The sequence below is a fragment of the Ornithinimicrobium sp. F0845 genome (genome assembly GCF_023015765.1).
In the GTDB taxonomy this organism is placed as follows: domain Bacteria; phylum Actinomycetota; class Actinomycetes; order Actinomycetales; family Dermatophilaceae; genus Ornithinicoccus.
Map to the genome: position 1 here is coordinate 54412 of NZ_JALKAL010000006.1, position 177305 is coordinate 231716.

The following is a 177305-nucleotide window of genomic DNA, read 5'->3' on the forward strand; positions in this document are numbered from 1 at the left end:
GTCCAGGAGCTCGTGCCGGAGAGGCTGCGGGTGCAGGCGTGGGACGGGCGCACCTGGGTGGGTGTCATCCCGTTCGCGATGAGCGACGTGCGCGCGCCGGGACTGCCGCCGCCCCCGGGCTGGGGCTACTTCCCGGAGCTGAACGTGCGCGCCTACGTCCGCTCCGCCGACGGTCGTGAGGGCATCTGGTTCCTCACGATGCTGGTGCCCCGGGTCACCTTCCAGGCGGCGCTGAGCACCATCGGACTGCCCTATCACCGGTCCGACTGCACGATCCGCGTCATGGGGGACCGGTGGACGCGTGACCGGATCCTGGGGGACCCTGCTGCGAGCGACCGCGTCACGTGCGCCCGGTGGGACTACCGCTTCGGCGAGCCCGCCCTGACCCGGCCGCCGGCCGACGACTGGTTCCGCGCCCGGGTGGACGTCGGACCGCCGTTGGCCGAGGCCGACCGCACCCCGCTGGTCGACAGTCTCACCGCTCGGTGGTGGGCCTTCCACCGCCGAGGGATCCTGTGGCACGCACCGGCCAACCACCCGCCGGGGCCACTGCACGAGGCCTCCGTGACGGGACGGCTCACCGCACCGCTGCGGCACGCCGGGCTCCCGGAGCCGCTGGGCCCCCCGATGATCCATGCCTCACCCGGTGTGCGCACGAAACTGGGCTCGCTGCGTCCTGCCTAGCGGCTGCTTATCCTCGGGCGGCTCCTCCTACGGCGTAGCGGCTACTCCTCCTCGGGCGACCCGTCCGAGGTGGGCGGCCACGAGGCAGCGCCCCCGTCAGTCCACCAGCGCGAGCAGTGTGACGTTGAGCAGCGCGATGCCGATCGCAGCCAGGAACGGTGCGCGTCCGCCAGCGGTCGAGGCGGGCACGGTGAGCACGACCGCGGCGCCGACCGCCACCCAGGCCCAGGCGGGCGTGGGACCTGCCGGCTCGACGGCGAGCAGGACGGTGCCTGCCAGGAGCAGCAGCGGGGCCAGCACCCGAGACCAGCGGCCGCCGAGCCGGTGCGGCAGACCTCGTATGCCGTGGCGCAGGTCCTCCTCCAGGTCCGGCAGGACGTTGAGCAGGTGGGCGCCGACCCCGAGGAGGGCGCCGACCGCGACCACCCACCACGGTGCGGCGCCCCGGCCGACCGAGAGCCAGACGAAAGCAGGCAGGGTGCCGAACGCCACGGCATACGGCAGCCAGGACCAGACCGTGGCCTTCAACCCGGCGTTGTAGGCGAGGCCCGACCCGACGACCGGCCCCACGTGGAGCACGAGGCCGGCCCAGCCACCGGCCACGAGTGACAGCACCACGGTGAGGGTCAGGGCGGTGAGCACGGCCGCCCGGACGGTCCGCGGCGAGACCGCACCGAGGGCCAGGGGCTTGTCGCTCCGGCCGGCGGCGCGATCCCGAGCGGCATCGACCAGGTCGTTGTGCCACCCGATGACCAGCTGGCCGCACAGGACCGCGGCGACCACGACCGTCACCTCCCGTGCCGTGCCCGAGCCGATGGCCAGCAGCAGGCTGAGGACCGTGACCGCCACCGTGGGCAGCGGGTGGCAGGCCAAGGCCAGGCCGCGGGCCGTGCCGGGGGTGCTCACGCCCCGAGCGTATGACCCCGGGGACATGGGGAAGCGGGTGACGTGGGCAGTCCGTACGCTCGGAGGATGTCCGTGATCGCGGCCGTGCGCGGCGTCCTCCCCGAGCACCGCTATGCCCAGGAGGAGCTCACCGCCGGCCTGGCCGCCCTCGTGGGGCTGGGGCCCGAGCACCTGGCGGTCCTGGAGCAGGTGCACCGCAACGCGGGGGTCGACCAGCGGCACCTGGCGCTGCCGCTGGAGGCTTATGAGGAGGTCACGGCAGACTTCGGCCGCTCCAACGACGCCTTCATCGAGGCAGCCACCGACCTCGCGACCCGTGCCGTCCAGGACGCGCTCGACGCCGCAGGCCTTCGTGCCGAGGACGTCGACCTGCTCGTGTCCACCACGATCACCGGCCTGGCCGTGCCCTCGCTCGACGCGCGGCTCATGGCCCGGCTGCCGCTGCGCGAGGACCTGCGCCGCATCCCGATCGTGGGACTGGGCTGCGTCGGCGGCGCCGCCGGTGTGGGCCGGGTGCACGAGTGGCTGGCCGGCCACCCGGACGGCGTCGCGGTGCTGCTGGCGGTGGAGGTGTGCAGCCTGACGCTGCAGCGGGACGACACCTCGACGGCCAACCTCGTGGCGAGCGGCCTGTTCGGTGACGGCGCAGCGGCCGTGGTGATGTTGGGGGACCGGGCCGCGGATCGGCTGGCTCCCGACGGGATCCGGGTGCGCGGCAGCCGCAGCCGCCTCTATCCCGGCACCGAGCGGGCGATGGGCTGGGACGTCGGGTCCACCGGCCTGCGCATCGTGCTCGGCGCGGAGGTGCCCGACCTGGTCCGCGCCCAGGTGAGGGGGGACGTGGACCGGTTCCTCACGGCATACTCGATGGGCCGTCCGGATGTCGGATGGTGGGTCGCGCACCCGGGTGGACCCAAGGTCCTGGACGCGCTGGCCGAGGCGCTGGAGGTGCCGCCCGAGGCGCTCGGCGTCACCTGGCGGTCGCTGGCCCGGATCGGCAACCTGTCCTCCGCATCCGTTCTGCACGTGCTCGCCGACACCCTCCGGGAGGCCCCGCCGGAGCCCGGCAGCGCCGGGGTGCTGCTGGCGATGGGTCCCGGCTTCTGCCTGGAGACCGTGCTGCTGAGCGCGCCGGGAGAGGCCGGATGACCTCGCTGACCTGGTATGCCGTGCTGCTGGGTCTCGTGGTCCTGGAACGCCTCGCGGAGCTGGTCCTGTCGAAGCGGCACGCCGCGTGGGCGCTGGCCAGGGGTGGGGTGGAGACGGGTCGTGGGCACTATCCGCCGATGGTCCTGCTGCACTCGCTGCTGCTGCTCGGCTGCTTGGCGGAGGCGTGGTTGTTCGACCGGGAGTTCCTGCCGTGGCTGGGGCTGCCGATGCTGGTCGTGGTCCTGCTCGCCCAGGGCCTGCGCTGGTGGTGCATCGCGACCCTGGGCCGGCAGTGGAACACCCGGGTCATCGTCGTGCCGGGCCTGCCGCTGGTCCGGCGCGGTCCGTATCGGTGGCTGCGGCACCCCAACTACGTCGCGGTGGTGGGCGAGGGCGTGGCACTGCCGCTCGTGCACACCTCGTGGGTGACCGCCATCGTGTTCACGGCGCTGAACGCCTGGCTGCTCACGGTGCGGATCCGGACCGAGGACACCGCGCTGGCGAGCGTGTCCTGACATGGGTCCGGTGGCGGACGCCGATGTGGTGGTCATCGGCGGGGGACCGGTGGGCCTGGCCACGGCGTTGTATGCCGTGCGTGCGGGCCTCGTGCCCGTGTTGCTCGAGCCGCGCGCGGCGCCCATCGACAAGGCGTGCGGCGAGGGGCTGATGCCGGGTGCCGTCGCCGCACTGGGGCGGTTGGGTGCGCCAGTGACCGGACGTCCCTTCCTCGGCATCCGGTATGTCGACGGCGCTCGGTCCGTCGAGGCGAGGTTCCGCGGCGGACCGGGGCTGGGCGTGCGCCGGACGGAGCTGCACGCCGCCCTGGCCGCCGCGGCGGAGCGGGCCGGTGTCGAGGTGGTGCCCCGGGCGATGTCGGCGCTGACGCAGGACCCCACGGGGGTGCGGGTGGACCTGGACGGTGCGGGCCCGTCATCCGGTGTGCGGTCCGGTCCGTCGGCGTCGGTCCGCGGCCGCTTCGTGGTCGCCGCGGACGGGCTGCACTCGCCGACCCGCCGGTTGCTCGGGCTGGACGTGCCGCCCCGCGGGGTCCGGCGCTTCGGGTTGCGCCGCCACTTCCGCGTCGGCCCGTGGACCGACCTGGTGGAGGTGCACTGGTCACCTGCGGGGGAGGCCTATGTCACGCCCGTCGCCGACGACGAGGTGGGCGTCGCGCTCCTGGGCTCCGGACGTGGCTCCTGGCAGGACCGGCTCCAGGACTTCCCGGCGCTGCGCGAGCGGTTGGCGGGGGCCGAGCCCACCTCGACGGTCCTGGGTGCGGGGCCGCTGCGCCAGCGATCCCGGTCGCGCCGTGCGGGACGGGTCGTCCTCGTCGGTGACGCCGGTGGCTATGTCGACGCGCTCACGGGGGAGGGTCTGGCGGTCGGACTGGCCCAGGCGAGGGCGGCCGCCACCGCTCTCGCGGCGGGCCGTCCGCAGCTCTACCCGCGAGCCGCCGCCCGGGTGAGCCTGCCCAGTGCGGCGCTGACCTCAGGGCTCCTGGCGTCCACCCGCACGGCACCCGGCCGTCGGGCGGTGCTCACAGCGGCCCACCGGGCGCCCTGGCTGTTCGACCAGGCCGTCAACGCCCTGGCGCACGACTGAGGTCTCCCGGTCGGTCCTGTGGTGCCTGGTCGTGATCCGCGGCGAACACCTCCCACCTGCCCGGCACCCCGGACAGGACGTGCGTGCCGTGCGGGCGCAGCTCCCTGCCCGAGCCGAGGACCAGGTCGCGCACCGTGCCGGTGACCAGCACGTCGCCGGCACCGCCCAGGGCGGCCACCCGCGCAGCCACGTGCACGGCCACGCCCCGGACCTCCCCACCGGAACGGATCACCTCGCCGCTGTGCAGCCCCGCACGGATGTCGGTCCCGTGGCGGTGCAGGTGCTCGCTGATGGCGATCGCGCAGGTGATCGCACGACTCGGGAGGTCGAAGAGCGCGAGGAACCCGTCCCCGGCCGTGTCGATCTCCGTGCCACCGTGGCGGGCCAGCAGCGCCCGGACCTCCTGGTGGTGCCAGTCCAGCAGCTCGCGCCACCGCCGGTCCCCCAGGGCGGCGGCGCGGGCCGTCGACCCCACGACGTCGGTCATCAGCAGGGTGGCGACCATGCGGTCACCGTCGGCGCCGGTGCGGGTGCCGGCGACGAACTCCTCGACCTCGTCCATCAGGGTGTCGGTGTCACCGAAGAATGCAGCCAGCTCGTCGCCGGGGACCTCCACGTAGCGTGCGTCGGGCAGGTGCTCGGCGAGCCACCGCACCGCTGCGGCCGGGACGAAGTCGTTCCCCCTCCGGTGCAGGACCAGCACGGGCACGCGGACCCGGTCGAGCAGCTCACGCACGTCGACCTCGAGCAGCAGGCGCAACAGTGCTGCGGCAGCGTTCGGGGTGGCCGACATCCGCTCCCAGCGGCGCCACCAGGCCGCGACGCGCGGCTCCTGGCTCGCCCCCGGCGCGATCCACGGCAGGAGGTGGCCCGAGCCCCACTCGCCCTGCTCGACCGCCGCCGCGAGCCGCTCCACCGCAGCCGGCTCAAGCCCTGCCGGGTGTCCCGGACGCGGACGGGTGGAGGCCATCGCCTCTCCCAGGACGAGTGCCTCGACCCGCTCGGGGTGACGAGCCGCGAGGGCGAGTGCGACGGCGGCCTTGTCGAGCCACCCCACGACGATCGCCCTCTCGCTGCCCGCGGCGTCCAGGACCGCGACCAGGTCTGGGACGAGGTCGTCGACCGATGGCGCGTCGGTGGGCCGGTCGGACAGACCCGTGCCACGGGCGTCGTACACGATGAGTCGACCCAGGCCGGCGAGGCGCTCGAGGAAGTGGACCGTCTCGGGCAGCTCCCAGAGCAGCTCCAGGTGGGAGACCCACCCGATCCCGACGACCACGTCACGGGGGCCGCTGCCCGCAGTCTGGTAGGCGATATCGACCGCGCCGGACCGGGCGTACCGGACGTCACCCGGCGTCAGCACGGCATACTGCCTGGGCCGTTGCGGTCTTCATCGCCCCAGCGTGCCAGAACGGGCGGGCGTGCTCCTGCGGGCGGGCGGGGCCGCTGTGGGTGTGACTCGCCGCACAGTAGCCCCGGACCGGGAAGATTGTTGAAGCATCATCTTTTGAAGATGGCATGACTTCTCACAAGATCGGCATCATCGTCAGCTCCTCACGACCCACCCGCATCGGCCCCAAGGTGGCCCGGTGGGTGTCCGAGCTGGCTCCCTACGGCAGCGAGGTCGACCTGATCGACCTGGCCGAGGTGGACCTGCCCTTCCTGGCCGAGCCGGAGCAGCCGGCCACCGGCAACTACACCCTGCCCAGCACCGTCGCCTGGTCCGAGCAGATCCGTGGCTACGACGCCCTTATCATCGCCGTCCCGGAGTACAACGCGGGCTACCCGGCCGTCCTCAAGAACGCGATCGACAGCCTGCACGCCGAGTGGGCCGAGGTGCCCATCGGCATCGTCGGCTACGGCTGGGGCGCCGCCGCGGGTGCGGCCCGCCAGCTGGGCGAGGTGCTCGACCGGGTCAAGGCCGTGCGCCTGGACGGCCCCGGCCTGAGCTTCGGCCAGGACCTGACCATCGAGGGCGAGATCCTCGACGCCGCGCCGGTCGACGGTGTGCGTGGTCTCTACGACCAGCTCGTCGCTGCGGTGCGCGAGAAGCAGGCCGCTGCCTGACGGGTCCCCCGACTGATTCATCCCCACCTGTGAGGCGGTGGCGCCGAGTGCGCCGCCGCCTCACGGCTGTCCGGGAGTATGCCGTGGCTCAGGTAAGCTGCGACGTTGGCCAGCCTGCCCCACGGCATACTCTCGTCCCGTGACCGACTCCGCTGACCAGACCCCGCTCGTCCTGCTCCACGGGCTCGGCCAGGCGCCGATGGCCTGGGAGGACGTGGTCGTGCCGCTGTACCCGACCCGCCGCCTGCTCACGCCGTGGGTGCCCGGGCTGAAGCCGACGGAGAAGAAGCCGGTCCCGGTCGCCGACGCTGCCGCGAAGCTCGACACCGACCTGATGCTCGAGGGTCTGGAGCAGGTCGACCTGTGCGGCGTGTCCTACGGCGCGGTGGTGGCCACCCGGCTCGCCGCGGACTTTCCGGGACGGGTGCGCCGGCTGGTGCTGATCGGGGGACAGGTCAAGCCGCCGCGGGGCCTGATGACGCTCCAGGCCGGGATGCTCAAGCTGATGCCCGCCTCCCGCCTGGCCGACTCCAGCGTCTCCAAGGAACGGCTGATGCAGACCCTCGAGGTGGTGCGGCAGATCGACCTGACCGACGCCCTGCCGAGGATCACCGCTCCGACGCTGGTGCTGGTGGGAGCCAAGGACCGGCCGAACCAGCCGGCGGCCCGGGCGCTTGCGGCGGGCATTGCCGGTGCCGAGCTCCGTGAGGTGCCCGGGGCGGGGCACCAGGTCAACGTCGAGCAGCCGAAGGAGCTGGTGGAGATCCTGCGCGAGTTCCTGGACGACGCGGGGGAGTAGGCGGGCGAGTTAAGTCCGGGTCCGTGCGTCCGTCGGCCGCGGGGTCAGGAGACGTAGTTGTTCTGTCGTGCCCATGACGATCGCTCACCGGGCTCAACACCCCGTCCTCCATCACCGTGCCAGGACCACCACGCCGTCCTCGTCGCTCACCACGGTCGCGCCCGGCGTGAAGACCGCGCCGCCGAACCCGACCGGGATCCCCGTCTCGCCGGTGCCGCCCTTGCGGGACTTGCGCGGGTTGGTGCCCAGGGCCTTGATGCCGATGTCGATCGAGGCCAGGGCCACGGCATCCCGGACGACGCCGTTGATGATGGCGCCCTCCCAGCCGTTCTCGGCGGCAAGGGCCGCCATCTGGTCACCCATCATCGCGCAGTGCAGGGATCCGCTGGCGTCGACCACGACCACCTTGCCGTGGCCGGGCTGGGAGATGACCTCCCGCAGGACCGAGTTGTCCTCGTGCGCACGCACCGTGACCACCTCGCCCTGGAACCGCGCGCGACCCCCGAAACTGCGCAGCTGCAGGTCGCAGGAGGCGAGCGCCTTACCGTGGGTGTCACAGAGGTCTGCGGTGGGGGTGAACTCGCTCATGGTCGGGGCCTTTCGTCCGCGGTTCCTGCAGTATGCCGTGCGCCGGCTCGGGCGCTCAGACGGTGGTGAAGGGGAACGCCTCGAACAGCCTCGGGAGTGCAGCCTCGGCACGCTTGGGCAGGCCGTCGAAGGGCTCCAGCTCCAGCGCGCGCCTGCCCGGCCGGCCGCCACGCTTCCACAGGGCACGGACCTGCCCGTCGACGACGACGCTGCGGCGGAACATGCCGTTCTTGCCGGGCGACAGCAGGAGGACCTCCGCCTCGGACATCGCGAAGGAGCGGTCCTGGTAGCCCAGGATGAACTCGTCGAATCCGGGCAGCAACCAGGGCTTCCGCAGGTCCTTCGCGTGCTCGGTGACCTCGTCGATCAGACCGGGGCGCCAGTATGCCGGCTCGTCGGCGTCGTCCTGATCGAGGTCGCGGGCGGCGTCGGGCAGGGCCGCGCGGATCTCCTTCAGCGGCAGCTTGGTCCACCAGGCGAAGTCCCGGATGGTCGCGGGTCCGTGACTGGTCAGGTAGCGGCGCAGGAGCTCGGTCACCGCCGCGATCCGGTCCCCGTTGAACCGGCCCTCGAGCCCGGAGCCGGGAGGCACCCAGTCCCGGGCCAGCACGATGTTCTGGTCGGTGCCGTTCCACGGTCCGTAGAACGCGAGCGTCTCCGAGACGAACTGGGCCAGCAGGTGATAGCCGCGCCCTCCTGAGGTGGGCTGTCCGATCGAGTCCCAGAGCTCCATGACCTGGCCGCGAGACAGACCCGTCGGGTGGTCCTCGAGCGCGGTGACCAGGGCGTCGCGTGCCCGGGCGATGTGGGGGCTGGTGAGTCCCAGGTCCGACTGCCGTCGCTCGGCGCCACGCAGCGCGGGACCGGCGCACAGCTGACCCATCCACGTCGCGTCCGCGGCCGCGAGGAGGAAGACGGTGCCGCGCATCGGGTAGCCCCGCACGATGCGGCCCGCATCGAGATCCTCGACGACGTCCGCGACCGTCCCCTCCCGCGTGCGAAGTGCCGCCGAGGCGATGACCCCGGGCAGGTCCTGTCCCTGCATCGCCCCCAGGGCCGCGACCGCGTCGGCCGGTCGCGCGAACGGTCGGGTGACGACACCCTGCGCCACAAGCCTGCGTCGACCCAGCTCCCTGTCCGGCATGGCGCCCAGCCTCACACGTCCACGACGGAAGTGACCACCGGATACCGGCTCGTCGTGCACGTGGTGCCGCCTCGGCCGACGCCGGGCCCTACGTGCCGCCGACCTGTTCCCCGGCGCGCAGGCAGTATGCCGTGTGGTCCGGTCCGAGGTCGTGTCCGGGCGGGAGGTCCTCGGCGCACTCGGGAATCACCAGCGGGCGGCGGGTCCGGAAGACGCAGCCCGAGGGCGGGTCGATCGGGGAGGGGATGTCGCCCTCGAGGATGATCCGGCGCCGTTGCCGCTCGGCGACCGGGTCCTCGAGCGGGATCGCCGAGATCAGCGCCTGGGTGTAGGGGTGGCCGGGCGAGCGGTACAGGTCCTCGCGCGGCGACCGCTCCATGATCCGCCCGAGATAGAGGACCAGCACCCGGTCGCTCATGTGCTCGACCGAGGCCAGGTCGTGGCTGATGAACAGGTAGGACAGCCCCATCTCCTGCTGCAACTGCCGGAGCAGGTTGAGGATCTGGGATTGGACCGAGACGTCCAGCGAGGCGGTCGCCTCGTCCAGGATCAGCAGCTCCGGCTCGGCCGCCAGCGCCCGGGCGATGCACACACGCTGCCGCTGTCCGCCCGACAGCTCGTGCGGGTAGCGGTCCAGGAACCGGGAGGGCAGTCCCGCCAGGTCCATCAACTCGGCCACCCGCGCGCGCCGACCGCCCGACGGCCTCAGCCTGTGGATCTGCAGCGGCTCGGCCACCGACTCGGCGACGGTGCACCGCGGATCGAGCGCGGCCAGCGGGTCCTGGAAGACCATCGCCATGCGCCGCCGCACATCGGTGATCTCGCGGCCGCGGGCGGCGAGCACGTCGGTGTCGCCGAGCCGGACAGTCCCGGCGTGCACCGGCACCAGCCGCAGCAGGGCGTTGCCGATCGTGGACTTGCCGGACCCCGACTCGCCGACCAGGCCGACCGTCTCCCCCCGGCCGATGGTGAAGGAGACGTCCTGCACGGCATACAGCCACTGGCGGCGCCCGGCCCCGCGCACCGGGAAGCGGACGTGCAGCCCGTCGACCCGCAGCAGCGGGTCGCCGGCCACGGCCTCGGCGGACGACTGGGACTCGGTCGCTGTGCTCACCGCTCTCCCTCCTGGTCGCGGGTCGCGGGCTCGGCCGAGGGCGGCCGGGCGTCGGGCAGGTAGAACGAGCGCACCCAGTGACCGTCGCCCAGGTCGACCAGCTCGGGGTGCTGGGTCCGGCACCGGTCGTCGCCGCGCACGGAGCACCGGTCCCAGAAGACGCAGCCCGGCGGGATGGCCCGTGGGTCCGGCGGCGACCCCGGGATGCTCAGCAGCTGGTCGCTGCGCTGCCCCAGGTGCGGGCGCGAGGCGAACAGACCGCGGGTGTAGGGGTGCACGGTGTCCTGGAAGAGGCGGACGGTCTCGGCGCGCTCGAGGACCTCGCCGCCGTACATCACGACGACCTCGTCGGCGATCCCGCCGACCACGGCCAGGTCGTGGCTGATCCAGACGGTGGCGGTGCCGAGGCGCTCCTGCAGCTCGCGGATGGCATCGATGATCTGGGCCTGGATCGTCACGTCGAGGGCAGTCGTCGCCTCGTCGGCGATGATCACCTCGGGCTCGCAGGCCAGGGCGACGGCGATCATCACGCGCTGCCGCATACCGCCGCTCAGCTCGTGGGGGTAGGCCTTGAGCCGCCGGGCCGGGTCGGGGATGCCGACGAGCTCGAGCAGCTCGGCTGCCCGTGCCCGGGCCTCCCTCGGCTTCAGGCCCAGGTGCACCTCGGGGCCCTCAGTGAGCTGCCGCTCGACGGTGAGCATCGGGTTGAGCGAGGTCGCGGGGTCCTGGAAGACGAAGCCGATGCGCCGTCCGCGGATCCGCCGCAGGGCGTTGCCGCGCAGGCCGAGCAGGTCGTGCTCGGTGCCGTCGGAGGTGGTGAGCCGGACGTCGCCGGTGACCCGGGCGTTGCCCGGTCCCAGGCCGACCGCCGACAGCACCGACATCGACTTGCCCGACCCGGACTCCCCGACGATGCCGAGGGTCTGTCCCGGGGAGACCGACCAGCTCACGTCGCGCACGATCCGCGCCGTGCCGATCGAGACCGACAGGGACCGCACCTCCAGGGCGGTGGCCGAAACGGGGACGGCCGACGGGCTCGGGGGACCGGGCAGGGCGCTCATCGGGTGCCTCCTCGGGCGGTGGCCGAGGACCGGACGTCGAGGACGTCGCGCAGGATGTCGCCCAGCAGGTTGCAGGCCAGCACGGTGACGAAGACCGCCAGGCCGGGGAAGACGCTCATCCACCAGGCCTCCTGGAAGAAGGCGCGGGAGTCGAAGAGCATGCGGCCCCAGGACGGCTCCGGCGGTTGCACGCCGAGCCCCAGGAAGGACAGGCTCGCCTCCGACAGGATCGCGAAGGCCAGCGACAGCGAGGTCTGCACGATGATCGGCGCCGAGATGTTGGGCAGCACGTGCCGCACCATCTGCCGGCCCGGCCCGGCGCCCAGGGACTTGGCGGCGCGCACGTAGGTCTCGGTGCGCACCGACAGGGTGCTGGCCCGGGTGACCCGCGCGAAGACCGGGATGTAGACGACGCCGATCGCGATCGTTGCCGTCGTCACGCCCGGTCCGAGGATCGCCACGATGGCCATCGCCAGCAGGATCTCGGGGAAGGCGAAGAGCACGTCCTGGGAGCGCATGATGACGGTGTCCAGCCAGCCCCCGAAGAAGCCGGCGAGCAGCCCGAGCCCGACGCCCGCGACCAGGGCGATCGAGACCGCGATCACCGAGACCCGCACCGACACCGCTGCCGAGGCGATGACGCGGGAGAGGATGTCTCGGCCCAGCTCGTCGGTGCCGAACCAGAACTCGGCCGACGGCGGCTGCAGCCTGGCGTCGAGGTTCACCTCGTTGATCCCGTAGGGCGCCAGCCAGTCGCCGAACAGCGCCAGTACGACGACTCCCAGCAGGACGAGCAGCGAGACCACGCCCACCGGCCGCCGGAGCAGGGCCAGCACCGTGCGCCGCCACCCGCGCGGCCCCTCGCGGGGGACCGGCACTGCAGGGTCGTATGCCGTGGGGCCCGGCGGTGTGCCCGGGTCCGGTTGGGTGGGGGCCGGGGTGCTCACGGGTCACCTCCCAGCTGGATCCGCGGGTCCACCTTGGCGTAGAGCAGGTCGACGATCAGGTTGACGACCAGGAAGATCACCGCGATCAACAGCACCGCCCCCTGAAGGAGCGGGTAGTCGCGGGCCCGCACCGCGTCATACACCAGCAGTCCCAGACCCGGCCAGGCGAAGACGACCTCCACGACGATCACCCCGCCCAGGATCGCGGCGATCTGGGTGCCGGTGACCGTGATGACGGGGACGAGGGCGTTGCGGACGACGTGCCGCGAGAGCACCAGGCGGCGGGGCAGACCCTTGGAGTCGGCGGTCCGCACGTGGTCCATCGAGAGGGTCTCCAGCACCGAGGAACGGACGTAGCGGGTGAGGATCGAGCCGGCGACCACGCCCACGGTGATGCCCGGCATGATCACCCGCTTGGCCCATTCGACCGGGTCCTCGGTGATCGGGGTGTAGCCCGACGGCGGCAGCCACCCCAGGGTCGAGGAGAAGAGCAGGATGAGGAGCATCCCGAGCCAGAAGTTCGGCAGCGAGACGCCGAGCTGGCTGACCGCCCGGACGATGGAGTCGACCGCGCTGCCGTTGCGCACCGCCGAGATGATGCCCAGCGGGAAGGAGACCAGCAGCGCGATGAGGATCCCGACGACCGCCAGCGAGACGGTCGCCGGCAGCCGCGCCACCAGGAGGTGCGTCACCGGCTGGCCGGACCGGAAGCTCACCCCGAGGTCGCCGGAGACCGCCTTGCTGACGTAGCTGACGTACTGCTCCAGAGGTGGCCGGTCCAGCCCCGAGGCGCGCCGCAGCGCCTCGTAGATCTCCGGGTCGAAGCGGGTGCCCATCCCGATCCGGATCGGGTCGCCGGGGACCAGGTGGACGATGAGGAAGACGACGACGGTGACGCCGAAGAGGACCACGACCGACTGGGCCAGGCGGTGCAGCACGTACCTCATGGGGGCCTCCGGGGGTGGCAGGAGGTGGGCGGTGGGGTGCCGCGCCCGGTGGTCGTAGCCCGGGCCGGGCGCGGCACACAGTCAGCCGAGCGTCACGTCGCGGAACCACCGAGTCGGTGCACGTGCTCGCCGGCCAGCTGGTCGTCGTCATCGGCGAGGAGCGCCACGAGCTGCAGGCCGGCGACACGATCACCTACGACTGCACCCTCGGCCACTGGTGGGAGAACACCTCCGCCGAGCCCGCCGAGCTCATCGGCCTGACGGTCCCGCTCGGCCTCTGACCAGCACAATGAACCCTCCACGCGACATCGTCGCCGTCTCCTCCGCGCGGGTGCCGGACTCGGGACACGGCGAAAAACGGGGTCGCGCTCCTCACCGGCAGCGCACAGACTGGGGCGCATGATCTGGATCTGTGAGACCTGTGCCGTGGAAACTGCTGACGTGGAGTCGCCGCCGGAACTGTGCGCCATCTGCGACGACGAGCGGCAGTGGGTGCCCGAGGGGGGCTCGCGCTGGACGACCCTGGAGAAGCTGAGGGCAAACGGCACCCGCATCGTCATCACCGAGGTCGAGCCCGACCTGTGGGGCCTGCGCGCGGATCCGGGCGTCGGCATCGCGCAGCAGACGATGGTCGTGCGCACCCCGGAGGGGACCCTGCTCTTCGACGCCGTGGGATATATCGACGACGAGGCCGTGGAGTTCGTCCGCGGGCTCGGCCCGACGCTCGCCGTGGCAGCCAGCCACCCGCACATGTACGGCGTGCAGACCGAGTGGGCCGCCGCTCTCGACGCACCGGTGCAGCTCGCCGACCGCGACCAGGAGTGGGTGCGACGCAGCGATCGCGTCGAGTTCTTCGACGAGCGGCACGAGGTCGCGCCGGGCCTGACGCTGCACCGGGTCGGGGGTCACTTCCGCGGCCAGACCGTCGTCGAGTGGGCCACCGGCAACGACGGCAAGGGCGTGCTCCTGGCCGGTGATGCGATCTTCACCAATCCCGACCGCAGGACCGTCAGCTTCATGCGCAGCTATCCCAACCGCCTACCGCTGTCCGGCAACGTGGTCCAGCGCCTGGCCGGCCAGGTCGAGGGGCTGCACTTCGACCGGCTCTACAACAACTTCGGTGCGGTCGTGCCCCAGGATGCCAAGACGATCATCCGCTACTCAGCCGATCGGCATACTGCCTGGGTGCGGGGCGACTTCGACCACCTGACCTGACCGGTGCCAGCGTGAGCGACGTGACCGGCGACGCGCACATGATCCCGATGTTGCCGTGCGCAGACATCGATGAGATCGGGCAGTTCTGGACGGCGCTCGGCCTGCGCGTGACCTACCGGCAGCTGCGGCCCAACCCGTATGTCGTGCTGGGGCTGGGCGGGATCGACCTGCACTACTACGGCATGCCGGGCCACGACCCGGAGCAGAGCCACTCCACGTGCGGGATCGTGGTGTCCGACACCGAGCCGTTGCACGCGCTGTTCGCCAAGGGGTTCCGGGAGAGCTATGGCACGGTCCCGCAGAGCGGTGCACCGCGGATGACCAGGCCGCGCCGGCGCGCGAACAACGCGGGGCTCAGCGGCTTCTCGGTGATCGACCCGGCCGGCAACTGGGTCCGGGTCTCGCGCCGTCCCGCGTCCGAGGAGGAGAAGGCGCGGGCGGTCGACGACCGGCTCGAGTGGGCGAGCTCCGGGGGAGGGCCGCTGGCCCGGGCCCTGGAGAACGCGGTCGTCCAGGGGGACTCCCACGGCGACCCGGAGCAGGCACACCGGATCCTCGCCGGGGCGCTCGCGCGGCATCCGGACGCCACGGTCGCTGACCGGGCTGCGGCCTGGGCGTATGCCGCCGAGCTGCGGCTGCGGTTGGACGACCCGGCCGGCGCGCGTGAGGCCGCCGGCGAGGTGGAGGCGCTCGACGACCCCGGCCTGACGGGCGAGGACCGGGCGGCGGTCGACCGGGCCCGCCGCGAATTGGCCGAGCTGCCCGAGCTGGACGCCTGAGCGTGGAACTGCTGGCCCGGGGCCGGGATGCTCGGATCTGTGCCGACGAGCCGTGGTGAGCCGGGCGGTCCGGGCGCCGACCTACGATCGAGCGGTGGACAGCGCCCTCACCGAGTCGGCCGTGGAGACGGCGCGGCGCGGCACAGTAGCCCTGGCCCGCCTCTGTGAACGCCTCGCCCTGCCACCTGAGAAGCCGGACGTGCTGTCCAACCGCGGGTCCCTGATGCTGCGGCTGCCGGGGGCCGGCCTCGTCGCCCGCGTCTCGACCCACACGGGCGCCCAGCGGCGGGACCCGGGGTGGTGGCTGGGCACCGAGGTCGCGGCCGGCCGGATCGCCCACGCCGCCGGGGTCGCGGTCGTCCCGCCGGCCCACGACGTGGACCCGGGCCCGCACGAGGTCGACGGGCAGTGGATCTCGTTGTGGGAGGACCTCGGCCCCCAGGAGGCGAGGGCGACCCCGCAGGAGTCGGGCGCCGCGCTCGCGGCGTGGCACGCCGCGCTGGCGGACGCGGGCCCGGAGCTGCCCCGCATGACCGTCGCCCACCAGGTGATCACCGAGCCGCTGGAGTATGCCGTGCGCCACGGCTTCATCACCCGCGCCGAGCACGCGGCGCTCACCCGGGAGCACGAGGACGCGCTGGCCGGGACCGCCGGGCTGGGCACCGAGGAGGTGCTGCTGCACGGCGACGCCCACCGCGGCAACCTGCTGCGCGACCGCTCGGGCCGCTGGTGCTGGAGCGACCTGGAGGAGGCCTGCCGCGGACCGGTCGAGTGGGACCTCGCCGTGCTGGGCAGCACGCCCACGGACGAGATCGGGCGGACCGCGCTCACGGCATACTGCGAGATCACCGGCCGCCCGTTGCCGACGCGCGAGGACCTGGCCCCGTGGCTGCGGCTGCGCTCACTGGAGGGCAACGCGTGGGCGATCGGGTGCGCGGTGACCTTCCCCGAGCGCTATGCCGAGCCGGCCCGGGAGTACGTCGAGCGGATCGTGGGCTGAGGCTGGAGCCGCACGTCAGGCGAGAGCAACGCCCGCCCGTGCCATGGATGCGTCCAGGATGATCCCGGTCACCGACGCCCCTCGTCGGTGGCCTCGCGGAGGGGTCTGCCGAGGGTCAGGCCCGCCCGAGCCTCGGCGAAGCGGGCGACGGGGTCGGGGTCGGGGTCCGATGCGGCGGCACCGCGGATGCCGACCAGTCTGGCCACGGGACGGCCGTGTTTGGTGATGGTGACGGATCCGCCCGCCTAGACCTCGTCCAGGAGGCGCGGGAGATGCGTCCTGGCCTCGTAGGCGCCCACAGTGCGCATCATCTGAGACTAGTCGACGACCAGGCTGAATCACGTGAGTGTGGCCGAGTGGAGAGAATGGGGCCATGCGCATCGCGATGCTCGCGGCGGGGAGCCGCGGCGACTACCAGCCAGTGCTTGCCGTCGCGCGGGGGTTGCGGGACCGCGGCCACGAGGTCGGGGTGACCGCCACCAGCGACTACGTCGACCTGGTCGAGGGCGCCGGGGTGGCCGTCGAGGAGGTGCCCGTCGACGTGATGGGCTACTACCGCAACGACCTGCTGCAGCACGGGATGCCGGTCGGTCTCAACGACCAGCTCGAGTTCCTGGGGCAGGTGGCCCGGGCCATGGCGCCGGCCGTCCGGGAGACGCTGACCGGGATGTGGTCGCGCTACGACGCCGTGGTGACCACGGCGATGAGCGCGGCCTGGCCGGCGATGATCGACCGGGCCCGCAAGCCGCAGGTGCTGATGATGTTCCTGCCGGCCATCCCGTCCCTGTGGGGCGACGCCAGCCTGTACTCCGTCCGCGAGGGCCGCTCGCTGACGAACCTGCGCGCCGGGGTGCGGGCCATGCGGGCCTCCACCAACCTGGTCACCGACGTCCCCGGGGTCACCGCCGCGCAGCGCCGCCGGGCGATGCTCCAGCTCGCGACGGTGCCGGCCTTCGTCGCCAACTCGGCGCAGATCGTGACCCCGCGCCGCGTCGGCGGCCGGCGGATCCGCTGCACCGGCTATCCCTTCCTCGACGTCCCCGCGGGCACCAAGCTGCCGGCCGAGGTGGCGGACTTCCTCGACGGCGGCCCGGAGGCGGTCTACGCCGGCCTCGGGTCACACACGGTGCCCGCCGTGCGGGACGCCCTGCGACACACGGTCGACGCCGCACTGGCCCTGGGTCACCGCGCGATCGTCCAGGAGGGATCGGGGCTGGAGGAGCAGGGGGAGTATGACGAGCGCGTCCTGTTCGTCGGCGACGTCCCCCACGAGCTGCTCTTCCCCCGCGTGGCCGCGGTCGTGCACCACGGCGGCGCCGGCACCACCGCACAGGCGCTTCGCGTCGGCCGTCCCCAGGTGGTGCTGCCGTTCACCATGGACCAGCCCTTCTTCGGCCGGCGGGTGCAGGAGATCGGTGTCGGCTCGGCACCGGTGCCCACGCCCGAGGCGAGCCCGGAGCGGCTCCGGACCGCACTGCATACTGCCCTCGAGGCAGGAGTCGTCGACCGGGCGCGTGTGGTGGGCCGGCTGGTGCGCGGCGAGGACGGTGTCGGGGGAGCGGTGGCGGTGATCGAGGAGGAGCTGCGGACGGGCGGTAACGAGCCGACTTCCAGCTAGCCCACGTCGAGGGCGAGCAGATCCTCGACGGTCTCGCGTCGCACGATGACCCGCGCGTGACCGTCCCGCACGGCGACCACCGGCGGCCGCGGCGTGTGGTTGTACTGGCTGGACAGGCTGCGGCAGTAGGCGCCCGTCGCGGCGACCGCGAGCAGGTCGCCGGCGCGCAGGTCCGCGGGGAGCTCGGTGTCCCGCACCAGGATGTCGCCGCTCTCGCAGTGCCGCCCCACCACCCTGGCGCGCATCGGCCCGGCCCCGGACGCGCGGTTCGCCAGCACGCAGGTGTAGTCGGCGCCGTAGAGCGCGGGCCGGACGTTGTCGCTCATGCCACCGTCGACCGAGACGTAGGTGCGGGTGCTCCCGTCCTCGAGCCTGACCTCCTTGACCGTGCCCACCTCGTAGAGGGTGAACGTGCTGGGGCCGGCGATGGCCCGGCCGGGCTCGACCGAGATCCGGGGCCGGGGCACCTCGCCCAGCGCCGCGAGCTCGCGGTCCACCACGGTCGCCAGCCTCTCGGCGAGCTCCGCGGGGGAGAGGGGGTCGTCCGCGGGGGTGTAGGCGATGCCGAAGCCGCCGCCCAGGTCGAGCTCGGGCAGGAGTATGCCGTGGTGCCGGCTGACCTCGGCATGGAGCCCGATCAGTCGGCCGGCAGCGACCTCGAACCCGGCGGTGTCCATGATCTGGGACCCGATGTGGCTGTGCAGGCCCAGCAGCTCAAGGTGCTCGCGGTGGTGCAGGACCCGCTCGACGGCCTCCTGCGCGGCGCCGCCGGCCAGGCTGAAGCCGAACTTCTGGTCCTCGTGCGCCGTCGCGATGAACTCGTGGGTGTGGGCCTCGACGCCGACCGTGACCCGCACCAGCACCCGGGCGCGCACCCCGAGCTCGGTGGCGGCCTGAGCCAGCCGGTCGATCTCGGTGAGGGAGTCCACCACGACCCGGCCCACGTCATACTGCAGGGCCTGGCGCAGCTCGGCGACCGACTTGTTGTTGCCGTGCAGGGCGAGGCGCGCGCCCGGGAATCCGGCCCGCTGGGCGACCGCGAGCTCGCCGCCGGAGCAGACGTCGAGACCGAGTCCCTCCTGCTGCACCCAGCGCGCGACCGCGGAGCAGAGGAACGCCTTGCCCGCGTAGTAGACGTCGGCGCCGCCGCTGACCTGCGCGAACGCGGTGGCGAAGGCCTCGCGGAAGGCCCCGGCCCGGTGGCGGAAGTCCTGCTCGTCGACGACATACGCCGGGGTGCCGAACTCCTCTGCCAGGGAGACCACGTCGAGACCGCCGACGGCGATCCGGCCGTGCGCGTCGCGGTGCACGGTCTCCGCCCAGAGGCGCGGGTGCAGGTCGGGGGAGTGGGTGGCGCTCACGCAGGGAGTCTAGGAGCCAGCGCCGTCAACCGGACCGGTCGCTGTCAGGGCGTGGGCAGGTCCCGGATGATGTCCATCAGGGTGTCGTCCAGCACCGCGGTGCCGCCGATGAGTCTGACCGACTGAGGGTCCAGCGCCACGATCGCCTCGCGGGACGCGCTGGGGAGGCGACTCTGGTTGGCCAGCAGGACCGGGGCCCCCTCGGAGGCCGCGAGGGCCGACACGGACAGTGCGTCGGCGAACCACTCCCCGGACGCGAGGTAGGCGCGCGGGGCACCGGTCGGGTAGGACTCGAAGAGCGCGGCGGCCGTCTCGAAGCGGGTGCTCCCGCTGATCCGCGTGACCGGCGCGATCTGACTCAGCTCGTACTCCACCGAGGCGGTGACCGTCCCGTGGCCTCCGACGATCGTGATGCTCGGCGGGTTGAGGGCCTCCAGGGTCTGGCGGGTCACGGGGGGAAGGTCGAAGGTCTTGGTCAGCATCACCGGTGCTCCCTCGGCCCCGGCGCGTGCCGACGCGGCGAGGGCGTCGGGCATCATCGGGACGAACGGCGGTTTGGGGACCAGGGGTGTCCCGGAGGCGATGTAGACCGTGACGTAGCCCGGCTCGAAGGTGGCCGCGAGGAGTGCTGCCGTGCCGTAGCGGTCCGTCCCGGAGATGCGGATCGGCTCGATCCCCGCGGCCAGCAGCTCCTGCTCCACCGCAGGCTGGATGACGGAGGTGCCGCCCAGGACGATGGCGTGGGCGGTCGACCGCCACCATCACCTCCTCGTCGGCGCCCGGCGGTGCCGCCGCGGCGGGGGCGGCGATCAGTGCGATCAGGGACAGGGCGGCAAGGGCACAGCGGCTTCGGGTGCGCAACGGGGTCGTCCTCTCGTGCGGGGCGAACGGCTCTCGGTGCTGGTCCCGATCTGGTGCGGACCACCCCCTGGCCGGCGATGTGGGCCACGGTAGCCGGGGTGTCACAGGCGGCGCGCTGGATCGATGCCCTCTTCGGCAGGGCCTCTTGACAAAGTTAGTTAATGAGACATACTAACTCTCATGACACAGGTCACCGGTCGACCGCGCGGCGGGCGACGCCCCGTCGGCAAGGTGCTGCCGGGTGACGCGAGACGTCATCACCGGGCCCTGGTCCTGCAGCAGCTCTTCGACGACGGCCCGCGCAGTCGCGCCGACCTCTCCCGGGAGACGGGGCTGACCCGGGTGACCGTCTCCGACCTGGTCGCCGAGCTGCTCGACACCGGCATGCTGGTCGAGCTGGGCCACCGCCCCGGCGTGCGCCAGGGGAAGCCCGCCACCCTCGTCGGGCTCGCCGACACCGCCCCCGTGGTGGTCGCGCTGGACCTGTCCGGCGACCGGATCCTGCGCTCTGCCGTGGTGGACCTGCACGGTGGCATCCTCACGGCAGAGTCCGTCGAGCTGTCCGAGGGTGAGGCGGCCGTGGCCGAGGTGCTCGCCCTCGTCGCCCGGCTGCGCGAGCAGCTGACCCGGCCCGTGCTCGGGGTCGGCATCGGCGCGCCCGGCATCATCGACCACGCGGGGACCGTGCTGCACGCACCCAACCTGGGCTGGTCCGACCTGGCCCTCGCCGAGCGGGTGCACCGGGAGACCGGCCTGCCGGCATACGTGGCCAATGACGCCAACATGGCGACCGCCGCCGAGACCAGCTTCGGCGCCGGTGACGACGCGGGGCTGCTCCTGGTGACCATCGGTCACGGTGTCGGGGGAGGGGTCCTGGTCGACGGCCGGGTGCTGGCGGGCCCGCTGCTGTCCTCGGGGGAGATCGGGCACGTGGTCGTCGACCCGGACGGTCCGACCTGTGCCTGCGGCAACCGCGGGTGCCTGGAGACGATCCTGGCGGTGCCCACCCTGCGCCGGGCGCAGACCGAGGCCGAGCTTGTCGCGGCGGGGCAGCGGCTGGGCTCGGTGCTCAGCCCGGTCGTGACCACGCTCGGCATCGCCGACGTCGTGCTCTACGGCCCGGCCGAGCTGCTCGACGGCCACCTGCTGCGGGCGACGCAGGACGCGCTCGCCCACCAGACCCTTCCCTTCGTTGCCCGGCAGGTCCACGTGCGCGTGGTCCCGCTGGCGGACGAGCTCGTTCTGAAGGGAGCGGCAGCGCTCGTGCGCTACCGCGAGATAGGCGTGGTGTGACCCCTGGGTTCACTACCGACCACCACCACCGAGAGAGGTTCAACGATGAAGCTCAGCACCATGACCCGGGCCGCGGTAGTGACGACTGTCGCCGCGACCCTGCTGGCCGGCTGCGGCCAAGGGAGCACGACGGACGACCCGACCGACGACGCCACGGACGACGCCGCGGCCGACGAGGGCGAGGCTGACGACGGCGAGGCGACCGACGGGGCCGAGGAGACCGACGCCCCGGCCGAGACCGGCGGCGAGGAGGCCTCCGGCGAGACGATCACCCTGTGGCTGGCCGGTGAGACCGACACCCCGGTCGAGCTCGAGGAGTGGCTGGTCACCGCCTTCAACGAGGAGACCGGTGCCACGCTCGAGGTGCAGCGGATCCCCTGGGGAGAGCTGCTGGAGCGCGCCAACCAGGCCCTCCCCGACCCCGACAACACGCCTGACGTGATCGAGATGGGCAACACCCAGGTTCCGACATACACCAGTGTCGGTGCGTTCGAGGACCTGTCCGGCCTGCTCGGCGAGCTGGGCGACATCGGCCCCGAGGGCTTCATCGAGGCCGGCACCTATGAGGACACCGTCTACGCGGTGCCCTACTACTGGGGCTCGCGCTACATCTTCTTCGACAAGGCCGCCTTCAGCGACGCGGGCCTGGAGGTGCCCACCACGCTCGAGGAGTTCTCCACCGCGGCGATCGCGCTGCGCGAGGCCGGCGGCGACGGCTTCTCCGGGCTCTGGCTGCCCGGGCAGGACTGGCGCAACGGCATCAGCTGGATCTTCGCGCACGGCGGCGACATCGCCGTCAAGGAGGGTGACCAGTGGGTCGGCGCGCTGTCCTCGCCCGAGAGCGTGGCCGGCCTGACCCAGTGGCAGGAGCTGTACGCCGGCGCCTCCACCGCCCCGCAGGACGGCAAGGACGCCGAGGCCTGGGTGCCGTTCAACAACGGCGAGGCCGCGATGTTCATGGCGCCGAGCTGGGCGCGCTGGAGCGTGGAGGAGACCAGGGCCGAGGACCTCGGCGCGTTCGCCCTCCCCGGTGTGGACGGCGGCGTCGCCCCCGTGTTCGCCGGCGGGTCCAACATCGCCATCTCGGCCCAGTCGCAGCACAAGGAGCTGGCCGCCGACCTGATGCGGCTGATCTTCAGCGACGAGTACCAGACGATGCTCGCCGAGAACGGCCTCGGCCCGGCCAACCCCGAGTTCACCGCGCTGATGGGTGACGACGAGTTCGCGCAGGCCGCGATCTCCGCCGCCGAGAACGCCAAGCTGACCCCGGCCTCCTCGGAGTGGGCCGCGGTCGAGACCGCCTCGGTCATGGAGGAGTTCTTCGGCCGCATCGCCGGCGGCGAGGACGTCGCCACGGTCGCCGCGGAGGTCGACACCCAGCTGGCGGACATGCTCAACGGCTGAGCAGGCCCAGGCAGTATGACGTGAGGGGCCGGTGCCGGGCGCCGGCACCGGCCCCCTCGCTGCCCGCAGGGTCTACAAAACCTCCCCAAGAATGCGGGTGGGGTCTACAAAACCTCCCCAAGAATGCGTGGGAGGCGTACAGAACCTCCCTCAAAATGGGTTGACGAGAAGGGTGCAGGATGACGGACCAGGAGACGGCGCGGGTGCCCCTGACGCCGACGCCGGTGACCGCGCCCGACCGGCGTCGCCGGCGCCGGCGCGGCGGGCTCGGTGGCTACTGGCTGCTGCTACCGGCGATCGCGGTGCTGCTGATCGGCGAGGGCTATCCGCTGGTGCGGCAGGTCATCATGTCCTTCCAGGAGTTCGGCCGTGCCCAGCAGTTCGGGGCGCCGCCGGAGTGGATTGGCCTGGACAACTACCGCGCGCTGTTCACGGACTCGCAGATGTGGGGCGTGGTCGTGCGCTCCCTGGTGTTCTGCGCGGTCAACGTCGCCCTGACCATGGTCATCGGCACGACCTTCGCGCTGATCATGCTCCGGGCACCGCGCGTCCCGCGGGTTGTGCTGCAGGTGAGCATGCTGCTCTGCTGGGCGATGCCGGTGATCGCGGCGATGACCGCCTGGCAGTGGTTGTTCGACAGCCGCTACGGCCTGATCAACTGGACGCTGACCAACCTGGGCCTGGGTGACTTCACCCGGCACAACTGGCTGATCGAGCCGCTGTCCTTCTACCTCGTCGCCACCGTGATCGTGGTCTGGATGAGCGTGCCGTTCGTGGCGTTCACCGCCTACGCCGCGCTCACCCAGGTGCCCGAGGACGCACTGGAGGCCGGGCAGATCGACGGCGCCAACGCCTGGCAGCGCTGGCGCTTCATCATCTACCCCTCGATCCGCCCGGCCCTGACCATCGTGCTGATGCTGCAGATCGTGTGGGACCTGCGGGTCTTCGCCCAGATCCACTACCTGCAGGGGGTGGGCGGGGTCCCCAGCGAGACCCACCTGCTCGGCACCTACATCTACACCCTCGGCGTCGGACAGAGCGAGTACGGCATGGCCTCGGCCTTCGCCCTCTTCGTGCTCGTGCTCACGCTGGTCCTCACCGCGCGCTACGTGCACGCCCTCCTGAAGGCGGAGACGGTATGAGACGCATCGGACGCACCACCCGCGGACGCCTGTGGGGCGCGGTGGCCGTCGCCCTCGCCCTGGTCTGGGCCTTCCCGGCCTACTGGATCCTCAACGGCGCGCTCCAGCCGATCGAGGCCCTGCGCGCACCGACCCCCTCGTTCGTGCCCACCGACCTCACCCTCGACGCCTTCGGCCGGGTCCTGGACGGCGAGTTCTTCGCCTCGCTACGGCTCAGCCTGTCGGTGACGCTGATCTGCGTGGCGCTCGCCGTGGTCTGCGCGTTCGTCGCCGCCGTCGCGATCTCCCGCTTCCGGTTCCGCGGGCGGGTCTCCTTCATCATCGTGGTGCTGACCATCCAGATGATCCCGCCGGAGGCGCTGTTCATCAGCCAGTACCGGATGCTCAACGACTGGAACCTCTACAACACGATCGCCGGTCTGTCGCTGCTCTACGTCGCGGCCGTCCTGCCGTTCACGGTGTGGCTGCTGCGCGGCTTCGTGGACGGCGTCCCGGTCGAGCTCGAGGAGGCGGCGATGGTCGACGGCTGCAGCCGGTTCCGCGCGTTCTTCACCATTACCTTCCCGCTGCTCGCGCCCGGACTGATCGCCAGCGGCGTCTTCGCCTTCCTCCAGGCGTGGAACGAGTACACCCTGGCCGTGGTCGTCATGGAGCCCGACAACCGGACGCTCCCGCTGTGGCTGCGGGGCATGACCACGGTGTCCAACCAGGCGATCGACTGGCCGGCCGTCATGGCGGGCTCGGTGCTCGTGGCCGTCCCGGTGATCGTCTTCTTCATGATCGTGCAGACCAAGATGACCCAGGGTCTGGTCTCGGGGGCGGTGAAGGGATGACCGAGCTGCAGTATGCCGCCAGGAGCGTCCTGCTCGCCGGTTTCGCCGGGCCGGTGGTCCCGTCCTGGCTGCCCCGGGAGGTGGGGCTGGGCCTGGGTGGCGTCTGTCTCTACGGCAACAACGTCGCACCGGGTCACGACCTCGCCGCCCTGGCCCGGTCCCTGCGCGAGCTCGCCCCGACGGCCGTGTTGGCGATCGACGAGGAGGGCGGCGACGTCACCCGGCTGCACACCACCACGGGCAGCCCGTATGCCGGGGCCGCCGTCCTCGGCCGCCTCGATGACTTAGAGGTGACCCGGCAGGTGGCCGCCGGGATCGGCGCCGAGCTGGCCGCGGCCGGCATCTGGCTCGACCTGGCGCCCTGTGCCGACGTGAACTCCGACCCGCTCAACCCGGTCATCGGCACCCGCAGCTTCGGCGCCGACCCGGCGCTGGTGGCCCGGCACACCGAGGCATTCGTCAGGGGCCTGGCGTCCGCGGGTGTGGCGGCGAGCGTGAAGCACTTCCCGGGGCACGGCGACACCCGCACCGACTCGCACCACGGGCTGCCGACCGTGCGGGCTGCCGAGGACGTCGTGCGGCAGCGCGAGCTCGTGCCCTTCGCCGCAGCGGTCGCCGCCGGGACGCCGACCGTGATGACCTCCCACGTCGTGATCGAGGCGATCGACCCGCTGCGCCCGGCGACGTTCAGCCCGGTGGTGCTGGGCGACCTGCTGCGGGACGAGCTCGGCTTCGACGGTGTGATCGTCACCGACGCCCTCGACATGGCGGGCGCGCAGGGCACCGGTCCCGACGCGATCGGCATCCCCGGCGCAGCGGTCCGGTCACTGGCGGCCGGTGCCGACCTGCTCTGCCTCGGCCCGGAGACCACGACGGACGGGGCAGTCGTCATCGAGCAGGTCGTGGAGGCCATCCTCGCGGCGGTCGACGACGGCACGCTCCCCGCGGCCCGGCTGCTCGACGCCGCCGAGCGGGTCGCCCGGCTGCGGGAGGAGTGGGCCGTCACCCCGGCAGCCGTCGCCGCAGACGGGGCCACCGGTCTCGCGGACCCGGCCGACCCGCACTCGGTCACCCGGGTCGCCCGCGCGGCCTCGCTCCGTGCCGCGACCGCGGCCCTCTCCAACGTGCCCGTCCTGCCGGGACCGGCCGTCGTGCACGTCGACACCGCCAGCAACCCCGCCGTGGGTGAGACGGCCTGGGGGCTGCCGTGCGGGTCCCTGCCCGGCCTCCGCTCCAGCGTCCGGTTGGTGCCGAAGGACCTGGCGAGGACCAGCCCACCGACTGGCCCGAGCCTGATCGTGGTGCGCGGTGCCACCCGCGACGAGCGGGTCTGGGAGTGGATCTGCGGGGCCGTGCGCGGCAACAACCAGACCTGGTTGGTCGAGCTGGGCTGGCCCGACCCCTGGCTCAGCGCGCTGGACCGGGTGGTCTGCACCTACGGCGCGTCGGCAGCGAGCACCGAGGCGCTGGCGAAGGCACTGACCCATGCGTCGGGGATGCCGTCGGGGAGCCTGCCGAGGAGGGGCTCATGAGCGTGCGGATCGGCATCGACATCGGCGGCACCAGGATCGACGCCGCGGCCGTCGAGGAAGGCAGCGACGGCGCCTACCGGGTCCTCACACAGCACGCGGTGCCGACCGTCCGCGGACCGGAGGGGATCACGGCCGGCCTGCGCACGGCATACTGCCGACTCCTGGACCAGCTCGGTCCGGCCACCTCGGTGACCGGCCTGGGCATCGGGGTGCCGGGCATCGTCCGCGGCGGCACGGTCGCGCACGCCGTCAACCTCGGGCTCGACGGACGCCCGCTCGACCTGGCGGGGCAGGCCGCGACGCTGACGGCGGTGCCGGTGCGGGTGGAGAACGACGTGAAGGCGGCGGCCTGGGGTGCGGCGCAGTGGCTGCGGGCGACCGACGGCGCGGGCCCGGACGTGGACCTGGCGCTGCTCAACGTCGGCACCGGGCTGGCCGCCGGGCTGGTCCTGGACGGCTCGCTGCGGCGGGGGACGCGGGGCCTTGCCGGGGAGATCGGCCACCTGGTCACCGACCGGTCGGGGCCGGTGTGCCCGTGCGGGAAGCGGGGGTGCCTGGAGCTCTACGCCTCCGGTGGTGGCCTGGCGCGGCGCTGGGCGGGGTCGGCGGCGCAGCTCATGACGGCTGCGGCGGCGGGTGATACCAACGCGCAGACGGTTCGCGACGACCTGGTGGCGGGGCTGGCGCAGGCGGTGCGGATCCTCGTCCAGGCGACCGACGTCGCGCAGGTCGTCCTGGCCGGCGGAGTGGTCACCTCGACACCCGCGCTGCAGGGTGCGCTGCTGGCCGAGCTGCGTAGCCACGGCACCGACTCCGGCTTCGAGCAGCACCTGGCGGTGCACGAGCGGGTGCGGTGGCTGCCCGAGGACTACCCGGCCGGGTCGGTCGGCGCCGCCCTGCTGCCTGCGGGGGAGTAGGCCGTGGAGGTCGTCATCACCGCGACACCGCGCGAGGCGGGGCTTCTCGTGGCGGACATCCTGGAGCGCACCGTCCGGGCGGGAGCAACGCTGGGGTTGGCGACCGGTTCCTCGCCGGAGCCGGCCTACGAGGAGCTGGTGCGGCGCCACCGCGAGGAGGGGCTGGACTTCGGGGGGTGCCGGGCGTTCCTGCTGGATGAGTATGTCGGGATCCCCGCCGACCACCCCCAGTCCTACCACCGGACGATCCGGCGGATGCTGACCGACCGGGTGGGGCTGACCAGCGTGGACGGCCCGGACGGGACCGCCGCGGACCTGCCCGCCGAGGCTGCGTCATACGAGGAGAGAATCCGGCGGGCCGGGGGCATCGACGTGCAGCTGCTGGGGCTGGGCACCGACGGGCACCTCGGGTTCAACGAGCCCGGGTCCTCGCTGGCCTCGCGCACCCGGGTGAAGACGCTGACCGAGCAGACGCTCTCGGACAACAGCCGCTTCTTCGCGGGCGAGGTCGTGCCGCACCACGTGCTGACCCAGGGGCTGGGCACCATCTCCCAGGCGCGACACCTGGTGCTCGTGGCGACCGGCGCGGGCAAGTCCGGGGCGCTGGCGGCGGCGGTGGAGGGGCCGGTCAGCGCGTCCTGCCCCGCGTCGGTGCTGCAGCTGCACCCGCACGTGACGGTGGTGGTCGACGAGGCCGCGGCTGCGCGGCTCGAGCACGCCGACTACTACCGGTTCGCACACGAGCACAAGCCCGACTGGCAGGGCTACTGAGCCCGCCGACCCCCTGCCTGACGGTCGCTCCCCGCCGATGCCGGGGCGGGCACAATGGGAAGATGGAGCAGAGCATCACGGTCGACATCACCGCCCCGCCCGAGCGGGTGTGGGCGGTCCTGTGCGACGTGGAGAGCTGGCCGGAGTGGACGCCGACGGTGACCTCGGTGCGCCGGCTCGACGAGGGCCTGCTCCGCGTGGGAAGCCGTGCGGTAGTCAATCAGCCGCGCCTCCCCGAGACCGAGTATGTCGTCACTGAGCTCGAGCCCGATCGCTCGTTCACCTGGGTGGCCAGCGCGCCGGGGGTGCGCACGACGGCCCGACATCTCGTCGATCCGCTTCCCGAGGGTGGTGCCCGGGTGAGGCTGTCGGTGGCGCAGGCCGGGTTGTTGGGGGTGGTGATGGGCCGCTTCCTCCGGGGACTCACGGACCGCTACCTCGCCAACGAGGCCAACGGACTCCGGGCGCGGGCCGAGCAGGACGGGTCCGAGCAGGAGGTTTGACCACCGCCCCGGAACCCTGCGCGTGCCGGCCCTGAATCGGTGGGCTCTGACTCGGTGGGCTCTGGTAGGCATAGGGCACCCGACGAAGGAGTCGCTGTGCCAGCGCGTTGCATCCCGCCAGATCCCGCCTTCACCACCCAGTCTGAGCGGGAGGTGTGGGAGGCCCTGCGCCAGCAGCTGGGCGACGACGCCGTCCTGATGGCCAACCTGCGGCTGCTCGACGACGAGGGTGACCACGAGATCGACCTGGTCGCGATGATCCCCGGCGCGGGCATCGTTGTCATCGAGGTCAAGGGCGCGACGGTCTCCCAGGACCCCCAGGGTCAGTGGCAGCTACGCAGCAGGGAGGGCACCCGCCGCATCGACCCGGCCGGGCAGCTGACCCGCAGCAAGTACGCACTGGTCCACTACATCGAGAACGACCCGCACTGGTCCCGCACCCGGGTGCGGTGGGGGCACGCCCTCGTCACGCCATACACCCACATCGACGAGGGCTTCTCGAGTCCGGACCTGCCTCGTTTCGCGATCCACGGGAGGGACGACCTGCCGCACCTGGCGGAGCGGCTGGCGACGGCGCTGCAACGGCAGGAGACCGGGCACCGCGTGCCGAGCGACGAGGACGTCGAGGCGGTCCTGACCATCTGGCGGGGTCGTCACCGGATCGGGTCCTCGGTCGTCGCCGAGGCCGACGAGCGCGAGGCGACGGTCGACCGGTTGACCCAGGAGCAGGCGATGCTGCTGCGGGTCACCCGGCTGCTCAGACGGGTCGACATCCGTGGGGGAGCCGGCAGCGGCAAGACGGTGCTCGCGCTGAGCCAGGCCAAGGAGCTGACCCGGGGGAGCGGCACCGAGGGGCGTCCGGCCCAGCGGGCGGCGCTCCTGTGCTACTCCATCGGGCTGGCGACCTACCTGCAGCGGGAGATCGCTGCGGCACCCCGCAAGCACCGGCCGGCCTACGTCGGCACCTTCCACGGGCTCGGCATGACCTGGGGTGCGCCGGACGGTGATCGCACGGACAGCCCGTTCTGGGAGGACGAGCTGCCGGCGATCATGCTCGAGCTCGCGCAGCAGCTGCCCGAGAAGGAGAAGTTCGACTCGATCGTCGTCGATGAGGCCCAGGACTTCGCGGAGTCGTGGTGGGCGCCGCTGCTGGCGGCCCTGCGGGATCCCGACGAGGGCGGGCTCTACATCTACTCCGACGAGAACCAGCGGCTGTTCCCGCGCTTCGGCCGGCCGCCGATCGAGCTCGTGCCGCTGGTCCTGGACCACAACCTGCGCAACACCCGGCCGATCGCCGAGTCGTTCGAGTCGCTCGCGCCCTCGCGGATGCGGTCGCTGGGCGGTGACGGGCCCGACGTCACCTTCGTCCCGGCGTCGGCCGAGGACGCGCTCGACCTGGCCGACGACCAGGTGGACCGGCTGCTCGACGAGGGTTGGGAGCCGCGTCACGTCGCGCTCATCACCACGAAGTCGCGGCACCCGGTCCAGCTGGACCTGCAGGAGTCACGCGGTGACGAGGGCTACTGGGAGAGCTTCTGGGACGAGGACGAGGTCTTCTACGGGACGGTTCTCGGGTGCAAGGGCATGGAGCGCCGCGGGGTGGTGCTCTGCATCAACTCCGCCGACACCGAACGCGCGCGTGAGCGGCTGTATGTCGGGATGTCCCGGGCCACGGACCGGCTCATCGTCGTGGGCGACCCGGACTGGATCCGTGAGGTGGGCGGCGAGCGGGTCGCCCGGCGCCTGGGTGTCACGCCCTGACGGCCGGCCGCCGACGGACACGTCGCCCGGGTCGTGGAGGCCAGGATCCGTCGAGCGCGGCGGCCGAGGTCGCTGAGGTCCACTCGTCCGGCATCGGCTGCGGCAGCCAGCCGCTCAGCAAGGTCCAGCGCCTCGTCGAGCTCCGGCCCGACGATCGCGGAGTCCTGTCCCATGTCGCGCAGGATCGTCGTCTCGGTCCGTGAGGCGATCAACGGGTCGGCGACCCCCTCGATCCAGACCCTGGTGCGGTGGCCGTCCCCACGTTCCTCGCCGGTGATCCGCTCGAGCGCGTAGATGCGGTCCGCGCGGGCGAACTTGCCGAAGCCCAGCGCGATCATCCGCGTGTCGGAGGTCATGACCCATCTTGGCACTCACTGCTGGTGCAGCGCACTCACTGCTGGTGCACCGCAGCGCGGCAGGACATGATGTGTCCGACCACTGGACGCGGGACGGCGGCGGCACGATGACGGTGACAGGCAGCGGGCGCGGGGATGGTTGACGCGCTGCTGGAGACTAAGCTGCTCCGCCCCCGACCACGTCGTGGCACGGTGCCACGGAGGCGCCTGGCGAGCCTGCTCGCGCGCGCGGACGAGGCGCCCGTCACCCTTGTCTCGGCTCCGGCCGGGTTCGGCAAGACCACCCTGGTCGAGTCGTGGCTGCGCCCGGGAGACAGGCCGGTCGCATGGGTCTCCCTCGATGAGGGTGACCGCCGGCTGACGTCCTTCATGTCCTACGTCCTCACCGCACTCGACCGGACGGTGCCGGGGTCGGCCGGCGCGGCCCTCACCCTGTGGAGGTCCGGCCAGGCGCCGGCCGAGACCATGCTCGCCGGGGTCCTCAACGAGCTGAGCGTGCATGACGGGGACCTCACCCTGGTCCTGGACGACTACCACCTCGCGGACGGCCCGGAGGTCGCGGAGGTGCTCGCCTTTGTCGTCGATCACCTGCCACCGCAGCTGCACCTCGTCCTGAGCACGAGGTCCGATCCCGCGCTTCCTCTGCCTCGCCTGCGCGCCCGCGGCGAGCTCGTCGAGATCCGTGCGGCCGACCTACGCTTCGATGGCGACGAGGTCGCGGCCTATCTCAACGACCTCCACGACCTCGATCTGCCCGCCGCGGCGGTCGCGGCGCTCGAGACCCGCACCGAGGGCTGGGTGACCGCCCTCCAGCTCGCCGTGCTCTCGCTGCGCGACCGGGCGGACCCCCAGCGGTTCATCGACCGTTTCACCGGGGATGCGCGCTTCGTCGTCGACTACCTCGTCGAGGAGGTCTTGCACCGACAGCCCGACGACGTGCGCCGCTTTCTGCTCGACACCTCCGTCCTCGAGCGGCTCACGGCCTCGTTGTGCGACGCGTTGTCCGACCAACCGGGGCGTGGGCTCTCGATGCTCGAACAGCTGGAGCGCGACAACCTGTTCGTGGTCCCGCTGGACGAGCACAGATCCTGGTTCCGCTATCACCACCTGTTCGCCGACGTCCTCCGTGCCCATCTGCGTCGGGAACGGCCCGGGGACATCCCCGAGCTGCACCGCCGTGCCAGCCGGTGGTTCGCCCAGGAAGGTGCTGTCGAGGCCGCGGTGCGGCACGCCCTCGCCGCGGGCGACGACGCCACGGCCGCGGAGCTGGCGGAGGAGGCGATCCCGGACCTGCGGCGCAGAAGGAGAGAGGACGTCATACTGCGCTGGGTCGACGACCTGCCCGCAGGGGTGGTGCGTGACCGTCCGGTTCTCGCGATCGGGTTGGTGGGTGGCCTGATGGCCAGCAACGACTTCGCGGGCGTCGAGGCACGGTTGACCGACGTCGAGGCCATGCTGGCCAGGCCGGCGTCGGAGCTGGTCGTCGTGGATCCGGGGGAGCTCGCGTCAGTGCCCGCCCGCGTCGAGATGTACCGGGCCGCCCTGGCACTGGTGTCAGGAGACCCCGCAGCGACGATCAGCCACGCGCACCGGGCCATCGCGGCGGCACCCGCAGGCGACCACCTGTCCCTGGCGGCAGCCTCCGGGCTCGCGGGCCTGGCCTCCTGGGCGACCGGCGACATCGTCACGGCGCACGAGTCGTATGTCGTGTGCGCGGCCGGACTCGAACGTGCCGACCACATCGCCGACGTGCTGGGCTGCTCGCTCACCATCGCCGACCTGGAGCTCGCGCTGGGGCGCCTGGGCGACGCCGACCGCACCCTGCGTCGAGCCCTGGATCTTGCGCGACGTCGTGGCAGTGACGGAGAGGTCCTGCGGGGCACGGCGGACATGCTGGTCGCGTTGAGCCGGGTCGCCTGGCACCGCGACGACCTGCCCGCCGCCGCCGAGCTCCTGCGCCGGGCGGACGCACTCGGTGAGTCCGCTGGCCTGCCGCAGAACCCGTACCGCTGGCGCGTGGCGATGGCACGACTGCGCGCCGCCGAGCGTGACTGGCCTGCGGCGCTGGAGTTGATCAACGACGCGGAACGGGTCTACGTCGGGGACTTCTCCCCGCCGGTGCACCCCGTCCACGCCACCCGCGCCCGGATGCTCGCCGCCTCCGGTGACCTCGCGCTGGCCCGCAGCTGGGTCAGGGAGCACGGCGTGGCGGCCGGTGACGACCTGAGCTACCTGCGGGAGTACGAGCACGTCACGCTGGCCCGCATCCTGCTCGCCGGGCAACGGGCGACCGGCGAGACAGGAAGTCTCCACGAGGCCATCGTGCTGCTGGACCGGTTGCTCGACGGGGCTGAGGCTGGCGGTCGCGGAGGTACGGTCATCGAGATCGAGGTCCTGCGCGCGCTCGCGCACCACTCGGCGGGCGCGGACCAGCCGGCACTGGCGGCGCTCGAGCGTGCCGTTGACCTGGCCGAGCCTGACGGCTGGCTCCGGTTCTTCCTCGAGCCCGGCCCCGGGATGGGCGAGCTGCTGGGTGACCTGGCCCGCCGCCGACCCGACTCGGAGCTCGTGGTGCGGCTCCTTGAGCGGCGAGCTGACGGCATACTGCCCCGCGAGGTGACCCGGGAGGCTCGCGGGACACTGCCGGACCCGCTGAGCGAGCGCGAGCTCGACGTGCTGCGCCTCCTCGGCTCCGACCTCGGCGGGCCCGCGATCGCGCGCGAGCTGTTCGTCTCGCTCAACACCGTGCGGACGCACACCCGGCACATCTACACCAAGCTCGGGGTCAACAACCGCCGGGCGGCCATCAGCAGGGCGCACCAGCTCGGGCTGCTGACCCGGACCGCACGCTGAGCCCGGACAGCATCACCACCCGGATCACCAGATGAGGTGACGACGGCTCACCAGCTCCGCTCCTAACGTCCCGGGCATGAGCACCGCACACGAGCCGGATCGGGTCGAGATCCGGCTCCGGGGACACCTCGACGAACGGTGGTCCTCCTGGTTTGACGGTCTGACCGTCGAGCTCGAGGCCGACGGCGTCACGCTCCTGCGCGGTCGTGTGGCCGACCAGTCAGCCCTGCACGGGCTCCTGGCCAGGCTCCGGGACCTCGGCATCCCGCTCATCTCGGTCGCCGTGGTCCCCGTCCCGTCCCAGCAGTCCCGCACGAGAGGCACCCAACCATGATCACCACCACCCCACCCACGACAGCTCGGGCGGCGGCGCCGTCCGACCGAATGAGGAAGGCCGCACTCTGGGCCGGCGTCATGTACCTCCTCACCTTCGTGTCGATCCCGACCCTCGCGCTCTACGGGCCGGTGAAGGAGGCCGGCTTCGTGACTGGCCTCGGATCCGACAGCGGAGTGCTCCTCGGAGGAGCCCTGGAACTGGTCGTCGGGCTCACCTGCATCGGCACGGCCGTGGCGCTCTACCCGGTCGTGCGGAGGCAGAACGAAGCCCTGGCCATGGGTTTCGTCGGAGCGCGCATCCTGGAGGGGACGCTCATCTTCGTGGGCGTCGCCAGCCTCTGGACGCTGATGGCCCTGCGGCAGGGCGGCGCCGGAGCAGAGGCAGCGCTGATGGGGGAGATCCTGGTGGCGTTCTACGACAAGGTATTCCTGGTCAGCCAGGGTCTCATCCCGACCTTCAACGCGCTGCTGCTCGGCACCCTGCTCTATCGCTCGCAGCTGGTCCCGCGGGTGCTGCCCGTCCTCGGCTTCATCGGCGCCGGCACCCTGCTGACCTACAACACCGCCGCCCTGCTCGGGTTCTCCGGCGAGCTGGCGGAGGTCCTCGCGCTGGTGATGGTGCTCCCGATCGCGACCTGGGAGTTCTCGCTCGGTGTCTACCTGGTCGTCAAGGGCTTCCGGCCCGCGGCCGTGGCCCGGCTCGACACGGTGCCGGCGACACCCGGCAGCCCGTGGCCCGGCCTGCACGCTCCGCCGCACGGGCTGGTGCGCTGACGCAGCTGAGGTGACCCACTCCGCGTCTTCGAGCGCCTCCCGTATCTTCGGGCCGGACTGCAACCGGCTCGAGGAACGACGGGGCGCTCGAAGACGCGGTGTGGCGCTCGACGACGCGGTGTGGCGCGTGCCCAGGCCCGGTTGAACACCGCGTAGGTGAGCGTGGACCTACTCCTGGTTGAAGGCCGAGTCGAACGAGGCCGTGGCGGGGGAGTAGTCGAACTTCTTGAGGAACTCCAGCGCCTCGGGCGCCCCCTCGAGCCGGTCCATGCCGGCGTCCTCCCACTCCACGGAGATGGGGCCGTCATAGCCGGCAGCGGCCAGCGCGCGGAAGCAGTCCTCCCACGGCACGTCGCCGCGCCCGGTCGAGACGAAGTCCCAGCCGCGACGCGGGTCGCCCCACGGCAGGTGCGAGCCGAGCCGTCCGTTGCGGCCGTTGCCGATCCGCATCCGGGTGTCCTTGCAGTCCACGTGATAGATCCGATCGGCGAAGTCGGTGATGAAGCCGACCACGTCGATGTCCTGCCACATCATGTGGCTCGGGTCCCAGTTGAGGCCGAACGCCTCCCGGTGCCCGATCGCCTCGAGCGTCCTCACCGTCGACCAGTAGTCGTAGGCGATCTCGCTGGGGTGCACCTCGTGGGCAAACCGGACACCGCACTCGTCGAAGACGTCCAGGATCGGGTTCCACCGGTCGGCGAAGTCCTGGTAGCCGGCCTCGATCCGCTCGGCGGGCACGGGTGGGAACATCGCGACGTACTGCCAGATCGAGGAGCCGGTGAACCCGACGACGGTGTCCACGCCCATCCGCTGCGCGAGTCTGGCGGTGAGTTTCAGCTCCTCGGCCGCACGCTGCCGCACGCCCTCGGGGTCGCCGTCGCCCCACACCCTCGACCCGACGATCGAGCGGTGCCGCTCGTCGATCGGGTCGTCGCAGACCGCCTGCCCCTTGAGGTGGTTGGAGATCGCCCAGCACCCCAGGTTGTGGCGACGCAGGATCTCCAGCCGCCCCTCGACGTACTCCTCGTCGTCCCAGCGCCAGGCGTCCAGGTGCTCGCCGGAGACCGCGATCTCCAGCCCGTCATAGCCCCACCTCGCGGCGAGCTCGGCGACCTCCTCGAGCGTCAGGTCGGCCCACTGGCCGGTGAAGAGGGTGAATCGGCGTGCCATGGTCTCTCCTTGCCTCGTCAGTATGTCGTGCGGCTGGGTCAGCGTGTCAGTTGCCGGTGTCGGTGAAGGTGCCGCCGCGCCCGTGGCTGGTCTCGATCGCCTCGAGCACGCGCTGCACCGCCAGGCCGTCCTCGAAGCTGGCGTGCACCGGCTCGCCGCTCGCGATCGCGCGCAGGAAGTCGGCCGCCTGCGAGGTGAAGGTGTGGTCCCAGCCGAGCACGTGCCCGGCTGGCCACCAGGCGTCGACGTAGGGGTGCTCCGGCTCGGTCACCAGGATCGTGCTGGCCCCGTCGGTCCGCGCGTCGCCGGTCTGGGTGAGGACCAGCTCGTTGAGCGACTCCAGGTCGAAGCGCAACGAGCCCGTGGTGCCGTAGAGCTCGATGGCCAGGGCGTTCTTGCGCCCGGTCGCCACCCGGCTCACCTCGAGGCTGGCCACCACCCCCGAGGCAGTATGCAGCGTGGCCCAGGCCGCGTCGTCGACCGTGACCGCTTCGGTCCCGTCGGGTCCGGGTCGCTCCGCGACGAAGGTCTTCAGTGCGCCGCTCACCTCGGTGACGTGCTCGTCGAGCAGGAAGTGGAGCTGGTCGACGGCGTGCGAGCCGAGGTCACCGAGCACGCCGGAGCCGGCGGTCTCCTTGCGCAGGCGCCAGGTCATCGGTGCCTGGGGGTCGCTGAGCCAGTCCTGCAGATAGCTGAGGCGGACCTGCTGCACCCGGCCGATCCGGCCCTCGCGGACCAGGTCGCGGGCCAGCGCCAGCGCCGGGACGCGGCGGTAATTGAAGCCCAGCAAGGCGCGCCCGGGGGAGTCCGCGGCGGCGGCCACGAGGGCTTCGCACTCGGCGACGCTGTTGGCCAGCGGCTTCTCCACGAGGACGTGCTTGCCGGCCGCCAGGGCGGCGAGGGCGACCTCGGCGTGCAGGTGCCCGGGCGTGCAGACGTCGACGATGTCGATGTCCTCGCGGGTGACGACCTCGCGCCAGTCGGTGGCGGCCTCGGCCCAGCCCAGCACGTCGGCCGCCTCGCGGACCCTGGCGCCGTCGCGGCCGACGAGGGTCTGCAGGCGCACCGGCGGGACGTCGGGATAGAAGGCGCCGACGTTGCGCCAGGCGTTGGAGTGGGCCCGGCCCATGAAGGAGTAGCCGATCACGGCGACCCCGAGCGCTCCGGTCGGGTCAGTCATGGAGGTCCCCCTCGGTCAGCGACCGCAGGAAGGCCAGTCCGGTGGTGGCCAGGTCGTCCTGGGTCGGGGCCAGTGGCCGCCAGATCGAGGCGGCGGTGGCGATGGAGGCGTTCTCGGCGGTGAAGCTCTCGATGGTGAGCGGGCCGGTGTAGCCGACCTCGTCCAGCGTGCCCAGCAGGGCGGGCCAGTCGGTCTGGTCGCCGCCGGGTGCACCACGGTCGCTGCCGCAGACCTGGACGTGCACCAGGTGCCGCCCCGCCCGGCGCACCGCGTCGGCGGAGGAGCGCTCCTCGATGTTCAGGTGATAGGTGTCCAGCGCCAGACCGACGCCGTGGCCCAGCAGGTCGCCGAGCCCGGTGAGGGCCTGGTCGACGGTGTTGACCAGGGAGGTCTCATAGCGGTTGAGAGGCTCGATGCCCAGCGTGAGCCCGAGGCCGGTGGCGTGCTCGGCCACCGGTGCCAGGTTGTCCCGCCACTGCTCGTAGGCCGCGGCACGCTCGGCGGCGGTCATCCGCCAGACGCGCCCGGTCGCGGCGTAGAACGGGCCGCAGACCGACCTCGCGCCGATGCCCGCCGCGAGGTCGAGGCACGCGCGCAGATAGTCCTGGGTGGCCCGGACCTGGGCGTCGTCGGCGGCGACCAGGTCGCGGCCGGGGGCCATCGCGCCGACCACGCTGGGGCTCAGCCCGGTCTCGGCCAGGGCTGCGGCGACGGCCGGGACGGTGAGGTCGCCGGGGTTCTCCAGCGGCAGCTCGACCGCGTCGAAGCCCATCCCCGCGATCCGCTCCAGGAGCGCGGGCAGCTCGCGGTCGGTCAGGGGCGAGGTCCAGACCCAGGTGTTGACGCCGATGGCTCGCAAGGAGAACTCCTGTCACGCGGTGGGCGGTGTCGTGTCGGTGGGTGTCGTGTTGGTGGGGAAGGGGCAGGGGAAAGGGGCAGGTCAGGGTGGGGTGCCGGGGGACGTGACACTGGTGCAGGTGGTGCACCAGTGTCACGTCCGCGACTGGTCTGTCGTGATCAGCGACCGGCTCACCGATCGTCACGGGATGACGCGGTCCTGCCACACCTGCGGGTAGCCGGGCAGGTCCTCGCCGCCGAACTTGGCGTAGTGGCCGTCGGGCATGCCCTCGTTGGCCGCCAGGAAGTCGGCGCGCTCGGCCTCGGTGATCGGGGTCTGCGGGAGCACCCACTCGGTCGGGACCTCCTCGCCGGCGAAGATCATCTCCAGGGCCAGCAGCGGGGTGCGCCACTGGAAGTTGGAGTAGACCGGGGCCAGGCCGGTCAGGCCCGTGTCCTCCCACTTGCGCAGGAAGCTCATCTCGTCCTCACCGGTCATCACCGGGTAGTCCACGCCGGCGTCCTCGAAGGCCTCGATGGCGGCGACGGCACCGTCACCGGCATCCATCCAGACACCCTGCACGTCGCCGGTCGCGAGCTCGTCGCTGATGATCTTCTTGATCTCCGTCGGGTCGGCGCCGGTGAAGTAGTCGACCGCCTCGATGCCGTTCTCGGAGAAGATCTTCTCGGCCGCGGCCCAGCGGTGCTCCAGCACGTCCACGCCGGGCAGGATGCGCAGCGCCACGACCTTGTCGCCCTCCTCCAGGTTGTCCACCAGGAACTCGGCGGTGTCGATGCCCCACGCGTAGCCACCGATCGGGTGGATGAAGGTGGTGGCGCAGTCGGTCTCGACACCACGGTCGAAGACGACGACCGGCAGGCCGGTGTCGCAGGCCCGCTCGACGGCCGGGGTCAGCGCCGCCGTGGAGCTCGGGCTGATGACGAACGCGTCGCAGTTGCCCTCGTTAATGAAGTAGTCGATGTCGGCGATCTGGGTGTTGTCGTCGTCCTGTGCGTCCCGGGTCTCCATCTCGGAGATGACGCCGGACTCCTGCAGCACCTTGAGCTGCTCGTTCATCGTGATCCAGCCGGTCTGTCGCCACGGGTTGCTGATCGAGGCGTTGGAGAAGCAGACCTTGTGCGGGCCCTCAGCGGCGAACTCGGAGGTGTCGGTCATCGGGCCGTCGATGTACTGCAGGTGCGGGGCGTTGGGGTCGCCCTCGAACGTGGCCGAGCGCTGGTCGTACTGGGTGTCGAAGACAGCCTGGTCGAACCAGTCGTCTGACGAGCCCTCCTCGGCCTCCTCGCCCTCACCCTCGGCGGGCTCCTCGGCGGCCGGGTCCTCGGCGGACTCGGTGGTGGCCGGGTCGTCGAGGGCGGGGTCGGTGGAACACGCGGCCAGCATGGCGAGCGCCGCCACGGCCGCAAGTGGTGCGGTCAGCATCTTTCTGCGCATCAGTTCTCTCCTGTGGTGGTGCCCGGGACGGGCGGGGTGGGACCGGTGTCCCCGGCGGTGGTGCCGGGAGTATGAGGGGTGGTGTCCCCGGCGGTGGTGCCGGGAGTCTGCGGGGTGGTTGCCGGATCTCGACGGCGTGGGCGGAGCCCGGCGCGCCAGGCCTTTCCTGCGGCGGCCACGGCGAGGATGATGATCACGCCCTGGACCGTGTCGCGCCAGGTGGAGGCGACACCGAGGAAGTTCAGCAGGGTGAAGAGCAGCTCCAGGGCGAAGGCGCCCGCGGCCGCCGACAGCACCCAGCCGCGCCCACCGCCGAGCACCACACCGCCGAGGACGACGGCGGTGATCGCGGTGAACTCGTAGCCGCGGCCGACCGAGGGGTGCACGCCGGCGTAGCCGACCAGGATGATCCCGGCGACGGTCGCGGCGAGCGAGGACAGGATGAAGGCGCGGGTCTTGACCCACCACACCGGCGCACCGGCGAGGTGGGTGGCGTCCGGGTTGTCGCCGGCGGCGATGAGGGTGCGGCCATAGGGTCGGCGCATCAGCAGCACCGCGCCCACGGCGAGCACGACCAGGATGATCGCGGGGTAGGGGATGATGTCGACGACCGGCACGTCGCGGATCCCGCCGCGGCCGATCTGGCGGAAGCTGTCGACGGGGTTGCCGGTCGCGGCGCCACCGGTCAGGTAGAGGACGAGCCCGGACAGCGCGAGCATCGTGCCCAGCGTGACGATGAAGCTCGGCACCCGCAGGAGCGTGGTGGCCAGCCCGTTGACCAGGCCGACCAGCGTGCCCAGGACGAGCATCAGCAGCATCACCGGCAGGATCCTGGACTCGTCCTGGCCGATGAGGTTGCCCGAGATCACCACCTGCATGGTGACGACCGAGCCCATGGACAGGTCGAACTCGCCGGCGACGATCACGAAGTACTGGCCCATCGCGGCGATCGTGATCGGGGCGGTGCGGCCGATGAAGCGGATCAGCGAGCCCGGCTCGCCGAAGTTGGGGTTGGCGGCGACGACGGCGGCCAGCAGCACCCCGCACAGGATGAAGACCGCGCCACCAGGCGTGCCCAGCGTGCGGGCCAGGCGCTGCATCCGGCTGCCCTGCCGCTCGGCCAGCAGCCCCGGAGCCTGGTCGTAGGTCGTGGTGCCGGTGCTCATGATGCTTCCTGCAGGGCCCTGTCACCCAGGGGCTGCTTGCCGAACCTGGGTGGCCGTGCCGACGTGCGACGGGCATAGACCGCGACGGCGGCGATGATGACCACGCCCCGCACGACGTCCTTGAGGAAGGGGTTGACCTCCATGACGCCCATGACGTTGTCCATGACGGCGAAGATCGCGACACCGCCGAGGGTGCCCAGGATGTTGCCCTTGCCGCCGGCCAGGACGGTGCCGCCCAGGACCACGGCGGCGATCGACATCAGGTCGTAGCCACCCTGGGCGCCGATGGTGGGGCTGCCCACGCTGAGCCGGGCCAGCAGGAGGAGACCGGCCATCCCCGCGAGCACCGAGCAGAGCACGTGGGCCAGCACCACCGGTGTCGTGGTGTGCAGTCCGGACATCCGGGCGACCTCGCGGTTGCCGCCGACGGCATACAGGTGGTGGCCCACCCGGGTGCGCCGCAGCAGGAGGATGACCAGCAAGGCGCAGCCGAGCATGATGAGGGTGGAGACGGGCACGGGCCCGATGTTGGTGGCACCGATCAGCCGGAAGTCCCGCGGGGCGGACCCGGCCGACCCCTTGTAGTTGGTGGCCAGGTAGCCGGCCAGGATCAACCCCATCCCGAGCGTGGCGATGAAGCCGTGGACGTCCAGCAGCGTCACCACCAGACCGTTGACCAGACCGATCAGGGCCGAGACGCCCAGGGCGACGACGACACCGAGCACGATGTTGCTCGTCTGCCCGGCCATGATCACCCCCGCGACCAGACTGGTCAGGCTGGTGACGTAGGGGACGGACAGGTCAAGGCTGCCGGCCAGGATCACCAGCGTCTGCCCGATGGCGATGAAGCCCAGGATGCTCGTGCCGGTGAGGATCGCCGAGATGTTGCCCGGGCTGAAGAAGTTGCGGCCGGACATCGCCGTCAGGACCGCTCCCGCGACGATCGTCAGGGCCAGGACGACGAAGACGATGCCGGTCGAGGTGATCGGTGCGCGGCGTCGGGTCGACGTCGTCGTCGTGGTGGTGGAGGTGCTCATGCTGCGTCACCGCCCGGGGTGGTGCCGGTGGCGTCCGCGCGGGTGGCCAGGGCCAGCACCTGCTCCTCGGAGGAGCCCGCGGGCAGCTCGCCGGCGAGCCGGCCCTCGTGCATCACCAGGATCCGGTCGGACATGCCGATCACCTCGGGGAGCTCGCTGGAGACCATGAGGATCGCGACTCCCTCGGCGGCCAGCTGGCGCATCAGCTCGTAGATCGAGTGCTTGGCGCCCACGTCGATGCCACGGGTCGGCTCGTCCATCAGCATCACCCGGGGGTTGGTGCTCAGCCAGCGGGCGAGCACCACCTTCTGCTGGTTGCCACCGGAGAGGAACTGCACCTCCTGGTCCATCCCGCGGGCGGCGACGGCCATGGATGACAGGACCCCCGGCATACTGCCTCGGGCGGTGCGCGTCCGGCCGGGGAACACGGCACGGACCACGCCCAGCGCGTTGTCCAGGATCGACTGGTTGAGCGCGAGGCCCTTGGCCTTGCGGTCCTCGGTGACCAGGGCGAGCCCGCGCCGGATCGCCTGGCGGGGGGAGCCGATCTGAACCGGCTTGCCCTGCAGCTCGAGGCGACCGCGGGTGAACGGCTGCGCCCCGAAGATGCCCTCGACCAGTTCCGTGCGGCCCGAGCCCTGGAGTCCGGCGAGACCGACGATCTCACCGGCGCGCAGGCGCAGGTCGATGCCGTCGACGTAGCCGTTGCCGGCCCCTGACAGGGTGAGCACCTCGGCGCCGGGCTCCGTCCCGGGGACCGGGTCGGGGAAGAACGCCGACATCGGGCGACCCACCATCATCCGGACCAGCGCGGCCTCGTCCAGCTCCCTCGTGGGCCGGGTCGCGACGTGGCGGCCGTCCTTGAGGACCGTGATGGTCTCGCACAGCTCGAACAGCTCGGGCAGGCGGTGGGAGACGTAGAGGACGGCGACGCCGCGCTCCTGCAGGCGGCGGACCATGCTGTAGAGCAGGGCGACCTCGTGATCGGCCAGGGCGGCGGTGGGCTCGTCCATCTGGATGATGCGGGCGTCGTAGCTGACGGCCTTGGCGATTTCGACGATCTGCTGCTCGGCGACGGACAGGCTGCGGACGACGGTCTGCGGAGAGAGGCCGACGACGCCGAGACCCTCGAGCAGCTCCGCGGTGTCCCGCTGCATCGCTCCGGTGTCGACCAGCGCCCCGCGACGGGGCTCGCGGCCGAGGTAGATGTTCTCGGCGACGCTGCGGTCCGGCAGCAGGTTGAACTCCTGGAAGACCGTGGCAAGGCCGGCCTGCTGCGCCTGCACCGGGTGTCCGAAGGCGCGGCGCTCGCCGGCGATCTCGATCGTGCCGCCGTCGGGCTGGTAGACCCCGGCCAGGATCTTCATGAGCGTCGACTTGCCCGCGCCGTTCTCACCCACGAGGCCGTGGACGGCGCCCGCGCGCAGCTCGAGGTCCACGTCCTCCAGCACGGCGTTGCCGAAGAAGCGCTTGGTCAGTCCGGTCGCGCGCAGCAGCGGCGCGGAGGTGTTGCTTGCGGTCCCGTCGTGGGGAGGCCCGCCGTGGGGTGGCCCGGGCTGGGCGACGTCGGTGTCGTACGGCACGGCTCGACTATGACACGGTTCACACACTTTTGTCGAGTCCCTGACGAAAGTTGCGTGTTGAGGGTTTCTAAGTGCCGTGGTTCACTTCGGTGGTGCGCACCAGCGATATCTTCGACCTGCTCCGGGACGGCCGGCCCCGCACCCGTGCCCAGCTGGCGGAGTCCACCGGCCTGGCCCGGTCGACCGTCGCCGCACGGGTCGAGGTGCTGATGAAGCTCGGGCTGGTCGCTCCCTACGGTGACGCGCGCTCCACCGGTGGGCGCCCGCCGTCGCTGTTCGCGCTCAACCCGGCCGTGCGGGTGGTGGCCGCGGTCGACGTGGGCGCGACGCACGCGGTCGCGGTGCTCTGCGACCTGTCCGGTGCCGTGCTCGCCGAGACCCGCGCCGCGCTCGACATCGCCAGCGGCCCGCACGAGGTGCTCGGGTGGGTGACCGCGACCGTCGCCACGCTGCTGACACAGGCGAAGCGACCGGAGTCCGACCTGGCCGCGATCGGCATCGGGCTGCCGGGGCCGGTCGAGCACTCGACCGGCCGCCCGATCAACCCGCCGATCATGCCGGGCTGGGACCGCTACGACGTGCCGGGGCACGTGCAGCGCACCTACCCCGTGCCGGTGCTCATCGACAACGACGTCAACATCATGGCGCTGGGCGAGCAGCAGACCCACCTGCGTGATGTCGACGACCTCGTCTTCATCAAGGTGGCGACCGGCATCGGTGCCGGCATCATCAGCGGTGGAGCGCTCCAGCGCGGTGCCCAGGGGACCGCGGGGGACCTGGGCCACGTGCGGGTGCTGCGGGGCGAGGGTGTGATCTGCCGGTGCGGCAACGAGGGCTGTCTGGAGGCGATCGCAGCCGGACCGGCACTGGCCGCGCGGCTGCGGGAGGCCGGCCACCAGGCCACGTCGACGCAGGACGTCGTCGACCTGGTGCGCAGCGGCGACGTCAGCGCCATCCAGGAGATCCGGCAGGCTGGGCGGGACCTCGGCGAGGTCGTCGCCACGATGGTCAACCTGATCAACCCCTCGGTCGTGGTCATCGGCGGGCGGCTCGCCGACTCGGGCGAGCACCTGCTGGCCGGCATCCGCGAGGTGGTCTACCGCCGGTCGCTGCCGCTTGCGACGGAGTCATTGCGGGTGGTCGCCTCCCGCGCCGGACCCGAGGCCGGCGTGCTCGGCGCGGCGTCCATGGCCATCACGCACGTACTCTCGCCCGAGGCCATCGAGGCCGCCAGCGCCGCAGTCGGCTGACCCGTCAGGGGACCAGCGTGTGGAGCTGGTTCTGGACGCCGATGGAGACCGCCCCGGTGCCGCCGAGGACCACGACCGTGGCAGGGTTCAACCGGTCCAGCTCGGCCCAGGTCACCGCGGGGATCGCGCCGTGCTGCACGAGCAGCACCGGGTTGTGCGCCGCTCCCGCGACGGCGGCCCCGGCCAAGGCGTCCGGCCAGTTCTGACCGGTCGCGAGGTAGACGTTGGTCGGGGGTGAGTAGTCGTCGCTGACCTCCACGGCCGTCGCGTAGCGGTCCGATCCGAAGATCCGGGTGACCGGGCCATAGGCCGCCAGCTGGGTGGCCACGGACGCCGAGACCGCACCGGTGCCGCCCAGCACCCGGATGCTGTTCGGGCTCAGTCGCTCGAGCTGTTCGATCGTGGCGGCCGGGAGGTTGCCCTGTTGGGTGAGCAGCACAGGGCCGTCCAGCGCACCCGCGCGGGCGGCGCCGGCGAGGGCGTCGGGGAAGTTCTGGCCGGTGGCGACATACACCACGTCGGCCACGTCGAACTCCTCGGCGATCACGCCGGCGGTGCCGTAACGGTCGGGGCCGGCCAACCGGGTGACGGTGGCACCGGTGAGCGTGCCGACCTGCGTGCGCACGGTCTCCGAGATCGCCCCCACACCACCGAAGAGGTACACCTGCGAGGGTGCGAGCCGGGTCAGCTCCGCCTGGGTCGAGACCGGGAGGGTGCCCTGTTGGGTGAGCAGCACCGGCGCTCCCTGGCTGCCGGCCAGCGCCGCGCCGACCAGTGCGTCGGGGTAGTCGTGCCCGGTGGCGAGGTAGACGGTGTCCGCGCCGGCCGGGTACGCGGACTCGGATACGGCCGCAGCGGTCGCGTAGCGGTCAGCACCGGACAGGCGGACCACGTCCGGGCCGGTCTCGATCAGCGCCAGCGCGTCGAGCCGGCCCTCGCCGAAGGCGTTGTTGTTGGCCGCGGTGCCACCACACACGATGTTCGAGGTGTCGATGGCGGTGCCGTCCAGCAGCGCGCGGGTGGTCGTCACGTCGCCGACCATGGTCGGGCGGGCCGACCACAGCAGGGCCACCGCGCCCGCCACGTGCGGTGAGGCCATGGACGTGCCGGTGCCGGTGGCATAGCCGTTGCCGGGATAGGCCGACCGGACGCTCGTGCCGGGCGCCGAGATGTCGGGCTTGATCGTCCCGCCCTGGCCCTCACCGCGACTGGAGGAGGGAGCGATGCCATGGCTGATGGTGTAGTTGCCGACCGAGTAGTTGATGATCCGGCTGCCGGGGGAGGACGAGGTGTCACACCCCGGTCCCAGGTTGCCGTTGGCGAAGACCGCGAACTGCCCGGAGGCCGCCCAGGCCGCCGAGATGTCCTCCATGAAGGGAGCGTTGGAGGCGAGCTCGCTGCCCCAGGAGTTGTTGATGACGTGTGGCCGCAGGTCCGGCCTCGGGTTGCCGCCGGACAGGTCGGTCGGGGCCAGGGTCCACTCGCCCGAGGCCACGAGCGCGGCGTCCGTGGGGCAGCACCCGTTGGCGGCGATCCACCGGGCACCGGGTGCGACGCCGATCTGGTTGGACCCGCCGTCGGTGCCGACCATCGTGCCGGTCACGTGCGTGCCGTGACCGTTCGGGTCGTCCGGCGCGGTCGGACTGCCGTGCCCCGCGTTGAACCAGCTGTAGTTGTGGTCCACCGACCCGCCGCCGCTGCTCCCGCGGTACTGGTTGATGAGGGCAGGATGGTCCCACTGGACGCCGGTGTCGATGCTGGCCACCACGATGCCCTCGCCGGTGGTGCCCGTGGCCCACACGTCGTCGGCGTTGATGTCGGCGATGCCCCACTCGACGGCCTGCGGCACCATGGCCGGGCTCGTCCCGAGCTCGTCGTCCGGCGGGGACACCTCGACCGTCCCGTAGATGCGGGCCACCTCCGGGTCGGCGGCCAGCGACGACACCAGACCGGCGCGCCCGTCGGTCACCCGGATCGCGTTGGTGATGCTGAACGCCTGGTAGTCGACGCCGGCGGCGTCCAGATCGGCACGGACCTGCGCCTGGCTCGCCTCCGCGGTGGCGACCAGCGCGTCATACACCGCCTGACCGCGGGCGTCCCAGTCCTCGATCGAGGAGGCGGCCGAGAGGTCAGCCCGGTCGGCGAAGTAGATCCAGAAGTCTGCCGCCCCGTCGGTCTGCAGCTCGGCGAGGACGGATGAGTCGACCCGGTCGCCGCCCGACGGGTCTGCGGCAGGAGCCGGTGCTGTGCCGCTGCCGTGTGCGACGAGACCGCCGCCGAGGACGAGTGAAGCGCCTGCGAGGCTCGCGAGCAGTCGCCGGGCAAGGGGTGGGTTCGGCATGAGGTCCTCCTAAGACCAGGACTGCGAGGCGGATTCACGACTCCGCCGAGCACGGTGCGAAGGAAGCACCGGCTGCTTCAGTCAGACTAGGACCTGCGCGGTGTCGGCAACAGCCTCTGCAGATGTATTTTCCGAGGTTCTCGGTCGTCACCCGGCGCGCCCGGTCGGGGAGGCAGGCTAGTCGCGGACCGCGGTCTCCACGTCCCAGTCGGGCCGCAGCGGGATGCCGCTCCGCCCCTCCGGCGAGGTCCGCACGCCGAGCACCTGGTGCAGCTGGATGTTGTTGCGCTCGAAGTTCACCCGCGACCCGGCCAGGTAGACGCCCCACACCCGCGCCGTCCCCAGCCCCGCCTCGGCCACACACTCGTCCCAGTGCTCGGACAGGTTCTGCCCCCAGGCGCCGGTCGTGCGGGCGTAGTGCTCGCGCAGGTTCTCCTCGTGCCGAACCTCGAACCCGTTGTCCTCCATCACCGAGACGATGTGCCCGACGCCGGACAGCTCCCCGTCCGGGAAGGTGTAGCGGTTGGTGAACGGATCCCTCAGCAGGCCGTTGTGCCGGTTGTGGGGGTGGGTGATGCAGTGGTTGAGCAACCGCCCCTCGTCCCGCAGCCGCTCCCTCAGGAAGGTGAAGTATGCCGGGTAGTTGCGCACCCCGATGTGCTCGGTGAGCCCGATGCTCGAGACCGCGTCGAAGCCCCGCTCGGTCACGTCGCGGTAGTCGCCGTGCCGGATCTCCGCGGAGCCGGTCAGCCCCTCGCGCTCCAGCATCTCCTGCCCCCACGACGCCTGGTTGCGCGACAGGGTCACGCCGAGCGCGGTCACGCCGTAGTGCTTCACGGCGTGCCGGACCATGCCACCCCACCCGCACCCGACGTCCAGCAGCCGCATCCCCGGGGTCAGGCCCAACTTCTGGCAGATCAGGTCGAACTTGTAGGACTGGGCCTCCTCGAGCGAGGCCTCCGCGTCGGGAAAGACCGCGCAGGTGTAGGCCATCGACGGCCCGAGCACCAGCTCGTAGAACCGGTTGGACACGTCGTAGTGGTGCGAGATCGCCTCGGCGTCGCGCGCCCGTCCGTGCCGCAGACCGTGCGCCAGACGCCGCCACGGGGCCGGGGCCTCCTGCGGCGGGAGCTCCGGCACGTGCAGCCCGGTCTCCCGGACGAACCGGGCCAGGTCGGGCAGCTCGCGCAGCGTCGGGCGGCGCGCCTGCAACCGGGTCAGGAAGTTCACCATCACCGGGTACGGGTTGCCCTCGTCCATCCCCTCGATGACCAGCTCGTCGGCCAGGTAGGCCCGCATCAGACCGATCGACCGGTGCGCGGTGAGCAGGTAGTTCAGCGCCTCCGGGCTGCGCAACCGCACCACCTGGCCGTCGGGATCGCCGCCGGTGGACCCGTCATACGCCTCCACCCGCAACCCGCTCCCCGGGCCGAAATACCGGTCGAAGGCCTCACCGACCGTCATGCTCCCGCCGTTCCGGGTCATCGTGCGCGCACCGCCTTGTCATAGAGGGTGGGGAAGCGGCCCTGGGGGTCGTACCGCTCCTTGATCTGGTCATAGGTCTGCCCGCCGTAGAGCGCGGCGAAGGTCGCCTCGTCGTAGAACGCCTCCGAGTAGAGGCCCTTGTGCCCGCCGAGCTCGGTGACCTTCGCCTCGATCGCCCGGTTGGTGTCGCCGTGCACGTGCCCCTCGGTGATCGGCACCGCCGACCAGAAGCCCACGTTGACATAGGGCACGCCGGGCCGCATCGGATAGAGCGGCCACGGGGTCCCCCCAATTCTTGGGGAGGTTTTGTCCGCCCCCCGCGCATTTTTGGGGAGGTTTTGTCCGCCCTCCCGCAGCTGGACCGGGCACAGCCACACCGGCTCGATCGGCACGTGCTCCAGGAACCAGTCCAGGAACTCGGCCGTCCGGTCCAACGGGATCTCGACGTCCTGGATGACCCGCTCCTGCGCAGGCCTGCCACGCAGCCGGTCGATCCCCGCGACGATCCCGCGGCGCGCCTCCAGGTCCTGGATCCGCCAGTAGAAGTCGCTGCGCAGCCACTGCTTCGGCCACACCCGCCGCAGCGCGGGGTGCTGGGCGCCGAAGGCCCGCGAGCACCAGAACCAGTCGGTGTCCCAGCGCCACAGGTAGTCCCGGACGGTCAGCACGTCCCGCCGCCGGTGCTGGATGGAGCGGTAGTACATCTGCTGGCCGGTGTAGTCGCTGGGCCGGTCCTGCCCCCCCACCTCGTCCGACCAGCGCCCGAGCGTCAGATAGGACTCGGTCGCGCCGAACACCACGCCGTCCAGGAAGTCGACCTCCTCACCGTCCCAGTCATGGGTGGCCATGATCAGCCCGACGGCGTCGAGCAGGTCGGGGAGGCGACCGAAGCGCACGTGCCGCAGCACGACATACGGCCGGGTGGGGGCGGTCTCGATGGTGAGTGTCAGCGCGTAGCCGAGCGAGCCGTAGCTGTTGGGGAAGGCCCGGAACAGCTCGGCGTGCTCGTTGTCCGGTGTCGCCGTGACCGCCTCACCGGTGCCGGTGAGGACCCGCAGCGCGGTGACCGACTCGTGCGGCAGCCCCTCGCGGAAGCTGGTCGACTCGATGCCCAGACCCGTGACGGCCCCGCCGAGCGTGATGGTCTTGAGCTGGGGCACGACCAGCGGCATCTGTCCGTGCGGCAGCAGCTCGTCCACCAGCTGTTCGTATGTCGTGAGGCCGCCGACCGTGGCCGTCGCCGGCTGGTCGTGGGTCGCCTCGGTCCGGGAGATCACCCCGGTGAACGCGGACAGGTCCAGTCCGGTGGACGCCTCGGACGCGCGGGGGCGGAAGAGGTTGGAGGTCTGCTTCGCCAGTCGCACCCGATCGCTGGCCCGGACCGTGGCCTCCGCCCGCGCGACGGCATCCTCGAGGTCCGTCTGCACTGCGGTCATGAGCCCATCCTGCCGCAGCTGATCGGACTGCGCAGCACTACGATTCCGCCATGACACCAGGGGAGGCGCCCGCGGCGGGGGCTGAGCAACCCGCTGTGGGGGAGGGGCAGCCCGCCGCAGCGGCTCCCTTGGCAGCCGACCCCGGCGGCGACGGCTCCGCGACGCGCCGCCCGCCGCGTGTCGCGGGAGAGGCGACCAGCCGGGCGCGCACCTGGGTGACGGCCACGCCATACCGTCTGCCGTTGGCCGTGGCCATGGTCGGGCTCGTGCTGAGCGCTCCCTTCGGTGGCTGGCGCCCGGCCGAGTCCGGGGCGGTGCCGGTCACCGCGGCGGACGAGGTCGTCGAGGCCGCGCCGTTCGAGATCACCCTGGAGCGCGCCTACTTCTCCCCGCGGCCCAGCGAGTCGTTCCCCGCGCTCGACCCCGGTCAGCAGTACGTCGTGGTGCTGGGCACCCTGACCTCGCGCCACGACGCGACGGTCGATGCCACCTACCTCACCCGGGCGGTGGCCATCGAGGACCTGCCCGAGCCGATCGACCTGCTCGGCAACCCGGTTGAGGTGGCGGATGCGCGGCCTGAGCTCTACTCCGCCCAGGACAGCACGTCCGTGCTCCGGGTCGGTCCGGACCTGACCTACGACATCGGCCTCGTCTACCGCACCGCCGCCGACGAGCTGCCCGAGGAGCTGACGTTGGCGCTGTCCGGCTACACCTGGCGGCCCGACGCGTTCACCGGTGAGCACGACTGGCGTGACCCCGCCGTCGTGTCCGAGGTCGTGGTGCCGCTGGCCCGGCAGGAGCAACCGTGAACCGGAGGTGGGGCCGCCTGGCCAGGGCGGGGTTCGTCGTCCTGGCGCTCGTCGCGGGCAAGGAGCTGGCCACCGCGCTGCCCGACCAGGACGTCTCGCTGCGCCCGTTCGAGGTCGCCGGCGAGCTGGGGACCCCGGTCGAGCTGCGCACCGGCACCGTGGAGGTGCGCGAGGTGCAGCTGAACCAGACCGTCATCACGCCGACCGCCGGCTACCGGACGCCGGGGCTGTGGGTGGCGGTCAGCACCAGGCTCACCCCGGCGCAGGAGAAGGAGACGTTCGCGTATGCCGCGGTGCGCTCTGAGGACGGGCGCCGGGTCTGGGAGGGGCGCACCAGGAGCAGTCTGAGCTGTCCGACGCCACCGCCGGGCGTGCCGGTCACGTGCGACCTGCTCTTCGAGGTCCCGCCCGAGGCGTTGGTCGGTGCCGACCTGCTGGTGTCCACCGAGGCCGACCAGCGGCACGACTCGTTGGCCGTCATCGACCTGGCCATCACCGCCGAGCAGGTCGAGCGGGCGCAGGCGCAGGACGAGCCGGTCGAGACCCGGGAGGCCCTCGTGGGCGGTGGCGATGACTGAGGGCGGCGCGACCGCGGTGCACGCACCGGTGCACCGGGGCTGGTGGCGCCGCAACCGGTGGGCGCTGCTGGCGCTGCCCGTGGTGCTGGTGGTCGTGGCGCTCAGCGGGGCGGGCCGGATCGCGACGTTCTGGTGGCCGCTGGAGATGACCGACGGCATCGAGACCCAGGTCGGTGAGATGACCCGCTTCACCGACGACTACGTCGACGCGGGAGGCGAGCACGAGCGGACCCTCCGGATCGCCGTGCGCGACGTGGTGCCCGATGCCGATCCGGTCACCTCCCGCGGTGAGCCCGTCCTGGGGGAGGGCCTGCTGCCCGAGGGCACCCGGTTGTGGCAGCTGCAGATCGACGTGGAGGCCGACCCCGAGACGGTGCTCAGCGGGTGCCGCATCGCGCTGGTCGACGCCGACGGACGGCTGGCCGAGCGCGACACCACCCTCCTGGTGTGGGACGCCGGCTGGGACGCGTGCCAGCCCGTCGACACCGCCAACCCGAGCGCCCAGCTGTTCGTCGACGAGGGTGAGCACGAGCGCTCGACCCGCCCCCCGGCATACTCCCGGACGGTGCAGCTGCTCGCGGCGGGTGACTTCGAGCCGATCGCGGTCAGGGTGTGGTGGGAGCCGCCGACGTACCTGACGGCTCGGCTGCCAGACGCCGGGCGGTGACCAGCAGCCGGTCGACGGCGGCGGCGACCAGGGTGACCTGCAGGAGCAACGAGACCGAGGTGCTGGCGATCCGGACGTAGGCGTCGAAGGAGACCATGTCGTCGGCGGCCTGGGGCCCGAGCGCCCAGCGGATGATCTCTGCGGTGGCCGCCTCGGCGTAGCGCGAGACCAGGAACGCCAGGCAGAACAGCACCATCGGCACCACTCCGCCCACCGCGAGCGTTCGCAGCCCGCCCATCAGGGTGGTGAACCGGCCGAACATGGCCCTGCTCACCGACGTCAGCCAGCCCTGCAGCGGCTGCGGCAGCAACGCCACCCGCTCCTGGACCCGGGTCAGCTGCTGCGCGGACCAGGTCAGGCGCGGGCTCATCGCAGTGACGCCCAGGGACCGGCTGGTCAGGGTGCCGCCGTAGACCACGGCGCCGGTGGTCAACCAGGCCAGCGGCAGGACGACCAGGGCGTTCAGGTCAGTCAGCAGCCCGCCGACCCACCCGGCGACCGTGGACACCGGTCCGGCCAGCGGGCCGATCAGATCGAGGAACCAGGCCCAGCCGTCCAGCACCCAGTCGACGAAGACGCGCTGCTCGATCCAGTCCTGGATCCCGTTGATCTCGGCGAGCAGCATCGAGGCCAGCCAGGTCAGCCAGGCGACCTCGAGCCAGGCCGCGAACAGCCGGGCCGGGACGTTGCTGCGGGTCACCCCGGTCCAGTCCAGGACCCGGCGCAGCAGCAGCACCGCGAGGATGACCACGATCATCGTCGTCGTGTCGACATCGGCGATCGTGCGGCCCTGGATGGTGGTGGCGTCGAAGATGTAGGAGTCGTTGCGGTACTCATCGGCCATCGCCTCGTTGAGGAACCGGTTGCGGTCGGCCCGCAGGTAGCCCTGGGCCGAGTAGACCGCCAGGAACGGGACCAGCGCGCCGGCCAGGAGGGTCAGCTTGTCCTGCCGGACGGGTCCGTGCCAGAGGGAGGGACCGACCGCGTCTAGCATGAGCAGGACCGCGACCATCAGCGACAGCGGGGCGAAGGGCAGCAGCGCCGCGCCCAGCCACACGTCGACCCCGCTGCCCTGAACGGCGAGGTAGATCGCGATCTCGCGCCCCGCCATACCCAGCAGGTAGAGCACGAGCAGCACCGGCCAGTGCCGCCAGAGCAGCCGCGCGGCGTCCCGGAGCACGACCAGCTCGTCGCGCAGCTGCAGACCCAGGCCGTTCACGGGCGCAGTCTAAGGTCAGTGCGGCGAGCACCACCCGATGCGCTCAGTCGGGCACCACGGCCGGGGTGCGCGGCGACAGGATCACGAGGCTCGTCGGTGTGGAGCGCCGTGAGGCGTGGGCGTCCAGGCTCTGCTCGACCTCCCGCCACCGGTCCCACAGCCTGCTGTGCTCCGCGCCGGAGACTTCCCGGGCCGTCACCGCGCGCACACCGTCGCGCGTCTCGACTAGCACCTGCGGGTGCGCCTGCAGGTTCAGCCACCAGGCGGGGTCCCCCTCACCCCAGCCGTTCATGGCCAGGGTGACGAGATCGCTGCCGTCCTCGATGTAGGCCAGGATGACGCTGCGGTCGTGACCGGTCCGGCGCCCGATGGTGGTCAGGCGCATCGTGCCCCAGCTGCGCGACCTGGGCCGCCACAGGCCGAGGTGGCCGCCGGTCAGCCGGTGGATGTTGCGGTGCACGGCCCACGCGCGGGTGACGAACCACCGTGGCGGCACACGGACCGTCCGGCCGTCGGCACGCGCTGCGTGCGCCACTGGCTTCGGATCCGACATCGTTCTCCCTCTGTGCCGTCCAATCCCTTGCACGCTAGCGGAGTTCGGGCGGGCAGGACAGTGCTCGTCGGCTGGGTGCGCCACGCGGATGCGGGTGAGGAGGCCCGGACGTAGCGTGGAAAGCGTCGCCGGCGTGGCGACGGACCCCTAGGAGGAGCCATGAGCGAGAACTCGATCAAGGACCCGGAGATGTATGAGTCGCTGCGCGACGAGGGGAACTCCAAGGAGAAGGCCGCCCGCATCAGCAATGCTGCGGCAGACGAGGGCCGGTCCGAGGTGGGCAGCCGGGGCGGCGAGGCCGAGGACTACGAGGACCGCACCGTCGAGGAGCTGCAGGACCGCGCCAAGGAGCTCGGTCTCGAGGGATACAGCGACCTCACCAAGGACGAACTGATCGACAAGCTGAGGTCGCATTGACCGACCCGCCGGAGGACGGCGAGCCGGAACGACACACCTCACGCAGCCAGACTCGGGACGGACCTCGCCCTGAGCAGTCACGCCCCGACGAGTCACGCCCCGAGGAGTCACCAGAGGACCCGCACGAAGGCGGACCGGGTCGGCACGAGACCGAGCAGGAGCGCTACGACCGCAACTGGGTCGAGCTGCTGCAGGAGATCAGGGTGACCCAGATGGGCACCCAGATCATGACCGGCTTCCTGCTGGCCGCCGCGTTCCAGGACCGGATGGCGGACCTGACGACCTTCCAGCGGACCGTCTACCTGGTCCTGGTGGTCCTCGGGGTGACCACCACGGCTCTCGGTCTGGCCCCGGTGAGCCTGCACCGCACGCTGTTCCGGCGGCGGATGAAGAAGGAGATCGTGCAGCTCGGCCACGCCTTCCTCCGCGTGGTTCTGGCCGGTGTTGTGCTCATGCTGGCCGGCACCGCCACGCTGATCTTTGACATGGTCCTCGGGACCGTGCCCGCCGTCGTGGTGGGCTCCCTGGTCCTGCTCGGCTCGGCCATCTTCTCCATCACGATGCACCGGCTGGCCGCTCGGCACGACTGACTGACGGACCGCGCGCCGGGTGAAGATCACAAGTCACCCAAGGGCGTCCAAAGGTTTCGTCAACTCCCTAGGAGTCGCGCCCGGTCGGGGCTACCTTCCGAGGCGTCCCCTAGGCAGCGTCGGCCGGGCGCGTGCCTGTCTCGTCACTGGAGCTGTCATGCCGTTGCGTGAAACCTGGTCCCGTCTGCTTGCCCTCACCCTCGGGTGGGCGCTCGTCCTGAGTCTGCTCGGGGTCGCCCCGTCGTCAGCCGTCGGCACCCCACCGCCGACGGCCGCGGCCGATCTCGCGCAGGCCGACGTGACGCAGGCCGACCTCGCGCAGGCCGACGTGACGCAACACGACCTTGCGCACGACGAGCTGGCCGACGACGTGACGCTGGCGGGGGAGTCCACGTCACTGCTGGACGATCTCGACGTCAGTGTCGCGGACATCGACCCGGACCAGGCCACCACGACCGGCCCGAACGCCGCGGGCGACGCGAACGCCGCCGGCGACGCGACAGCCGCCGGCGACGAGACGCCCGACGCCGAGGACGGGTCCGCACCGGAGGTCGAGGAGGACCCGGCCGTCACCGACCTGGCCGCTGCCCTGCTGCGGCACCCCTCCGCCGACGACGGACCGAAGATCGACCCGGCCGTCACCGCCGCGCTGGCCGAGGACGACCAGGTCACGGTGATTATCGAGCTGACCGGCTCGGCCGACCTCGAGGCACTGGCCGGGAAGGCCCACACCGCCGGGCTCGAGGCCGCCCGCGAGGTGCGTTCGTCGGCCCGCGCCTACGGCGAGGACACCGCGGCGGAGGCGGGGGCCGCCGCCGATGCGGCCCGTGGCCAGGTGGTCGTCGAGACCCTGCGCGAGACCGGTGCGCAGCAGCGTGCCGACCTGATCGCCGATCTCGGCGGGTCCGGCCTGGCGGCCAGCTCGGAGGAGCCCGCCGGCGGTCCCGGCAACCCGGTCGACCTGTGGGTCGTCAACAGCGTCGGCGCCACCATCGACGCCGCCACCCTGGCCGAGCTCGAGGCACGCGACGACGTCGCGCACGTCCGTCTCGAGCAGGAGATCCAGGTGGACCCCGAGGCCACCAGCGAGCCGGCCCTGCCGACCTGGAGCCTGGAGAAGGTCAACGCCCCGCAGACCTGGGGGGAGTACGGCCACCGCGGCGAGGGCGTCACGGTCGCCGTGCTGGACACCGGTGTCGACGGCGGCCACCCCGCGCTCGCCGGGCAGTACCGCGGCAGCGACGGCGACCACTCCGACTCGTGGTTCGTCACCACGGGTGAGAACTACCCGACGCCGGGCGACGGCAACGGTCACGGCACGCACGTCACCGGCTCGATCGCCGGGGGACCTCCCGGTGAGGTCATCGGTGTGGCACCGGACGCCGAGTGGATCGGCGTCAAGATCCTCAACGACGGCGGCCGCGGAGGCGAGGTCGGCATCCTGTCCGGCATGCAGTGGGTCCTCGCGCCCGGCGGTGACCCGGCCCAGGCTCCAGACATCGCCAGCAACTCCTGGGGCAGCGGTCCCGGCAGCAGCCGCGTCTTCTGGGACGCGGTCGCCGCGTGGCGCGCGGCGGGCATCGTGCCGATGTTCGCCAACGGCAACGACGGGCCGGCCGGCGGCACGGTCGGCCTGCCGGGTGGTTACCCGCACTCCATCGGGGTCGGCGCCACCGACATCAACGACACGATCGCCTCCTTCTCCAGCCGCGGCCCGATCAACTGGGACGGCGTGGAGTACGTCAAGCCACAGGTCAGCGCGCCCGGCGCCGCGATCTACTCCGCCTGGCCGCAGGACTCCGGGCAGGACTACCACACGATCTCGGGCACCTCGATGGCCACGCCGCACGTCAGCGGTGTCGCCGCGCTGGTCCTCTCGGCCAACCCCGCGCTGGGCGTGGACGAGCTCCAGGAGATCCTCGAGGAGACCGCCCGCACCGCGCCGTTCATGGGCCAGATCCCGAACAACGCCTACGGCTACGGCATCGTCGACTCCTACGCCGCGACCACCCGCGCCGCGCACTCCGGCCTGGTTGCCGGTCAGGTCACCGGGCCCGACGGCCCGGTCGCCGCGACGGTGAGCATCGCCGACGGACCGTCCACGACCGCGGACCCCGCCACCGGCGACTACGAGCTCTACGCGCCGCCCGGCACCCAGACCCTCCAGGTCAGCGCCTACGGCTACCAGTCCCAGGAGCACACCGTCGAGGTGACGCAGGGCGGCTTCGTCGAGCTCGACATCACCCTGACGTCGCAGGACACGGCCGCGCTCACCGGCACGGTGACCGCCGCGGGCACCCCGGTGACCGGCGCGGCGGTCTCGGTGGTCGGCCAGCCCGGCACCACGACATACTCCGACGAGGCCGGCGCCTATGCGCTGACCCTGCCGCACGGCACCCACGAGCTGCGCGTGCAGGCCACCGGCTACCGCCCCTGGACCGGTGAGATCACCATCGACGGCGCGGCCGTCCGCGACGTCGAGCTGGAGCCGCTGGCGCTGCCGGGCACGGAGGCCTGGCCGCAGCTGAAGGGCAACGCGGCAGGCCACGGACTGGCTGCCACGGGTCTGGACGCCGCGAGCCTGGAGCAGCAGTGGACGACCAAGGTGAGCAGCGTGATGTTCGGCTCGCCCGCCTCGGACGGGGAGAGCGTCTACCAGCTCTCGGTCAACGGGACCCTCACGGCGCTCGACCTGGCGACCGGCCAGACCCGCTGGTCGATCCCGACCGGCACCGACCAGCGGGGCACGCCGGCCGTCTCCGCCGACGGCGGCACCGTCTACGTCACCACCGGCAACAACGGCACCATGCTCGCGCTCAACGCGGCCGACGGCTCGGTCCGGTGGACCTACGACTTCGAGGGGGACACCCCCACCTACGGCTCGCCGAACGTCGCCGACGGCACCGTCTACGTGGCCGTCGGGTCCGGGGAGACCGGCTCGATGCACGCCGTCGACGGGGAGACCGGCGAGCGGGTGTGGCGCACCGCGATCGGCGGTGGCGTCTTCTTCGGCCCGACGGTCGCGGGCGGGGTGGCCGTGACCTCCAGCGTCGGGGACGGCACGGTCGTCGCGCTCGACGCCGCGACCGGCGCCCCCCTGTGGGAGCGGAGCGACACCATCGCGATCACCATGCCGGCGGTCGACGCGGGCAAGGTCTATCTCGGCACCACCAACGAGGACTTCACCAGCGGCTCGCTGCTCGCGCTCGATCTCGCGACCGGCGCGACGCTGTGGGAGACCGGTGGCCACGGCGACACCCAGGGCAGCAGCCCGGTGCTCTACGACGACCTGGTGATCCTCGGCTCGCACACCGCCGGCTCGGTGGCGGCCTACGACGCCACGACCGGCGAGCGGCAGTGGACCCACTTCGTCGGCAGCGCCGTGACCTCCTCGGTCGCCGTCACCACCAGCGGCGTGGTGCTCGGCGGCGCGCAGAGCTGGGACGTCTTCGCCCTCGACGCGGGCACCGGTGAGCCGCTCTGGGAGGAGCAGATGCCGGCCCCGATCCTCTCCTCGACGGCCGTCGCGGACGACGCGGCGCTGTTCGTCTCGCGCGACGGCACGGTGGCGTCCTACATGTCGACCGGGGTGGTCACCGGCGTCGTGACCGGGCCGGAGGGGCCCCTCGCGGCCACCGTCGAGCTGGTCGGGACCGACCACGAGACCACGGCGGACCCGGCCACCGGCGCCTACGAGCTGCGTGCTCCCGCCGGTGACTACACGTTGCGGATCAGCAGCTACGGGCTGTCCACCCACACGCAGGAGATCACCCTGCGGCCCACCGAGGACCTGACCGTCGACGCGACCCTGACCGCGGTCGGGGCCGGCGCGGTCACCGGCACCGTCTCCGACGAGGACGGACAGCCCCTCGAGGGCGCCACGGTCACGCTGACCGGCGTCCCGCTGGACCCGGCGACGACCGGCCCGGACGGCAGCTTCACCTTCGGTGACGTCGCCGAGGGGGAGTGGGAGCTGGTCGCCGAGCTGCCCGGCTACGCCACCGTGACCCAGACCGTCACGGTCTCCGCGGGCGAGACGACCACCGTGGACCTCGTCCTCGGCGGCTTCGACCTGGCGGTCGTGGCCGACTACAACAGCCGGCTGTCGACCATCCTGCGCAACCAGGGCTGGTCGGTCGACGAGCTGAGCTTCGCCGAGGCGGCCCTGGCTCCCGAGCGCTACGACGCGATCGTCCTCAACGGCCGCTCCGGCGACTACGCCCGGGACAACGTGGACGCGATCGAGGCCACCCTCACCGGCGCGGACGCGGCCGGCACCAGCATCATCGCGCTCGACAGCTGGGGAGCGGTCGGCGGCAGCGTCGACGAGGTGCTGGAGCTGCGCGGCAGCGAGGGGCACCTAGAGTCCGTCTACGGCCGCAACGGGCCGGTCTGGCTGACCGACCCCGTCGACCACCCGATCACCGCGCCGATCGACCAGACCCGCTACCAGATCCTCAGCGACGACTCGCACGCCTGGCTCGTCGGCTACGAGGGCGGCAACCTGGCGACCCTGGGCGACGACACCTCGGGTGAGCTGGGCTCGGGCATCGGCTACGAGCGGACCTCCACCGACTCCGTGCAGGTGCTGCTGCCCAGCCACGGCTCCAGCGTGCTCGTCGGGCCCGAGGAGAACTGGACGGCCGGTGCCGAGGCGATCTTCGTCGCCGCCGTGGAGCACGCGGTCGCCGCCGAGTTCGGCACCGTCGCGCTCACCGTGACCGGCCCCGACGGCGCGCCGCTGGACGCCGAGGTCTCCGTGACCGGCTCCTTCGAGCGCGAGGACCTGACCGGCGGGACCGGGGAGCTGCTGCTGCCCGAGGGCACCCACACGCTGCTCGTCTCCGCGCCCGGTATGACGGACAGCGAGCACGAGGTGACCGTCACCGTCGGCGGGACCACGCCGCTGGCGGTGGGCCTGGTGGCCTCGGACGCCGGCTCGATCGGTGGCACCGTCAGCGACGCCACCGGCGCCCCGATCGCGGGGGCGCAGGTCAGCGTCGAGGGTGGCGAGCCGGTCACCAGCGACACCGACGGCAGCTACCTGATCGCCGACCTGGAGATCGGCACCTACACGGTGACGGCCTCGGCCGACGGCTTCATCGCCGGCACGGTCGCGGACGTGGCGGTGACCGCGGGCACGGTCACCGACGTGGACTTCTCCCTGGTCAGCGCGCCGAACGTCGCCGTCGTCGGCGACTACTCCAACCGGCTGACCGACTTCCTCACCGCAGCCCAGATCCCGGCCACCTCGCTCGGCTGGGAGGTGATGGACGACCTGGGCTCCTACGACGCGGTCATCCTCAACGACCCGCCGTCGATCGCGGACCAGCAGTGGCTGGACAACCTCGCGGCCTTCGACGAGGCGGGCGTCAGCGTGATCTTCCCGGTCGCCAACAGCGCCACCTCCACCTCGGCGGTCTACGAGCTGTCCGACCTCACCGGCAACCCCGCGGACATCGAGCGGCACGGCGGCTTCAACAGCGCCCCCAAGGAGCTGACCGGGGTGATGGACCACCCGATCACCGCCGGCCTGGGCGAGGAGCCGGTGATCTACCTCAACGCCGACAGCGACGCGCCCTACCTCGTCGACTACCAGGGCATCACGCTGGCCACGGTCGGCATGGAGGGCACCGCCGCCGGGCCCGGCATCGCGTATGACGTGCGCACGCCGGACAGCGTGCACGTCCTGCTCAGCGGGCTGTTCGTCAGCGCCGGCACCGAGACCGACGTGGAGTGGGCGCCGGAGGGGCAGCAGCTCTTCCTCAACGCGGTCCGCTACGCCGGATCACCCGGGCTCGCGCAGGTCAGCGGGTCGGTCACCGACCCCGACGGCGTGCCGGTCCCCGGGGCCGACATCGCGGTCGTGGGACAGACGTGGACGGCGACCACTGGTGACGACGGCCAGTTCCTGCTGGGCCTGCCGGACGGGACCTACACCATCGAGGTGAGCCGCCACGGCTACCTCACCCAGACCCAGGAGGTCACCGTCGACGGCGGCCCGCAGGACCTCACCTTCGTGCTCGAGGTCGCCGACGTCGGGACGCTGAGCGGCACCGTCACCGGCACCACGCTGCCCGGCACCGGGCTCGGCGTGGAGCCGAGCGCCGACGGCGTGCCCCTGGACGGGGCCGTGGTGCGGGTCGTGGGCACCCCGATCGAGACCGTCACCGACGCCGACGGCAGCTTCACGCTGCCGCGCATCGAGGCGGGTGAGCAGGAGCTGGAGATCGAGGCCGACGGCTACATCCGCACCCTGCACGCCTTCACCATGCCGTCCGGCGACCACACCGAGCCCGTCGAGGTCCTGGAGTCGGCGACGGTCGGCGTCGTCGCCGACTCGACCTCCGGCGTGCACGAGGGCCGGCTCAAGGCCTTCCTGACCGACTGGGGCTACGACCCGGTCGACGTCGACTGGACCGACGGCGCGGCGCTGGCCGAGGTGGACATGGTCCTGGTCAACGACCCGAGCTCGGCCCAGGACGGCCTGCCGACCTTCCTCGACCACGCCAACCGCAACGACCTGCCGGTCGTGTGGACGGGCAACTACAACCGCGGCGTGATCGAGGACATGGTCGAGCTCTACGGCGACCCGCAGAGCTGGGAGGACGGCACCCTGGACGGCACAGTGACCACCACGGTCACCGCCGACCACCCGCTGACCCAGGGGCTGCCGGACACCTTCGCCACGACCGACCACAACCGGATGTACGGCGCCTTCACCGGCTACTCCGGCACCACGGTCGCCACGGTCGCCAGCGAGGCGGGACCCGCCGGCGACGCGATCGCCTACGACGGCCGGACGGTCGGGTCGGTCGACGTGCTGCTCGCGACCAACGGGGCCTCCTCCTACGGCGCGGTCGGGACCCGGGACCTGCCCGAGTTCTACTTCTCCCCGCAGACCTCCCGCTCGCTGACCAACGCCCTGCAGTGGTCGCTGACCGCCGACGGCCTCGGCTCGGACACCCGGGGCACGGTGGTCACCGCGGCCGGCGAGCCCGTCGAGGCCACGGTGACCGTCGAGGAGACGGGTCGCACCTACCCGGCGCGCGAGGGAGACGGGAGCTACGTCATACCCCTCGAGCCGGGCACCTGGACGCTCACCGCGTCCACCTTCGGCTACGACGACGCCAGCACCACGGTGACCGTCGCGGAGGGCGAGTCGGTCACCTCCCAGATCACCCTCCCGCAGTCCGCGGGGGCCGCGATCAGCGGCACCGTGCTCTCTCCCGAGGGCGCGCCCGTGGCCGGTGCGAGCGTGGTCGTGGAGGGCACGGAGTATGCCGTCACGACCGGTGCCGACGGGACGTTCACCTTCGCGCACCTCCCCTCCGGCGACTGGGTCGTCGTGGCCAGCGCCGAGGGCCTGGTGACCGACTTCGTGGACGTCACGGTGGCCGACGGCGCCCCGGCGACGGCCGACGCCCGGCTGGGCGCGGCCGCGCACGTGGCCCTGGTCGGCGACATCTCCAACGGGTCGATGGGTGAGTTCCTGGAGGCCAACGGCTACACCATCGAGCGGTTCTCCTACCGGGACCTGTCGCTGGTGGACGTCACCACGGGGACCTACGACCTGGTCTTCCTCAACGGCTCGAGCATCGAGCCGACCGAGGAGGAGTTCGAGGGCTTCCTGGCCCAGGCGGCGGCGCACGACGTGCCGGTGGTGCTGCCCTCGCAGTACGGCTCGGGCTCGATCCGCACCCTCTCGGACTACACCGGCGACCCGGTCTCGGTCGACAACGACTTCGAGCCCGACTCGACGGGTCTGCTGGTCAACGTCGACCACCCGGTCTTCGACGGCTACGACGTCGGCGAGACGGTGACGATCCTCAGCGACCCCGGGACCAACCAGCAGTTCCAGTCCTTCGCGGGCTACACCGGGACGATCCTGGCCGACACGGTGCACCCGGGCACGGGCACACTGTTCGACCAGGGCGTGGGCTACCGGTTCGCCTCACCCGGCTCGGTCCACCTGCTGCTGGGCAGCCTCGGCGCCAGCTCCTACGCCTCGCCGGTCAACGCCTGGACCTTCGACGCCGAGCGGGTCACCCTCAACGGTGTCGCCTGGGCGCTGGTGGCCCGGCAGAGCGACGTGCACGGCACGGTCACCGGCAACGGTGCGCCGGTCGAGGGCGCCGAGGTCACCGTGGCCGGCACCGCCACCCGCGACGTCACAGGCGCGGACGGCGCCTACGAGGTCGGCGTCGCCTCCGGCGAGGTCACCCTGGAGGTCTCCGCCGCCGGCTTCGAGCCCTACAGCGGGACGGTGACCGTCGCGCCGGAGGAGAGCCTGCTGCACGACATCGAGCTGACGCCGCTGGCCGAGTCGAGCCTGACCGTCACGGTCGTCGACGACGTCACCCGTCAGCCGGTCGCCGGCGCACAGGTGCACGTGGACGGCCCGACCGACGGCTCCGCCGAGACCGGCGGCGACGGCGTGACCGTGGTCGAGCCGGTGCTGGTCGGTGACTACACGGTCACCGTCGAGGGGCCCAACCACGTCGTCGCGACCGCCGAGATCACCGTGGGCGAGGAGCCGGCGGCGATCACCGTGGAGGTCTCGCCGATCCGGGTCGGGGTTCTCGGCGACGTCGACGGTGACCTCACCGAGTTCCTCGTGACCGAGGGCGTGGCCTCCGAGGAGACCGCGTGGTCCGAGGTCGCCGGGTCGATCGACGACTACGACGCGGTCGTGGTCAACGGCGGGCAGCCGACGGGGTCCGAGTTCGACGCCCTCGTGCAGGCGGCCGACGGCGCGCAGGTGGACCTGGTGTTCACCGGCACCTACGGCGTCACCGAGGGCGGCATCCGGCTGCTCGAGGAGCACGGCGACGGGGTGACCGTCGGTGGCCAGGGTTATGGTGACGGCGCGGTCGGCCTGACCGACGTCGCGGACCACCCGATCTTCGCCGACGTCGCGGACCCGAGCCAGATCCTGGCGGACGACAGCTACTACAGCTGGCTGTCGGCATACTCCGGAGACGCCCTGGCGACCCTCACGGTCGGTGGCGCGTCCACTGGCACCGCCGTGGCGTTCGAGCAGCGCACCGACCTCAGCGGTCACCTGCTGCTGAGCTTCGCGGCGGTCTCGGACTACATGGGGCCGGACCGCGGCTGGACCGAGGGCACCGAGCAGGTCGTGCTCGGCTCGCTGGAGTGGCTGCTGCTCGCGCCGCCGCCGGTGCCGACGCTGACCACCGACGAGACGCTGGTGGGCGCGAGCCCGGTCGAGGTCTCCGGCGTGGCGTGGGACGCCGACGAGGTGCAGGTGCTGCGCGGCGAGGAGGTGCTGGCCACGGTCGTCCCGGCGCAGGACGGCAGCTACACCGCCAGCGTCGACCTGGCCGAGGGCGAGAACACGCTCGTCGCCTCGGCCGGCAACGAGACCGGCACGAGTGTGAGCGAGCCGCTGACCATCGTGCTCGACTCGACCGCACCGGTCCTGGAGTGGACGCCGGAGGACGGCGCCGTGGTGACCGAGCCGGAGGTCACGGTGAGTGGCACCGTCAGCGACGAGTATGCCGAGCCCGTCACCCTGACCGTGCAGGGCGAGCAGGTCGCGGTCGGTGGTGATGGCACCTTCGAGGTCGTCGTGCCGCTTGCCGAGGGCTCGCAGAGCGTGACCGTCGTGGCGACCGACGCCCTGGGCAACCAGGTCTCCGAGTCACGGCAGGTCGTCCACCACGACGTCCGCGCCGCCTGGAACGTCCTCGGTCTGGGCCCGGTGACGATCGTGCACGTGCAGCTGACCGACTCCGAGGGTCGACCGGTCGTGGCCGACGACGTCGACCTGCAGCTGCTGCAGGACGGCGAGGCGATCAGGACCGTCGGCACCCTGCCGGCCGGTCGCGGGCACTACGTCGGGTTGCTGTTCGGGGTCCGGCGCGGCACCTACGACCTGCGCGCCGTGGTCGACCTGGACGGTGACGAAGTGCTTCTGGACGGGCCGGCGGTGCGCATCCGCTAGCCGACCGGGCGCAGGGTGTTGCTGTCTCAGGGTCGACCGAGCGCCCCCGCGCGGAGATTTCGGCGACTGAGCGCTCAGCCTGCCGATTGCCCCACGCCGATGTGTGGACTTTGTTCCCGCGTGTGGCTTTTGGTCCCCCAGCGGGATCAAAAGCCACACACGGGAACTTTCTCCACACACCACGCCTCCGGAACCCCCCGCCAAGCGGCGGGGCGCCTCCGGAACCCGCCATGCGGCGGGAGGACGGACGCCCCCATGCCGATCGGTCGCCCCTGGGAGCGCGACCAGGTGCGCTCGGTCGGGTGGTGGGGTGTCTGGCGAAGTAGCGCAACCCCTTACGCGCGGGGCGCCGAGCCGCTAGCGTGGGGCCCCCGGTCAAGTCCGGGGCGGAGTTCGCCTCGGGCGCGACCTGGGCCAGGACACAGGGGACCCCGGCGGATCCGTCGGTGCAGATGGGAGCGACATGACGATCATCAGGGCAGCAATCACCCAGACGACGTGGACCGGCGACAAGGACTCGATGCTGGACAAGCACGAGCAGTTCGCCCGGGACGCGGCGGCGCAGGGAGCGCAGGTGATCTGCTTCCAGGAGCTGTTCTACGGTCCCTACTTCGGGATCACCCAGGACAAGAAGTACTACGGCTTCGCCGAGCCGGCGGACGGGCCGATCGTGCAGCGGTTCGCCGACCTGGCCAAGGAGCTCGGGCTGGTCTCCATCCTGCCGATCTACGAGGAGGAGCAGACCGGCGTCTACTACAACACCGCCGTGGTGGTGGACGCCGACGGCACGGTGCTCGGCAAGTACCGCAAGCACCACCTCCCGCACCTGGACAAGTTCTGGGAGAAGTTCTACTTCCGCCCCGGCAACCTCGGCTACCCCGTCTTTGAGACCGCCGTCGGCAAGGTCGGGACCTACATCTGCTACGACCGGCACTTCCCGGAGGGCTGGCGCGAGCTGGGCCTGAACGGCGCGCACCTGGTGTTCAACCCCAACGCGACCAAGCCGGGGCTGAGCAACCGGCTGTGGGAGGTCGAGGGACCCTGCGCGGCGGTAGCCAACGGCTACTTCGTGCTGCAGCCCAACCGCGTCGGACTGGAGGACAACGAGTATGGCGAGGAGGCGGTCAACTTCTACGGCACCAGCCAGGTCATCGACCCGCGCGGCAACTTCGTCGGGGAGCGGGGCTCGGCCGAGTCCGAGGAGGTGCTGATCCGCGACCTGGACCTGGACATGGTCCAGCAGATGCGTGACGACTGGCAGTTCTACCGGGACCGCCGCCCGGACTCCTACACCCGCATCGCGCAACCGTGACACACCGACCACAGAGGAGCTGAGCATGAGCACCACCCTCATCACCGGCGGCACCGTCGTCTCGTCCACCGGTCGCACCGAGGCCGACGTCCTGATCGACGGCGAGAAGGTCGTGGCCGTGCTGGCACCGGGGTCAACCCTGCTCGGTCACGACCTGGCCAGCAGCGCAGGTGCGGTGATCGACGCCACCGGCAAGTACGTCATACCGGGTGGGATCGACGCACACACCCACATGCAGATGCCGTTCGGCGGCACCGAGGCCTCCGACACCTTCGAGACCGGCACCCGGGCCGCAGCGTGGGGCGGGACGACGACGATCATCGACTTCGCGATCCAGCGCTACGGCGAGCGGGTCGAGGACGGCCTCGCCGCCTGGCACGACAAGGCCGGCGGCAACTGCGCCATCGACTACGGCTTCCACCAGATCATCGGCGGCGTCGACGAGTTCTCCCTCAAGGCGATGGAGACCCTGCTCGACGAGGGGATCAGCAGCTACAAGCTGTTCATGGCCTACCCCGGCGTGTTCTACAGCGACGACGCCCAGGTGCTCAAGGCGATGCAGAAGGCCGCCGACCTGGGGTTGCTGACGATGATGCACGCCGAGAACGGCCCGGCCATCGACGTGCTCGCCGAGCAGCTCTACAACCAGGGCAAGACCGACCCCTACTTCCATGGGGTCGCGCGCGCCTGGCAGATGGAGGCGGAGGCCACGCACCGCGCGATCATGCTCGCCGACGTCACCAACGCACCGCTGTATGTCGTGCACGTGAGCGCCAAGCAGGCGGTCGCCCAGCTCGCTGCCGCTCGCGACCGGGGGCGCAACGTCTTCGGTGAGACCTGCCCGCAGTACCTCTACCTCTCCCTGGAGGAGCAGCTCGGCGCGCCCGGCTTCGAGGGTGCCAAGTGGGTCTGCTCGACGCCGCTGCGCTCGCGGGAGGAGCGGCACCAGGACGCCATGTGGCAGGGGCTGCGCACCAACGACCTGCAGATGGTGTCCACCGACCACTGCCCGTTCTGCATGAAGGACCAGAAGGAGTTGGGCAAGGGCGACTTCCGGGCCATCCCCAACGGCATCGGCTCGGTCGAGCACCGGCTGGACCTGATGTACCAGGGCGTGGTCACCGGCGAGATCACCCTGGAGCGCTGGGTCGAGCTGACCTCCACCACGCCGGCCCGGATGTTCGGCCTCTACGGCACCAAGGGGGTCATCGCCCCCGGCGCGGACGCCGACATCGTGGTCTACGACCCGCAGGGGCACACCTCGATCGGGCTGGGCAAGACTCACCACATGAACATGGACTACTCGGCCTGGGAGGGCTTCGAGATCGACGGCCACGTCGACACGGTGCTCTCCCGCGGTCGCGTGCTCGTGGACCGGGGCGAGTTCCACGGGTCGACCGGGCACGGGCGCTACCTCAAGCGCGGACTCAGCCAGTACCTGGTCTGAGGAGGGGAGCCCATGGACTTCGGAGCCGTCTTCCAGACCAACCCGCCCTCCAGCCGGGTGGTGCAGCTCGCGCAGCTGGCCGAGCACCACGGGTTCAGCCACGTCTGGACCTTCGACAGCCACCTGCTGTGGCAGGAGCCCTACGTCATCCAGTCCGCGATCCTGGCGGCCACCCGCAAGGTGGTCGTCGGTCCGTTCGTCACCAACCCCTCCACCCGGGACTGGACCGTCACCGCGAGCGTGTTCGCCACGCTCAACGAGATGTATGGCAACCGCACCGTCTGCGGGATCGGCCGCGGCGACTCGGCGGTGCGGGTGACCAACGGGGCGCCGGCGACGCTGAGGACGCTGCGGGAGAGCGTGGAGGTGATCCGGGAGCTGGCCAACTCCCGGCCGGTGGAGTATCAGGGCGCGACCCTGCAGTTCCCATGGTCCACCGGGTCCGCCCTGGAGGTGTGGGTCGCGGCCTACGGCCCCAAGGCGCTGGAGCTGACCGGGCAGGTCGCCGACGGCTACATCCTCCAGCTGGCCGACGTCGACATCGCCCGGTGGATGATCCAGGCGGTGCGGGACGCGGCGGACAACGCCGGCCGTGACCCGATGTCGGTGAAGATCTGCGTCTCCGCGCCGGCCTATGTCGGCGAGGACGTGGCGCACCAGCGGGAGCAGAGCCGGTGGTTCGGCGGCATGGTCGGCAACCACATCGCCGACATCGTGGACCGCTACGGCACCTCGGGGGCGGTCCCGCCGAGCCTCACGGACTACATCGCCGGGCGCACCGCCTACGACTACAACACCCACGGCCGGACGGACAACGACCACGTCGACTTCGTGCCGGACGAGATCGTCGACCGGTTCTGCGTGCTGGGCACGGCGCAGGACCACATCGACAAGCTCACCGCGCTGAAGGACCTGGGGGTCGACCAGTTCGCGGCCTACGTGATGCACGACCTCAAGGAGGAGACGCTGCGGCAGTATGGCGAGGTAGTCATCCCCGCGCTCCGCGAGCACGTCGTGGCGAAGTCCTGAGGGCCGGGCCGACGCGTCGATGACCGAGCCGTCCGCCGACGACGGGGTGCCCCTGCGGCGCAACCGGGCGGCCTGGGTGACCCGCCTGCTGCTGCTGGGCGTCGCCGTCGCGGTCGTCGTGGCCCTCGTCCGGGCCTACCGCAGGGTCGACCTGGACGAGGTGTGGGAGGCCATGGGGCACCTCGAGTGGTGGCACGTCCCCGTCCTCGTCGGCGTGCTCCTCCTCCGGCAGGTGCTCAACGCGGCCCCGCTGGCGATCTACATCCCCGGGGCCGGCTTCTACCGGGCGACGATCAACGACCTGTCGGCGGCCACGGCGTCCTCGTTCGCCCCACCGCCCAGCGACATGGTGCTGCGCGTGACGATGTTCCGGTCGTGGGGGTTCGACGTCTCCCGGGCGCTGGCCGCCACGACGATGAACGCGCTGACGATGTTCATCATGCGCTTCGGCGCGCCGCTGGTCGGATTCCTCCTGCTGCCCTTCCTCGGGGTGCCGCTGGGGTTGCGTGCCCTCGACATCGTGAGCCTGCTCGTCGCAGCTGGCATCCTCGGCGGCGTGCTCCTGGTGGTCCGCGGGGAGACACAGGCGGCGCAGTTGGGACACCGGGTCGCGGGAGTGGTGCGGAGGCTGCGCAAGGACACCGACCCCGAGGCCTGGGCAACGACCTTCGCCACCTTCCAGCAGAACATCGCCGACGGCTTCCCCCGACGGTTCCCCCGGGCGCTGCTGGCCACCCTGGCGATGATGACCGCCGACCTGCTGCTGCTCACCCTGGCCCTGCGGTTCGTGGGGGTCGGTGCCGCGGAGGCGTCGCTGCTGGTCATCGCGGCCGCCTTCTTCTTCGCCTACCCGCTGACCCTGTTTCCGATGCAGGGGATCGGGCTGCTGGACGCGGCGATCGTCGCGGCGCTGGTCGAGTCGGCCGGCGCCGCGGTCACCGAGCCGGCCATCGCGGGTCTGATCATCTGGCGGGTCTTCACGATCGCCGGACCTCTCGCACTGGGGGCCGGCGCGATCGTGGTCTGGCGCGGCTCGACCCGGGACGCCCGCCCTCGCAGCACGCCCGCGCACTGACATCCCGCCCCCGCAGCACGCCCGCTGACGCCCTCCGGTGGGGAACGAGCCGCCCGTCACGGGGCCAGACCCCCGTGCCACGATGACTGTCATGAGAGCAGTGGTCTGGAACGGTCCCGGCACACCGATGACGGTGGAGGAGGTGCCCGTTCCCCGCCCGCTCGCCGGTGAGGCGCTGGTGCGGGTCGCCGCGACCGGTGTCTGCCACACCGACCTGCACGTGATCAAGGGCGAGGTCGCCTTCCCCGCTCCGGGCGTGCTCGGGCACGAGATCTCCGGTCACGTCGAGACGCTCGGGGACGGGGTGACGGGCCTCGCGGTGGGGGACCGGGTCGTCGGCGCGTTCATAATGCCGTGCGGCACCTGCCGCCAGTGTGCGGCCGGACGGGACGACATGTGCGAGCCGTTCTTCGAGCAGAACCGCCTGCGCGGCAACCTGTTCGACGGCACCTCCCGGCTGGCCCGGGCGGACGGGTCCCGGCTGTCGATGTACTCCATGGGAGGGTTCGCGGAGTATGCCGTGGTGCCGGTCACCGGTCTCACCCGCCTGCCCGAGGGGTTGCCGCTGGAGGAGTCGGCGGTGCTCGGCTGCGCCGCGTTCACCGCCTACGGTGCGGTGTCCCGGGCGGGGGCCGACCTGTCGGGCCGGTCTGTCGCGGTGGTGGCCGTGGGCGGGGTGGGGTCAAGCGTCCTGCAGTTCGCCAGGCACCTGGGCGCCGACCCGCTGATCGCCGTCGACGTCGACGACGCCAAGCTCGAGGCCGCGCGGGCGCTCGGTGCCACCGTCACCGTCAACTCGCGCTCCACCGACGCGAGGGAGGCGGTGCTGGAGGCCACCGGCGGGGCGGGCGTGGAGGTCGCGCTCGAGGTGCTCGGACGCCCCGAGACCGTGGAGCTCGGCCTCTCGCTGCTCCGGGAGGGCGGACAGCTCGTCCTGGTCGGCATCGCCGCCGGGGCCGCGACCGCCGACCTGCCCATCACCCAGGTCGTGCGCCGCGGCCTGACCGTCACCGGGTCCTACGGCGCGCGCACCCGCCAGGACCTGCCCGAGGTGGTCCGGCTCGCCGCCGAAGGGGCCTTCGACGTGCGCCGCGCGGTGACCCGGCGGTTTCCGCTGGAGGAGGCTCCCGCGGCATACGACCTGCTCGACGCGGGAGCGATCCAGGGCCGCTCGATCGTCACCATGGGCTAGCGCTGGTCCCGGGGCCGCATCCCCGCCAGGAGGGCCGCGAGCACCCGGTCGGCGTGCTCGTGGGTGACCGGCTCCTGCGTGACCAGGAACCGGTAGTAGAGGGGCCCGGACCACATGTCCATGGCCAGACTCAGGTCGTAGTCCTCGGCGATCTGCCCCTGGTCGCGGGCAGCCTCGAGGCGGGCGATGGTCCGCTGCGTCTGGGGACCGATGAAGCGCTCGTTGACCGCCGCCGCGATGTCGGGGTCATGCTGCGCCTCGCCCAGCAGAGCCCGATACAGCGGCCCGAAGGGCGGCTTACCCACGAGGTCGATCGCCGCGTGCACCTGGGTGCGCAGGTCGGCCTCGATGTCACCGGTGTCGGGATACTCGAGCGCTGGGGGATTCGCCGAGAGCACCGCATCCATGAACAGCGCACCCTTGGATGGCCATCTGCGATAGATCGTGTGCTTCCCGACTCCGGCGCGGGCGGCCACTGCCTCGATGCTCAGGCGGTTGAAGCCGACCTCGAGCGCCAGGTCCAGGGTCGCCGCTCTGATGACCCCGGTGCGGTCGGGCGGAGTGGGTGAGCGATCGGTCATGCCCACGGACTATATCGGCACGGCACGTGCCGTTGCATTTGCGGGGCATCCGGGCTTACCGTGGATGGAACGGCACGTGCCGTGCCGCTGACGCAGCGTCTCGTCCGAGACTCGAGACGCCTGATCGAGAGGATTTCCACGATGAGCACCACCGCAACCGTCGTTGTGATCATCGCCGCGGCCTGGGTCGGTTTCTCGGCCTTCAGCCTGTTCACCCACAAGGCCTACGTGGTCGACAACCTCAGGGACTACGGGGTCCCGGAGAGCTGGTGGCCCTGGCTGGGGACCGCCAAGGCGCTCGGCGCCGCCGGACTCCTCGTGGGCCTGGCCGTCCCGGCGGTCGGTGTCGCCGCAGCCGCAGGCCTGGTGGTCTACTTCGCCGGTGCCGTCATCACGATCGTGCGCGCCGGCACCTACAGCCACATCCCCTTCCCGCTCCTCTACCTCGCACCGGCACTGGCGGCCGGGGTGCTGGTCGGCACCGGGTGACGGCGGCCGCTTCCCGAGAGCTCCTACAACACCTACGTCCACCCCGGTCGGGCGTGCCCCGCGCGGTCATGTCACCGCCGGATGTCATGGTGAGGACATGCACCTGATCGACGGCACGCCGCGGCTCAGCGCCACGGACCTCACGACGCACCTGGCGTGCGCCCATGCCACGACGCTGGATCTCGAGGCGGCCCGGGGACGGCGCGAGCGGCCGGAGGCCGGCTTCGATGAGCAGGTGCAGCTCGTCTTCGACAAGGGGCTGGCGCACGAGCGGTCCTACCTGGCCGCGCTGCAGGAGCAGGGGAGGCAGGTCGTGCACGTCCCGGGCCGCGGGTCCGTCGCCGAGCGCGAGGCGGCCACGGTCGAGGCGATGTATGCCGGGGCGCAGGTGATCTACCAGGCCGCCTTCGCGGACGAGAAGTGGGTGGGCTACGCCGACTTCCTGCTGAGGGTGGAGCGACCGAGCCGGCTGGGGAGCTGGTCCTACGACGTGGCCGACACCAAGCTGGCCCGCCACCTGCAGACCGCGGCCCTGCTGCAGATGGCCTCCTACGCGCAGCACCTCGAGCGGATCCAGGGCGTGGCACCGCAGCAGCTGGTGGTCGTCACCGGTGACGGCGCCGAGCACCCCTGGCGGCTCGTGGACGTCGAGTCCTACGCGCGCCGGACCCGGGAGCGGCTCGAGGACTTCGTCGCGGCGGGCACCCCGACCCGTTCGGCGAAGGTGTCGCACTGCGCCCGCTGCCGCTGGCTGTCGGTCTGTGAGCAGGAGTGGGTCGAGCGCGACGACCTGGTGCAGGTCGCCGGGCTGCGCAGCGACCAGCGCGAGCAGCTCGAGGCGGCCGGGATCACGACGGTGGCGCAACTGGCCTCGGCGACCGACGCCGACCTGGCCGGCGCGCTGACCAGCCGGACCCGCGACCGCGCCCGGAGCCAGGCCCGGCTCCAGGTGAGCGAGCGGGAGACCGGCGTTGCGTCATACGAGCTGCTGCCGGCACGCCCGGGTGAGGGGCTGGAGCTGCTGCCCGCGCCGGACCCGGGCGATGTCTACCTCGACTTCGAGGGGGACCCGTTCGCCGAGGACGGGGCCGGGCGGGAGTATCTCGCGGGCATCTGGACCCGCGACGAGGAGTTCCTGACCTGGTGGGCGCACGACCGCGCCGAGGAGAAGCAGCTGACGCGCGACCTGCTGACCTGGCTCGACGAGCGCTGGCAGCAGTTCCCGGGGATGCACATCTACCACTACGCGGCCTACGAGCAGACGGCGCTGAAGCGGATGGCCCAGCAGCACGCCACCGCCGAGACCGAGCTGGACATGCTGCTGCGCGGCGAGCGGTTCGTCGACCTGTATGCCGTGGTGCGGCAGAGCCTGCAGATCAGCAAGCCGAGCTACTCCATCAAGAAGCTCGAGGCCTTCTACTGGGAGCACGCCCGGACCGGGGAGGGCGATGAGGTCGCCGACGCGCTGACCTCGGTGATCGAGTATGAACGGTGGCTGGCTCAGGGCCGCGACGACCAGTCGATCCTGGACCGGCTGGCGGCCTACAACCGTGAGGACGTGCGCTCAACCCACGCGTTGCACGAGTGGCTGGAGGCGCGGCGCGCCGAGGCGGAGCACGTGCTCGGGCGCACGCTCGGCCGCCCGGGGGAGGGTGCGCGGGAGGAGGCCACCGACTCCGAGGCGATGCAGGTCGAGACGGCCCTGGCCGAGCGGCTGGTCGACGCCGGGCAGGAGCTGCTGGCCGGCTGCATCGGCTTCCACCGGCGCGAGCAGAAGCAGGTGTGGTGGGACTACTACCGCACGGCGGAGATGAGCGGCGAGGACCTCGCCGAGGACCGCGGAGCGACGCTGGGCGGACTCGGTGATCCCGTCGAGGTCGGCAGCATCGCGAAGTCCCTGCTGTGGCGCTACGAGTTCCCGCCCCAGGAGACGTCCCTGAGCCTCGCGAACACGGTGGACGATGCCCGCGAGCACACCCGGGTGGGCACCATCACTGAGCTGGACGCCGAGGCCGGCTACGTGGTCATCAAGCGGGTCAAGAGCTCCGGCTCGGTCACACCCACCGGGCTGGTCGGCAGGGACGTCATGCCTATCGCCGTGCTGCAGGAGTCGCTGCAGCGGCTGGCGGACGACACCCTCGCCGGGCGGGACACCATGGGGCTGGCGCTGCTCGAGGGGCGGGTGCCCTCCGGCATGGAGCCGCGCGCCGGGGAGAGCCCGGGCGAGGTCGTCCGGCGGGTCGGTGCCGGCCTGGACAGGCAGGTGCTCGCGGTGCAGGGGCCGCCCGGGTCGGGCAAGAGCTACTCCGGCACCCAGCTCATCCGGGACCTGCTCGACGCGGGTCTGCGGGTGGGGATCACCGCCAACAGCCATTCGGTCCTCACCCAGCTGGTCGAGGGTGTCGGACGCCCCGCGGTCCGCAAGGGCGTCGCGCGAGCTGACCAGAGCGGCCCGGTCCGGGTCCTGGCCGACAACGAGGGGATCGAGCGGGCCGTCGCGGAGGGGGCCACCCTGGTAGCCGGCACCGCCTGGCTGTGGGCCCGTGCCGGCATGGCCGACGCGGTGGACGTGCTGGTCGTTGACGAGGCGGGCCAGTTCGCGCTGGCCAACGCGCTGGCCGTGGCCCAGGCCGCCACTCGGGGCATCGTCCTGCTCGGCGACCCCCAGCAGCTGCCCCAGGTGGTGCAGGGCAGCCATCCCTACGGCGCCGAGCGGTCCGTCCTGGAGCACCTCATCAACGGTGCCGAGACCATCGCGGCCGACCGTGGGGTGTTCCTCGATCTCACCTACCGGATGCACCCGGCGATCACCCGCTTCGTCTCAGACCTGTCCTACGCCTCCCGGCTGGAGTCCGCGCCCGGGCGGGAGCGGCAGGAGGTGGCGGCGCCCGGCGAGCTGACCGGGTCGGGGCTGAGGTGGGTGCCGGTAGAGCACGAGGGCAACGTCTCGGAGTCCATGGAAGAGGCCGAGGCGGTCGTCGGGCTGGTCGCAGACCTGCTGCGGGGGACCTGGACCGACGACAAGGGCACCACCGCGTCGATCGGGTTGGCCGACATCCTCGTGGTCTCGCCCTACAACGCGCAGGTCAGGCTGCTGCAGGAGCATCTCCCGGAGGGCCTCCAGGTCGGCACGGTCGACAAGTTCCAGGGGCGCCAGGCGCCCGTCGTGATCTTCTCGATGGCTAGTTCGAGTGGGCAGGACGCCCCGCGCGGGGTGGGGTTCCTGCTCGACAGCCACCGGGTCAACGTGGCCGTCTCCCGCGCCAAGGCGCTCGCCGTCGTGGTCGGCAGCCCGGCCCTGCTGGAGTCACCAGTCAGCACCCCCGAACAGCTGCGGCTCGTCAACGCGCTGTGCCGGTTCGTGGATCTCGCTGAGGCTGCTGCTGAGGGCGACCCGAGCGCGGATGACGACGCCGACCGGGGTGTGGCCTGACCCCCGCCACGGGGTGACCGACTCCCGCTGCGTCGTGTCCGTCCGCACCTCGCGCGGACGGTGGGCGTGCACCTGCCGCCGCTGGCGGTGCCGGGGGTCGGGCCCCCGCAGATCGGCCGTGTGCATGACGGTCTCCATGTCAGCCCAACCTCACGCCGCGATCGCCCAGGCGACCGGGCGCCTGCAGCTTGGCCGTGTCCGACCGGGCCATCTTCGCGCCCTCCACCGGCGCGCTCACGCTCAGCGCATACCACTGGTCGCCGAAGTGCAGGCTGACACCGTCCGGGCCGAACGACATACGGTCGGACAGACCCGGGCCACCGCCGGGCAGGGGCACCGCCACGTCGACCGCGCGGATCTCGCCGGCCGCCAGGTGCAGGCCGAGCGGGTGCTCAAACCTGGAGGAGAAGCGGCGCCCGTCCGGCCGGTGCGGCTCGTCCCTGTCGCGCATCCCCGGCATCCCCTCGTTGTCACCCACGTCCTTGAGCGTGAAGGACAACTGCTGGACCGTGCGCGCCTCGGACTCGTGACCGGTCAGGGTGACCCGGACCGGGATGGTCGGGTCGTTCCAGTCGAAGTGTTTCGGCGCCTCCAGGTCCACCTTGATGCCGCCGGTGTCGAAGACCTTCTTGATCCTGTCGAAAAAACCCATGCGTCTCCCTCGCGTGTGTCACGAGACCTGGGGCGACGTCGTCGGTGCGCGCCGGTGAGCCTCCTGACGCCAGCGAGCCTACGGCGGGGGCCGGTCGGTCCGAATCCGTCGGGAGGATGACATCCGGTGGCCCTGAGGAGGTGCGACGTACCCTGATCCCCGACACTGGGCGGGGCGTGCGCCCCGCTGCGGAAGGACGCTGATGACTACTGCGACCCCGACGGTCGGTGCCGGACCGCGGATGCCGAACCTGAGCGAGGGCGACCTTGCGCGCCGGGCCAACCTGCGCCGCATGCGGTGGTTGGCCACCGGCCTGCTGGTGCTGGCGGCCATCGTCTTCGTCCTGACCCACGGCCACGGGGGCTTCTGGGGCTACGTCAACGCCGCGTCCGAGGCCGCGATGGTCGGTGCCGTCGCAGACTGGTTCGCCGTGACCGCACTGTTCCGCCACCCGCTCGGCCTGCCGGTCCCACACACGGCGATCATCCCGCGACGCAAGGACATGTTGGCCCGCAGCCTGGAGGAGTTCGTCGCTGGCAACTTCCTGACGGAGCAGACCATCCGGGAGCGCTATCTGGACGCGCAGGTGACCCGCCGGCTGGGGGAGTGGCTGAGTGATCCGGTGAACGCGGAGCGGGTGATCCAGGAGGCCTCGCCCCTGGCCGCACAGGCCCTGGAGCGCGTCGGCGGCCCGGACCTGCAGGAGTTCATCGAGCAGACCCTGCTGCCGCGGGTGCGCAAGGAGCCGCTGAGCCCGCTGGCGGGCCACCTGCTCGAGCAGGTCGTGCAGGACAAGGCGCACCACGGGTTGATGGACATCGCCTTCCGCGAGCTGCACACCTGGCTGGCGGTGCATCCCGAGGACGTCCGTCGCATCATCGCCGCCCGGGCCCCGTCGTGGTCGCCGACCTGGCTCGACGACGTGGTGGTCGGCCGGATCTACACCGAGCTCGTCGCCTGGGCCCGCGAGGTGGACCGGGACAAGGAGCACCGGGTGCGGCTGGCGCTCGACTCCTACCTGGCGGACCTGTCCCGCGACATGCAGCACGACCCCGACACGATCGCCACCACCGAGCAGCTCAAGGAGCGACTGCTGGACCACCCGCAGGTCGCCCCGAGCCTGCTCGCGGTCTGGGACGCGGTGAAGGTCGTGCTGCTCGAACAGCTCGGCGACCCGCAGGGGGTGCTGCGCACCCGGCTCGCGCAGGAACTGCAGGACCTCGGGCACCGGATGGTGAGTGACGACATACTGCGTCCTCGCCTGGATGCGTGGGGAGCCGACGCCGCAGCGGTCCTGGTCTCCCGCTACGGCTCCGAGCTGACCACGGTCATCAGCCACACCATCGAGCGGTGGGACGGCCGGGACGCCGCGGACCGCATCGAGCTGCACGTCGGGCGCGACCTGCAGTTCATCCGGATCAACGGCACCGTCGTCGGCGGCCTCGTCGGCCTGCTGATCCACACCGTCTCGCAGCTGCTCTGAGCCGCACACCCGGCCGGGGCGTCGTGAGCGCCGTGAGCGTTCCCTCTCGCGCGTTCCCTAGGAGGCGGCGGGGCCGGAGAGGCGATACACGTCGTGACCGTCCCCCTCGGTTGAGCGCAGCCGTCCCCGCGCCACGAGCAGCAGCAGGTGTGCGCGGGTCTCCATCGTGGCCAGGGCCGAGTTGAACAGGTCAAGTGTCTCGAACGCCCGCTCGTGACGGGTCCACGGCAGGGTCTTCGCGACGTCGTGCGCCGTCAGCCCGCGGTCACCGCTGAAGGCCGCCAGGCACTGCTCGAGCCGGTGCTCGTGGTGGCCGAGCAGCTGGTCGACCCGCTCGTGGGAGGACATCCCCACCGGCCCGTGCGCGGGCAGCACGCGCAGGTCGGGCAGGCCGCGCACCTTGGTCAGCGAGGCCATGAAGTCACCGAGCGGCTGCACCGGGTTGGCGCCCTCGAAGCCGATGGACGGGGTGATGGTCGGCAGCACGTGGTCACCGGCGAACAGCAGGCCCGCCGACTGGTCGGCGAAGACGTAGTGGCCCTGGGTGTGTCCCGGGGTCGAGACCGCGTCGAGGGCACGCTGCCCCACGGCGATCTGGTGGTCGCCCTCCAGCCAGGCGTCCGGGTAGCCCCACAGGGACGGGTCGATCCGCTCGTCACGGTGCTCCGCGGCCCACCGCTCGGCGATGTCCCTCGCACCGGAGCGCACCAGCACCGGGGTGTGGTGACTCTCCCCGGGCACCGCCTGCTGCAACCGGTCCAGGGACGGCTTCTCGGCCAGGCCCAGACTGACGTGGGAGCCGACCTCCCGACCCAGGACGACCGCCTGGGTGTAGTGGTCCCGGTGCACGTGCGTCACGAGGAACGACCGGATGTCGTGCACGGTGCGACTGATGGTGGCCAGGGAGCGGTCGAGCACGGTGCGCGAGGCCTCGATCGCCCAGCCCCCGTCGATCAGGGTCAGACCGGACTCGGTCTCGATCGCGTAGACGTTGACCGCCCGCAGCCCGTCCATCGGCAGCGGCAGCGGGATCCGGTAGATCCCCGGTGCGACCTGCCAGGCACCCTCCTCGGTCCAGTGCGTGCCGGAGTCGGGGGACACGGCGCGCGCCGTCGGCGTGCTCTCCTGGGAGGTGGTCATCTCTCGATCATGTCAGGTGACTGATCTGCTGGACCCGGCACCTCGGCATACTGCCGCTCCTGCTCCGGCTCCATCGTGAAGCGCTGCACGAGGCGGTCCACCAGAGCGCCCAGGACGATGCCGAGCCCGATCGCCAGGACCACGCCCAGCAGCGGATGGTCGTGCATCCAGGTGCCGCCGAGCCACCCGACCCCGACCCCGAAGCAGGCCCAGACCGTGCCCGCGGTGAGGCAGAGCGGGAGGTAGCGGCGCAGCGACATCCCCACCGCACCCGCGGTCAGGTTGACCACGACCCGCACCACGGGCACGAACCGGCCGGTGATGATGAACAGGGCGCTGCGGCGGCGCAACGTCCGGCCGGTGCGGTCGATGACCGCGGCCATCCGCGGGGTGCGCATCCAGGCGAACCTCCGCAGACCCACGCGGCGACCCAGGGAGTATGCCGTGAGGTCACCCAGGACCGCGCCCGCCGCTCCGGCGAGGAGCACCAACCCGACGTTCGGCTGCCCGGTCGCGGCCGCGACCGCGGCCAGGCCGATCACCAGCGACTCGCTGGGCAACGGCGGGAAGAAGCCGTCCACGGCGCAGAACAGCAGGAGCGCGAGGGGCACCCACGGCTCGGTGGCGGCGTCAAGCAGGACGGTGTTGAGGGTGTCGATCAGGTCCAGCACGGGCGGGCTCCAGCCGTCGGGTTTGGCATCCGGTCAGGACGCTCGTTCCACGGTGTCTGGTCACCGCCCGCTGCGGTATCGGGGGTGACCCTGGGCGGACCCCCAGTCGCCCCTGAGTCGCCGGTGCCTAGACTCAAGCCGAGTGGGGACAGGTGTCCCGCGCTTGTCTTCGATCACGGTCCGCGCCGTCCTTGTTGACGCCCGAGACCTGGACGCTGCGGAGGAGCAGTACCTGGCGCACAGTCGGCTCACGTACACCTCGGTGGAGGACGTGTCGCCGACCCTGCTCCCGGACGGTCCGGTCCTGCTGCACGTCGATGTCGATGTCATTGACGCACAGGAGATTCCCGGACTGCGCTTCCCGGCAGCCAACGGGTCCGACACGCTCGCGGGTCGTTGCAGCCGTCCAACGACTCATAAGCAGCGGTCGCATAGTGGCTCTCGACGTGGCGTGTCCGTGGCTCGAGCCAACCGGCGACGACGACATTGCACGGCGAGCAGAGGTAGTCGCATCCTTGCTGCTGGTCGACCTCCCGTAGGAGCTACCAAGCACGCTCATCGGCACGAGCGACCTACGGCGGATGAGTGCGTCCAGCCTCGTGGTCAGGAGCGTCTCGACGTGTAGCATCAACCATTGCTCAGCGCCTGCGTCCACTCGGTTTCGGTCGGCACCAAGAGCCCTGGGAAGTGACCGTCCTCCTCATGGTCGAACCCCACCATGGTGCTGAGGGGCTCGTCCTCCAGGCCGATGAACTGCACTATGCAGTGGTTGACACCCGGGCCATAGAACTCCCGGATGACTCCAGGGTGGTGGTGTTTGAGAACACGCCCGGCCCGAACGAGGTCGGGATCCAAGACTCCGATGCGTCGTCGTCCCCTGAGTACAGGACACTGACGCCGACCCTCGCCTCGTCGGCTCGCAGGAAGCGCATGAGGTGAGTGTTCCATGAGCTCCAGGCAGCATGTCCGGTGATCCGCATCAGCCCCAACGATGGTGGCACGTGTCCGGGAACTACTCACTCCCTGCCGCTCGACGGGGTAGTTCTCGGGCACGTGCCCGCCTGGCTGTGACGCGAGTGGCGGGTGTGGCTGGCCTCCTGACCTCGCGCACATCGGCACGAGAGTGAGGTGCCCCGGACGTTAAGGGACAGGACGTCCCAGTCGGCGGACAGTAGATCTCCGTGGTGGCGGATGGCTCGACCGCTTGCCCGCCCCGGGCGGTGAATCTGCAGGTCAGCGCGTCCCTGTGGACAAGATCTGCGCGCCGACGGGGCATGTCGACACCATCAGCCCCATGACCGACGACAACATCTTCAATCTGGACGCACGACCGGCGATGCCCTCGCTCTGGGATCCCGAGGTCGCCAATGCGGCGCTCGACGCGTTCGTGGACGAGGACGACCGGATGACCGGTGGGCTCGCGTTCCTGTTCTGCGACGAGGAGGGCAAGCTGCTGCAACCGGTCCTGGTCGCCGACCTGCCCACACCGCTCCGCGCAGCCGACCGTTGGACGGCACTGCGCTGGGCCACCGGGCTCTGCGAGATGGTCGGGGACGACCACGCCGGTCCGCTGGGTCTGATCCTCGCGGTCGTCCGGGAGGAGGGCCCGGTCTGCGACGAGGACCGGGAGTGGCACCAGGTGGCGCTCGACGCGTGCGCCGAGGTCGGCGCGCCGATGCTCGGGATGCACCTGGTGACGATGGACGGGGTGGTCGCCCTGCCCGCGGCCCTCCGCGCGGCGTAGTGCTCTGCTGCGCCGACCTGGGGTGCTCCGGCCGACGGTGGCGTTACGCTGACGCGTATGGCCGACCGGCACCGTCGCGGGGAGGCGGTGGCTGTGCTTGCGGCCGCCGCGCTGGCGCTGGCTGCCTGTGGCACCCAGACCGAGGAGGACCCGAGCCTGAGCATCGGCCCGACCGGTCCCACGGACGGGGAGGACCGCACCGACCCCGACGCGACCGGCGAGCCTGCCGCCACCACGGCACCCTCACCGACCACGTCGGGGCCGACCACCGATCCGGCGGCGACTGCCGGCCCGTCGACCTCTGGCACCTCGACCTCTGGCACCTCCACCGGCACGGGCGATGCCACGGTGACTGACGTCCCTGACCCGAGCGAGGTCCCGACCACCACCACGGAGGAGCCCGCCGGGGAGGCAGGGGCCGAGGGCGACCCGGGGCCGCTGCCCGGTTTCGCCGAGGAGACCGTGCAGCAGGACCCGACCGGCCAGGCGCAGCTCATCATCGACGGCATCCGGCTCGGGCTCCAGGACGGCTTCGACCGGGTCGTGCTGGACCTGTCAGGCACCGGCGAGGTCGGCTGGCGGGTGGAGTACGTCGATGCGCCCGCTCTCGACGGCAGCGGCATCCCGGTCGACCTGGCCGGCGACCACGTCCTGGTGGTCAGCGCCCTCGGGATGGCCTACCCCGAACCCGGCGACACGACATACGACGAGCTGCTGCTGGTGGACGGTGGCGACCTGACGACGGTGAGCGAGGTCCTGCGGGCGGTGCCCTTCGAGGGCCAGGTCCAGGTGTATGTCGCGACGCGGGACCGCGTGCCGTTCCGGGTGTTCCGGTTGGGCGACCCCGAGCGGCTCGTCGTTGACGTGCAACACCCCTAGGCCACGAATCTTCGGCCGCCCGCCTGTCTGAGTTGACATTGCCGAAGATCCTGTGATTGGGTGACGCCACCCATCCAGAGCGGCCGAGAGACCTGGCTCGTCGACGCCGCAGCAACCATCCCGTGGGGGACAGGTGCTCACGCCAGGACCGATGGAGGCATCGTGCACGACAGCACCACGCACATCCCGCACCTGCGACGCCATGTCGACCTGATGCGCCGGGCGGTCAGCGCCTGTCGTCCCTGACGCGCTGCCCGCCGCTCTCCCCGCCTGAACCCTCGCCACACCGGCGATCCCCGCGCGCCCGAGCGCGCTCCCGGTCCCTGCCTCGCAGGGCCGCCACCCCTGCCGCGCAGGGGTCCTTCACCACGCGGTCCGCCCCGACGGACCCGGCCATGTCAGGAGATCCACATGTCCGCCCAACCGCTCACCCGTCCCACCATCCCTCCCGAGAGCCAACCCGTGGACCTGCGCCACGCCTTCGGCCGCGCCGCCTCCAGCACCTGGGTCGTCACCGGCTCGGGGGAGCGGGGGCCTGTCGGGTTCACCGCGATCTCGATCGTGTCGGTGTCCGTGTCGCCGCCGCTCGTCTCGTTCAACATCGCCAAGACGTCCTCGTCGCTGGTGACCATCGCCCAGTCCGGCCGGGCGGCGCTGCACCTGCTCGCCGAGGACCAGGAGCCGCTGGCCCAGCGGTTCGCCCGGGACCGCACCCGGCGGTTCGTCGACGACGGCGCGTGGGCCTATGACGACCACGGGCTGCCCACGATCCACGGTGCAGCCTCCCGGCTGGTGACCCGGATCCACGACCTGGTCGACGCCGGCGACAGCTTCCTGGCGGTCGCGCGCGTCGAGCACGCGGTCACCTCCGGCCGGCGCCCGCTGCTGCACCACGCCGGGGCCTACACGCCACTCGGCGAGCCCGCCCTCCACAGCCTCACCCACCCCACCACCCCAGGAGCCTGACCCATGACACACGCCATCTCGACCGAGGACCTGTCCTTCGCCTACTGGGTGCCCAACGTCTCCGGCGGCCTGGTCGTCTCCACCATCGACCAGCGCACGGACCACACGCCGGCTTACAACCGCGAGGTGGCGCGCACCGCCGAGCGGGTCGGCTTCGACTACGCCCTGACGCAGGTGCGCTACCTGGCCTCCTACGGCGCCGACGCCCAGCACGAGTCGGTCTCCTTCTCCCTCGGGCTGCTGGCCGCGACCGAGCGGCTCAAGGTCATCGCGGCCGTCCACCCGGGCCAGTGGCCGCCGACCATCCTGGCCAAGCTCGCGGCGACCGCTCAGGAGCTCTACGACAACCGCTTCGCGCTCAACGTCGTCTCCGGCTGGTTCAAGCGGGAGTACACCGACCTGGGGCTCGCGTGGCTCGACCACGAGGAGCGCTACCGCCGGGCCGAGGAGTTCATCGAGGTGCTTCGCGGGCTCTGGACCGAGGACGACTTCACCTATCGCGGCGACTTCTACCGCACCCGCGACGTCACCTTCCGGCCCCAGCCCCGCCTCCAGCCGGAGGTCTTCCAGGGAGGCAACTCGACCTCCGCCCGCGCCATGGCCGGACGGCTCTCCGACTGGTACTTCATGAACGGCAACTCCCTCGAGGGCGCCGCCGAGCAGATCCAGGACGTCGGAGCCCAGGCCGCCGCTCACGGCCGCCGGGTCCGGTTCGGGCTCAACGGCTTCGCCGTGGTCCGCGACACCGAGGCGGAGGCCCGCGAGGTGGTCGAGGAGATCATCGCCAAGGCCGACGTCGACAAGGTCAACGACTTCGGCACCGCGGTCAAGCAGGCCGGTGCCGCGACCGCCGACAAGAAGGGGATGTGGGCCGACAGCGAGTTCAAGGACCTCGTGCAGTACAACGACGGCTTCCGCACCGGTCTGATCGGCACCCCCGAGCAGGTCGCCCGCCGTATCGTGGACTACAAGAAGGTCGGCGTCGACCTGCTCCTGCTCGGCTTCCTGCACGTGCACGAGGACGTCGAGCGGTTCGGCACCGAGGTCATCCCCCTCGTCCGCGAGCTGGAGCGCGAGGCGGGTCTGGAGCCGACGCAGTATGCCGGGGCTCGCCACAGCGAGTCCGTCACGGATGAGGAGGCGGTGGCCTGATGACAGAGGTCGTGACCGCGGTCGGAGCCGACTCGACCGAGGGCGGAGCCGACGCGCCGGCCGCGGCGGCGGCCGCGCTGCGCGCGCGGCAGAAACCGGTGAAGACGCGCTACCGCGAGGACCCCGACTCCGCGCTGACCCCCAGCACGGCAACCGCCCGGGTGGACCAGGCCGGGCTGACGGCGACGGTCGGGACGTGGGCCGGCGACGTCGTCGCGGGCCTGCACCCCGCCGCCGGTGGCGACGGCACGCAGGCCTGCTCCGGCGACATACTGCTGCAGGCCCTGGTCGCGTGTGCCGGGGTGACCCTGTCCTCGGTCGCGACGGCGCTGGGTGTCGAGCTGCGCTCGGCGACGGTGACGGCCAACGGCACCTGGGACGCGCGCGGCACGCTCGGCGTCGACCGGGAGGCCCCGGTCGGGCTGACCGGCATCGAGCTGCTCTTCGCCCTGGACACCGACGCCGATGAGGACAAGGTGACCCGGCTCCTGGAGCTGACCGAGCGCTACTGCGTCGTGGCCCAGACCCTGCACGACCCGCCCGAACTCAGCATCCGTAGGGCCGTAGTCCACCGAGCGCACGGAGTGGCGGTCAGCGACCTACGAAATTCGGTCGCGACCACACTCCGGCGGGATTAACGTCAGAAGACTTCCGCCATCCGACACTGGAGTCCTGATGACCGCCTCACCGCTGCGCCTCGCCCTCGCCGGCACCGCCGCCGTCGCCCTCACGCTGACCCCCGCCCTGGCCGGGGCGGCCCCCGGCAGACCGGGTGAGCCGCGCTTCCAGGAGGGCGCGGACGGGGCGGGTGATCCGTACTTCCCGCTGGCGGGGAACGGCGGCATCGACGTGCTGCACTACGACCTCGACCTGACCTACCAGCTGCCCGACCCCGCGCCGGCACCGTTGGAGGGACAGCTCGACGGGGTGGCCACGATCGAGCTGCGGGCGACGCAGGACCTGCACCGGTTCAACCTCGACCTGCGGGGGCTGACCGCGAGCGAGGTGGTCGTAGACGGCAAGTCGATGCGCTTCGACCAGGTCGAGAACGAGCTGCGGGTCAGTCCGCGGCCCAAGCTCAAGACCGGCGACGAGGTCACCGTGGAGATCACCTACGGCGGCACCACCACCCGGCCGACCGACATCGAGGGGGCCCTCTACGGCTGGGTGACCACCCGCGACGGCGCCATGGTCGTCAGCGAGCCCGACGGCTCGGCCACCTGGTTCCCGGTGAGCGACCACCCGACCGACAAGGCGACCTACGCCTACGAGATCACCGTCCCGGAAGGGTCGGTCGCCGTCGCCAACGGGCTGCTGGAGGGGTCGGAGACCAACGACGGGTGGACGACCTGGACCTGGGACGCACCGGACCCGATGGCCGCCTACCTGGCCACCGCCACGGTCGGCGACTTCGAGCTGGACTCCTACGTCGCGGCGAACGGCACGCAGATCATTGACGCGGTTGATCCTGGTCTGCCGGCGTCGGCCTCGGCCAGCCTGGCGCTGACCAGCGACATGCTGGTGTTCTTCGAGGACGCCTTCGGGCCGTACCCGTTCAACTCCTACGGCGCGATCGTGGACGACGACTCGGTCGGTTACGCCCTGGAGACCCAGACCCGCTCGTTCTTCAGCCGCCGCGCGGCAGAGGGCACGGTCGCCCATGAGCTGGCGCACCAGTGGATGGGCAACCACGTCAGCCCGGGGCGCTGGGCCGACATCTGGCTCAACGAGGGCTGGGCGTCCTACTCCTCCTGGATGTGGAGCGAGGAGCAGGGCCGAACCACCGCCCAGGAGAACTTCGAGGACGTGATGAGCACGCCGGCCGACGACGGCTTCTGGGACGTGGTCGTCGCCGAACCCGGACCGTTGTGCCTGTTCTGCGGCGCGATCTATGACCGTGGCGCAGCGACCCTGCACGCGCTGCGGGTCGAGATCGGCGACGGCGCCTTCTTCGAGCTGGCCAAGACCTGGGTCGCCGAGTTCGGCGGCGGCACGGCGACCACCGCCGACTTCACTGCGCTCGCCGAGGGTGTCTCCGGCCAGGACCTCGAGGGCTTCTTCGACGTGTGGCTCTACACCCCGGAGAAGCCGACAACCTGGTGACCCACCCCCGACCGAGCGCGCGGGACGTCCTCCCCGGAGGCCACCCGTGCGCCCGGTGGGGGGGTCAGGGGGGTCACGGGCGGGCCTCGATGACCATGTTGAAGTCGTTCTCGGCGGCTCGGCGGACCGACCCGAAGCCGGCCTCGGCCAGCACCTCCCGCAGGCGCGACTCGCCGGCCAGGGCACCGAGGGCGAGACCCACCGGCTGCGACAGCGAGTTCGGCGTGCACAGGAAGGTGGAGGCCGCGAACCCGAGGGCGGCCATCGGGATCGTCCCCAGCGTCGTCGCCAGGTCGTCGGCGGCGCGTGGCTCGATCAGCACGAGCGTGCCGTCGGCGGCCAGTGACTGCCGGGCGTGGGCGGCGGCACCGACCGGGTCGCCGAGGTCGTGGAAGGCGTCGAAGAAGGTGACCAGGTCGACGTCCTTGTCCGGGTAGGCCTGGCTGTCGCTCACCCCGAACCGCACCCGGTCCGACAGCCCGGCGTCCGCGGCCCGGCGGGTAGCCGTCTCGATCGAGGCGGCGTGCACGTCGTAGCCGACGAACTGCGAGGCGGGGTAGGCCTGCGCCATCAGGAGCACCGGGGCGCCGTGCCCGCAGCCGACGTCGATCACCCGGGCGCCGGCCCGCAGCTTCTCGTGCACGCCGGCGAGCGCCGGGATCCACTCGCTGACCAGGCTGTTGCGGTAGCCGACCGAGAAGAACCGCTCGGTCGACTCGAAGACCGTCGGGTCCTGGTCGGCCCAGGGGATGCCGGCCCCGCTGCGGAACGCCTCGACCAGCTCGTCGGTCCGGCGGTGCATCCCGCTGATCAGCGGGGCCGCCCCGGCCATCGCCGCGGGGGAGTCGTCCGCGGCCAGCACCGCCGCGTGCTCCGGCGGCAGGGTGAAGGTCCCGTCCTCGGGGTCGTGCTGGACGATGCCGACGGCAGCCTGCTGCGCCAGCCACTCGCGGACGTACCGCTCGGCGGTGCCGGTGTCCGCGGCGAGCTGCGCGGGGGTGAGGGGACCGCCCGCTGCCATGGCGGCATACAAGCCGGTCCGGTCGCCGACCACCATCATGGCGGTGGTGGCACCCCCGGCCAGCAGGCCGCCGATGTGCTGGGCGAAGGCTCCGACCTTCTCGAGGTCCAGTGTTGCGGTTGTCATGATCTCTCCTCTGCTGGGACTGGACGACCAGCGTGCGCTGTGCGGATTTCACGGGAGTTTCACCGCGACGTCGGGCACACTGGGGCCGATGCCTGAGCTGCGGTACGGCGTGCTCGGAGCGCTGGAGGTCCACGTCGACGGCCACCCGCGGGAGATCCCCGCGGGCCGTCAGCGGGCCGTGCTCGCCTGCCTGCTCGCCCACCGCGGGCGGCCCGTCCCCGCGGCCGCGCTCGTCGAGGCCGCGTGGGGCGAGGAGCTGCCGGAGGACCCGGCGCGGGCGCTGCGGACCGTGCTCTCCCGCCTTCGCGCGCACCTGGGACAGGAGGCGATCCGGCTCGACCCCGCGGGCTACCGCCTGACCCGCGCCCCGACCGACGCCGAGGAGTTCCTGGATCTCGTGGAGCGGGCCCGCACCGCCGAGCCCGCCGTGGCCGGCGACCTCCTCGGCCGTGCGCTGGCCCTGTGGCGCGGCCCGGCCTACGGGGAGTATGCCGACACGCCCCTGATCTCGACCGTCGCCGAGCACCTCGACCGGCTGCGGAGGGACACGATCGAGGCGCGTGCCTCCGCGCTGGTCGAGACGGGGCAGCCGGCTGACGCAGTGGCCGGCCTCGAGGAGCTGCTCGCCGAGCAGCCGTTCCGCGAGAGCACGGTGGAGCTGCTGGTCAGGGCGCTGTACCACGCCGGTCGGCAGACCGAGGCGCTGGATCGGCTGCGGGCCTACCGGGCGCTCCTCGGTGAGGAGCTCGGACTGGACCCCTCGCCCGCGCTCACCGAGCTCGAGGGGCACATCCTGGGGCACGGGCTCGCGGCACCGCGCACCCGGACGGCCGGGCCGCCCGCGTGGCTGGACACGTCCACCGCGTTCATCGGTCGGGAGGACGACCTGGCGGAGCTGGTCGCGGCGGTCGCTGACAACCAGGTGACGGTGGTGACCGGCCCCGGCGGCGTCGGCAAGTCGCGGCTCGCCGCGGAGTCCCTGGCGGTGCTGCACGACCGGCTGGGGCTGCCGATCTCCGTGGTGGAGCTCGCCGGGGTTCCCCGTGGCGGGGCCCGGGCCGCGCTCGCCGAGGGGTTGGGGCTGCGTGGTGACGCCGACGCGGACACCGACGCCCTGGTGGAGTTCCTGACCGCGGTCCCGCACCTGCTGGTCCTGGACAACTGCGAGCACCTGCTCGACGAGCTGGCGCCGCTCGTCGCCACGATCGCTCGGCGGTGCCGGGACGTGCGGGTGCTGGGCACGAGCCGGCACCGGCTCGGCGTCCCCACCGAGCTGGTCCTGCCGTTGACGCCGCTGCGGCTGCCCGACCCGGGCGCGACGGTCGGCAGCCAGGAGTCGACGGCGTCGGTGCGGATGCTCGGCGATCGGGTCCGGCGGCTGCGGCCCTCCTTCGCCGTCACCCCGGACAACGCGGCTGAGGTGAGCGAGCTGTGCCGCCGCTGCGACGGGCTGCCGCTGGCGCTAGAGCTGGCCGCCTCACGGGTGGCGACGACCGGCGTGGGCGAGGTCCTGGCGCGGCTGCCGGAGGACCTGTCATCCAGCGGACTCTCCGGCGTCGTCGCCTGGTCCTACCGGTTGCTGGGGGAGCCGGAACGATGGCTGCTGCAGTGCCTGTCGGTCTGTGCCGGCGACCTGGGGGCCGCGTCGCTCGCTGGTTTGATGCGACACGTCGACAACGGGGCCGAGGTCGGGCCCACCCTCGGCGAGCTGGTCGAGTCCTCGCTGGTCGTCCGCCATGAGGTCGGTGCGGGTCCGGGAGCCGACCGCTTCCGGCTGCTGGAGATGGTGCGCACCTTCGCCGCCCGTCAGCTCCAGGAGTCTGGCCGCGCCGAGGAGGTCCGGACGGCCCACGCGCACTGGGTGGCGGAGCTCGTGACGGACGTCCAGACCGACTGGGCGCGCGTCGACGGTGCCGAGCTGAGCGCCCGACTCGCCCGGTGCAGCGCCGAGGTGAGCACCGCCCTGCGGTGGGCGCTCGGGGCAGGGGAGGTCGCACTGGCCTCCCGGATCACGCACGCGCTGGCGCGGTGCTGGCACTGGACCCCCAGCCCGGCTGTGCGTGACCTGATGCTCGAGGTGGCGGAGCACGGGCTGCGGCACCCTGGTCCGGGCGTCGCGGCCGGTGTCGCGTCGGGGGCGTTCGTCGCGGGGGAGCGCGGCGAGGTGGGTCGCGGCGTCGAGCTCGCCACCGCCGCACTGGAGGCCTCGCACGATCCAGCGGTGCGCGCGACGGCGCAGTTGGCTCTGGCGGTGGCCGCGATGTACTCCGGCGACATTCCTGAGTCGGTCAGCCGGTTCCGCGCGGTCGCCGCGGATCCCGGGCTCACCGGCGAGGCCAACAGCTCCATGGCGCTGCTCGCCTGCTACGCCGACGACCTGGACACTGCCCGGGAGCACGCCGAGGTCGCGCTGGCCGCAGGGGCGGTGGGTAGCGACCACACCCTGGCGTTCGCACGCTACGCCGCCGGTGAGGTCGAGGCGCGCACCGACCCGGACGCGGGCGCGGTGCTGCTGCGGCAGGCAGCGGAGGAGGCCGACCGGATCGACGCCGAGCAGGTCGGACGCGTCGCCCGGATCGCCCTCTTCGCCCTGCTGGTGCGTGGCGGGGAGCGCGGCGAGGCGGTGACGCTGGGGCTGCGGCTGGTGTCGGACCTGCGCAGGCTGGCCGCCTGGAACCAGATCTGGACGCTGCTGCGGGTGCTCGCCGAGTTGCTGGCCGACAGCGGCAGGTGGTCGGACGCGGCGTTCCTCCTGGGGGCGGCGGCTGGGGCGAGCGGCGCACCGCCGCCGATGGGTGCCGACATCGAGCGGTATGCCGAGTTGCGAGCCGACCTGTCCCGTCACCTGGGCGCGCGGGTCACCGAGCAGATCGAGGCGCTCGCCGCGGCGACGCCCCGGACGGCGGTGCTCAGCCGGGCCGAGCACCTCCTGGAGAGCCACCCGGCCCGGCTCTGACAAACGGCCCGGCTCTGTGACACGGCCCGGCTCTGTGACACGGCCCGGCTCTGAGACACTCGGGTGGTGAGCACCGCCACCTCGGCCCTCGTCACCTCCTCCGGCCTGGCCTACCGCGTCCAGGGTGCCGCTGACGGCACACCCGTCGTCTCCCTGCACGGCACCCCAGGCTCCCGCTTCAGCGGCACCCCGGGCCCGGACGCGCTGCACGCCCTCGGTCTGCGCGTGGTCACCTACGACCGGCCGGGGTATGGCGAGACACCCGGCGGGGAGGCCCGCACGGTGCGCGAGCTGGCCCAGGACGTGCTCGACGTCCTCGACCACGCCGGGATCGAGACCCCGGCCGGGGTCTTCGCCGGCGGTGGCGGCACACCGGCCGCGCTCGCCGTGGCCGCGCTGCACCCCGAGCGGGTCGCCGCGCTGACGCTGATCTGGCCCCTGGCGCCCTCGGCCGCGGACGCCGGCAGCCCCGCGATGGAGTCGCACGAGTGGGCCCGCGACATGGACGAGCAGCAGCGGATGATGCACGCGTTGGCACTCCAGGACCCGGTGTTCCTGCGCGACCAGCTGGAGCTCGGGCTCGGCGCACACGCCGGCGCCGACGGCATCGTCCTGGACATGATCGAGGTGCAGGAGCCGTGGGGCGTGGACCCCGCCGACGTCCGCTGCCCGGTCGACGTCTGGTGGGGGACCGACTCGTCGGTGTCCCCGGCCGGCCACGCCGCCTGGCTCGCCGACCGGCTCAGCGGCGCTGACGTGGAGCGGCACGAGATTGCCGAGCACAAGTGGCACGTCCGCCGTCTCGTCGAGGTCTTCGCGGTCCTGGGGGAGCGGCTGGGGGCCACGCCGCCCATGAACCAGGAGCTCGAGGCGGCCGCGTGGTCCGCACCGGTCGACACCGACGGGTGCGGCAGCGGCCGGATCGGCGGCTGCGCCTGCGGCGCGGGCGGCTGCGGGTCCTGACGCAGCGGCGGGCGGGACCCTGCCGCTTCGCCGTTGACGAGTCAGATCAGGATGGAGGCGGCTCCGACCGCGTCGTAGGTCGCTCGGGCGCGCCGGTCGCGACTGAGTAGTTGGAGACCATGGTGCGCGGCGGTGGCACCGACGAGGGCGTCATACGTCGCACCTCCGCGGACGCCAGCCACAGCAAGCCGGCGCAGCAGGGCGTGGTGCTCGTCCGCGGGCAGGGTGCGGATGTCCAGCTTCAGGGCATCGATGACCTCGGCCGCGGCCTCCGGCGCCAGTCGATGTGGAGCGGGCAGTCGGGTCAGGACGCTGTAGAGCTCCAGCAGCACGTGCGCCGGCAGGATCTGCACGCCGCCCATGGCCGTGCGGGCCACCTCGTGCTGAGGGTGCCAGCTGAGCAGGGCAGCGACCAGCACGCTGGTGTCGCACGACCTCACCGTCGGGCGGTTCACCGGCGCGTGGAGTCGAGCGTGTCCCGCACGATCTCGTCCGTCAGTGGTGGCAGGTCCTCAAGGGGCCGGACCACCGGAAGACCATCCTCGATCGCCACCTGGACCTCAGCCGGCGCCAGCTCGATCTCGATCCGCCCGTCCACGAAGGTCACGTCAATCGCCCTCCCCGCGCTCAGCTGCATGGCGTCCCGGATCACCTTCGGCACCACGATCCGTCCAGCAGCATCAATGGTAGTCCGCATGGCAGAACAATACCGCTCCTCATGGCATGACACCGTGGGTCGTGGCCACGGAGTCCGATGCCTTCGACGCCGAGCAGAAGGCATCCCGGACCTCCCAAGGAATGCGCTGGTACCCAACCTCCCCAAAGATGCGCTGGAGGTGTAAAAACCTCCCCAAAGATGCGCTGGAGGGGTACAAAACCTCCCCAAAGATGCGCTGGAGGGGTACAAAACCTCCCCAAGAATTGGTGGGTCAGGATTGGGTAAAGAGTGATTGGGAACTCTTGACCAGTCGCGGGCCGACCGACAGGGTGGGCACATCCACCCTGTCGGCCGTCCGGGTGCAGGGGTTTTCCGGACGGCGGGCTCCCGCTCGGCAGAAGGATCGCCCATGACGCGTCGCACGCTGGCCACCGCACTCTCCGCAGCACTCCTGATCGCCGGCCCGGTCGCGGTCGCGTCCTCCGGGCACGGCGATCCACCCGGCCGCGCCACGGACGTCGGGACCCTCCAGTTGGATGACGCCGAGAGCGCCCTCGTCCGGCTGGAGCTGCCGGACCGCGCGGTCCTGGAGCAGCTGCTCCGGGACGACGCGGACATCGCCGCCATCCCGGCCGCCTCGCCGGAGGCCCGCGGTGACCGCGTGCTCGTCGATCTGGTGCTGACCGGCGAGGAGCTGGCGCAGCTGGAGTCGCAGGGCGCCACCGTGCTCCAGGTCATCCAGCGCGAGGGCGACGGGACCCGGCACTTCGAGGCCAGCCGGGAGGCGGCGGCCCGCCAGCACGAGGCCGGCCTGACCAGGACCGCGGGCTCTGCGGTGCCCCAGGACACGCTGACCTTCGACCACGCCTACTGGTGGACCTCCGGCGGGCAGACGTTCGTCCAGGTCCAGGTCTCCACCACCGCCGGGACCGACCCCGCCCTGCAGATCACGGTCGACTGGGAGAGCGCGGACGGGACGACCGGGAGTTTCCCGCTGGTCCGCTACGTCGACGCGGGCCAGTACCTGTTCCACTACCACCAGCCAGCGCCCCTACCGGACACGCCCGTCACGCTGACCGCCACGTCCAACCAGGGCGGCACCGCGACCGCCGAGCCGGTTTCGTGGCCGGGCAGCGAGCCGCCACCCCTGCCGTCGGGCTACCAGCAGGACTTCATCGACGCCTACCTGACGCCCTCCGAGATCAACGAGCGGATCGACCGGCTGGCGGAGCAGTACCCAGACCTCGTCGACGTCATCGAGCTGCCCCACCAGACCCACGGCTACAACCGGACCGCCAAGGCCTACCTCGGCGACCCGGCCGCGACCGCGATCGTGGTGGAGTCCGTCGCCTCCGGTGCCTCCGGCATGAACGGCACCGAGGTCCGGGTCGTGGACCCGGGCGCCCCGGACCAGGCCCTCAGCGGGGAGTATGCCGACGGGACCCTCACCGTCTCTCTCGCCACCGATGCCGCTGGTCAGGTGAGCAGCACGACCGAGGAGGTGACGGCATACCTCAACGAGCAGTTCTCCGGGACGTTCGGTGCCTTCGTCCTGGACGGCGCGGAGGGCCAGCCGATGCCCCTCGCCGAGGCCGTGCTTGATGACGGGCTGGAGGCCCCGCACCTGAGCCCCGACGGCGCCATGGTCCGCGCGCTGCGGATCGGCGTGCACCGCGACGGGTCGAGGCCCGGGGTCTACACCTACAGCCAGGAGCACGCCCGCGAGTGGGTCACGCCGCTGGTCACGATGGAGTTCGCCGAGCGCATGCTGGCCAACCACGCCACGGACGAGGAGACCGCCCGGCTGCTGGAGGAGGTCGAGATCTTCGTCCTGCCGGTGGTCAACCCGGACGGTGCGAACTACTCGTTCAACGACTACAACTTCCAGCGCAAGAACCTGTCCGAGCACTGCGAGGGCGTCAACCGGGAACCGGCCTGGGAGGACAACTGGGGTGTGGACGTCAACCGCAACTACGCGGTCGGCTCGGTCTGGGACGGCTATGTCGGCGGGTCGCTCAACTGCCTGTCGGGCAGTTTCGCCGGCACCGGTGAGCTGTCGGAGGCGGAGTCCCAGAACGTGACCTTCGTCGCCGAGCAGTTCCCGAACATCACCCACGCCATCAACGTGCACAGCTACGGCGGCTACTTCATGTGGTCTCCGGGCGCCTACCAGGCCGACGGCCGGGTGCCGCTGCCCCTGCCGGAGCCGGAGGTCGCCGAGGACTTCATGGTCGCCGCCCAGCGCATCGTGGGGGCCATCGCCGGGCACCGCGGCACGGTGACCTGGCCGTCCAAGACCGGTCCGGTCGTCGACGTGCTCTACAGCGCCGCCGGCAACTCCGGTGACCACCTGTTCTACGAGCACGACATCTACGCCTGGGACTTCGAGGTGGGCAACGACCTGTGGAACGAGGCCACCCAGCAGTGGGAGGGCGTCGGGTTCCAGCCGCCGTTCGAGGAGGCGCACCCCGAGTCCCAGGAGTATGCCGCCGGGCTGGTCGAGCTGGTCCGGGTCGCCGCTGACGACGCCCCGGTCCACCGGCTGAGCGGGGTGAACCGCTATGCCACGTCGGTGGCGATCGGTCAGGAGGCCTTCCCGGAGAGCCAGACGGCCGTGCTGGTCAGCGGTGCCGAGGTCGGTCTGGTCGACGGTCTGGTCGCCGGGCCGCTCGGCCGCCACCTGGAGGCGCCGGTCCTGCTGACCCGACCCGACCAGCTGCCCGCCGTGGTGGCGCAGGACCTGTCCGACCGCGGTGTCACCGAGGTGGTCGTGGTCGGCGGGGAGGGCGCGGTCAACGAGGCCGTCGTGGACACCCTGACCGGTCTGGGCATCGACTCCGAGCGGGTGTCCGGCAGCGACCGATTCGCCACGGCCGCCGCCGTCGCCGAGCGCCTGGGCGCGGGGGACGACGTCATCGTGTCCTCCGGTGAGGCCGGTCACCTCGTGGACGCCCTCGCGGTGTCCGGACCGGCAGCCGCCACCGGCACCCCGGTCCTGCTCGTCCGGCAGGACCGTGTCCCGAACGCCACGGCGCAGGCCCTGGAGGGCTACTCCTCGGCGGTGGCCGTCGGCGGCGCCGGTGCCATCTCCGACGACGTGCTCGCGGAGCTGCCGAACGCCGAGCGCCTCGCCGGTGCTGACCGGTGGAGGACGGCCACGACCATCGCCGACCACTATGTCGGTGAGGGACTGGACGCCACCTCGGTGGCGGTCAGCTCCGGCGCTGACGCCCACCTGGTCGACGCACTGCCCGGTGGCACGCTGGGTGAGGTGGTGCTGCTGTCCCGCCCGGGCGAGCTGCCCTCGGCGACCACCGCCTGGCTGGCCGCCTCGGCCGACACCGAGCACGTCTGGGTGCTGGGTGGTGTGACGGCGGTCGCGGACACCGTGATGGACACTCTCCGAGCGATGCTCGCGCCCTGGGCGGAGTGACCGGCTGACGGCCCCCGAGTTTCCGTGCACGGCCACCGAGTTCCCGTGCACGACCACCGAGTCGTCGTACCGGCACGTGCACGGGAACTACCCAAGGGTCGTGAGGTCCACGGGTAGTTCCCGTGCACGTGTCCCCTCCCTCGCAGTTGTCTCGGACGTCGGTGCTCGCCCCTCGCCGATGTCACCCGGGACAATGCGTCGTGACGCCGTGACGTCGGGCGGTGGCCCCGGCGCGCTGGTCCGTCGTGACCCACGTGGCGTTCAGCCGGAGGGCCATCGCGGCATACCAACCGTCCGCGACCGACATCGAGTCTCGCCACCGCCACGCCTGGCGGATGTCGGCCTCCGTCCACTCGGCGCTGAATCTCGCGCGGAGGTGCTGGTCAAGGGCGCGGTCGGCGTCCTCAGCCGAGATGACGGCCCGCTGCTGCAGAGCGCGGAGGCTGCCGACGACCTCGGCATCGAAGTGAGGAGGAACCACGACCGGCTCATCGGGGTCAGGCGGGCTGATGACCCCGGTGAGCACGTCGACCCAGGCCGAGGCGTCGAGGACGATCACCCGGTGCCCATCTCCTCGCGCACCGTGGCCAGGGCTGCCGCGGTGTCCTCGCGCGTGCCCGTCCGTGGGGCGGTCCGTGCGATCTCGTCGTACAGGGCGGCACGTCGCCTGGCGTCGGCGTGTGCGGCGAGGTCGCTGGCGATGAGCTCCTTCAGGTAGTCGGACAGGCTCATCCGCCGGCGGGCTGCCTCGGCTTTCGCAGCTGCGGCCATCTCCGCGTCCACCGACCGGATCTGCAGGTTCGTGGCCATGAAACCATCATACGGCCACTGCATGCAGGTGCATGCGTGCTGTGGACTGGAGGCCCCTGCGGGTCGAGCATGAACGAAACCACTACAAAATGCGTGGAGGGGTGAACGAAACCGCTATGAAAAATGGGGGGGATTTGTGACGATGGCTGGCATGCCCGCCCAGCACGCCACCCCACCCCGGCGTGCCCGCGACCAGCGTCGCAGGCGGCCCCGGTCGCAGCCCGACCCGCAGCGGCGGGCCGAGCGGCTCGAGGCGCGGCGGGCGATGCTGCCGGCCAGTATCAACTACCCGCCGGAGCTCCCGGTCGTCGAGCGGCGCGAGGACATCGCCGCCGCGATCCGGGACCACCAGGTGGTGATCGTCGCCGGGGAGACCGGCTCGGGCAAGACCACCCAGCTGCCCAAGATCTGTCTCGAGCTCGGCCGCGGCATCGAGGGCACCATCGGGCACACCCAGCCGCGACGGATCGCCGCGCGCTCGGTGGCGGAGCGGATCAGCGAGGAGCTGGCCGTCGAGCTCGGCACGACGGTGGGCTACCAGGTGCGGTTCACCGACCGGTCGACCAAGGACACGCTGGTCAAGGTGATGACCGACGGAATCCTGCTCGCGGAGCTGCAGCGCGACCGCGACCTGCGCCGCTATGACACGCTCATCATCGACGAGGCCCACGAGCGCAGCCTCAACATCGACTTCATCCTCGGCTACCTCAAGCAGCTGCTGCCGCGCCGCCCGGACCTGAAGGTGATCATCACCTCGGCCACCATCGACGTGCAACGCTTCTCCGAGCACTTCGCCGACCGCGACGGCAAGCCTGCCCCGGTCGTGGAGGTCACCGGGCGCAGCTATCCGGTCGAGATCCGCTTCCGCCCGCTCACCCGTCCGGCACCACCGGCCAAGGACGGCACACCCCGCGACGTCGAGATCGACCAGGTGACCGGTGTCTGCGAGGCGGTCGAGGAGCTGTGGACCGAGGACCCCGGCGGGGGACCGGCCGACATCCTCGTCTTCTGCTCCGGCGAGCGGGAGATCCGCGACGTCGCCGACGCCCTCGACGGGATGAACCTGCCGGCCACCGAGGTGCTCCCGCTCTACGGCCGGCTCTCCGCAGCCGAGCAGCACCGCGTCTTCAGTCGGCACTCCGGGCGCCGGATCGTGGTCTCCACCAACGTCGCCGAGACCTCGCTGACCGTGCCCGGCATCCGCTACGTCATCGACACCGGCACGGCCCGCATCTCCCGCTACTCCCAGCGCCTGAAGGTCCAGCGCCTGCCGATCGAGCCGATCAGCCAGGCCAGCGCCAACCAGCGCTCGGGCCGGTGTGGTCGCCTCGCCCCCGGCATCGCCGTCCGGCTCTACTCCCAGGAGGACTTCGAGGCCCGACCCGAGTTCACCGAGCCGGAGATCCTGCGGACCAACCTGGCCTCCGTCATACTGCAGATGACCAGCCTCGGACTGGGTGAGATCGCCCGCTTCCCCTTCCTCGAGCCGCCCGACTCGCGGCAGATCGCCGACGGCGCCCGCCTGCTCGACGAGCTCCAGGCCATCGACCCCGACGCCCCGGTGCACGTCCCGCGGAAGCGACTGACGCCATACGGCCGGGCGATCGTCGCTCTCCCGGTGGACCCGCGGCTCGCGCGGATGGTGATCGAGGCCGAGCGCAACGGGGCCCTGCGCGAGGTGCAGGTGATCGTCGCCGCCCTGTCGATGCAGGACCCCCGCGAGCGGCCGGCCGACAAGCAGGCGCAGGCCGACCAGTCGCACGCCCGGTTCAAGGACGAGGAGTCCGACTTCGTCACGCTGCTCAACCTGTGGCGCTACCTGAAGAAGCAGCAGAAGGAGCTCTCCGGCAGCGCGTTCCGGCGGATGTGCAAGCGTGAGTACCTCCACTACCTGCGCGTTCGCGAGTGGCAGGACCTGCACACCCAGCTCAAGGCGGCGACCCGGTCCCTCGGGCTGCAGGCCAACAGCAACGACGCCAGCCCGGACCAGGTGCACCAGGCGCTGCTGGCCGGGCTGCTCTCGCACGTCGGCCTCTACGACCGGGACAAGCGGGAGTATGCCGGGGCGCGGGGGGCGCGCTTCGTCATCCAGCCCGGGTCGGTCCTGCACCGCAGGAACCCGGACTGGGTGATGACCGCCGAGCTCGTCGAGACCACGCGGCTGTGGGCGCGGGTCAACGCGCCGACCGACCCGGCGTGGGTGGAGCGGGCCGCCGCGCACCTGGTGAAACGCTCCTACTCCGAGCCGCGGTGGTCCCGGAGCCGGGCCTCGGCGGTGGCGACCGAGCGGGTCACGCTGTACGGCGTGCCGCTGGTCGCCGACCGGACGGTGGCCTACGGCCGGATCGACCCGGAGGTGGCGCGCGACCTGTTCATCCGGCACGGCCTGGTCGAGGGGGACTGGGACACCCGGCACGACTTCTTCCACGCCAACCGGCGCCTGATCCGGGAGCTGGGAGAGCTGGAGGCGCGGGCGAGGCGCCGCGACATCCTGGTCGACGACGAGACGCTGGTGCAGTTCTATGACGCGCGTATCCCTGAGGAGGTCGTCTCCGGGGCGCACTTCGACACGTGGTGGAAGACGGCCCGGCGCGCCGACGCCCGGCTGCTGACCTTCACCGAGGACCTGCTGGTCAGCGACGACGCGTCGCTGGTGAGCGACCGGGACTACCCGGGCACGTGGCGCCAGGGTGAGCTGGAGTTCACCGTCACCTACCAGTTCGAGCCGGGGTCCGGGTCGGACGGGGTGACCGTGCACCTGCCGATCGAGGTGCTCAACCGGGTGCGGCCCGACGGCTTCGACTGGCAGGTGCCGGGGCTCCGCGAGGAGCTGGCGACGGCTCTGGTCAGGTCGCTGCCCAAGGAGATCCGCCGCAACTTCGTGCCCGCCCCGGACCACGTGCGCCGGGCGCTCGCCGAGATCGGGGAGCCCCGGGACGAGGACGAGACCTTCGTCGAGGCGCTGGCCGAGGAGCTGACCGCCCGCCGCGTGGTGCCCGTGGCGCCCTCGGACTTCGACGTCGCACGGGTGCCGGACCACCTGCGGGTGACCTTCGCCGTGGAGCGGACGCACCCGCGCAAGGGACGGGGCCGGGCGCGGGTCGAGCTGCTGGGGGAGGGCAAGGACCTGGCCGCGCTCCAGGCCGAGCTGGCGCCCGCGGTCCGGACCACGATGGCCCGCGCGGCGGCGAGCATCGAACGGACCGGACTGACCTCGTGGACGGAGGCCATCGGCATACTGCCCGAGACCTTCGAGCAGCAGGTGGCGGGCAAGACGGTGGTGGGCTATCCGGCGCTGGTCGACACCGGTGCGGCGGTTGACGTGCGGGTGCTGGGGACGGCCTCCGAGCGGGACCGGGCGACGCGCGTCGGGGTGCGGCGGCTGCTGCTGCTCAACACGACACCGCCGTGGAAGCGGCTGCTCGCGCTGCTGACCAACCCGCAGAAGCTCTCGCTCGGGCACAACCCGCACGGGTCGGTGCCGTTGCTGCTCGAGGACGCGCTGGCGTGCGCGGTGGACTCGGTGGTCGCCGAGATGCCGGGCGCGCGGGTGCGCACCCCGGAGGAGTTCGATCGGGCTCTGGCGACGGTGAGGCAGCAGGCGGTGCCGCGGGTGCTGCAGATCGTGGAGAGTCTGGTGCCGATCCTGGACACGGCGCGCGAGGTGTCGCTGGGGCTGCAGCGGCTGACCGCACCGGCCGCTGCGGAGATGGCCGCTGACCTGCGGCGACAGCTCGACGCGCTGATCCGGCCCGGCTTCGTGGCGGACACGGGCTACCACCGGCTGCCGCACCTGCGGCGCTATCTGGCGGCGATGGCCGAGCGGCTGGAGAAGGGCGCGCAGGACCTGGCCAAGGACCGCGACCGGATGGCCACGGTCCACACGGTCGAGGAGGAGCACGCGAAGTTCCTGGCCGGGCTGCCCCCGCACCGGCGCCTCGACCAGGACGTCGTGGACATCGGCTGGATGCTGCAGGAGCTGCGGGTCAGTCTGTTCGCCCAGCGGCTGGGGACACCGCAGCCGGTATCTCCGAAGCGGATCTACGCGGCGATGGACCGGGCCGAAGACCCCCAAATTTAGGGGAGGTTCTGTACGCCTCTCCCGCATTCTTGGGGAGGTTTTGCACGTACCGAATTACCCCAAGAATGCGGGCTGGGCGTGCAGAGTCTCCCCAAGAATGGGTGGGCCTACAGACCGAGGGCAGCGGCCAGGCCCTCCGGGGTCTGCTCACCGGCGAAGCGTTCGCCGTCGATGAGCACCGTGGGCGTGCCGAACCGCCCCGACGGCCCGGCCAGGTCCGGGTCGGCCAGGGCGCGGTCGGTCGCGTCACGCACCCACCCGTCATACTCCCGGTCCAGGATGCAGGCGCGGGTGTCGGCGGAGCCGGCCCCGGCGTCGCTGACCGCCCCGGTGAGCACGTCGTCGTTCACGCTGCCCTGGGTGGCCGCCTGCTGCAGGTCGAAGAGGCTCTGCGTGACGTCGAGGAAGGCGCCCGGCTCGTGGGTGGCGACGCAGGCCGCCGCGTTGGCCGCGCGGCTGGAGAACTGCGTGCCCTGGCTGGCGTTGTCCATGAGCGCGACCGGGTGCACCTCCAGCGCGATGGCGCCGGCCTCGACCTGCTCGGTCAGGAACGGCATGTTGGTCTGCTCGAAGGCCAGGCAGTGGGGGCACTGGAAGTCGACGTAGACGCCGACCCGGGGGAGATCCTCGGCCGCGTCCGCGGACCCTTCGGCGTCGACACCACCGTCCTGACCCACCAGGACGACGCCGTCGTCGGTCATGTTGCCCGGTGTCGCCGAGGCGCCCCCGCCCTGGTTGAGCGCGATCGCGGCGACGACCGCGACCACCGCCAGGACGGCGACGCCGATAAGGGAGCGGAAGACCACCTTCACGCGCTGGTCCTGGGCCGCCCGGGCCTGCTGCTCTGCTCGGACACGCTCGCGCGCCGACTGCTGCTGTTTCTTCTTCTGAGCCATGGGTCTTGAAGTCCTTCGGTTGAGAGAGGTCAGAGGTAGCGCAGGACGTCCAGCCGGAGCTGGGCGAGGACTGCGATGAGGAGGTAGCAGGCCAGGGTGAGCGGCACGATCCAGGTCAGCAGGTAGGCGCCGGCGCGCTGCGCACCGGCGCCGAGCACCCCGGCCGCCGCGTTGCGCAGCGTGACCGTCAGGAAGAGCGGGATCATCACCGCCCACACGACCATGCACCAGGGGCACAGCGTGCCCAGGACGTAGATGCTCTGGCCGACCAGCCAGAGGACGAACGCCAGCCCCGCCGTGACGCCCGCCTGGAAAGCGAGCCAGAACCAGCGGGCGAAGGTGGCCCCCGCGAGGAGGGCCACCCCCACCGCGACGGGCGCCACGAACCCGGCCAGACCGAGCAGCGGGTTGGGGAACCCGAAGACCTCGCCCTGGTCGGAGGTCAGGTTGGCTCCGCACTGCACGACGATGCTGAAGTCGCAGCCCAGCGCCGCCTCCGGGTCGTCGAGGGTGACGAACTTGGCGAGCACCAGCTCGAACGAGGCCCAGAGGCCGACCAGTCCGGCCGCCACCAGGAAGGGGGCGAGCAGCCGTCGGTCGCCGGACCGTGTCTGCACGCCGTCTTCGCCGGTCACCGGGTGCGGTGGGTGCGAATCACTGGTCGCCGCCCTGCTCAGGGGCGCCGCGACGCAGGACCCGCACCACGACATACGCCAGGGCAGCGAGGACCACGCCGATCACGACCGGCAGCCACGGGAATCCACCGGAGGACTCGTCGGCCTCGTCGTCGGCGACCTCCGCCGCCGCCGAGTTCGCCGTCGTGGGTGCCGGATCGGTCTCGGCCGGTTCCGTCGCGGGCTCGGTGGTCTGCTCCGCGGTCTCCTGGGCGGCGGTCGTCGGTGCCGGCTCGGTGGTGGTCGGCTCCGCGGGCTCCGGCTCGGGAGCGTCGACGGTGAACGGGATCACGCCGGAGATGGGGTGGCCGTCCGAGGAGGTGACGCGCCAGGTGACCTCGTAGGAGCCGTTCGGCAGACCCTCCTGGACGGGGACGGTGACGTCCACGCCGTCGACGGTGGGCTCACCCGCCTCCCAGGATGCGCCGTCGCTGTCGGTGACGACCACGGCGGCGCCCATGTCGAGCACCTCGCCGGAGAAGGTCAGCCGCACCTGCGTCGGTGGCTCGTCCAGGGTCTCGCCGTCGGTGGGACTGCTGTCAGTGAGCGTGTCGTGGGCGGATGCCGCTGAACCGGTGCCGAGCAGCACGGCGCCCGCGAGCAGGGCAGCCAGGGCACCGAGGATGAGGTGGGGGATGGATGGAACGGGACGCGTCACAGCGCGCCGGGAACGGGTGTGCATGGGTTGTCCTCTGGGCAGGCTCCGCCCGGTGGAGGCAACGGGTCGTCACCTCGGGTGCGGAGACGTCGAAAGGCGCCGACGGTCCCGGCACCAAGAGGCACCCGGCCGCGACGCTAGGGAGTCGGAACTGCCAGAGGGCTCGGTGGTCCGCGGCGCACGAGGGAGGTGTGCACCGCCAGGGAGGTGGTGGGCACCCAGGCCTGCTCGTCGACGAGCCGGGCCGAGGGTGTCGTGGGACGCGCGGGCAGGGGAGTGACCGGGTGCAGGAAGCGCCACGTCAGGCGTCGCACCGTGGCCCTCAGGCGCGCCACGATCAGCTCGCCATGACGCAGGGTGGCCGCAGTCAGCAGTGCCGCTCCCACGTGGGCCAGGCCCATCCACAGCGAGGAGGTCCCGTCGCCGGTGGACCCAGGAGCGTGGTGTGCATGCGCCGCACCGCCCAGGTCGGGAGCACCCAGCATGAACAGGTTGTGGAAGAGGACCTGGCTCGCACCGACCGACAACAGCAACCGCAGCGACGGCAGGGTCATCCTGGCGAGGAGGATGCACACGCCGAGGGCGAGCAGCAGCGGCACGATCAGCCCAGGGAGTGCCGGTGGCGCACCGCCGGCCATGAGGTGGAAGAGCAGGGCGGTCGCCGTGGCGACCACCGCCGCCGCACCGCCTCGGACCAGTGCGCGCCGCTGGGCTGCTGCCCAGGGGTTGTGCGCCGTGTCCATGCCCACATGCTACGTATGACGCACCGCGGCCTGGTCTCCGACCCCGCCCCGGGCGGTGGGCGGGTCGTTGTCCCTGCGGAAGGCCCTGGGGGAACGATGAATTCGGCGGGTCGGCCCGGTCACCACGTTGCACAGGCCGCTGATCGGCGGCGGCCGCGACAGAGGAGATCACCATGACCACCGCACTCGGCAGCATCATGCTCGGCACCACCGACGTGGACCGGTTGCACCGGTGGTACGCGACGGTGCTCCCGCCGGACAGCGATGACCTCCAGGGGGACTACCGGATCCTGGGGTACGGCGGGTTCTACCTCTTTCTCGACGGTCGCGACGACGTGCAGACGGCACACCCCGACCCCGCCCGGACCCTGCTGAACTTCGACGTCGACGACGCCCGCGCCGTGGCCGCCCGGATCGAGGCCGCCGGGTCGTCCTGGGTGGCGCCGCTGGAGGACCGAGACGGGAGCCTGTTCGCGACGGCGCAGGACCCGGACGGCAACTACGTCCAGGTGATCCAGCTCAGCCCGGAGCACATCTCCGACATGCAGGCCAACCAGACCGGCACCCGGCCACCGGTTGGCATGGTCGTGGGCGAGGCATTCAGCGGCTTCTCCGTCGACGACCTCACCGCTGCCCGGACCTTCTACGCCGACACCCTCGGTCTGCGGGTCGGCTCCGGTCCGGAGGCGATGCCGCTGCTCTTCCTGGACGCCGGTGGTCGCAAGATCCTGGTCTACGAGAAGGGGGAGGCGCACGTCCCCGCCACCTACACCGTGCTGAACCTGCCGGTTCTGGATGTCGAGGCGGCCGTGCGGGACCTCGGCGGCCGAGGCGTGGAGTTCCTGCGCTACGCGGGCATGCAGCAGGACGAGCTCGGCATCCACCGCGGCGGTGGCCCGCTGATCGCCTGGTTCAACGATCCGGCCGGCAACGTGATGTCGGTGATCGCGCGGGACTGAGCCTGAGGGGGAGGGTGAGTGGTTAGCCTGCGGAGGATGACCGATCCGCGCACCAGGGCCCTCACCCCGGCCGACGAGGACCTGCTGAGGGTTGCGACGCTGGGCAACCTCAACTGGGCCGAGGAGCGCTTCACGATGCGTGACGTGACGGATCGCCGCGAGTTCGCCCACTACACGCGCCTGCTCCCCGAGCGTGGAGACCTCGGGCTGGTGGCCGAGCAGGACGACGCGGTGATCGGGGTGGCGTGGGCGCTGTTCCTGCCGGAGGAGGACGCGGGCTATGGCTTCGTCGACGCTGACACACCGGAGCTGAGCCTGTGGGTCCACGCCCGGGCGAGGCGGCAGGGCCTGGGCCGACTCCTGCTGCAGCTCCTGAAGGACGAGGCCCGGACCCGAGGGATCCGCAGCCTGAGCCTGTCGGTGGAGGCGGGGAACCCCGCCAGGCGTCTCTACGACGCGGAGGGCTTCCGTGCCGTCACGGGACGTGAGCGGGACGGCGTGATGGTCTGGACGGACGGACGGCGCTAGGGACCCCAGGTCGCCGTGGCAGTGCTCGGCGCCGGGCCCCCGCCCAGGTCGGCGGGGTCACCACCTCCGCCGATCAGGAACTCGCCGATCACGGTCTCGCCGTCGGACTCGTAGACCGGCACGCTGACCGCCTGGCCGGAGCGTTGCTCCTGAAGTTCAAGGGCGTGCTCGGGCGAGGTCGGTTGCCCCCACGCGGCGTTCATCTCGGACACGTAGGCATACCCCTGCCGGCCGTTGATCGCCACGACCGCGAGGAGGTCGGGGGTGCCGTTGACGTTCTCCACGCCGTAGGTCTCGCCCTTGGCGTTCACGCCCCACTCAGTGAGCTCGGTGCTGACGTAGGAGGCCGTCAGCCGCCAGGACGCCCCCTCGGTGGCCCTGATCTCGACCTCCTCGGCACCCCTGGCGAGGCCGACGACGTAGGCCAGTGACTCGAAGTCCTCCGCCCTGGTGAGCTCGGTGCCGGCGTCTGCGCTGTCGCAGATCATGCCGGCACCGTCGGGATAGATGAACTCACCGGCGCTGAGGCAGTCCAGCACCATCCCCACCCCGCTCGCACCCTCGGGTCGTTCGCCCAGGTGCACCGTCATCGCCCCGGTGCCGGTGATCGTCACCGGGTCGCTGAGGTGCGTCACGCGGGTCCCGCCGAAGCCGACGTCCGGTCCCGCGACCTCGCTCGCCGCCGATGTCTCCGACCCGCCGGGGGTGATCTCGGCGGTCTCGGGCAGCAGCTGCGCGGCGACGGGCACCGCCAGCGCCACGGCCGCCACCGCACCGCCGACCGCGATGGCAGTATGCCGACGCCTGCGCCGGCGCACCCGCTCGCCGACCTGTTCGAACCGGTCCGCAGGCTCCCGCAGGTCCGGGGGCAGGTCCCGCAGCAGCATGGTCACCTCGTCCGTGTCGTTCACAGCTCCTCCTTCACCAGCGCGTCGTGACCGACGGTCTCGCGCAGCCGGGCCAGGCCCTTGGCGGTCTGACTCTTCACCGTGCCCTCCGAGCAGTTCATGATCTCGGCGACCTCGCGCACCGCCAGGTCGTCGAAGTAGCGCAGCACCACCGCCTGCCGCTGCCGCACCGGCAGGGCGGCCAGCGCCTCGGCCAGGACGACGCGGTCGGTGACGGGTCCGCTGTGGTCGGCGACGGCATACTGCCGCGGCGATATGCCATGCCCCGCCGAGGTGAGGTCCGTCGCCCGCTCCCGGTGCCAGAAGCGGGCGCGCCAGCTGGCGTTGGTGCGGACCATCGCAGTGCGCACATAGGCCTCCGGGTGGCCGTGACGGACCCGGTCCCAGTGCGGCCACGTCCGGGCCAGCGCCGTCTGCAGGAGGTCCTCGGCGGCCGCCGGGTCGCCGGTCAGCATCCACGCGGTCCGCAGCAGCGCCGGCGAGCGTCGCTGCACGAACTCCCGGAACCCCTCCGGCTCCCGCATCTGGCCTCCTTGCTCCTGACCATTGAACCGGCTGGGCGCCGGGATCGGTTGCCTCCCCCAACTTTCGTAGTGGTTCTGCTGGTCGATCCCGGATTTTCGCAGGGGTTTTGCTGGTCGCTCAGCGCAGGTAGCTTGCACCGTTGAAGTCCACGACCGCCCCCGAGACCCACTCCGCACCGGGCTCGGCCAGCGCACAGATCGCGGCGGCGACCTCCTCCGGCGAGGCCACCCGGCCGAACGGACTCTGCGCGCGGATCGCGTCGCCCGAGGCGCCCTCGAGGACGCTGACGGCCATGTCGGTCGCGATGAAGCCCGGGGCGAGCGAGACCACGCCGATCCCGTGCGGCGCCAGGGCCACCGCCATCGACTGGCCGAAGGCGTGCAGCCCCGCCTTGCTCGCGCCGTAGGCGGGGACGTCCGGCTCCCCGCGGTAGGCGCCGCGTGACCCGACGTTGACGATGCGTCCGGTCGGGCTGCCGTCGGGCGGCGGCACCTCCAGCATGTGCCGGGCCACGCAGAAGGTGAGGTTGGCCGGACCCATCAGGTTGGTCTCCAGCGTCGTCCGCCACGCCCGGACCCACGTGTCGTAGTCGGCGTCGGTCACCCGGTGGTCCCCGCGCCGGCTGCCGCCGGCCTGCGGGTCGAGGAAGAGCGCGGCGTTGTTGACCAGGACGTCGATCCGCCCGAGGACCTTCGCGGCCTCGCTCGCGAGGGTCCGCGTCTCGTCGGGGGAGGCAAGGTCGGCCTGCAGTATGCCGTGCCCGTCACCCGGGAGTGACTCCAGCACCTCGCGCGCCCGGTCCTCGGCGCCGCGGTAGTGCACCACCACCCGGTCACCGCGCTCGGCGAACGCGCGGGCGGTCTCGGCCCCCACCCCACGAGAGGCGCCGGTGACCAGAATCCCTCGGCCGGTCACGGTGTCCACTGCTCCTCGATGGTGACGATCTCGCCGTCGGCCGTCTCGATCCAGATGCCGAAGATCGGGCCGCGCTCGGCGACCACGTCGCGCCAGCTCGCGAAGTCGCCCTGCTCGCCGGACTGCGGGTCGCCGCTGAGGTAGTAGGTGGCCGTGGCGTCGGTGGCCACCGGAAGCTCACGGGTGAGCTCGTTGTTGTTGCGGACGTAGACGTCGCCCACCGGCGGCTCCGCGCCGTCCTCCTCGGCGGCCGCGACCCCGGCGTCGCCGGTGAACCAGCAGGCCAGGTCGAAGGCCATGCCGGAGTCCGTGGTTGAGGGGGCGAAGCCGAACCAGCGTCCGTCCGGCAGGCTCGTCTCCGAGCTCGGGGTGCACCCCGAGCCGTGCGGCCCGTCCGGCTCGGCGGTCGGGGCCGCGGACTCCTCGGCGGCGTCCGGCGTCGAGACCTCCACCGTCACCGGGGGCGTGGTCTCCGGCGTCTCCGAGCCGCCGCACGCGGCCAGGACGAGCGCGAGGCCGATCGTCGGAGCCAGCAACTTCCCCTTCATGGTGCACCGCTTCCCCAGGGACGGACGGACCCTCCCAACCTAGTGCGGGAATCCTCTGGGCACCACGTTCGTTGACAGACCCGATGCACCACGGCGCACCCGCGCCCGCACGAACGGAGCCCATCATGGCCACAGCCGCCCGCAAGACCCTTCGCTGGGGCGCCCTCATGGGTGTCGCCAACGCGATCCGCTCCGCGAACCGTCCCGGCTCGCCGGGCCTGGGGGAGCGCCTGGCCGCGCTGCCGCGGATGGCTGGGGCGATCATGACCAAGAAGTACTCCGGCGTCGCCGGCTCCCAACTGCTGATGATGCTGGCCGCCGTCGGGTATGTCGTGAGCCCGGTCGACCTGATGCCCGAGGCAGTTCTGCTGCTGGGTGGGCTGGCGGACGACGCCCTCGTCGTCGGCTGGCTCTCCGTTGCCGTCATCAACGCGACCGACGACTTCCTGGACTGGGAGAAGAATGCGAAGGCCTACCCGGGCCAGGTCCACCACTCCACCACCCACCATTTCTCATAGTGGTTCCGTCCGCCCTCCACAACACTTTGTGGGGGTTCGCGGGCGCACCTGGTGTCCTACGTCCACTACCGCCTGTCCGAGGCGCAGTTCGCGGCGGTCGAGCGCGACGCCGCGACGGCAGTGTGCCGCAACTCACCGACCGGGAGTCGCGGGTGCTTGACCTCGTGGGTCGGGATGCCGGACCCGTCGTTGCCGCCGTGCACCCAGTCTGACCAACCGGGAGATCGGTGAGCAGCTGTTCATCAGCGCAACCGAGCGTGCACGGTGGCCGCGATCCTGCGCCCGATCAGCGTGACCTCGCGCACCGAGGCCGCCGTCCTGGCAGCCCACGCGGGCAGCGGTCCTGAGGCAGCGCCGGACGGGAACGCGACCACCTAAGGCGGACTGAGGCGTCCCGCACCGTCTTAGGTGCTCACCCGCCGGGCCTTAGACCCGAAAGAGTGCCCGAACAGTAGGCACCTGCCCGATGCCCGCGGCGTGCCTTAGCGAGCAACGTAGTCGTTATCAACAACGGCGGCCCGAGGGCCACAAGCAAAGGACACGATCATGGGACAGCTCGAGATCCAGATGGCACAGCAGATCGCTCACGAGAACGACCGCGACCTCGCCCAGCGGGCCGAGTTCGCCCGGGTGATGGCCGAGCGCGGCATCGACACGAAGGTGAGCGGCAGCCGGACCCTCGGTCTGCGCCACTGGGCGGAACGCCTGCACCTGGCGCACGCTGCCCACCCCGCGCACTGATCGCCAGTGCGCCTGGCGACCCAGGACCCCGGACCGACACCACGGTCCGGGGCCCACATTTTTCGTAGTGGTTTCGTCGGTCCCTCACGCATTTTCGCAGGGGTTTTGCTGGTCGCTCCCGCACTGTTGTCGTGGTTTGTGCCTTCACCCGTCCGACGCGCAGGGCGAGGTGCTCGCGGAGGTGAGCGCACGGCATACGGCCCCAGGTCGGGGAAAATTCGGTTGCCCGAGGAGGACCGGCGCGCGCACCATCGAAGGGTCGCCGATGACTTCGGCCGCCCGCGGCGGTCATACCGCCCGTGAGGGACACCAACCCACCCCGTGACGGAGGAACACCCATGTCTACGCGCACCACCGAAGCGCACGCCCAGGCCGGGACGGGTCGCACGCCGGCCGTCGTGCTGTGGCTGGTGGCTGCCGCGTTCGTGGTGATCCTCAACGAGACGATCATGATGAACGCGATCCCGCAGCTCATGGTCGGTCTCGACATCGACGAGGCCGCGGCCCAGTGGCTGTCCACCGCGTTCCTGCTCACCATGGCCTCGGTCATCCCGGTCACGGGGTGGTTCCTGCAGCGGGTCACCACCCGCGCCGCCTTCGCCACGGCGATGAGCGTCTTCATCGTCGGCACGCTGCTGGCGGCGTTCGCGCCGACCTACCCGGTCCTGCTGATCGCCCGGATCGTCCAAGCCTCCGGCACCGCGGTGATGATGCCGCTGCTGATGACGACCCTGATGACGGTCGTCCCGGAGCGGGACCGCGGTCGTGTGATGGGCAACGTGACCCTCGTGATGTCGGTGGCCCCGGCGCTCGGCCCGGCCGTCGCCGGACTGCTCCTTCAGCTCGGCTCGTGGCGGTGGATGTTCCTGACCGTCCTGCCGATCGCCGTCGTCGTCACGGTCCTGGCGCTGCGCCGGCTGCCCAACGTGGGTGAGCCCCGGCAGGTCGGCATCGACTGGTTCAGCGTCGTCGTGGCCGCCCTCGGCTTCGGCGGCCTGGTCTACGGGTTGAGCCGTTTCGGCCGCGGCCTGGGTGCGGAGCCCTGGCTGATCGTCGGCGGGAGCGCGGTGGCCATCCTGGTCTTCGTGCTGCGACAGCTGCAGCTGCAGCGCCACGGCGACCCGCTGCTGGACCTGCGCACCTTCCGGCACACGGTCTTCAGCCGCGGGGTGCTGCTGCTGTCGGTCTCCTTCATGGGGATGCTCGGGGCGATGATGCTGCTGCCGCTCTACTTGCAGTCGGTCCGGGGCCTCACCGCGCTGGAGACCGGGCTGCTGGTGATGCCCGGCGGCATCGCGATGGGTCTGCTCGGACCTCGCGTGGGACGGGCCTTCGACCGGTTCGGCAGCCGCCTGCTGATCGTCCCCGGCGCGGTCGGGGTCGCCGTGGCGATGGGGTCGCTGACGCAGATCGGCACCCACACGCCATACTGGCAGCTCCTCGGCGCGCACCTGCTGCTCATGGTCAGCCTGGCCGCGGTCTTCACGCCGACGTTCACGCTGGCGCTCGGTGACGTGCCCGCTCGGCTGTACTCCCACGGCAGCTCGCTCCTGGGCACCCTGCAGCAGGTCGCCGGCGCGTTAGGCACCGCCATCGTGATCACCATCATGACCGCGCGGGCCGACCAGCTGGTCGACCGCGGGACCCTGACGCTCGACGCGACCGTCGAGGGCATGCGCTGGGGCTTCGGGTTCGGTGCCATCGTCGCGCTGGTCCTGATCGGGCTGGTGCTGCTCATGCCCAACCGGCTGCACGACCGTGACGAGGCCCCGGCCGAGCTGCCCGACGGCCTCGACGAGGAGCTCAGCCCGGTCTCTTGAGGGCTTCGGTCCTGCGTGGCGGGCAGTATGCCGATCCGCGGGTCCGACGGGCCGTCCCAGGCCTGGTGGGCCTACAAAACCACTACAAGAAGACGTGGCGGGCCTACAGAACCACTACATTTTTAGGTGGACTCACCGTCCGCGCGGTCGGAGGTCGCCTCCTCCAGCTCCTCGGCCGCCGCGGCGGCCCGCAGCTGCTTCTCGGTCGGGGCGCTGCGCCCCAGCTCCACGGGCAGCTCGGGCGCCTCTGCCCCCAGCACGTGCTCGGCCAGGAAGCCGGACACCACCTGATACCAGACCTTCGCGTGCTGCGGGGAGAGGATCCAGTGGTTCTCGTTGGGGAAGTACAGGAACCGGTGCACGGTCGAGCCGTCGTCGCCGGCGGGCCGCCCGGACGCGGCGAGCAGTTCGTACCAGAGCCGCAGGCCCTCACCGATCGGCACCCGGTAGTCCTTGTCACCGTGGATGACCAGCATCGGCGTGACGATCTTGTCGACGAAGCGGTGCGGACTGTTGGCCTCGCCCATCTCCCGGGTCATCTCGCGCTGCCAGTAGAACGCGGCGTCCGTGGTCGGCCCGAACTGGTCCAGCGCCCACAGCGACGCGTGCGTCACGATCGCCCGGAACCGGTCGGTCTGCCCGGCGACCCAGTTGGCCATGTAGCCGCCGAACGAGCCGCCCATCGCCGCGGTCCTGGTCTCGTCGATGTCCTCGCGGGCGACCACGTGGTCGGTGATCGCCATCAGGTCCTCGTAGGGCGCCTGTCCCCACGAGCCCCAGCCACGCTGGATGAAGTCCTGCCCGTAGCCGGTCGACAGCGCCGGGTCCGGCAGCAGCACGGCATACCCCTGTGCCACGAGCAGCCACGGGTTCCACCGCCAGGTCCAGGCGTTCCACGACCCCAGCGGCCCGCCGTGGATCCACAGGAGGAGGGGGTGTCCGGCCGCGCCCGCGTCACCCTCGGGCAGCGCCAGCCAGCCCCGCACCCGCGTGCCGTCGGCCGCGGTCGTCTCGACGTCCTCGAGCCGGCCGGGGATCTCGGGCCGCTCCACCGGGCCGGGCAGCGCGGCCGTCGCGCCGGTGGACAGGTCGATCCCCACGATCTCGGCCGGGAAGAGATAGCTGGAGCGCACGGCATACGCGCGGGTCCCGTCGGGCGAGACGACCACCTCGGAGTATGACGAGTCGTCGGTGGTCACCTGGCTCACCTCTCCCGTGGTCACCTCGATCCGGAAGACGGGGGAGCGGCCGTTGTCGTCGGCCGTCGCCAGCACGGCGCTGCCGTCCGGCAGCCAGGCGGCGGGGCTGGCCCAGCGGTCCCAGCCGGCGGCCAGCGGGGTGCGCTCGCCGGAGGTGAGGTCCAGCAGGTGCAGCACCGGGTGGGGTGCCTGGTCAGGGGTGCTCTTGCGGTCGACCACGATCAGGGCCCGGGTACTGTCGGGGCTGATCAGGGGAGCGTAGAACTCGTGGTCCGGCTCGTCGGCGACGACGGAGCGTGCGCCCGTCGCGAGGTCGATGCGCACCAGCTGGCTGCGCTGCTCGCCTCGGGCCTCCGGCACCGTGAGCGACACCAGCGCGAACGTGCCGTCCGGGCTGACCGCGGGCCTGGCATCGCGCATCGCGGAGCCGACACCCTCGCTGACCCAGCGCAGCTTCAGCGGTGGGACGTGGTCGGTGGTCGTGGGGCGCGTGCTCTCGGCCTCCTCGTCGGGCTCGGCGACGAAGAGCTGCGGCGCGACCGGGCCCAGGTCGGCGTCCCAGAAGCGCACCGGATAGCTGTCGTGCAGGATCGCCTGAACCCCGCCGTCCTTGCGCGCCTTGTGGATCGCGGCATGGGTCTTCTCGTCGGTGGCTCCGGGCAGCAGGCCGGCGACCACCACCGTCACGTCGGCGTCGCGGGCGCACAGCACGCCGGACACGCCACCGGGCCGGGACAGGACGACACGCGCCTCGCCCCCGCCCGCCGGGATCTCCCAGAGCGCGGCCTCCGGGCTGTCCTCGTCGGCCTCCGGGTTGGGCCGGGCCGAGGTGAAGTAGAGGGTGCCGTCGCTGCTGAAGGCCGCGCCGGCCTCACCCTTGGCGCTGCGGGTGATCCGGTAGGCCGGGCGCTCGCCCTGGGGGTCCACGCCCCACAGCGCGGTGGCGTAGCCGGTGCCGGCCTTGGTGACCGTGGACACCGTGGTGACCAGACGGGTGCCGTCGTGACTGATCGCCAGGCCGCCGAGGCGTGGCATCGCGACATACTGATCCAGATCATGGAAGATGGTGGGGGTGGCCAGCGGCTCCGAGGTCATGAGGTCTTTCATATCACCGCGTGGCCCTTGTTCCTGAACGCCCGTGCTGGGGCGGAATCTCTCGGCCGTCGCAAGCGTTGTGGGGACAGAGCACCTGAGGAAGGACTGACGTGATCGAGCCGAGTTCGCTGTACCACCTGGAGACCGATGCTGATCGGCAGCCCCAGCAGGCGTCGCTATTGCATGTCGCGCTGGAGGGCTTCATGGATGCCGGCAACGTGCGCGCGCAGCTGACCGAGCTCCTCCTGGAGCAGCTCGACCACACCGTGGTCGCGTCCTTCGACATGGACAGCCTCATCGACTACCGCTCGCGGCGACCGTTGATGACCTTCGACCGCGACAACTTCAGCTCCTTCGAGGACCCCTCGCTGGTCCTCTACCGCGTGATCGACCGCTCCGGCGAGCCGTTCCTGCTGCTGGACGGACTGGAGCCGGACTTCCACTGGGAGGCCTTCGCGGAGGCCGTGCACCAGCTGTGCCTCGGGTTCGGCGTGCGACGCATGGTGTCGGCGCACGGAGTGCCCATGGCCGTGCCGCACACCCGCCCGATCGGTGTGACCAGCTTCGCCAGCGACCGCGAGCTGCTGGCACCGGCTGAGCCGCTGTTCGGCCGGGTCCAGGTGCCCGGCAGCGCGGAGTCGCTGCTCCACCTGCGGTTGGCCGAGGCGGGCGTGGAGACGATGGGTGCCGCCGTGCACGTGCCGCACTACCTCGCTGAGGCGAGGTTCGGCGATGCCGCGGTGGCCGCGCTCGACACGCTCGTCGGGTTCACCGGTGTCGACCTGCCCCGTGAGGAGCTGGTCGCAGCCGCGGGCCTGAACCGCGCCGAGATCGCCAAGGAGCTCGAGGACAACCACGAGGCCGCCGAGGTCGTCGCCGCGCTGGAGCAGCGCTACGACCGCTTCCTGGACGGCCAGCGCAAGCGCAGCCTGCTGGCCGCCGAGGTCGCTGACCTGCCGAGTGCGGACGAGATCGGTGCTCAGTTCGAGGACTTCCTGCGGGCTCACTCCGACGACGACTCGCCGGAGCACTAGCCCCCACCCCACGCCACAACGATCCCCGAGCCGCAGCAGCGGCCCGGGGATCGTTGTTGTGCGTCGCGCTGCGCGGATGAGCCCGCGCGGTGCCTGTTCGAAGCCGGTGCTAGTCGTTGTCCGGGCGCGGCGGCGGAGGCGGCGGGAACTGCTGGGTGCGGTCGTCCGTGTTCTGGTCGTCTGTGCCGTGGTCGTTTGTGCCGTGGTCGGTTCTGCCGTGGTCGTCTGGAGCCTGGTCCTGCGTGACCGAGTCGGACTGCTCGCTCGCCGGCTCGGATGACTCCGCGGACGTCGGGGCGGACTGACCCGGGACAGGCTGTCCGGGGGACCACGCCGTGGCGCCACCACCGACGGCCTGGGTCTGGCCCTGTGGCGGGTCGGGGTCGTTGGGCTGCTCGCCGTAGCCCTGGTCGTGCTGCGGCTGCCCGGGGTGCGGGTTGTAGCCGGGCGGCTGCTGTCCGTAGTGCTGCTGCCCGAAGGCCTGAGTCTGGTCCTGCTGCTGCGCGAAGCTCTGGGTCTGGTCGGATTGCTGGCCGTAGTCCTGGCTCTGCTGGCCGTAGCCCTGCTCGGGCTGCTGGCCATAGCTCTGGCCCTGCTGGCCATAGCCCTGCTCGGGCTGCTGGCCATAGCCCTGGCCCTGCTGGCCATAGCTCTGGCCCTGCTGGCCGTAGCCCTGCTCAGGCTGCTGGCCATAGCCCTGGTCCTGCGGCTGGCCGTAGCCGTAGGGCTGCTGTCCATACGCCTGACCCTGCTGGTCGTAACCCTGCGGGCCGTAACCCTGCTGGCCGTAGCCGGCCGGGGCCGGCGGGTAGCCCTGCGTCTGGTCCTGGCCGTAGGGGGACTGGCCATAGGGGGCCTGGCCAGCGGGAGGTTGTCCGTAGGGGGACTGGCCGTAGGGAGACTGGCCGTACGCGGACTGGCTCGTGTCGGCATACTGCCCGCCGCCGTAGCCACCCTGCTGGGGGTAACCCTGCCCGGGCGCCGGGGGAGTGGCGTGCGAGCTGTACTGGTACGGCGCGGCGGCGGCCTTCGGGCTCTTCCGTCGGGTCAGCAGGGCACCCAGGCCCAGGAGCGCTGCGACCGCGAGCGCGATGCCACCGAGGATCAGGCCGAGGTTGCCCACGATGCCGGGGGCCGTCGTGCGGGTCGCGTTGGGCCCGACGTAGAGCGCGGCGTCGGTGCCCTCGCAGGTCACGACATAGCTGCCCTGCTCCAGGCTCGCGGGGGTGCGGGCGACCTCGAAGAACTCGCGGTCGCCGACGTCGACGGAGTAGGCCGACGTCGGACGCTCCATGGTGCGGTCACCGGCGAAGCACACGGTGTCGTCCCGGACGTCCTCCTCGGCCCAGAGCGACATGCCCGAGCCGGGGATCGAGACCGACTGGCCCGAGTTGATGCCCTGCATGTTGGGCGTCGCGGTGTTGAGGACCCCGAAGAGACCGAGGCCGAGCAGGACCAGACCCGCGAGCGTGAACAGCGCAGCAAGCCCACCCAGGACCTTGGACGGACCGCCGGACGACTTCTCCCCTTGTGCCATGGCCGCGAATCTAGCGCACGAGGGGGACAGCGCGAAGGAAGGTGCCCGGACGGTCGAGGTGGCAGGATGGTCCAGAGGCGCCGCGAGCAAGCCGCGGCCGGAGAGATCGGGAGAGCACGTGGGCCTGTTCGACACGAAGAACACCGAGGACCCGGGGGCCGCGCAGGCCGTCGAGGAGAGCGGGGTCACGGCCAAGACCGCCAACGCCCTGGTCGGGAAGCTGATGGACATCGGCATCGACGGACTCGGCCCCCTGGACTCGGTCGACAAGGTCGTCGCGGAGGCACTGAAGGACAAGAAAGGCGACCCCGAGAAGGCCATCAACACGATCGTCCGCTCCCATATCAAGATGAGCGCGGTCGGCGGCTTCGTCACCGGTTTCGGCGGGATCTTCACCCTCGTGGTCTCCCTGCCGGCCAACATCGTCGAGTTCTACGTGCTCGCCACCCGCATGGTCGGCAGCATCGCCCAGATCCGGGGCTACGACCTCAAGCAGCCAGAGGTGCGCGCCGCGGTCATGCTGACGCTCGTCGGGGCGGACAGCCAGGACCTGCTGGCCAAGGCCGGTGTCGCCGGGAGCGGTCGCCTCGCGCAGGTCGCCCTGCAGCGGCTGCCCAAGGCGGCCGTGATGGTGATCAACAAGGGCGTCGGTTTCCGGCTCGCCACCAAGATGGGCGCCAGGTCCCTGAGCCGCTTCACCCGGGCGGTGCCCGTGGTGGGTGGTGCGATCGGCGCTGGCCTGGACGCCTTCCTGATGAACCGGATCGGCGACCAGGCGCGTGAGGAGTTCCCGCTCCGCGAGGTTGCGCAGCTCGACGCCTGAGCCGACTTGTCCACCGGGGTCACCCGGGCCGCTCGGTTGTCCACAGGTTCCGGGGCCTCCGGTGCGCGGCGGTCGCATGCGGTCGACCGTGGGGGCATGACGACCTCAGAGATCCGAGTCCGTGGCGTGGCCGAGTTGATCGCCACGCTGCCCCACCAGCTGGGCTACCACCCCGAGGACAGCCTGGTGCTGGTCCTGCTCGCCGGGATGGACGAGGGGGACGGCTCGCGCAAGCCCTCCGGTGCCATCCAGATGATGTGTCGCATCGACCTGCCCCACGACGCGGGCGCCTACGAGGAGACCCTGTCCACGGTCGGGGCACTGCTGCGGCGGGAGCGGCCCGCGGTGGTCGAGGCGATCGCCTTTGAGGACGGCGCCGACGCCACCGAGACCCTGCTGGCCGTGGGCCGGGCCTGCGAGGCGGAGGGCACCCTGGTCGACCGGCTCGCCAGGGTGCGCGGTGGGCAGTGGCTGGCGGTGACCCCCGAGGGCGACGACCCGGGAGTATGGCGATCGCTCCCGTCCACCCATACCGTCCCGGCCGTCGCCGATCTCGTCGTGCGCGGCGCCGCCCCGGGGCCGGGACGGGCGGAGCTGATCGCCCGGATCCGCGGGGCCGGCAGGGCCCGCGGGCAGGAGGTTGCCGACGAGCTGGCCGCCGCCATGGTGACCTACCAGTGGGCGGGGGCGGAGGCGTCCGGGGCCGACCAGCGCGGGCGCACCTACGAACGCTTCCTCGAGCGTGGCGCCCGCGCCTGGCAGCGCGTGCTGGACACGACCCGGGGGGCACCGCAGATCGAGGACCTGCCGCCCGCGGTCCTCGCGCAGGGGCTGGTGATGCTCTGGGACCGCGAGTTCCGCGACGCCCTGATCTCCTGGTTGGCACCCGGGCAGCTGGGGCCGGGCATGCTGCCCGAGCAGGTGATGGCCGCCCTCGTGCGGCACCTCCCGCTGTCCCGGACCCTGGACCGCGGTCGGCTCGACCGGCTCGTCGAGCTCTGTGCGGTGGTGCCTGACGAGTGGGCTGCGCCGGTGCTCACGGTGACCGCGCAGGCCGCGTGGGCGCTGAACAACGGCACCCTGGCCAACATCGTGATCGACCGGGCGCTGCAGGCCGATCCGAACTACTACCTGGCTCAGTTGACCGAGCAGCTGCTGCGCCACGCCGTGCGCCCACCCGGTGGACCGTTCGCGTCGGCCGCCTGACCTGGGTGCAGGGCGTGTAGCCTCCCTCTGGAGAGTGCAGCACGACTGACAGGGAGTGTGACGACATGACGATCATCGTTGGATATGTGCCCACCAAGGAAGGCCGTGCCGCCCTGCGCCGTGCGGCTCAAGAGGCTTCGCTGCGGCACCTCAAGCTGATCGTGGTGAACTCCCACCGCGGCGGCCGGGACTTCGACGCCAAGGAGGCCCAGCGCTTCGAGGCCGAGCTGGGAAGGGTCCAGGAGCAGCTCGACGCCGAGGGCATCGAGCACGAGGTCCGGGCGCTGGTCCGCGGCAACGAGCCGAGCGAGGACCTCATCGCCATCGCCGAGGAGTCCGGGGCGGAGTTCATCGTCATCGGGCTGCGCCGGCGCACCCCGGTGGGCAAGCTGATCCTGGGCTCCAACGCCCAGCGGATCCTGCTGGACGCCTCCTGCCCGGTGCTGGCCGTCAAGGCCGACGACGTCGACGAGTGAGCTGAGGGCGACTCGGCCCCCTGCATCGGCCCGTCGCCCCCGGGTCAGCCCGTCGCCCCCGGGTCAGCCCCGGAGCTGGTCCCGGCGTCGCGTGAGGTAGGCGCGCTCGGCCGGGTTGGCGGCCAGCGCGATCGCCCGGTCGTAGGCCGTCCGTGACTCTGCGCTGCGCCCGAGCCGCCTGAGCAGGTCGGCCCGTGTCGCGTGGAGCGCGTGGTAGGCGTCCAGCCCGTCGGCGAGTCGATCGACCTGGGCCAGCGCGACCGCCGGGCCGTCGAGCTCGGCCACCGCGACCGCCCGGTTGAGCCTCACGATGGGTGAGGGGTCGAGGGCGGCCAGCCGGTCATACAGCGTGAGGACCTGGGACCAGTCGGTGTCGCTCGAGGAGGGCGCCACGGTGTGGACCGCGTTGATGGCCGCCAGCAGCTGGTAGCGGCCCGGCGGGCCCGCACCGGCAGCGACCGCCCGGACGCGCTCGCGGACCAGCTCCTGACCCTCCACGATCAGGCCCCGGTCCCACGCCCCGCGGTCCTGCTCCTGCAGAGTGACCAGCTCGCCGGTGGCGGACACTCGCGCCGACCTCCGGGCGTCGGTGAGCAGCATCAGGGCGAGCAGGCCCGCCACCTCGCCGTCCTCGGGCACTAGCACGAGCAGCAGGCGCCCGAGCCGGATCGCCTCCTCGGTCAGGTCGACCCGCAGCAGGTCCTTCCCCTGGCTCGCGAGGTAGCCCTCGTTAAAGATCAGATAGACCACGGCGAGCACGCCGGCGAGGCGTTCGTGGATATCCTGGCCCGACGGCACGCGGTAGGGGATGTGCGCCGCCCTGATCTTGGTCTTCGCCCGGGTGATCCGCTGGGCCATGGTCGTCTCCTGCACCAGGAACGCCCGGGCGATCTCGGCGACGGTGAGCCCGCCGATCAGGCGCAGGGTGAGCGCCACCCGGGCCTCCATCGACAGGGCCGGGTGGCAGCAGGTGAAGACCAGCCTGAGCCGGTCGTCCTCGACCGGCCCGGAGGGATCCGGCCGCGTGCTGTCGTGCAACATCAGTGCCGCCTGGTGCTTGGCCATCCGTTGGGACTCGCGGCGGATCCGGTCGATCGCCCTGCGTGTGGCCGTGGTGGAGAGCCACCCTCCCGGGTTGGGAGGCAGCCCGTCCCGCGGCCACCGCTCCACGGCCACCGCGAAGGCCTCGGCCGCCGCCTCCTCGGCGATGTCGAGGTCGCCGAAGCGGCGGGTCAGGGCGGCGACCACCCGCGCCCACTCCTCGCGGTGGACGCGGGCGATCGCCGCCTCGACAGCCGGATCGGTCACGAGTCCAGCAGCGCCTGGATGGACTCCGGGGTGTTGAAGGGGCGCACCTCCACCGCGCCGCGGCACGCCCTGGACCCCTCCGCGGCCAGCGCGAGGGCCTCGTCCAGGTCGGCCGCCTCGATCACCCAGAAGCCGCCGAGGTGCTCCTTGGTCTCCAGGTAGGGACCGTCGGTGAACACCGGCCGCTCGCCCCGACCGTCCACGGTGGTGGCGGTGCTCGCGGGCTCCAGCCCGTCGGCGAAGACGAAGTGCCCCTCGCGCTGGAGTTTGTCGTTGAAGGCACCGGTGTCGGCCCACTCCTGCAGGAGCTCGGACCTAGACGATGATCCGCCGGACGCCGGGGGATCGGTCGGCCCGAAGACCGAGAGCAGGTACCGGGCCACCCGGCTCAGCCCTGACCGGCGTCGGTGGGGCGACCGTGACCGCCCACGTCCGGTCCCGGGGGAAACCGGTGCACCTCCTGCGGCCAGTCGAGGGCCACCGTCAGGCGTCCGGCCCAGTGGCGTGCCGTCTCGTCGTCGGGGACGTCGATGACGCAGAAGCCGCCGAGGTGCTCCTTGGTCTCCACGAACGGACCGTCGGTGAAGATCGGCTCGCCGTCCTTATTCTCGACGCTGAACAGTGCGGTCGAGGCGTCGATGCCGCCGTTGCCGAAGACGAAGACACCGGCGGTCTCCATCTCCCGGACCACCGCCATGCTCGCCTCGGCCTTCGCGTGCAGCTGCTCCGGTGTGTGCTCCTGCACCCACTCGTCGTTGAACGCAATCAGATACTCCGGCACTTCTCGTCTCCTCTCGGTCGGGGCGAGGGCGGTGCCGCTCGCTCCGGGGCGGCCCGGCTGGCCACCCGCTGACACCTCCACGAACGGCCCTGCTCCGATACGACACCATCCGCAGAACTCATCGCAAGCGCGACCGCCACCCGGCCCGTGCGCGCGGCGTCCGGACCGCGCCCACGCACGAACCCTCGCGCGGCAGGGCCCCGTGGTCCTATGCTGACCGGCACGATCCCCGACCGCCAGCGGAAGAATCCCCGTGACCAAACCAGCCATCCTGACCGTCGATGACGACCCGATGGTTTCCGCCGCGATCACCCGCGACCTGCGCGAGCACTACGGCGCTGACTACCGGGTGGTCGGCGCGACCTCGGGGGAGGAGGCGCTCAAGTCGCTCGAGCGGCTGCTGCTCCGGGAGCAGCCGGTGGCCCTGATCGTCACCGACCAGCGGATGCCCGCGATGGCGGGGATCGAGCTGCTCGAGCGGGCCAGACCACTGGCGCCCACGGCCAAACAACTGTTGCTCACGGCCTACGCAGACACCGACGCCGCGATCCGGGCGATCAACGACATCGGGCTGGACCACTACCTCCTCAAGCCCTGGGACCCGCCCGTCGAGCGCCTCTACCCGGTGGTCGACGACCTGCTCGGCGACTGGCAGCGCGCCCACCCCGACGTCACCTCCGAGGTGCGGGTCGTGGGCCACCGCTGGTCCGAGGCGGCGCACACCACCAAGACCTTCCTGGTCCGCAACCACGTGCCCTACCGGTGGATCGACGTCGAGGCGGATGACGAGGGGGAGCAGCTCGTCGGCGCGGCGGGGGCGAGTCCCGGCGACCTGCCCCTGGTGCTCCTGCCGGACGGCACGGTCCTGCGGACTCCGACCAACGTCGAGCTGGCCACGTCCCTCGGCCTGCGCACCCGCGCCGAGCAACCCTTGTACGACCTGTGCATCGTGGGCGGGGGACCGGCCGGTCTGGCGTCGGCCGTGTACGCAGCCTCCGAGGGGCTGCGAACCGTCATCGTCGAGCGCGAGGCACCCGGTGGACAGGCCGGGCAGAGCGCCGCGATCGAGAACTACCTCGGCTTCCCGCGGGGGCTCAGCGGCGCGGACCTCACCCAGCGTGCCGTCGCCCAGGTCGTCCGGTTCGGCGCCGAGATGGTCGTCGCCCGAGACGTCGTCGGGCTGGAGCGGCGCGGACCCGGGCGGGCGGTGCTGCTCGACGGCGGGGGAGAGATCGAGGCCCGCTCGCTCATCGTCACCACGGGTGTGTCCTACCGGCGGCTCGGCGCGGCGGACGTCGACGGGTTCACCGGGCGGGGCGTCTACTACGGCGCCACCGCCAGCGAGGCCAGCCAGTGCGAGGGTGACGACGTCTACGTGATCGGTGCCGCGAACTCCGCCGGCCAGGCGGCCCTCAACCTGTCCCGCCACGCCAACCGGGTGGTGATGCTGGTCAGGGGCGACTCGCTCGAGGCGACGATGTCGCAGTACCTGATCGACCGGATCAACGAGGCCCCCAACATCGAGGTGCGGTTGCGGACCGAGCTCGTCGGTGGGCGGGGCGACGGCCATCTGGAGGCGGTCACCCTCCGGCACCGTGACTCGGGGGAGGTCGAGGAGGTGGAGACCAGCTGGGTCTTCGCCTACATCGGGGCGGTCCCGCGGACCGAGTGGCTCGGGGACCTCGTGGCGCGGGACGACAAGGGCTTCGTCCTGACCGGCACGGACATGCTCCAGGCCGCGGGCGGCACCTGGTCGCTGCCCCGTGTGCCCTACGCACTGGAGACCAGCCTGCCCGGGGTGTTCGCCGCGGGCGACGTGCGGCTGGACTCCATGAAGCGGGTCGCCTCGGCTGTGGGTGAGGGAGCCATGGCAGTCCACTTCGTCCACCGCTACCTCGCCACCACCTAGGAGCAGCCCGTGCGCGTCGAGGACCTGCGCCCCATCGAGCTCTTCGCCGGTCTCAGCGACGAGCAGCTCGCCGAGCTCCTCGCGGCGTCGGAGGAGATCGCCTTCCAGCCGGGCGAGACCCTCTGGGTCGAGGGCGGTCACGCCGACGACTGGTGGGTCCTCGTCGACGGCGTCATCGACCTGGTGCGGCGCACCGAGCGGGAGGACATGGTCGTCGGCCGGATGGACGCCCCGGGCCGGTGGGCCGGAGGCTTTCGCGCGTGGGTGGAGACCGGGCGCTACCTGGCCGCCGCCCGCGGCCTCGAGGCGGGCCGGGTGCTCAGGGTGCCCGCGACGGCGCTGCGCGACCTCACGGCACGGTGGTTCCCGTTCGGCAGCCACCTGATCAAGGGCGTCTACGGCATGGCGCTGTATGTCGAGTCGACCGCCCGCCAGCGCGACGCCCTGGCCACCCTCGGCAAGCTCGCCGCGGGGCTGGCCCACGAGATCAACAACCCGGCCGCGGCGGCGACCCGGGCCACGGCCGCGCTCGGTGCGGCGGACGATGCCCTGTTCGCCTCGCTGAACGAGCTGGCCAGGCACGGGATCACGGCACAGCAGTTCACCGCCCTGGACGACCTGCGCCGGGACCTGGCCTCCCGGCCCGCCCCCGCCTACGTCGACCTGGCCGAGATCGAGGACGCGCTGGCCGAGCGGCTGGAGGCCAGCGGGGTGGACCGCAGCTGGGTGGCGGCGCCGGTGCTCGCCTCGGCCAACGCCGACCAGCAGTGGTGCGACCAGCTCGCCGAGGTCGTCGACGAGCGCTCGCTCCAGGCCGGCCTGGACTGGGTCGTCGCCAGCCTCCAGGCCACCGTGCTGCGCGCGGAGATCACCGAGTCGACGCGGCGCATCTCCGAGCTGGTCGCCGCAGTGCGTTCCTACTCCCAGATGGACCGGTCCGCACTGCAGCAGCTGGCCGTCACCGAGGGCCTCGAGAGCACCCTGCTGGTGCTGGGCCACCGGCTGCGGGACGGCACCGTGGAGGTGGTGAAGGAGTATGGCGAGGTGCCGCGGATCGAGGGCTACGCCGGGGAGCTCAACCAGGTGTGGACCAACCTGATCGGCAACGCCCTCGACGCGATGGCGGGCGAGGGCACGCTGCGGATCACCACCCGTCCCGGCGACGACGGCGGTGTCGTCGTCGAGATCGGTGACTCCGGCCCGGGCCTGCCGCCCGAGGTCGCCGAGCGGGCCTTCGAGGCGTTCTTCACGACCAAGCCCGTGGGGCAGGGCACCGGTCTCGGGCTCGACATCGCGCGCCGGATCATCGTGGAGCGCCACGGCGGCACGATCGAGATCGACTCGGAGCCCGGTGACACGGTATTCCGGGTCGCGCTGCCGCCCGCACCCCCCACCACCTGACCGACGCCACCACCTGACCCACCTCCTGCAACGGCCGGCGCGGAGCGCCGTGATCCGGTGGGTGCACCCTGGTGCGGTGGGAGCGCCCTGGTGCAGTGGGAGCGCGGTCGGACCGCGGGTCAGGCTTGGGCGCAGACCCAGCCGGCAGGCATCTCACCCTCGAGGATGAAGTCGTGCAGCTCCTGCTTCGCCTCGTCCGCCAGCACCACGTCGCCCTGCGGATAGATGATCGGCTCCTCCTTGGCGTTGTGCGCGGCCAGGGCGCCGAGGAGCTCGCGGCACCGGTCGGCCGCGGCACCGGAGCCGCTGACCGGGGCCGTCAGGGTCGCAGCCTCCTGCTCCAGGGCGTCCAGGACGCGCCAGATCTCGCCGTGCTCGCGCAGCATCACCAGCACCGGGGGCAGCATCCCGGCCGCGCGTAGCGGGGGGAACAGGAACTCCTCCTCGAGATAGATGTGGCGCCGCAGGGCGCTCCCGGCCCGGGCCAGCTCGTCATCGCGGACGACTCCCGCCGACAGGCCCTCGGCGAAGGACTCCAGCCCCGCGTCGATCTCGTGGTGCTCGCGCTCCAGAGCCTCGGTCAGCGTGTCCGGTCCGTCGTGGTGTCCACCCGCAGCCATGCCGCCAGCATAGGCCGCCGAAGACGCACGGACGAGCCCCACCCAGCCCCTGCCAAAGGTGCGGCGTCGGCGGGCCAGGCACACGGCATACTGCAGCAGAACCTGCTGGTCAGGAGGGATTGACAGGGTGTGGGAACATCTTTGCGGTCCGACTGGTTTTATAATGGAGGCAGGCAGACCTCCCGGTCCACCGGATCGGGTCGCCTGGATTGCCGAACACTCCATCGTCCTGGGTGCTTCGCCGTGCCCGGCGCACTTCCCCGAGTCCGCCCCCCAAGCGCCCCCGAAAGTAGCTGGTGCAACCCGTGACCGCCAAGAAGGCCCCCTCCGTCCCCGAGACCGTCGACCTTCCCTCCGAGTTCAGCAAGCCCGAGCTGGAGACTCTCTTCAAGCGTGGCAAGCAGTCCGGCGAGCTGACCCTCAGCGAGGTCCGCGAGGCGCTTGAGGCTGCCCAGCTGCCCAACAAGAAGACCCAGACCAAGGTGCTGAAGGTCCTCTCCGACAACGCGATCCACGTGCTGCTCGACGGGACCGAGGCCACCCCCGCCAAGCGGACCGCCCGCAAGAGCACGGCCAAGAAGGCTCCGGCCAAGAACGCCCCGGTCACCAAGACCGCGGCCAAGACCACGACCGCCAAGAAGGCGGCCGAGACCGCGACGGCCAAGAAGGCGGCCGCGGCCGACGAGAGCCGGGACGCCCCGGCGAAGAGCACGGCGACCAAGTCCGCCGCCAAGAAGGCGACGGCGACGAAGATCACGGCGAGCAAGACCGCAGCGAAGACGGCAGCCAAGGCCCCGGCGAGCAAGGCCGCGACAAAGAGCGCAGCCGAGGAGTCGACTCCCGAGGAGGCCCCGGCCAAGAAGGCCGCGCCGCGCAAGACCACCGCCAAGACCACCGCCACGAAGACCACCGCGAAGAAGACCACCGCCAAGGCCACCACGACCCGGGGCGCCGCCAAGGCCGCCGCCGGCGAGGGCGCCGAGGCAGCCCCGGCCAAGAAGGCCCCGGCGCGCAAGACCACAGCCAAGAAGACCGCGGCCGAGCCCGAGGTGGTCGACGACGAGGACCTCGAGGACGACGAGGACGAGGAGGAGAAGGGTGAGGGCGAGGTCGTCGCCACCCCCAAGCCCGCCTCCGCGAAGGCAGAGTCCGAGGACTCAGGCTTCGTCCTGAGCCAGGGCGATGACGACGACGCCCCGGCCCAGCAGGTCGTGACCGCAGGTGCCACCGCCGACCCGGTCAAGGACTACCTGAAGCAGATCGGCAAGGTCGCCCTCCTCAACGCCGAGCAGGAGGTCGAGCTCGCCAAGCGCATCGAGGCCGGCCTGTTCGCCGAGGAGCGGCTCAACTCCGGGGACAAGATCGAGGCCAAGCTCAAGCGCGAGCTCTGGTGGATCGCCCAGGACGGCAAGAACGCCAAGAACCACCTGCTCGAGGCCAACCTGCGCCTGGTCGTCTCGCTCGCCAAGCGCTACACCGGCCGCGGCATGCTCTTCCTGGACCTGATCCAGGAGGGCAACCTGGGTCTGATCCGTGCGGTCGAGAAGTTCGACTACACCAAGGGCTACAAGTTCTCGACCTACGCCACCTGGTGGATCCGGCAGGCGATCACCCGCGCCATGGCCGACCAGGCCCGCACCATCCGCATCCCGGTGCACATGGTCGAGGTCATCAACAAGCTGGCCCGCGTGCAGCGCCAGATGCTGCAGGACCTGGGTCGCGAGCCCACCCCGGAGGAGCTGGCCGCCGAGCTGGACATGACGCCGGAGAAGGTCGTCGAGGTCCAGAAGTACGGCCGCGAGCCCATCTCGCTGCACACCCCGCTGGGCGAGGACGGCGACTCCGAGTTCGGTGACCTGATCGAGGACTCCGAGGCGGTCGTCCCGGCCGACGCGGTCTCCTTCACCCTCCTGCAGGAGCAGCTGCACTCGGTGCTGGACACGCTGTCCGAGCGTGAGGCCGGCGTGGTCTCCATGCGCTTCGGACTCTCCGACGGCCAGCCGAAGACGCTCGACGAGATCGGCAAGGTCTACGGCGTCACGCGTGAGCGGATCCGCCAGATCGAGAGCAAGACGATGAGCAAGTTGCGTCACCCGTCGCGCTCTCAGGTGCTCCGGGACTACCTGGACTGACCGGCGCAGGCCAACCACTTTCGCATACTGACGATGCCCCGCCCCTCACGCTGGGACGGGGCATCGTGCAGTATGTCGTGGGGCAGCGAGCTCAGGGGGCCTCGCACAGCGTGGGGTCGGCGTAGGCCTTCAGCGCGTCGAAGACGGTGTCGTTGACCGCGCCCTCGCCGCCCATGACATGGATGTAGCAGGGCTGGAGCCGCGTCAGCTCATTGCGGGTGACGACCGGGATACTGTCCTGCGTCACGAGAAGGAGCGGTCCGTCGCCGAAGTGGCTCAGACCGATCGCGAGAGCATCCGGATACATCTGGCCACTGGCGATGTAGACCGTCCCGGTGATCGTCGCGTCCCAGCCGTAGGCCACGCTGATCTGCGCGGCCGTCGCGTAGCGGTTGGCACCCCAGACCCGGCTCACACCGTCCTCGGTGACCACGTCCTGCGGGGAGAAGTGGGCGGCCGTCCGCTGCTGGGTCGACCCCTTCCCGGTGGCCTCCCCGGCGTCCTGGGTGGCGATGGCGGCACCGGCCAGGGCACCTCCGGCGATCAACGACAGACTCAGGATCCCGCTCGCGAGCTCACGCTTCATGGTCCAGTTCTCTCTCTCGAGATGAGGGTCGACGCACCCTGCGTCGCCCGACAGGGAGGAAGCGTCCTGGTGACTGGTCCCCCGTGTTGAGGTGAAGCATGGCCACCTGGGTCGCGGCCGTCAAGAGGCTTCGGCAGACAGCGACACGCTACGCATTCGGTAGGGCGCGGTAACACCACACGGCGCGATGCTCCTCTGTTTGGCAGGCGCTGGGCTGGCGGTCGCGACACGACGCGCCCATTGGGCCAGCCGGCCGCGACAACCAGCCCGGCGGACGTCTTCGGGCGCCCTCCGGTTCTTATGGCCGACTGTGCAGCCGGCCCGAGGATCACCAAGGCGCTCGAAGACGCCTCGGTGGGGCCGGCGGTCGCGACACGACCGATGCTCCGCTGTTCGTCAGGCGGTGGGGTGGATTCTCTCCGCCCCACGCGCCCGGTCGGGGGAGGGGGCCCACCTACCGTCGGAGGAGGCGGCCCGGGAGGGCGCGCAGGTAGTGCCAGCCGCTGCGGGGGAACAGCTTGGCGCTGGCCCGGATGTTCCACGGCAGCTTGGCCGAGACCGAGTCCAGCACGCGCATGACGTCGCCGTGCATCGTCGTGTCGTCGGTGTCCTGGGTCCGTGAGGCGTCGGCGTAGCGTGCCCGCTCCAGAACGGTCGTCGCGCGGCCCATCGCGTCGGCCGTGGGCCGGTCCAGGCGCGCGGCGGTCACGTAGTGACTGGCCATCTCGCGCGGGCTCCGGTCGGGCGGGGGGTCGATGCCGTAGTCCTCCAGGGACCGCTTCAGCAGCTCCCACTGCCCCTCGATGCGCTCCTGCGGTGTGGCCGCATGGCGGAGCACCGACTCCCGGTGCCGGCGACCGGCGATCGCGACGACCGCCATCAGGACGCCGAGCAGCACGACGACGACCAGGGCACGGAGCAGGATGGGCGCCGCGGAGCGCACGAAGTCCTGCAGGTCCTCCCACCAGCTGGTGTCCTCCGCGGTGCCCTCCGGCTGCTGGGTCGGGACGCCCGTCGGGGTCGCCGTCTCGGTGACCGTCGGGACCTCCTCGCCAGCGCCGGAGTTCAGCTCGCTGTAGGGCGGGGGAGGTCCGGACCGGATGCCCGGGGTGGGCTCGAAGCGGGTCCACCCCAGGCCGTCGATCCACAGCTCCGGCCAGGTGTGCGCGTCGGAGACCACCACGGAGAACGACCCGTTGGCCTGCAGCTCGCCGGGCAGGAACCCGACCGCCATCCGGGCCGGGATCCCCTGCTGACGGGCCATCATCACCATCGCCGTGGCGAACTGCACGCAGTAGCCCTGGCGGGTCTGCAGGAAGTGGCTGATCGCGTCGTCGCCTCCGGCCCCCGGCGCGAGCTGGAGGGAGTAGGTGTAGAGGCCGCTGCGGAAGTGCTGCTGGATGAGGTTGGCGACCTCGAGGTCGTTGGTGGCGTCCCCGACGACCTGGTCCGCGAGCGCCGACAACGCCGCCTCGCCGTCGGGGTCCACCTGCAGATAGTCCTCCCACTCGCCCGGGTCGGCCTCCGCGTCGCCCACCCCGTCGGGGACCCGGCCGGTCTGGGCGACCTGCAGGAAGCTGACCTGATAGGTGTCCGGTCGCTCCGAGACCCGCACCGCGGCCAGCTCCGCGTCCCACTGCATGGTCGTGTCCTCGGACGTGACGCTGAGGACCGGACCCGGGAGCGCCAGGTGCGGTGCGCCCAGGCTGTTGCTGAGGACGGACATCTCGGCGACCTGGAGGGAGAGCTCATCGGCCATGGCGGCCTGGGGCGAGGTGCCCGGGGTGAGCTGAGGCGCCTGCGGCGGGCCGGGGTCGTAGTCGGGTGGGAGCCAGCGCTCGCCGTCATACTCGTTGGTGGCCGTCACCCGCAGGGGTTGCAGGGGGCGGCTCGGCGAGCGGAACCGGATGACCGGATCGTCCGACTGGTCGTGCAGGTCGGCGGTGACATCCATCGTCTCGGTGAAGCTCACCTGGCCGCTGCCGCCGACGGAGCGGCCGTCGGGGTCGCGCGCCAGGCCCTCGGCGAAGAAGGTCGGAGGCAGGTGCGGGACGACGGAGGCGAGCACGAGGGCGCCCAGCACGGTCACAACGGCCAGCACCCGGGCCACCGTGCGATGTCCGCTCGGTCCGTGCGAGACGTCGTGGGCGCCCACGCTCTCGCGGCGGTCGGCCGAGCTCCACCCCGACACCAGCCGGTTGCCCTGCTGGGCCACCATCAGGAGCCAGGCCAGGGCCGCTGCGGCGAAGAACCACGGGTCCATCGCCCGGCCACTGTTGGAGACCGAGACCAGGAAGGCCGCGGCCAGCGGCAGCCCAGCCGTCGCCGGGGCCCGCCCGGTCACCCCGATCGCGTCGACCGACACGGCCGTCAGCGCGAGGACGGAGACGATGAGGAACTCCACGCCCTCGTTGGTGGGTGCTGGAGCGGCGAAGGACTGCAGGGTGCGCCCGGCCTCGCGGAGCAGCTCGGTGGCACGGTCGAGGGTGTCCGGCCCGGGGACCACCACCCACATCAGGGTGTCGCTCAGGTAGCGCCAGACGAGGGCCCCCAGGACGGCCAGCGCCTGGCCGAGGACCACGAGGGTGGGGTCGGCGTCCAGGCTGCGCAGCACCGCGCCGACGACGGCGACCAGGAGGACCAGCAGGATCGCCGGCCCGATCCAGTCACCCTCCCTCAGCAGGTTGGTCAGGGGCCAGGCGACGGTGAGCGTGGCCAGGGCGGCGAGCCCGGCCTCCGGCCACAGACCACGGTCCAGGTTGAACCTCATGACGCGAACCTCACGTGAGCGCCCCCACCCGCCGGGCGGCGCGCAGCTGCTCCCACGCACCGGGGACCGAGTCGTCCGGCCCGACCAGCACCGTCTGCCACCCGGCCTGCGTCAGCACCCGGGTGTGCCGGGCAGCGGTCGTGGGGTCACCGTTCGACTCGGCGCGGAAGGCGTCGGAGTCGAGCACCATGGCCATCGCCGCCGAGCCGGGCTCCCGCACGGCCGCGAGGTGGCTGAGCTCGGCCTCGTCGTGCGCGACGACCACGGAGATCAGCAGGACGCCACCCGAGGTGAAGCTGTGGGCCGCAGCGGCCAACGGCTCCAGGCTGGTGCCCTGGTCGGCCCGTGCCCGGGCGAGCGTGGCGAGGGCCTCGTCGAGCCCGATCTGCACCCCGGCCGAGCCGTCCTCGACGGTCCGGTGGGTCAGCAGGTGGATCACGAACCCGTCCTTGATCAGGTGCCGGGCCAGCGAGGCGACGGCGCTGACCGCCCACTCGAAGGAGACCTGGTAGCCGGTGCCGGGGTGGGCGCCGGCCCGTGAGTCGAGCAGTAGCACGGCCCGGCGACGCGCGGGACGGTCCTCCTGGCGCACCATGATCTCCCCCCGGTGCGCGGTGGCGGGCCAGTGCACGCGACGCAGCTCGTCGCCGTCGCGATACTGCCGGATCGACACGTCGTCCTCGCCGTGCAGCGACACCATCTGCGGGAGCTCGCCCTCGGTGCCCCGGCCCTGGCCGGCCACGCGCCGGTCGCCGAGGTCCCAGACATAGGGCAGGACGAGCAGCTCGACGGTCGCGGGCAGCTGCAGCGCGACGTGGGTGAGCCCGAACGGGTCGCGGCGCCGCAGGGTGATCGGCCCCACGGCGAAGGCCCCCCGGTGGCGGCTGCGCACCTGGTAGTGCAGCCGGCGCGACTCCTGCGGCGTCATCCGGGGCAGGATGAAGCGCGGCCGGTCGCCGAGGGCGTAGTCGAACTGCTCCTCGGCCAGGAACATCGGCGTGGGCCGCTTGCCGACGTTGGTGAAGTGGACCTCGACGGTGCCCGCCTGGTCGGGGTTGAGCCGGGCCGGGGTCACGGTGCGCTGCACTCGCAGGGTCGGCGGCGTCGCCCGGACCAGCAGTCGGGCCAGGAGCGGCAGGACCACCAGCAGCAGCCCCACGCGCGTCACGTCGCGATAGCCGAGGACCATCCCGGCCAGGGCGATGACCGCCCCCAGGCCCAGGAAGACCTGGCCCCGACTCGTCAGCACCCCCGGGGCACGCACGTCCCTCTCCTCAGCGTCGACCGGAGGGCACGGGGGTGCGCTGCAGTATGTCGGACACCACGTCCGCGGTCGTCCGTCCCGTCAGCTGTGCCTCACCGCTGAGCATCAGGCGGTGGGTCAGCACGGCCGGCGCCAGGGCCTGCACGTCCTCGGGGAGCACGTGGTCGCGCCCGACGAGGGCGGCGTTGGCGCGGGCCGCGCCGAGCAGGTGCAGCCCGGCGCGCGGGGAGGCGCCTAACCTGATCGAGGGGTGCTGGCGGGTCGCGGTGACCAGCGCCACGACATACTCCCGCAGGGCGGGGGCGGTGTGCAGGCGACGGACGGCGCTGATCTGGCGCTGCACGGTCTCGCCGTCGGTGACGGGCTCGAGGGAGCCCAGCGGGTCGGCCTCGCCATGGGACTGCAGCATCGCCAGCTCGGCCGCCCCGGAGGGGTAGCCCATCGAGATGCGCGCCATGAAACGGTCGCGCTGCGCCTCGGGGAGGGGGTAGGTGCCCTCCATCTCGATAGGGTTCTGGGTGGCCATCACCAGGAACGGACCGGCCAGCTCGTAGGTGCTGCCGTCGACGGTCACCTGACGCTCGGCCATGCACTCCAGCAGCGCCGACTGGGTCTTGGGGGAGGCCCGGTTGATCTCGTCGCCGACCACGATGTTGGCGAAGATCGCGCCCCTGCGGAACTCGAAGGTGCGGGTGTCCTGGTTGAAGACATTGACGCCCGTGATGTCGCTGGGCAGCAGGTCGGGCGTGAACTGGATGCGGCTGACGTTGCAGTCGATCGAGCGGGCCAGGGCCTTGGCCAGCATCGTCTTGCCCACACCCGGCACGTCCTCGACCAGCAGGTGGCCCTCGGCCAGGAGCACCGTCACCGCGGTGCGGAGGGCGTGCTCCTTGCCCTCGATCACGGTGCTGATCGCCCGGTGGATGGCACCGGCGACGGACTGCACGGAGTCCAGGTCGGGAGCTGGCCCTGCATTCACGGTCATGGAGGTGATCCTGCCTCGTCGTCGAGCGTCGGTGCGCGTGCTTCTCTCGTAGAAGCCTACGTGCCCGGCGGCCAACTCCGATGGTCCGTCGCCCGGGTTGGTGAGCACGTGAGACAGACGCCCGACGCGGCGCTGAGGTTGCAGTCCCTCCGGTGCTCGTTTCCCCCACTTTCCCCCCACCTTCCTGACCTGCACAAATGCTCTGAGCAAGCCGCGAATTGCCGTCGGATGGCGTTGACAGTGGTGCAAAGTGGAGTACTGTGGGGCGCATTGGATGGACCTGGAGTAGCCATCGACTCGGGAAGGGGTGGTCACGGTGTTGCTTCTCGGCACCTACTCGCCCCGCCTGGACGACAAGGGACGGATGTTCCTGCCGGCCAAGTTCCGCGACAAGCTCGCCGGGGGAGTGGTGATGACGCGTGGTCAGGAGCGCTGCCTCTACGTCTATCCGATGGCCGAGTTCGAGAAGGTCGCCGAGCGCCTGCAGAGCGGCCCGACCACCAACGCCGGAGTCCGCGCCCACCAGCGACTTCTCCTGTCCGGCGCCTCCGACGAGATCCCCGACAAGCAGGGCCGGGTCACCGTCCCGGCGATCCTGCGGGAGTATGCCGGGCTGTCCCACGAGTGCACCGTCATCGGCTCCGGCGACCGCCTCGAGATCTGGGACGCCCAGGCCTGGGCGACCTACGTCGCCGACCACGAGGACGCCTTCGCCAACCAGAGCGAGGAGGTGGTCCCGGGCCTGTAGAAGTCGATCCCCCACCTCGCCCCACCCCGACCCCCCACCTCACTCCACCGACCGGCCCTGATGTCTGGTCTCCAGCCGCACCGCCCGCACCCGACTCCACTTCCCCGGAGCCGGGCGCACCACGAGCAGGACCATCCCGACTCCTCTTCCCCGGAGCCGGGCCGGACCACTCGGACGGCGCGGAGGGGGACCAGGTCCCAGGGCCCGAGGAAGAACAGCACTGGCGCCGCACGGCGGCTGGGACCACCACCCACCACGACACACCCAAGCACCGACCACCGACAGCCACCCACGAGAGCCAGCACCGGGACACGGAGCAGCACCAGGACCGAAGGAGGAGACGATGACACAGCGACCGGCCGCAGCACGGCATACTCCCGTGCTGCGCGATCGCATCGTCGAGCTTCTCGCACCCGCCTTGCAGGACGAGGGCGCGGTCTATGTGGACGGCACCCTCGGGATGGGGGGCCATGCGGAGGCGATCCTCACGGCCTGCCCAGGGGTCACGGCGGTCGGCATCGACCGGGACACCGAGGCGCTCACCCTGGCCGGGGAGCGCCTCGCGACTTTCGGGGACCGGTTCGTCCCGGTGCACGTGGTGTATGACGAGATCACGCGGGCCCTGGCGCAGCGCGGCATCCGGGAGGCGCAGGCGATCCTGTTCGACCTCGGTGTCTCCTCGCTGCAGCTGGACGAGGCGGAGCGGGGCTTCGCCTACCGGATGGACGCGCCGCTGGACATGCGGATGGACCAGACGACCGGCCTCACCGCGGCGGACGTCCTGAACTCGTATGACGTGCGCGAGCTGGAGGTGATCCTGCGCGAGTTCGGCGAGGAGAGGTTCGCGCGCAAGATCGCCAGGGCGGTGGTGACCGAGCGGGAGAGGGAGCCGTTCACCACCTCGGCGCGGCTGGTGCAGCTGCTGCACGACGTCGTGCCGGCCGCCTCCCAGCGCTCCGGCGGCCACCCGGCCAAGCGGACCTTCCAGGCGCTGCGGATCGAGGTCAACGCCGAGCTGTCCGTGTGGCAGGACGCGCTGCCGGCCGCGCTGGACCTGCTGCCGGTGGGCGGGCGGATCGCGGTGCTGTCCTACCACTCCCTGGAGGACCGGATCACCAAGCGCGGGCTGGCCCTGGGCGCGACCAGCTCCGCGCCGCCGGACCTGCCCTTCGAGCTGCCCGAGCACAAGCCCTGGCTGCGGCTGCTCACCCGGGGTGCCGAGATGGCCGACCCGGCGGAGACCGCGCTGAACCCGCGGGCCGCCTCGGTGCGGCTGCGTGCCGCCGAGCGGACCCGTGCAAAAGCCCTGCAAAAAAGCGTGAGGGACCAGCGAAACCCCTACGAAATTGCGGGGGAGACCAGCAAAACCACTACGAAAAAGGGGGAAACCCGATGAGCCAGATGACCGTGGCCCGTGCCATCGCCCGCCCCGCCCGTGCGCCGAGGACGGCACCGCCGCCGCGGCAGCGTGCCCGACTGAGGGTCGTCGACGCGGCTCCCACGACGCAGAGCCACACCGGCTTCGTCGTGCTGTGTATCGCGCTGGTCGTCGCCGGCCTGCTCGGCGCGCTGCTGCTCAACACGGCGCGCGCCGAGAGCTCGTTCACGCTGTCGGACCTGCGCAAGGAGCAGACCGTGCTGCACGACACCCGGGTCACCCTTGAGGCCGAGCTGTCCGCCAAGCGCTCGCCGGAGACGCTGGCGGTCGAGGCCGAGCGGCTCGGCCTGGTCCCGTCGCCGTCCACGGCGGTGCTCCGACTGTCGGACAACACGGTCCTCGGCGTGGCGGCGTCGGTCGACGTCGACGACAGCTTTACCGTGGTCACGCCGTTCGTCTCCGAGGCCGACAGTGATGTCACACGGATCGAAGAAGGCATCGAGGGAGCCGTCCAGGGAGGTTGAGGAGCATGGCCACTCGCCGACCCAAGGCACCCAAGGGGCTCAGAGGTGTGGTGCACCCCCAGCGACGGATGCGGATCATGCTCTTCGGCATCCTCGTCGTCTTCAGCCTGTTCGCGGCACAGCTGGTCAAGCTCCAGGGGCTGGACGCCGCGAGCGTCTCGGCCGCGGCCGTCGACCGGCGCCTGCACGAGGTGACCATCCCGGCCTCCCGCGGCACGATCTACGACGCCAACGGCGTGGTGCTGGCTGAGTCCATCGAGCGGCGCCACATCACGGCCGACCCCACTGCGGTGAAGACCTACACCAAGCGCATCGACGGCGAGAAGGTCGAGGTTGGCTATGCCGGGGCCGCTGCCGAGATCGCCGCCGTCACCGGGGGCGACGCCGCCCGGATGGAGCAGACCCTGCGCGACCGCGACGGTGCCCGGTGGACCTATCTGCAGAAGGACGTCTCCCCGCAGACCTGGCAGGAGGTGCACGCCCTGGGCATCCCCGGGATCTACTCCGAGCCGTTCGTCAAGCGCTCCTACCCCCTCGGCTCGGCGATGGCACCGCTGGTCGGCTGGGTCGGCTCCAGCGGGCTGCCCGCCAACGGCATCGAGCTGATGTTTGACGAGCGGCTCAACGGCACGCCGGGCTCGACGACCTACGAGCTGGGCGGGCGCGGCGAGATCATCACGACCGGCACGAGCAGCGAGATCCCCGCCGTGCCCGGTGAGGACGTCCACCTGACGATCGACAGCGACCTGCAGTGGACGGCCTACAACGCCGTGGCCAACGAGGTGCGTCGCAACGGCTCGCTGACCGGCTCGGCCATGGTGCTGGATGCCGACACCTGCGAGATCCTCGCGGCCGCCACCTACCCCGCCTTCGACCCCTCGGACGCGCAGCAGACCTCCGAGGGGCTGCGCAACCCGCTCTTCGAGGACGTCTACGAGCCGGGCTCGACCTCCAAGGTGATCACCGCCGCGGCGGCGCTGGAGGAGGACATCGTCGACGTGGAGACCCCGTTCGTGGTGCCCAACCGGATCTACCGCGGCGGCAGCAGCTTCAAGGACTCGCACGACCCCGACACCCCCTACCTCACCTTCGCGGGGATCCTCGCGACCTCCTCCAACATGGGCACGATCATGTATGGCGAGGAGCTGCCGGACGAGGTGTTCTACCAGTACATGCGCGACTTCGGCATGGGCAACCCCGCCTCCCTGGGCTTCCCCGGCCAGTCGGCCGGGTCGGTCCCGGCCGTCGAGGACTGGAGCGCGACCAGCAAGTACACGTTGTACTTCGGGCAGGGTCTGGCGAGCACCATGATCCAGCAGATCGGCGTCTTCCAGACCGTGGCCAGCGGTGGCGTCCACTGCGACCCCAAGGTCATCAAGGGCACCACCGAGGAGGGCGGCCGCTACGTTGCCGAGGCCGACTCCGAGGGCGACCGGGTCATCTCGGAGGAGACGGCCGCCGAGCTCACCTCGATCATGGAGTACGTCCCCAGCGAGGAGGGCACGGCCCGCAAGGCCGCCGTCGAGGGCTACCGCGTCGCGGGCAAGACCTCCACCGCCGACCGCTACGACCCGACCAAGCGCCGCTACTCGGGCGTGACGTCAGGCTTCATCGGCTTCGCACCGGCCGACGACCCCGACCTCGTCGTGGCGGTCGTGATGCAGCGTCCGACCCGCGGCAAGTGGGGTGGCGAGCTGGCCGGTCCGGTCTTCTCCGAGATCATGCGCTACGGCCTGACCTCCCGGGGCGTGGAGCCGAGCACGACGGAGGCCCCGCAGGTCAAGCTGGAGTACGATCCCAACGCTCCCGCCCCCCGGGACGTGAGCCCCGGTGCGACACTGGGCGACATCGCCATCCGAGACGAAGGGAACGCCTGAGTGATCGAGTTGACCCTCGGTGAGATCGCCGAGGCAACCGGCGGGCAGGTGCACCCCGCCAGCGCGATGGACACGCGGATCACGGCCACGGTGGTCACCGACTCCCGGGAGGCCCAGGCCGGCAGCCTGTATGTCGCGCGGCTGGGGGAGCACGCCGACGGCCACGAGTATGTCGGGGGCGCGGCGGAGCGCGGTGCCGTGGCAGCCCTCACCTCGCGCCGGGTCGACGAGCTGCCCTGCGTCGTCGTCGAGGACACCACCGACGGCTTCGCCGCCCTCGGCCGGGAGGTCGTCGACCGCTGCATCGCGGCCGGTGGCCTGCAGATCATCGGGATCACCGGCTCCTCCGGCAAGACCTCCACCAAGGACCTCGCCGCGCAGGTGGTCGCCGACCTCGGCCCGACGGTGGCTCCGATCGCCTCCTACAACTCCGAGGTCGGGGTGCCGCTCACCGTGTGCCGGCTCACCGAGGACACGGAGTACCTCGTGGCCGAGATGGGCGCCTCCGGCGTGGGCCACATCGACTTCCTCACCGCCATCGCCCCGCCGCGGATCGGCGTCGTGCTCAACGTCGGCACCGCCCACCTGGGCGAGTTCGGCAGCCGCGAGGCCATCGCGCACACCAAGGCCGAGCTGGTCCGGGCCCTGCCCGAGGACGGCCTTGCCGTGCTCAACGCCGACGACCCCGTCGTGGCCGCGATGGTCGCACAGACCGCCGCGCGGGTGGTGACCGTCGGCCAGAGTCCCGACGCCCAGGTGCGCGCCGACGACGTCGAGATCAACGTGCGCGGCCAGGCATCCTTCACCCTCGGCATCCCGGGTGAGACCCCGGTGCCGGTCGCGCTGCGGCTGCACGGGCCGCACCACGTGGGCAACGCCCTCGCGGTCGCCGCCGTCGCCCACGAGCTCGGCATGCCGGTGGAGCAGATCGCGCAGGCGCTGGGGCGGGCCGGCGCGGTCAGCCGCTGGCGGATGGAGGTCCACGAGCGGCCCGACGGCGTGACGATCGTCAACGACGCCTACAACGCCAACCCCGACTCGATGCGCGCGGCCCTGCGCTCCCTGGCGGTGATGCGCGACGCCGGGGCGGCCGTCGCGGTCGTCGGCGAGATGCGCGAGCTGGGCGAGGACTCAGAGACCGAGCACCGGGCGATCGGCGAGCTCGCCGCGGGCCTGGGCATCGACACGGTCGTGGCCGTCGGGGACGGGGCCCGCGCGGTGGCGGACGGCTTCCGCGCAGCCGGCGGACGGCATACTCACGAGTGCCCCGACACCGACGCGGCCCGCGAGCTGCTCGAGCAGATCCTGCACCCCGGCGACGTCGCCCTCCTGAAGTCCAGCCGGGACTCCGGCCTGCGCTTCCTGGGTGACCAGCTGGTCGGCGAGGAGTCGCCCTAATGGTCACCATCGTCCTGGCGGCGGCGATCGCGATGGTGGTGGCGCTCTTCGGCACGCCCCTGTTCATCAAGTTCCTGGTCCGCCGCGGCTACGGCCAGTTCATCCGCGACGACGGCCCCACCTCGCACCACACCAAGCGCGGCACCCCGACGATGGGCGGCGCCGTGATCCTGGCGGCGACCCTCATCGGCTACTTCGGCGCGCACCTGATGCTGTGGGTCATCTCCCAGACCGGGCTGATGAACTTCGGCGCCAGCTCGATGAGCATCAGCGGGCTGCTCGTGCTCTTCCTGATGGCCGGGCTGGGCCTGGTCGGGTTCGCCGACGACTGGACCAAGATCTCCAAGCAGCGCAGCCTGGGCCTGCGCTCCCACGAGAAGCTCATCGGCCAGACCGCGGTCGCGGTGGTCTTCGCGATCCTGGCGCTGCAGTTCCCCGGCGACGCGTTCCGCACCCCGGCCAGCACGGCCATCAGCTTCGTGCGGGACACCTCGCTGGACCTGGCGGTCTTCGGCACAGTCGGCGGTCTCATCGCGTTCGTCATCTGGGCGAACATCATGATCGCCGGCGCGTCCAACGGGGTGAACCTCACCGACGGCCTGGACGGCCTGGCCACCGGCGCCTCGGTGATGGTCTTCGGCGGCTACGTCCTCATCGGCATCTGGCAGTTCAACCAGAACTGCCAGATCACCCCCGGGCCCAACTGCTACGACGTGCGCGACGCCCACGACCTCGCCGTCGTCGCCGCGTGCGTCGCCGGCGCCTGCTTCGGCTTCCTGTGGTGGAACGCCTCGCCCGCCAAGATCTTCATGGGCGACACCGGCAGCCTCGCCCTCGGCGGCGCGCTGGCCGGCCTGGCGATCACCACCCACACCCAGCTGCTCATGGTCATCCTGGGCGGCCTGTTCGTCATCATCACGATGTCGGTGATCATCCAGGTCGGCTCGTTCAAGCTCACCGGCAAACGGGTCTTCCGGATGGCGCCACTGCAGCACCACTTCGAGCTGCTGGGGTGGAACGAGGTCACCATCGTGATCCGCTTCTGGATCATCCAGGGCCTGTGCGTGGCGGCCGGCCTGGGCATCTTCTACGCCGAGTGGGTGGTCTCGCTGTGAGCGACCGATTGACGTCCCTGACCCACCGCGACGCCGACTGGGCCGGGCTGCGGGTGGTCGTCACCGGTCTGGGGATCAGCGGCTTCGCCGCCGCCGACGCGCTGCTCGAGCGGGGTGCCCGGGTGATCGTCGTCGACGCAGGCAACGGCACCACCGAGCAGTCCGAGCGAGCCCGCATCCTGGGCATCCTGGACGCCGACGTCCGCCTCGGCCCCGAGCACGTCACCGACCTGCCGCAGTATGCCGACGGGCAGGTCGACCTGGTCGTCACCTCTCCCGGCTGGCGCCCCGACCAGCCGGTGCTGGCCGCGGCGGCGAGTCACGGCATACCGATCTGGGGGGAGGTCGAGCTGGCCTGGCGGATGCGCCCGGCCACCGGCGCGGCCCCCTGGCTGACGGTCACCGGCACCAACGGCAAGACCACGACCGTGCAGATGCTGGAGGCGATCCTGCGCGCCGACGGGCTGCGGGCGCTGGCCGTCGGCAACGTCGGCACGCCGATCATCGAGGCGCTGCTGGACCCCGAGCCCTACGACGTGCTGGCGGTCGAGCTGTCCAGCTTCCAGCTGCACTGGTCGGAGTCGATCTCGGCGATGGCCTCGTGCGTGCTCAACGTCGCGCCCGACCACCTGGACTGGCACGGCGGCGAGGCGGCCTATGCGGCGTCCAAGGCCAAGATCTACGAGCGCACCCAGGTGGCCTGCGTCTACAACGTCGACGACCCGGCCACCGAGGCGATGGTCGAGGAGGCCGACGTCGTCGAGGGGTGCCGGGCGATCGGCTTCACCCTCGGCACCCCCGACCTGTCGATGCTCGGGGTGGTGGAGGACGTGCTCGCCGACCGGGCGTTCGTCGCCGAGCGCAAGACCTCGGCGGCCGAGCTGGGCACGCTGCGCGACCTGACCTGGGGCGACCTGACCGGCGGCAGCGACACCGCACCGCCGCCGCACCTGGTGGCCGACGCCCTCGCCGCGGCGGCCCTGGCGCGGGCCTACGGCGTCTCCACGGCCGCGGTCCAGCGGGGGCTGCGCGACTTCCGGCCCGCCGAGCACCGGATCACCGAGGTCGGCCAGATCGACGGGGTCCGCTTCGTCGACGACTCCAAGGCCACCAACCCGCACGCGGCCGCGGCCTCGCTGCGGGCCTACGAGTCGATCGTGTGGGTGGCCGGGGGACAGCTCAAGGGTGCCGAGGTCGACGCCCTGGTCGCCGACGCGGCCGACCGCCTGCGCGGGGCGGTGCTGATGGGCCAGGACCGCGACCAGATCGCGGCCGCCCTGGGCCGACACGCGCCCGACGTCCCCGTCATCAAGGTGCCCAGCGGTCACACTACGGATGTGACTGGTGTGATGGATGAGGCGATTGAGGCGGCGCTGACGCTGGCGCGCCCGGGGGACGTCGTGCTGCTCGCTCCTGCTGCGGCCTCGCTGGACATGTTCGACAACTACGGGGTCCGGGGCGAGCTGTTCACCGAGTCGGTGCGGCGGAGGGCCGGCGGGGCGATCTCATGACCACCTGGCCCGTCCGCCGTGAGGAGCAGGGCCGGGAGTCGGTGGCCGCGGGGGTGGGGGAGCGGCTTCGCTCACCCGTTGCGCCCTACTACCTGCTGCTCGGGGCCACCAGCCTGCTGGTCGCCATCGGCCTGGTCATGGTGCTCTCGGCCAGCAGCGTCAGCTCCTTCCAGCAGGACGGCAGCTCCTACACGGTCTTCCTGACCCAGCTGATGTATGCCGGGGCGGGCATCGTCCTGGCCTTCCTCTGCAGCCGGCTCCCGGTGCGCGCCTGGAAGTGGCTGGCGCCGTGGGGCATGGTGGCCGCGATCGGCCTGCAGGCGCTGGTGTTCAGCCCGCTCGGCGTCGACTTCCAGGGCAACCGCAACTGGATCAGCCTGGCTGGCTTCTCGGTGCAGCCCTCGGAGTTCGGCAAGCTCGCGCTGGTCGTCTTCGGGGCCGCTGTGCTGGCCAGGAAGCGGCGCGTGCTGGGCAGGATCAGCCACGTGCTCATCCCGTTCGTGATCCCCGGAGCAGGTGTGCTCATCGCGCTCGTCCTGGCCGGTCACGACCTGGGCACCGTGCTGATCCTCACCGCCATCACCGGCGGCATGATGTTCGGCGCCGGGGTGCAGGCCCGCTGGTTCATCGGCGTCGCGGCGCTGACCGGCGGCGGCGCGGCCTACATGGCGGCGCTGAGCGCCAACCGGATGGAGCGCATCCAGGTCTGGATCGGCGACATCTGCACCACACCCGACGTCAAGGGCTGCTTCCAGAAGGTCCACGCGGAGTATGCCCTGGCCGACGGCGGCTGGTGGGGGCTCGGACTGGGCGGCAGCCGCGAGAAGTGGGGCCTGCTGCCGGAGCCGCACAACGACTTCATCCTGGCCATCATCGGCGAGGAGCTGGGCCTGCCCGGCACGCTCACGGTCATGGCGCTGTTCGTCGTCATCGCCTACGCCTGCTACCGCATCGTGGTGACCAGCCCCGACTTCTTCGTGCGGATCGCCGCCTGCGGCATCATGGTCTGGCTCGTCGCGCAGGCCATGCTCAACATCGGCTCGGTCATCGGGATGCTGCCGATCATCGGGGTGCCGCTGCCCCTGGTCTCCTCGGGCGGCTCGGCCCTGGTGGCCGCCCTCATGGGGGTCGGGGTGCTGCTGTCGCTGGCGCGGTCGCTGCCCGGCGCCCGCGAGTCGCTGGCGGGTCGGCCCTCGGTCCTGCGGCGTACCCTGGCAGTGGTGCCGGCTCCCCGGCTCCGGCGACGCTGATCGGAGCTGCCTCCCGTGAACGACCCCCTGGACAACCCCGCAGACGACCCCATGGACAACCTTGTGGACAACCTTGTGGACAACGCTGCGGGCGATGCTGTGAAGGACGCTCTGTCCGTCGTGCTCGCCGGCGGCGGCTCGGCCGGTCACGTCAACCCGCTGCTGGCCACGGCCGACGCGCTGCGCGAGCTGGTGCCGGACTGCAACATCGTGGTCCTGGGCACCGAGGACGGGCTGGAGGCCCGGCTCGTGCCCGAGCGGGGCTACGACCTGGAGTTCCTGCCCAAGGCGCCATTCCCGCGGCGCCCCAACGCGGCCGCCCTGAAGTTCCCCGCCTCGATGCGACGAGCCATCTCCCGGGCCGCCGAGGTCATCCGCGGCGCCGACGCGGACGTCGTCGTGGGTTTCGGCGGCTATGTCGCGACGCCCGCCTACCTGGCGGCCCGCCGCACCGATACCCCGATCGTCATCCACGAGCAGAACGCCCGTCCCGGGCTGGCCAACCGGCTCGGTGCCCGGTTCACCGAGCACGTGGCGACGACCTTCGACACCACCCCGCTGCGCGGTGCCCGCGTCGTCGGGCTGCCGATGCGCACGGAGATCACCGAGCTGGACCGCGCCGCGCTCCGGGACGAGGGGTTGTCCCACTTCGGGCTGCGCGCGGACCGCACGACCCTGCTGGTCTTCGGTGGCTCGCTCGGCGCGCAGCGGCTCAACGACGCCTTCCCGGCCGCGGCGGCCGAGCTGCGCACCGCCGGGGTGCAGGTCCTGCACCTCACCGGGGCGGGCAAGGCCGTGGACGTGCCCGAGGACGACGACTGCCCCTACGTCACGCGTGAGTACAGCGACCGCATGGACCTCGCCTACAGCGTCGCCGACCTGGCAGTATGCCGTGCCGGCGCCGGCACCGTCTCCGAGCTGACCGCGGTGGGCCTGCCGGCGATCTACGTGCCGCTTCCCATCGGCAACGGGGAGCAGCGGCTCAACGCCGCGGACGTGGTCGCGGCCGGGGGCGGGCTGCTGGTGGCCGACGCCGACGTCACGGCGGAGTGGGTGCGCGAGACCGTGGTGCCGCTGGTGGCCGACCGGGAGCGGCTGGACCAGATGTCGGCCGAGGCGGCCGTCATGGGCACCCGGGACGCCGCCGAGGTGCTGGCGCGCCTGGTGCTCTCTGCCGCCGGGAGAGATCCCGCATGACGGCCGGGGTCAACGACCGGTTCGACTTCACCGCCCCGGTGCCCCCGGTGGCCGACCTCGGACCGGTCCACTTCATCGCGATCGGGGGCTCGGGCATGTCCGGGGTCGCGCGGATGTTCCTGGCCGCCGGTGTCCGGGTCTCGGGCTCGGACGCCCGCGACAGCGCCACCCTGCGGGAGCTGGAGGCCGAGGGGGCCAGGGTCGTCGTGGGCCAGCGTGCGGAGAACCTCGGCGACGACGTCGAGACGGTGGTGGTCTCCTCGGCGATCCGGGAGACCAACCCCGAGCTGGCCGCGGCGCGCGAGCGCGGCCTGCGGGTGCTGCACCGGGCACAGGGCATCGCCGCGCTGCTCCACGGCCGGTCGGCGGTCGCGGTCGCGGGCGCCAACGGTAAGACGACGACCAGCGGCATGCTGACCGTCGCGCTGGAGCACTCAGGTGCCCACCCGGCATACGTCCTGGGGTCCCCGCTCACCACCGGCGACGGGACCGGGACCAACGCGGCCCCGGGCACCGGCCCGTTCGTGGTCGAGGCCGACGAGAGCGACGGGTCGTTCCTGACCTATCGCCCCGACGTCGCCGTCGTCACCAACATCAAGCCCGACCACCTCGACTTCTATGGCGACTTTGTCACCATCGAGGCGACCTTCGCCCGGTTCGCCGGCACGATCCGTGAGGGTGGCCTGCTCGTGGCGGCCGCGGACGACCCCGGCGCGGTTGCCCTGGCGACCGCACACCGGGAGGCGGGCGGCGCGGTCGTCACGTTCGGCACCGGTGAGGGTGCCGACGTGCGGCTGACCGACCTGCGACCGGACGCGATGACGGCGACGGCGCAGGTGACCTGGCAGCGTGACCTGGCCCCGGTCCGCGGAGCGGAGTCCGGTGGCGCGGCGGTCATCCCCGCCGGGACCACCCGAACTCTGACCGTGCCGATGCCCGGTGAGCACAACCTGGCCAACTCGGCCGCAGCGCTGGTGGCCGCGACCGCCGGGCTGGGGCAGGACCTGGACGCCGTGCTGGCTGGCCTCGCCGCCTATCCCGGCACCCACCGCCGGTTCGAGCGGGTGGGGGAGGCATGTGGCGTGCGGGTCGTCGACGACTACGCCCACAACCCGGACAAGGTGGCCGCCGTGGTGCGCGCGGGCCGCGGGCTGGTCGACGCCTCCGGCGGGCGGCTGGCCGTGGTCTTCCAGCCGCACCTGTTCACCCGGACCCGCGACTTCGCCCGCGAGTTCGCGGCCGGCCTGTCCTCCGCCGACCTCGTCGTGCTGATGGACGTCTACGCCGCGCGCGAGGACCCCCTGGACGGCGTCACCGGGGCGACCATCGCCGAGCTGGTCGACGGGCCCGAGGTGCACTTCGTCGCCGACCGCGACGCGGTGGTCCCGACGGTCGCCGGGTGGGTCCGTGACGGCGACCTGGTGCTGGTCGTCGGCGCCGGTGACGTGACCGAGCTGGGGGCGCCCATCGTGACGGCGATCGCGGAGGGGGAGCGCTGATGTTCCGTCGCAAGGACAAGTCCGACACCTGGGACCTCGACGAGAGGTCCAGGGTCTATCGGTGGGGCAGGCGCAAGGGTCAGCCCAAGCCGCACCCCAAGCTCCGGCAGCGGGCGGCGGCGGTGCGCCGCCGTCCGTGGTGGGTCGCCGGGATCCTGGCCCTGGTGCTGGCGCTGATCGGCGGTGTGATCTATCTCTTCGGCTTCTCCACCGCATTCGTGGTCGAGCAGGTCACCGTGGCCGGTTCCGAGGGCGAGATCGCCGACGGAGCACGCGAGATCGGGGCCTCGACCCTGGGCCGACCGCTCGCCCGGGTCGACACCGACCGGCTCGAGGAGCTGGTGCTGGAGGACCTGCGGGTGGCCACGGTGGACGTCGGCCGGTCCTGGCCCTCAACCATCACCCTCGACCTGACGTTGCGCCAGCCCGCGCTGGCCATCGACCAGTCCGGCACCCGGGGGGTCCTGCTGGCCGACAGCGAGGGCGTCGTCTATGACACCGTCGACAAGGCGCCCTCTGACGTCATCGCCGTGCGAGCCCCGAGCGGTGACCTGGACCCGGTGGACCTCCAAGCCGTGCAGACCGTCCCGGCCGCACTCCCGCCGGCCATCGCCCGGCGCACGGACGGGCTGCGCTTGACGGGCGCGGGGGAGATCCAGTTCCAGGTCGGGACGATCGCGGTGACGTGGGGGGACGGGAGCAGCCCGGAGCTCAAGGCGCGCACTCTGGAGGCGCTGCTGGCGCAGGACGGCATCGACCCCACCGCCGAGCCGGAGGAGGGTGCGGAGCCGATCACCATCGACCTGAGCACGCCCACCACCGCTGTCGTCACCGGCCTGGAGACGGCCGAGCCCACCGCCTGAAACGCCTCGATCCCCGCCCTCACCTGGGCCTGCCTCCGGTTTGACCTCTAGTTGAGGTGTAGCGTGATGTGCGCACGCGGGATGAGGACGTATGCTCGCCCGGAAGCACGCTATTGCAGGACAATTTAGGAAGGGTCCACCTGTGTCCTCTGCGCAGAACTACCTGGCCGTCATCAAGGTCGTGGGCATCGGGGGCGGTGGCGTCAACGCCATCAACCGGATGATCGAGGTCGGCCTCAAGGGTGTCGAGTTCATCGCCATCAACACCGACGCCCAGGCGCTCCTGATGAGCGACGCCGACGTCAAGCTCGACGTGGGCCGCGAGCTCACCCGTGGACTCGGCGCCGGCGCTGATCCCGAGGTCGGCCGCAGGGCCGCTGACGACCACGCGGAGGAGATCGAGGAGGCGCTGCGCGGTGCCGACATGGTCTTCGTGACCGCAGGTGAGGGTGGCGGCACGGGCACCGGTGGAGCCCCGGTCGTGGCCAAGATTGCCAAGTCGCTCGGAGCGCTGACCATCGGTGTGGTCACCCGGCCCTTCACCTTCGAGGGTCGCCGTCGCGCCAACCAGGCCGAGACCGGCATCGGCGCCCTCCGCGAGGAGGTCGACACCCTGATCGTCATCCCCAACGACCGGCTGCTGTCCATCTCGGACCGTCAGGTCTCGATGCTCGATGCGTTCCGCAGCGCCGACCAGGTCCTGCTCTCCGGTGTCCAGGGCATCACCGACCTGATCACCACCCCGGGTCTGATCAACCTCGACTTTGCCGACGTCAAGTCGGTCATGCAGGGTGCCGGCTCGGCGCTCATGGGCATCGGCTCGGCCCGGGGCGAGGACCGCGCCGTCCAGGCCGCCGAGCTCGCGATCTCCAGCCCCCTGCTCGAGGCCTCCATCGAGGGCGCCCACGGCGTGCTGCTGTCGATCCAGGGTGGCTCCGACCTCGGTCTGTTCGAGATCAACGAGGCGGCCCGCCTGGTCCAGGAGGCGGCGCACCCCGAGGCCAACATCATCTTCGGGGCCGTCATCGACGACTCCCTGGGCGACGAGGTCCGCGTGACCGTCATCGCCGCCGGCTTCGACGGGGGAGCCCCGATGCAGCGCACCGACGAGCGCGCGCTGGGCCAGGTGCAGGCCGGCGGTGCCAACCGTCCCCCGCAGCAGCAGGGCCAGCCGCAGCAGGGCGGCCAGCAGCGCCCGGCGCAGCAGGCGCCGGCCAAGACCCAGGGGCAGCCGCAGGGCCAGCCCGGGCAGGGTGCCCCCGCACAGGGCCAGCCCGGGCAGGGTGCCCCCGCACAGGGCCAGCCGCAGCAGGGCGGCCAGCAGCGTCCCGCCGCCCAGCCCCAGCAGGGCCAGCCCGGGCAGCAGCCTCAGGGTCAGCGTCCGCAAGGTCAGCCCGCGCAGCCGCCCCGCCAGCCGCGCCCGGTGACCTTCGACGAGTCCGACGACCTGGACGTGCCTGACTTCCTGAAGTAGGCGAGAGGGCGCAACCCACGCCCCAGTGCAGGGGAACGTCCCGCTCGTCTGTCCTCGAGTCAGGTCCTGCTCATCTGCCGGCGAGGCAGTCCATGCCGCCCACGTGTGTTCTGCCGCCCGCATCCTGGAGTGCTCCGGCTAGATTGTGACCCGTGTTCAGATGGCGCGAGAGGGAGCCCGGGGTCGGCCCTCGGTTCGGGGTCGACTGGGCGATCACGGACCGCAGCGGGGGTGTCAGTGCGGGGTCGTACGCCTCGCTGAACCTGGGCGGGCACGTCCACGACGACCCCGTCGCGGTGTCGCGAAACCGGTCCAGAGTGGCCCGTGCGCTGGACCTGGAGTCTGACGACCTGCAGTTCATGCGGCAGGTCCACGGGTGTGATGTCGCCGTCGTCGGCAGTGGGATGCCCCAGCCGTCGCAGGCAGCGGACGTCATGATCACCGATGACCCGGATGTGGCCCTCGTGGTCCTGGTCGCCGACTGCACTCCGGTCCTGCTGCTCGATCGCACCGAGGGGCTCGCGGCTGTGGTCCACGCCGGCAGGGTGGGCTTCACCACCGGGGTGGTCGAGGCCGCCCTGAGCGCCATGGGGGACAGAGGAGCCCGCGACCTCGAGGCCGTCGTCGGGCCGTCGGTCTGCCCCCGCTGCTATGAGGTGCCCAGCGACCTGCGGGAGGCGGCAGCGGCGGCCAGCCCTGCGGCATACTCGGTCTCGAGCACCGGCACCCCGGCGATCGACGTCGCGGCCGGGGTCGTCGACCAGTTGCAGGGTGCCGGCGTCGCGGTGACCTGGCTGCCCGGGTGCACCCGCGAGGATGACTCGTTGTTCTCCCATCGCAGGGACGGCGTGACGGGACGCTTCGCCGGGCTGATCCGGCTCCTGCCACCAGAAGGAGCGGCTTGAGTCACCGCCAGGTGTGTCCACCGGGAGCCTGGTGCTTCTCGACGTCGCAGCGCGCCTCGGGTTCGCGCAGTCCTGGTCCGACGGTTGACGCGACCGGCTGGGGACGCAGCCCCACGACATACTGACGCTCCTGGTCACGCCAGTAATCGGGCAACCTCCGCGACAGCCCGGAGGAATCCGTGCAGATCGGGCTCCCCCGTTGGCGGCTGGAGGATGAGTGCGTCGGCCCCCGCGTCCGCGAACCGGCGTAGAGCGAGGGCGACGTCCTCGGGGTCACCCCAGAAACCGCGGTCGTCCACGTCAATGCCGCTCTGTGCGAGCTCGGCGCGCACCCGGTCCTCCGCGCCGTCGCCGAAGGCGGCCGTGACGTACGCGACGATGGTGGTCGCCTCCGCGTGGTTCGCAGCCGCCTGGCCCTGTCGAACCAGCTCGATCCGCTCGCTGATCTCCGCCGGGGTCAGCCCGCCGACCAGGATCGTCCCGTCGGCGATCTCGCCGGTGAGCGCCAAGGTCTTGGGGCCTTCGCCCGCGGAGTAGATCGGAGGCGGGGTCTCCGGTGGCCAGTCCAGGCGCACCCGGTCCAGCGTCACGTAGCGCCCCGAGGTCGTCACCTCCTCGCCGGCCAGGAGCGAGCGCAGCGCCGGGAGGTACTCACGCATGAGCGTCAGGGGAGAGGCGGCCCGGACACCGGCCTGCTCCATCCACGGCAGCACGCCGTGTCCGAGACCGGGATAGAAGCGGCCCGGGAACATCCACTCGATCGTGGCGATCTCCATGGCGGTCACCGTGACGTTGCGCAGGGGGAAGGGGGAGATGCCGAGGCCGACCCGCAACTCAGTGCTCCACGCCAGGGCCGCGGCCACCGATGCGTAGGCCGACTCGCGGAAACAGTCCTCCCAGAGCCACAGCTCCGGGACGCCCTCTGCCTCGCAGACCGCCACCGCATCCCGGAGGGCTTCCGGCGCATTGTCGTAGGGGCTGAAGACCGCACCAACGCGGGTCATGGTGGCCTCCGCATGGTGGGGTCCAGATATGGGTCGATGCGGCTCCGGTCTTGCAGGCGTGACATCTTGCGAGTCTGGCAGGTGGCCGTGAGATTTTCAGTCACAGGCGCCGGTCAGGTGCTCACGCAGCACACACGGCTAGACCCGGCTAGACCTGATCGTGCGTCGGCCGCTACTCAGGGATGGCCCAGTCGATCTCGCGTGTCGATCCAAGGAATGCATTGGCCCTGGAGAACGGGCTACTCGAGATGAACGGCCGAGACGTCCTTCGGGCAGACAGACCGGAGGGGTGGGACGACTCGATCACGTGGTGGTGCTCCGCGATCAGGGGACGTTTGCGACGGGCCCGGTTGCCCCACAGCATGAAGACCGCCGGGTCAGTCCGATCGCTGACGGCACGGATGACCTCGTCGGTGAAGGTCTCCCACCCGCGACGGGCGTGAGACTTGGGATGCCCGGCATCGACAGTCAGGATCGTGTTGAGCAGCAGGACGCCTTGCTCTGCCCAGTGAGTTAGGTCGCCGTGGGTGGGTTGCCCGATTCCGAGGTCGGACTCCAGTTCGCCAAGGATGTTCCGCAGCGAGGATGGCGGCGGGATTCCCTTCCGAACTGAGAAGCTCAGGCCGTGCGCCTGGCAAGGTCCGTGGTAGGGGTCTCGGCCGAGGATAACGACCTTGACCTCACCTAGCGGGGTCAGGTCAAGAGCCGCGAAGACGTCCTCTGTCGGTGGGGACACCTCCGCCTCGGCTCGCTGGGCGTTGACGAAGTCCTGGAGCGTCCGCCAGTACGGCTTGGCCATCTCGCGCTCCCGTATGACGGACCAGTCCGTTGCTTCGTGCTCCATCTTCTAGCGCATCGGCGCGAGGGGCCAACACAACTGGATGTACGAGGAGGACAACGTTGCCTCGGTGCCGGCGGATCGAACGAGCGCCCGCAGCAACGGAGGGCCTCCTCCAGGGCGTTCCTTGCTTCAGGCGACGGTGGACGCCAGTGCTTCCAAGTCCGCGCGTAGCCGGGCGATCATGGCTTGTGCTGAGGTGTCACGTGCGGCGAGCCGTGCGAGGAGTACGTCTCTGGCCAGAGTCGAGACTGGCAGGCCGCGAGTGGCTGCCAGCGCGGCCAGTGCCTCGAATTCCTCGTCGTTCAACCGCACCTGGAGGGTCTTGCTCCGGGCGTGGCCGCGGGAGACCGTGGTGCCGGACTTCAGCTCTGCGTCCTTGTTCGACTCAGAGGCGCTGGCTTCGGTCGTGATCAGTTCCTCAATCCCCATCGGGGGCCTCCTGTTCGTATCTGCGCTGGTCTGTGGTGCTCGAGGGCCAGGCGTTCACGGTCTCATCGGCTGGTAGCACGATGACGGTGATGATCCGCCCGGCAGTCGGTGACCAGCCGACCACGCGGAGGGTCCGACCGCTGAGTGATGACGGGCCCGGATCCAGGACCAGCCGGTCTGGGTCCTCCAGTGCTTCGTTCGCGATCAGCGGGGTCATGGCGTGCTTGGCGATGTAGTCGCCGCGAAACGTCCAGTCCGCCGAGCGGCCCATGCCCGCAGTGTATTACATCCGCACTACGACTAGCCAGCGCGGCGCATATGTAAAACTAATTTGACGTCAAGAGATTCGCGAAACAGCACTCTTGGTAGACCGATGACCTGGCTGCCGTGCGGAACACCTTCCACCACCTGGACGTGGACATCGGCAACCTCGCAGCTCGAGCGGTCGTGGTTCGAGGGGCCGCTCCACGCGGGGCCGTGGCCCGCAGCACCTCCTGCTTCACCGTGTTGCCGGCCGAGTCCTGCGCCGACATCGTCCTGGCCTGTCGAAGGAGCATGCGGTCTCGTCCAATCGGCACATGGGTGGCCTCGTTGCGCGACTGACACTCCCGCGCGTGTGGCGGATGTGCCTCGACGCGCGTCCGGCACAAGCCGGCCCCAACGGCATACTGCCTGGTCCTCAGCCTGGCTGGACGGCGGAGGTGAGCTGCTGCGGTCGCTGGTGCAGTCCGGCCGACCGGACGAGCGCGGCGAGGGCGATGGCGCCCAGGAGCAGTGCCATGACGTCGCCCCACAGGTGGCCTGTGTGGTCTGGATGGCCGAGCGACTGGATGGTCATGACGGCGGCGTGCGCGATGCTGGACCAGATCGTGAACCAGATCAGGCTGAGGTGGGCGGCCGGGTCGCGCGCTGCGGTGATGAGGCAGACGCCGAGCACGGCGTAGATGGCGACGATCATCATGAAGTAGTGCGAGTCGTGCGGTGCGCCGTCGTGCCAGGCCCAGCCTGAGGGCCACACGGCGGCGAGTGGGTAGAGCAGCAGGCTGACCGCACCGAAGGCGACGAGGGCCAGTTGAAGCAGGCGGTAGAACAGCGGCCGTGGGTGAGTGGTGGCGGTCTCTGTCGTGCCGCTCGGAGGAGTTGAGCGGTCCATGGAGCGACGCTACTCCCGGCGGGGCCTTCTGTCGGAGCGATTAAGTGGCCGCGCTGAGGGATGTGCGGACGCTCGGGCGACCTCGACCTCGACCTCGACCTCGACGTCGTCGTCGATGGACTGTGTCAGCGTCAGGTCGTGGATCGCCTGGCGCGTCGAAGATGACGTCGGTCTCGCGGGCGCTGAGCAGTGCAGGCTGCCATCCCTCGGGCAGCAGTGCGTGGGGTGCTACAGCACGTAGTGGGCGATGAGCTTGTTGAGGTACGCGACGTCGGTGTTTCCCTTGAACTCGAACCTGACGCGTCCAAGACCGGAAAACCAGAGTTCGAGTTCGGCGTCAAGGTCAAAGGTTCCGGCGGTCTCCACCGAGAAGGCCTGAACCCTCTTGAATGGCAAGGACGTGTAGTCCTTCTTCTTGCCGGTGATTCCCTGAATATTCACAGCGATGATCCGTTTGCTCGTGAAGACGATGTAGTCACGCATCCCCTTGAACGCGACGTAGCCCTGTTCGCCCTCGATCAGCAACGGGTCGATCTGAGACGCGACCTGCGCGTAGTCGATACGGCCCAGTTTCAGATAGCTGGCGTTCTGGAAGTCGATCATTGATGAGGTCCCTCGGTTGCATGGGTAGGAGGCAGGCGCAGTTTACCGAGAGAATCGAGCCGAACTTCAGCGTGGGCCGCGCCAGTCGAGAGGCGGTCGACGGCAGTTGCGAGAAATCGGCGGCGCAGCGGCGAACTGACCTCCGAGACAAATCGGCGATGGGGATCGGGCTCTCACCGGCGTGAAGAATGGATCTGCTTTCTTAGGACAAACTGGTCAAGATGCCGGTAAACAAGCGCATCTGATCGACATTTTGATCATGACATGACCGTAGTCCATGCCGCGTGGCCGCGGAACAGAGCGGTGCCCCACGCGCTACTGTCCACCTCATGGACCCGGTAGTGATTGCACTCGTGGTGTTCGTGGTCCTGGTTGGCGGGATCGTTCTTGTCCTGCTTTGGTGGCTTCGACAGGAGGCGCGAGGGCCGGCGGCAGACTCTGAGCGGTCGACTTCCTCCTCACTACGCGACCGCGCCCGGGCCCGCAGGCGCCGAGACAGGCGCCAACGAGGCCTCATGAACTGAGCTACATGGGGTGGGGCTGCGGCAGTGCTCACTACTCGGCTCGTGCGGTCGTCATGGGTTGAGCGCGTCCGCCAACCAGCGATTGCGCTGCGCAAGCAGATGAGTCATGTATCGCGTCAGGACCACCGCGTCGATCAGGCGCCCTAGCGGCCCCAGTGGTGAGCGAACTCCACCCGGTCGCTCATCAGTGTCCCGTCACCGTGCTCCTCGAAGACATGCTCGTGCCACCAGCGTGCGAACGGGCCGGACACCTGCTCGTCGACGAAACGGCTCGGCGACTCGAACTCGGTGATCTGAGTAGTCATCCTGAACGGGATGCCGAAGTGTCGGGCTCGCCAGGTGACGGTGTCACCCAGTGACATCGCACCTGAACGCACGCCACCGACGATCCGTTCGCCTGATCGCGACATAGACGCGGTGTGGGCATCGACGGACAGGCTGAGGTCGAAACAGCGCTGAGTTGGGGCAGCGATGTTCGTCGCGCGAACTAGATGTGGCACCCGCTGACCGTAACCCGTGCGTCTCGCGACGGTTCCAGTGCCCGCAGGTGATGACTCTGCAGATCCGGAAGGCCCGGACGGTCACTCAGTCAGGGTTTCCACATCCTCTGCATCACCCTGATGACCGGTCGCGTGGCGCGTCGACAGGATGTGCGAGCGCATCACCGACTCGGCCCACTCGCCGTCGCCGGCCCGCGCCGCCTCGACGAGCTGCTGGTGGGCCTGCATCGAGCGCTCGAGCGAGCGAGGGCTGTACTGCCGGAAGGTCCGGGTCACCACGGCTGGGCGGAAGAGCGCCTGCAGGGCGATGGACAGGTGCCGGTTGCCGCACCGCTCGACGAAGATCGCGTGGAACCGGTTGTTGAGCCGGGTGAGCTCGGCCGGGTCCTGACCGCCGGCCACGATCGCCTGCATCCGGGCGTCCAGGTCCTCGAGCTCGGCCAGGTCGTCCTCGCTGAGGCGCGGCACGGCCAGGCGGCACGCGACGGGCTCGAACTGGGCGCGGAGGTCATAGAGCGCGACCGTGTCCTCCGCGGTGAAGGACACCACCTGGGCGCCCTTGTTGGGCGTGGTGTCCACCAGGCCCTCGGCGGCCAGCCGCTTGAGGGCGTCGCGCACCGGCGTGCGGCTGACGCCGAGGTCCTGGGCCAGCGCCTGCTCATAGAGCCGCTCCCCGGCAGCGAACTGGCCCTCGGAGATCCGTGCGAGGAGCTCGGCATAGACCCGGTCGGAGGCGTCGCCCGAGCTGGGCTCGGTGGCATCTGCCGACGGGTCGCTCGCCATGCTCCTCACGCTAGGCCACGGTCCCGGAGCCCGGCGAGCTCATCGGCCGAGACGCCGACCTCGGCGAGCACCTCCGCCGTGTGCTCGCCCAGCTCCGGGCCGGGCCAGCGGACGGTGCCCGCCGTGCGGGACAGCCGTGGGAAGACGTTCTGCATCTGCACCTCACCGAGCACCGGGTGCGGCACCGTGGTGATCGTCTCGCGCGCGGCGAAGTGCGGGTCGGCGAGCATCTCCACCGGCCGGAAGATCTTGCCGTTGGGCACGGCGTGCTCGATGAGCAGCGCCTCCAGCTCCTCGACGCCCTTGGTCGCGGTGAACTCCGCGATGAGGTTGTCCAGCTCGACCTGTCGCTCACCGCGGGCCACGTGGGTGGCGAAGCGCTCGTCGGTGGCCAGCTCCGGCCGCCCGATCGCCTCGGCCAGCCGCGCGAAGACGGTGTCCTGGTTGGCGGCGATGAGGATCCAGGTGCCGTCGCGGGTCGGGTACACATTGCTCGGTGCGATGTTGGGCAGCACGGCCCCCGTGCGCTCGCGCTGATAGCCGGTGAGCTGCCACTCCGGGATCAGCGACTCCATCACGCCGAGGACTGCCTCGTAGATCGCCGAGTCCACGATCTGCCCGCGACCGCTGAGCTCGCGCTCGCGCAGCGCCGCGAGCGCCCCGATGGTGGCGAACATCGCGGCGAGCGTGTCGCCGATCGAGATGCCCATGCGTGACGGGGGAGTGCTCGGGTCACCGACGACATAACGCAACCCACCCATCGCCTCGCCGATCGCGCCATAACCCGGCCGCGCGGCATACGGCCCGTCCTGGCCGAACCCGGAGACCCGCACCATGATCAGACCCGGGTTGAGCTCGCGCAGTATGTCGTAGCCCAGGCCCCAGCGCTCCATCGTGCCGGGCCGGAAGTTCTCGACGAGGACGTCCGCGCCGGCGATGAGCTGCCGGGCGAGCTCCTGCCCCTCGGGCTCGCGCAGGTTGAGGGTGACCGACCTCTTGTTGCGCCCGACGATCGACCACCACAGCGACTGGTCCCTGGGCCGCTGGCGCCCCCACATCCGCAACGGGTCGCCGCGGCTCGGGTCCTCGATCTTGACCACGTCGGCCCCAAGATCTCCGAGCAGCTGACCGCAGAACGGTCCCGCGAGCAGCTGGCCGACCTCAACTACCCGTATGCCGTGCAGCGGGCCCCTCTGCTGGCTCTCCTGAGGCTGCGGGTCGGGCGGTGCGGTCACGTTGTCGCTCCTGGTCGGCCGGCGGTGAGGGACGGGAACTGAGGATCGTTGCATGCAATCTGACAGATAACGCCCGTGCTTTCAACCCGCGTCCACGTGGACGCCTGAAGGATTGCATGCAGAACTCTTGACGACGCCTGCCGGGCGTGGAAGTGTGAGCGACACCGAAACTCCGTGACACGACGACGTATCCATGGCGCCCCGGCGCCCCCTCAGGAGGACCCATGACCTTTCGGCTCGGCGTGGACGTCGGTGGCACGTTCACCGACATCCTGCTCATCAACGAAGACACCGGGGAGTCATTCCGCGCCAAGACCTCGTCCACGCCGGAGGACCAGTCCGTCGGTGTGCTCCGGGGCATCGAGTCCGTGTGCCGCACGGCCGGCGTGGGCACCGACCAGGTCCGTGAGGTGCTGCACGGCACGACCGTGGCGACCAACGCGATCCTGGAGAAGAAGGGCGCCCGGGTCGGGCTGGTGACCACCAAGGGCTTCCGGCAGATCATGCAGATCGCCCGGTCCTTCGTCCCCGGCGGCCTGGCCGGCTGGATCATCTGGCCCAAGCCCGAGCCGCTGGCCGCGCTGGAGGACACGGTCGAGGTCATCGAGCGCGTCGGCGCGGACGGCGCGATCGTGACCGCCCTGGACGAGGACGACGTGCGCGCCCAGCTGGCCAAGCTGCGTGACCAGGGGGTGGAGGCGCTCAGCATCAGCCTGATCAACGCCTACGCCAACGCGACGCACGAGGCGCGCATCGCCGAGATCGCCGCTGAGGTGCTCGGCGACATCCCGGTCTCCCGGTCCTCCGCGGTGCTCCCGGAGCTGCGGGAGTATGAACGCACCCTCACCACCGTCGCCAACGCCTACGTCCAGGGCCAGGTCTCCCGCTACGTCGGCAACCTGGAGCGTCAGCTGCACGGCTCGGGTCTGGACGCCGACCTGTCGATCCTGCGCAGCGACGGCGGTCTGGTGTCCGCCGCGATCGCCGCCGACAGTCCCGTCTCGCTCCTGCTGTCCGGCCCCGCCGGCGGTGTGACGGGCGCGGCCTGGGTCGCCGAGCAGGCGGGATACTCCGACATCCTGACCTTCGACATGGGCGGCACCTCCACCGACGTCTCCCTGATCGAGGGGCTCACGCCCCGCGTCGGTCGCGAGACCACCGTCGGTGACCTGACCGTCCGGGCCACGTCCCTGGACGTGCGCACCGTCGGTGCCGGCGGCGGCTCCATCGCCCACGTCCCACCGCTCACGCAGGCCCTGCGCGTCGGCCCCCAGTCGGCGGGCGCGGTCCCCGGCCCGGCGTCATACGGACAGGGCGGCACCGAGCCCACGGTGACGGACGCGGACGTGGTGCTGGGCTACCTGCCCCCGGCGCTCGCCGGTGGCGAGATCTCCCTCGACGTCGAGGCGGCGCACACCGCGGTGCAGAAGATCGCGGACGCGACGGGTCTGCCCTCCGTGCACGCCGCGGCCGAGGGCATCCACGACATCGTCAACGAGAACATCTTCGGCGCGCTCAAGCTGGTCTCCACCCAGCAGGGCTTCGACCCGCGTGACTTCGCGCTGATGGCCTTCGGCGGCGCCGGCCCGCTCCACGCCAACGCGCTGGGGATCCTCACCGGGGCCTGGCCGGTGATCATCCCGCCCTCGCCGGGTGTCCTCGCGGCCTACGGCGACGCCACGACGAGCCTGCGCGACGAGTCGGTGCAGACGCTGATCCGCCGGTTCAGCGAGCTCACCGACGCCGAGCTGCGCGACCTGCTCCACGGGCTGGCCAGCACCGCCCGCCAGTCGCTCCTGGAGTCCGGGCTGTCCGAGGACGAGCTCACCGTCACCTACGCGGTGGACCTGCGCTATCACGGCCAGGGCTTCGAGATCCCGGTCACGATCGACGCCGACGACCTCGACGGTGGCGCGCTCGACGCGCTGCGCAAGGCCTTCGACACCGAGCACGGCCGGCTGTTCAACTTCCTGCTCACCAACGAACACGAGCTGGTGACCGCCCGCGCCACGGTCAGCGGTCCCCGGCCCGAGATGGCGGCGACCGTGCTGGCCGAGGGCGGCGCGGACCCGTCCGCGGCCGCCCGCCGCACCCACCAGCTGTGGTTCGAGGGCGAGCACATCGAGGCCACCATCTACGACCGCCACAAACTGCTCGCCAGCAACGTGGTGACCGGTCCCGCGGTGGTCGCCGAGATGGACTCCACCACGCTCGTCCTGCCCGGCCACGCCGCGACGGTCCACCCCAGCGGCAGCCTGCTCATCCGCCCCATCGACTCCGGCTCCGAGGACTGACCCATGGCTGAACTGCTCCAGACAAACACCGAGGACTTCGGCAGGGTCGACGTCGACGTCGTGACCCTCGACCTCATCGAGAACGGCCTGCGCAGCGCGCGCTACGAGATGGACGAGGTGCTCTTCCGCACCGCCCTCTCGCCGGGCATCCGCGAGCAGCACGACGAGTTCCCGCTCATCGGTGACCCCGAGGGGAAGATGGTCGTGGGCCAGTTCGGGCTGTCCATCCCCGACTTCCTCGAGAATTTCGAGGGCACCATCGAGGAGGGCGACGTCCTCCTGACCTCCGACCCCTACTCCTGCGGCGCCGCGATCAGCCACGCCAACGACTGGCTGGTCGTCATGCCGATCTACTTCGAGGGACGGATCGTCGGGTGGGCCTCGCAGTTCGGGCACATGTCGGACGTGGGCGGCAAGACACCGGCCTCGATGCCGACCGACGCCCGGACGATCTTCGAGGAAGGCGTGGTGATCCCGCCGTTCAAGCTCTACAAGCAGGGCGTGCTGGACGAGGACGCGCTGCGGATCATCCTCAACCAGGTCCGCAAGCCCGACTGGAACCGCGCCGACCTCAACGGGATCGTCGCCGCGTGCCGCACCGCAGGGCGCCGGGTCCAGCAGATGTGCGAGCGGTTCGGGGTGGACACCTACACCTCCGCCCTCGACGCGCTGCTCGACCGCAACTACCGGGCCATGAAGGCGCTGCTGGCGGCGGTCTTCGAGGAGGGCAAGCCGGTCAGCTTCACCGACTACATCGACGACGACGGCCGTGGCAATGGGCCCTTCGAGCTCACCATGACGATCACCCGCACGGGCGACAAGGTGCTCATCGACCTGGCCGGCAGCAGCCCCCAGGCCGAGGGCCCGATCAACTACTACATCAACGAGAACCTCATCCGGATGTTCTTCGGGATCTACATGATCACGGTCGCCGACCCCCAGATCCTGTGGAACGACGGCTACTACCCGCTGGTGGACGTCAACATCCCGGAGGAGTCCTTCTGGAAGCCGAAGTACCCCGCGGCCCTCAACGGCCGCAACCACGGCATCGGTCGCCTCTTCGACCTGTTCGGCGGGCTGCTCGGCCAGTGCAACCCCGACCTGATGAACGCCGCGGGCTTCTCCTCCTCACCCCACTTCATGTACTCCGGGAACTACTCCGAGGGCGACCGCAAGGGGGAGTGGTTCCAGCTCTACTCGATCGGCTTCGGCGGCATCCCCGGTCGGCCGGTCGGTGACGGCCCGGACGGGCACTCCCTCTGGCCGTCGTTCATGAACATCCCCAGTGAGTACCTCGAGTCCTACTACCCCCTGCGCATCGAGAGCTGGGAGACCGTCGCGGACAGCGGCGGCGCCGGCCTGCACCGCGGCGGCAACGGCGTGGACGTCTCCTACCGGTTCCTGGAGCCGGGCACCATCGCGATCCACGACGACCGCTGGCTGACCTATCCCTGGGGCGTGCTGGGCGGTGAGCCCGGCGCCCGCGGCACCAAGTGGATCGACCGGGCCGACGGCACCAGGGAGGTGCTGCCCAGCAAGGTCCACGACGTCGACGTCGCCCGCGACGACGTCCTGCACTTCGTCACCTGGGGTGGCGGGGGCTGGGGCGACCCGCTGGAGCGCGCGGTCGACCTGGTGACCCTCGAGGTCAGGCGTGGCCTGGTCTCGGCCGAGGGTGCCCGCCGCTATGGCGTGGTCTGCGACGAGGCCGGCACGGTCGACGAGGCCGCGACAGAGGCCTTGCGCGCCGAGGTGCGGGCCGGACGGTCCGGCGGCCGGCCGCTCTTCGACAAGGGCCCCGACCTGGAGACCATCCTGGCCAACGCCGAGGCGGAGACCGGGCTGCCCGCCCCGAGCGCCCCCAAGGCAGTATGACGAGGTGCCAGTGACTGAGGACCCACAACCCAACCCGGCCCGCGGCTTCGCCGAGGGGTTCGCCGGAACCCTTGCCCCCGGCATACTGCCCGCGGTTGTCGTGGTGGACATGATGCGCGCCTACTACGACCCGGACAGCCCGTTCTGCCTGCCCAGCGACGACTCGGTCCACGCGGCCGCGCAGGTGCTCGAGGCCGCCCGGTCGGCCGGGATCCCAGTGGTGCACACGGTGGTGCGCTACGGCCCCGGCGGGCTGGACGGCGGCGTCTTCCTGCGCAAGGTGCCGGCGCTGCGGCTGCTCATCGGCGAGACCGTGCTGGGGGACCCGATGCCCCAGGTGGCGCCGCTGCCGAGTGAACCGGTCGTGGTCAAGCAGTACGCCAGCGCCTTCTTCGGCACGACCCTGGCCTCGATGCTGCAGTCCCTGGGCGTCGACACGGTCGTGATCCTCGGGGTCAGCACCAGCGGGTGCGTGCGGGCCAGCGCGGTCGACGCACTTCAGCACGGCTTCGTGCCCCTCGTGGTGCGGGAGGCCGTCGCGGACCGCGAGCCCGCCGTGCACGACGCCTCGCTCTATGACCTGCAGGCGAAGTATGCCGAGGTGGTCTCGTTGGCTGACGCGGTGGCGTATCTGGGTGAGGTGGGCCCCCCGCTGAGCCTCCCGGGGGCGCATGTGCCAGATCGGCGCCATGGCGCCGATCTCGCACAAGCCGGACTGGCCGTCGGGCCTACGCCTACGGCTCGGGCAGGACCTCCCGCGCGCCGTCGGCGCCGACCCAGGTGACCTCGGAGCCGCTGGGTGCCGAGACCCAGGCGAACCGCCCGTCGGCCCCGCCCGGCTCGGCGTAGCGGACGGCGTCGACGGCCGCGCCGCCCGCCATCGTGACGTCGACCTCGGCCCCGACGGGCAGGTAGGCCACGACCTCTCGACCCTCACCCTCCAGGAACTCGACGGCCGTCCAGCTCCCGAGCGCGTCCTCCAGGTTTGCCTGCTCGTCGCCGAACCACAGTCGCCAGATGCCGTCCCGGCCCTGCGCGACGAGCGGCACGGTGTCCTCGGTCGGGGCAGCGTCGAAGGTGGCCGTGTCGAGCACCTGCAGCCAGGTGACGCGGACTCCGGCCTCGTCCTGCCACGTCATGCCGATGGTCTCGTGCTCGGGGTCGGTGAACTCCTGGGAGAGGTAGGCGTCCAGCCCGGTGTCCGGCAGCGTCTCCCGCTCGACGTCGACCGCGCCGGCGTCGGACAACACCTGGAGGTCGGTCGCGCCACTGGCGACCACGCCAAAGAGCACCTCGCCGTTCCCCGAGCGCACGGGCTGGGGCATGACCGCCTGCCCGTCGCGCCAGGCCCGGACCGTGCTCTCGCTGGGTTCCCCCCAGCTCTCGACCTCTCCGAGCAGGCCGTCGGCGCCGCGGGTGGCGTAGGCGACCCGCCCTGCACTGCCGCCACAAGCGTCGAAGGCGACGACAGCGAAGCCGGCAGCCTCTCCCGGAAGCGGCAGCTCGGCATACGAGACCTGGTCCAGGTTGATCGAGGTGCCGGCAGAGCCGTCGACGATGCCGGCGCAGCCGTCGGTCCACGGCGCGGCAGGGAGCACCGCCATCGGACCGACGTTGGTGCCCGTCGCCCAGAGAGCCGCGGCCGCGGCGGCCGCGACGGACCCCGTCGCGAGAGCACCCCTGCCGGCTCGGTGGCGCCGGTCGGCGCGGTGCGCCCGACCGATGACCTGCTCGGGGTCGAGGGTGAGGCCCGGAGGAGTCTCTGCTGTGCGCAGGGAGCGTGCCAGGTCGCGCTCGTCGGTGATCATCGGACCGTCTCCTTGGTGGGGGCGTAGAGCTGTCTGAGGTTGGCTAACCCGCGGGACGCCGAGCTCTTGACGGCGCCGAGGCTGATGCCGAGGTCGTGCGCGACCGTCGCCTCGGACAGGTCGCAGTAGTAACGGAGGACCACGACCCGCCGCTGCTGCTCGGGCAGGGCCACGAGGGCCTCGATCAGGTCCTGCTGGACGATGACCTGGTCCGCCGGGGCGGGACCGCTCGGGCCGTCAGGCTCGGGGCTCTCGTGGGGGTCGACGAGGATCTCCCGGCGCTGCTTGCGCCAGGTGTCGTTGCGGTGGTTGACCAGGATCGTGCGGGTGTAGGGCATGGCCAGGCCGGGACGGACCCGGGACCACGCGGAGTAGGTCTTGGTCAGCGACGCCTGCACAAGTTCCTTGGCATCCTCGACGTCTCCGGTGAGGAACCAGGCGATGCGGAGCAGCTCGGGCGTGGCCTCGCGCACGAAGGTGCTGAACTCCTCGTCCCGCTCCCGCTTGCGCATCCGCTCCACCTCCTGGTCCGTCCTGACAGCACACCTACGTGGCAGTCTTCCGAAAGGTTGCCTCGCGCAGAACAAGGTTGGCTCACACGCACGAAGCGTGCGATCGAGGCTGGGTGCAGTTCCCGGCGCCTGCGTCCTGACGTGCGACAGCCTGGTCCGCCCGGCGTACGGGGTCCGCCCAGCGTCTCCGGGGTCCGCCCAGCGTCACCGGGGCACGGCATACTTTCGAACTCGCAGCTGGGTCACTCGAGTCCGCGCAGCCCTCGCCAGAACCTGGCTCGGATCCGCGCCGCCATCTCGTCGGTCAGTCTCGTGCACCTGAGCGACACTCAGCTTCCCCACGAGATCGACAGACCCCGCGGGACTTCGCTCCAGAAGGCAGGGGCTCTGAGCGCCTGCCGGCAGCGGGATCCGTGTGGCGCTGGAACTGCTCGAAGTCGATCTGGCTGTCGCTCTCGATGCCGCGCGGGACCCGTGCGAGACCGGTGACGAACTCGGCCGGTTCGAGGCAGATGCCCATCTCGTCGCGGTCGTCCTGCCCCGAGATGGAGGTGCCGTGCACCCCCGAGCCGACCTGCACACGCAGGATCATGCCCGCCTCGGCGATCGCGCGGGCCTCCTCCGAGGCGTGCGGGTGGGGGAAGCCGGCGGGCAGGCCGGTGTCTCCGTGGATCTCGGCGGCTGGGCTCACGGGCGACAGCGTACGGCTGGTGCCGCACGCACTGTCGGGGCCTTCGGGGAGTATGCCGTCAGGCAGGTCTTCCTGCTCCCCCCGGACGTCCGGGGCTAACTGAGGGGGACGACACACCGGGTGTGGATAACAACTTTGTGTCGAACATATGTGCTAGGTTGAGATTGTCGGTGGAGGAGTCGCCGGAAAGGAGGGACCGACATGCAGGGGAAGGGGAGCGTGCTCGAGTCCCGCCTCGAAGAGTTCGTGCCCGGGGAGGCGCTCGCGCAGCTGCAGGCTCAGGGCGCGACGTTGCCTCGCATGTGGGTGCATCCGCACGAAGGCGCACCCGTGGTCGTCGAGTTGGGGGACCCGCGCACCGAGGCCATCGAGGCCATGCAGGCGGCCATGAAGTTCCTGGGTGTGGGCGACATGGTCGGGCCGTTGACCGAGGCCACCCTTGCGTGCGCCACCCTCAACGCCCCTGAGCAGTTGTCCGAGAAGCCCCAGCAGTCGGCCGAGGAGCCGGAGCAGTCGTCCGGCGCGGCAGAGCAGTCCTCTGACGTGCCGCAGCAGCCGCCGGAGTCGCTGGAGGGACCGCGGGAGCAGCCCGCGGTGCTGGCACGGTCCAAGGAGCTGCTGGGCGTCATCGAGTCCGTCACCAAGGTCTCCCACCAGCTGGACTCGGTCGTGGTGACCGCGGCCCGGCATCTGACGGCTGCGCGCGGGCAGCTGCTGCTGGGTGAGAAGGGCGTGGCCTCTTCCGAGGAGCTCTCCAAGGGCCAGCAGGACAAGTGGCGGGCGGCGGCCAAGTCGCAGACCCGGCACGAGCTCGAGGCCGCGCTGGGCTGGTACGAGAGCGAGGTGCGCGACCTCGTCAGCCTGGCGAGCTCTCCCACCAGCACGCTGGCGCCGGTGCTGCACAGCCTGCGCACCGGCGAGAGCTGCTGGCAGGTGGTCCGCCGATTCCATCGCGAGGCAGGTGGGCTGGCTCACGAGGACACGGCGAAGATCGCCAATGCTCTGTTCGGGGACGACCCGGAGGCGTCGGTGACCGATCGGCTGGACTCCGACGGAGAGTGGCTCGGTGGCCCGTGGCGGGTCGGTGAGTTCAACCGCGCTCTGGCCCTGGAGGTCGCCAAGGTGAACGCCACCGACGAAGAGGCCAAGAAGGCAGCCAGGGAGCGGGCCAGGGCCACCAAGGACCTGAGGGTCCGCATGGACGAGAACGGCACGGCGGAGATCACCATCGGGTGCACCCCGCTCAGCGCTGCGGCGATCGCCGACCGAGTCGACAAGGCTGCACGGGCGGCCCGCAAGGCGGGGGCTCCCGAGACGCTGCGTGAGCTGCGCTCGGCCCTGGGAGTCGCCTTGCTACTTCACGGGACCCTAGACACCACCACCCTGCCGGACGACCCTGACCTGATCACGGTGGAGCAGTCCGCCGAGCTCACCAAGGTTCTCAACGGCCTTCCTGCGGCCGAGATCCACGCCGTCGTCCCGTTCGACACCCTGATCGGCCACCGCGCCGGCTCAGGTGACACTGGGGCCTGCACGTGCACGTGCTCCTGTGGCGCCGGTCGCGGTGGAATCAGCTCGTCAGCCCCGTCGTTCCCTGGCCAACCCTGTCCTTCACCAGCCTCGACAGGGCCTCCGGGTGCCGACGCAGGCTCCGCGTTCTTCCCGCCTGGCTCCGCGGGTGGCTCCGCGTTCATCCCGCCCGGTTCCGCGGGTGACTCCGCGATCTTCCCGCCCGGTTCCGCGGGTGACTCCGCGTTCGTTCCCCCTGGCTCGGCCGGCCCGGACCCTGGCCTTCCCGACCCTGCACCTGCCATGGGTGTGGGCGAGGTCATCGGGCGCCACTCGATGTTCCTGATGCCCGAGGAGGTCCAGCTGCTGGCGCTACTGCCGGGCTCCAGCCTCTATCGGCTGCTCATCGACCCGGCCACCGGACGATGTGTGGAGCGCTCGATCAAGGCCTATCCCTTCGATGCGCGGATGCGGGCCCAGCTCATCGCTTCAGACTTGTTCTGCAGGGCCCCCGGCTGTCTGCGCCCGGCGCGGCTGTCCCAGATGGACCATGTCCAGGAGTACGGCACGCCCGGTGGGCACACCTGCGAGGCCAACGGCCAGCCGGCCTGCGAGCCGCACCACGACCAGAAGACGAAGAAGGCCTGGGACGCGGTGATCGATGCCAACCGCGACGTCACCTGGACGACGCTGCTCGGGCGGATCTACCGCACCAAGGCCCACGACTACCGGCAGTACACCAAGCTCCTCACGTCGGCCACCACCGAAGTGATGGAGGCGATCAAGGAGGGCGCAGACCGTGACGACGTCATCAACGCCGCCGTCTACCAGGCGCTGTCCTACCGCGAGCCCGGCGAGTCCCTGGACACCGACGACTACGACGACCTGTTCCACGGCTGGGACTCGATCACGCTGACCCACATCCGGGAGACCGGACGTCGCGCCTACAAGCCTGACCCCAAGGTCCGTCAGGCCGAGGTCGACCGCCACCGCGCCGCCGGCGACGAGCAGACCCCCCACGAGTCGAAGGCGGCGGCCGACGACGACCACACGACCGGCGAGCAGAGGGGTGCGGCAGGACGGACCGTCGACGGGTCCAGCTCCACCGATGGGGCCGCTTCCACCGACGGGGCCGCCTCCGCCGGGTCCAGCTCCACCGATGGGGCCGCCTCCACCGACAGGACCACGACGAACCGGAGCGCGCCAGCCCCAAGGACTCCGTGGACCGAGCCCAACAACGAACCTCCGCCGTTCTGACCACCAGTCAGCCATGCCCTCCGCTCAGGTGGCAGGCTGGGTCGGCACTTTCGCCGCGGGGGCAACCTCACGGCATACCGATTGCGTTGGAGACCCATGAACCAGCCGACTCAGGACGAGGAGTTCGTGCAGTTCGTGCGGGCGCGTCAGGGGCAGCTGCTCCGGGCCGCCCGCCTCTACTGCGGCGACCCCCACATCGCTGAGGACCTCCTCCAGGACGCCTTCGTGAAGCTGGCGAGCCGGTGGGAGAGCGTGCGGGACGGGTCACCCGATGCCTACGTCCGGCGCATCCTCTATCGCGACTCAGTGTCGCGCTGGCGCAAGTGGCGGCGCGAGATCCCGTATGCCGCGGGCGAGGGTGAGCGCGACCTGCTGGATGCACAGGCGGTCTCGTCGGGGGTGGACGACTGGGTGAACGGCGCCGACCTGCGCTCAGCCCTGGCGCAGCTGCCGCCGCGGCAGCGCGCGGTGATTGTGCTGCGCTATTTCGAGGACCAGTCCGAGGCGCAGATCGCCGAGGTGCTCGGCGTCGCGGCCGGGACGGTCAAGAGTCAGGCCAGCAAGGCCTTGGCTGCCCTGAGACGGAGTATGCCGGCGCTCATCGACGCCGGGATGGCGGAAGGAGGACTGTGATGGGCAAGGACGAGCTGCGCAACGCACTGGACCACGCCGCCGGGCACGGTCCGGAGGTCGACTTCACCGGCACCTGGGGTGCGGGTCGGAGGATGCGTCGTCGCCGTCAGGCGGCCCAGGGAGTCGGCGGCCTGGCACTGGCCGCGAGCCTCGTGGGCGCCTTCGCGCTCGGCGGTGGTGACCTGATGTCGAGGGACTCCCTCGGGCCGGCGACGCCGACGGTCCCCGACGACATCGTCGCGACGGCCGTGGAGACCGACTCGGACGATACGGAGGTGACGTCCGCCCCGCCGACGCCGATCGACGACGAGACGCCAGAGACGACCGCCACCCAGGAACAGACCCAAGACCCGACGGGGAGCCCGACCGGGTCCCCGACAGGGACCGCGGCCCCAGAGCCCGCTGAGCCGACACAGACGGACCCGGTGACGACACCTTCGCCGACGACCGGGCCGACGAGACCGCCGACGACGGCGCCGACCCCGACAGCGACGGGCCCCACCACGGACCCCGGCAGTGACCTGATCGTCCTGCCCAACCCGTGCGACGAGCCGACCACCGGGCTCACGGTCATGGGCGTTCCCGACGCCACACCCGCCACGATGGAGCGTGCCCAGGAGCTGCTGGACCTGGCGTCCACCTGCGACCTCGACGGGCTGATCGCGCTGGCGACGGACCAGAGCACGACCCTGTCCTTCGGCAACACCACGCCGGAGGAGGCCTTCGCCGGAGAGTTGGGGCGGCAGCGGGTCCACGTTTTGGCGTCGCTGCTGGTCAACTACCCACCCGAGCTGGGTGGCGGCAATGACGGTCCCGTGCTGTCGGCCCGCTGGCCGCTGCTGGACGAGGACCAGTGGCCCGAGCTGGTCGAGCTCGGCATCGCCACCCCGCAGGACCTGGACTCCTGGGAGTCCCTCGGCGCGTACACCGGGTGGCGGATCTTCATCGAGGACGACGGGCTCTGGTCCGGGATGCTGGCGGGCGACTGAGGACGGGCGCGAGCGCGTCGGCGGGTCGCGTCGGCGGGTCGCGTCGGCGGCTTCGGCTCAAGGACGCCGATCGTCCGCATTCGGTGGCACGATCGATCTCCATGAGTGAGAACGCGACGAGTGAGAACGCGACCCCGACGCAGCGGATGACGGCCAAACAGTTCCAGGAGGCGGGCGGCACGGAGGACTGGAGGGTGCTGGGCGCCGGTGCCGCGGCCTGGTTCAGCGCGTCCTCGCACGCCGCGGGGGCCGAACTCGCGGCCCGCGCGGCGGACCTGGCGGCGGACCGGGACGGGCCGGTGGCGGCCGCAGTCACCGCCGTGCCGGTGCCTGTGGAGGCGAGCGTCCGGTCCCAGGGCGTCCAGGTGTGCCTGCCGCTGGGACCGGCGGACGACGGCCTCACCGCTGCGCATGTCGACCTGGCCCGCGCAGTCTCCACGGCGGCCGCCAGGCTGGGGCTCACCGCCGACCCGGCCGTGCTCCAGGACCTGCAGTTGGCGATGGACACACAGGACCAGGGAGCCGTGCTGCCCTTCTGGGAGTCGGCGCTCGGCTATGACCCGGTCGGCGACGAGGACCTGATGGACGCGCTGCACCGGCACCCGCCGATCTGGTTCCAGGAGCAGGACGCCGCACGACCCCTGCGCAACCGGATCCACCTGGACTCCGTCATGCCCCAGGAGGTCGCCGTCGCAACCATGGAGACGCTCGGCGAGCGTGGCGGGACGGTGCACAACAACGGCTACTACGCGACGGTGGCCGACGCGGAAGGCAACGAGGTCGACATACTGCCGCTGCCGGAGGGAAGCGACCGCTGGGACCAGCCCGGCACGGAGGACTGGCGGCTCGTGTTCTCGGCGATGGCCTGCTATCCCGTCGCGTCGGCGGAGCAGGCCTCGGAGCTCGTGCGGGCCGTGGCGGCGCTCGCGGACGAGGCGGGTCTGGCGCTGGGCATCGACGTGCGCTCGAGGGCCGGTCAGAGCCTGGTCGTGCTCGACAGCGGCAAGGACCGGTGGGAGATGGAGGACGGCTACGAGCCGTTGGCGGCTCGCGTGCAGGAGGCGGCCCGGAGCCTGGGGCTGAGCGCCGACCTGCGGGCCCCGCGCTTCGTCCAGGTCGGCTTCGACGCGGTCGACATCCCCGCCGTCCGGGAGTTCTGGCGCGCGGCCCTCGGCTACCAGGAGGACCCGCGCGAGGGGATCAGCGACATCGTGGACCCGCGCCAGCTCAACGTGCCGGTCTTCGTGCAGGACCTGGACGCCGACGACGAGGCCCGGCGCGCCCAGCGCAACCGCATCCACGTCGACCTGTTCCTCCCGCACGACCAGCTCGAGGGACGGCTCGCGGCCGCCGTCGCGGCCGGCGGCACCGTCGTCCGGGACGCGGCACCGATCTACTGGACCGTCGCCGACCCCGAGGGCAACGAGATCGACCTGACGACGTCCTACGGCCGTGAGGAGCACTGGGCGCAGCAGGGGTGAGGCGACATCCTGGGCTGAGGTCGGGTGTCGATCGGCAAGGTCCTCGGTCGTCTATCCAGTGAGCCGCGACCGCGGCCACACTGGAGACAACCAAGGAGACGACCATGCGCTACGCACTGCTGCTGCACAACCGGGAGCCCGCCGAGGGCGAGATAGACCAGGAGGCCATCACCGCGATGCAGGAGGCGTTCGGCGCCTACGGCCGGGCGCTGGAGGCCGCCGGGGTGCTCGTCGCCGCCGAGGTCCTGCAGAGCCAGGACATCAGCAGCACGGTGACCCTGCGGGAGGGGAGCCTGCAGGTGCAGGACGGCCCGTTCGCCGAGACCAAGGAGGCCCTCGCCGGGATCATCGTGGTGGACGTGCCCGACCTCGACGCCGCGCTGGCCTGGGCCGAGAAGTGCCCGGGCGCCACCTACGGCGTGGTGGAGGTGCGTCCCGCGGCCACCTCGTTCGTCAACGGGTCGTGGACCTGAGAGACGGGAGTATGCCGTCACCCGGGGAGGCTGCGGCGCGAGCGGCCCGCGACGGTTACGGCCGGCTGCTCGCGCTGCTGGCCGCCCCGACCGGGGACATCCCCGCGGCGGAGGACGCCCTGGGCGACGCCTTCGAGCGCGCGCTGAGGACCTGGCCGCGAGACGGCATACCGCGCAGTCCCGAGGCGTGGCTGCTGACCGTCGCCCGCAACCGGCTCAAGGACCACTGGAAGTCGGCGGCCACCCGGACGGGCGTGTCGTTCGACCCGGCGCGGCACGACGCGCTGCACCTCGACGAGGTCGATCCCGACGCGGTGGGGGACAGGCGGCTCGAGCTGATGCTGGTGTGTGCGCACCCGGCGGTCGACCCCGCCGTCCGGACGCCACTGATGCTCAACACCGTGCTGGGCTTCACCGCCGCCCAGATTGCCGGTGCGCTCGCGGTGCCGCCGACCGCGCTGGCCGCTCGTCTGGTGCGGGCCAAGCGGCGGATCAGGGACGCGCGCATCTCGTTCGTGATCCCGGACCGTGACGCACTGCCCGGGCGCCTGGTCCACGTGCTGGAGGCGGTCTACGGCGCCTACGCGATCGACTGGCCGACCGGGGGCACCGAGGAGCGGCCGGCCATGGCGGGGGAGGCGCTGCATCTGGCCGAGACCCTGGCCACCCTGCTGCCTCAGGACGCGGAGGTGCACGGGCTCGCTGCGCTGATCTGCCTGTCGGCGGCGCGGGCTCCCGCACGCCTCGACGCCGACGGGGGACTGGTGCCCCTGGGCGAGCAGGACCCGCGGCTGTGGGACTCCACACTGATCGCCCGTGGGCATGAGCACCTCCGGGTGGCTCACGCGACCCGGACCCTGGGTCGCTTCGGCCTCGAGGCCGCCATCCAGGCGGTGCACTGCGCCCGTCGTGACACAGGCGCCACCGACTGGCCCGTCCTGCTGGACCTGCACCGCAGCCTGCAGGCCGTGGCGCCGAGCCTGGGGAGCGGCACGGCCCTGGCGGCGGTGACCGCAGAGGTCGACGGGCCGCAGGCCGGGCTCGTGCTCCTCGACGAGCTGGGACGGCTGGACGACCTCGGCGAGCGGGCCGCACGCTTCCAGCCGGCCTGGGCCACCCGTGCCCACCTGCTGGAGCGGCTCGGACGCACCAGCGAGGCCGTGGCGGCCTATGACAAGGCGGTGTCGCTGACGACTGACCCGGTCGAACGGCGCTACCTGGCCCGGCGCCGTGCTGAGCTGACGCACCGCACGTCGGGTTCGACGTCAGGAGGCTGCTACGCCGGACCCGTGACCGAGTGAGGCTCCGGCCCGCGCCATGGCCCCGCTGGGCCCCAGGTAGCCTCGGCCGCATGAGCCGCCGCGAGCAGATCGAGACCAACCTGACGGCGGTGCGTGACCGGATCGCGCGGGCCTGCGCCGACGCCGGCCGCGACCCCGGCGACGTCACGCTCATCGTGATCACCAAGTTCCACCCGGTCAGCGACATCGGGCACCTGGTCGACCTCGGCGTCACCGACATCGGCGAGAACCGCGACCAGGAGGCCGGCGCTAAGATCGCCGAGCTCGACGCCTCGACCCGAGCCGCGCTCACCGTGCACTTCGTCGGCCAGCTGCAGACCAACAAGGCCAAGCACGTCGTGCAGTATGCCGACTGCGTCCAGTCCGTGGACCGCGCCAAGCTGGTCGGGGCGCTCGACCGTGCCGTAGGCGCTCGGGTCATCGACCCGGCGGGCGAGCCGGGCGGACAAGGGCAGCAAAACCACTACGAAAATGCGGGATCGACCAGCGAAACCACTACGAAAATTTGGGGGCTCGACGTCCTCCTGCAGGTCGACCTCGGTGAGGGAGAGGACGCGGGGCGTGGCGGCATACTGCCGGCTGATCTGACCGCCCTGGCCGACCGGGTGGCCGACGCTGAGCACCTGCGGCTGCGCGGGCTGATGGCGGTGGCTCCGTTCGGGCTCGACGAGGCCGGCACCAGGGCCGCGTTCGCGCGGCTGGAAGACCTGGCTGCTGGGGTGCGTGAGGCCCATCCGGAGGCCACGATCCTGTCCGCGGGGATGAGCGGGGACCTGGAACTGGCCGTGGCCGCCGGCGCGACACACCTGCGTGTCGGCACGGCAATCCTGGGAGAACGGCCCGACCCCCGGTAGCGTCGTGATCGACCACAAACGGACGCACCAAGGAGCTCACACACATGGCTGGGGCGCTGCGCAAGACCATGGAGTACCTCGGACTCGCCGAGACCGATGAGCGCTACGACGACTACGACTACGACGAGCCCGAGCGCGCGCCGGAGCGGGACAGCCGCCCCGTCGCGGAGCCCGAGCGTCCCCGCTCGGCTGAGGTGACCCAGCTGCCGCAGCGGAACAACGCCCCTGAGCAGACCAAGCGCACCCCCGTGGTACGCGTCGTCCGTGAGGCAGAGGTTGAGCCGATGAACCGCATCACCACCATCCACCCGCGCACCTACAACGAGGCCAAGAACATCGGTGAGGCCTTCCGCGGCGGCATCCCGGTGATCATGAACCTCTCGGACATGGACGACGCCGACGCCAAGCGGATCGTGGACTTCGCCGCCGGCCTGGCCTTCGGGCTGCGCGGCTCGATCGAGCGGGTCACCAGCAAGGTCTTCCTGCTCTCGCCCTCGCACGTCGAGGTCGACGGTGCCGAGCCCGCCGCCCCCAAGCAGGCGCTGTTCAACCAGAGCTGACTCCCTGCGCTCCGCGCACGGCGTCGCCGGCCCACCCGGGTCGACGGCGCCGTTCGTTTGCCGGAGCGCACCTAGACTGAGCGACGTGATGACGAGGAACGGCACTCGATGATCGGCGACATTCTCTACTGGTTGCTGTCCCTGTACTTCCTCGTCCTGATCGTGCGGCTGATCCTGGACTGGGTGCAGGTCTTCTCCCGTGACTGGCGCCCGTCGGGGGTGCTGCTGATCGTCGCGGAGATCGTCTACAGCCTCACCGACCCGCCGATCCGGTTCCTGCGCCGGTTCATCCCGCCGCTGCGGCTGGGTGGTGTCGCGCTGGACCTGGCCTTCCTCGTCCTCATCCTCGCGGTGAGCATCGGACGGGGCGTCGCGGCTAGCCTCCCGTTCTGAGCCGGAGAGCTGGTCGGGGCTCCCGCTGGCCGGTGGGGCAGACCCGCCTCGTTGGGCTATGGTGAGGCCTGATATTGCAGTTGAGCTAGTGCCAAGTGGGTCCCGTGCGCCGTGAACGCGTGGGCTCACGCGGATCTCCAGAGCGAGGTGAACCCATGGCGTTGTCCCCCGAGGACGTCATCAAGAAGAGCTTCAGCGCAACCCACTTGCGGCGTGGCTACGACGAGACCCAGGTTGACGACTTCCTGGACGAGGTTGTGGTCGAGCTCCGCCGGCTGCTGGCGGAGCAGGATGACCTGGTCGCCCAGCTGGACGACTGCCGCTCGGGTCAGTATGACGGGGACTACGCAGGCGGTGCCGCCGCCTTCGCCGGTGGTGCCGACGAGGCCCAGCTGGAGCAGATGCGTCGCGAGCGCGAGGAGCTCGTCGCCGAGCTCGACCGGCTGACCGGCGAGCTGGACACCCGGCGCACCGAGGCCGAGCAGGCCGAGGAGGACGCCAACCGGCGCGTCGAGGCTGCCCGTCTGAAGGCTGCCGAGGCCGAGTCGCAGGCCAACGAGGAGCTCCAGGGCCGCCTCCAGGGCGAGCTGCTCGAGCTCCAGCAGAAGGTCGAGTCGACCCGCAACGAGGCACAGTCCGCCGAGGGCCGCCTCGCCGAGCTCCGCCAGCAGGTGGCCCAGGCCGAGCAGGCCGCGCGCGAGGCAGAGCAGGCCGCCAGCGAGGCGGAGGGCCGTGCCACGGCTGCCGTGGCGACTGCTGCCCCTGCGGCCGCTGCGCCGGTCGCTGCCGCGGTCCCGGCCGAGGACCCGACCAAGATCATCGAGCTGGCCCAGCGGTTGCACGACCAGCACGTGGCCGAGGGCGAGCAGACCAAGCAGCGCCTGGTCAACGAGGGCAACGAGTATCGCGACCGCGTCATCTCCGAGGCCGACGCCAAGGCCAACAACCTCATCCGTGAGGGTCAGGAGAAGCACGACGAGCTGGTCGCGACCGGCCAGGCCGAGCACGACAAGCTGGTCAACGCAGGCCAGACCGAGCACGACCGCCTGGTCGGCGAGGGCGGTCAGCAGCGCGACAGGCTGATCGGCGAGGCCGAGACCAAGCGCTCCAACATCCTCAGCGACCTGGAGTCCAGACAGTCGAGCCTGTCCACCAAGATCGAGGAGCTCAAGACCTTCGAGGGCGACTACCGCGCCAAGCTCAAGGGCTACCTCAGCGACCAGATCGACTTCCTGGACCGCAACAACGACGGCATCGACGACCGCCTGCAGTGACCCCGGTCGGCGGGCCCGACCTCAGCACTCCACCCGACCCCCGCGCCCGGCACGACCGGCGCGGGGGTCGGGCGTTTCGACACGCGACACCCTGAGTTCACTCACAGGCTTGTGATTCACCCCCGGACGACCTATCCTTCGGCGCACCATCCAGAACGGGGTGGCGTCGCACACTCACACGCAAGGGGTCGCATGGCAGGCAAGAGTGGCGCCCAGACCGCAGTCGACGAGACGACCGCGTCAGCACCGCGCACGACCACGGCACGCACGTCGGCCGCCAAGAAGCAGACGGCCAAGAAGTCGTCCGCCACGTCAACGGCCAAGAAGTCGTCCGCCACGTCAACGGCCAAGAAGCCGGCCGCGAAGAAGGCGGCCGCCAAGAAGGCGGCCGCCAAGAAGCCGGCGGCGGAGAAGGCCACCGCGACGAAGGCCGCGAGCACCCCCCGCAAGACCACCAAGGCAGGCGCGACCCAGCTGCCGGTCCTCGAGAAGGAGGACCCGTGGACAGCGGAGGAGCTGACCGAGGTGCGCGTCGAGCTGGAGGCGGACCGCTCCCGGCTGCAGGCCGAGGTCGACGAGGCCGAGGCAGACCTCGCCGAGCTGATGCGCGACAGCGGGGAGGGGTCCGGTGACGACCAGGCAGACGCCGGCGCCGCTACGTGGGAGAGGGAGCACGAGCTGTCCCTCACCAACAACGCCAAGGAGCTGCTCGAGCAGATCGAGCACGCCCTCGAGCGGATCGACGAGGGCACCTACGGCGTGTGCGAGTCCTGCGGCAACCCCATCGGCAAGATGCGGCTCCAGGCATTCCCCCGTGCGACCCTATGTCTGACATGCAAGCAGAAGCAGGAGCGCCGCTGAGGTCCCGGGCCGGGGCCGACGCCACCGACTCCACCACCGTCCGGCCGCACCGACGCTCCCTGTTCTGGATCGTGCTGGCGATCGCCGCAGCCTGGGTGACGACCGACCAGATCACCAAGAACCTCGCCGAGACCCACCTGTCCGACGGCTCGACGATCCCGCTGGTCGGGGAGCTGCTCCAGCTGCATCTCACCTACAACCCCGGCGCGGCGTTCTCGATGGGCACCGGCTCCACCGGACTGCTCACGATCCTGGCCGTGACGGTCTGTGTCGTGATCGTCTGGAACGCCCGCCGCCTGGGCAGTATGCCGTGGGCCGTGGGCCTCGGGCTGCTCCTCGGGGGGGCCCTGGGGAACCTGACGGACCGGCTCACGCGCGAGCCAGGCTTCGGCAAGGGCCACGTCGTGGACTTCCTGATGCTGCCGAACTTCCCGATCTTCAACGTCGCCGACATCGGGATCACGTCGGCGGCGGTGCTGATCGGTCTCCTTGCCGTCCTGGGCATCAACCCGGACGGGAGCCGTGCGTCCGACGAGAAGAAGGCCGCCGCGGACGACGCCGCCGTCGCGGACGACGCCGCCGCGGACGCCGCCGTCGCGGACGAGGCCCGAGCCGAGACTGTGGACAACACCCCTGCCGGGACGGTGGACGAGGCCGGAGCTACGCACCCGCCGGACGAGACACCGGCCGCCGGCACCGACCCGGCACCCGTCACCGACCCGGCACCCGTCACCGACCCGGCACCCGGCACCGACCCGACCCCAGAGCCCGGTGAGGTGCCGGGCGACGGCCGCGATCGGCATACTGACGCAGGGCCCTCCGCGTGACGGACAGCCGCACGGTCAACGTGCCCGACGGGCTCGAGGGGGAGCGGGTCGACGCGGGCCTGGCCAGGCTGCTCGGTCTGTCACGCAGTCGCGTGGCCGACCTGGCTGGCGACGGGCACATCACGATCAGCGGGCGGACCGTCGGCAAGTCCGACCGGCTGCAGGCCGGTGACTGGGTCGAGGTCGTGCTCCCCGCGGTGCGCGAGCCCGAGGAGCTCCAGGTGCGCGCCGAGCCGGTCGATGGCCTGCGCATCGTGCACGACGACACCGAGATCGTGGTCGTGGACAAGCCGGCCTTCGTCGCCGCCCATCCCAGCGTGGGCTGGAGCGGGCCCACGGTGCTCGGGGGGCTGGCCGCGGCGGGCTATCGCATCTCGACCTCCGGCGTCCCCGAGCGACAGGGCATCGTGCAGCGTCTCGACGTCGGCACCAGCGGCCTGATGGTCGTGGCCAAGTCCGAGCGCGCCTACACCGTCCTCAAGCAGGCCTTCCGTGACCGGGTCGTCGACAAGACCTACCACACGCTGGTGCAGGGCCTGCCCGACCCGCACGAGGGCACGATCGACGCGCCGATCGGACGCCACCCGGGCCACGACTACCGGTTCGCCGTGCGCACCGACGGCCGCCACTCGATCACGCACTACGAGCTGCTCGAGGCGCACCGGCGCGCCAGCCTGCTGCAGGTTCACCTGGAGACCGGACGCACGCACCAGATCCGCGTGCACTTCTCGGCGCTGCGCCACCCGTGCTGCGGCGACCTGACCTACGGCGCGGACCCCAAGCTGGCTGCCGAGCTCGGGCTGCAGCGCCAGTGGCTGCACTCGGTCAAGCTGGGTTTCGAGCACCCGGGCAGTGGTGACTACGTGAGCTTCGACAGTCCCTACCCCAGCGATCTGGCCGAAGCACTGGACAAGATCGCCTCCTGACGGAAGGCTGCTCCTGTGATGCAGATCCGCAGGGGGCGCCCCCACACTCGCAGCCGTTCAGCAGCCTGGGCGGTTCCCGCCCTCGCCGGCGTGGTCCTGCTGGGCCTGTCCGCCTGCGCCATCGAGTCAGGTGGGCCCGGCCTGTCGCCGGATGAGGTCGGTGATGACAGCACCGACACCGCTGCCGACACTCCCAGCCTGGACGACCGCACCTTCGTATCCACGTCCGTCACCGGCCACGACCTGGTCGCCGGCTCGGTCGTGCGGATGACCTTCGAGGCCGGTCAACTCAGCGTCCAGGCCGGCTGCAACACCATGATCGGTGAGTATGCCGTGGAGCAGGGCACCCTGCAGGTCGCCTCGCTCGCGCAGACCCAGATGGCCTGCGCACCCGAGCTGATGGCGCAGGACGAGTGGCTCGCCGGGTTCCTCGAGGGTGGTCCGGAGCTCCGCGGGATCGCTGACCGCATCATCCTCACCGGCGGGGACGTCGAGCTGGAGCTGACCGACCGCGTGGTCGCCGAGCCCGACCTCGCCCTGGCGGGCCCGACCTGGGTGCTCGACACCTCCTACACCGACACCGCCACCACGAACATCCGGGGCATGGAGAACGCCTCACTCGTCTTCGAGGGCGGCAACGTCCAGCTGGACACCGGGTGCAACACCGGCGGGGGCAGCTACACCCTCGAGGGAGACACCCTGACCCTCGGCCCGCTGCGGCTGACCCTGATGGCGTGCGAGGGCACCACGATGGAGATCGAGCAGCTCATGACGGCGGTGCTCAACCAGCAGGACCTGACCGCGGAGGTCAAGGCGTCCACGCTGAAGCTGACGGCCCCCGATGGCACCGCCCTGGGATTTGTCGCCGAGTCCGGCGCCGGCTCGGACACCGAGGCGACGACGGCGCCCTGAGCGAGCGGCCACACGTGCTCTGACCTGCACTGATAGGCGGCGGTAGACCAACCCACCACCGGTGCTTGTCCCGGAGTTGGTTGCACCACCGCAGGGGTGCTAGAGTTGTCTCTCGCCGCTGCAGCTCAGGCTGAGCGGCACCCTCGTCGAAGGACCTGGCCAGGGCGCACTCGGAGAGTGCAGCCGATTTGGACAAGCGACACCGACAGGGATAGACTGAACAGGTTGCCCCAAACGCCTTGCCGGCCAAAAGCTGGTGTGGTGGTTGGTGTGTGTCCGATCTTTGAGAACTCAACAGCGTGTCAGTAATCGATGCCAATTTTTCCCGTCCTGGGGCATGGTGCATGCGTTTTGTGTGTGGTGTGTTCTGGTGGCGAGATTTTCTTTGAATTGATGGATATGAGTCAGCGATGGCTTGTTCTGTCGGCTAGTGATTGTGCCCTTCTTTGGGTCATTTTTTCCTGACTGGTCTGTTGCTGCTTTGTGTGGTGATGGGGTTGGTTGGGTGTGTGATTTTATCGGAGAGTTTGATCCTGGCTCAGGACGAACGCTGGCGGCGTGCTTAACACATGCAAGTCGAACGATGAAGCCTAGCTTGCTGGGTGGATTAGTGGCGAACGGGTGAGTAACACGTGAGTAACCTGCCCTTCACTCTGGGATAACTCCGGGAAACCGGTGCTAATACTGGATATGACTACTTCCCGCATGGGATGGTGGTGGAAAGTTTTTCGGTGGAGGATGGACTCGCGGCCTATCAGCTTGTTGGTGGGGTAATGGCCTACCAAGGCGACGACGGGTAGCCGGCCTGAGAGGGCGACCGGCCACACTGGGACTGAGACACGGCCCAGACTCCTACGGGAGGCAGCAGTGGGGAATATTGCACAATGGGCGCAAGCCTGATGCAGCGACGCCGCGTGAGGGATGACGGCCTTCGGGTTGTAAACCTCTTTCAGCTCTGACGAAGCTTTTGTGACGGTAGGAGCAGAAGAAGCACCGGCTAACTACGTGCCAGCAGCCGCGGTAATACGTAGGGTGCGAGCGTTGTCCGGAATTATTGGGCGTAAAGAGCTTGTAGGCGGTTTGTCGCGTCTGCTGTGAAAGCCCGGGGCTTAACCCCGGGTCTGCAGTGGGTACGGGCAGACTAGAGTATGGTAGGGGAGACTGGAATTCCTGGTGTAGCGGTGGAATGCGCAGATATCAGGAGGAACACCGATGGCGAAGGCAGGTCTCTGGGCCATAACTGACGCTGAGAAGCGAAAGCATGGGTAGCGAACAGGATTAGATACCCTGGTAGTCCATGCCGTAAACGTTGGGCGCTAGGTGTGGGACTCATTCCACGAGTTCCGTGCCGCAGCTAACGCATTAAGCGCCCCGCCTGGGGAGTACGGCCGCAAGGCTAAAACTCAAAGGAATTGACGGGGGCCCGCACAAGCGGCGGAGCATGCGGATTAATTCGATGCAACGCGAAGAACCTTACCAAGGCTTGACATATACCGGAAACGCTCAGAGATGGGTGCCCCGCAAGGTCGGTATACAGGTGGTGCATGGTTGTCGTCAGCTCGTGTCGTGAGATGTTGGGTTAAGTCCCGCAACGAGCGCAACCCTCGTTCTATGTTGCCAGCACGTGATGGTGGGGACTCATAGGAGACTGCCGGGGTCAACTCGGAGGAAGGTGGGGATGACGTCAAATCATCATGCCCCTTACGTCTTGGGCTTCACGCATGCTACAATGGCCGGTACAAAGGGCTGCGATACCGTAAGGTGGAGCGAATCCCAAAAAACCGGTCTCAGTTCGGATTGGGGTCTGCAACTCGACCCCATGAAGTCGGAGTCGCTAGTAATCGCAGATCAGCAACGCTGCGGTGAATACGTTCCCGGGCCTTGTACACACCGCCCGTCAAGTCACGAAAGTCGGTAACACCCGAAGCCGGTGGCCCAACCCCTTTGTGGGAGGGAGCCGTCGAAGGTGGGACTGGTGATTGGGACTAAGTCGTAACAAGGTAGCCGTACCGGAAGGTGCGGCTGGATCACCTCCTTTCTAAGGAGCAACA

General features: G+C 71.3%; 152 protein-coding genes, 1 rRNA gene, 1 pseudogene and 1 riboswitch (1 of these 155 running past the window's edge). Of the genes and pseudogenes, 92 read left to right on the forward strand and 62 right to left on the reverse strand.

All coding sequences use genetic code 11. The annotated features are described in order from the left end of the window. A protein-coding gene (locus tag MWU75_RS10400; RefSeq protein ID WP_247090285.1) for a DUF2071 domain-containing protein crosses the window boundary here: on the forward strand, positions 1-684 show its 3' portion. 339 nt of this gene lie to the left of the window's left edge; only the last 684 of its 1023 coding nucleotides appear in the window; its start codon lies beyond the left edge, outside the window; its stop codon occupies positions 682-684. Between the two features lie 96 nt (positions 685-780). Here the strand turns inward: MWU75_RS10400 and MWU75_RS10405 are convergent, their stop codons facing one another. Further along, positions 781-1590, reverse strand: a complete 810-nt coding sequence (locus tag MWU75_RS10405) for a UbiA family prenyltransferase (RefSeq protein ID WP_247090287.1) — start codon at positions 1588-1590, stop codon at positions 781-783. 66 nt (positions 1591-1656) lie between these two features. Between MWU75_RS10405 and MWU75_RS10410 the strand changes: the two genes are divergently transcribed. The 3 genes from MWU75_RS10410 to MWU75_RS10420 are packed head-to-tail and all read left to right on the forward strand — an operon-like array spanning position 1657 to position 4341. After that, on the forward strand, positions 1657-2739 hold the full coding sequence (locus MWU75_RS10410; protein ID WP_247090289.1) for a 3-oxoacyl-[acyl-carrier-protein] synthase III C-terminal domain-containing protein: 1083 nt from the start codon (positions 1657-1659) through the stop codon (positions 2737-2739). Next, positions 2736-3254, forward strand: a complete 519-nt coding sequence (locus MWU75_RS10415) for an isoprenylcysteine carboxyl methyltransferase family protein (protein WP_247090291.1) — start codon at positions 2736-2738, stop codon at positions 3252-3254. Before MWU75_RS10410 ends, MWU75_RS10415 begins: the two co-directional genes overlap by 4 nt. 1 nt (position 3255) lies before the next feature. Further along, entirely contained in the window at positions 3256-4341 is a 1086-nt protein-coding gene (locus MWU75_RS10420) for an FAD-dependent monooxygenase (protein ID WP_247090293.1), read from the forward strand. Here the strand turns inward: MWU75_RS10420 and MWU75_RS10425 are convergent. After that, a complete protein-coding gene (locus MWU75_RS10425; protein WP_247090295.1) occupies positions 4319-5704 on the reverse strand; it encodes an adenylate/guanylate cyclase domain-containing protein in 1386 nt (461 codons plus the stop codon). The genes MWU75_RS10420 and MWU75_RS10425 overlap by 23 nt on opposite strands. A gap of 155 nt (positions 5705-5859) precedes the next feature. On the opposite strand from MWU75_RS10425, the gene MWU75_RS10430 reads away from it, so the two are divergent. Continuing rightward, the gene (locus MWU75_RS10430) at positions 5860-6408 is read left to right on the forward strand and encodes an NAD(P)H-dependent oxidoreductase (RefSeq protein ID WP_247090297.1); all 549 of its coding nucleotides are present in this window, start codon (positions 5860-5862) and stop codon (positions 6406-6408) included. Between the two features lie 139 nt (positions 6409-6547). Next, entirely contained in the window at positions 6548-7207 is a 660-nt protein-coding gene (locus MWU75_RS10435) for an alpha/beta hydrolase (RefSeq protein ID WP_247090300.1), read from the forward strand. Positions 7208-7318: 111 nt separating this feature from the next. Here the strand turns inward: MWU75_RS10435 and rraA are convergent, their stop codons facing one another. From rraA to MWU75_RS10465, 6 genes are all read right to left on the reverse strand, one after another. Further along, a complete protein-coding gene (gene rraA, locus MWU75_RS10440) occupies positions 7319-7795 on the reverse strand; it encodes a ribonuclease E activity regulator RraA (protein WP_247090303.1) in 477 nt (158 codons plus the stop codon). Between the two features lie 55 nt (positions 7796-7850). Then, on the reverse strand, positions 7851-8939 hold the full coding sequence (locus tag MWU75_RS10445) for a winged helix DNA-binding domain-containing protein (protein ID WP_247090305.1): 1089 nt from the start codon (positions 8937-8939) through the stop codon (positions 7851-7853). An 88-nt stretch (positions 8940-9027) separates the two neighbouring features. Continuing rightward, positions 9028-10053 (reverse strand): ABC transporter ATP-binding protein, encoded by a 1026-nt coding sequence (locus MWU75_RS10450; RefSeq protein WP_247090307.1) that lies wholly within the window; start codon positions 10051-10053, stop codon positions 9028-9030. Continuing rightward, entirely contained in the window at positions 10050-11114 is a 1065-nt protein-coding gene (locus MWU75_RS10455; RefSeq protein ID WP_247090310.1) for an ABC transporter ATP-binding protein, read from the reverse strand. Before MWU75_RS10455 ends, MWU75_RS10450 begins: the two co-directional genes overlap by 4 nt. Further along, positions 11111-12061 (reverse strand): ABC transporter permease, encoded by a 951-nt coding sequence (locus MWU75_RS20290; protein WP_247090312.1) that lies wholly within the window; start codon positions 12059-12061, stop codon positions 11111-11113. Before MWU75_RS20290 ends, MWU75_RS10455 begins: the two co-directional genes overlap by 4 nt. Further along, positions 12058-13008, reverse strand: a complete 951-nt coding sequence (locus MWU75_RS10465) for an ABC transporter permease (protein WP_247090315.1) — start codon at positions 13006-13008, stop codon at positions 12058-12060. The genes MWU75_RS20290 and MWU75_RS10465 overlap by 4 nt, the downstream gene beginning before the upstream one ends. Before the next feature lie 14 nt (positions 13009-13022). Between MWU75_RS10465 and MWU75_RS10470 the strand changes: the two genes are divergently transcribed. From MWU75_RS10470 to MWU75_RS10485, 4 genes are all read left to right on the forward strand, one after another. Continuing rightward, positions 13023-13289: a cupin domain-containing protein gene (locus MWU75_RS10470; RefSeq protein WP_247090317.1), complete on the forward strand. Its 267-nt coding sequence runs from the start codon at positions 13023-13025 to the stop codon at positions 13287-13289. A gap of 118 nt (positions 13290-13407) precedes the next feature. After that, on the forward strand, positions 13408-14223 hold the full coding sequence (locus MWU75_RS10475) for a hydrolase (RefSeq protein ID WP_247090319.1): 816 nt from the start codon (positions 13408-13410) through the stop codon (positions 14221-14223). An 11-nt stretch (positions 14224-14234) separates the two neighbouring features. Beyond that, a complete protein-coding gene (locus MWU75_RS10480; protein ID WP_247090321.1) occupies positions 14235-15002 on the forward strand; it encodes a hypothetical protein in 768 nt (255 codons plus the stop codon). Positions 15003-15096: 94 nt separating this feature from the next. Then, positions 15097-16002, forward strand: coding sequence for a phosphotransferase (locus MWU75_RS10485; protein WP_247090323.1), 906 nt, complete (start codon positions 15097-15099; stop codon positions 16000-16002). Positions 16003-16070: 68 nt separating this feature from the next. Here MWU75_RS10485 and MWU75_RS10490 read toward each other — a convergent pair. Further along, positions 16071-16241 (reverse strand): annotated as a pseudogene (locus MWU75_RS10490) (type II toxin-antitoxin system prevent-host-death family antitoxin); the annotation flags it as partial. A gap of 134 nt (positions 16242-16375) precedes the next feature. On the opposite strand from MWU75_RS10490, the gene MWU75_RS10495 reads away from it, so the two are divergent. After that, positions 16376-17620, forward strand: a complete 1245-nt coding sequence (locus MWU75_RS10495) for a glycosyltransferase (RefSeq protein ID WP_247090327.1) — start codon at positions 16376-16378, stop codon at positions 17618-17620. Here the strand turns inward: MWU75_RS10495 and lysA are convergent. Then, positions 17617-18981, reverse strand: coding sequence for a diaminopimelate decarboxylase (lysA, locus tag MWU75_RS10500; protein ID WP_247090329.1), 1365 nt, complete (start codon positions 18979-18981; stop codon positions 17617-17619). The genes MWU75_RS10495 and lysA overlap by 4 nt on opposite strands. Positions 18982-19025: 44 nt before the next feature. Next, entirely contained in the window at positions 19026-19682 is a 657-nt protein-coding gene (locus MWU75_RS10505) for a cell wall-binding repeat-containing protein (RefSeq protein ID WP_247090331.1), read from the reverse strand. 340 nt (positions 19683-20022) lie between these two features. Between MWU75_RS10505 and MWU75_RS10510 the strand changes: the two genes are divergently transcribed. From MWU75_RS10510 to MWU75_RS10565, 12 genes are all read left to right on the forward strand, one after another. Then, on the forward strand, positions 20023-21135 hold the full coding sequence (locus MWU75_RS10510) for an ROK family protein (RefSeq protein WP_247090333.1): 1113 nt from the start codon (positions 20023-20025) through the stop codon (positions 21133-21135). 45 nt (positions 21136-21180) lie between these two features. Then, positions 21181-22539 carry an extracellular solute-binding protein gene (locus MWU75_RS10515; RefSeq protein ID WP_247090335.1) on the forward strand — a complete coding sequence of 453 codons (1359 nt, stop codon included), beginning with the start codon at positions 21181-21183 and terminating at the stop codon, positions 22537-22539. A 179-nt stretch (positions 22540-22718) separates the two neighbouring features. After that, complete coding sequence (locus MWU75_RS10520) at positions 22719-23681, forward strand: sugar ABC transporter permease (protein ID WP_247090337.1); 963 nt, start codon at positions 22719-22721, stop codon at positions 23679-23681. After that, positions 23678-24514: a carbohydrate ABC transporter permease gene (locus tag MWU75_RS10525; RefSeq protein WP_247090339.1), complete on the forward strand. Its 837-nt coding sequence runs from the start codon at positions 23678-23680 to the stop codon at positions 24512-24514. The genes MWU75_RS10520 and MWU75_RS10525 overlap by 4 nt, the downstream gene beginning before the upstream one ends. Then, on the forward strand, positions 24511-26046 hold the full coding sequence (locus tag MWU75_RS10530) for a glycoside hydrolase family 3 N-terminal domain-containing protein (RefSeq protein WP_247090342.1): 1536 nt from the start codon (positions 24511-24513) through the stop codon (positions 26044-26046). The genes MWU75_RS10525 and MWU75_RS10530 overlap by 4 nt, the downstream gene beginning before the upstream one ends. Then, a complete protein-coding gene (locus MWU75_RS10535) occupies positions 26043-26963 on the forward strand; it encodes an ROK family protein (protein ID WP_247090344.1) in 921 nt (306 codons plus the stop codon). The genes MWU75_RS10530 and MWU75_RS10535 overlap by 4 nt, the downstream gene beginning before the upstream one ends. 3 nt (positions 26964-26966) lie before the next feature. Beyond that, a complete protein-coding gene (locus MWU75_RS10540; RefSeq protein WP_247090346.1) occupies positions 26967-27734 on the forward strand; it encodes a glucosamine-6-phosphate deaminase in 768 nt (255 codons plus the stop codon). 62 nt (positions 27735-27796) lie between these two features. Beyond that, the gene (locus tag MWU75_RS10545) at positions 27797-28237 is read left to right on the forward strand and encodes an SRPBCC family protein (RefSeq protein WP_247090348.1); all 441 of its coding nucleotides are present in this window, start codon (positions 27797-27799) and stop codon (positions 28235-28237) included. 96 nt (positions 28238-28333) lie between these two features. Beyond that, on the forward strand, positions 28334-29998 hold the full coding sequence (locus MWU75_RS20295) for an NERD domain-containing protein (RefSeq protein ID WP_247090350.1): 1665 nt from the start codon (positions 28334-28336) through the stop codon (positions 29996-29998). 491 nt (positions 29999-30489) lie between these two features. Next, entirely contained in the window at positions 30490-33207 is a 2718-nt protein-coding gene (locus MWU75_RS10555; RefSeq protein ID WP_247090352.1) for a LuxR C-terminal-related transcriptional regulator, read from the forward strand. A gap of 76 nt (positions 33208-33283) precedes the next feature. Beyond that, the gene (locus MWU75_RS10560) at positions 33284-33541 is read left to right on the forward strand and encodes a hypothetical protein (RefSeq protein WP_247090355.1); all 258 of its coding nucleotides are present in this window, start codon (positions 33284-33286) and stop codon (positions 33539-33541) included. After that, a complete protein-coding gene (locus tag MWU75_RS10565; RefSeq protein WP_247090356.1) occupies positions 33538-34317 on the forward strand; it encodes a DUF4386 domain-containing protein in 780 nt (259 codons plus the stop codon). Before MWU75_RS10560 ends, MWU75_RS10565 begins: the two co-directional genes overlap by 4 nt. 168 nt (positions 34318-34485) lie before the next feature. Here MWU75_RS10565 and MWU75_RS10570 read toward each other — a convergent pair whose 3' ends face one another. The 7 genes from MWU75_RS10570 to MWU75_RS10600 form a co-directional block, all read right to left on the reverse strand. Continuing rightward, positions 34486-35487, reverse strand: a complete 1002-nt coding sequence (locus MWU75_RS10570; protein ID WP_247090358.1) for a sugar phosphate isomerase/epimerase family protein — start codon at positions 35485-35487, stop codon at positions 34486-34488. 46 nt (positions 35488-35533) lie between these two features. Next, positions 35534-36667: a Gfo/Idh/MocA family oxidoreductase gene (locus MWU75_RS10575; protein WP_247090360.1), complete on the reverse strand. Its 1134-nt coding sequence runs from the start codon at positions 36665-36667 to the stop codon at positions 35534-35536. Beyond that, positions 36660-37526: a sugar phosphate isomerase/epimerase family protein gene (locus MWU75_RS10580; RefSeq protein ID WP_247090362.1), complete on the reverse strand. Its 867-nt coding sequence runs from the start codon at positions 37524-37526 to the stop codon at positions 36660-36662. Before MWU75_RS10580 ends, MWU75_RS10575 begins: the two co-directional genes overlap by 8 nt. Before the next feature lie 180 nt (positions 37527-37706). After that, positions 37707-38960 carry a substrate-binding domain-containing protein gene (locus tag MWU75_RS10585; RefSeq protein WP_247090363.1) on the reverse strand — a complete coding sequence of 418 codons (1254 nt, stop codon included), beginning with the start codon at positions 38958-38960 and terminating at the stop codon, positions 37707-37709. Continuing rightward, the gene (locus MWU75_RS10590) at positions 38960-40060 is read right to left on the reverse strand and encodes an ABC transporter permease (RefSeq protein ID WP_247090575.1); all 1101 of its coding nucleotides are present in this window, start codon (positions 40058-40060) and stop codon (positions 38960-38962) included. The genes MWU75_RS10585 and MWU75_RS10590 overlap by 1 nt, the downstream gene beginning before the upstream one ends. A 62-nt stretch (positions 40061-40122) precedes the next feature. After that, positions 40123-41163, reverse strand: coding sequence for an ABC transporter permease (locus MWU75_RS10595; protein ID WP_247090366.1), 1041 nt, complete (start codon positions 41161-41163; stop codon positions 40123-40125). After that, positions 41160-42659 carry a sugar ABC transporter ATP-binding protein gene (locus MWU75_RS10600; RefSeq protein ID WP_247090576.1) on the reverse strand — a complete coding sequence of 500 codons (1500 nt, stop codon included), beginning with the start codon at positions 42657-42659 and terminating at the stop codon, positions 41160-41162. The genes MWU75_RS10595 and MWU75_RS10600 overlap by 4 nt, the downstream gene beginning before the upstream one ends. Before the next feature lie 176 nt (positions 42660-42835). On the opposite strand from MWU75_RS10600, the gene MWU75_RS10605 reads away from it, so the two are divergent. Next, positions 42836-43996 carry an ROK family transcriptional regulator gene (locus tag MWU75_RS10605; RefSeq protein WP_247090578.1) on the forward strand — a complete coding sequence of 387 codons (1161 nt, stop codon included), beginning with the start codon at positions 42836-42838 and terminating at the stop codon, positions 43994-43996. Between the two features lie 4 nt (positions 43997-44000). On the opposite strand, the gene MWU75_RS10610 is transcribed toward MWU75_RS10605, so the two are convergent. The 3 genes from MWU75_RS10610 to MWU75_RS10620 form a co-directional block, all read right to left on the reverse strand. Further along, positions 44001-46337: a cell wall-binding repeat-containing protein gene (locus MWU75_RS10610; RefSeq protein ID WP_247090369.1), complete on the reverse strand. Its 2337-nt coding sequence runs from the start codon at positions 46335-46337 to the stop codon at positions 44001-44003. Between the two features lie 177 nt (positions 46338-46514). After that, a complete protein-coding gene (locus MWU75_RS10615; protein ID WP_247090371.1) occupies positions 46515-47822 on the reverse strand; it encodes a class I SAM-dependent methyltransferase in 1308 nt (435 codons plus the stop codon). Further along, on the reverse strand, positions 47819-49258 hold the full coding sequence (locus tag MWU75_RS10620; protein WP_247090373.1) for an FAD-binding oxidoreductase: 1440 nt from the start codon (positions 49256-49258) through the stop codon (positions 47819-47821). The genes MWU75_RS10615 and MWU75_RS10620 overlap by 4 nt, the downstream gene beginning before the upstream one ends. 50 nt (positions 49259-49308) lie before the next feature. Between MWU75_RS10620 and MWU75_RS10625 the strand changes: the two genes are divergently transcribed. Genes MWU75_RS10625 through MWU75_RS10635 form a run of 3 tightly spaced genes read left to right on the forward strand, consistent with a single transcriptional unit; the run spans position 49309 to position 51312 of the window. Next, entirely contained in the window at positions 49309-50067 is a 759-nt protein-coding gene (locus tag MWU75_RS10625; protein WP_247090376.1) for a hypothetical protein, read from the forward strand. Next, positions 50064-50645 (forward strand): hypothetical protein, encoded by a 582-nt coding sequence (locus tag MWU75_RS10630; RefSeq protein WP_247090377.1) that lies wholly within the window; start codon positions 50064-50066, stop codon positions 50643-50645. Before MWU75_RS10625 ends, MWU75_RS10630 begins: the two co-directional genes overlap by 4 nt. Next, the gene (locus tag MWU75_RS10635) at positions 50638-51312 is read left to right on the forward strand and encodes a hypothetical protein (RefSeq protein ID WP_247090380.1); all 675 of its coding nucleotides are present in this window, start codon (positions 50638-50640) and stop codon (positions 51310-51312) included. Before MWU75_RS10630 ends, MWU75_RS10635 begins: the two co-directional genes overlap by 8 nt. Here MWU75_RS10635 and MWU75_RS10640 read toward each other — a convergent pair. Both MWU75_RS10640 and MWU75_RS10645 read right to left on the reverse strand, forming a co-directional pair. After that, a complete protein-coding gene (locus MWU75_RS10640) occupies positions 51251-52531 on the reverse strand; it encodes a hypothetical protein (RefSeq protein WP_247090382.1) in 1281 nt (426 codons plus the stop codon). The genes MWU75_RS10635 and MWU75_RS10640 overlap by 62 nt on opposite strands. Before the next feature lie 43 nt (positions 52532-52574). Further along, positions 52575-53084, reverse strand: a complete 510-nt coding sequence (locus tag MWU75_RS10645) for a nitroreductase/quinone reductase family protein (protein WP_247090385.1) — start codon at positions 53082-53084, stop codon at positions 52575-52577. A 159-nt stretch (positions 53085-53243) separates the two neighbouring features. Here MWU75_RS10645 and MWU75_RS10650 point away from each other — a divergent pair, with 159 nt between their 5' ends. From MWU75_RS10650 to MWU75_RS10685, 8 genes are all read left to right on the forward strand, one after another. After that, positions 53244-53501, forward strand: a complete 258-nt coding sequence (locus MWU75_RS10650) for a Rho termination factor N-terminal domain-containing protein (RefSeq protein WP_247090388.1) — start codon at positions 53244-53246, stop codon at positions 53499-53501. Next, entirely contained in the window at positions 53498-54091 is a 594-nt protein-coding gene (locus MWU75_RS10655; RefSeq protein ID WP_247090401.1) for a DUF6328 family protein, read from the forward strand. The genes MWU75_RS10650 and MWU75_RS10655 overlap by 4 nt, the downstream gene beginning before the upstream one ends. Positions 54092-54248: 157 nt before the next feature. Further along, positions 54249-64058, forward strand: coding sequence for a carboxypeptidase regulatory-like domain-containing protein (locus MWU75_RS10660; RefSeq protein ID WP_247090403.1), 9810 nt, complete (start codon positions 54249-54251; stop codon positions 64056-64058). A gap of 463 nt (positions 64059-64521) precedes the next feature. Continuing rightward, positions 64522-65370 carry a nitrilase-related carbon-nitrogen hydrolase gene (locus MWU75_RS10665; protein ID WP_247090405.1) on the forward strand — a complete coding sequence of 283 codons (849 nt, stop codon included), beginning with the start codon at positions 64522-64524 and terminating at the stop codon, positions 65368-65370. Positions 65371-65395: 25 nt separating this feature from the next. Continuing rightward, positions 65396-66817: a dihydropyrimidinase gene (gene hydA / locus MWU75_RS10670; protein ID WP_247090406.1), complete on the forward strand. Its 1422-nt coding sequence runs from the start codon at positions 65396-65398 to the stop codon at positions 66815-66817. 12 nt (positions 66818-66829) lie between these two features. Then, positions 66830-67846: a TIGR03842 family LLM class F420-dependent oxidoreductase gene (locus MWU75_RS10675; RefSeq protein ID WP_247090408.1), complete on the forward strand. Its 1017-nt coding sequence runs from the start codon at positions 66830-66832 to the stop codon at positions 67844-67846. A gap of 19 nt (positions 67847-67865) precedes the next feature. Beyond that, positions 67866-68921, forward strand: coding sequence for a lysylphosphatidylglycerol synthase domain-containing protein (locus MWU75_RS10680; RefSeq protein ID WP_247090410.1), 1056 nt, complete (start codon positions 67866-67868; stop codon positions 68919-68921). 91 nt (positions 68922-69012) lie between these two features. Continuing rightward, positions 69013-70113, forward strand: a complete 1101-nt coding sequence (locus MWU75_RS10685) for an alcohol dehydrogenase catalytic domain-containing protein (protein WP_247090411.1) — start codon at positions 69013-69015, stop codon at positions 70111-70113. Here the strand turns inward: MWU75_RS10685 and MWU75_RS10690 are convergent. Further along, entirely contained in the window at positions 70110-70694 is a 585-nt protein-coding gene (locus tag MWU75_RS10690; RefSeq protein WP_247090413.1) for a TetR/AcrR family transcriptional regulator, read from the reverse strand. The two genes, MWU75_RS10685 and MWU75_RS10690, sit on opposite strands and share 4 nt — an antisense overlap. A 141-nt stretch (positions 70695-70835) precedes the next feature. Here MWU75_RS10690 and MWU75_RS10695 point away from each other — a divergent pair, with 141 nt between their 5' ends. After that, positions 70836-71183 (forward strand): DoxX family protein, encoded by a 348-nt coding sequence (locus MWU75_RS10695; protein ID WP_247090414.1) that lies wholly within the window; start codon positions 70836-70838, stop codon positions 71181-71183. Positions 71184-71280: 97 nt separating this feature from the next. Next, positions 71281-74616, forward strand: coding sequence for a TM0106 family RecB-like putative nuclease (locus MWU75_RS10700; RefSeq protein ID WP_247090416.1), 3336 nt, complete (start codon positions 71281-71283; stop codon positions 74614-74616). 139 nt (positions 74617-74755) lie between these two features. Here the strand turns inward: MWU75_RS10700 and MWU75_RS10705 are convergent, their stop codons facing one another. Beyond that, entirely contained in the window at positions 74756-75268 is a 513-nt protein-coding gene (locus MWU75_RS10705; protein ID WP_247090418.1) for a hypothetical protein, read from the reverse strand. A 202-nt stretch (positions 75269-75470) separates the two neighbouring features. Between MWU75_RS10705 and MWU75_RS10710 the strand changes: the two genes are divergently transcribed. Beyond that, the gene (locus MWU75_RS10710; protein ID WP_247090420.1) at positions 75471-76751 is read left to right on the forward strand and encodes a DUF445 domain-containing protein; all 1281 of its coding nucleotides are present in this window, start codon (positions 75471-75473) and stop codon (positions 76749-76751) included. Positions 76752-76808: 57 nt separating this feature from the next. Here the strand turns inward: MWU75_RS10710 and MWU75_RS10715 are convergent, their stop codons facing one another. Both MWU75_RS10715 and MWU75_RS10720 read right to left on the reverse strand, forming a co-directional pair. After that, positions 76809-77891: an MBL fold metallo-hydrolase gene (locus MWU75_RS10715; RefSeq protein WP_247090422.1), complete on the reverse strand. Its 1083-nt coding sequence runs from the start codon at positions 77889-77891 to the stop codon at positions 76809-76811. Beyond that, on the reverse strand, positions 77888-78562 hold the full coding sequence (locus MWU75_RS10720; RefSeq protein ID WP_247090424.1) for a DedA family protein: 675 nt from the start codon (positions 78560-78562) through the stop codon (positions 77888-77890). Before MWU75_RS10720 ends, MWU75_RS10715 begins: the two co-directional genes overlap by 4 nt. 687 nt (positions 78563-79249) lie before the next feature. On the opposite strand from MWU75_RS10720, the gene MWU75_RS10725 reads away from it, so the two are divergent. From MWU75_RS10725 to MWU75_RS10755, 7 genes are all read left to right on the forward strand, one after another. Further along, on the forward strand, positions 79250-79501 hold the full coding sequence (locus MWU75_RS10725; protein WP_247090426.1) for a hypothetical protein: 252 nt from the start codon (positions 79250-79252) through the stop codon (positions 79499-79501). Between the two features lie 355 nt (positions 79502-79856). Further along, positions 79857-80306, forward strand: coding sequence for a hypothetical protein (locus MWU75_RS10730; RefSeq protein ID WP_247090428.1), 450 nt, complete (start codon positions 79857-79859; stop codon positions 80304-80306). Positions 80307-80363: 57 nt separating this feature from the next. After that, entirely contained in the window at positions 80364-81185 is an 822-nt protein-coding gene (locus MWU75_RS10735; RefSeq protein WP_247090430.1) for a hypothetical protein, read from the forward strand. Between the two features lie 67 nt (positions 81186-81252). Continuing rightward, positions 81253-81343, forward strand: a riboswitch (SAM riboswitch). A gap of 253 nt (positions 81344-81596) precedes the next feature. After that, positions 81597-82151, forward strand: a complete 555-nt coding sequence (locus MWU75_RS10740; protein ID WP_247090432.1) for a flavin reductase family protein — start codon at positions 81597-81599, stop codon at positions 82149-82151. Between the two features lie 3 nt (positions 82152-82154). Continuing rightward, on the forward strand, positions 82155-83303 hold the full coding sequence (sfnG, locus tag MWU75_RS10745) for a dimethylsulfone monooxygenase SfnG (RefSeq protein WP_247090434.1): 1149 nt from the start codon (positions 82155-82157) through the stop codon (positions 83301-83303). After that, positions 83303-83941: an OsmC family protein gene (locus MWU75_RS10750; RefSeq protein ID WP_247090436.1), complete on the forward strand. Its 639-nt coding sequence runs from the start codon at positions 83303-83305 to the stop codon at positions 83939-83941. Before sfnG ends, MWU75_RS10750 begins: the two co-directional genes overlap by 1 nt. Before the next feature lie 37 nt (positions 83942-83978). Next, positions 83979-85406, forward strand: coding sequence for a M1 family metallopeptidase (locus tag MWU75_RS10755; RefSeq protein ID WP_247090438.1), 1428 nt, complete (start codon positions 83979-83981; stop codon positions 85404-85406). A 73-nt stretch (positions 85407-85479) separates the two neighbouring features. Here MWU75_RS10755 and MWU75_RS10760 read toward each other — a convergent pair whose 3' ends face one another. Beyond that, on the reverse strand, positions 85480-86553 hold the full coding sequence (locus MWU75_RS10760; RefSeq protein WP_247090440.1) for a methyltransferase domain-containing protein: 1074 nt from the start codon (positions 86551-86553) through the stop codon (positions 85480-85482). Positions 86554-86641: 88 nt separating this feature from the next. Between MWU75_RS10760 and MWU75_RS10765 the strand changes: the two genes are divergently transcribed. Continuing rightward, positions 86642-89509: a BTAD domain-containing putative transcriptional regulator gene (locus MWU75_RS10765; RefSeq protein ID WP_247090442.1), complete on the forward strand. Its 2868-nt coding sequence runs from the start codon at positions 86642-86644 to the stop codon at positions 89507-89509. A gap of 66 nt (positions 89510-89575) precedes the next feature. Continuing rightward, positions 89576-90472, forward strand: coding sequence for an alpha/beta hydrolase (locus MWU75_RS10770; protein WP_247090444.1), 897 nt, complete (start codon positions 89576-89578; stop codon positions 90470-90472). A 41-nt stretch (positions 90473-90513) separates the two neighbouring features. Here the strand turns inward: MWU75_RS10770 and MWU75_RS10775 are convergent, their stop codons facing one another. Continuing rightward, positions 90514-90927, reverse strand: coding sequence for a type II toxin-antitoxin system VapC family toxin (locus MWU75_RS10775; protein ID WP_247090446.1), 414 nt, complete (start codon positions 90925-90927; stop codon positions 90514-90516). Continuing rightward, positions 90924-91169 (reverse strand): AbrB/MazE/SpoVT family DNA-binding domain-containing protein, encoded by a 246-nt coding sequence (locus tag MWU75_RS10780; RefSeq protein WP_247090448.1) that lies wholly within the window; start codon positions 91167-91169, stop codon positions 90924-90926. Before MWU75_RS10780 ends, MWU75_RS10775 begins: the two co-directional genes overlap by 4 nt. A 370-nt stretch (positions 91170-91539) precedes the next feature. Between MWU75_RS10780 and MWU75_RS10785 the strand changes: the two genes are divergently transcribed. Continuing rightward, on the forward strand, positions 91540-94563 hold the full coding sequence (locus tag MWU75_RS10785; RefSeq protein WP_247090450.1) for a cell wall-binding repeat-containing protein: 3024 nt from the start codon (positions 91540-91542) through the stop codon (positions 94561-94563). Between the two features lie 181 nt (positions 94564-94744). On the opposite strand, the gene MWU75_RS10790 is transcribed toward MWU75_RS10785, so the two are convergent. Together MWU75_RS10790 and MWU75_RS10795 are read right to left on the reverse strand one after the other, a co-directional pair. Further along, complete coding sequence (locus MWU75_RS10790; protein WP_247090452.1) at positions 94745-95122, reverse strand: type II toxin-antitoxin system VapC family toxin; 378 nt, start codon at positions 95120-95122, stop codon at positions 94745-94747. Then, positions 95119-95373 (reverse strand): hypothetical protein, encoded by a 255-nt coding sequence (locus tag MWU75_RS10795; protein WP_247090454.1) that lies wholly within the window; start codon positions 95371-95373, stop codon positions 95119-95121. Before MWU75_RS10795 ends, MWU75_RS10790 begins: the two co-directional genes overlap by 4 nt. A 151-nt stretch (positions 95374-95524) precedes the next feature. Here MWU75_RS10795 and hrpA point away from each other — a divergent pair, with 151 nt between their 5' ends. Beyond that, on the forward strand, positions 95525-99454 hold the full coding sequence (gene hrpA, locus MWU75_RS10800; protein WP_281497092.1) for an ATP-dependent RNA helicase HrpA: 3930 nt from the start codon (positions 95525-95527) through the stop codon (positions 99452-99454). Between the two features lie 107 nt (positions 99455-99561). Here the strand turns inward: hrpA and MWU75_RS10805 are convergent, their stop codons facing one another. The 4 genes from MWU75_RS10805 to MWU75_RS10820 form a co-directional block, all read right to left on the reverse strand. Next, positions 99562-100350, reverse strand: coding sequence for a thioredoxin domain-containing protein (locus MWU75_RS10805; protein WP_247090456.1), 789 nt, complete (start codon positions 100348-100350; stop codon positions 99562-99564). 29 nt (positions 100351-100379) lie between these two features. Beyond that, positions 100380-100985: a vitamin K epoxide reductase family protein gene (locus MWU75_RS10810; RefSeq protein ID WP_247090458.1), complete on the reverse strand. Its 606-nt coding sequence runs from the start codon at positions 100983-100985 to the stop codon at positions 100380-100382. Between the two features lie 19 nt (positions 100986-101004). Next, complete coding sequence (locus MWU75_RS10815) at positions 101005-101706, reverse strand: copper resistance CopC family protein (RefSeq protein ID WP_247090459.1); 702 nt, start codon at positions 101704-101706, stop codon at positions 101005-101007. A 113-nt stretch (positions 101707-101819) separates the two neighbouring features. Then, entirely contained in the window at positions 101820-102425 is a 606-nt protein-coding gene (locus tag MWU75_RS10820; protein ID WP_247090461.1) for a hypothetical protein, read from the reverse strand. 173 nt (positions 102426-102598) lie between these two features. Between MWU75_RS10820 and MWU75_RS20300 the strand changes: the two genes are divergently transcribed. Both MWU75_RS20300 and MWU75_RS10835 read left to right on the forward strand, forming a co-directional pair. Continuing rightward, positions 102599-103384: a VOC family protein gene (locus tag MWU75_RS20300; RefSeq protein WP_348647757.1), complete on the forward strand. Its 786-nt coding sequence runs from the start codon at positions 102599-102601 to the stop codon at positions 103382-103384. Positions 103385-103420: 36 nt separating this feature from the next. Then, positions 103421-103912 (forward strand): GNAT family N-acetyltransferase, encoded by a 492-nt coding sequence (locus MWU75_RS10835; protein ID WP_247090463.1) that lies wholly within the window; start codon positions 103421-103423, stop codon positions 103910-103912. Here the strand turns inward: MWU75_RS10835 and MWU75_RS10840 are convergent. The 4 genes from MWU75_RS10840 to MWU75_RS10855 form a co-directional block, all read right to left on the reverse strand. Continuing rightward, on the reverse strand, positions 103909-104823 hold the full coding sequence (locus MWU75_RS10840; RefSeq protein ID WP_247090465.1) for a WS/DGAT domain-containing protein: 915 nt from the start codon (positions 104821-104823) through the stop codon (positions 103909-103911). The two genes, MWU75_RS10835 and MWU75_RS10840, sit on opposite strands and share 4 nt — an antisense overlap. After that, a complete protein-coding gene (locus MWU75_RS10845) occupies positions 104820-105344 on the reverse strand; it encodes a SigE family RNA polymerase sigma factor (protein ID WP_247090467.1) in 525 nt (174 codons plus the stop codon). The genes MWU75_RS10840 and MWU75_RS10845 overlap by 4 nt, the downstream gene beginning before the upstream one ends. A 118-nt stretch (positions 105345-105462) precedes the next feature. Further along, on the reverse strand, positions 105463-106260 hold the full coding sequence (locus tag MWU75_RS10850) for an SDR family oxidoreductase (RefSeq protein WP_247090469.1): 798 nt from the start codon (positions 106258-106260) through the stop codon (positions 105463-105465). After that, positions 106257-106808 carry a hypothetical protein gene (locus MWU75_RS10855; protein ID WP_247090471.1) on the reverse strand — a complete coding sequence of 184 codons (552 nt, stop codon included), beginning with the start codon at positions 106806-106808 and terminating at the stop codon, positions 106257-106259. The genes MWU75_RS10850 and MWU75_RS10855 overlap by 4 nt, the downstream gene beginning before the upstream one ends. A 125-nt stretch (positions 106809-106933) precedes the next feature. Here MWU75_RS10855 and MWU75_RS10860 point away from each other — a divergent pair, with 125 nt between their 5' ends. The 3 genes from MWU75_RS10860 (at position 106934) to MWU75_RS10870 (ending at position 109887) form a co-directional block, all read left to right on the forward strand. Continuing rightward, the gene (locus tag MWU75_RS10860) at positions 106934-107326 is read left to right on the forward strand and encodes a YkvA family protein (protein ID WP_247090473.1); all 393 of its coding nucleotides are present in this window, start codon (positions 106934-106936) and stop codon (positions 107324-107326) included. A 546-nt stretch (positions 107327-107872) separates the two neighbouring features. Beyond that, positions 107873-108067 (forward strand): hypothetical protein, encoded by a 195-nt coding sequence (locus tag MWU75_RS10865; protein WP_247090475.1) that lies wholly within the window; start codon positions 107873-107875, stop codon positions 108065-108067. 338 nt (positions 108068-108405) lie between these two features. Then, positions 108406-109887: an MDR family MFS transporter gene (locus tag MWU75_RS10870; RefSeq protein ID WP_247090477.1), complete on the forward strand. Its 1482-nt coding sequence runs from the start codon at positions 108406-108408 to the stop codon at positions 109885-109887. Positions 109888-110009: 122 nt separating this feature from the next. Here MWU75_RS10870 and MWU75_RS10875 read toward each other — a convergent pair whose 3' ends face one another. Continuing rightward, positions 110010-112181, reverse strand: coding sequence for a S9 family peptidase (locus tag MWU75_RS10875; protein WP_247090479.1), 2172 nt, complete (start codon positions 112179-112181; stop codon positions 110010-110012). Between the two features lie 110 nt (positions 112182-112291). Here MWU75_RS10875 and MWU75_RS10880 point away from each other — a divergent pair, with 110 nt between their 5' ends. Continuing rightward, on the forward strand, positions 112292-113215 hold the full coding sequence (locus tag MWU75_RS10880) for a PAC2 family protein (protein WP_247090481.1): 924 nt from the start codon (positions 112292-112294) through the stop codon (positions 113213-113215). A 109-nt stretch (positions 113216-113324) separates the two neighbouring features. On the opposite strand, the gene MWU75_RS10885 is transcribed toward MWU75_RS10880, so the two are convergent. Further along, entirely contained in the window at positions 113325-114752 is a 1428-nt protein-coding gene (locus MWU75_RS10885; protein ID WP_247090483.1) for a hypothetical protein, read from the reverse strand. Here MWU75_RS10885 and MWU75_RS10890 point away from each other — a divergent pair. From MWU75_RS10890 to MWU75_RS10900, 3 genes are all read left to right on the forward strand, one after another. After that, positions 114751-115575, forward strand: a complete 825-nt coding sequence (locus tag MWU75_RS10890; RefSeq protein WP_247090485.1) for an EcsC family protein — start codon at positions 114751-114753, stop codon at positions 115573-115575. The two genes, MWU75_RS10885 and MWU75_RS10890, sit on opposite strands and share 2 nt — an antisense overlap. Before the next feature lie 96 nt (positions 115576-115671). Next, positions 115672-116781 carry a DUF4192 domain-containing protein gene (locus MWU75_RS10895; protein WP_247090487.1) on the forward strand — a complete coding sequence of 370 codons (1110 nt, stop codon included), beginning with the start codon at positions 115672-115674 and terminating at the stop codon, positions 116779-116781. 65 nt (positions 116782-116846) lie between these two features. Then, on the forward strand, positions 116847-117257 hold the full coding sequence (locus tag MWU75_RS10900; RefSeq protein ID WP_247090489.1) for a universal stress protein: 411 nt from the start codon (positions 116847-116849) through the stop codon (positions 117255-117257). A 63-nt stretch (positions 117258-117320) separates the two neighbouring features. On the opposite strand, the gene MWU75_RS10905 is transcribed toward MWU75_RS10900, so the two are convergent. Genes MWU75_RS10905 through MWU75_RS10915 form a run of 3 tightly spaced genes read right to left on the reverse strand, consistent with a single transcriptional unit; the run spans position 117321 to position 119346 of the window. Next, the gene (locus MWU75_RS10905) at positions 117321-118565 is read right to left on the reverse strand and encodes a DUF6596 domain-containing protein (RefSeq protein ID WP_247090491.1); all 1245 of its coding nucleotides are present in this window, start codon (positions 118563-118565) and stop codon (positions 117321-117323) included. Then, positions 118562-118948, reverse strand: coding sequence for a YciI family protein (locus MWU75_RS10910; protein WP_247090493.1), 387 nt, complete (start codon positions 118946-118948; stop codon positions 118562-118564). Before MWU75_RS10910 ends, MWU75_RS10905 begins: the two co-directional genes overlap by 4 nt. A 5-nt stretch (positions 118949-118953) precedes the next feature. Beyond that, a complete protein-coding gene (locus tag MWU75_RS10915) occupies positions 118954-119346 on the reverse strand; it encodes a YciI family protein (RefSeq protein ID WP_247090495.1) in 393 nt (130 codons plus the stop codon). A gap of 253 nt (positions 119347-119599) precedes the next feature. Between MWU75_RS10915 and MWU75_RS10920 the strand changes: the two genes are divergently transcribed. Together MWU75_RS10920 and MWU75_RS10925 are read left to right on the forward strand one after the other, a co-directional pair. Beyond that, on the forward strand, positions 119600-121255 hold the full coding sequence (locus MWU75_RS10920) for an FAD-dependent oxidoreductase (RefSeq protein ID WP_247090497.1): 1656 nt from the start codon (positions 119600-119602) through the stop codon (positions 121253-121255). A 9-nt stretch (positions 121256-121264) separates the two neighbouring features. Further along, entirely contained in the window at positions 121265-122656 is a 1392-nt protein-coding gene (locus MWU75_RS10925; RefSeq protein ID WP_247090499.1) for an ATP-binding protein, read from the forward strand. A gap of 119 nt (positions 122657-122775) precedes the next feature. Here MWU75_RS10925 and MWU75_RS10930 read toward each other — a convergent pair whose 3' ends face one another. Then, on the reverse strand, positions 122776-123276 hold the full coding sequence (locus tag MWU75_RS10930; protein WP_247090501.1) for a hemerythrin domain-containing protein: 501 nt from the start codon (positions 123274-123276) through the stop codon (positions 122776-122778). A 305-nt stretch (positions 123277-123581) separates the two neighbouring features. On the opposite strand from MWU75_RS10930, the gene MWU75_RS10935 reads away from it, so the two are divergent. Then, entirely contained in the window at positions 123582-125408 is a 1827-nt protein-coding gene (locus MWU75_RS10935; RefSeq protein WP_247090502.1) for an RNA polymerase sigma factor, read from the forward strand. Between the two features lie 91 nt (positions 125409-125499). Here the strand turns inward: MWU75_RS10935 and MWU75_RS10940 are convergent, their stop codons facing one another. From MWU75_RS10940 to MWU75_RS10955, 4 genes are all read right to left on the reverse strand, one after another. Next, entirely contained in the window at positions 125500-125994 is a 495-nt protein-coding gene (locus MWU75_RS10940) for a cell wall-binding repeat-containing protein (protein ID WP_247090505.1), read from the reverse strand. 454 nt (positions 125995-126448) lie between these two features. Continuing rightward, positions 126449-128764 carry a DUF3488 and transglutaminase-like domain-containing protein gene (locus MWU75_RS10945; protein ID WP_247090506.1) on the reverse strand — a complete coding sequence of 772 codons (2316 nt, stop codon included), beginning with the start codon at positions 128762-128764 and terminating at the stop codon, positions 126449-126451. A gap of 10 nt (positions 128765-128774) precedes the next feature. Beyond that, positions 128775-130028 carry a DUF58 domain-containing protein gene (locus MWU75_RS20305; protein WP_247090507.1) on the reverse strand — a complete coding sequence of 418 codons (1254 nt, stop codon included), beginning with the start codon at positions 130026-130028 and terminating at the stop codon, positions 128775-128777. Between the two features lie 10 nt (positions 130029-130038). Continuing rightward, a complete protein-coding gene (locus MWU75_RS10955) occupies positions 130039-131013 on the reverse strand; it encodes a MoxR family ATPase (protein WP_247090508.1) in 975 nt (324 codons plus the stop codon). 319 nt (positions 131014-131332) lie between these two features. Between MWU75_RS10955 and mraZ the strand changes: the two genes are divergently transcribed. The 13 genes from mraZ to pgeF all read left to right on the forward strand — a co-directional run bounded on the left by mraZ (position 131333) and on the right by pgeF (position 146752). Then, positions 131333-131761 (forward strand): division/cell wall cluster transcriptional repressor MraZ, encoded by a 429-nt coding sequence (gene mraZ / locus MWU75_RS10960; protein ID WP_247090598.1) that lies wholly within the window; start codon positions 131333-131335, stop codon positions 131759-131761. A 343-nt stretch (positions 131762-132104) separates the two neighbouring features. Further along, positions 132105-133157 carry a 16S rRNA (cytosine(1402)-N(4))-methyltransferase RsmH gene (rsmH, locus tag MWU75_RS10965; RefSeq protein WP_247090509.1) on the forward strand — a complete coding sequence of 351 codons (1053 nt, stop codon included), beginning with the start codon at positions 132105-132107 and terminating at the stop codon, positions 133155-133157. Then, positions 133154-133663: a hypothetical protein gene (locus MWU75_RS10970; RefSeq protein WP_247090510.1), complete on the forward strand. Its 510-nt coding sequence runs from the start codon at positions 133154-133156 to the stop codon at positions 133661-133663. Before rsmH ends, MWU75_RS10970 begins: the two co-directional genes overlap by 4 nt. A 5-nt stretch (positions 133664-133668) precedes the next feature. Continuing rightward, entirely contained in the window at positions 133669-135540 is a 1872-nt protein-coding gene (locus MWU75_RS10975; protein WP_247090517.1) for a penicillin-binding protein 2, read from the forward strand. Further along, complete coding sequence (murF, locus tag MWU75_RS10980) at positions 135541-136938, forward strand: UDP-N-acetylmuramoyl-tripeptide--D-alanyl-D-alanine ligase (RefSeq protein ID WP_247090518.1); 1398 nt, start codon at positions 135541-135543, stop codon at positions 136936-136938. It abuts the gene before it with no gap. Next, positions 136938-138053 carry a phospho-N-acetylmuramoyl-pentapeptide-transferase gene (gene mraY / locus MWU75_RS10985; protein WP_247090519.1) on the forward strand — a complete coding sequence of 372 codons (1116 nt, stop codon included), beginning with the start codon at positions 136938-136940 and terminating at the stop codon, positions 138051-138053. The genes murF and mraY overlap by 1 nt, the downstream gene beginning before the upstream one ends. After that, positions 138050-139564 carry a UDP-N-acetylmuramoyl-L-alanine--D-glutamate ligase gene (gene murD / locus MWU75_RS10990; protein WP_247090520.1) on the forward strand — a complete coding sequence of 505 codons (1515 nt, stop codon included), beginning with the start codon at positions 138050-138052 and terminating at the stop codon, positions 139562-139564. Before mraY ends, murD begins: the two co-directional genes overlap by 4 nt. After that, positions 139561-140814 carry a putative lipid II flippase FtsW gene (gene ftsW / locus MWU75_RS10995; protein ID WP_247090521.1) on the forward strand — a complete coding sequence of 418 codons (1254 nt, stop codon included), beginning with the start codon at positions 139561-139563 and terminating at the stop codon, positions 140812-140814. Before murD ends, ftsW begins: the two co-directional genes overlap by 4 nt. Before the next feature lie 15 nt (positions 140815-140829). Continuing rightward, on the forward strand, positions 140830-142011 hold the full coding sequence (murG, locus tag MWU75_RS11000) for an undecaprenyldiphospho-muramoylpentapeptide beta-N-acetylglucosaminyltransferase (protein WP_247090522.1): 1182 nt from the start codon (positions 140830-140832) through the stop codon (positions 142009-142011). After that, complete coding sequence (gene murC, locus MWU75_RS11005; protein ID WP_247090523.1) at positions 142008-143510, forward strand: UDP-N-acetylmuramate--L-alanine ligase; 1503 nt, start codon at positions 142008-142010, stop codon at positions 143508-143510. The genes murG and murC overlap by 4 nt, the downstream gene beginning before the upstream one ends. Beyond that, positions 143510-144373 (forward strand): FtsQ-type POTRA domain-containing protein, encoded by an 864-nt coding sequence (locus MWU75_RS11010; RefSeq protein WP_247090524.1) that lies wholly within the window; start codon positions 143510-143512, stop codon positions 144371-144373. Before murC ends, MWU75_RS11010 begins: the two co-directional genes overlap by 1 nt. A 142-nt stretch (positions 144374-144515) precedes the next feature. Continuing rightward, positions 144516-145847, forward strand: coding sequence for a cell division protein FtsZ (ftsZ, locus tag MWU75_RS11015; protein ID WP_247090525.1), 1332 nt, complete (start codon positions 144516-144518; stop codon positions 145845-145847). Between the two features lie 152 nt (positions 145848-145999). Further along, positions 146000-146752: a peptidoglycan editing factor PgeF gene (gene pgeF, locus MWU75_RS11020; protein WP_247090526.1), complete on the forward strand. Its 753-nt coding sequence runs from the start codon at positions 146000-146002 to the stop codon at positions 146750-146752. A gap of 134 nt (positions 146753-146886) precedes the next feature. On the opposite strand, the gene MWU75_RS11025 is transcribed toward pgeF, so the two are convergent. The 9 genes from MWU75_RS11025 to MWU75_RS11065 form a co-directional block, all read right to left on the reverse strand. Continuing rightward, a complete protein-coding gene (locus tag MWU75_RS11025; protein ID WP_247090528.1) occupies positions 146887-147756 on the reverse strand; it encodes an LLM class flavin-dependent oxidoreductase in 870 nt (289 codons plus the stop codon). A gap of 172 nt (positions 147757-147928) precedes the next feature. Then, the gene (ung, locus tag MWU75_RS11030) at positions 147929-148600 is read right to left on the reverse strand and encodes a uracil-DNA glycosylase (protein ID WP_247090530.1); all 672 of its coding nucleotides are present in this window, start codon (positions 148598-148600) and stop codon (positions 147929-147931) included. 126 nt (positions 148601-148726) lie between these two features. Beyond that, positions 148727-149026 (reverse strand): hypothetical protein, encoded by a 300-nt coding sequence (locus tag MWU75_RS11035; RefSeq protein ID WP_247090532.1) that lies wholly within the window; start codon positions 149024-149026, stop codon positions 148727-148729. Then, positions 149016-149297 (reverse strand): hypothetical protein, encoded by a 282-nt coding sequence (locus tag MWU75_RS11040; protein WP_247090534.1) that lies wholly within the window; start codon positions 149295-149297, stop codon positions 149016-149018. The genes MWU75_RS11035 and MWU75_RS11040 overlap by 11 nt, the downstream gene beginning before the upstream one ends. Before the next feature lie 408 nt (positions 149298-149705). Further along, positions 149706-150179, reverse strand: a complete 474-nt coding sequence (locus tag MWU75_RS11045; protein ID WP_247090536.1) for a DUF6632 domain-containing protein — start codon at positions 150177-150179, stop codon at positions 149706-149708. Positions 150180-150407: 228 nt separating this feature from the next. Continuing rightward, positions 150408-150782: a PH domain-containing protein gene (locus tag MWU75_RS11050; protein WP_247090537.1), complete on the reverse strand. Its 375-nt coding sequence runs from the start codon at positions 150780-150782 to the stop codon at positions 150408-150410. Between the two features lie 667 nt (positions 150783-151449). After that, a complete protein-coding gene (locus MWU75_RS20310) occupies positions 151450-151611 on the reverse strand; it encodes a hypothetical protein (protein ID WP_348647758.1) in 162 nt (53 codons plus the stop codon). Positions 151612-151887: 276 nt separating this feature from the next. Next, positions 151888-152589 (reverse strand): GntR family transcriptional regulator, encoded by a 702-nt coding sequence (locus MWU75_RS11060; protein WP_247090539.1) that lies wholly within the window; start codon positions 152587-152589, stop codon positions 151888-151890. Between the two features lie 5 nt (positions 152590-152594). After that, positions 152595-153824, reverse strand: a complete 1230-nt coding sequence (locus MWU75_RS11065; protein ID WP_247090540.1) for a CaiB/BaiF CoA-transferase family protein — start codon at positions 153822-153824, stop codon at positions 152595-152597. Between the two features lie 224 nt (positions 153825-154048). Between MWU75_RS11065 and MWU75_RS11070 the strand changes: the two genes are divergently transcribed. Genes MWU75_RS11070 through MWU75_RS11080 form a run of 3 tightly spaced genes read left to right on the forward strand, consistent with a single transcriptional unit; the run spans position 154049 to position 158777 of the window. Beyond that, complete coding sequence (locus tag MWU75_RS11070; protein ID WP_247090541.1) at positions 154049-156118, forward strand: hydantoinase/oxoprolinase family protein; 2070 nt, start codon at positions 154049-154051, stop codon at positions 156116-156118. A 3-nt stretch (positions 156119-156121) separates the two neighbouring features. Continuing rightward, complete coding sequence (locus tag MWU75_RS11075; RefSeq protein ID WP_247090542.1) at positions 156122-157993, forward strand: hydantoinase B/oxoprolinase family protein; 1872 nt, start codon at positions 156122-156124, stop codon at positions 157991-157993. Between the two features lie 10 nt (positions 157994-158003). Continuing rightward, positions 158004-158777 (forward strand): isochorismatase family protein, encoded by a 774-nt coding sequence (locus MWU75_RS11080; RefSeq protein ID WP_247090543.1) that lies wholly within the window; start codon positions 158004-158006, stop codon positions 158775-158777. On the opposite strand, the gene MWU75_RS11085 is transcribed toward MWU75_RS11080, so the two are convergent. The 3 genes from MWU75_RS11085 to MWU75_RS11095 form a co-directional block, all read right to left on the reverse strand. Beyond that, positions 158728-159801 carry a hypothetical protein gene (locus MWU75_RS11085; RefSeq protein ID WP_247090544.1) on the reverse strand — a complete coding sequence of 358 codons (1074 nt, stop codon included), beginning with the start codon at positions 159799-159801 and terminating at the stop codon, positions 158728-158730. The two genes, MWU75_RS11080 and MWU75_RS11085, sit on opposite strands and share 50 nt — an antisense overlap. Continuing rightward, a complete protein-coding gene (locus MWU75_RS11090; RefSeq protein WP_247090545.1) occupies positions 159798-160313 on the reverse strand; it encodes a SigE family RNA polymerase sigma factor in 516 nt (171 codons plus the stop codon). Before MWU75_RS11090 ends, MWU75_RS11085 begins: the two co-directional genes overlap by 4 nt. Before the next feature lie 304 nt (positions 160314-160617). Further along, a complete protein-coding gene (locus MWU75_RS11095; RefSeq protein ID WP_247090546.1) occupies positions 160618-161004 on the reverse strand; it encodes a nucleotidyltransferase domain-containing protein in 387 nt (128 codons plus the stop codon). Positions 161005-161205: 201 nt separating this feature from the next. Here MWU75_RS11095 and MWU75_RS11100 point away from each other — a divergent pair, with 201 nt between their 5' ends. From MWU75_RS11100 to MWU75_RS11170, 15 genes are all read left to right on the forward strand, one after another. Further along, positions 161206-163770 (forward strand): hypothetical protein, encoded by a 2565-nt coding sequence (locus tag MWU75_RS11100; RefSeq protein WP_247090547.1) that lies wholly within the window; start codon positions 161206-161208, stop codon positions 163768-163770. 96 nt (positions 163771-163866) lie between these two features. Next, a complete protein-coding gene (locus MWU75_RS11105; RefSeq protein ID WP_247090548.1) occupies positions 163867-164403 on the forward strand; it encodes a SigE family RNA polymerase sigma factor in 537 nt (178 codons plus the stop codon). Further along, on the forward strand, positions 164403-165392 hold the full coding sequence (locus MWU75_RS11110; RefSeq protein ID WP_247090549.1) for a hypothetical protein: 990 nt from the start codon (positions 164403-164405) through the stop codon (positions 165390-165392). The genes MWU75_RS11105 and MWU75_RS11110 overlap by 1 nt, the downstream gene beginning before the upstream one ends. A 101-nt stretch (positions 165393-165493) precedes the next feature. Next, positions 165494-166873 (forward strand): VOC family protein, encoded by a 1380-nt coding sequence (locus MWU75_RS11115; protein ID WP_247090550.1) that lies wholly within the window; start codon positions 165494-165496, stop codon positions 166871-166873. Positions 166874-166977: 104 nt separating this feature from the next. Further along, positions 166978-167346: a YciI family protein gene (locus MWU75_RS11120; RefSeq protein WP_247090551.1), complete on the forward strand. Its 369-nt coding sequence runs from the start codon at positions 166978-166980 to the stop codon at positions 167344-167346. 11 nt (positions 167347-167357) lie between these two features. Next, entirely contained in the window at positions 167358-168647 is a 1290-nt protein-coding gene (locus tag MWU75_RS11125; RefSeq protein ID WP_247090553.1) for a DUF6596 domain-containing protein, read from the forward strand. Between the two features lie 50 nt (positions 168648-168697). Beyond that, a complete protein-coding gene (locus MWU75_RS11130) occupies positions 168698-169501 on the forward strand; it encodes a YggS family pyridoxal phosphate enzyme (protein WP_247090554.1) in 804 nt (267 codons plus the stop codon). Positions 169502-169545: 44 nt separating this feature from the next. Continuing rightward, a complete protein-coding gene (gene sepF / locus MWU75_RS11135; RefSeq protein WP_247090556.1) occupies positions 169546-170061 on the forward strand; it encodes a cell division protein SepF in 516 nt (171 codons plus the stop codon). 108 nt (positions 170062-170169) lie between these two features. Beyond that, entirely contained in the window at positions 170170-170454 is a 285-nt protein-coding gene (locus tag MWU75_RS11140) for a YggT family protein (protein WP_247090558.1), read from the forward strand. A 155-nt stretch (positions 170455-170609) separates the two neighbouring features. Continuing rightward, positions 170610-171728, forward strand: coding sequence for a DivIVA domain-containing protein (locus MWU75_RS11145; protein ID WP_247090560.1), 1119 nt, complete (start codon positions 170610-170612; stop codon positions 171726-171728). Positions 171729-171920: 192 nt separating this feature from the next. Continuing rightward, positions 171921-172589 (forward strand): TraR/DksA family transcriptional regulator, encoded by a 669-nt coding sequence (locus MWU75_RS20315; protein WP_348647759.1) that lies wholly within the window; start codon positions 171921-171923, stop codon positions 172587-172589. Next, the gene (gene lspA, locus MWU75_RS11155; RefSeq protein WP_247090562.1) at positions 172562-173416 is read left to right on the forward strand and encodes a signal peptidase II; all 855 of its coding nucleotides are present in this window, start codon (positions 172562-172564) and stop codon (positions 173414-173416) included. Before MWU75_RS20315 ends, lspA begins: the two co-directional genes overlap by 28 nt. After that, positions 173413-174342: an RluA family pseudouridine synthase gene (locus MWU75_RS11160; RefSeq protein WP_247090564.1), complete on the forward strand. Its 930-nt coding sequence runs from the start codon at positions 173413-173415 to the stop codon at positions 174340-174342. The genes lspA and MWU75_RS11160 overlap by 4 nt, the downstream gene beginning before the upstream one ends. Before the next feature lie 18 nt (positions 174343-174360). Continuing rightward, on the forward strand, positions 174361-175254 hold the full coding sequence (locus tag MWU75_RS11165; RefSeq protein ID WP_247090602.1) for an META domain-containing protein: 894 nt from the start codon (positions 174361-174363) through the stop codon (positions 175252-175254). Between the two features lie 515 nt (positions 175255-175769). Continuing rightward, positions 175770-177292 (forward strand): 16S ribosomal RNA (locus tag MWU75_RS11170). The last annotated feature ends 13 nt before the right edge of the window (positions 177293-177305 follow it).

Bases quoted from the DNA above. Each gene is read 5' to 3' on its own strand.
- MWU75_RS10410 (WP_247090289.1), top strand. From the start codon at position 1,657: ATGTCCGTGATCGCGGCCGTGCGCGGCGTCCTCCCCGAGCACCGCTAT.
- MWU75_RS10415 (WP_247090291.1), top strand. From the start codon at position 2,736: ATGACCTCGCTGACCTGGTATGCCGTGCTGCTGGGTCTCGTGGTCCTG.
- MWU75_RS10420 (WP_247090293.1), top strand. From the start codon at position 3,256: ATGGGTCCGGTGGCGGACGCCGATGTGGTGGTCATCGGCGGGGGACCG.
- MWU75_RS10430 (WP_247090297.1), top strand. From the start codon at position 5,860: ATGACTTCTCACAAGATCGGCATCATCGTCAGCTCCTCACGACCCACC.
- rraA (WP_247090303.1), bottom strand. From the start codon at position 7,795: ATGAGCGAGTTCACCCCCACCGCAGACCTCTGTGACACCCACGGTAAG.
- MWU75_RS10445 (WP_247090305.1), bottom strand. From the start codon at position 8,939: ATGCCGGACAGGGAGCTGGGTCGACGCAGGCTTGTGGCGCAGGGTGTC.
- MWU75_RS10455 (WP_247090310.1), bottom strand. From the start codon at position 11,114: ATGAGCGCCCTGCCCGGTCCCCCGAGCCCGTCGGCCGTCCCCGTTTCG.
- MWU75_RS10465 (WP_247090315.1), bottom strand. From the start codon at position 13,008: ATGAGGTACGTGCTGCACCGCCTGGCCCAGTCGGTCGTGGTCCTCTTC.
- MWU75_RS10475 (WP_247090319.1), top strand. From the start codon at position 13,408: ATGATCTGGATCTGTGAGACCTGTGCCGTGGAAACTGCTGACGTGGAG.
- MWU75_RS10495 (WP_247090327.1), top strand. From the start codon at position 16,376: ATGCGCATCGCGATGCTCGCGGCGGGGAGCCGCGGCGACTACCAGCCA.
- MWU75_RS10510 (WP_247090333.1), top strand. From the start codon at position 20,023: ATGACACAGGTCACCGGTCGACCGCGCGGCGGGCGACGCCCCGTCGGC.
- MWU75_RS10515 (WP_247090335.1), top strand. From the start codon at position 21,181: ATGAAGCTCAGCACCATGACCCGGGCCGCGGTAGTGACGACTGTCGCC.
- MWU75_RS10520 (WP_247090337.1), top strand. From the start codon at position 22,719: ATGACGGACCAGGAGACGGCGCGGGTGCCCCTGACGCCGACGCCGGTG.
- MWU75_RS10525 (WP_247090339.1), top strand. From the start codon at position 23,678: ATGAGACGCATCGGACGCACCACCCGCGGACGCCTGTGGGGCGCGGTG.
- MWU75_RS10530 (WP_247090342.1), top strand. From the start codon at position 24,511: ATGACCGAGCTGCAGTATGCCGCCAGGAGCGTCCTGCTCGCCGGTTTC.
- MWU75_RS10535 (WP_247090344.1), top strand. From the start codon at position 26,043: ATGAGCGTGCGGATCGGCATCGACATCGGCGGCACCAGGATCGACGCC.
- MWU75_RS10545 (WP_247090348.1), top strand. From the start codon at position 27,797: ATGGAGCAGAGCATCACGGTCGACATCACCGCCCCGCCCGAGCGGGTG.
- MWU75_RS10555 (WP_247090352.1), top strand. From the start codon at position 30,490: ATGGTTGACGCGCTGCTGGAGACTAAGCTGCTCCGCCCCCGACCACGT.
- MWU75_RS10560 (WP_247090355.1), top strand. From the start codon at position 33,284: ATGAGCACCGCACACGAGCCGGATCGGGTCGAGATCCGGCTCCGGGGA.
- MWU75_RS10565 (WP_247090356.1), top strand. From the start codon at position 33,538: ATGATCACCACCACCCCACCCACGACAGCTCGGGCGGCGGCGCCGTCC.
- MWU75_RS10570 (WP_247090358.1), bottom strand. From the start codon at position 35,487: ATGGCACGCCGATTCACCCTCTTCACCGGCCAGTGGGCCGACCTGACG.
- MWU75_RS10575 (WP_247090360.1), bottom strand. From the start codon at position 36,667: ATGACTGACCCGACCGGAGCGCTCGGGGTCGCCGTGATCGGCTACTCC.
- MWU75_RS10585 (WP_247090363.1), bottom strand. From the start codon at position 38,960: ATGCGCAGAAAGATGCTGACCGCACCACTTGCGGCCGTGGCGGCGCTC.
- MWU75_RS10590 (WP_247090575.1), bottom strand. From the start codon at position 40,060: ATGCAGCGCCTGGCCCGCACGCTGGGCACGCCTGGTGGCGCGGTCTTC.
- MWU75_RS10595 (WP_247090366.1), bottom strand. From the start codon at position 41,163: ATGAGCACCTCCACCACCACGACGACGACGTCGACCCGACGCCGCGCA.
- MWU75_RS10610 (WP_247090369.1), bottom strand. From the start codon at position 46,337: ATGCCGAACCCACCCCTTGCCCGGCGACTGCTCGCGAGCCTCGCAGGC.
- MWU75_RS10615 (WP_247090371.1), bottom strand. From the start codon at position 47,822: ATGACCCGGAACGGCGGGAGCATGACGGTCGGTGAGGCCTTCGACCGG.
- MWU75_RS10620 (WP_247090373.1), bottom strand. From the start codon at position 49,258: ATGACCGCAGTGCAGACGGACCTCGAGGATGCCGTCGCGCGGGCGGAG.
- MWU75_RS10625 (WP_247090376.1), top strand. From the start codon at position 49,309: ATGACACCAGGGGAGGCGCCCGCGGCGGGGGCTGAGCAACCCGCTGTG.
- MWU75_RS10635 (WP_247090380.1), top strand. From the start codon at position 50,638: ATGACTGAGGGCGGCGCGACCGCGGTGCACGCACCGGTGCACCGGGGC.
- MWU75_RS10645 (WP_247090385.1), bottom strand. From the start codon at position 53,084: ATGTCGGATCCGAAGCCAGTGGCGCACGCAGCGCGTGCCGACGGCCGG.
- MWU75_RS10650 (WP_247090388.1), top strand. From the start codon at position 53,244: ATGAGCGAGAACTCGATCAAGGACCCGGAGATGTATGAGTCGCTGCGC.
- MWU75_RS10660 (WP_247090403.1), top strand. From the start codon at position 54,249: ATGCCGTTGCGTGAAACCTGGTCCCGTCTGCTTGCCCTCACCCTCGGG.
- MWU75_RS10665 (WP_247090405.1), top strand. From the start codon at position 64,522: ATGACGATCATCAGGGCAGCAATCACCCAGACGACGTGGACCGGCGAC.
- hydA (WP_247090406.1), top strand. From the start codon at position 65,396: ATGAGCACCACCCTCATCACCGGCGGCACCGTCGTCTCGTCCACCGGT.
- MWU75_RS10675 (WP_247090408.1), top strand. From the start codon at position 66,830: ATGGACTTCGGAGCCGTCTTCCAGACCAACCCGCCCTCCAGCCGGGTG.
- MWU75_RS10680 (WP_247090410.1), top strand. From the start codon at position 67,866: ATGACCGAGCCGTCCGCCGACGACGGGGTGCCCCTGCGGCGCAACCGG.
- MWU75_RS10685 (WP_247090411.1), top strand. From the start codon at position 69,013: ATGAGAGCAGTGGTCTGGAACGGTCCCGGCACACCGATGACGGTGGAG.
- MWU75_RS10690 (WP_247090413.1), bottom strand. From the start codon at position 70,694: ATGACCGATCGCTCACCCACTCCGCCCGACCGCACCGGGGTCATCAGA.
- MWU75_RS10695 (WP_247090414.1), top strand. From the start codon at position 70,836: ATGAGCACCACCGCAACCGTCGTTGTGATCATCGCCGCGGCCTGGGTC.
- MWU75_RS10700 (WP_247090416.1), top strand. From the start codon at position 71,281: ATGCACCTGATCGACGGCACGCCGCGGCTCAGCGCCACGGACCTCACG.
- MWU75_RS10705 (WP_247090418.1), bottom strand. From the start codon at position 75,268: ATGGGTTTTTTCGACAGGATCAAGAAGGTCTTCGACACCGGCGGCATC.
- MWU75_RS10710 (WP_247090420.1), top strand. From the start codon at position 75,471: ATGACTACTGCGACCCCGACGGTCGGTGCCGGACCGCGGATGCCGAAC.
- MWU75_RS10715 (WP_247090422.1), bottom strand. From the start codon at position 77,891: ATGACCACCTCCCAGGAGAGCACGCCGACGGCGCGCGCCGTGTCCCCC.
- MWU75_RS10730 (WP_247090428.1), top strand. From the start codon at position 79,857: ATGACCGACGACAACATCTTCAATCTGGACGCACGACCGGCGATGCCC.
- MWU75_RS10735 (WP_247090430.1), top strand. From the start codon at position 80,364: ATGGCCGACCGGCACCGTCGCGGGGAGGCGGTGGCTGTGCTTGCGGCC.
- MWU75_RS10740 (WP_247090432.1), top strand. From the start codon at position 81,597: ATGTCCGCCCAACCGCTCACCCGTCCCACCATCCCTCCCGAGAGCCAA.
- sfnG (WP_247090434.1), top strand. From the start codon at position 82,155: ATGACACACGCCATCTCGACCGAGGACCTGTCCTTCGCCTACTGGGTG.
- MWU75_RS10750 (WP_247090436.1), top strand. From the start codon at position 83,303: ATGACAGAGGTCGTGACCGCGGTCGGAGCCGACTCGACCGAGGGCGGA.
- MWU75_RS10755 (WP_247090438.1), top strand. From the start codon at position 83,979: ATGACCGCCTCACCGCTGCGCCTCGCCCTCGCCGGCACCGCCGCCGTC.
- MWU75_RS10760 (WP_247090440.1), bottom strand. From the start codon at position 86,553: ATGACAACCGCAACACTGGACCTCGAGAAGGTCGGAGCCTTCGCCCAG.
- MWU75_RS10765 (WP_247090442.1), top strand. From the start codon at position 86,642: ATGCCTGAGCTGCGGTACGGCGTGCTCGGAGCGCTGGAGGTCCACGTC.
- MWU75_RS10780 (WP_247090448.1), bottom strand. From the start codon at position 91,169: ATGCGGACTACCATTGATGCTGCTGGACGGATCGTGGTGCCGAAGGTG.
- MWU75_RS10785 (WP_247090450.1), top strand. From the start codon at position 91,540: ATGACGCGTCGCACGCTGGCCACCGCACTCTCCGCAGCACTCCTGATC.
- MWU75_RS10795 (WP_247090454.1), bottom strand. From the start codon at position 95,373: ATGGCCACGAACCTGCAGATCCGGTCGGTGGACGCGGAGATGGCCGCA.
- hrpA (WP_281497092.1), top strand. From the start codon at position 95,525: ATGCCCGCCCAGCACGCCACCCCACCCCGGCGTGCCCGCGACCAGCGT.
- MWU75_RS10805 (WP_247090456.1), bottom strand. From the start codon at position 100,350: ATGGCTCAGAAGAAGAAACAGCAGCAGTCGGCGCGCGAGCGTGTCCGA.
- MWU75_RS10815 (WP_247090459.1), bottom strand. From the start codon at position 101,706: ATGCACACCCGTTCCCGGCGCGCTGTGACGCGTCCCGTTCCATCCATC.
- MWU75_RS10820 (WP_247090461.1), bottom strand. From the start codon at position 102,425: ATGGACACGGCGCACAACCCCTGGGCAGCAGCCCAGCGGCGCGCACTG.
- MWU75_RS20300 (WP_348647757.1), top strand. From the start codon at position 102,599: ATGACCACCGCACTCGGCAGCATCATGCTCGGCACCACCGACGTGGAC.
- MWU75_RS10835 (WP_247090463.1), top strand. From the start codon at position 103,421: ATGACCGATCCGCGCACCAGGGCCCTCACCCCGGCCGACGAGGACCTG.
- MWU75_RS10845 (WP_247090467.1), bottom strand. From the start codon at position 105,344: ATGCGGGAGCCGGAGGGGTTCCGGGAGTTCGTGCAGCGACGCTCGCCG.
- MWU75_RS10855 (WP_247090471.1), bottom strand. From the start codon at position 106,808: ATGAAGGGGAAGTTGCTGGCTCCGACGATCGGCCTCGCGCTCGTCCTG.
- MWU75_RS10860 (WP_247090473.1), top strand. From the start codon at position 106,934: ATGGCCACAGCCGCCCGCAAGACCCTTCGCTGGGGCGCCCTCATGGGT.
- MWU75_RS10865 (WP_247090475.1), top strand. From the start codon at position 107,873: ATGGGACAGCTCGAGATCCAGATGGCACAGCAGATCGCTCACGAGAAC.
- MWU75_RS10870 (WP_247090477.1), top strand. From the start codon at position 108,406: ATGTCTACGCGCACCACCGAAGCGCACGCCCAGGCCGGGACGGGTCGC.
- MWU75_RS10875 (WP_247090479.1), bottom strand. From the start codon at position 112,181: ATGACCTCGGAGCCGCTGGCCACCCCCACCATCTTCCATGATCTGGAT.
- MWU75_RS10890 (WP_247090485.1), top strand. From the start codon at position 114,751: ATGGCCGCGAATCTAGCGCACGAGGGGGACAGCGCGAAGGAAGGTGCC.
- MWU75_RS10885 (WP_247090483.1), bottom strand. From the start codon at position 114,752: ATGGCACAAGGGGAGAAGTCGTCCGGCGGTCCGTCCAAGGTCCTGGGT.
- MWU75_RS10895 (WP_247090487.1), top strand. From the start codon at position 115,672: ATGACGACCTCAGAGATCCGAGTCCGTGGCGTGGCCGAGTTGATCGCC.
- MWU75_RS10900 (WP_247090489.1), top strand. From the start codon at position 116,847: ATGACGATCATCGTTGGATATGTGCCCACCAAGGAAGGCCGTGCCGCC.
- MWU75_RS10930 (WP_247090501.1), bottom strand. From the start codon at position 123,276: ATGGCTGCGGGTGGACACCACGACGGACCGGACACGCTGACCGAGGCT.
- MWU75_RS10940 (WP_247090505.1), bottom strand. From the start codon at position 125,994: ATGAAGCGTGAGCTCGCGAGCGGGATCCTGAGTCTGTCGTTGATCGCC.
- MWU75_RS10945 (WP_247090506.1), bottom strand. From the start codon at position 128,764: ATGAGGTTCAACCTGGACCGTGGTCTGTGGCCGGAGGCCGGGCTCGCC.
- MWU75_RS10955 (WP_247090508.1), bottom strand. From the start codon at position 131,013: ATGACCGTGAATGCAGGGCCAGCTCCCGACCTGGACTCCGTGCAGTCC.
- rsmH (WP_247090509.1), top strand. From the start codon at position 132,105: ATGACACAGCGACCGGCCGCAGCACGGCATACTCCCGTGCTGCGCGAT.
- MWU75_RS10970 (WP_247090510.1), top strand. From the start codon at position 133,154: ATGAGCCAGATGACCGTGGCCCGTGCCATCGCCCGCCCCGCCCGTGCG.
- MWU75_RS10975 (WP_247090517.1), top strand. From the start codon at position 133,669: ATGGCCACTCGCCGACCCAAGGCACCCAAGGGGCTCAGAGGTGTGGTG.
- mraY (WP_247090519.1), top strand. From the start codon at position 136,938: ATGGTCACCATCGTCCTGGCGGCGGCGATCGCGATGGTGGTGGCGCTC.
- ftsW (WP_247090521.1), top strand. From the start codon at position 139,561: ATGACCACCTGGCCCGTCCGCCGTGAGGAGCAGGGCCGGGAGTCGGTG.
- murC (WP_247090523.1), top strand. From the start codon at position 142,008: ATGACGGCCGGGGTCAACGACCGGTTCGACTTCACCGCCCCGGTGCCC.
- MWU75_RS11010 (WP_247090524.1), top strand. From the start codon at position 143,510: ATGTTCCGTCGCAAGGACAAGTCCGACACCTGGGACCTCGACGAGAGG.
- MWU75_RS11025 (WP_247090528.1), bottom strand. From the start codon at position 147,756: ATGACCCGCGTTGGTGCGGTCTTCAGCCCCTACGACAATGCGCCGGAA.
- ung (WP_247090530.1), bottom strand. From the start codon at position 148,600: ATGGAGCACGAAGCAACGGACTGGTCCGTCATACGGGAGCGCGAGATG.
- MWU75_RS11035 (WP_247090532.1), bottom strand. From the start codon at position 149,026: ATGGGGATTGAGGAACTGATCACGACCGAAGCCAGCGCCTCTGAGTCG.
- MWU75_RS11040 (WP_247090534.1), bottom strand. From the start codon at position 149,297: ATGGGCCGCTCGGCGGACTGGACGTTTCGCGGCGACTACATCGCCAAG.
- MWU75_RS11045 (WP_247090536.1), bottom strand. From the start codon at position 150,179: ATGGACCGCTCAACTCCTCCGAGCGGCACGACAGAGACCGCCACCACT.
- MWU75_RS11050 (WP_247090537.1), bottom strand. From the start codon at position 150,782: ATGATCGACTTCCAGAACGCCAGCTATCTGAAACTGGGCCGTATCGAC.
- MWU75_RS20310 (WP_348647758.1), bottom strand. From the start codon at position 151,611: ATGACTACTCAGATCACCGAGTTCGAGTCGCCGAGCCGTTTCGTCGAC.
- MWU75_RS11060 (WP_247090539.1), bottom strand. From the start codon at position 152,589: ATGGCGAGCGACCCGTCGGCAGATGCCACCGAGCCCAGCTCGGGCGAC.
- MWU75_RS11070 (WP_247090541.1), top strand. From the start codon at position 154,049: ATGACCTTTCGGCTCGGCGTGGACGTCGGTGGCACGTTCACCGACATC.
- MWU75_RS11075 (WP_247090542.1), top strand. From the start codon at position 156,122: ATGGCTGAACTGCTCCAGACAAACACCGAGGACTTCGGCAGGGTCGAC.
- MWU75_RS11085 (WP_247090544.1), bottom strand. From the start codon at position 159,801: ATGATCACCGACGAGCGCGACCTGGCACGCTCCCTGCGCACAGCAGAG.
- MWU75_RS11090 (WP_247090545.1), bottom strand. From the start codon at position 160,313: ATGCGCAAGCGGGAGCGGGACGAGGAGTTCAGCACCTTCGTGCGCGAG.
- MWU75_RS11100 (WP_247090547.1), top strand. From the start codon at position 161,206: ATGCAGGGGAAGGGGAGCGTGCTCGAGTCCCGCCTCGAAGAGTTCGTG.
- MWU75_RS11105 (WP_247090548.1), top strand. From the start codon at position 163,867: ATGAACCAGCCGACTCAGGACGAGGAGTTCGTGCAGTTCGTGCGGGCG.
- MWU75_RS11110 (WP_247090549.1), top strand. From the start codon at position 164,403: ATGGGCAAGGACGAGCTGCGCAACGCACTGGACCACGCCGCCGGGCAC.
- MWU75_RS11115 (WP_247090550.1), top strand. From the start codon at position 165,494: ATGAGTGAGAACGCGACGAGTGAGAACGCGACCCCGACGCAGCGGATG.
- MWU75_RS11120 (WP_247090551.1), top strand. From the start codon at position 166,978: ATGCGCTACGCACTGCTGCTGCACAACCGGGAGCCCGCCGAGGGCGAG.
- MWU75_RS11125 (WP_247090553.1), top strand. From the start codon at position 167,358: ATGCCGTCACCCGGGGAGGCTGCGGCGCGAGCGGCCCGCGACGGTTAC.
- MWU75_RS11130 (WP_247090554.1), top strand. From the start codon at position 168,698: ATGAGCCGCCGCGAGCAGATCGAGACCAACCTGACGGCGGTGCGTGAC.
- sepF (WP_247090556.1), top strand. From the start codon at position 169,546: ATGGCTGGGGCGCTGCGCAAGACCATGGAGTACCTCGGACTCGCCGAG.
- MWU75_RS11140 (WP_247090558.1), top strand. From the start codon at position 170,170: ATGATCGGCGACATTCTCTACTGGTTGCTGTCCCTGTACTTCCTCGTC.
- MWU75_RS11145 (WP_247090560.1), top strand. From the start codon at position 170,610: ATGGCGTTGTCCCCCGAGGACGTCATCAAGAAGAGCTTCAGCGCAACC.
- MWU75_RS20315 (WP_348647759.1), top strand. From the start codon at position 171,921: ATGGCAGGCAAGAGTGGCGCCCAGACCGCAGTCGACGAGACGACCGCG.
- lspA (WP_247090562.1), top strand. From the start codon at position 172,562: ATGCAAGCAGAAGCAGGAGCGCCGCTGAGGTCCCGGGCCGGGGCCGAC.
- MWU75_RS11165 (WP_247090602.1), top strand. From the start codon at position 174,361: ATGCAGATCCGCAGGGGGCGCCCCCACACTCGCAGCCGTTCAGCAGCC.